General features: G+C 49.3%; 210 protein-coding genes, 27 tRNA genes, 1 other RNA gene, 5 pseudogenes and 1 CRISPR repeat array (2 of these 244 running past the window's edge). Of the genes and pseudogenes, 107 read left to right on the top strand and 136 right to left on the bottom strand.

Going from position 1 to position 230,686, the window contains the following annotated elements; all coding sequences use genetic code 11:
- Both pflB and pflA read left to right on the top strand, forming a co-directional pair.
- Positions 1–1,643, top strand: the 3' portion of a protein-coding gene (gene pflB, locus HER31_RS02555) for a formate C-acetyltransferase (protein WP_168659119.1). 637 nt of this gene lie to the left of the window's left edge; 1,643 of the gene's 2,280 nt are visible here — the last part of the coding sequence; its start codon lies beyond the left edge, outside the window; the stop codon is at positions 1,641–1,643.
- 186 nt (positions 1,644–1,829) lie between these two features.
- Entirely contained in the window at positions 1,830–2,570 is a 741-nt protein-coding gene (gene pflA / locus HER31_RS02550) for a pyruvate formate lyase 1-activating protein (protein ID WP_168659118.1), read from the top strand.
- Between the two features lie 502 nt (positions 2,571–3,072).
- Here pflA and yfbV read toward each other — a convergent pair.
- A complete protein-coding gene (yfbV, locus tag HER31_RS02545) occupies positions 3,073–3,507 on the bottom strand; it encodes a terminus macrodomain insulation protein YfbV (protein WP_168659117.1) in 435 nt (144 codons plus the stop codon).
- Between the two features lie 270 nt (positions 3,508–3,777).
- Between yfbV and HER31_RS02540 the strand changes: the two genes are divergently transcribed.
- Together HER31_RS02540 and pta are read left to right on the top strand one after the other, a co-directional pair.
- Positions 3,778–4,965: an acetate kinase gene (locus tag HER31_RS02540; protein ID WP_168663103.1), complete on the top strand. Its 1,188-nt coding sequence runs from the start codon at positions 3,778–3,780 to the stop codon at positions 4,963–4,965.
- A gap of 57 nt (positions 4,966–5,022) precedes the next feature.
- Positions 5,023–7,167, top strand: a complete 2,145-nt coding sequence (pta, locus tag HER31_RS02535) for a phosphate acetyltransferase (protein ID WP_168659116.1) — start codon at positions 5,023–5,025, stop codon at positions 7,165–7,167.
- Positions 7,168–7,563: 396 nt separating this feature from the next.
- Here the strand turns inward: pta and HER31_RS02530 are convergent, their stop codons facing one another.
- The 4 genes from HER31_RS02530 to HER31_RS02515 are packed head-to-tail and all read right to left on the bottom strand — an operon-like array spanning position 7,564 to position 9,760.
- Entirely contained in the window at positions 7,564–7,968 is a 405-nt protein-coding gene (locus HER31_RS02530) for a CBS domain-containing protein (RefSeq protein WP_168659115.1), read from the bottom strand.
- Complete coding sequence (locus HER31_RS02525; protein ID WP_168659114.1) at positions 7,965–8,315, bottom strand: P-II family nitrogen regulator; 351 nt, start codon at positions 8,313–8,315, stop codon at positions 7,965–7,967. Before HER31_RS02525 ends, HER31_RS02530 begins: the two co-directional genes overlap by 4 nt.
- 15 nt (positions 8,316–8,330) lie before the next feature.
- Positions 8,331–9,083 (bottom strand): DUF1538 domain-containing protein, encoded by a 753-nt coding sequence (locus HER31_RS02520; RefSeq protein ID WP_168659113.1) that lies wholly within the window; start codon positions 9,081–9,083, stop codon positions 8,331–8,333.
- Positions 9,071–9,760 carry a DUF1538 domain-containing protein gene (locus tag HER31_RS02515; RefSeq protein WP_168663101.1) on the bottom strand — a complete coding sequence of 230 codons (690 nt, stop codon included), beginning with the start codon at positions 9,758–9,760 and terminating at the stop codon, positions 9,071–9,073. The genes HER31_RS02520 and HER31_RS02515 overlap by 13 nt, the downstream gene beginning before the upstream one ends.
- Positions 9,761–9,960: 200 nt before the next feature.
- Here HER31_RS02515 and HER31_RS02510 point away from each other — a divergent pair, with 200 nt between their 5' ends.
- Positions 9,961–10,389 (top strand): hypothetical protein, encoded by a 429-nt coding sequence (locus HER31_RS02510; RefSeq protein WP_168659112.1) that lies wholly within the window; start codon positions 9,961–9,963, stop codon positions 10,387–10,389.
- A 28-nt stretch (positions 10,390–10,417) separates the two neighbouring features.
- Here HER31_RS02510 and ggt read toward each other — a convergent pair whose 3' ends face one another.
- The gene (gene ggt / locus HER31_RS02505; protein WP_168659111.1) at positions 10,418–12,139 is read right to left on the bottom strand and encodes a gamma-glutamyltransferase; all 1,722 of its coding nucleotides are present in this window, start codon (positions 12,137–12,139) and stop codon (positions 10,418–10,420) included.
- A gap of 569 nt (positions 12,140–12,708) precedes the next feature.
- Here ggt and HER31_RS02500 point away from each other — a divergent pair.
- Complete coding sequence (locus HER31_RS02500; RefSeq protein WP_168659110.1) at positions 12,709–12,930, top strand: hypothetical protein; 222 nt, start codon at positions 12,709–12,711, stop codon at positions 12,928–12,930.
- Here HER31_RS02500 and HER31_RS02495 read toward each other — a convergent pair.
- A complete protein-coding gene (locus tag HER31_RS02495) occupies positions 12,919–13,824 on the bottom strand; it encodes a class I SAM-dependent methyltransferase (protein ID WP_168659109.1) in 906 nt (301 codons plus the stop codon). The two genes, HER31_RS02500 and HER31_RS02495, sit on opposite strands and share 12 nt — an antisense overlap.
- Positions 13,824–14,912, bottom strand: coding sequence for an AI-2E family transporter (locus tag HER31_RS02490; protein WP_420811014.1), 1,089 nt, complete (start codon positions 14,910–14,912; stop codon positions 13,824–13,826). Before HER31_RS02490 ends, HER31_RS02495 begins: the two co-directional genes overlap by 1 nt.
- Positions 14,913–14,956: 44 nt before the next feature.
- Here HER31_RS02490 and folX point away from each other — a divergent pair, with 44 nt between their 5' ends.
- Positions 14,957–15,331 (top strand): dihydroneopterin triphosphate 2'-epimerase, encoded by a 375-nt coding sequence (folX, locus tag HER31_RS02485; RefSeq protein ID WP_168659107.1) that lies wholly within the window; start codon positions 14,957–14,959, stop codon positions 15,329–15,331.
- 10 nt (positions 15,332–15,341) lie between these two features.
- Entirely contained in the window at positions 15,342–16,232 is an 891-nt protein-coding gene (locus tag HER31_RS02480) for a TIGR01777 family oxidoreductase (protein WP_168659106.1), read from the top strand.
- 22 nt (positions 16,233–16,254) lie between these two features.
- Here the strand turns inward: HER31_RS02480 and HER31_RS02475 are convergent, their stop codons facing one another.
- Together HER31_RS02475 and HER31_RS02470 are read right to left on the bottom strand one after the other, a co-directional pair.
- Complete coding sequence (locus HER31_RS02475; protein ID WP_168659105.1) at positions 16,255–18,726, bottom strand: ABC transporter permease; 2,472 nt, start codon at positions 18,724–18,726, stop codon at positions 16,255–16,257.
- A 2-nt stretch (positions 18,727–18,728) separates the two neighbouring features.
- Positions 18,729–19,412: an ABC transporter ATP-binding protein gene (locus HER31_RS02470; RefSeq protein ID WP_168659104.1), complete on the bottom strand. Its 684-nt coding sequence runs from the start codon at positions 19,410–19,412 to the stop codon at positions 18,729–18,731.
- Here HER31_RS02470 and HER31_RS02465 point away from each other — a divergent pair.
- Positions 19,384–20,010, top strand: a complete 627-nt coding sequence (locus HER31_RS02465; protein ID WP_168659103.1) for an arylesterase — start codon at positions 19,384–19,386, stop codon at positions 20,008–20,010. The genes HER31_RS02470 and HER31_RS02465 overlap by 29 nt on opposite strands.
- A gap of 590 nt (positions 20,011–20,600) precedes the next feature.
- Here the strand turns inward: HER31_RS02465 and HER31_RS02460 are convergent.
- The 23 genes from HER31_RS02460 to gltX all read right to left on the bottom strand — a co-directional run bounded on the left by HER31_RS02460 (position 20,601) and on the right by gltX (position 24,596).
- Positions 20,601–20,676 (bottom strand) — tRNA-Glu (locus tag HER31_RS02460).
- 36 nt (positions 20,677–20,712) lie between these two features.
- A tRNA-Val gene (locus tag HER31_RS02455) sits at positions 20,713–20,788 on the bottom strand.
- A gap of 35 nt (positions 20,789–20,823) precedes the next feature.
- Positions 20,824–20,899, bottom strand: a tRNA-Glu gene (locus HER31_RS02450).
- A gap of 34 nt (positions 20,900–20,933) precedes the next feature.
- Positions 20,934–21,009: transfer RNA gene (locus HER31_RS02445), tRNA-Ala, on the bottom strand.
- Between the two features lie 7 nt (positions 21,010–21,016).
- Positions 21,017–21,092 (bottom strand) — tRNA-Val (locus HER31_RS02440).
- 77 nt (positions 21,093–21,169) lie between these two features.
- Positions 21,170–21,245: transfer RNA gene (locus tag HER31_RS02435), tRNA-Glu, on the bottom strand.
- Positions 21,246–21,281: 36 nt separating this feature from the next.
- Positions 21,282–21,357: transfer RNA gene (locus HER31_RS02430), tRNA-Val, on the bottom strand.
- A 35-nt stretch (positions 21,358–21,392) separates the two neighbouring features.
- Positions 21,393–21,468, bottom strand: a tRNA-Glu gene (locus HER31_RS02425).
- 36 nt (positions 21,469–21,504) lie between these two features.
- A tRNA-Val gene (locus tag HER31_RS02420) sits at positions 21,505–21,580 on the bottom strand.
- Positions 21,581–21,616: 36 nt separating this feature from the next.
- A tRNA-Glu gene (locus tag HER31_RS02415) sits at positions 21,617–21,692 on the bottom strand.
- Between the two features lie 34 nt (positions 21,693–21,726).
- Positions 21,727–21,802: transfer RNA gene (locus HER31_RS02410), tRNA-Ala, on the bottom strand.
- Positions 21,803–21,809: 7 nt separating this feature from the next.
- Positions 21,810–21,885: transfer RNA gene (locus HER31_RS02405), tRNA-Val, on the bottom strand.
- Positions 21,886–21,962: 77 nt separating this feature from the next.
- Positions 21,963–22,038: transfer RNA gene (locus HER31_RS02400), tRNA-Glu, on the bottom strand.
- A 36-nt stretch (positions 22,039–22,074) separates the two neighbouring features.
- Positions 22,075–22,150 (bottom strand) — tRNA-Val (locus HER31_RS02395).
- A gap of 35 nt (positions 22,151–22,185) precedes the next feature.
- Positions 22,186–22,261: transfer RNA gene (locus HER31_RS02390), tRNA-Glu, on the bottom strand.
- Between the two features lie 36 nt (positions 22,262–22,297).
- Positions 22,298–22,373: transfer RNA gene (locus HER31_RS02385), tRNA-Val, on the bottom strand.
- A 35-nt stretch (positions 22,374–22,408) separates the two neighbouring features.
- Positions 22,409–22,484 (bottom strand) — tRNA-Glu (locus HER31_RS02380).
- A 36-nt stretch (positions 22,485–22,520) separates the two neighbouring features.
- A tRNA-Val gene (locus HER31_RS02375) sits at positions 22,521–22,596 on the bottom strand.
- Between the two features lie 35 nt (positions 22,597–22,631).
- Positions 22,632–22,707 (bottom strand) — tRNA-Glu (locus HER31_RS02370).
- A 42-nt stretch (positions 22,708–22,749) separates the two neighbouring features.
- Positions 22,750–22,825 (bottom strand) — tRNA-Val (locus HER31_RS02365).
- Between the two features lie 81 nt (positions 22,826–22,906).
- Positions 22,907–22,982: transfer RNA gene (locus HER31_RS02360), tRNA-Glu, on the bottom strand.
- Positions 22,983–23,028: 46 nt separating this feature from the next.
- Positions 23,029–23,104 (bottom strand) — tRNA-Ala (locus HER31_RS02355).
- 82 nt (positions 23,105–23,186) lie between these two features.
- Positions 23,187–24,596 carry a glutamate--tRNA ligase gene (gltX, locus tag HER31_RS02350; protein WP_168659102.1) on the bottom strand — a complete coding sequence of 470 codons (1,410 nt, stop codon included), beginning with the start codon at positions 24,594–24,596 and terminating at the stop codon, positions 23,187–23,189.
- A 164-nt stretch (positions 24,597–24,760) separates the two neighbouring features.
- On the opposite strand from gltX, the gene HER31_RS02345 reads away from it, so the two are divergent.
- From HER31_RS02345 to HER31_RS02335, 3 genes are all read left to right on the top strand, one after another.
- Entirely contained in the window at positions 24,761–24,988 is a 228-nt protein-coding gene (locus tag HER31_RS02345; protein WP_168659101.1) for a hypothetical protein, read from the top strand.
- Positions 24,989–25,050: 62 nt separating this feature from the next.
- Positions 25,051–26,265 carry an MFS transporter gene (locus tag HER31_RS02340; protein WP_168659100.1) on the top strand — a complete coding sequence of 405 codons (1,215 nt, stop codon included), beginning with the start codon at positions 25,051–25,053 and terminating at the stop codon, positions 26,263–26,265.
- Between the two features lie 76 nt (positions 26,266–26,341).
- Complete coding sequence (locus HER31_RS02335; RefSeq protein ID WP_168659099.1) at positions 26,342–27,217, top strand: LysR family transcriptional regulator; 876 nt, start codon at positions 26,342–26,344, stop codon at positions 27,215–27,217.
- A 71-nt stretch (positions 27,218–27,288) separates the two neighbouring features.
- On the opposite strand, the gene maiA is transcribed toward HER31_RS02335, so the two are convergent.
- The 12 genes from maiA to pspA form a co-directional block, all read right to left on the bottom strand.
- Positions 27,289–27,927: a maleylacetoacetate isomerase gene (gene maiA / locus HER31_RS02330; protein ID WP_202983627.1), complete on the bottom strand. Its 639-nt coding sequence runs from the start codon at positions 27,925–27,927 to the stop codon at positions 27,289–27,291.
- Between the two features lie 3 nt (positions 27,928–27,930).
- On the bottom strand, positions 27,931–28,917 hold the full coding sequence (locus HER31_RS02325) for a fumarylacetoacetate hydrolase family protein (protein WP_168659097.1): 987 nt from the start codon (positions 28,915–28,917) through the stop codon (positions 27,931–27,933).
- 25 nt (positions 28,918–28,942) lie between these two features.
- The gene (hppD, locus tag HER31_RS02320; protein ID WP_168659096.1) at positions 28,943–30,016 is read right to left on the bottom strand and encodes a 4-hydroxyphenylpyruvate dioxygenase; all 1,074 of its coding nucleotides are present in this window, start codon (positions 30,014–30,016) and stop codon (positions 28,943–28,945) included.
- Between the two features lie 171 nt (positions 30,017–30,187).
- On the bottom strand, positions 30,188–31,738 hold the full coding sequence (gene tyrR, locus HER31_RS02315; protein WP_168659095.1) for a transcriptional regulator TyrR: 1,551 nt from the start codon (positions 31,736–31,738) through the stop codon (positions 30,188–30,190).
- Positions 31,739–31,914: 176 nt separating this feature from the next.
- Complete coding sequence (locus HER31_RS02310) at positions 31,915–32,250, bottom strand: 4a-hydroxytetrahydrobiopterin dehydratase (RefSeq protein ID WP_168659094.1); 336 nt, start codon at positions 32,248–32,250, stop codon at positions 31,915–31,917.
- Positions 32,251–32,258: 8 nt separating this feature from the next.
- A complete protein-coding gene (gene phhA, locus HER31_RS02305) occupies positions 32,259–33,053 on the bottom strand; it encodes a phenylalanine 4-monooxygenase (RefSeq protein ID WP_238786881.1) in 795 nt (264 codons plus the stop codon).
- Positions 33,037–34,245, bottom strand: coding sequence for a trans-sulfuration enzyme family protein (locus tag HER31_RS02300; protein WP_168659092.1), 1,209 nt, complete (start codon positions 34,243–34,245; stop codon positions 33,037–33,039). Before HER31_RS02300 ends, phhA begins: the two co-directional genes overlap by 17 nt.
- A 122-nt stretch (positions 34,246–34,367) precedes the next feature.
- Positions 34,368–35,414: a TIGR01620 family protein gene (locus HER31_RS02295; RefSeq protein ID WP_168659091.1), complete on the bottom strand. Its 1,047-nt coding sequence runs from the start codon at positions 35,412–35,414 to the stop codon at positions 34,368–34,370.
- A complete protein-coding gene (locus HER31_RS02290; RefSeq protein ID WP_168659090.1) occupies positions 35,411–36,799 on the bottom strand; it encodes a YcjX family GTP-binding protein in 1,389 nt (462 codons plus the stop codon). Before HER31_RS02290 ends, HER31_RS02295 begins: the two co-directional genes overlap by 4 nt.
- A gap of 57 nt (positions 36,800–36,856) precedes the next feature.
- Positions 36,857–37,246, bottom strand: a complete 390-nt coding sequence (pspC, locus tag HER31_RS02285; protein ID WP_168659089.1) for an envelope stress response membrane protein PspC — start codon at positions 37,244–37,246, stop codon at positions 36,857–36,859.
- Positions 37,233–37,478, bottom strand: a complete 246-nt coding sequence (gene pspB, locus HER31_RS02280; RefSeq protein WP_168659088.1) for an envelope stress response membrane protein PspB — start codon at positions 37,476–37,478, stop codon at positions 37,233–37,235. The genes pspC and pspB overlap by 14 nt, the downstream gene beginning before the upstream one ends.
- Before the next feature lie 29 nt (positions 37,479–37,507).
- Positions 37,508–38,176: a phage shock protein PspA gene (gene pspA, locus HER31_RS02275; RefSeq protein ID WP_168659087.1), complete on the bottom strand. Its 669-nt coding sequence runs from the start codon at positions 38,174–38,176 to the stop codon at positions 37,508–37,510.
- A 180-nt stretch (positions 38,177–38,356) separates the two neighbouring features.
- Here pspA and pspF point away from each other — a divergent pair, with 180 nt between their 5' ends.
- The 6 genes from pspF (at position 38,357) to HER31_RS02245 (ending at position 44,745) form a co-directional block, all read left to right on the top strand.
- The gene (gene pspF / locus HER31_RS02270) at positions 38,357–39,409 is read left to right on the top strand and encodes a phage shock protein operon transcriptional activator (protein ID WP_168659086.1); all 1,053 of its coding nucleotides are present in this window, start codon (positions 38,357–38,359) and stop codon (positions 39,407–39,409) included.
- Between the two features lie 61 nt (positions 39,410–39,470).
- Positions 39,471–41,069 (top strand): ABC transporter substrate-binding protein, encoded by a 1,599-nt coding sequence (locus HER31_RS02265; RefSeq protein WP_238786880.1) that lies wholly within the window; start codon positions 39,471–39,473, stop codon positions 41,067–41,069.
- The gene (locus tag HER31_RS02260; protein ID WP_168659084.1) at positions 41,066–42,088 is read left to right on the top strand and encodes an ABC transporter permease; all 1,023 of its coding nucleotides are present in this window, start codon (positions 41,066–41,068) and stop codon (positions 42,086–42,088) included. The genes HER31_RS02265 and HER31_RS02260 overlap by 4 nt, the downstream gene beginning before the upstream one ends.
- Complete coding sequence (locus HER31_RS02255) at positions 42,081–42,971, top strand: ABC transporter permease subunit (protein ID WP_168659083.1); 891 nt, start codon at positions 42,081–42,083, stop codon at positions 42,969–42,971. The genes HER31_RS02260 and HER31_RS02255 overlap by 8 nt, the downstream gene beginning before the upstream one ends.
- Complete coding sequence (locus HER31_RS02250; RefSeq protein WP_168659082.1) at positions 42,971–43,963, top strand: oligopeptide/dipeptide ABC transporter ATP-binding protein; 993 nt, start codon at positions 42,971–42,973, stop codon at positions 43,961–43,963. Before HER31_RS02255 ends, HER31_RS02250 begins: the two co-directional genes overlap by 1 nt.
- Positions 43,960–44,745 (top strand): ATP-binding cassette domain-containing protein, encoded by a 786-nt coding sequence (locus HER31_RS02245; RefSeq protein WP_238786879.1) that lies wholly within the window; start codon positions 43,960–43,962, stop codon positions 44,743–44,745. Before HER31_RS02250 ends, HER31_RS02245 begins: the two co-directional genes overlap by 4 nt.
- Before the next feature lie 486 nt (positions 44,746–45,231).
- Here the strand turns inward: HER31_RS02245 and fabV are convergent, their stop codons facing one another.
- The gene (gene fabV, locus HER31_RS02240) at positions 45,232–46,434 is read right to left on the bottom strand and encodes an enoyl-ACP reductase FabV (RefSeq protein ID WP_168659081.1); all 1,203 of its coding nucleotides are present in this window, start codon (positions 46,432–46,434) and stop codon (positions 45,232–45,234) included.
- A gap of 239 nt (positions 46,435–46,673) precedes the next feature.
- On the opposite strand from fabV, the gene HER31_RS02235 reads away from it, so the two are divergent.
- The gene (locus HER31_RS02235; RefSeq protein WP_168659080.1) at positions 46,674–47,951 is read left to right on the top strand and encodes a DUF2325 domain-containing protein; all 1,278 of its coding nucleotides are present in this window, start codon (positions 46,674–46,676) and stop codon (positions 47,949–47,951) included.
- Between the two features lie 361 nt (positions 47,952–48,312).
- On the opposite strand, the gene HER31_RS02230 is transcribed toward HER31_RS02235, so the two are convergent.
- Positions 48,313–48,837 (bottom strand): hypothetical protein, encoded by a 525-nt coding sequence (locus HER31_RS02230; protein ID WP_168659079.1) that lies wholly within the window; start codon positions 48,835–48,837, stop codon positions 48,313–48,315.
- 164 nt (positions 48,838–49,001) lie between these two features.
- Here HER31_RS02230 and HER31_RS02225 point away from each other — a divergent pair, with 164 nt between their 5' ends.
- Positions 49,002–49,706, top strand: coding sequence for an ion transporter (locus HER31_RS02225; protein WP_168659078.1), 705 nt, complete (start codon positions 49,002–49,004; stop codon positions 49,704–49,706).
- A 98-nt stretch (positions 49,707–49,804) separates the two neighbouring features.
- On the opposite strand, the gene HER31_RS02220 is transcribed toward HER31_RS02225, so the two are convergent.
- Positions 49,805–50,305, bottom strand: coding sequence for an RNA methyltransferase (locus tag HER31_RS02220; RefSeq protein ID WP_168663087.1), 501 nt, complete (start codon positions 50,303–50,305; stop codon positions 49,805–49,807).
- Between the two features lie 205 nt (positions 50,306–50,510).
- On the opposite strand from HER31_RS02220, the gene HER31_RS02215 reads away from it, so the two are divergent.
- Positions 50,511–52,499, top strand: coding sequence for an alkyl/aryl-sulfatase (locus HER31_RS02215; RefSeq protein WP_168659077.1), 1,989 nt, complete (start codon positions 50,511–50,513; stop codon positions 52,497–52,499).
- 169 nt (positions 52,500–52,668) lie between these two features.
- Here HER31_RS02215 and HER31_RS02210 read toward each other — a convergent pair whose 3' ends face one another.
- The gene (locus HER31_RS02210; RefSeq protein WP_168659076.1) at positions 52,669–53,094 is read right to left on the bottom strand and encodes a PACE efflux transporter; all 426 of its coding nucleotides are present in this window, start codon (positions 53,092–53,094) and stop codon (positions 52,669–52,671) included.
- Positions 53,095–53,177: 83 nt separating this feature from the next.
- Between HER31_RS02210 and HER31_RS02205 the strand changes: the two genes are divergently transcribed.
- Positions 53,178–54,056, top strand: coding sequence for a LysR family transcriptional regulator (locus HER31_RS02205; protein WP_168659075.1), 879 nt, complete (start codon positions 53,178–53,180; stop codon positions 54,054–54,056).
- Positions 54,057–54,072: 16 nt separating this feature from the next.
- Here HER31_RS02205 and HER31_RS02200 read toward each other — a convergent pair whose 3' ends face one another.
- Both HER31_RS02200 and HER31_RS02195 read right to left on the bottom strand, forming a co-directional pair.
- Complete coding sequence (locus tag HER31_RS02200) at positions 54,073–56,988, bottom strand: hypothetical protein (RefSeq protein WP_168659074.1); 2,916 nt, start codon at positions 56,986–56,988, stop codon at positions 54,073–54,075.
- 789 nt (positions 56,989–57,777) lie between these two features.
- On the bottom strand, positions 57,778–58,590 hold the full coding sequence (locus HER31_RS02195; protein WP_168659073.1) for a peroxiredoxin family protein: 813 nt from the start codon (positions 58,588–58,590) through the stop codon (positions 57,778–57,780).
- 132 nt (positions 58,591–58,722) lie between these two features.
- Here HER31_RS02195 and HER31_RS02190 point away from each other — a divergent pair, with 132 nt between their 5' ends.
- Both HER31_RS02190 and yghU read left to right on the top strand, forming a co-directional pair.
- A complete protein-coding gene (locus tag HER31_RS02190) occupies positions 58,723–59,313 on the top strand; it encodes a TetR/AcrR family transcriptional regulator (protein ID WP_168659072.1) in 591 nt (196 codons plus the stop codon).
- A 51-nt stretch (positions 59,314–59,364) separates the two neighbouring features.
- Complete coding sequence (gene yghU, locus HER31_RS02185) at positions 59,365–60,204, top strand: glutathione-dependent disulfide-bond oxidoreductase (RefSeq protein ID WP_168659071.1); 840 nt, start codon at positions 59,365–59,367, stop codon at positions 60,202–60,204.
- A gap of 60 nt (positions 60,205–60,264) precedes the next feature.
- Here the strand turns inward: yghU and HER31_RS02180 are convergent, their stop codons facing one another.
- The gene (locus tag HER31_RS02180) at positions 60,265–60,435 is read right to left on the bottom strand and encodes a hypothetical protein (RefSeq protein WP_168659070.1); all 171 of its coding nucleotides are present in this window, start codon (positions 60,433–60,435) and stop codon (positions 60,265–60,267) included.
- A 249-nt stretch (positions 60,436–60,684) separates the two neighbouring features.
- Positions 60,685–60,930 (bottom strand): annotated as a pseudogene (locus tag HER31_RS02175) (response regulator); the annotation flags it as partial.
- An 829-nt stretch (positions 60,931–61,759) separates the two neighbouring features.
- On the opposite strand from HER31_RS02175, the gene HER31_RS02170 reads away from it, so the two are divergent.
- From HER31_RS02170 to HER31_RS02155, 4 genes are all read left to right on the top strand, one after another.
- Positions 61,760–62,308 carry a carboxymuconolactone decarboxylase family protein gene (locus HER31_RS02170; RefSeq protein WP_168659068.1) on the top strand — a complete coding sequence of 183 codons (549 nt, stop codon included), beginning with the start codon at positions 61,760–61,762 and terminating at the stop codon, positions 62,306–62,308.
- Between the two features lie 131 nt (positions 62,309–62,439).
- Complete coding sequence (locus HER31_RS02165; RefSeq protein WP_168659067.1) at positions 62,440–63,174, top strand: SDR family oxidoreductase; 735 nt, start codon at positions 62,440–62,442, stop codon at positions 63,172–63,174.
- Between the two features lie 242 nt (positions 63,175–63,416).
- Entirely contained in the window at positions 63,417–64,085 is a 669-nt protein-coding gene (locus HER31_RS02160) for a glutathione S-transferase family protein (protein ID WP_168659066.1), read from the top strand.
- 189 nt (positions 64,086–64,274) lie between these two features.
- Positions 64,275–64,940, top strand: a complete 666-nt coding sequence (locus HER31_RS02155) for a haloacid dehalogenase type II (RefSeq protein WP_168659065.1) — start codon at positions 64,275–64,277, stop codon at positions 64,938–64,940.
- Between the two features lie 5 nt (positions 64,941–64,945).
- Here the strand turns inward: HER31_RS02155 and ypfJ are convergent, their stop codons facing one another.
- Complete coding sequence (gene ypfJ, locus HER31_RS02150) at positions 64,946–65,809, bottom strand: KPN_02809 family neutral zinc metallopeptidase (RefSeq protein WP_168659064.1); 864 nt, start codon at positions 65,807–65,809, stop codon at positions 64,946–64,948.
- 25 nt (positions 65,810–65,834) lie between these two features.
- On the opposite strand from ypfJ, the gene HER31_RS02145 reads away from it, so the two are divergent.
- On the top strand, positions 65,835–66,578 hold the full coding sequence (locus HER31_RS02145) for an endonuclease III domain-containing protein (RefSeq protein ID WP_202983593.1): 744 nt from the start codon (positions 65,835–65,837) through the stop codon (positions 66,576–66,578).
- Between the two features lie 467 nt (positions 66,579–67,045).
- On the opposite strand, the gene HER31_RS02140 is transcribed toward HER31_RS02145, so the two are convergent.
- Both HER31_RS02140 and HER31_RS02135 read right to left on the bottom strand, forming a co-directional pair.
- The gene (locus HER31_RS02140) at positions 67,046–67,921 is read right to left on the bottom strand and encodes a radical SAM protein (RefSeq protein ID WP_168659063.1); all 876 of its coding nucleotides are present in this window, start codon (positions 67,919–67,921) and stop codon (positions 67,046–67,048) included.
- A 217-nt stretch (positions 67,922–68,138) separates the two neighbouring features.
- Positions 68,139–68,951 carry an SDR family NAD(P)-dependent oxidoreductase gene (locus HER31_RS02135; RefSeq protein WP_168659062.1) on the bottom strand — a complete coding sequence of 271 codons (813 nt, stop codon included), beginning with the start codon at positions 68,949–68,951 and terminating at the stop codon, positions 68,139–68,141.
- A gap of 310 nt (positions 68,952–69,261) precedes the next feature.
- Here HER31_RS02135 and HER31_RS02130 point away from each other — a divergent pair, with 310 nt between their 5' ends.
- The 4 genes from HER31_RS02130 (at position 69,262) to HER31_RS02115 (ending at position 74,444) form a co-directional block, all read left to right on the top strand.
- Positions 69,262–70,161 carry a LysR family transcriptional regulator gene (locus HER31_RS02130; RefSeq protein WP_168659061.1) on the top strand — a complete coding sequence of 300 codons (900 nt, stop codon included), beginning with the start codon at positions 69,262–69,264 and terminating at the stop codon, positions 70,159–70,161.
- Between the two features lie 380 nt (positions 70,162–70,541).
- Entirely contained in the window at positions 70,542–72,320 is a 1,779-nt protein-coding gene (locus tag HER31_RS02125; protein WP_202983592.1) for an aryl-sulfate sulfotransferase, read from the top strand.
- Positions 72,321–72,434: 114 nt separating this feature from the next.
- Positions 72,435–73,412, top strand: coding sequence for a LysR family transcriptional regulator (locus HER31_RS02120; RefSeq protein WP_168659060.1), 978 nt, complete (start codon positions 72,435–72,437; stop codon positions 73,410–73,412).
- Positions 73,413–73,682: 270 nt separating this feature from the next.
- Positions 73,683–74,444 carry an outer membrane beta-barrel protein gene (locus tag HER31_RS02115; protein WP_168659059.1) on the top strand — a complete coding sequence of 254 codons (762 nt, stop codon included), beginning with the start codon at positions 73,683–73,685 and terminating at the stop codon, positions 74,442–74,444.
- A gap of 101 nt (positions 74,445–74,545) precedes the next feature.
- On the opposite strand, the gene HER31_RS02110 is transcribed toward HER31_RS02115, so the two are convergent.
- Both HER31_RS02110 and HER31_RS02105 read right to left on the bottom strand, forming a co-directional pair.
- A complete protein-coding gene (locus tag HER31_RS02110) occupies positions 74,546–74,938 on the bottom strand; it encodes a nuclear transport factor 2 family protein (protein WP_168659058.1) in 393 nt (130 codons plus the stop codon).
- Positions 74,938–75,783: an enoyl-CoA hydratase/isomerase family protein gene (locus tag HER31_RS02105; RefSeq protein ID WP_168659057.1), complete on the bottom strand. Its 846-nt coding sequence runs from the start codon at positions 75,781–75,783 to the stop codon at positions 74,938–74,940. The genes HER31_RS02110 and HER31_RS02105 overlap by 1 nt, the downstream gene beginning before the upstream one ends.
- A gap of 548 nt (positions 75,784–76,331) precedes the next feature.
- Between HER31_RS02105 and HER31_RS02100 the strand changes: the two genes are divergently transcribed.
- Both HER31_RS02100 and HER31_RS02095 read left to right on the top strand, forming a co-directional pair.
- Positions 76,332–76,898 (top strand): TetR/AcrR family transcriptional regulator, encoded by a 567-nt coding sequence (locus tag HER31_RS02100; protein ID WP_168659056.1) that lies wholly within the window; start codon positions 76,332–76,334, stop codon positions 76,896–76,898.
- A gap of 58 nt (positions 76,899–76,956) precedes the next feature.
- Positions 76,957–77,433 carry a GNAT family N-acetyltransferase gene (locus HER31_RS02095; RefSeq protein ID WP_168659055.1) on the top strand — a complete coding sequence of 159 codons (477 nt, stop codon included), beginning with the start codon at positions 76,957–76,959 and terminating at the stop codon, positions 77,431–77,433.
- Positions 77,434–77,606: 173 nt separating this feature from the next.
- Here the strand turns inward: HER31_RS02095 and HER31_RS02090 are convergent, their stop codons facing one another.
- The 5 genes from HER31_RS02090 to HER31_RS02070 form a co-directional block, all read right to left on the bottom strand.
- The gene (locus tag HER31_RS02090) at positions 77,607–78,326 is read right to left on the bottom strand and encodes a Crp/Fnr family transcriptional regulator (RefSeq protein ID WP_168659054.1); all 720 of its coding nucleotides are present in this window, start codon (positions 78,324–78,326) and stop codon (positions 77,607–77,609) included.
- Positions 78,327–78,344: 18 nt separating this feature from the next.
- The gene (locus HER31_RS18955) at positions 78,345–78,503 is read right to left on the bottom strand and encodes a 4Fe-4S binding protein (protein ID WP_420811013.1); all 159 of its coding nucleotides are present in this window, start codon (positions 78,501–78,503) and stop codon (positions 78,345–78,347) included.
- Positions 78,504–78,904: 401 nt separating this feature from the next.
- Positions 78,905–79,489, bottom strand: a complete 585-nt coding sequence (gene dmsD / locus HER31_RS02080) for a Tat proofreading chaperone DmsD (RefSeq protein WP_168659052.1) — start codon at positions 79,487–79,489, stop codon at positions 78,905–78,907.
- Between the two features lie 61 nt (positions 79,490–79,550).
- Positions 79,551–80,183 (bottom strand): DMSO/selenate family reductase complex B subunit, encoded by a 633-nt coding sequence (locus tag HER31_RS02075; RefSeq protein WP_168659051.1) that lies wholly within the window; start codon positions 80,181–80,183, stop codon positions 79,551–79,553.
- Between the two features lie 10 nt (positions 80,184–80,193).
- Positions 80,194–82,620 (bottom strand): DMSO/selenate family reductase complex A subunit, encoded by a 2,427-nt coding sequence (locus HER31_RS02070; protein WP_202983591.1) that lies wholly within the window; start codon positions 82,618–82,620, stop codon positions 80,194–80,196.
- Positions 82,621–83,230: 610 nt separating this feature from the next.
- Here HER31_RS02070 and HER31_RS02065 point away from each other — a divergent pair.
- Together HER31_RS02065 and HER31_RS02060 are read left to right on the top strand one after the other, a co-directional pair.
- The gene (locus tag HER31_RS02065) at positions 83,231–83,629 is read left to right on the top strand and encodes a hypothetical protein (protein WP_202983590.1); all 399 of its coding nucleotides are present in this window, start codon (positions 83,231–83,233) and stop codon (positions 83,627–83,629) included.
- Between the two features lie 58 nt (positions 83,630–83,687).
- Positions 83,688–84,194, top strand: coding sequence for a GNAT family N-acetyltransferase (locus tag HER31_RS02060; protein ID WP_168659049.1), 507 nt, complete (start codon positions 83,688–83,690; stop codon positions 84,192–84,194).
- Positions 84,195–84,339: 145 nt separating this feature from the next.
- Here HER31_RS02060 and HER31_RS02055 read toward each other — a convergent pair whose 3' ends face one another.
- The 8 genes from HER31_RS02055 to HER31_RS02020 all read right to left on the bottom strand — a co-directional run bounded on the left by HER31_RS02055 (position 84,340) and on the right by HER31_RS02020 (position 93,652).
- Positions 84,340–84,723: a helix-turn-helix domain-containing protein gene (locus HER31_RS02055; protein ID WP_168659048.1), complete on the bottom strand. Its 384-nt coding sequence runs from the start codon at positions 84,721–84,723 to the stop codon at positions 84,340–84,342.
- 142 nt (positions 84,724–84,865) lie between these two features.
- Positions 84,866–85,891: a CRISPR direct-repeat array (repeat unit 32 nt; unit sequence GTTTCAATCCACGCGCCCGCAGGGGGCGCGAC).
- A 176-nt stretch (positions 85,892–86,067) separates the two neighbouring features.
- Positions 86,068–86,361 carry a CRISPR-associated endonuclease Cas2 gene (gene cas2 / locus HER31_RS02050; protein WP_168659047.1) on the bottom strand — a complete coding sequence of 98 codons (294 nt, stop codon included), beginning with the start codon at positions 86,359–86,361 and terminating at the stop codon, positions 86,068–86,070.
- 12 nt (positions 86,362–86,373) lie between these two features.
- On the bottom strand, positions 86,374–87,396 hold the full coding sequence (cas1c, locus tag HER31_RS02045; protein ID WP_168659046.1) for a type I-C CRISPR-associated endonuclease Cas1c: 1,023 nt from the start codon (positions 87,394–87,396) through the stop codon (positions 86,374–86,376).
- The gene (gene cas4 / locus HER31_RS02040; protein ID WP_168659045.1) at positions 87,393–88,010 is read right to left on the bottom strand and encodes a CRISPR-associated protein Cas4; all 618 of its coding nucleotides are present in this window, start codon (positions 88,008–88,010) and stop codon (positions 87,393–87,395) included. Before cas4 ends, cas1c begins: the two co-directional genes overlap by 4 nt.
- A gap of 5 nt (positions 88,011–88,015) precedes the next feature.
- On the bottom strand, positions 88,016–88,897 hold the full coding sequence (gene cas7c / locus HER31_RS02035) for a type I-C CRISPR-associated protein Cas7/Csd2 (protein ID WP_168659044.1): 882 nt from the start codon (positions 88,895–88,897) through the stop codon (positions 88,016–88,018).
- Between the two features lie 34 nt (positions 88,898–88,931).
- The gene (gene cas8c, locus HER31_RS02030; RefSeq protein ID WP_168659043.1) at positions 88,932–90,689 is read right to left on the bottom strand and encodes a type I-C CRISPR-associated protein Cas8c/Csd1; all 1,758 of its coding nucleotides are present in this window, start codon (positions 90,687–90,689) and stop codon (positions 88,932–88,934) included.
- Positions 90,686–91,348, bottom strand: a complete 663-nt coding sequence (gene cas5c / locus HER31_RS02025; RefSeq protein WP_168659042.1) for a type I-C CRISPR-associated protein Cas5c — start codon at positions 91,346–91,348, stop codon at positions 90,686–90,688. Before cas5c ends, cas8c begins: the two co-directional genes overlap by 4 nt.
- Positions 91,349–91,360: 12 nt before the next feature.
- Positions 91,361–93,652, bottom strand: a complete 2,292-nt coding sequence (locus tag HER31_RS02020; protein ID WP_168659041.1) for a CRISPR-associated endonuclease Cas3'' — start codon at positions 93,650–93,652, stop codon at positions 91,361–91,363.
- A 557-nt stretch (positions 93,653–94,209) separates the two neighbouring features.
- On the opposite strand from HER31_RS02020, the gene HER31_RS02015 reads away from it, so the two are divergent.
- The 5 genes and pseudogenes from HER31_RS02015 to HER31_RS01995 all read left to right on the top strand — a co-directional run bounded on the left by HER31_RS02015 (position 94,210) and on the right by HER31_RS01995 (position 99,090).
- A complete protein-coding gene (locus HER31_RS02015) occupies positions 94,210–94,788 on the top strand; it encodes a helix-turn-helix transcriptional regulator (protein WP_168659040.1) in 579 nt (192 codons plus the stop codon).
- Positions 94,789–94,796: 8 nt separating this feature from the next.
- Positions 94,797–96,632: a hypothetical protein gene (locus HER31_RS02010; protein WP_168659039.1), complete on the top strand. Its 1,836-nt coding sequence runs from the start codon at positions 94,797–94,799 to the stop codon at positions 96,630–96,632.
- 20 nt (positions 96,633–96,652) lie between these two features.
- Positions 96,653–97,354 (top strand): TetR/AcrR family transcriptional regulator, encoded by a 702-nt coding sequence (locus tag HER31_RS02005; protein ID WP_168659038.1) that lies wholly within the window; start codon positions 96,653–96,655, stop codon positions 97,352–97,354.
- A 223-nt stretch (positions 97,355–97,577) separates the two neighbouring features.
- A pseudogene (locus tag HER31_RS02000) lies at positions 97,578–97,950 on the top strand (transposase); the annotation flags it as partial.
- Positions 97,951–98,019: 69 nt separating this feature from the next.
- Positions 98,020–99,090, top strand: a pseudogene (locus HER31_RS01995) (IS3 family transposase).
- 227 nt (positions 99,091–99,317) lie between these two features.
- Here HER31_RS01995 and HER31_RS01990 read toward each other — a convergent pair.
- The 3 genes from HER31_RS01990 to HER31_RS01980 form a co-directional block, all read right to left on the bottom strand.
- A complete protein-coding gene (locus HER31_RS01990) occupies positions 99,318–101,153 on the bottom strand; it encodes an Ig-like domain-containing protein (RefSeq protein WP_168659037.1) in 1,836 nt (611 codons plus the stop codon).
- 120 nt (positions 101,154–101,273) lie between these two features.
- Entirely contained in the window at positions 101,274–101,984 is a 711-nt protein-coding gene (locus HER31_RS01985; RefSeq protein ID WP_168659036.1) for a TetR/AcrR family transcriptional regulator, read from the bottom strand.
- A 1,430-nt stretch (positions 101,985–103,414) separates the two neighbouring features.
- Positions 103,415–104,586 (bottom strand): IS3 family transposase gene (locus tag HER31_RS01980; RefSeq protein ID WP_168659035.1). Its coding sequence is split into 2 segments (ribosomal slippage): positions 103,415–104,316 and positions 104,316–104,586, totalling 1,173 coding nucleotides; the frame shifts between segments, so codons are not numbered across the junction.
- A 174-nt stretch (positions 104,587–104,760) separates the two neighbouring features.
- Here HER31_RS01980 and HER31_RS01975 point away from each other — a divergent pair.
- The 4 genes from HER31_RS01975 to HER31_RS01960 all read left to right on the top strand — a co-directional run bounded on the left by HER31_RS01975 (position 104,761) and on the right by HER31_RS01960 (position 108,337).
- Positions 104,761–105,705 (top strand): SDR family NAD(P)-dependent oxidoreductase, encoded by a 945-nt coding sequence (locus HER31_RS01975; RefSeq protein ID WP_168659034.1) that lies wholly within the window; start codon positions 104,761–104,763, stop codon positions 105,703–105,705.
- Between the two features lie 24 nt (positions 105,706–105,729).
- Positions 105,730–106,572 (top strand): SDR family oxidoreductase, encoded by an 843-nt coding sequence (locus HER31_RS01970; RefSeq protein WP_168659033.1) that lies wholly within the window; start codon positions 105,730–105,732, stop codon positions 106,570–106,572.
- A 133-nt stretch (positions 106,573–106,705) separates the two neighbouring features.
- On the top strand, positions 106,706–107,611 hold the full coding sequence (locus HER31_RS01965; RefSeq protein WP_202983589.1) for a helix-turn-helix domain-containing protein: 906 nt from the start codon (positions 106,706–106,708) through the stop codon (positions 107,609–107,611).
- Between the two features lie 42 nt (positions 107,612–107,653).
- Positions 107,654–108,337 (top strand): NAD-dependent epimerase/dehydratase family protein, encoded by a 684-nt coding sequence (locus HER31_RS01960; RefSeq protein WP_168659032.1) that lies wholly within the window; start codon positions 107,654–107,656, stop codon positions 108,335–108,337.
- Positions 108,338–108,567: 230 nt separating this feature from the next.
- On the opposite strand, the gene HER31_RS18885 is transcribed toward HER31_RS01960, so the two are convergent.
- On the bottom strand, positions 108,568–108,702 hold the full coding sequence (locus tag HER31_RS18885) for a hypothetical protein (RefSeq protein WP_275060706.1): 135 nt from the start codon (positions 108,700–108,702) through the stop codon (positions 108,568–108,570).
- A 166-nt stretch (positions 108,703–108,868) separates the two neighbouring features.
- Here HER31_RS18885 and HER31_RS01955 point away from each other — a divergent pair, with 166 nt between their 5' ends.
- From HER31_RS01955 to HER31_RS01920, 8 genes are all read left to right on the top strand, one after another.
- The gene (locus HER31_RS01955; RefSeq protein ID WP_168659031.1) at positions 108,869–109,123 is read left to right on the top strand and encodes a DUF2798 domain-containing protein; all 255 of its coding nucleotides are present in this window, start codon (positions 108,869–108,871) and stop codon (positions 109,121–109,123) included.
- Between the two features lie 36 nt (positions 109,124–109,159).
- A complete protein-coding gene (locus tag HER31_RS01950; protein ID WP_202983588.1) occupies positions 109,160–109,687 on the top strand; it encodes a hypothetical protein in 528 nt (175 codons plus the stop codon).
- A gap of 64 nt (positions 109,688–109,751) precedes the next feature.
- Positions 109,752–110,300, top strand: coding sequence for a carboxymuconolactone decarboxylase family protein (locus HER31_RS01945; protein WP_168659030.1), 549 nt, complete (start codon positions 109,752–109,754; stop codon positions 110,298–110,300).
- Between the two features lie 181 nt (positions 110,301–110,481).
- Positions 110,482–111,039 carry a TetR/AcrR family transcriptional regulator gene (locus HER31_RS01940; protein ID WP_168659029.1) on the top strand — a complete coding sequence of 186 codons (558 nt, stop codon included), beginning with the start codon at positions 110,482–110,484 and terminating at the stop codon, positions 111,037–111,039.
- Positions 111,040–111,158: 119 nt separating this feature from the next.
- Positions 111,159–112,730: a multiheme c-type cytochrome gene (locus tag HER31_RS01935; protein ID WP_168659028.1), complete on the top strand. Its 1,572-nt coding sequence runs from the start codon at positions 111,159–111,161 to the stop codon at positions 112,728–112,730.
- Between the two features lie 52 nt (positions 112,731–112,782).
- Positions 112,783–113,469: a haloacid dehalogenase type II gene (locus tag HER31_RS01930; RefSeq protein ID WP_168659027.1), complete on the top strand. Its 687-nt coding sequence runs from the start codon at positions 112,783–112,785 to the stop codon at positions 113,467–113,469.
- A gap of 80 nt (positions 113,470–113,549) precedes the next feature.
- Positions 113,550–114,047: a succinate dehydrogenase/fumarate reductase transmembrane subunit gene (locus HER31_RS01925; protein WP_168659026.1), complete on the top strand. Its 498-nt coding sequence runs from the start codon at positions 113,550–113,552 to the stop codon at positions 114,045–114,047.
- Positions 114,048–114,174: 127 nt separating this feature from the next.
- Positions 114,175–115,089 (top strand): LysR family transcriptional regulator, encoded by a 915-nt coding sequence (locus tag HER31_RS01920; RefSeq protein WP_168659025.1) that lies wholly within the window; start codon positions 114,175–114,177, stop codon positions 115,087–115,089.
- 75 nt (positions 115,090–115,164) lie between these two features.
- Here HER31_RS01920 and HER31_RS01915 read toward each other — a convergent pair.
- The 7 genes and pseudogenes from HER31_RS01915 to HER31_RS01885 all read right to left on the bottom strand — a co-directional run.
- Positions 115,165–115,431, bottom strand: a pseudogene (locus HER31_RS01915) (transposase); the annotation flags it as partial.
- Positions 115,432–118,140: 2,709 nt separating this feature from the next.
- Entirely contained in the window at positions 118,141–118,758 is a 618-nt protein-coding gene (cas6f, locus tag HER31_RS01910; RefSeq protein WP_168659024.1) for a type I-F CRISPR-associated endoribonuclease Cas6/Csy4, read from the bottom strand.
- Positions 118,758–119,798, bottom strand: a complete 1,041-nt coding sequence (gene csy3, locus HER31_RS01905) for a type I-F CRISPR-associated protein Csy3 (protein WP_168659023.1) — start codon at positions 119,796–119,798, stop codon at positions 118,758–118,760. Before csy3 ends, cas6f begins: the two co-directional genes overlap by 1 nt.
- A complete protein-coding gene (locus HER31_RS01900) occupies positions 119,776–121,893 on the bottom strand; it encodes a type I-F CRISPR-associated protein Csy2 (RefSeq protein ID WP_168659022.1) in 2,118 nt (705 codons plus the stop codon). Before HER31_RS01900 ends, csy3 begins: the two co-directional genes overlap by 23 nt.
- A gap of 5 nt (positions 121,894–121,898) precedes the next feature.
- Positions 121,899–123,122, bottom strand: coding sequence for a TniQ family protein (locus HER31_RS01895; RefSeq protein WP_168659021.1), 1,224 nt, complete (start codon positions 123,120–123,122; stop codon positions 121,899–121,901).
- A 261-nt stretch (positions 123,123–123,383) separates the two neighbouring features.
- Positions 123,384–123,698, bottom strand: coding sequence for a hypothetical protein (locus HER31_RS01890; RefSeq protein WP_168659020.1), 315 nt, complete (start codon positions 123,696–123,698; stop codon positions 123,384–123,386).
- Positions 123,699–123,891: 193 nt separating this feature from the next.
- Positions 123,892–124,071 (bottom strand): hypothetical protein, encoded by a 180-nt coding sequence (locus HER31_RS01885; RefSeq protein WP_168659019.1) that lies wholly within the window; start codon positions 124,069–124,071, stop codon positions 123,892–123,894.
- 414 nt (positions 124,072–124,485) lie between these two features.
- Between HER31_RS01885 and HER31_RS01880 the strand changes: the two genes are divergently transcribed.
- Positions 124,486–125,115 (top strand): type IV toxin-antitoxin system AbiEi family antitoxin domain-containing protein, encoded by a 630-nt coding sequence (locus HER31_RS01880; protein ID WP_168659018.1) that lies wholly within the window; start codon positions 124,486–124,488, stop codon positions 125,113–125,115.
- A 149-nt stretch (positions 125,116–125,264) separates the two neighbouring features.
- On the opposite strand, the gene HER31_RS01875 is transcribed toward HER31_RS01880, so the two are convergent.
- Positions 125,265–125,495: a hypothetical protein gene (locus tag HER31_RS01875; RefSeq protein WP_168659017.1), complete on the bottom strand. Its 231-nt coding sequence runs from the start codon at positions 125,493–125,495 to the stop codon at positions 125,265–125,267.
- Positions 125,496–125,877: 382 nt separating this feature from the next.
- On the opposite strand from HER31_RS01875, the gene HER31_RS01870 reads away from it, so the two are divergent.
- On the top strand, positions 125,878–127,083 hold the full coding sequence (locus HER31_RS01870; protein ID WP_168659016.1) for an IS256 family transposase: 1,206 nt from the start codon (positions 125,878–125,880) through the stop codon (positions 127,081–127,083).
- Between the two features lie 141 nt (positions 127,084–127,224).
- On the opposite strand, the gene HER31_RS01865 is transcribed toward HER31_RS01870, so the two are convergent.
- The 11 genes from HER31_RS01865 to ffs all read right to left on the bottom strand — a co-directional run bounded on the left by HER31_RS01865 (position 127,225) and on the right by ffs (position 140,036).
- On the bottom strand, positions 127,225–127,962 hold the full coding sequence (locus HER31_RS01865; protein WP_168659015.1) for a hypothetical protein: 738 nt from the start codon (positions 127,960–127,962) through the stop codon (positions 127,225–127,227).
- Between the two features lie 78 nt (positions 127,963–128,040).
- Positions 128,041–128,616 (bottom strand): hypothetical protein, encoded by a 576-nt coding sequence (locus HER31_RS01860; RefSeq protein WP_168659014.1) that lies wholly within the window; start codon positions 128,614–128,616, stop codon positions 128,041–128,043.
- Between the two features lie 283 nt (positions 128,617–128,899).
- Positions 128,900–129,238, bottom strand: a complete 339-nt coding sequence (locus tag HER31_RS01855; RefSeq protein WP_168659013.1) for a DUF3703 domain-containing protein — start codon at positions 129,236–129,238, stop codon at positions 128,900–128,902.
- A 183-nt stretch (positions 129,239–129,421) separates the two neighbouring features.
- Complete coding sequence (locus tag HER31_RS01850) at positions 129,422–132,544, bottom strand: efflux RND transporter permease subunit (RefSeq protein ID WP_168659012.1); 3,123 nt, start codon at positions 132,542–132,544, stop codon at positions 129,422–129,424.
- 11 nt (positions 132,545–132,555) lie between these two features.
- Entirely contained in the window at positions 132,556–133,854 is a 1,299-nt protein-coding gene (locus HER31_RS01845) for an efflux RND transporter periplasmic adaptor subunit (RefSeq protein WP_168659011.1), read from the bottom strand.
- 20 nt (positions 133,855–133,874) lie between these two features.
- The gene (locus tag HER31_RS01840) at positions 133,875–135,092 is read right to left on the bottom strand and encodes a TolC family protein (protein ID WP_168659010.1); all 1,218 of its coding nucleotides are present in this window, start codon (positions 135,090–135,092) and stop codon (positions 133,875–133,877) included.
- Positions 135,093–135,881: 789 nt separating this feature from the next.
- Positions 135,882–136,175, bottom strand: coding sequence for a helix-turn-helix domain-containing protein (locus tag HER31_RS01835; RefSeq protein ID WP_168659009.1), 294 nt, complete (start codon positions 136,173–136,175; stop codon positions 135,882–135,884).
- 83 nt (positions 136,176–136,258) lie between these two features.
- Complete coding sequence (locus HER31_RS01830) at positions 136,259–137,296, bottom strand: TniB family NTP-binding protein (protein WP_168659008.1); 1,038 nt, start codon at positions 137,294–137,296, stop codon at positions 136,259–136,261.
- Positions 137,296–139,185, bottom strand: coding sequence for a Mu transposase C-terminal domain-containing protein (locus tag HER31_RS01825; protein ID WP_202983587.1), 1,890 nt, complete (start codon positions 139,183–139,185; stop codon positions 137,296–137,298). The genes HER31_RS01830 and HER31_RS01825 overlap by 1 nt, the downstream gene beginning before the upstream one ends.
- A gap of 2 nt (positions 139,186–139,187) precedes the next feature.
- Positions 139,188–139,805, bottom strand: coding sequence for a TnsA endonuclease N-terminal domain-containing protein (locus HER31_RS01820; protein ID WP_168659007.1), 618 nt, complete (start codon positions 139,803–139,805; stop codon positions 139,188–139,190).
- Positions 139,806–139,939: 134 nt separating this feature from the next.
- Positions 139,940–140,036: signal recognition particle sRNA small type (gene ffs, locus HER31_RS01815), an RNA gene on the bottom strand.
- 599 nt (positions 140,037–140,635) lie between these two features.
- Between ffs and HER31_RS01810 the strand changes: the two genes are divergently transcribed.
- Complete coding sequence (locus HER31_RS01810; protein ID WP_202983586.1) at positions 140,636–140,965, top strand: ComEA family DNA-binding protein; 330 nt, start codon at positions 140,636–140,638, stop codon at positions 140,963–140,965.
- Between the two features lie 190 nt (positions 140,966–141,155).
- Positions 141,156–141,743, top strand: a complete 588-nt coding sequence (locus HER31_RS01805) for a DUF2982 domain-containing protein (RefSeq protein ID WP_168659006.1) — start codon at positions 141,156–141,158, stop codon at positions 141,741–141,743.
- Here the strand turns inward: HER31_RS01805 and HER31_RS01800 are convergent.
- The 9 genes from HER31_RS01800 to HER31_RS01760 all read right to left on the bottom strand — a co-directional run bounded on the left by HER31_RS01800 (position 141,720) and on the right by HER31_RS01760 (position 151,606).
- The gene (locus tag HER31_RS01800) at positions 141,720–142,454 is read right to left on the bottom strand and encodes an ElyC/SanA/YdcF family protein (RefSeq protein ID WP_168659005.1); all 735 of its coding nucleotides are present in this window, start codon (positions 142,452–142,454) and stop codon (positions 141,720–141,722) included. The genes HER31_RS01805 and HER31_RS01800 overlap by 24 nt on opposite strands.
- Positions 142,454–143,353 carry an ROK family protein gene (locus tag HER31_RS01795; RefSeq protein ID WP_168659004.1) on the bottom strand — a complete coding sequence of 300 codons (900 nt, stop codon included), beginning with the start codon at positions 143,351–143,353 and terminating at the stop codon, positions 142,454–142,456. Before HER31_RS01795 ends, HER31_RS01800 begins: the two co-directional genes overlap by 1 nt.
- 76 nt (positions 143,354–143,429) lie before the next feature.
- Positions 143,430–144,776 (bottom strand): phosphoglucosamine mutase, encoded by a 1,347-nt coding sequence (glmM, locus tag HER31_RS01790; RefSeq protein WP_202983624.1) that lies wholly within the window; start codon positions 144,774–144,776, stop codon positions 143,430–143,432.
- A gap of 152 nt (positions 144,777–144,928) precedes the next feature.
- Positions 144,929–145,888: a DHH family phosphoesterase gene (locus tag HER31_RS01785; protein WP_168659002.1), complete on the bottom strand. Its 960-nt coding sequence runs from the start codon at positions 145,886–145,888 to the stop codon at positions 144,929–144,931.
- Positions 145,885–146,475 (bottom strand): adenylyl-sulfate kinase, encoded by a 591-nt coding sequence (gene cysC / locus HER31_RS01780; RefSeq protein ID WP_168659001.1) that lies wholly within the window; start codon positions 146,473–146,475, stop codon positions 145,885–145,887. Before cysC ends, HER31_RS01785 begins: the two co-directional genes overlap by 4 nt.
- A gap of 44 nt (positions 146,476–146,519) precedes the next feature.
- Positions 146,520–148,253, bottom strand: a complete 1,734-nt coding sequence (locus HER31_RS01775) for an SLC13 family permease (protein WP_168659000.1) — start codon at positions 148,251–148,253, stop codon at positions 146,520–146,522.
- A 3-nt stretch (positions 148,254–148,256) separates the two neighbouring features.
- Positions 148,257–149,690 carry a sulfate adenylyltransferase subunit CysN gene (gene cysN / locus HER31_RS01770; protein ID WP_168658999.1) on the bottom strand — a complete coding sequence of 478 codons (1,434 nt, stop codon included), beginning with the start codon at positions 149,688–149,690 and terminating at the stop codon, positions 148,257–148,259.
- Entirely contained in the window at positions 149,690–150,601 is a 912-nt protein-coding gene (gene cysD / locus HER31_RS01765) for a sulfate adenylyltransferase subunit CysD (protein WP_168658998.1), read from the bottom strand. Before cysD ends, cysN begins: the two co-directional genes overlap by 1 nt.
- Before the next feature lie 132 nt (positions 150,602–150,733).
- Positions 150,734–151,606 carry a LysR substrate-binding domain-containing protein gene (locus tag HER31_RS01760; RefSeq protein WP_168658997.1) on the bottom strand — a complete coding sequence of 291 codons (873 nt, stop codon included), beginning with the start codon at positions 151,604–151,606 and terminating at the stop codon, positions 150,734–150,736.
- Between the two features lie 152 nt (positions 151,607–151,758).
- On the opposite strand from HER31_RS01760, the gene HER31_RS01755 reads away from it, so the two are divergent.
- From HER31_RS01755 to HER31_RS01745, 3 genes are all read left to right on the top strand, one after another.
- On the top strand, positions 151,759–152,889 hold the full coding sequence (locus tag HER31_RS01755) for an S-(hydroxymethyl)glutathione dehydrogenase/class III alcohol dehydrogenase (RefSeq protein WP_168658996.1): 1,131 nt from the start codon (positions 151,759–151,761) through the stop codon (positions 152,887–152,889).
- 61 nt (positions 152,890–152,950) lie between these two features.
- On the top strand, positions 152,951–153,790 hold the full coding sequence (gene fghA / locus HER31_RS01750) for an S-formylglutathione hydrolase (RefSeq protein ID WP_168658995.1): 840 nt from the start codon (positions 152,951–152,953) through the stop codon (positions 153,788–153,790).
- Positions 153,791–154,175: 385 nt separating this feature from the next.
- Positions 154,176–154,736 carry a NapC/NirT family cytochrome c gene (locus HER31_RS01745; RefSeq protein ID WP_168658994.1) on the top strand — a complete coding sequence of 187 codons (561 nt, stop codon included), beginning with the start codon at positions 154,176–154,178 and terminating at the stop codon, positions 154,734–154,736.
- A gap of 412 nt (positions 154,737–155,148) precedes the next feature.
- Here the strand turns inward: HER31_RS01745 and HER31_RS01740 are convergent, their stop codons facing one another.
- From HER31_RS01740 to HER31_RS01705, 8 genes are all read right to left on the bottom strand, one after another.
- Positions 155,149–156,363 (bottom strand): 4Fe-4S binding protein, encoded by a 1,215-nt coding sequence (locus HER31_RS01740; protein ID WP_168658993.1) that lies wholly within the window; start codon positions 156,361–156,363, stop codon positions 155,149–155,151.
- Positions 156,364–157,144: 781 nt separating this feature from the next.
- Positions 157,145–158,368 (bottom strand): HlyD family secretion protein, encoded by a 1,224-nt coding sequence (locus HER31_RS01735; RefSeq protein WP_168658992.1) that lies wholly within the window; start codon positions 158,366–158,368, stop codon positions 157,145–157,147.
- Positions 158,361–158,678: an MFS transporter gene (locus HER31_RS01730; protein WP_168658991.1), complete on the bottom strand. Its 318-nt coding sequence runs from the start codon at positions 158,676–158,678 to the stop codon at positions 158,361–158,363. Before HER31_RS01730 ends, HER31_RS01735 begins: the two co-directional genes overlap by 8 nt.
- Positions 158,679–159,058: 380 nt before the next feature.
- A complete protein-coding gene (locus tag HER31_RS01725; protein ID WP_168658990.1) occupies positions 159,059–162,172 on the bottom strand; it encodes an efflux RND transporter permease subunit in 3,114 nt (1,037 codons plus the stop codon).
- A complete protein-coding gene (locus tag HER31_RS01720) occupies positions 162,169–163,479 on the bottom strand; it encodes an efflux RND transporter periplasmic adaptor subunit (protein ID WP_168658989.1) in 1,311 nt (436 codons plus the stop codon). The genes HER31_RS01725 and HER31_RS01720 overlap by 4 nt, the downstream gene beginning before the upstream one ends.
- On the bottom strand, positions 163,469–164,113 hold the full coding sequence (locus HER31_RS01715; RefSeq protein WP_168658988.1) for a TetR/AcrR family transcriptional regulator: 645 nt from the start codon (positions 164,111–164,113) through the stop codon (positions 163,469–163,471). Before HER31_RS01715 ends, HER31_RS01720 begins: the two co-directional genes overlap by 11 nt.
- Positions 164,114–164,390: 277 nt before the next feature.
- Positions 164,391–165,506 (bottom strand): PilT/PilU family type 4a pilus ATPase, encoded by a 1,116-nt coding sequence (locus HER31_RS01710; protein ID WP_168658987.1) that lies wholly within the window; start codon positions 165,504–165,506, stop codon positions 164,391–164,393.
- An 8-nt stretch (positions 165,507–165,514) separates the two neighbouring features.
- Positions 165,515–166,549 (bottom strand): type IV pilus twitching motility protein PilT, encoded by a 1,035-nt coding sequence (locus tag HER31_RS01705; RefSeq protein ID WP_168658986.1) that lies wholly within the window; start codon positions 166,547–166,549, stop codon positions 165,515–165,517.
- Between the two features lie 30 nt (positions 166,550–166,579).
- Here HER31_RS01705 and HER31_RS01700 point away from each other — a divergent pair, with 30 nt between their 5' ends.
- The 9 genes from HER31_RS01700 to HER31_RS01660 all read left to right on the top strand — a co-directional run bounded on the left by HER31_RS01700 (position 166,580) and on the right by HER31_RS01660 (position 173,815).
- Positions 166,580–167,266: a YggS family pyridoxal phosphate-dependent enzyme gene (locus HER31_RS01700; RefSeq protein ID WP_168658985.1), complete on the top strand. Its 687-nt coding sequence runs from the start codon at positions 166,580–166,582 to the stop codon at positions 167,264–167,266.
- A 1-nt stretch (position 167,267) separates the two neighbouring features.
- Positions 167,268–168,086 (top strand): pyrroline-5-carboxylate reductase, encoded by an 819-nt coding sequence (gene proC, locus HER31_RS01695; RefSeq protein WP_168658984.1) that lies wholly within the window; start codon positions 167,268–167,270, stop codon positions 168,084–168,086.
- A 16-nt stretch (positions 168,087–168,102) separates the two neighbouring features.
- Entirely contained in the window at positions 168,103–168,651 is a 549-nt protein-coding gene (locus tag HER31_RS01690) for a YggT family protein (protein ID WP_168658983.1), read from the top strand.
- The gene (gene yggU / locus HER31_RS01685; protein WP_168658982.1) at positions 168,648–168,938 is read left to right on the top strand and encodes a DUF167 family protein YggU; all 291 of its coding nucleotides are present in this window, start codon (positions 168,648–168,650) and stop codon (positions 168,936–168,938) included. Before HER31_RS01690 ends, yggU begins: the two co-directional genes overlap by 4 nt.
- 98 nt (positions 168,939–169,036) lie before the next feature.
- Entirely contained in the window at positions 169,037–169,474 is a 438-nt protein-coding gene (locus tag HER31_RS01680; protein WP_168658981.1) for a DUF4426 domain-containing protein, read from the top strand.
- Between the two features lie 54 nt (positions 169,475–169,528).
- A complete protein-coding gene (locus HER31_RS01675; protein WP_168658980.1) occupies positions 169,529–170,074 on the top strand; it encodes a SixA phosphatase family protein in 546 nt (181 codons plus the stop codon).
- A gap of 52 nt (positions 170,075–170,126) precedes the next feature.
- Entirely contained in the window at positions 170,127–170,723 is a 597-nt protein-coding gene (gene rdgB / locus HER31_RS01670; protein ID WP_168658979.1) for an RdgB/HAM1 family non-canonical purine NTP pyrophosphatase, read from the top strand.
- On the top strand, positions 170,720–171,862 hold the full coding sequence (hemW, locus tag HER31_RS01665; protein WP_168658978.1) for a radical SAM family heme chaperone HemW: 1,143 nt from the start codon (positions 170,720–170,722) through the stop codon (positions 171,860–171,862). The genes rdgB and hemW overlap by 4 nt, the downstream gene beginning before the upstream one ends.
- A 105-nt stretch (positions 171,863–171,967) precedes the next feature.
- Positions 171,968–173,815 (top strand): DUF885 domain-containing protein, encoded by a 1,848-nt coding sequence (locus HER31_RS01660; protein ID WP_168658977.1) that lies wholly within the window; start codon positions 171,968–171,970, stop codon positions 173,813–173,815.
- 850 nt (positions 173,816–174,665) lie between these two features.
- On the opposite strand, the gene HER31_RS01655 is transcribed toward HER31_RS01660, so the two are convergent.
- From HER31_RS01655 to trmB, 5 genes are all read right to left on the bottom strand, one after another.
- Positions 174,666–175,568, bottom strand: coding sequence for a LysR family transcriptional regulator (locus HER31_RS01655; protein ID WP_168658976.1), 903 nt, complete (start codon positions 175,566–175,568; stop codon positions 174,666–174,668).
- Positions 175,569–175,669: 101 nt separating this feature from the next.
- Positions 175,670–176,464: a DUF2884 family protein gene (locus tag HER31_RS01650; protein WP_168658975.1), complete on the bottom strand. Its 795-nt coding sequence runs from the start codon at positions 176,462–176,464 to the stop codon at positions 175,670–175,672.
- Positions 176,465–176,908: 444 nt separating this feature from the next.
- Positions 176,909–177,823: a glutaminase B gene (gene glsB / locus HER31_RS01645; RefSeq protein WP_168658974.1), complete on the bottom strand. Its 915-nt coding sequence runs from the start codon at positions 177,821–177,823 to the stop codon at positions 176,909–176,911.
- The gene (locus tag HER31_RS01640; RefSeq protein ID WP_168658973.1) at positions 177,824–178,162 is read right to left on the bottom strand and encodes a 50S ribosome-binding protein YggL; all 339 of its coding nucleotides are present in this window, start codon (positions 178,160–178,162) and stop codon (positions 177,824–177,826) included.
- A 9-nt stretch (positions 178,163–178,171) separates the two neighbouring features.
- A complete protein-coding gene (trmB, locus tag HER31_RS01635; protein WP_168658972.1) occupies positions 178,172–178,888 on the bottom strand; it encodes a tRNA (guanosine(46)-N7)-methyltransferase TrmB in 717 nt (238 codons plus the stop codon).
- Positions 178,889–178,966: 78 nt separating this feature from the next.
- Between trmB and mutY the strand changes: the two genes are divergently transcribed.
- Positions 178,967–180,004, top strand: a complete 1,038-nt coding sequence (gene mutY / locus HER31_RS01630) for an A/G-specific adenine glycosylase (protein WP_168658971.1) — start codon at positions 178,967–178,969, stop codon at positions 180,002–180,004.
- 81 nt (positions 180,005–180,085) lie between these two features.
- Here the strand turns inward: mutY and HER31_RS18950 are convergent.
- A pseudogene (locus tag HER31_RS18950) lies at positions 180,086–180,241 on the bottom strand (DUF885 family protein); the annotation flags it as partial.
- A 407-nt stretch (positions 180,242–180,648) separates the two neighbouring features.
- On the opposite strand from HER31_RS18950, the gene HER31_RS01620 reads away from it, so the two are divergent.
- Positions 180,649–180,921 carry an oxidative damage protection protein gene (locus HER31_RS01620; protein ID WP_168658970.1) on the top strand — a complete coding sequence of 91 codons (273 nt, stop codon included), beginning with the start codon at positions 180,649–180,651 and terminating at the stop codon, positions 180,919–180,921.
- An 84-nt stretch (positions 180,922–181,005) separates the two neighbouring features.
- On the opposite strand, the gene HER31_RS01615 is transcribed toward HER31_RS01620, so the two are convergent.
- Positions 181,006–181,224 carry a DUF2798 domain-containing protein gene (locus HER31_RS01615; RefSeq protein WP_168658969.1) on the bottom strand — a complete coding sequence of 73 codons (219 nt, stop codon included), beginning with the start codon at positions 181,222–181,224 and terminating at the stop codon, positions 181,006–181,008.
- 376 nt (positions 181,225–181,600) lie between these two features.
- Here HER31_RS01615 and eutS point away from each other — a divergent pair, with 376 nt between their 5' ends.
- From eutS to sigZ, 25 genes are all read left to right on the top strand, one after another.
- Positions 181,601–181,930 carry an ethanolamine utilization microcompartment protein EutS gene (eutS, locus tag HER31_RS01610; RefSeq protein ID WP_238786878.1) on the top strand — a complete coding sequence of 110 codons (330 nt, stop codon included), beginning with the start codon at positions 181,601–181,603 and terminating at the stop codon, positions 181,928–181,930.
- Between the two features lie 7 nt (positions 181,931–181,937).
- Positions 181,938–182,399: a EutP/PduV family microcompartment system protein gene (locus HER31_RS01605; RefSeq protein WP_168658967.1), complete on the top strand. Its 462-nt coding sequence runs from the start codon at positions 181,938–181,940 to the stop codon at positions 182,397–182,399.
- Positions 182,400–182,427: 28 nt separating this feature from the next.
- A complete protein-coding gene (eutQ, locus tag HER31_RS01600) occupies positions 182,428–183,087 on the top strand; it encodes an ethanolamine utilization acetate kinase EutQ (RefSeq protein ID WP_168658966.1) in 660 nt (219 codons plus the stop codon).
- A gap of 2 nt (positions 183,088–183,089) precedes the next feature.
- Positions 183,090–183,923, top strand: a complete 834-nt coding sequence (gene eutT, locus HER31_RS01595) for an ethanolamine utilization cob(I)yrinic acid a,c-diamide adenosyltransferase EutT (protein WP_168658965.1) — start codon at positions 183,090–183,092, stop codon at positions 183,921–183,923.
- Positions 183,910–184,887, top strand: a complete 978-nt coding sequence (locus HER31_RS01590; protein WP_168658964.1) for a phosphate acetyltransferase — start codon at positions 183,910–183,912, stop codon at positions 184,885–184,887. The genes eutT and HER31_RS01590 overlap by 14 nt, the downstream gene beginning before the upstream one ends.
- Positions 184,888–184,904: 17 nt before the next feature.
- Complete coding sequence (eutM, locus tag HER31_RS01585) at positions 184,905–185,225, top strand: ethanolamine utilization microcompartment protein EutM (RefSeq protein WP_168658963.1); 321 nt, start codon at positions 184,905–184,907, stop codon at positions 185,223–185,225.
- A 20-nt stretch (positions 185,226–185,245) separates the two neighbouring features.
- The gene (gene eutM, locus HER31_RS01580) at positions 185,246–185,524 is read left to right on the top strand and encodes an ethanolamine utilization microcompartment protein EutM (RefSeq protein WP_168658962.1); all 279 of its coding nucleotides are present in this window, start codon (positions 185,246–185,248) and stop codon (positions 185,522–185,524) included.
- A gap of 35 nt (positions 185,525–185,559) precedes the next feature.
- Entirely contained in the window at positions 185,560–185,859 is a 300-nt protein-coding gene (locus tag HER31_RS01575) for a EutN/CcmL family microcompartment protein (protein WP_168658961.1), read from the top strand.
- Between the two features lie 34 nt (positions 185,860–185,893).
- Positions 185,894–187,297 (top strand): aldehyde dehydrogenase family protein, encoded by a 1,404-nt coding sequence (locus HER31_RS01570; protein WP_168658960.1) that lies wholly within the window; start codon positions 185,894–185,896, stop codon positions 187,295–187,297.
- 1 nt (position 187,298) lies between these two features.
- On the top strand, positions 187,299–188,132 hold the full coding sequence (gene eutJ, locus HER31_RS01565) for an ethanolamine utilization protein EutJ (protein ID WP_168658959.1): 834 nt from the start codon (positions 187,299–187,301) through the stop codon (positions 188,130–188,132).
- On the top strand, positions 188,125–189,360 hold the full coding sequence (locus tag HER31_RS01560) for an iron-containing alcohol dehydrogenase family protein (protein WP_168658958.1): 1,236 nt from the start codon (positions 188,125–188,127) through the stop codon (positions 189,358–189,360). The genes eutJ and HER31_RS01560 overlap by 8 nt, the downstream gene beginning before the upstream one ends.
- The gene (locus HER31_RS01555; protein WP_168658957.1) at positions 189,350–190,774 is read left to right on the top strand and encodes an ethanolamine ammonia-lyase reactivating factor EutA; all 1,425 of its coding nucleotides are present in this window, start codon (positions 189,350–189,352) and stop codon (positions 190,772–190,774) included. The genes HER31_RS01560 and HER31_RS01555 overlap by 11 nt, the downstream gene beginning before the upstream one ends.
- Positions 190,775–190,787: 13 nt before the next feature.
- Positions 190,788–192,152 carry an ethanolamine ammonia-lyase subunit EutB gene (locus HER31_RS01550; RefSeq protein ID WP_168658956.1) on the top strand — a complete coding sequence of 455 codons (1,365 nt, stop codon included), beginning with the start codon at positions 190,788–190,790 and terminating at the stop codon, positions 192,150–192,152.
- Between the two features lie 9 nt (positions 192,153–192,161).
- Positions 192,162–193,064 (top strand): ethanolamine ammonia-lyase subunit EutC, encoded by a 903-nt coding sequence (eutC, locus tag HER31_RS01545; RefSeq protein ID WP_168658955.1) that lies wholly within the window; start codon positions 192,162–192,164, stop codon positions 193,062–193,064.
- Between the two features lie 13 nt (positions 193,065–193,077).
- Entirely contained in the window at positions 193,078–193,734 is a 657-nt protein-coding gene (gene eutL, locus HER31_RS01540; protein ID WP_202983585.1) for an ethanolamine utilization microcompartment protein EutL, read from the top strand.
- An 11-nt stretch (positions 193,735–193,745) separates the two neighbouring features.
- Entirely contained in the window at positions 193,746–195,119 is a 1,374-nt protein-coding gene (locus HER31_RS01535; RefSeq protein WP_168658954.1) for a 4Fe-4S dicluster domain-containing protein, read from the top strand.
- A 2-nt stretch (positions 195,120–195,121) separates the two neighbouring features.
- Complete coding sequence (locus HER31_RS01530; protein WP_168658953.1) at positions 195,122–195,670, top strand: BMC domain-containing protein; 549 nt, start codon at positions 195,122–195,124, stop codon at positions 195,668–195,670.
- A gap of 101 nt (positions 195,671–195,771) precedes the next feature.
- Positions 195,772–197,196 (top strand): ethanolamine permease, encoded by a 1,425-nt coding sequence (gene eat / locus HER31_RS01525; RefSeq protein ID WP_168658952.1) that lies wholly within the window; start codon positions 195,772–195,774, stop codon positions 197,194–197,196.
- 123 nt (positions 197,197–197,319) lie between these two features.
- Positions 197,320–197,988, top strand: a complete 669-nt coding sequence (locus tag HER31_RS01520; RefSeq protein WP_168658951.1) for a TorF family putative porin — start codon at positions 197,320–197,322, stop codon at positions 197,986–197,988.
- A gap of 263 nt (positions 197,989–198,251) precedes the next feature.
- A tRNA-Phe gene (locus HER31_RS01515) sits at positions 198,252–198,327 on the top strand.
- 67 nt (positions 198,328–198,394) lie between these two features.
- Positions 198,395–198,470: transfer RNA gene (locus tag HER31_RS01510), tRNA-Phe, on the top strand.
- 30 nt (positions 198,471–198,500) lie between these two features.
- A tRNA-Phe gene (locus HER31_RS01505) sits at positions 198,501–198,576 on the top strand.
- Positions 198,577–198,606: 30 nt separating this feature from the next.
- Positions 198,607–198,682, top strand: a tRNA-Phe gene (locus tag HER31_RS01500).
- 151 nt (positions 198,683–198,833) lie between these two features.
- Positions 198,834–198,919: transfer RNA gene (locus tag HER31_RS01495), tRNA-OTHER, on the top strand.
- 937 nt (positions 198,920–199,856) lie between these two features.
- Positions 199,857–200,393, top strand: a complete 537-nt coding sequence (gene sigZ, locus HER31_RS01490) for an RNA polymerase sigma factor SigZ (protein ID WP_168658950.1) — start codon at positions 199,857–199,859, stop codon at positions 200,391–200,393.
- A 109-nt stretch (positions 200,394–200,502) separates the two neighbouring features.
- Here the strand turns inward: sigZ and HER31_RS01485 are convergent, their stop codons facing one another.
- Positions 200,503–201,021, bottom strand: coding sequence for a prolyl-tRNA synthetase associated domain-containing protein (locus HER31_RS01485; RefSeq protein WP_238786877.1), 519 nt, complete (start codon positions 201,019–201,021; stop codon positions 200,503–200,505).
- A gap of 107 nt (positions 201,022–201,128) precedes the next feature.
- On the opposite strand from HER31_RS01485, the gene HER31_RS01480 reads away from it, so the two are divergent.
- Both HER31_RS01480 and HER31_RS01475 read left to right on the top strand, forming a co-directional pair.
- Positions 201,129–201,749 carry a glutathione S-transferase family protein gene (locus HER31_RS01480; RefSeq protein ID WP_168658949.1) on the top strand — a complete coding sequence of 207 codons (621 nt, stop codon included), beginning with the start codon at positions 201,129–201,131 and terminating at the stop codon, positions 201,747–201,749.
- Positions 201,750–202,016: 267 nt separating this feature from the next.
- Positions 202,017–203,921 carry a DEAD/DEAH box helicase gene (locus tag HER31_RS01475; RefSeq protein ID WP_168658948.1) on the top strand — a complete coding sequence of 635 codons (1,905 nt, stop codon included), beginning with the start codon at positions 202,017–202,019 and terminating at the stop codon, positions 203,919–203,921.
- A gap of 104 nt (positions 203,922–204,025) precedes the next feature.
- Here HER31_RS01475 and HER31_RS18770 read toward each other — a convergent pair whose 3' ends face one another.
- Positions 204,026–205,615, bottom strand: a complete 1,590-nt coding sequence (locus HER31_RS18770; protein ID WP_238786876.1) for a GGDEF domain-containing protein — start codon at positions 205,613–205,615, stop codon at positions 204,026–204,028.
- Positions 205,616–206,255: 640 nt separating this feature from the next.
- Here HER31_RS18770 and HER31_RS01465 point away from each other — a divergent pair.
- Complete coding sequence (locus tag HER31_RS01465) at positions 206,256–207,296, top strand: response regulator (RefSeq protein WP_168658947.1); 1,041 nt, start codon at positions 206,256–206,258, stop codon at positions 207,294–207,296.
- 38 nt (positions 207,297–207,334) lie between these two features.
- Positions 207,335–207,760, top strand: a complete 426-nt coding sequence (locus HER31_RS01460) for an HIT domain-containing protein (RefSeq protein ID WP_168658946.1) — start codon at positions 207,335–207,337, stop codon at positions 207,758–207,760.
- Between the two features lie 18 nt (positions 207,761–207,778).
- Here HER31_RS01460 and HER31_RS01455 read toward each other — a convergent pair whose 3' ends face one another.
- A complete protein-coding gene (locus tag HER31_RS01455) occupies positions 207,779–208,327 on the bottom strand; it encodes a YaeQ family protein (RefSeq protein WP_168658945.1) in 549 nt (182 codons plus the stop codon).
- Between the two features lie 205 nt (positions 208,328–208,532).
- Between HER31_RS01455 and HER31_RS01450 the strand changes: the two genes are divergently transcribed.
- On the top strand, positions 208,533–209,327 hold the full coding sequence (locus tag HER31_RS01450) for an FKBP-type peptidyl-prolyl cis-trans isomerase (RefSeq protein ID WP_168658944.1): 795 nt from the start codon (positions 208,533–208,535) through the stop codon (positions 209,325–209,327).
- 431 nt (positions 209,328–209,758) lie between these two features.
- Here the strand turns inward: HER31_RS01450 and HER31_RS01445 are convergent, their stop codons facing one another.
- The 7 genes from HER31_RS01445 to HER31_RS01415 form a co-directional block, all read right to left on the bottom strand.
- Complete coding sequence (locus HER31_RS01445) at positions 209,759–210,361, bottom strand: hypothetical protein (protein ID WP_168658943.1); 603 nt, start codon at positions 210,359–210,361, stop codon at positions 209,759–209,761.
- A 101-nt stretch (positions 210,362–210,462) separates the two neighbouring features.
- Positions 210,463–211,008 (bottom strand): DUF3833 domain-containing protein, encoded by a 546-nt coding sequence (locus HER31_RS01440; RefSeq protein WP_168658942.1) that lies wholly within the window; start codon positions 211,006–211,008, stop codon positions 210,463–210,465.
- Positions 211,008–211,472, bottom strand: a complete 465-nt coding sequence (locus HER31_RS01435; RefSeq protein ID WP_168658941.1) for a chalcone isomerase family protein — start codon at positions 211,470–211,472, stop codon at positions 211,008–211,010. Before HER31_RS01435 ends, HER31_RS01440 begins: the two co-directional genes overlap by 1 nt.
- A gap of 2 nt (positions 211,473–211,474) precedes the next feature.
- Positions 211,475–212,698: an SAM-dependent methyltransferase gene (locus HER31_RS01430; protein ID WP_168658940.1), complete on the bottom strand. Its 1,224-nt coding sequence runs from the start codon at positions 212,696–212,698 to the stop codon at positions 211,475–211,477.
- Positions 212,683–213,402, bottom strand: coding sequence for a DUF1365 domain-containing protein (locus HER31_RS01425; protein ID WP_168658939.1), 720 nt, complete (start codon positions 213,400–213,402; stop codon positions 212,683–212,685). Before HER31_RS01425 ends, HER31_RS01430 begins: the two co-directional genes overlap by 16 nt.
- Positions 213,399–214,634 carry an NAD(P)/FAD-dependent oxidoreductase gene (locus HER31_RS01420; protein ID WP_168658938.1) on the bottom strand — a complete coding sequence of 412 codons (1,236 nt, stop codon included), beginning with the start codon at positions 214,632–214,634 and terminating at the stop codon, positions 213,399–213,401. The genes HER31_RS01425 and HER31_RS01420 overlap by 4 nt, the downstream gene beginning before the upstream one ends.
- Entirely contained in the window at positions 214,631–215,353 is a 723-nt protein-coding gene (locus tag HER31_RS01415; protein ID WP_168658937.1) for an SDR family NAD(P)-dependent oxidoreductase, read from the bottom strand. The genes HER31_RS01420 and HER31_RS01415 overlap by 4 nt, the downstream gene beginning before the upstream one ends.
- Before the next feature lie 114 nt (positions 215,354–215,467).
- On the opposite strand from HER31_RS01415, the gene HER31_RS01410 reads away from it, so the two are divergent.
- The 3 genes from HER31_RS01410 (at position 215,468) to HER31_RS01400 (ending at position 217,386) form a co-directional block, all read left to right on the top strand.
- Positions 215,468–216,052, top strand: a complete 585-nt coding sequence (locus tag HER31_RS01410; RefSeq protein ID WP_168658936.1) for an LON peptidase substrate-binding domain-containing protein — start codon at positions 215,468–215,470, stop codon at positions 216,050–216,052.
- Between the two features lie 70 nt (positions 216,053–216,122).
- Entirely contained in the window at positions 216,123–216,716 is a 594-nt protein-coding gene (locus tag HER31_RS01405) for a sigma-70 family RNA polymerase sigma factor (RefSeq protein WP_238786875.1), read from the top strand.
- Positions 216,709–217,386: a ChrR family anti-sigma-E factor gene (locus HER31_RS01400; protein WP_168658934.1), complete on the top strand. Its 678-nt coding sequence runs from the start codon at positions 216,709–216,711 to the stop codon at positions 217,384–217,386. The genes HER31_RS01405 and HER31_RS01400 overlap by 8 nt, the downstream gene beginning before the upstream one ends.
- A 473-nt stretch (positions 217,387–217,859) precedes the next feature.
- On the opposite strand, the gene HER31_RS01395 is transcribed toward HER31_RS01400, so the two are convergent.
- The 7 genes from HER31_RS01395 to HER31_RS01365 all read right to left on the bottom strand — a co-directional run bounded on the left by HER31_RS01395 (position 217,860) and on the right by HER31_RS01365 (position 228,004).
- Entirely contained in the window at positions 217,860–219,650 is a 1,791-nt protein-coding gene (locus HER31_RS01395; protein ID WP_168658933.1) for a CobW family GTP-binding protein, read from the bottom strand.
- 50 nt (positions 219,651–219,700) lie between these two features.
- Entirely contained in the window at positions 219,701–220,858 is a 1,158-nt protein-coding gene (locus HER31_RS01390) for an MBL fold metallo-hydrolase (RefSeq protein ID WP_202983584.1), read from the bottom strand.
- Positions 220,859–220,877: 19 nt separating this feature from the next.
- Complete coding sequence (locus HER31_RS01385) at positions 220,878–222,290, bottom strand: hypothetical protein (RefSeq protein WP_168658932.1); 1,413 nt, start codon at positions 222,288–222,290, stop codon at positions 220,878–220,880.
- A 307-nt stretch (positions 222,291–222,597) separates the two neighbouring features.
- On the bottom strand, positions 222,598–223,317 hold the full coding sequence (locus tag HER31_RS01380; protein WP_168658931.1) for a helix-turn-helix transcriptional regulator: 720 nt from the start codon (positions 223,315–223,317) through the stop codon (positions 222,598–222,600).
- Between the two features lie 593 nt (positions 223,318–223,910).
- The gene (locus HER31_RS01375; protein ID WP_168658930.1) at positions 223,911–226,004 is read right to left on the bottom strand and encodes a hypothetical protein; all 2,094 of its coding nucleotides are present in this window, start codon (positions 226,002–226,004) and stop codon (positions 223,911–223,913) included.
- A 385-nt stretch (positions 226,005–226,389) separates the two neighbouring features.
- The gene (locus HER31_RS01370; protein ID WP_202983583.1) at positions 226,390–226,794 is read right to left on the bottom strand and encodes an ACT domain-containing protein; all 405 of its coding nucleotides are present in this window, start codon (positions 226,792–226,794) and stop codon (positions 226,390–226,392) included.
- 4 nt (positions 226,795–226,798) lie between these two features.
- Positions 226,799–228,004: a winged helix-turn-helix domain-containing protein gene (locus tag HER31_RS01365; protein ID WP_168658929.1), complete on the bottom strand. Its 1,206-nt coding sequence runs from the start codon at positions 228,002–228,004 to the stop codon at positions 226,799–226,801.
- A gap of 269 nt (positions 228,005–228,273) precedes the next feature.
- Between HER31_RS01365 and HER31_RS01360 the strand changes: the two genes are divergently transcribed.
- Positions 228,274–228,519, top strand: a complete 246-nt coding sequence (locus tag HER31_RS01360; protein ID WP_168658928.1) for an HP1242/YdcH family protein — start codon at positions 228,274–228,276, stop codon at positions 228,517–228,519.
- Positions 228,520–228,573: 54 nt separating this feature from the next.
- On the opposite strand, the gene HER31_RS01355 is transcribed toward HER31_RS01360, so the two are convergent.
- Complete coding sequence (locus HER31_RS01355) at positions 228,574–229,488, bottom strand: LysR family transcriptional regulator (protein ID WP_168658927.1); 915 nt, start codon at positions 229,486–229,488, stop codon at positions 228,574–228,576.
- A gap of 196 nt (positions 229,489–229,684) precedes the next feature.
- Here HER31_RS01355 and HER31_RS01350 point away from each other — a divergent pair, with 196 nt between their 5' ends.
- On the top strand, positions 229,685–230,686 hold the 5' portion of the coding sequence (locus HER31_RS01350) for an alkyl/aryl-sulfatase (protein ID WP_168658926.1). Its footprint extends 363 nt past the window's final position; the window shows 1,002 of its 1,365 coding nt (coding positions 1–1,002); it begins with the start codon at positions 229,685–229,687; its stop codon lies beyond the right edge, outside the window.

Here is a 230,686-nt window from a genome sequence, read left to right as displayed (position 1 = left end):
TTGAAGATATGCTGCGTCTGCGTGAAGAGATCGCTGAACAGCACCGCTCTTTGGGTCAAATGAAAGTGATGGCAGCTAAATACGGCTTTGACATCTCTGTTCCTGCGACCAACGCTCAAGAAGCTATCCAGTGGACCTACTTCGGTTACTTGGCTGCGATTAAGTCTCAAAACGGCGCTGCTATGTCTCTGGGCCGCGTATCTACCTTCTTGGACGCTTACATCGAGCGTGACATGCAAGCTGGTTTGATCACCGAAGAGCAAGCACAGGAAATGGTTGACCACTTCGTAATGAAGCTGCGTATGGTTCGCTTCCTGCGTACTCCTGAATACGATCAGTTGTTCTCTGGCGACCCTATCTGGGCAACCGAGTCTATGGCTGGTATGTCTTTAGACGGCCGCTCTTTGGTTTCTAAGAACTGTTTCCGTTTCTTGAACACCCAGTACACCATGGGTGCATCTCCAGAGCCAAACATCACTGTATTGTGGTCTGAGTCTCTGCCAGAAGGCTTTAAGAAGTACTGTGCCAAAGTATCTATCGATACTTCTTCTATCCAGTACGAAAACGATGATCTGATGCGTCCAGACTTCAACTCTGACGATTACGCCATTGCTTGTTGTGTATCTCCTCAGGTTCTAGGTAAGCACATGCAGTTCTTCGGTGCTCGCGCTAACTTGGCTAAGACTCTACTGCTGGCAATTAACGGCGGTAAAGACGAGAAAGACGGTCAGCAGATCGGTCCAGTAATGGAAGCCTTCAACGGTGACTACCTGGATTACGACGACGTAATGAAGAAGCTTAACGTGTTCACTGATTGGTTGGCTAAGCAGTACGTTACCGCACTGAACTCCATCCACTTCATGCACGATAAGTACTCTTACGAAGCCTCTTTGCTGGCTCTGATGGATCGTGACGTTGAGCGTACCATGGCTTGTGGTATCGCTGGTCTGTCTATCACTGCTGACTCTTTGGCTGCTATTAAGTACGCTAAAGTTAAAGTTATTCGTGACGAAAACGGTTTGGCTGTCGATTACGATATCGAAGGCGATTACCCTAAATTCGGTAACAACGATTCTCGCGTAGATGACATCGCAGTTGAGATGGTTGAGTCGTTCATGAACAAGATCCGTTCTTTGAAGACCTACCGCAACTCAACCCCTACCCAGTCTATCCTGACTATCACCTCTAACGTGGTATACGGTAAGAAAACTGGTAACACCCCTGACGGTCGTCGCGCTGGTCAGCCTTTCGCTCCAGGTGCTAACCCAATGCACGGTCGCGATGAGTCTGGTGCTGTTGCATCACTGACTTCTGTAGGTAAACTGCCGTTTGCTCACGCAAAAGACGGTATCTCCTACACTTTCTCCATCGTACCTGGCGCCCTAGGTAAAGATGATGAAGGTCGTCGTGCTAACTTGGCTGCACTGATGGACGGTTACTTCAAGCACACCCCTTCTCGCGAAGGCGGCCAACACTTGAACGTAAACGTGATGAACCGCGAAATGCTGGAAGATGCAGTTAAGCACCCTGAAAAATACCCACAGCTGACCATTCGTGTGTCAGGCTACGCGGTGCGTTTCAACGCCTTGACTCCTGAACAGCAGCAAGACGTAATCACTCGTACCTTTACCTCTTCTCTGTAATATTTCAGAACGAGTAAAGCGCTAGTGACAAAGGCCTTGCCCCAGTGGTGAGGCCTTTTTTATTGGAACAATCTGTATAGGAATTGTCGATTGGCGTAATGGCCTATACAGATTGAAACTAATTCTTCCCCTCTTTAGCTCTTTACGACAAGCTAAAGTAGTAAGTAACTGATCTGGAGTAAGCTTATGAGCGTCACTGGACGCATCCACTCTTGGGAAACCTGCGGCACCGTAGATGGCCCAGGGATCCGCTTTATCGTCTTTACCCAAGGCTGCAAAATGCGCTGCCAGTATTGCCATAATCGCGATACATGGGACATGCGCGGTGGCAAAGAGGTAACGGTTGAAGAGATCACCAGCCAGTTAGATAGCTATCGCCATTTCTTTGAAGCCAGTGGTGGTGGTATCACAGCTTCCGGTGGTGAAGCCCTGTTGCAGATGGAGTTTGTTCGAGATCTATTCCGAGCCTCTAATCAGATGGGCATCCACACCTGTCTCGATACCAACGGCTACGTTAAGCAGCACACTGAGCTGCTGGATCAGCTGCTCGACGTAAGTGATCTGGTGATGCTCGATCTAAAGCAGATTGACGACGACGTTCATCAGAACTTGGTTGGCGTATCTAACAAGCGTCCGCTGGAGTTTGCTAAGTACTTAGCCGAGCGTAACCAACCAACTTGGATCCGTTATGTCGTGGTGCCGGGCTTCACCGATGACTTAGAGTCTGCCGAGAGGTTGGCCGAGTTTATCGCGCCGATGCAAAACATCGAAAAGGTCGAGCTACTGCCCTACCACGAGCTGGGTGCACACAAGTGGGAAACCCTTGGGCTCGAATACCCATTAACTGGGGTTAAACCACCGAAAACGGAAACCATGGAGCAGATCAAAGCGATCTTCGTTCGTCACGGTCTCAACGCCAAATTCTGATCACCCCCTAACTGCCTATTAAGCGCTGAGTTTTCACTCGGCGTTTTTTTTGGGCTGTGTACCAATTAAGTGTTGTTCTAACCAATACTGTTAAAGCACCGGCTAGGCGAGTTTTGATACAAGGGGAAAGCACTACCGCCGTTGATCTTCTGCCGCATTGGATCAGTTCAGCGAAGCGTTTTGGACTGCGACCTATGGCAAAGGGGGCGAAGCTCCCCCCTAATGCATACAAGAATGTGCCGTCGCCACTGCGACACCACCGCTGCCCCCATATGGCTAGCCCATACGCAGCACGATAAATACAAGTAAAAACTCACATTGATGGGGAATTGCAGTTGGTCAGACCAATTTGAGTAACTTGTTGAGGCTGATTTTCGCACTCACCGAACACTTAATGTCGTAAATGAATGCTGCAACAGTGCTTTAAGAGTGACTTTAGCGGACGCTAAAAATATGAACACCGCCCCATGAAAGGGGCGGCGTCGGGGGCAGCACGGCAGTCTTAATTATCACACCAAAAGGCGTTGTCGAGGCGTTTGAACGCTCGGTTTAACAGGCATGCCATGTGCTGGTACTGAGACAAAGACGCGTTCGGCGCCTCTTCACAACCGGCTTCAATAAGCCGTTGCCGTACCTCCTTACACCAGTTTAATACCGGAAGTGGTAACGGTTGTACCGCTCTCCACCCTAACCAGTATAGACCCTGTAACGGAATGCTGAGAATAAATAAATATTGCACAGCGAACTGTGGCGAGATCTCTCCACCTAACTTTATTTGCACTGCAGCGGCAACCATTGCCAATACCGGCATCCATGCTATCGCAAAGCGCGTGCTTTTCACTACACGGTATTCAGGGAAGCGGTTCGCCAACATTTTGTTGAGCGGCCACTTTTGCATGTAGTCATATCCCATTCGGATCCGACGAAGCAGTGACATCGACAAATTACCCCTTACTAGTGACTTCTATCACAGATCTACCACCTACTGACGATAGCATAATATCTGTTGCTCTGGAATTGGGTAAAATGGTCTTACCGGTTGGTGACTTGTCGTTCTGCTGTCGAGTTGATCAGTATCGCATTACTGCTAAACTCCACCCGCGAACGAATCGGTCGCGACTATAATGGTATTTTCTGCCATCTTTGCCTGTCGAATGGCGCTACCCCAGCGGCTATTAGTCAGCGAAATCTTACATTAGGTGTTGAAATAATGAGCAAACTTGTTCTGGTTCTTAACTGTGGTAGTTCTTCTCTGAAGTTCGCCGTGATCGATGCGTTAACTGGCGACGAGAAGTTGTCTGGTCTGGCTGAGTGTTTCAACTTAGTTGATGCTCGTACCAAGTGGAAACTGAATGGTGAGAAGGGTCAAGCGGATCTGGGTGCTGGCGCAGCACACCGTGAAGCATTGGCTTACATCGTTGACAAAATCTTGCCTGCAGAGCTGGCTGAACAGCTGGTAGCAGTTGGTCACCGTGTTGTACACGGCGGCGAAAAGTACACCAAGTCAATGCTCATCACTGATGAAGTAGTTGCTGGTATCGAAGAGTGTGCTTCTCTAGCACCACTGCACAACCCTGCAGCCCTGATCGGTATTCGTAGCGCTCAAGCTTCTTTTGGCAACCTGCCACAAGTTGCTGTATTCGACACCGCGTTCCACCAGTCTATGCCTAAAGAAGCATACAGCTACGCTATTCCACAGAAGCTGTACCGCGAGCACGGCATCCGTCGCTACGGCATGCACGGTACTTCTCACCTGTACGTTTCTGCAGAAGCAGCAAAAGTACTGGGTAAAGAGAAAGAAGACACTAACGTAATTACTTGTCACCTAGGTAACGGCGGTTCTGTAACTGCTGTACGCGGTGGTAAGTCTGTTGATACTTCTATGGGTCTTACCCCACTGGAAGGCATCGTAATGGGTACCCGCTCTGGCGATATGGACCCTGCGATCATCTTCCACTTGGTAGACAACCTAGGTTACACCCTAGATGAAGTAAACAATATGCTGAACAAGCAATCTGGTCTGTTGGGTCTGTCTGAGCTGACCAACGACTGTCGTGGCATCGAAGAAGGCTTCGCTGACGGTCACGCTGGCGCTACCTTAGCAATGGAAGTGTTCTGCTACCGTCTGGCTAAGTACGTTGCTTCTTACACCGTACCGCTGAAGCGCGTTGATGCAATCATCTTCACCGGTGGCATCGGCGAAAACTCTGACCTGATCCGTAAGCTGGTGCTTGAGCACTTGGCTATCTTCGGTTACGACGTTGATGACGCTAAGAACACTGCTGCTCGTTTCGGTAACGAAGGTATCATCACTAAAGAAGGCTCTCCTGTAGCCATGGTGATCCCAACCAACGAAGAGTATGTTATCGCTTCAGATGCATTAGCGCTTATCTAAACCGCTTTTGATAAACGGGCTCTTGGAGCCCGTTTTTATTAATACAAGAGGTATTCGATGTCTCGTTCTATTATGTTGATTCCGGTAGGTACCGGAGTTGGCTTGACCTCAGTAAGCATGGGTATGGTTCGTGCTTTAGAGCGTCAAGGCGTTAAAGTTAACTTCTTTAAGCCGATTGCCCAACAACGTCCTGGCGACCTAGGCCCAGAACGTTCTACCACCATCATGAGCACCTTCCCGAACATCAACCCGCCTGAGCCAATGGCGATTGAGTTTGCTGAAAAGCTTGTTTCTACCGGCGATACCGATTCGCTACTAGAAGAGATTGTTGGTGCAGCTAAATCTGTTGATAGCGATTCTGAAGTAATGGTTGTTGAGGGCTTGGTTCCTACACGTTCTCACCCATTCGCTAACACCTTAAACGCTCGCATCGCTAAAGCGATGGATGCTGACATCGTATTGGTTATTAACCCAGGTTCCGACTCTGCTACTCAGGTTCAAAGCCGTTTAGAGGTTGCTGTTGATAACTTCGGTGGTAAGAGCAACCAACGTATCTTAGGTGCCGTAGTAAATAAGATCGGTGCACCAGTTGATGAGCGCGGTCGTGCTCGCCCAGACCTATCTGAAGCATTTGACTTGGAAGGCGTTATCCGCGGTTCCCAAGCTGAAATGTTCCAGCTGTCTGCTGCTAGCCCAGTGCCGATCTTAGGCGCTATCCCATACAACTTGGGCCTAGTTTCACCTCGTGCATCTGATCTGGCTAAGCACTTAGGTGCACGCTTACTCAGTGCTGGTGATATGCACACTCGTCGCCTGCGTCGTGTATCTTTCTGTGCTCGCTCTATCCCGAACATGATCGGTCACCTACAAGCTGACTCGCTGCTAGTAACTTCTGCTGACCGTACTGATATTGTAGTATCTGTATGTTTGGCGGCAATGAATGGCATGAAGCTTGGCGCCCTGCTATTAACCGGCGGCTACGAGCTGGACGAAGAGGTTACCCGCCTATGTCAGCAAGCGTTTGATACCGGCCTGCCTGTAATGGTTGCTGATACCAACACTTGGCAGACTGCCCTAAACATCCAAAACTTCAACCACGAAGTACCACTGGATGACATGGAACGTATCGAAGAAGTGCAAAACTACGTTGCCTCTCATATCGATCGTAAATTCATCGAAGGTCTGACCGACAACTCTACTCGTGAGAACCGTTTATCTCCTGCCGCATTCCGCTACCAGCTGACTGAACTTGCACGCCAAGCGAAGAAGCGTGTAGTACTGCCTGAAGGTGATGAACCTCGCACCGTTCAAGCTGCAGCTATCTGTGCTGAACGTGGTATTGCTGAATGTATATTGCTAGGTAACCCTGAAGAGATCCGTCGTGTTGCAGAGCAACAGGGTGTGACTCTGGGTGACGGCGTAACCATCGTCGATCCTAACGCTGCACTTGAACGTTACGTAGCACCAATGTGCGAGCTTCGTCGCAACAAGGGTCTAACCGAAGTCGTTGCTCGCGAGCAATTACAAGACACTGTGGTACTGGGTACCATGATGTTGGCTCAAGACGAAGTAGATGGCTTGGTCTCTGGCGCGGTTCACACCACAGCCAACACTATCCGTCCACCGCTGCAGTTGATCAAAACCGCACCGGGCTCCTCCCTGGTTTCGTCAATCTTCTTCATGCTGCTGCCTGATCAAGTATTGGTATACGGTGACTGTGCGATTAACCCAGATCCAAACGCTGAGCAGCTGGCTGAGATTGCAATTCAATCTGCCGATTCTGCCAAAGCCTTTGGTATCGAACCAAAAGTAGCGATGATCTCTTACTCTACTGGTTCATCTGGTGCCGGTGCCGACGTTGAAAAAGTACGTGAAGCCACTCGCATCGCTCAAGAGAAACGTCCTGATCTGCTGATCGACGGTCCTCTGCAGTACGATGCTGCGGTTATGCCAAACGTAGCTGCATCTAAAGCACCCAACAGTAAAGTAGCTGGCCAAGCTACCGTATTCATCTTCCCTGATTTGAATACCGGTAACACCACCTACAAAGCGGTACAGCGCTCCGCTGACTTGATCTCTATTGGTCCAATGCTGCAAGGTATGCGAAAGCCAGTAAACGATCTGTCTCGCGGCGCATTGGTTGAAGACATTGTCTACACCATCGCTCTAACCGCAATCCAAGCGGGTTCTGACGCGGTATAATCAACGCTCGTTTATACGCATCAACAAAACCGGACTTAATGTCCGGTTTTTTTATGGCTGTGTACCAACTAAGTGTTGCTCTTCCCAATGCTGTTAAAGCACCAAAATCGGCAGAGCCGAAGGCTTAAGATAAACTTCAACAGCTAACTACGACACAGCCTTTTTATGGCTACTGAATGACACAAATTGCTAGCTAAATAGCGACATTTATTAACAATCATCTACCGCGGAGCAGTTAATTTACTCTAAATGTGCATATTTGTTGGCAATTTAACGCCTTAGTGCGCTTTTCAAACCGAAAAATATAACGATTCAAATCATTAACTTAGGGTAACAATCCCATTCTTTCAACAACCTTGTCCACAGATTCTGTGGATAACCTTGGTATGGTTACGATTAATGAATGGCACTTTTCAACCCTTGCACCACCAATTCACGATAGGTCACGACACCAACGACCTGTCCATCATCAACCACTGGCACCACATGCAACCCAAATCGCTCAAACAAGCGAGTGCAGTAACGAATGTCCATATCGGACTGCACTGAAATAAGCGGCTTCGACATAATTTCATAAAGGTTAACCCGCTCAGGCGCACGTCCTTTGGCCAACACTTGTTTACCGATGTCGGAGAGCAGCACTAGGCCATATTCATCATGTTGATCACGCTTATTGATAATGAATGCATCAATCCGCTCACTCTGAATTTCCCCCAACCCTTCGGCAATGGTTTTGATACCATCGACTGCAATCCAATGCTGGGTCATCACATCCTTTACAGACACTCGTTCCTTGGTCATAGCTGCTGCTCCACTCTATCGCTAATAGACTCGATCTGGTGAGCAACCCCTACCGCATCTTCTACGTCTATCTGCAACGCAATACCGGTACCTGGGCTGTCGTCAAACTCACCAACCTTGGCTAAATTCTCCAACACTTCACGAGCCATATGTTCCTCTACCACAAACAACAGCACATCCCGTTGGCTCTCTAATGTCAGTCCGAAAAAGGTTTTCTTCGGCTTCAATCCTTCCCCTTGAGCATGGTTAATCAGCGTAACACCGGTAGCACCTACTTGCCGGGCCGCATGCACTAAGTCTTGCGACTTCTCCTCATCCACAAAAGCAATAATCAGTTTGAAACGCATTGCGCACCTCTATTGTTATTCTCGGCGCTGTTGCCACGCCGACAGTTGGGCATAGCCCATCACAGTTATAATTGGGAACAGGCTGGCAAAGGCGATAAGGCCAAAACCATCCAGAAGTGGGCTACGTCCAGGGATCACCGAAGCTAATCCAAGCCCCAACGCCGCAACCAAAGGAACCGTCACAGTTGAGGTGGTAACGCCACCGGAATCGTAAGCCAAAGGGATGATCATCTTTGGCGCAAATTGGGTTTGCACTACTACGACAAAGTAGCCCGAAAGGATGTACCAATGAAGTGGATCGCCAACAACAATTCGATAGGCACCAAGGGCGATTCCAGAAGCCACCCCTAGCGCTACAGCTATGCGTAAACCCCAAGGTTTGATGGTGCCACCACTGACCTCCTCCGCTTTGATAGCCACCGCAATCAACGAAGGCTCAGCAATGGTGGTAGCAAAGCCAATGGCAAAGGCAAACAGATATACCCAGTAGTACTGCCACCAGAATGGGTTCGCCCCAATACCTAAAAACTCTGGCGCCGTTAATTGGCTGGCCATCATCTCCCCCAAGGGAAATAGCGCTTTTTCCAAGCCAACCAAAAACAGGCTTAAGCCAACAATGACACAACCTAAGCCAAGCAGTTTCTGCGATAGTGCCGGCAAGCGCTGGCGTAACACCAGATATTGAAAACCAAACAGCACGCCAATAATAGGAATGACATCAGCAACGGTAGCGATAAGGGTTTGAAACAGATCCGTCAGCCATTCCATGTAGTTACAATTCCAAACAGTAATACAAAGATAATTGGCATAAGCGACGCAAATGCGATGAGGCCAAAACCATCCAACATCGGATTACGACCGGCAATACTGGATGCAAGGCCCACACCTAATGCAGTAACAAGCGGAACGGTAATGGTTGAAGTAGTCACGCCACCGGAGTCATAGGCGATACCGATGATCTCCGCAGGAGCGAAGACGGTGAGTACCATCACGATGATATAGCCGGCAATAATGATGTAGGCGATGGGCCAGCCAAAAAGAATGCGCAGCACCCCAAGTACGATGGCACAGCCAACAGACAGCGCCACCACCATACGCAGATCATCCGCATAGACTTGCTGTGCTAGTTCAGTTGCAACGATGGCGCCAGCACCGGCCGCTACCTCAGCGGCTTCAGCGGCAACGGCGATTAACGCTGGCTCTGCAACAGTGGTGCCAAATCCAAGTAGAAAGGCAAAGCTCAATAGCCAAAACAGCGAGCCTTTCTTAGCAAAGGCCTTAGCTAAGGTTTCTCCCAACGGAAACAGCGCCAGTTCCAAGCCAAAGATAAACAGCGTTAATCCCAACACCACCAATACCATGCCAAGCAATATGTTACTCACACCTGGCAATGGTTGGCCTAACACCACAAACTGAAAAAATGCCACCACCATAACAATTGGCATCAAATCGCGGCAACTGTCCCTAAAAATTTTGAAGATATTTAACGACTTCAACTATTCCCTGCCCTGTCGCCATATCAAATCCTGTTCAACATTAAACCACAGGTGAGTTTCTTTTAAGATTGATCAAAATCAAGAATGTTCGGCTTGCACTGCGTCAATAGGACGGCATACTGCTCTCAATACTTAAAGGAATTAATGCCGTGAACAGATTTATCATAGCTCTGATAACAGTATGCGCACTCACCGGCTGTTTTTCAGAGGAACGACACGCTGCTCCAGAAGATGTGGCGCTAGCGTTTTTTAGCGCCATCTACGTCGATAATCAACCGCAACAGGCTATGGCATTGGTGAGTCCTGAGCTCAAAGAGGTTATGGTGCACTACCAGCTCGCCAGTCAGATCCAACGCAACATGCTCGGGCTGGCATTATCAGACACTAAGGTCTGGCTCGGCGATGTCGATGCCGACTTTTTCCGCCGTAGCTCCGATGCGGTTAAAGTGTTGATCCAGTTAGAAGGTTATCGAGGACAACAGTTGGTCAGGGAAGATCGATTGTTACGACTCACTCACTCAGCTGATGGTTGGATCATCGACAAACTGTACGATGACCCTTTCAGCAACAATGGCTAACCCATCAGCTGAGTGACTGCTCTGGCGACTAGTCGTTACCTAGTGCTACCCCTTCTCGGCGCGGATCTGCCGCGCCCAGCCAACCACTGCCCGTTCGCTGAATCACCTGTACGCCACTATTAAGTGGTGCAATCCGTACCTTATAGCCCCGTTGTTCAAACTCTGGCAGCAATTGCGCCACCGCGGTATCGGCCTCTAAAAGCAGATAATCATTACGATGACTTACCCGAGGCAGCGCCATTGCTTCATCCAGCGGCAACTTCCAATCAAGCAGCGCTACTGAAACCTGACTAACGTAATTGATGATCCTGCTGCCACCTGGGGAACCAAGGGCGTATTCCGGTTGCCCCTGCTTATCCAGAATAATGGTTGGTGCCATTGAGGAACGTGGTCGCTTACCCGCTTCCACCCGGTTCGCCGCTAACTGCTTACCCGCACCTGGGTACAGCGAGAAATCGGTCAGCTGATTGTTGAGTAAGAAACCGCCTACCATCACACTCGAGCCAAAGCCCATCTCAATCGACGAGGTCAGCGATAGCAAGTTACCGGCCTTATCAGCAATAACCATATGGCTGGTAGATGGCAGCGCTGCAGTGGCATCAGCGCCATGAACTGGTGCAAATATCCCATGATTTACTTTGCCTAAGTCTTTATTTGGCAGGATGTTAGTACTGCGCTGCTGCAAATATGACGGTGCCAACATCGACTCAAGCGGTACCTCAACAAAGGCAGGATCGGCAATATAATGGGCGCGATCAGCATAGGCAACACGAGAGGCCTGAGCGTAATGATGGACAAAATCAGCGCCGTTCACTGCCATCTTATCGATAGCAAAGGGTTCGAGAATTGACAGTATTTGGCCAACTGCGACCGCACCAGAGCTTGGCGGCCCCATGCCACAAATCTGATATTGGCGATATGGTTGGCACAAGGGTTTGCGCCACACTGGTGCGAATTGATTCAAATCAGTAAGCGCCAATAAACCCGGTCGATCCGCATCGCTATTAACCGCATCAACCATCTGTTGGGCCAATGGCCCTTGATAAAACGCTGCGGGTCCGTGTTTAGCAATATTGCTAAGGGTGCGAGCCAACTCAGGGTTGGTGCGCTTATCGCCAGCGTTGAGCCACTTGCCGTTAGGGGCAAAGTAATCATTGGCAGTTCCTGCACGTTTGAGGCCAGGATTAAACTCCTTGGCTAACAGCTTGGCCAAACGTGGCGACACAACAAACCCCTGCTGTGCTAGCTCAATCGCATCGGTAAACAACTGCGACCACGGCAAAGTACCATAGCGTAGATGGGCTTCGTAGAGCCCAGCGACTACCCCTGGTACCCCGACAGAGCGGCCACCAACAACCGCATCAATCCAACGAAGTGGTTTACCGTTTTCCATAAACAGTTCCGGCGTGGCCTTTGCTGGCGCCGACTCACGCGCATCAAGGCTTACCAACTCCGATTTGTCAGCATCCCAATAGAGCATGAAAAAACCGCCACCAATGCCGCTGGACTGTGGTTCGGTTAAGGTCAGCACCATTTGCGCTGCAATGGCCGCATCTACGGCACTGCCGCCTTTGGCCAAAATAGACTGCGCAGCAGTGCTTGCTAGTGGGTTGGCAGTGGCCGCCATAAACTCGCTGCCAAAGGCGATGCCTTGTTGCTGGAATCCAGTTGCCGCCTCGGGCTCAGGCTCCGCTTCCGCGGCCATTGCGCAACTACTCCATAGTGCACCAACAAGCAGTAAATACTTCATTATGTTCTCTAATTATCACTTTGAGCTAGTGTCGAAGATGAACCTATTTTTAGCAAGCACAAACAAAAACAGCGACCCAAAGGCCGCTGTTTGCTGTATCGCTTATCTCTTAATCTAGGAAGACATCATCTTCCAGCTCAATCGGTAACTCTTCCGCTACTTCATCTTGAACTTGATAATACGCATCTTGATATTCGTTCGATTCCATTTGGTCACCTCTTTTGGACAATCCTTTCAAAATCACGACCGAAGTATAAGCCGCAAAAACAACCAATTCCACTATCTCTTTGTTTTTATTGACCATTGAGGTTTTGTTTCAACAGGAATCACCCAAGCCATTGTTTTACTGAGTGTCCAATCAAAAAACTATGTAATTAAACAACAGTTTTTTATGACTACTCGCTCTAAGCAGGCCCCACTTAGAACAAAATACTCCTATAACGTCTCCCCAATATGCTGAGATTAGGAGATGCCGCCCTAAATACGTATTTGCTCATTCAGCTGAAACAGAAACTCTTCTGATGAAGCCAACAATATACGCAGGCTGGTATCAACGAGGAGAGCCTATTATGAATAGCGTTGTAGAGTATGAAGCAGCGGCGATGATGTCGTTGCGAGATGAAGACCCGTTGGCCAGCAGAATGCTACTAGAAGGGATGGGCGTACCGCTTGACGCTCAAGATGAGATCCTAGCAGTAGCCGCGGCGATGCCAGAAAGTGACACCGCCGAACTGAGTAAGGTTATCGAACGCTATTATGGTGGTACGGCGGATAACCAGTTACTGCGCTAAGCGATAACGTAGTACCTTCAAACCTTTATCGGGATCGGCTTCAGGAAAGGTATCGGGATTGCTAAGCTGTTCTACCAATTCCAACTCTGGAGCAAATTCCGCTACCTGACTCTGCAAGTGGGCACGGCTTAGCTCCGGAGCGTTCAAGCATAACAGCGCCTCACCATCGACAGCCAACATCTCAGCCAAGCGCCGCAACAGCCTAGGATAATCCTTAGTCGCGATAAAACTGCCTTGTTGGAAACTTGGCGGATCCACTACAACCAGATCGAAAGGCCCCAAACGTTTGAGCTTACCAAAGGTCTTAAACAGGTCATGACCAAGGTAGCGCACGCCTTTATCAAAGCCATTACGACTGTGATTACGCTTGCCTTGAGCTAACGCTGGCTTGCTCATATCAAGATTAACCACTTCTTTGGCACCACCGGCGCAGGCATACACGGAAAAGCCACAGGTATAGGAGAATAGGTTCAATACCTTCTTCCCCTGCGCCTGTTGTTTTACCCATTTACGGCCGTTTAGCATATCCAAGAACAAACCATGATTTTGCCCCCGCAGCAGGTTCAGTTCAAACCATAATCCAGATTCCTGCGCCCAATGTGGAGCCGGAGGTTCTACCCCGTAGGCCTCCGTTTGGGCAGGGCTAACGCTGCGATTTTGCCAAACCAAACTCAGGGGTAAGTCAGCGACCTGTTGCCACCACTGCTCAACCTGTTGTTGTAACTGCTGCCGTTGCTCATCCTCTAACGGCCTAAATTGGGTCAACAATAAGCTCGGTGGTAACCAATCTAAGGTGATCCCCTCCAGTCCAGGAAAACAGTGACCACGACCATGGAACAGACGTCCACATTCCTCTGCCGGTAATTGTTTTGGCAGATGGGGCAACAACAGCATTACTTTGGATCCTTATCAATAGACGCAAGTGCTTCGCCTTGCATAGGTTGAGACACGATCTGTGGCTCACCCTCTAATAATACCGCAAGCCAACGGCCATCTTCGGATGATTCCAAGGCTATTTTAACAATCATTGTCAGCGGCACAGACAACAACATACCGACGGAACCAAGCAACCAACCCCAGAAAATCAATGATAGGAATACCACCAACGTTGATAAACCTAAGGTTCTACCCATCAATCGAGGCTCAACCACGTTTCCCATAAACATATTGGAACCAACGTACACCGCTCCAGTTGCCGCAGCACCACCGACGCCAAACTGTAGAAAAGCCAATGCCACCGCAGGAACTGCCGCAATAATCGAACCGATATTGGGAATGTAGTTAAACAGGAATGCGACTAGCGCCCACAGCAGGAAGTAGTCGACACCAATGATATACAAGCCAACCCCAACAACAATACCGGTGGCGAAGCTCACTAAGGTCTTAATTGCAAGATAACGGTTAACCGACTCCAAGAATCGGTCGATCTGCTGCAAGCGCATCTGAGGATCATCCAGAGCAAAGTGCAATTTGCGGCTGATCCCTGACGCTTCAAACAACATGAATACCATCGCCAACACAATCAACAGCGTATTCGCCAACAAACCACCTAAACTGGAAAGTATGTCGGTTGCTAAACCCATGATCCGACTGGGATCAAACTGTTCCTTTAGTTCCGACGTAGAGAGGTGAATATTAAATTGCGATAGGTATTCGGCCAGCGGCTGCAACTGTTCGGTTAGCTGTTCTTTGTACATCGGCAACTGACTGCGAAAATCAGTTATCGACACCCCAACCAATGAGCCGAGCCACACGCTAAGCATAATCACGATGGCCATGACCGAGAAGATAGCTAACCACCGCGGCAGCTTAGCCTTCATCAACAGCAACACCATTGGGTTACAGATGATAGCGAGAAACAGTGCTAACAGAAAAGGCACCAGAATATCTCCGGCCGCCTTGATGGCAGCCAAGATAATTACCATGCAAGCCAGAAATACAACCGAACGCCACGCAACTGAGCCTTGATCAATACGGTTCAATGCCATTACTTTGGATCCATAACTAAAAGGGAATTGCAGATATTATGAAGCAAAATGAAGCGGTTATTCGAATTAAAAATTTACGATTACGCACCTTTATCGGCATCAATGACGATGAAATCCGCAATAAACAAGACGTAATCATCAATGCCACTATCTCCTACTGCGCTGATAAAGCACGCAATAGTGAAGATATTGACGATGCATTGAACTACCGCACCATTTGCAAAAGCATCATCGCCCACGTCGAACATCAACGCTTCAGTCTACTCGAAAAGCTCACCGCAGACGTTTTATCGCTGTGTTGTCAGCATGCGTGGGTCGAAACCGCGACGGTAGAGATCGATAAGCCCCATGCTTTGCGTTTTGCCGATTCGGTGTCGATGCAACTCAGCTGGACTAAAAACGAATTAGAATAAGGACTTAGCCATGCGAATTCTCCTTACTGGGGCCACAGGTTTCATTGGTACGGCGCTGGTATCGGCGCTGGCAGATCACCAACTCACGGTGTTGAGCCGCGACCCCGTTAAAGCCAAGCAAAAGCTCGGGGGGCAACATCACTATCTTGGTAACTTAGAACAGCTTGAATCATTGGCTGACTTTGACGCCATCATCAACTTAGCCGGCGAACCAATTGGTGACGGTCGCTGGACACCGCAACGAAAACAAGCAATAGAGACAAGTCGTTGGCAGCTAACAACGAGGCTAACAAAACTGTTTTTTGCAGCACAACAACGTCCAACGACTTGGATTAACGCCTCAGCAATTGGGGTTTACGGCCCGCGAGATTCAAGCCCTGTCGATGAAAGTGGGCCAACCGGCAACGATTTTGCGGCGTCGGTATGTACTCGATGGGAAGCGATTGCCAGCAAAGTAGCGCAGCATACCCGGCTATGCATTGTTCGCATTGGCTTGGTGATGCACCCAGACGGCGGTGCCTTAGCGAAAATGTTACCGCCATTTAAAATGGGCGGAGGTGGTCAAATAGGCAGCGGCAGCCAGATGATGAGCTGGATCCATCGCCAAGATATGATTGATCTGGTGATCTATCTATTGGGCAACAAAGAAGCCGATGGCCTGTTCAATGCGACAGCACCTACACCGGTGAGCAACAAGCAATTTGTGCAGGCTTTAGGCCATGCGCTGCATCGCCCAAGCGTTATCCCAATTCCTGCTGCTGCGATGAAGCTAATGTTTGGCGAAATGAGTACGTTACTACTGACTGGACAGGCTGTGTTACCACGGGCAACACAGCACGTCGGCTTTCAATTTAGCTTTCCCACAATAGAACAGTGTTTTAGCGACCTATTCCGGAAGTGAGCACTTGCTTTTTATTGATCCATTAGCGCTGTGACAACAGCACAGCGCAGTTGTTTGCTAGCAGCCTGCGGCAGGCCAGTCGCCCTAAAGTGCCGATAAACAGCGCACCGGCCAGTGGAATTGACCACCACCATGACCAATGCGGCGTTACTACCAACTCAAACAGCTGAGTTTTAATTAACCACAGCAGCAATTCAGCCACCAGTGTTGCGAGCACGCCTGCAACTGCGCCCAACAACACAAACTCCCAGGTTACCGCCCCGCGAAGTAAGCGACCACTTGCACCCAAGGTCCTCATAATCGCCAATTCTTGTTGTCTTGCCGCCATTCCAGCTTCGGTTTGCGCCATCAACAGTAACGCCGATGCAGCTGCAACAACAGCAATTACCCACGCCAGTGCCAGTGAAACCTGATTCACCACCTGACGTAGCTGAGCGATCATTGTGCCGACATCGATCACCGATACCGTAGGGAATTGTCGCACTAGGGTACCCACCAACTCTGGTTGCCCCACTGGGTGATGAAAGCTGGCGATGTAAGTAGGCACAAACTCTGCAAGAACCGCCGGAGGAAAGATCATAAAGAAGTTCGGTTGCATCGTTTCCCAGTTCACTTGACGTAAGCTGGTGACCGTAACGCTGAACTCTTTACCATCGATGACAAAACTTAACCTATCCCCTAAGCCCACCTCTAGCCGATCAGCAACGGAGCTTTCCAACGATACCTCATCGGTCGCATCGGCAGCGAACCATTGCCCAGCAGTCAACGGGTTATTTGGTGGCAGCTCCGTTCTAAAGGTTAGATTAAGCTCTCGGCCTATGCCTCGCGGTGCCTGCTCTGGTTCATCCTCTTTAGTCACGGATCGCCGAACCGTTTCACCATTAATTGAACCTAAACGGCCGCGGATCACTGGGTACAGATCGGTGGCTTTAACATGATTGTCATTCAGAAACTGCTGCATCTCATCACGCTGATAATCAGCGATATTGATAAGGAAGTGATCCGGAGTACCCTCAGGCAGTTGCTGTTGCCAATCTTGTAGCAGGTCCTGCCGCAGGGCTAACACCGTCAGCAACAACATTAATGCAACGCTGAAGCCAACCAACTGGACGATGTTGTCCCCTGCACGACGACGCAATCCCGCCAGAGCGAGCTGCAACGATGAACCGGTACGAACACCCAGTTGGCGCCCCCAAGACAGCATGGCAAAGCCAAGGATCGCGAGAACCAGCGCTAGCACTGCAACACCAAGCAACAACACCCAAGTTAGGGTGAAATTACCGCTGTAGATGTACGCTAACGCCGCCAAGGCCAGCACTGCAGCAAGGCCATTCAACCAACCAGCTAAACCAATTGGACCGACGTCTTTACGTAATACCCGCATCGGCGGCACCGACAGTAACCGCAACATCGGATAAAGGGTGAAGCCTGCAGCGGCAATTACACCGGTAGCGATTCCAAGATAGAGTGGTCGCAAGCTTGGGGTAAAGCCTCCAAGTTGGAGCTCTTGCGGCAGCAGCGTCATCATCAAGAATGCTGAGGCATACCCCAACACTAGGCCAATGACGATGCCTACCGCGGTAGTTAAGCCAAGATGCAGCGCAAAAATTTCACGGATCTGGCGATGGCTTGCCCCCAGCGTCTTGAACATGGCAACGGCATCGTAATGGCGTTGGCAGTAACGACGAGCAGCAACACCAACAGCGGTACAAGCCAAAGCGATCCCCAATAAGGTCGCCAGCAACATAAATTGCTCAGCTCGTTCTAACGCTCGGGATAGCGGTGAATCTTGGCTCTTTACATCAACCCAGCGCTGACTGGTCGTTAACTGAGGTTTGACCCACTCGCTAAAGGTTTCCAGCTCCGCTTCACCGCCACTGAATTGATATTGCCAAGTAAGACGACTGCCCGGTTGAATCACCCCAGTTTGTTCAACGTCGCTCAGGTTCATCAGTACCGTCGGTGCTGATGCAAACACGTTAAAGCCACCATCTGGTAAACGGGCAAAACTGGCACTGACATCAAAGTTGGCATCACCAAGCTCGGCAAGACTCCCCTGCCCTTGCAGCAGTTGATTCAAGCGGCTATCGAACCATACCTCGCCACGCTGAGGCAGCTTGCTAGGTAAAGTGGTTAACGCTTCGACGCTGCCCTTCAGCGGATAGTTTTCTGTTACCGCCTTAACCGATACTAATTGCAGCTGTTCGCCAACAAACAGCATTGACTGGAACTCAAGTACTTGGGCGACTTGCAGATCGGCGCTGGCTGCCTTGATGATAATCGCTTCATCGATCTTGCTGGGGCTGCGCAGAACGCGATCTGCGGCGAGAAACTTGCTGGCCTCACTCGATAATCCTTGCTGCAATCGCTCGCTCACCAACGCTAAGCTGGTAACCGACAATACTGCAAGCACCAGTGCTGCCACGATCAGCCGCAGCTGTCCGCGCATTAATTCGCGTCGAAATAGGCGCCACGCTAAGGTGCGATGATTCATGCTCACTCCTCCAGCTGGCCAGCGTGCATCCGCACCTGTCGTTGACAGCGCTTGGCAAGTTCCAGATCGTGAGTTACCAATACCAAGGTAGTGCCCAGCTCGCGGTTGAGGCTAAACAGTAGCTCCTCCACCGTCTCACTATTTTGATGATCGAGATTACCGGTTGGCTCATCGGCGAACAGAATTTGGGGTTTGCTGGCAAAGGCTCGGGCAATCGCTACCCGTTGTTGCTCCCCGCCAGATAACTGATTAGGGAAATGATCGAGCCGCTGCGATAAACCAACCCGTTCCAGTAATTGGCTGGCTTGTTTATGGGGGTCATCGCCACCGCTTAACTCCAATGGCAGCATCACGTTTTCTAGTGCCGTCAGACTATCAACTAACATAAAAGACTGAAAAATAAAGCCTACACTACGTCCACGCAGTGCCGCCCGCTGCTCTTCATCTAATTGATGTAACGGCTCTCCAGCTAGCCAGATCTCACCCTCACTGGCACGATCCAAGCCAGCCAATAACGACAGCAATGTCGATTTACCGGCACCGGAGGATCCAATAATCGCTACGCTTTGCCCCTGTAAAATTTCCAGGTTAACGCCATCAAGGATTGACAGAGTACCGTCTAAGGTTGATACCTTTTGACTCAGAGCCCGTACAACAATGGCGGGAGCGGATTGCGAAGAGGTCATAGTGCGAAAATCCTTATTACTACTGTTATTAGCGTTAACCGTTGGCAACGCTTGGGCAAAGCCAGTTTCAATTCTTATTTTGGGTGACAGCTTGAGTGCCAGCTATGGCATGGACGAAGCCGATGGCTGGGTTAATATTCTCCGCCAACGCAATGATAGCTATGAACTTATCAATGCCTCCGTTAGTGGGGAAACCAGCGGAGGGGCATTACGTCGTCTACCGAGCCTGCTTACGCGGCACCAACCACAGTGGATCTTTATCGAATTGGGCGGTAACGATGGATTACGAGGCTTTCCGCCAACCATCACACAGCGTAACCTCGATCAAATAATCCAATTGGCACACGCCAGCGGCAGCCAAATATTACTGTCACAAGTGATGCTACCACCGAACTACGGTCGCCGTTACACCGATCAGTTCGATCAAGTGTTTCAAACTCTTAATGAACAGCATCAATTAACCCTAGTGCCATTTTTCATGGAGCCAATAGCTCCAAAGCCAAATTTGATGCAAGCGGACGGTATTCACCCAAATAAACAAGCTCAACCGCTGATCGCCGACTTTATGGAGCAGTGGTTCCTGCAAGTTGCAGGTTAGTCTTGGTATTGCTGATACAACAAAGCCACCATAACGGTGGCTTTGTTTTTGGCTGTGTTACAGTTTAAGTGTTGAGGTTTATATCAATCCTTCGGCTCTAACGATTGCAGTACTCTTAAGGGGTATGTCGCGATGGTGACGGCAACCAAAGCGGTGCTTCGCCCCCCTTTGGAATCTCGCCTGCCTTAGGTCGCTGTCAAAAATGCTTCGCTGAACTGCTCCTATGCGACAGAAGAACAACACTTAGTGGGTACACAGCCTTTGTTTTTGCTTATTGGCCAATTAACTGCTGTTTCTCAATCTAAAGCACAGCTGGGACATGCCAATATAACAGGAGCAAAACCACTAGCGCCTTGATTATTCCACCGCATTAAAGCTGGCGAAACAGTTGCAATATTACTAAATATTGCCATGCCGTATCAGACGACCACGACGAAACAATGCCAAATAGCAGACACAAAAAAACCACCAGTAAAGGTGGTTTAGGTGTCAGCGTCGATAACATAGTATCAAGCCAGCACGTTACCTATTAACAACAATGGTAACGAAGCTAAGTACTCATCCATAATGGATAAATCACTAAAAATAAGTGGCGTCCCCTAGGGGATTCGAACCCCTGTTACCGCCGTGAAAGGGCGGTGTCCTAGGCCTCTAGACGAAGGGGACCCCGGACAGTTCGTTTTAATTCCGAACTAAAGAAAGTGGTGGGCGATACTGGGCTTGAACCAGTGACCCCCTGCTTGTAAGGCAGGTGCTCTCCCAACTGAGCTAATCGCCCAAACAACATGTTAATCAACACATCATTTGAAAAAGTGGCGTCCCCTAGGGGATTCGAACCCCTGTTACCGCCGTGAAAGGGCGGTGTCCTAGGCCTCTAGACGAAGGGGACCCCGGACCATCGTTTAAACTCCGATGAAAAGAGTTGGTGGAGCTACGCGGGATCGAACCGCGGACCTCTTGCATGCCATGCAAGCGCTCTCCCAGCTGAGCTATAGCCCCATAGATTTGGTGGGCGATACTGGGCTTGAACCAGTGACCCCCTGCTTGTAAGGCAGGTGCTCTCCCAACTGAGCTAATCGCCCAAATCTACGGTTGAATCAAGTCGGCCTAATGACTTAACTCAATGTGTTCATCTGCAATAGATGAGCCACAAAATAAGTGGCGTCCCCTAGGGGATTCGAACCCCTGTTACCGCCGTGAAAGGGCGGTGTCCTAGGCCTCTAGACGAAGGGGACCCCGGACAGTTCGTTTTAATTCCGAACTAAAGAAAATGGTGGGCGATACTGGGCTTGAACCAGTGACCCCCTGCTTGTAAGGCAGGTGCTCTCCCAACTGAGCTAATCGCCCAAACAATATGTTAATCAACACATCATTTGAAAAAGTGGCGTCCCCTAGGGGATTCGAACCCCTGTTACCGCCGTGAAAGGGCGGTGTCCTAGGCCTCTAGACGAAGGGGACCCCGGACAGTTCGTTTTAATTCCGAACTAAAGAAAATGGTGGGCGATACTGGGCTTGAACCAGTGACCCCCTGCTTGTAAGGCAGGTGCTCTCCCAACTGAGCTAATCGCCCAAACAATATGTTAATCAACACATCATTTGAAAAAAGTGGCGTCCCCTAGGGGATTCGAACCCCTGTTACCGCCGTGAAAGGGCGGTGTCCTAGGCCTCTAGACGAAGGGGACCCCGGACCATCGTTTAAACTCCGATGAAAAGAGTTGGTGGAGCTACGCGGGATCGAACCGCGGACCTCTTGCATGCCATGCAAGCGCTCTCCCAGCTGAGCTATAGCCCCATAGATTTGGTGGGCGATACTGGGCTTGAACCAGTGACCCCCTGCTTGTAAGGCAGGTGCTCTCCCAACTGAGCTAATCGCCCAAATCTACGGTTGAATCAAGTCGGCCTAATGACTTAACTCAATGTGTTCATCTGCAATAGATGAGCCACAAAATAAGTGGCGTCCCCTAGGGGATTCGAACCCCTGTTACCGCCGTGAAAGGGCGGTGTCCTAGGCCTCTAGACGAAGGGGACCCCGGACAGTTCGTTTTAATTCCGAACTAAAGAAAATGGTGGGCGATACTGGGCTTGAACCAGTGACCCCCTGCTTGTAAGGCAGGTGCTCTCCCAACTGAGCTAATCGCCCAAACAATATGTTAATCAACACATCATTTGAAAAAGTGGCGTCCCCTAGGGGATTCGAACCCCTGTTACCGCCGTGAAAGGGCGGTGTCCTAGGCCTCTAGACGAAGGGGACCCCGGACAGTTCGTTTTAATTCCGAACTAAAGAAAGTGGTGGGCGATACTGGGCTTGAACCAGTGACCCCCTGCTTGTAAGGCAGGTGCTCTCCCAACTGAGCTAATCGCCCAAACAATATGTTAATCAACACATCATTTGAAAAAGTGGCGTCCCCTAGGGGATTCGAACCCCTGTTACCGCCGTGAAAGGGCGGTGTCCTAGGCCTCTAGACGAAGGGGACCCCGGACAGTTCGTTTTAATTCCGAACTAAAGAAAATGGTGGGCGATACTGGGCTTGAACCAGTGACCCCCTGCTTGTAAGGCAGGTGCTCTCCCAACTGAGCTAATCGCCCAAACAACATGTTAAACAACACATCATTTGAAAAAGTGGCGTCCCCTAGGGGATTCGAACCCCTGTTACCGCCGTGAAAGGGCGGTGTCCTAGGCCTCTAGACGAAGGGGACCCCGGACCATCGTTTAAACTCCGACGACAAGAGTATAAGAATTGGTGGGCGATACTGGGCTTGAACCAGTGACCCCCTGCTTGTAAGGCAGGTGCTCTCCCAACTGAGCTAATCGCCCAATTCTTTGATTTGATACCGCCGGCCTAGGCAATATCAAAAATATCAGTGTTCATCCATTTTGGATGAGCCACAAAATAAGTGGCGTCCCCTAGGGGATTCGAACCCCTGTTACCGCCGTGAAAGGGCGGTGTCCTAGGCCTCTAGACGAAGGGGACCCCGGATATAAAAGGCCGCTCAATAAGCGGCCTCTTATTAAAAACTTGGTGGAGCTACGCGGGATCGAACCGCGGACCTCTTGCATGCCATGCAAGCGCTCTCCCAGCTGAGCTATAGCCCCAAGCCATATTGCTTCTTCAAGGTCATCCCCGTCAGTGCGAGGCGCATTTTAGGAATCCACCCCTAAGTAGTCAACACGTTTTTCAGGAATTTGCTCTGTTTGCTACAAATTCAACCGCTTTGCCGATTCTCTCAACAGCGCGTGTCTGACCTATGAGCAATATGGTTTGATCCAAGCTTGGAGACTGTCCGGCACCAGTAACGGCAACGCGCAGTGGCATACCAACTTTACCCATACCAAGCTCTAATTCAGCCGCAGCATCTTGAATACACTGGTGAATTGCTTCTGCATTCCAGTCAGTAAGTGCTGCCAATTTGTCTTTAACCAGCTCCAGCGGGGCTTGAGCTACTGGGCGCAAATGCTTCTTCGCTGCCGCCGCATCGAACTGGGCAAAGTCTTCATAGTAATAACGACTACTTTCTGCCAGCTCTTTAAGTGTATGACAGCGTTCTGCCATTACTGGCACCAATTCAGTCAAAGCGGGGCCATTGGCAACATCGATCTTTTGATCGTTGAAATGCCAAGCCAATTGCTCTGCGACATAATCGGCGGACATGGTCTTCATATAATGCTGGTTCAACCATAACAGTTTTTCAGTATTAAATGCGGACGCCGACTTACTGATCGCTTTTAACGAGAATAGCTCGATCATCTCCTGCTTAGAGAAGATCTCTTGGTCACCGTTAGACCAGCCTAAGCGTACAAGATAGTTCAATAGCGCTTCTGGCAGGTAACCGTCATCGCGGTATTGCATCACGCTAACTGCACCATGACGTTTAGACAGCTTGGCACCATCGTCACCCAAGATCATAGATACGTGAGCAAACTCCGGTACTGGAGCGCCTAAAGCGTGATAGATGTTGATCTGACGAGGGGTGTTGTTGATGTGGTCTTCGCCACGAACAACTTGAGTAATACCCATATCCCAGTCATCAACCACTACACAGAAGTTATAGGTTGGGCTGCCGTCGGTGCGGCGGATAATCAAATCATCCAACTCGCCGTTAGCCACTTCGATCGAGCCACGCACGTGGTCATCAAAGGTTACCGTTCCCTCTTGTGGGTTACGGAAACGAATAACAAATGGCGCGTCTGCGTCATGCTCGGCACCGTCACGACACTTACCGTCATAACGAGGTTTCTCGCCATCAGCCATCTGTTGTTCACGCAAACCATCTAAACGCTCGCGCGAGCAATAACATTTGTAGGCTTTGCCCTCTTCCAGCAGCTGGTCAATCAGGCTGTTGTAGCGATCGAAACGCTTGGTCTGATAGTACGGACCCTCTTCCCAGTTCAATCCGAGCCAATCCATACCTTCAATAATGGCGTCGATAGCTTCCTGAGTGGAGCGCTCGATGTCAGTATCTTCGATACGCAACACAAACTGGCCGCCTTGGTTACGGGCATATAGCCAAGAGTAAAGAGCAGTACGGGCGCCACCAACATGCAAAAATCCAGTTGGGCTTGGAGCGAAGCGAGTTTTTACGGTCATATTCGTCTCGAAAAACAGTTCATGGAACAGGCCTTAGGCCATTTAAGCACGATAGTTTAGCAGCCTCATCGAGCAGCACCAACGCTAATCCAATTTGATTGTGAGCCGAGGCGGCTATCTGTTCTAACATTGGGGGTAGGTCTAATGGAGAATTGGAGTATGCCATGTCTGATAACATCTCCCAGTCGGCACCGCTTGCCAGCATCAGCAGTTATCTTAAACGCGTCAACGGCCTTGATGAACAGCAAGCGCAACTAGAGGCGCAGCAGATCATCCATGATTTTCAACGGATGCAGCGCCAAGGCTATATCGAAGGGTGGTATTTCGATGAGCAGGGCCATCTAGCGCTTATTCCCAGTGACGACGTATTAGCTCGCATGCAGGAAAAATAGACAAAATGCGCCAGCTGGTTTAATTTATAAACAATAAACTTTATTAAATCTAAGCTGACCAAATGCAACAAGCTCGAAAAACGCTGCTGGTGACGCTCGCAGTTTCACTTATCAGCGTTTCTGGCATCGCCCTGCCCTATCCCATTCTCGCGCCGCTTTTTATTGAGCTGCAACACCCATTGGCGAGTTTCGCTGGTTTGCCTCCCAAATTGTTACTGGGAATATCGTTGGCAATCTACCCCTTGGGCATTCTCGTGGGCAGTAACATTATCGGCTCGTGGTCAGATCGTATCGGCCGTAAAAAAGCGTTAGCAATAACGATGTTTGGCGCTGTCCTTGGTTACCTTCTATCGGCATTTGCCGTAATGCAGGGAAGCTTTGTGTTATTTTGCCTAAGTCGTCTGCTTACCGGCTTGTGCGAGGGCAACCTCAGTATCGCCCGCGCCATCGCAGCGGATCTACACCCTACCATTGACCGTACTCGTGCCTTTTCACTGCTCAGTGCCACCAGCTATGCCGGTTATCTTGTCGGCCCACTAATTGGCGGTTTCCTATTACCCATGGGCGCCGAGCTCGCCTTTGCAGTAGCGGCCTTAGCGTGTTTGATTTCAGTAGTAATGATTGTTGTGATGCTCCCTGCGGATAAACCGACGGCTAGTGAGGGTAGCAGCCACAGCTTGTCATTAATCCGGCTACCGACCATCAAACCATTTTTCTACATGTACCTCGCGCTGATGTTAGCGCTTAATGGCTTCTACGAGTTCTATCCAGTACTGCAGGTGGAGATGTTGGGATTTAACAGCATGCAGATTGCCTGGAGCACGGTCATTATCACCGCCTCAATGATCATCGCAGCGACCTTATTGGTCATGCCGATTAAGCGACGTTTTGGCATGGCCTCTACGGCTTGCCTATCGATGTTTGTCTACGCCATTGCGCTGCTGTGTTTTACCTTGCTACCCCAATTTTACTTAGTGACCTTTATCGTTATCGGTGCCTCTATCGCGTTATTTAACGCCATGTTACCCAGTTACCTATCAGAATTGGGCAGTGATGGTGGTGGCCAGGGGCAACTGATGGGATTAATGACCACCACCTTCTGCATAGGCAACGTTGCTATGGCCATCATCGGGTCACTGTTAGCGCTAATCGATACCCGCTTGGCTCTGGCGGGTTCCGCTTTGCTTGGGCTTATTGCAACGTGGCAATTTTATAAACATCATTATCAAAGAACCTTATGGCGTGAACATATTTCTTCGCAAATAACTGAGCAATAACGCATTGAAGACTTGAGACTTTTATATCTGCTGTCATAGTGTTAGCACGGTCGATATAAACGGATGCAATAAAGCTATGGATCTCCGCCAATTACGTAATTTTGTCATGGTTGCTGAACACGCCAGCTTCACACGTGCAGCAAAGGTCTTAGGGGTTGCTCAACCCGCCGTTAGCACCGCAATAAAAAAACTCGAAAAAGATCTTGGCCTGGTGCTGTTACATCGGCAAGACAAGCGGGTGCAGCTGACCGCAGAAGGGCGTGAGTTGTTGCCCCATGCTCAAGCCATATTGCAGCGAGTAGAACAAGCCACTCAAGCGATGGCTCGTCTGCGTGACTTGGACCGCGGCGAAGTACGCATCGCGTTACCAGGTATGATCGGTTCCTACTATTTCCCTGCATTGTTGATGGCATTCCATCATCGCTATCCCGATCTTAAGCTGTCGATGTACGAAGCTGGTACTGGCGAAATCCGCGGCATGCTTGAGCGTGATGAGGTTGATATCGGCATCATTGCCCAACCGGGTGAACAATACGGTTTAGAGACAGTTCCGTTAACCAGAGCAGAGATGGTCGCTGCGGTCGGTTACGAGCACCCACTATCGTCGCAAGATGAGATCAGCTGGGAGGAGTTTTTCCAGCATGAATTGGTCATGTTTAAACGCGGTTATTACCACCGCGAGCTGGTACATGAAATGGCAGCTGAAACCGGCCAAAAGCCTGAGATTGCCTTCGAAACGAACCTCCTCGAACTGATTCGAAGCATTGTCCGCCAAGGTTTTGCTATTACCACCGTCCTGAAGATGGTGGTCGAGAACGACCCAGAAATTAAGGCTCTGCCATTTAAAGAACCTATCCACATGGATCTTCATGTTGGTTGGAAGAGCGGCCGCGCCCTAACTCAAGCCGATCGTACCTTCCTCGACTTCCTGCTTGAACAGAAGACTGACTGACTTTTAAGTTCAGCCGGAACAAACACCGCAGATGTAATAAGGGCAGCTACTAGGCTGCCCTTATTGTGTGCCTATACTGCATCCGGCTGCAGCTCTGGTTGAGCTAATTCAAATGCAGGCAAAGCTCGACAACGCTCGACGATTCCCCTAATGCGCGGGTATTGCCCCATGGGCACGTTAAACCGCTCTGCATTATACACCTGAGGCACCAAACACAGATCTGCAGTGGTAACCTGATCACCAAAACAAAATAAGCCAGCGCTGTGCTCAAGCTGTAGCTCCAATCCATCAAAGGCTTGGGTAACCCAATGGTGATACCAGCGGGTCTTTGCCTCTTGCTCCTGCCCCAACTCGTTTCCAAGGTACTTCAACACCCGTAGGTTATTCAGTGGATGACAGTCCGCAGCTATGTTGTTCGCTAATGCCCGAACTTGCGCTCGATCGAACGCCCGCTCAGGCAATAACGGCTTTTCTGGATAGGCCTCATCCAAATACTCAATGATGGCCAAGGACTGATTTAAAATCCGATCGCCATCCACCAAGGTTGGAACCAACTTATTAGGGTTAAGGACTGAATACCCGGGCAAAAACTGCTCGCCGCCACCCTTAACCAAATTAACGGAGATGTTCTCAAAGGCTAGGCCTTTGTGATGACACGCGATTCGAACACGATACGCGGCACTTGAACGCCAGTACCCATACAATTTGATCATCTAGCTTCCTGTATAATGAATCAACGTTTGTTCAATTGATCCAAATATAGACTGATCTGAGGCAACCATTTCAATTTTAACGATATCTCCGTATTGCATGAAGGGCGTAGACGGCTTGCCATCGGCAATAATTTCCAACATTCGCAGCTCTGCCAAGCATGAAGAACCGGCGCTACGGTCGTAATTTGAGACCGTACCCGAGCCGATGATGCAACCCGAAGCCAATGGCCGAGTTTTCGCGGCATGCTCCACCAACGTAGGAAAATCAAAGGTCATATCGACTCCGGCATTAGGGCGGCCAAACAGCTCACCATTGAGGTGGGTAATCAATGGTAGATGTACCTTACCGTCGCGCCAATCGTCGCCAAGCTCATCCGGGGTTACTGCCACCGGTGAAAACGCGCTCGATGGCTTGGATTGATAAAATCCAAAGCCTTTAGCAAGCTCAGCTGGGATAAGGTTTCGCAATGACACATCATTAACCAACATCAATAACTTGATGTGCTCTAAGCCCTGCTCGGCGTTACACCCCATCGGCACATCATCAGTGATAATCGCCACCTCAGATTCGAAATCGACGCCCCAGTCGGTGCTACCCATTTCAATATCTTGCCGCGGTGCTAAGAAGGCATCTGAGCCCCCCTGGTAAACCAGCGGATCAGTCCAAAACGACTCTGGCATCTCGGCTCCGCGCGCCTTACGAACCAGCTCTACGTGATTGACATAGGCACTGCCATCAACCCATTGATAGGCTCGTGGCAATGGTGACAAACAAGCGTTTTGGTCGAAGTCGATGGCGTCACTGCGTTGGCCAAGATTGAGCTGCTGGGACACAAGTTCGAGCTGCGGTGCGACAGTTGCCCAATCGTCCAAGGCTTGTTGCATCGTTACGGCAATATCCCCGACAGTAACGGCGTGACTAAGATCCTTACTAACCACGACTAACTGACCATCGCGACGTCCATTTTTCAGTGTTGCTAACTTCATCTGTTATTCCTTAACTCGCAACAAGCTAGATCACGCCACGGCGGATCTGATCCTCTTCAATCGATTCAAACAGGGCCTTAAAGTTACCCTCACCGAACCCCTCATTGCCCTTACGTTGGATAATCTCGAAAAATACTGGGCCAATCACCGTCTGAGTAAAAATCTGCAGCAAGATCCCATCTTTACTTGGTGCGCCATCCACCAACACCTTGAGCTCTTTCATCGCCGCTAAATCTTCGCCATGACCCGCTACACGCTCATCCACTTTGTCGTAATAGGTATCCGGTGTCGGCATAAACTCCATGCCGCCAGCACGCAGTTTCCGCACGGTTTCATAGATGTTGTCGGAACTCATGGCAATGTGCTGGATCCCCTCACCTTGATATTCACGCAAATACTCTTCGATCTGGCTCTTATCGTCAGACGATTCATTAATTGGAATTCGGATCTTACCGCATGGGCCAGTCATCGCTCGGCTAACTAAGCCTGTCAGTTTGCCTTCGATATCGAAGTATCGGATCTCACGAAAGTTACCAATGCGCTCATAAAAGCCAGCCCACTTGTTCATGTTGCCTTGGAATACGTTGTGAGTCAGGTGGTCAATCTCATACAAACCAGTATCTTTGCTACTGAGGCGCTGTTTGTAATCGTGATAGAAGATGAAATCGACATCGTAGATAGAACGCTCACCATAGCGATCAACGAAATAGAGGGTTGAGTCACCAATCCCCTCCACTGCTGGAATCATCAGCTCCATTGGGCCGATGTTGCCAGCAAACTCAGTAGCGCCATTATCTAGTGCGTATTGCAATGCAGCGCCAGCGTCAGCCACGCGCCACGCCATACCGCAGACACTTGGGCCATGTAATTTAGCAAACTCGGCAGCTTGCGAATGGGGTTGGGCGTTAATAATGAAATTGATATCGCCTTGACGGTACAGCCAGGCTTCTTTGCTGCGGTGTTTGGCTATCTCAGCAAAACCAAGATGGCTAAACAGATCTTTAAGCGCGGTAATGCCAGCTGCATCCGGGGCGGTGTATTCAACAAATTCAAAGCCGTCGGTGGCAAGTGGGTTCCAATCTGGGTTGGCTTGAGTCACGTGAAGATCTCCATTATCGAAATGCGCAAGCGTTACGCGTTAGATACTGGTTTACCTCATTTGCACTCGAACAATAAACAATGTGACTTGAATCACATTACCTTGAGAGGGTATGAGGTTGTCACCTAGCCTTTACAGGCGGTGACAACCGTCTATTTATCAATAGATTAGCTAGCTTGTTTGGCGCTGTTTGCCAATTCGGTACTCTCGTAGCTTATTGGCGATGGCCGTATGCGAAACCCCTAGCTTGCGAGCCAGCTGACGAGTGGATGGGTAGGCTGGATACAGGCGCCGTAGAAGGTTAGCTTCAAACTGCTTTACCGCTTGGTCGAGGCTACCTTCAAACTCTTGGTCAAAGTAGCCAAAGCCTTCGCTCCATGCCGGCAACCGAAGTTGTTCAGGACTCAAATCGCCCCGCTCTTCGGCCATCGATACCGCACGGAAGATAGCATTCTTCAGCTGTCGCACATTGCCGGGCCAAGCGTAGTTCTTAATGTAATCTCGACACTCAGAGGAAAGCTGACGTAACGGAGTAGAAAGCTGCTCACTGTAGTGCTCCATAAACAATTCAGCTAATGGGACGATGTCAGCTTTGCGATCACGTAGCGGCGGTAGATGCAGATTCAGTACGTTGATGCGGTAATAGAGATCCTCACGAAACTCGCCTTTCTGACACAGCTCTGATAGATCCTTCTGACTAGCGCAGATAATACGAATATCGACCTTAATTTCAGCATCATCACCGACTCGGCGGAAGTGCCCGTCTTGAATCAACCGGAGCAACTTCACTTGAAGCGCTGGCGTCATATCCGCGACCTCATCAAGGAACACTGTGCCGCCATTGGCTTGTTCAATCACCCCGCGTTTAACCACTTCACCGGGGCTTGAAGCCAAGCCAAACAACTCACTCTCGGCTACGTCATCGGGCAGCGAGGCGCAATTGATCACCACGAAGCTCTTATCGTGCCGCAAGCTGTCTTGGTGACAGGCTCGGGCCATCTGCTCTTTACCGGTGCCGGTTTCACCAAGGATCAGCAGGGGCGCGTCCAGTTGCGCCATACGAGACGCTTCTTCCAAAAGTTGTTGCATGCGTTCGCTCTCAGCAATCATGGTTTCAAAACCACTGCTGCGCTTACGCAATGCCTTAAACTGTTTACCTACTCGAGCTGGAGATTTTAACTGCACCATTGCGCCAGCTAAGATACTTGTGCCCTCATCATCGGGCAGATCGATTGGCAGCACTTCAGCAAGAAACTGATTGCCGTGAATATTGACTTTGGTAGCTTGGGGTAACACCTCATCCGCACTCAACCACCGTAGGAAAGAGAAGCCATGGATAAAGTTCGCCGCTGGTTGATCGATTACCTCATCAAGCTCACAACCTAGTACCGCTAGCGCCGAAACATTGGCCGTATTGAGGTTACCTTTAAGATCTATCGAGAGGATTGGATCTGGCAACGTTTTCAGCAGCACTTCCATCGCGTAATGTTCCCGCTCCGATGGCATGTACGGTACGGTGCGTACGTCGGTTACGTTGGGGATCTTCCGTAACATTGGCATCAACTCTTGCAGCTGTTCGAATGACGGGGCTGGCAATTGCATATACACAAAGCCTTCACTGGCCGCATCAATCGCATTAACGTTGATATTGTACTTTTCCAGAACCTCTAGAATTTCCCTAGCCAATCCAATTCGGTCTTGGCAACTTACTCGTATCCGCATCGGCTCTTCCCTTTATTTTGATCTGATTGTTGAGAGCAGTCTGTCGGATAATACTGTAAAAATTGCTGTACATCATAGTGATAACTAGATCAAAAATGCCGACTTTTCGTCGACACCATCACACTTTTCAGGGTTAACGCAACAGAACTGGGCTGTAACGCCCAGCGTACTGCCAATTAGAGTAATTGATCAGTCTTAGCCGCCATAATGAAATCATTGCGATGCAGGCCAGAGATGGCATGGGTCCACCAGGTTACTGTCACTTTCCCCCACTCTAATAAAATCCCTGGGTGGTGAAACTCCGCTTCTGCCAACTCGGCAATTTTGTTACTGAATGCCCAAGCCTGCTTAAAATTCTTAAAGGTATAAACGCGCTCTAGCTGCATTACACCGGCGCGGACCGGAGTAGACCAATCCGGCAGTTGCCCTATCAACTCAGCTAACTCTATATCACTCACTTGTGGGGCACCCGCTTGGCAGGCTTCGCATTTCATCTCGCTTAACGTGGTCATGGTTATCCTTAACTTACTTGTTGTTTGGATGGGAACTGCGGCTCAAATAGCCCCAGTTGCTGCGCCTGAGTTACCAATGCCATCAAATCGAGTTGAGCTAAATCATAGAGCTGATTGATATTGGTTAGGGCGTAATAGATAGGTTGCATAATGTCGATACGATATGGGGTTCGCATCGCATCTACCACAGACATCGAATTGATGGTTGGTTGTTGCGACAGCGCATAGTGAGTTTCACCCGGACTAGACAGGATCCCGCCCCCATAGATCCGCATTCCCTGCTCGGTCTCAACCAAACCAAACTCAACCGTAAACCAATACAATCGTGCCAAGAAGACCCGTTGCTGAGGTGTTGACGCCAAGCCAAGCTTGCCATAGGTGTGAGTAAAATGCGCAAAGGCGGGGTTGGTCAGCAACGGACAGTGGCCAAACAACTCATGGAAGATATCCGGCTCTTGCAGGTAATCGAACTCTTGCCGTGTGCGGATAAAGGTAGCGACCGGAAAACGTTTGCTGGCCAATAACTCGAAGAATCGTTCGAACGAAATCAACGCTGGTACCGGTGCAGTTTGCCAGCCGGTGGTACGCTGTAACACCTTATCCACTTCCCCCAACTGCGGGATTCTATCGGTTGGTAATGCCAAGGTGTCGAGCCCTTTCAGGTACTCGTCACAAGCTCGCCCAGGCAGCAGTGTCAGTTGACGCTCCACCAGCTCGGCCCAGATCTGATGTTCCGCTGCGGGGTAATCGATGATGCCATCGGCATTGGGCATTCGAGCTTGGTATTTAGACTGTTTCATCACGCCGCTCCTTGGTATGGCAATGACTAAGTGCCTGTTCGAGATCAGCAATTAGATCATCGCAATGCTCGAGGCCAATCGCCAAACGAACTAAGTTATCGCTGATCCCCGCCGCCCGTCGCTCCTCTTGCTGGTAACAGCTGTGAGTCATCGATGCTGGGTGCTGCACCAACGACTCTGGATCCCCTAAACTGACGGCGATAGTGAACAACCTTAGGGCATCGACAAAGCTCAAGGCGGTTTGATAGTCACCACATAATTCAATCGCGACAACACCGCCACCGGCCTTCATCTGAGTGCCGATCAAGCCGTAGCCCATGTGACTCTCTAGGCCCGGATAATGCACCGCGGCCACCGTTGGGTGAGTTTGTAAATAACGGGCTATTTTAAGAGCGCTGTCGCAATGGCGTTCCATCCGCAGCGCTAGGGTCTTCATGCCTCGTAATATCAACCACGCATCATGGGGCGAAAGCACCGCCCCAAAATCCTTACGGATCTGATTACGAAGGGGATCTATCATCTCAGCACGGCCACACACTAAACCGGCGATCACATCACCGTGGCCATTAAGGTATTTGGTGGCACTGTGGAGCACCAGATCAACGCCATGGCTTAGTGGCTTTTGCAGCAGTGGCGTCATAAAAGTGTTGTCGACCACTGTAATGATGTCGTGTGCTTTGGCTATCGAAACCAAGCTGTCCAGATCGTAGGCTTGCAGGTGCGGATTGACCGGCGTTTCCAGCAGCATCAGTTTGGTATTGGCTTGAATAGCCGACTCAACTTCTGCCAGCTGAGCGAAATCCACTTGGGTCACTTCAATCCCAAACCGCGGCAGCTGTTCGGTCGCCAGTGAGTGACTGCAACCATACAAAGAGGTGGCCACAATCAAGTGATCACCACTTTGCAATGTTCCCAATAGCGCCGCTGCCACTGCCCCCATGCCGCTAGCAAACGCCAAAGCATCCTCGCTGCCTTCAAGCAAAGCGATGCGGCGTTCCAGTTCGTTGGTGGTTGGGTTACCTAGCCGAGTATAGATGGGTCCCGCTTGCTCCCCAGCAAAGCGCTGGCCACCACTATGGCAATCATCAAAAGCAAAGGTCGCTGTTTGCAATAATGGCGTGGTAAGGCTGCCACTACTATCACGCTGGTGGCCGCCATGAATAACACAAGTCTCTGGGTGCATTGATGCATCCATAGAATTCTCCCCATTTAAGATGCCGGACGATAATTAGAGGTGTAGTTGTGTCCGTGCAACAAGTCTCTAACATATGACAACCGTACAAGAGGAGAATCCTTTGAGGCGCAATCGATGCTAATTCACTTCGTAAATTGTTCGTTACGTTGTTTATGGGCGCGAACGCTCTGCAGCGCTTCCGCACTAACACTCTTTAACTCGCTCAGCAACTTACCCTGCACCGTTAACAGGCTCGGCTGAGATTGAGACTGGTAAGGCAATGGCCGGCACTCAGAGCAAGCGGCATAGCCTAACCGAGCTGTAAGCAGTCCTGCCCCTAACCCTTGCGCAACCCGAGCCGACAACTTGCCAGTTAGCTCCGCCGACAACATTTGTGTGCCAAGATCCAGCGCCACCTGTGACCCACCCGCAAAGAGCAGATTCTTCAACATCTGTCGTATTAACTTAATACGGCTCCAGTAGCCCGGTTCGATGCCGTAAATCCGCGCCACCTGATCCAACATGGTTTGGTTACGCCATAACATCAGGCCCATATCTAGACTGGCCATCGGGCTGGCAGCCAACAACAGGCTGGCTTGAGCTGCATAGCGGTAGATGCATCGCTGCGCAGCCTCGTCCTGCTGTTGCAACACCGTCCGTTCGTAAAGCTGTAATTGTTCGCTGTCGTTATGGTGGGCTTGTTGGCACTCTCGCCAATGTTCAGTAGCCTGTGCAAATTCAGCTGGTACAGTGCTACTTATTTGCTTCAATAGCTGCTGTGCCTCACCGCTTTGAGCACTGGCGCTGATCCGCAAGCCCGCCTGCCGTTGGTCACCGTTACGTTTGAGTTGGCGCAAACGTCGCAACTCCCGCAGGAGCATGCCGCCCAACAGCAGCACCGCACCACCGATCGTAACCCCATAAAGCCCAAACCAGATGGGGCCACGTAACCACGCTTGCCACAAACTCCAACCGGTCTCTGCCACGACTAACACGGTGACAGCAATTAATACCAACCGCAGTAGCAGCGACCGCTTCGGTCGAGCCGCTTCAATCTCCATCTCAGGTTCCAGTGCCTGTCGCCACTGGGTTTCATCAATATCTTGCGCTGGTGATAGAGTGGGCTCTAACGGCGCATTAGCATCGACGGCATCGATATCAAACTCTTTTGCTGCTTTTAGTTTGCTCATGAAAGCTTATCTCCCAGCATCCAATCAATCAGGTGATCCATGCGCATATGGGGCATTGGCCCGTCAACCGTAAGTTCTCGGGGTGGTGCCAGCGGGGTAAAGTCGAAGCCTTGTTGCCGCCAAAAGTGTTCCGGCGGCAGTTGCCGTGGCACCTCACCAGGGAAGCGCATCACTCGATTTTGTTGTTGGTCAAAGCCGCGGATGACCGCTACAGGACCACTGCCGTCATCCACCTGTCCCGGTTCGCTGGCGCGAATCGCACTGAGTACCATGCTTTCTGACTGAGCACCGCTAAAGCGAATTCGTTTACCACTCGCGCCCATCAGACTATCAGTTAGTGCTAATAGGTTAGTGTGTTGGTCTATGCTGATGTGGTCGGCTTTACCGGCAACAAACAACAGCTTATCAATACGCGGCGACAGCATTCGCCGCAGTAATGAGCCGGGGCCATAATGGAAGCTTTGCAGTACCCCCTGCAGCGACTGACTCATCTGCTCCACTTGAGCCCGGCCGTGGTTCAACGCCGCTAACGAATCAATCAACACCAACTGCCGATCAAATTTAGAAAAATGGTTGCGATAAAAAGGCTTCACCACCTGTTCTTTGTAGGCTTCAAAGCGCTGGGTCAACATCTGCGTCAACGCTGAGTTTTGATCAACCTGTTGTGGCTGCTGTGGATAGAACGCCAAGATCGGCGTGCCCTCTAAATCGCCAGGCAACAACGCTCGTCCAGGTTGCAGAAAGGTCGCTCCCTGTTCCAATCGAAGCTGCTGTAACAGCTTGCTGTAATGCTGTGCCACCTCGGCAACCTGAGTCTCATCCGCACCACTTTGCTGCTGGCTCAGTTGCAACCAGCGCTGGCTTACCTCAAGCCACGGCTGTTGCTCCAACCACTGCCACTGTTGCTGACACCAACTACCGTAATCCAATTCAAGTAACGGTAGATCCAGCAGCCACTCTCCAGGGTAATCCACTAGATCCAGATACAGAGTGAGGTGATCCGCTAGCTGACGTTTGATCCCCCCCTGAGGTGCAAACCGAATCGCTAAGCGGATCTCGGCCAAGCCTCGGGTTGATTCCGGCCACTGCGGTGGATTCGAGGTTAAAGCCGTCATCGCGCCATCGTAATCGAACGGCAACATGGTGAGATCCGGTTGCGGCACGCGCTGTACCCCCAACACCCTACCCTGTGCTAACGCTTGCCACATCGGTAACTGCTGCCGATTAGCGTGGGTTAGCTGATGCACTATCGAGGTGATCAACGCGGTTTTACCTGCTCGAGATAACCCGGTGATACCGATACGAAGATGTTGGTCCAGCCCGCGATAGGCTATCTGTTCCAGTTGCTTGCCGAAACGCTTTAGGTGGGGAGTCAAACTAACCATGCAGTGGGGAGCCTTAAATACAGCAAAGGGAGCCTATGGCTCCCTGAAGTTGAGGACTTATTTTAATCCGTCGATCTCACGACCGAGCGCGTAAGCATCGGAGGTAACATGGCGCTCTATGTTACGGATCCGCAGTTCAATGGAACGAAATTTCGAGTTGATGTCGCGGAACACTACCCGCGGGGATTCACCGGCTTGCCAGATCTTGGTTTTTACCTCAGCACCGTGGCTTTGCAGTTGCTCTGGCTTCTTATCGAGCAGTACCCAAGCAACGATATAACCAAGCAGAACGAAGCTGAATATTCCAGTTAAGATAAGTGCTGAAAACGCGACAATTCGAACCAACCACACCTCAAGATTAAAACGTTCGGCCACGCCGGCACAAACCCCAGCAACCTTGCCTTTAGCGGGAATACGATATAATGATTCAGTGTTATTGCTGTTCATGTTTACGTCTCCATTCAGGTGCTTCGGTATCTAATATACGTTCTAGACTATCTACGCGTTCGGCCATTTTATCCGCACGCCGCAGCAACTCATTCAACTGCTGATACTCTTCCTCGGTCAGCCCCTGATTGATCTGTTTTTTGCTGCGGTAGTGCAGAATGAGCCAGATTGGCGCCACCAACAACATAAAGATAATCAGCGGCGCAACCAATAAAGCAAATAGCTCTTCCATTATTTTCTCCTCTACCGTTCAATTTCAGATCAAGCGTTTTTCTTAGCCATGCTTTTTTTCAAAGCCTCTAGCTCTTGGCTTACCTTATCTTCAGCTTCCAAAGCCGCAAACTCATCTTGCAAACCACGAGGCTGGGTCATCTGGTAGGCTTCTACTTCAGACTCAATCCCCTCAACTCGGCGTTCGTATTGCTCAAAACGACTCATCGCTTGATCAATCTTATTGGTATCTAGTTGCTTGCGAACATCCAAACGAGAGGTGGCTGCTTGCTTACGCATGATGATGGTCTTCTGGCGAGCACGTGCATCATTAAGCTTGTCTTGCAGTTGCGAAACCTCTTCTTTCAAGCGCTCTAACTGCTGCTCAATGGTAACCAACTCTAGCTTAATCGCATCAACCATCTCTACTGCGTTCTGCTTCTCAGCCAGTGCCGCACGAGCCAGATCTTCGCGGCCTTTTGACAGCGCCAACTCCGCTTTGCCCTGCCAATCTTCAACCTGAGCTTCCGCTCGTTGAATGCGACGCAGCGACTCTTTCTTATCTGCTAAAATTCGCGCAGAGGTTGAACGAACCTCGACCAGTGTGTCTTCCATCTCTTGGATGATTAAGCGCACCATCTTTTCTGGATCTTCAGCCTTATCCAATAATGAACTAAGGTTCGAATTCACAATATCAGCGAAACGAGAAAAAATACCCATAATTAAATCCTCATAAAAAATGTTGCCCTCGGTTAGTCATATACATTTCCCGTGCCAACTTTTAAATTAGCTTTAACCACTTGTTTTAATAAGATTTTATTTTAGTGTTGGTATTTCGACCATTAACCCATATTATGGATTTGACTACTCGATAGTGAAATTAACCACGTTGGAACAGGGATGCCATCACAAAGACCAAATGACAATCTAATCGGCCAATCGACCGCCTTTCACGAGGTGCTAGAGCACGTATCTAAGGTCGCGCCATTGAATAAGCCGGTATTAATTATCGGTGAGCGCGGTACCGGCAAAGAGTTGATTGCCGAGCGTCTACACTTCTTATCTAGCCGATGGGAACAAAACTACGTCAAGCTTAACTGTGCCGCCCTAAATGAAAATCTACTGGAAAGTGAGCTGTTTGGCCACGAATCTGGGGCATTTACTGGGGCCAGTAAGCGCCACGAAGGTCGATTTGAACGCGCTGATAAAGGCACCCTATTCCTCGACGAACTCGCCAATACCTCCGGCTTAGTACAAGAAAAGTTACTGCGTGTCATTGAATACGGCGAGTTTGAACGAGTGGGTGGCACCCGTACCGTTCGCAGTGACGTCCGCTTGATTTGCGCCACCAACGAGGATCTGCCTCAGCTCGCCGCGCAAGGAAAGTTTCGCGCCGATCTGCTCGATCGCTTAGCCTTCGATGTTATTACCCTGCCGCCGCTGCGAGTGCGCAAAGAGGATATCCTCATCTTAGCGGATCACTTTGCCATGCAGATGACCCGTCAATTGGGGCTAGAACTGTTTGCCGGTTTTAGTAACAACGCCCTAAAAACCCTGCAGGGGTACCCGTGGCCCGGCAACGTGCGTGAGCTTAAAAACGCCATTGAACGTAGTGTTTATCGACATAACAACGCCCATGTGCCACTGCATGAGATTGTACTTGACCCGTTCGAGTCACCGTGGCGCCCCACCCAACTTATCCGCACCAATGCCCCAACTGTAGAGCAAGCTAGCGCAGCTGAGCCAGAAGTCATGCCCGCGGCAACACAGGGAGCTAGCGAGTTCCCTATCGACTTCAAGCAGGTCTGCCAAGATAATGAGAAATCGCTACTGCAACAGGCGTTGGTGCATAGCCAATATAACCAAAAGAAAGCCGCAGAAAATCTGGCGCTTACCTATCACCAACTGCGTGGGATATTAAAGAAATACGATATGCTAGGGCAGGAAAATTGAGCACTCTGCGACGCCCTGTTAGACTACAGCGATCAATAAGTTGTGAACTGAAATCATGGCCATGTCGCGCCTTTTAATAGTCTTTATCCTGCTGTTCGTTGCTGGGTGCAGCGAACAGCAGCAGTACATTGAGAATGGGTTAGTCTATTGCTCCGAAGGTAACCCCGAAACCTTCAACCCGCAGTTGACCGTCTCAGGTACCGCCATCGATGCTACCTCAAAGCAGTTATACAACCGCTTAATCCAGATCGATCCCCAAAGTGGTGAGCTATCACCGGAGCTCGCGGTGGCGTGGAACATCAGCAGCGATGGCCTTCGCTATCGCTTTAGCTTGCGCCAGCAGGTGCAGTTTCACCATACCGATTACTTCAGCCCGACTCGGGCCTTTAATGCCGACGACGTATTGTTTAGCTTCAATCGTTGGTTGCTTCGCTCACACCCATTTTATCAGGTTGGTGGCGGTCGTTACCCCTTTTTCCAAAGCATTAACCTAGATCACACCAACGTTAAACTGCACAAGCTCAATGACTATCAAGTGGAGTTTGAACTGCTGGAGCCACGCGCCAACTTCTTAGCTGAGATAGCCACAGATTTCGCGGTTATCCTTTCAAAAGAGTATGGCTTTCAGCAGCTCACCGCAGGTACCCCGGAAGCGCTAGATAGCCAACCGATCGGTACCGGCCCTTTTAAGCTGCGCGATTACGTTCGTAACCAATACATCCGTTACGACCGCCATGAACAGTATTGGGGCGAAAACGCCAAGCTGGATCAATTGGTGTACGACATCACCCAAGCGGCCGCGTCCCGAGTAGTGAAGCTGATTGGTGGCGATTGCGATGTCGCCGCACTGCCGCAACTCAGTGAGCTTGGCCATATTCAAGGTTATGACGATCTAGCGCTCGATGTAATGCCAGGGCTAAACGTGGCCTATTGGGCTTTCAACACCACTAGAGCACCGTTTGATAACCCCCAAGTCCGCCAAGCACTGAGCCTAGCGGTTGATAAAAAGCGGATTCTGCAAGCGATTTATCACAACACTGCAGTTGTCGGCAAAGGCATGTTACCGCCAATCTCGTGGGCTTATGATCCCGATCTCCCCGAGCGAGCTTATAACCCAGCATTAGCCACTCGCCTGCTGGAAAATGCCGACGTTGGCGCACTGACTATCGATATCTGGGCTATGCCGGTAGCGCGGATCTACAACCCAGACGCGATCGACACCGCCAAACTGATTAAACAGGACTTGGCTAAGATTGGGATTAACGCCACCATCCACAGCTACGACTGGAGCCGTTTTCTGGCGCAGCTGGAAAGCCGCGATTACGACTCAGTACTGATTGGCTGGTCGGCCGACAACCTCGATCCCGACAATTTCTTTAGCCCGTTACTTACTTGCACCGCGCTCGAATATGGCTCCAATCGCTCCCAATGGTGCAACGAGGAGTTTGACCAACTCATCGTTGCCGCTCGCGATGCTCAGGATCCACAACAACGACAGCGACTCTATAGCCAGTTGGAGTATCAATTGCAGCAACACACTCCATTGGTGCCAATAGCTCACGCCAGCCGCATCCTCGGCCGTAAGCGCCATTGGCATGGCCGTATTCTTCATACCAGTGGTGGCATCGACTTCACCACTGTAGGCAGGGAGCCACTATGATCTCCTACCTTCTGCGGCGAATAAATCTGCTGATTTTAACCAGTTTGGTGCTCAGCGGCTTAATCTACATCGCCACCTTAAATATGCCTGGCGATCCGGTAACCAACCTCAGTGGCATCACCAATCCCACCGAGCCACAACGGGCACAAATTGTTGAACAGTATCGCCTTGACCAAGGCATGGTTCGTGGCTATATCGCCTTTGTTAGTACCCGCCTCAGCGGTGACTTAGGCCAATCACAAGTCTCTGGCGCAACCGTAGCCGCTGAGCTTAGTAAAACCTTACCGGCGACCTTAGAGTTATCCCTTATCGCATTAATGTTGGCATTAGTAGTTGGTGTGCCCCTGGGTATTCTCGCGGCCGGTCGCACCGGGTTATGGCCCAAGCTCCTTTGGGCAATGACGCTGCTTAGCTTCAGTCTGCCAGCGTTTTGGTTGGGGATCTTACTGCTGATCACCTTTGGTCTTGATCTGGATCTATTGCCGCCATCGGGCCGACTAAATCTACTCTACGATGTGCCCTATCAAACAGGATTTATGCTGATTGATATCCCCATGTCTGCGGCACCGTGGCGCTGGCAAGCATTAAACGATGCGATGGTTCATCTGGTAATGCCAGTAATGGTAATGGCCGCCTTGCCTACCACACTGATGATCCGCACCGTCCGCGTCAGCATGTTAGCTGAGGTAGAGAAACCCTATATTCGCGCTTTGAAAGCGCGCGGCGTAGCCAAGTTGAGCTTAGTGATCAACCACGCTATCCCTAACTCAGTAGCACCGATGTTCCGTACCATGACCTTGCAACTGGGCCCCATCGCCTCCACCTTAGTGGTGGTTGAAACCATCTTTAACTGGCCGGGGATCGGCTCCTATCTGATGTCAGCCCTATATCAAGGCGACTACACCGCGCTGCACAGCGGCATCATCGTTATGTCGGTATTTATTATTGTTGTCTCGATCGTTTTAGAAGTGGCGCACGCACTGTTAAATCCAGTCAGCCGTAAGGAGATCCATGGGTAGTCCACAGCTTTATCACGAGGACAAGATCCCATCGACATGGACCCAGATCTGGATCCACTTCCGCAATCGTCCAACCGCGTACGTCGGCCTTTGGGCCATCGGCTTTATGCTGCTGCTGTCTCTACTCGGGCCATTTTTAGCGCCATTTAGCGCCACTGAGCAAGCCTCGGAAATGTTGTTAGCGCCCCCCTCTTGGCACGCTGATGGAGACGTCAAATTCTTCTTTGGTACCGACAGCTTGGGCCGAGATATCTGGTCGCGCTTGTTGCACGGCGCTCACCTCACCTTTGGCTACGCCGCCCTGATTGTAATTGTCACCATCGCAGTTGGCTTTTTGATTGGCACCCTATCCGGTACCGCCCATGGCCTTCGCGCTTCGGTATTGGGACACCTGCTCGATGCCTTGTTATCACTGCCCTCAGTGATTTTAGCGTTACTGATGGTGGCGGTAATGGGGCCGGGCTTGAATAACGTATTTTGGGCTGTGGGTTTATCGTTGCTGCCAAGTATCGTTCGCACCGTTCACAACGCCGTCTACGAAGAGAACCAAAAACAGTACGTAATGGCAGCCAAACTCGATGGTGCCAACCGTTACCAAATTCTGCGTTATGCCATCTTGCCCAACATCGCCGATATTATGGTGATGCGCACCACCCTAACCTTCTCCGCCGCTATCTTGGATATCGCAGCCTTAGGTTTCCTTAATCTCGGTGCTCAAGCGCCTTCGCCAGAGTGGGGAGCGATGGTACGCGATGGCATCAGCAATGTGCTTAGCGCCCCGTGGACGGTGACCATGCCGGGTTTGGCGATACTGCTAGCAGTACTGGCCACCAACTTGGTTGGAGATGGCCTTGGTCACGCCATCTCCGAGGAGCGTGATTAATGCAGCTGCTCGATATTCGTAACCTAACCATCGAACTGGATACCCCACACGGCCGCTTCGTTGCTCTTGAGAAGTTCAGCCTACGCATGACCGAAGGCGAAATTCACGGTCTGGTTGGCGAGTCTGGCTCAGGCAAAAGCTTGCTGGCTAAGGCGATCTTAGGCATCACCGATCGCCGTACTCATGTCCGCGCCGACCGCCTTAATTGGAATGGCAAAAACATGCTGTCGATGAGCAGTCGTGAGCGACGGCAATTGATGAGTAACGAGATTGCGATGATCTTTCAAGAGCCCGCCGCCTGTTTAGACCCTTCCGCCAAAATCGGTTCACAGCTCATCGAATCGATGCCGAACAACACAGAGGTTTCGTGGTGGAAGCGGGGCAAGCAACGGCGCAAACTGGCGATCCAGCTGCTGCACAAAGTCGGCGTGAAGCAACATCAACCATTGCTGGAAGCTTACCCATGGGAGCTGACCGAAAGTGAAGCCCACAAAGTAATGCTGGCCATGGCTTTAGCACGTAAACCTAAACTGATTGTGGCCGACGAGCCAACCACTGGCCTCGAAACCGCAACTCAAGCACAGATCTTTCGTATGCTTGAGAAGCTCAACCAGCTCCATAACGTTGCCATTTTGTTTATCAGTCACGATCTGCAAGCGGTTGGTCGTTGGTCAGATAAAGTAACGGTGCTGTATTGCGGTCATATGATGGAATCTGGCGTCGCCAAAAAGGTGCTTGGCAACTTTCGTCACCCCTATACCCAAGCGTTACTTGAAAGCTCTCTCAGCAACACCTTCCATCTGCCTCATAAGGCGGAATTACCTGCACTGCGCGGTGCAGTGCCACTGTTGCAGCATCTGCCGGTCGGTTGTCGCTTAGGGCCGCGATGCCCTCGGGCGCAAAAAGAGTGCGTTAAGGCACCGGTTATCCGTAGCGTCAATGGCCATGCCTATCGCTGCCACTTTCCCATTGAGCAGAAGGACAAAGCGTGACCGATGTGCCGCAGTTGCAGGTAAGAGATCTGCACAAACATTACTCCAAAAGCCGCTCTTGGTTCCGTCGTGAATACAAGCAAGCCATCGCGCCGCTGTCGTTTGAACTCGCTGCCGGCGAAACCTTAGCGTTTGTTGGCGAAGCAGGCTCCGGCCGTACCTCATTGGCACAGATCTTAAGTGGTGCTAAGGCTCGCAGTGGTGGCCAAATATTTCTCAATGGCAAAGAGTTACACAGTCAGAACCACCATCAGCGCAGCCGTAATATTCGGATGATCTTCCAAGACCCTGCCACCTCATTAAACCCTCGCTTGCGGGTGGGAGAGCAGTTGGAAAAACCGCTTCGATTCAACACCAATATGACTGCCGCCGAGCGGATTAATACGGTCGAAAAAGCGTTGGTGCAGGTTGGATTATTGCGTGAACACGCGGATTTTTATCCATTGATGCTGGCCAATGGGCAACGTCAGCGGGTAGCGATTGCCCGCGCATTGATGCTTGAACCTAAGGTACTGATCTCTGATGAAGCCTTTGGTGGCCTCGACACCACCCTTCGAGCTCAGTGCATCAACTTGCTGCTGCAGCTGCAACGTAAACTCGGTCTGAGCTACATTTTTATGTCGCACGACTTAAACTTGGTACAGCACATCGCTGATCGGGTCATTGTGCTGCGCAAGGGTAAAGTGGTTGAGGAAGGCACTACCGATGAAGTCTTTGCCCACCCCCAACATGAATACACTAAGCGTTTGATTGAGCAGCAGGTGTTGCGACCACGGAACTGATTGCATTACTACAGGTAGATTCATAAATAGAAATAGCTAACAACGTTTCGAATTACGGCAGCCTCGAACTTTAATTTGGCCAGCGGTAGTTTTTGAATCAGTACTATTGTTATGGCTGTGTCACAGTTAAGTGTTGAGGTTTATATCAAGCCTTTGGCTGTAGTGATTGCAGTGCTCTTAAGGGGTTATGTCGCGGTGGCAACGGCACATTCTGGTATGCATTAGGGCGAGCTCCGCCCCTTTGGAATCCCCCTTTGCCTTAGGTCGCAGTCCAAAACGCTTCGCTGGACTGCCCAATGCGGCAAAAGATCAACGGCGGTGGTACTTTCCCCTTGTATCAAAACTCGCCTAGCCGGTGCTTTAACAGCATTGGAAACAACAACACTTAGTTGGTACACAACCATTGTTATGCTCCACCAAGCTTCAGCTACAACAAAGGCGACCAAACGGTCGCCTTTGTTTGTAACGCTAACTGAAGCAGCTCAATCAGCTCTCCAGCGTAATCACATCAAACGGTACCACTGGGTCAACATCGGCATCGTAGTCGATACCATCAAGACCGAATCCAAACAGGCTTAAGAACTCCTGCTTGTATTGGTTGTAATCAGACAGCTCCGCCAAATTGTCATCGGTTAGCTTTGGCCACAACGCCTTGCAGTGCGCTTGAATATCTTCACGCAGTTCCCAATCATCCAGACGGATGCGATTGTGTTCATCGGTTGGCAGCTCAGCACCGTTGTATAAACGATCGGTCAGCATGCGCCATACCTGCTCGATACAGCCTTCGTGTACCCCCTCTTCCCGCATCTTCTTGAACACCATCGCAATGTAGAGAGGCATAACAGGAATCGCAGAGGACGCTTGAGTAACCACACTCTTCAGTACGGCAACGTTCGCGCCACCATCAATGCCACCTAACTTTGCGTCGAGTGCCTTAGCAGCACGGTCGAGATCTTTCTTAGCTTCGCCCAAGGCACCATCCCAGTAGATCGGCCAGGTAATTTCGGTACCAATGTAACTGTAAGCCACTGTACGGCAACCGTTAGCCAGTACACCAGCATCATTCAACGCGTTGATCCACAGCTCCCAGTCTTGCCCCCCCATAACCGTTACGGTGTTGGCGATCTCTTCCTCAGTAGCCGGTTCAACCGATGCTTCAAACAACTGGTCTTTATTCGTATCGACCGCGGTTGCAGTGTAGGTCTGACCCATCGGCTTTAAGCATGAACGGACCACTTCACCAGAGTCCGGTAGTTTACGTACCGGTGACGCCAGTGAGTACACCACCATATCAATCTGACCAAGATCCTCCTTAATCAGCTCGATAACTTTCTCTTTGGCTTGGTGGGAGAACGCATCGCCATTGATGCTTTTGGCGTATAAGCCCGCCTTATGAGCCGCTTGCTCAAATGAAGCAGAGTTGTACCAGCCTGCAGTGCCCGGCTTGCGTTCAGTCGCTGGCTTCTCAAAAAATACGCCGATGGTAGCTGCGTCACTACCAAATGCAGCGGAGATCCGCGATGCCAAACCGTAACCACTGGAGGAGCCCACGACTAATACACGCTTAGGTCCATCGTTTAACTTTGGCTGCGCTTGGACGTAAGCGATTTGGTCATTCACGTTTTTGTCGCAACCGACAGGGTGAGTTGTGGTACAAATAAATCCGCGAATTTTTGGTTTGATAATCATGGCTGATCCCTAAAAAACGACGGCACATTATCTAAACGGCCGTACGCTATTGAAATTACTGGCGCAAGGGTAACGTATAGCAGCAATATGACAAAGCTGAGTTATGCTGATCCGACCATCCTAGCCCTTCGCGAACGTGCTAACAGTGTCGATAAGCATGCAAATGATAATAATTATCATTGACAACTATTCGTCACTTCATACACTTAACCTTAACCTCTGCTTCGGAATACGCCACTATGTGCCTAGCTCGCCCTGAACCGATTGAACCATCACCGCTGATCCCGGCTAAACCTCAGGGCTCAACCACTCGGCTACGTCACAAGCTGTGGGAGCTAGAAACCAAGTTGCATTGTCCCGTTATCGGCACCTGCCTAACCAACGCTGAGTTGCGCACGTTGGCTAAAAAACACGGTGATCGCTACGCTGCCGGTAAGAACGACTATTGGCTACACACCTTCTTTGTCACCAATACCCAAGGCAAAAACAAGTTATCATTGGCGACCTATAAGTATCTAGAGCGTAAATACTCCTCGGCGGTGCGTCAGTTTGCCCAAGCAAAGGATGCCGCCACCTTACGGTTAATGTGGGAAGACTTCTTAGCGCGTGGTGCCACGGCAGAGGCGTTATGGGCCACCACCACCCATGGCCAATGTACCGACGAGCTGAAAGAGGAAGCCTTTGAGACCATCCACATGCTTTCCCATCAGATTGGTGCTGGACAGCAAGCGGATCTTAAGCGGCTAACGCAGGCCGAAGCGGAGTTAGTTGGGCTCAAACAAGAGCAAGCTAAGCAGATAAAGAAGACTAACCAGCAGTTGCACGACAAAGACAAGCAATTGCAACAGCTGCGGGACGAGTTAGAAGCACAGCAGTTGCGTAACCGCCAGCTGGAGATTACCAATGAACAGCATCAGTTAACCCCAGCGGACGACACTAGCAACGAACAACTGCAACAGCAAAATCAACAGTTAGAGCAACGATTCCAAGACAGCCAAGCTGCACTTCAACGCGCCACCGAGCAACGCGACCATTGGCACATGACCGCCCTCACCTACCAGCGAAAACTGGATAAGATCAAAGCCCAGCACGATCAAGACGTGCGTACGCTGGAGGCCGCATTCGGGCCGGTTGCTAGTGCCAGCGGTTGTAGCAGCTGTGGTAGCAGCGATTGCAGTGCTTGCCCAGATCTTGCCGGTCAAAACGTGCTGTGCGTTGGTGGTTTGCATCGCTTGGTTGACCAATACCGCGCCATCATTGAGCGCAGCAACGGTAACTTTAGCCATCACGATGGGGGTAAAGAGGACAGCCGGAAACGATTAGAATCGATGCTCGCCGCCGCCGACACTGTGATCTGCGCGGTCGATTGCGTTAGTCACGACGCCTATTACAAGCTCAAACGCTTCTGCAAACAGCACGGCAAACGCCATATTTTTATGGAGTCGTCGAGCCTATCCAGCTTCGCCCAAACCGTTGGTAAGCTATCCAGCCAGCTCGAACAAACCGATGTGGCTTAAACGCTAAGCCTTAGCGTTACTCCCGAGCTTAAAATCAAACAGCCCCGCACATTGGCGGGGCTGTTTTTGGCTGTGTCGTAGTTAGCTGTTGAAATTTATCTTAAGCCTTCGGCTTCACCGGTTTCGGTGCTTTTAGAGGAGGATGTCGCGGTGGCGACGGCACATTCCTGTATGCATTAGGGGGGAGCTTCGCCCCCTTTGGAATCCCCCCCCTTGCCTTAGGTCGCAGTCCAAAGCGGCAGAAGGTCAACGGCGGTAGTGCTTAACCCCTTGTATCGGCGCTCGCCTAGCCGATGCTTTAACTGTACTAGAAGGAACAACACTTAATTGGTACACCGCCCTTTTTTGCAATGAACACCGGTTATAGCGGCGAGTTAACCACCACAAACTGGCTAGAACCCGCGATCGGGGCAAACCAAACGCCTTGGTATTGGCGGTAGCTGACGCCATCCACCGACACTGCTTTATGGCCCGCGGGCAATGCAGAAACAATGCTACCGATGGTGTATCCACCATAACTGGCAGCAGGAGCAGCCGTTGCTGAAACCGCTGCAGTGGGCGTGGTAGTAGTTTGCGTAGTGGTTACGGTATAACTGCCAACCGGTGGCTGCGAAACGTAAACGTACTGATCCCCCTGCTGGCGATAAAAAACGTTATCAATTACCGCATAACTGATGCCGGCGAATACAGCAAAGGTGGCAATATCACGGATGTCGCGACGGTAATAACTGCGGTGCTTCGGGGTTTTATAATGCTTACCCGGCTTTACCACTATCACTTTGTTATGGGTCTTCTTATGGTTATTGTCGTGACCATGGCCATTCTTTGCCAACGCTGGAGTTGCAGCTAAGGTGGCTATCACCAAGGATATCAAAATGGGTTTCATAGGTTACTCCAGAAAAGAATACTTTACTGATCCTAGCGGAATCGAAGCTGCAGTTCTGTAAAGAATCGTAAGTGACTACCAATTACTGTCAACAGTGAGATCCAGCTCGTGGCAACCAAATTTTCGCCTTGTTACCTTTGCCGAAATTTTTTTTAGAGTCCGCTATGAACTGGTTACGCCAACTATTAGACGATGAAACCTCAACCGTAGGACGTCGTTTTAACTTGCTGTTGCAGGGACTTATTATCCTGTCCTTGGTTACATTTTCGATTGAAACCCTACCAGATCTGGATGAACGTTCACGGCAACTACTGCGCTATTGTGAAGTCATCTTTGTGGCGATATTTACCGTTGAATATCTAGCACGATTATTGGCGGCAAAAAACAGAAAAAAGTTTGTGTTTTCATTCTTTGGTATCGTCGATTTAGTCGCAATCTTGCCGTTTTACCTCGCCTTAGGGCTGGATCTTCGTGCGGTACGTGGGTTACGGATGTTGCGATTAGTTCGGCTACTTAAGCTCGCCCGCTACAACAAAGCAATGAAGCGCCTCCACTGTGCTTTTGTCATCGCCAAAGAAGAACTGGTGATGTTTGTGTTTGCCACCATCCTAACCCTTTATGTAGCGGCAGTTGGTATCTATTTTTTTGAGAACCCAGCCCAGCCAGACTCATTCAGTTCAATATTTTCTAGTCTCTGGTGGGCGGTGGCGACTCTCACCACTGTTGGCTATGGCGATATCTACCCAATTACCGCTGGAGGTAAGGTCTTTACCTTTCTTATCCTGATCCTCGGCTTAGGGATCGTCTCTATCCCTGCGGGCATGGTGGCGTCAGCCCTCGGCGAAGCCCGTGAGATGGAAGATAAGTAAGCTCAAAGCTAAAGCAAAACAGCCCTAGGACTCACGTCCTAGGGCTGTTTTGTATGGCTGAATCGCAACAACAGTAATGCGACTAGACGACTAGACGACTAGCAACGTAAACGATTGTTGATATCGCGGCTCTGGCGTACCAGTTCATCCCCTTGGGAAAACTCTGACTTAGCCATGCGATCGTACAGCAGCACATTGACGGTGGCGGCAAGGTTCATGCAACCATTGGTTGGCACGTAAACAACTGCATCAGCAGCCGAAACCACTTGCTGGGATAGACTGCCATCTTCTGGGCCAAACAGATAGATTGCCTGTTCTGGGTGGTCAAAGTTAGGCAAAGCTACCGCCCCTTCAACCAGCTCAATACAAACAATTTTAGTACCCGCCGGCAGATCCGCTCGCAGCTCTTCCACTCGCGTTAATGGGATCGCATCAGAAGCACTGTGCGTATCAGTATGAAACTTTGCTGCACGCTCGTAACGGGCACCGGTGTAGCGAACTTCATCAACGCCGTAGCATCCTGCCGCCCGCATCACCGCACCAACATTGGTTGGGCTCTTGGGGTTGGTTAACCCAATCATCAACTTTGGCTCAGCCATCATACTTCTCTTTCATCGAGGAAAACGGCGCACATGCTAACCGCCAGCGAATGATTTGTCAGCATTCGCTTTCGCTCAACCACTGCACCGACCATTCAAACAAGCGTTTACATTTGCAAAAAAATCCAACAGGTTAGTACTTAACTAAGACGGATTGTCATTACCGTTGAGTCAGTTACATTCAATCTGATTGAGGGAGAAGCAGATGAATCCACAACAACTGGTTACCGCCGGTTTGGCACTTTTTATCGCCACCGCTGGTGCCGCACCAGAACAACATTTTCACCCGAAAGGGAAAGCACCATCGCAATACACCAAGGCTGTTCTTGCTGACGCTCGTGCTGCACTGCCCTTTAGCGACAAGCGTGATTTTGAGGAGCAACGGCGGGGTTTTATCGCCGCCCCCAAGTCACGGGTGATCAAAGATCAACAGGGAAATGTTGTCTTCGATCTGCAACGCTTTAATTTCATTGATCAAGCCAATAACAGCGACAGTATCCACCCTTCATTGGTACGCCAATCACAACTCAATATGAGCTTTGGTTTGTATCAAGTGATGGAAGACGTCTATCAAGTGCGTGGCTTCGACTTGGCCAACATCACCTTTGTTCGCGGCGAGAGTGGCTGGATTGTGTTTGATCCTTTGACCTCGCAAGAGACCTCCAGCGCAGCGCTGGATTTGATTAGCCAAGAGATCGCTGAACTGCCGGTAAAGGCAGTGGTATTTTCTCACAGCCATGGCGACCACTGGGGTGGTGTCCGCGGGGTAGTTTCAGAGCAGGATGTTCGCTCTGGCAAGGTACCGCTGATTGCACCAGTGGGCTTTACCGAGCATGCAGTTAGCGAAAACGTCTATGCCGGCAATGCCATGACCCGACGCATGTACTACCAATACGGCGTAGCACTGCCTGCTAGCCCTTATGGTCACGCAGGTCAGGGGTTAGCGCAGACTATCTCCCGCGGTACCGTTGGCTTAATCACCCCATCACGCTTTGTTAGTGAAGCGGAAGAAACCATCATCATCGACGGCGTGAAGATGGTGTTTCAACTCACCCCTGGCACCGAAGCACCGACTGAGATGAACACCTACTTCCCAGATAAGAAACTGTTGTGGGCAGCAGAGAATGTCACCGGCACCTTCCACAACATCTATACCTTACGCGGCGCTCAGGTGCGCGATGCATTAGCATGGTCAAAGTACATCAACGAGATGCTGTATGAATATGGCCAAGAAGCCGAAATTATGATGGCGTCACACCACTGGCCGCGTTGGGGCAACGAGCGCATACAAGAGGTGCTGCGTGGTCAGCGGGATCTGTACGCCAACATCAATAATCAGGTGCTCCATCTAGCTAACCAAGGCGTCACTATTAACCAGATCCACAATGAGTTTGAAACGCCTAAAAGCTTATCTGACCAATGGTACAACCGCGGTTATCACGGTTCACCGGAGCACAACAGCCGTGGCGTAATTAACCGTTACCTTGGTTATTGGGACAACAATCCAGCCACACTTATTCCTTTGTCTCCTAGTGATTCTGCACCGTTATACGTTGAGATGATGGGCGGTGCCAAAGCGATTCTGCGCAAGGGCAAAAGCCTTCATGACAGCGGCCAATACAAGCTGGCAGTGGAGATCCTCGACAAGCTACTGCAAGCCGAGCCGAGCAATACTCAGGTGCATGATCTGTTAGCTGACTGCTATGAACAACTGGGTTATCAGCAGGAGAACCCCGGCTTACGTAACAGCTTTTTGCAGGGCGCCTATGAGCTGCGCGATGGCATCAAGACTGGCTTCGAACCCAATACCGCTAGCGAAGAGATCATCTCCGCATTGCCAACGGAGCTGTTCTTCGATGCATTGGCTATCCGCATGGATGCAGCTAAGGTTGACGGGCTTAACTTTGTGATTAATTTTGCCACCCCAGATACCGGTGAGACCTTTGTGATTGAGTTAAGCAATGCCACCCTCACCACCATCGCTGGCCAACAAGCAGTACAACCAGACTTAAGCTATCGCATCAATCGCAGCGATCTGGTACCGATTATGATGCAGCGAGCCAGCTTTGCTAGCCAACTGAAGGCCGGCCGCGCCAGCGCAGAAGGAGATGTACAGATCCTTGCTAAGATGTTGCAGGCGATAACCGTTTTCCCAACTGACTTCGAGATCTTGCCAGGCACCAAGCGCGACTAGGCTCAAAGCGCGAATAACAAAATGCCACTTGTTGGGAAGCATGTGGCATTTTTAGGCTTTGTAGTCGCTGCTAGGTTTGCCTAAACTCTACGGCGCCAACGACTATGGTGCTTTAACGGCATCATATCCCGGTGGCGGCTGAAGGTTAGAGGCGGTAGTTCTGCATCAATTAGTCAGCCATCAACTTACGGTTCATCAGGTAATGACGACCATGATCGTAGCACCAGTTAAACACCAGCGTATAAACCAAATAAAACACCACCATGCCCAGATCTAATATCAACGCATCCCACCAGCCCATGCCTGTCATCAATACCAGTAGCGGTAAACTAATGCTCAATAAACCAATCTCAAAACCAGCGCTATGAGCCATCCGTACAATCAAGCCACGGTTAATGCGGTCTTGCCCAAACAGCTTATCGAACAACACGTTATAGCCGTAGTTCCATGCCATCGCGATTAAGCTCACCAGTACCGCAATCCCGGTCATGATACTTGGGGCAACACCACTAATTAAACTGGCGACTGGCACCAGCAGGATCAAACCAATTACTTCAAACAATACACTGTGAATAACCCGATCTTTGGTGGTCATAACGCCTCTCTACAACGACTAATGACGCTATTATCATCATGATATAAGATGCAATAAAGTTAGTTACTATCGGTTTTATCGATATGTTAAGCCTGCAACAACTCAATACTTTTATTCACTGTGCCCAAGCTGGCTCTTTCTCTGCGGCGGCTCGACGCCTCGGTAAAGCTCAGTCGGTGGTAAGCCAAGCCATCGCTAATCTCGAAATCGACCTAGGCCAAACCCTGTTTGACCGCAGCAGTCGTAAACCGACCCTAACCCCTCACGGTCAAATCCTGTTGCAACAAGCGCAAGCGGTTATGCAGCAAGCTCAAGATCTGCAAGCCACTGCCGCGGCACTCACACCGGAAACGGAGCCCTCGCTAACCATCGCGCTAGATCAGGCACTGACCCTACCAAGCCTCTACCAATTAATTCAACGTTTTAGCCAACGCTTCCACGCCACCGAGCTGGTACTTGAGATCTGCCAGAGTAACCAGATCCCGCCATTGGTCCGGCAAGGTAGAGCCCACATTGGACTGATGTTGACGGGTCAAGATATGCCAGCGGGGGTTAACCTAGGCTTACTCGGCCAACTGCCGTTTTACGCCGTCGCATCGCCATTGCATCCGTTAGCGCAACTGCAAAGCGTAAGCCGCAGCGAGATAACATTGCATCGGCAACTAATCACCAAAAACAGTAACAACAAGGCGGTCGAACAGCTGCAACCGATCTCCCCTAAGGTGTATTGGTCTAACGACTTCGAAGCCTTAAAACAATTAGCGATAGCCAATCTCGGTTGGGGGTATTTACCAGCCCACTTGGCTCAGAGCGAGGTTGATAACCAACGATTAGTCAAATTGCCGGTAAGTTTTGATATCGAAACCTGGTCGGTGCCAGTTGACCGAGTAACCCCTCTAAACAGTGCCAAAGGGCTGGGTCAGCGGTGGTTAGAGGAGCAGTGCGAGCAGTTATTGCAGTAAAACAACGGCGGCTAACTTACTGTGTGGACTGAGAGGTTTTTACCAATTGAGTTACATCGATAAATAGCTCATCTTCAGGCAGTTGAGCAGCGTCGAACTGCAATAATTGCTGGCGATTGCGCAGTGTATTAGGCAGCGGCCATTGGTACTTATGCAACGGCAACAGCTGCTGTAGATAGAGCTTGCCGTAGCGAAAACCAAAACGAACAACGGCGTTGGGGTTGGCTTTATCGAAATCGCTACCGAACCATTGCGGCAATCGAGCCACCACGCGCTGCAACTGCTTAACGTAGTTGGCAGAGATTAACTGCGTTATCTGTGCTACCGCAGTGGTATCAACGCCGCCATTGTAGTTGAGCACTTGTTGCTGTGGAGCCGCGGCAAAATGGAGCACGCTAATGACGCCACTGTCGAGGTCAAAATCCGCCATCTCCGCCTGATGCCAACCACTCAGCGGCATCGCGCCCGGAGACAGCAATACCGTTGCCGTCCGTGTTGATTCAGACTTGTGTATTGGCGCTACCATCACCCCAGTAACATCAAAGTTAATCGACTCCTTAATCAACATTGATGGATAGAGCTGCGCAGGCTCGCGCATCCGTTGAGCGCGCCATTGCAACGTGCTGATACTCGACAGTTGGCGCCAGTGCTCATCAATCGCGAGCAGCAACTCATCAACGCCAATGACATTAACTGACTGACGCTGTAAACGCCGCTGCTCAGCTAAGTTGAGCCCCTCTAAATTGGTTTCAGTCAACAAATCCAAGCCATGATCTGGCGTCAGCCCAAATTCACGTACCAGAGCAGATTCAAGGCTATTCTTAGCCGCCAGCATCAATAAATGTTGCCCAGACCATTGCTGCAGTCGCTGCGCAGTTTGCTCAATCAAAGGGCGTTGCTCTGGTTGGCCGTTAAGTTCAGCAATAGCCGCAAAGCGCTGTTGCAACCAGTCAAAACGGTTGTGCTCTTTATACTGCCCCATAGTGAGGAGCGTAGCGTAGCTGCCAAATGGAATGGCCAGACTTGGGGCAACATCATTCGGAAAGAAACGGGCCAATTGCGCTTGCTGCGCCGCCTGAAAGCCAATACGAACCCCACGGTCGCTGGGCCACAATTGCCGCGTCGAAATCGGCGTGGCGGTTTGCAGATCATACTGTTCAAAATTAACGGTTAACGGCTCTGCATCAACCAAAGCCTGGGTTTGCAGTGATAACCGCTGTTTGGCCGATTCCATCTCAACATAACCATTGGCACTGACGAGCAGGTTGATGCGCTCGCCCACATGGGTTTGCATGGTCGCCGCTTGCTCCGGTTTAATCACAATAGTGGGTGTATCTCGCAGCACCAGCTGTCGGCGCCAAGGCATATAAGCTGCATCCGCAGACACTAGAATTAACGCTTCAACAGCAGCTGGGAGCGACTGAAGTAACAGTTCGTCGGCATTAACCAAGAGAATACTCGCTGTGGTGGCATGTTCCAGTTGCGCCACAGTTCGTATGGTTCCAGTAGCGATGCCCGGGATGAGCGCCAATGCCGATGATGCTACCCCGGCAGGATCAGCGCTGGGGCTAATAAACTGGATCTCCTGCTGCAACAAAGTAACCAGCTGCGACAACGGGTGTATTGCGCTCAATTGCAGACGATTAGCGATGTAACCCATCACTTTGGGCTCGATAGTCGCAAAATGCGTAATTGTCTCGCCAAAATAGAATGACAACCGCCGCTCAGACCAATGGCTAAGCCGAGCCAGTTGATTTAGGGCTTTTCGATAATTCGCCAATGTCAGCGGCTTGCTGGTAAGCAGCTTGAGTTGCTTCTGACCCAGCTCGAACTCCAATCTGGACAGCAAACCAACTCCGTAGCTGGCGCGCAGCAGCGCCTGAATATGCTGCAACAGCTGGCCGCGATTTAAAAATTGCTGTTGCACCACTGCTTGGTAACCGAGCGGCAAAATATGTTGCTCTAAACTCAACAGCAGATCCAAGCTTTCCAGTGGGTGTGAACAGCGTTCAAACTGATGCCGTATCGCCATAATCAAGCGGCTAAGTAGCTCGAGCTGCTCCTCAGCGTTAGTTAGCTCAGGCCATCGCTGCAGCGCTGCAGTAGCTAACGAACGCAGCTCTGGAGCTTTTTCGGTATCGATATAACGCTGTAACAGCGTTGCCATCGGCTCTGCCGCAAACAGTAAATCAAGTTGTTGCGCGAGTTGCTCATAGGCTGGGATCAACCGTGCCCGCGCTGAGCCGATGGCAAAACTCCTTACCCTATCGGCATCAAACTTATCCGGCTGATTGAGGATCTTATTACGCAGTGACTTAAATTGTGGTTGTTGTTGGTAGAGTGCCGCCACCTGTGACCGTACAGTTTGCCAACGCTTGCCATAGTGGCCATGGGGAATTAATCGTGCAGCTTCAATCAGCAATAAAAATCGCTGCTGTTGCCACCGCGGTTCTCCGCCCAAACGCGTCAATAACTGATAGGCACTGGTGTGTTCGTCGTTAACATTTTTGGCACCGCGGTAGCTACGAACTTGGCGAAAAATCCAACCATCGTCGTTTTCAATCAGAAAATGTTCGAGCACAAGGTAACGAAAGTGACGCTGCTTTGCTGCCGTTTCACCGAAATCCGTCGCGGTTAATCCTGCCAAAACATTCGCTACTGGAAAGCCCGCCTGATGCAATTCTTCAGCATCACTGTTCCATTGGCCATACTGCAGTCCACCTTGGTGATCACGGCAACCGTTGGCTTGTGGTGGCAACACACTGCCATCATTACAAAACCAGCGTAGGCGCCAGAATGGCCCCTTAGGCTGGACCTTCAACTGTTCAACGATGGTGGCAAGGGAACGCGACTCGGCGGCGACGGCAATAGACGAATATAGACCGACCAACGCCAGCAGCAGCGCGATTGTCCCTCGTCTAGTGTTGTTCATCCGCTATCCCTACCCCATTAAACCGTCACCATACTGTCGAATCAGCGCTGTCGTGCCCACTGTAGCGACATTAATCAGCGTAGGTTATTCACAAGATATCAGTGGAATAGAGTTTAATATTGGCGATATTAGCAGGGGTAATCAGCGCTGTAATAACCACTAACTGGTGCTGGCATTGTCCACCAACCTGCTGTAGCTACCCGATTGGATTCAGCATCGCCTCTTAAATAAGGAACTAGGCTAGAAATCGCCGAAAAGCGTCAACTGGGGAGGTGCAAGTGAGTGTCAGAGCGCGATCAGAACGCCATGGTTGCTGCTGAGTTACCCTCAACTTTAACCACTGATTTTCAGAGTTAATCATCTGCTGCCGCGCTAATTAATGGCTGTGTCGTAGTTAGCTATTGAGATTTATCTCAAGCCTTCGGCTTTACCGATTGTGGCGCTTGAAAGGGGCTATGTCGCGGTGGCGACGGCACATTCTTGTATGCACTTCGCCCCCTTTGGAATCCCCCTTGCCTTAGGTCGCCGTCCAAAACGCTTCGCGGGACTGCTCCAATGCGGCAGAAGAGCAACGGCGGTAGTGCTTTATCCTTGTATCAAAACTCCCCTAGCCGGTGCTTTAACAGCATTGGAAAGAACAACACTTAGTTGGTACACAGCCCAATTAATGATTCAGGCGATCAAGTCCGTTACCGACGCCTCAGCCGCCAGTGGTCAACTCATCTATGCCAATTATAACCACTCTTAAGATGTTGCTTGGCCAGCTTTACAACAGGCGGATACAGTCAACTAGTTAAAGCTGCGCTCTATCGCCGCCATTACACTGTCTTTACTGGCACGGAGGCGGTAATCCTCTGATTGATCAATCCATTGCACCACACCGAACTCATCCACTAATACTGAAGTTGGAATCGCCATAGAGCGGTAGCTTGGTTTCAACATTGCCATCGACAACCCCAACACCTGCTTGATGTTTTCCGACTTAAAACCTAACGCTTTGTGGTGTTCAACGCCATAAGCGCGGATCACCCGCAGGGACGGATCAGACAATAACGTAAACTGCAGTTGGTCACGCTGGTGATGTAATTGTGCTTGCTCAATCGTGTCGTCCGACAACGCCACAATATCGATGCCTTTCGCCTCTAGTTCAGCGCGCATCTGTTCAAACATCTTTAATTCCGCACTGCAATATGGGCACCACGAGCCTCGGAAGAACTTCAACAAGGTGCGGCGACCTTTCAGTTTTTCTGAATCAAATAAGCTGCCGTCGTGTGCTGGCACGGTAAACGGCAGTATTGGTTCGCCAACCTTAATTTTGATGTCGTTCAGCGGAGGGTTCTTTTGCCCAAGGAAAAAGAAGAACACAAATGCCAGCATCGCTGTGAACAGCAGTGGTAGCACCGTAATTACAGTACTTAACGCACTCGGCCAAGCCAGATACACGGCGTAAGTACCAATAACAGTCGCACTAATCAATGCTGCTGAAAAACCAACTGGATGCTTCGGTGCACGACTCTGTTTGAGCTTGTTAAGGTAAACGGCCCCCCCAGTCAGGGTGATAACCAGCCCAACAAAGGCAAAACCAATAGCCATAAACTGCATGATTTACTCTCTACTATTCAAATGCGGTAGCGGCTATTCACCGTCACCACGGGTTAATTGCGACAAACTATAGTTGCCATTGAACGGTTGTTCAATATAAAATTGAGCAATCGTTCAAAAGAGACCGCAATCATGGCTAAATCCGCAAAGCACAATCGCCAGGAGGTGATTGAAAAGGCTACTAACCTATATTGGGAAAAGGGATTTCACGCGACCTCGATGCGCAATCTGCAAGAGGTTGTCGATCTTCGTCCCGGTAGCATCTATGCCAGCTTTGGCAGTAAGGAGGGATTGTTCAAAGAATCGCTAGAACATTACGCCAACCTTAATATTGCCGCTGTTCGTGCTATCCGCGAGCAGGCAGAAAGCCCCATTGATGCACTACAGCAAGTGGTGCAAGCCATTGTATTGGACAGCCGCGAGTCCGCTCCAAGTGGCATGTGTATGCTGGTTAAGACGGTGGCAGAGCTCACCGGTGAACACGATGAACTGCTAGAAGACGCAAAAAAATGGCTCAAGCTGATGGAGCAGGAGCTTGTTGCCATCATCGAAGAGGGCATTGCCGCTGAGCAGCTGTCCGCCGACAAAGGGGCACAGCGTATCGCGCGATTCCTGCAGGTACAGTTAATGGGGTTACGCACCTACGGTCGTGTTAATAGCGATAAGGCCTCGGTACTGCAAACCATCGACGATATTTTTGAAACGCTCACTGGCTGGGAGTAACCCCACTTCTGTTAGCCAACCACTACTGTGCCGACCAATAGGGATAATTTAATGAGTGACAACAACTACGTACCGCCAAAAGTATGGCAATGGGATTCCGCCAGTGGCGGCAAGTTTGCCAACATCAACCGTCCAGTCTCTGGCGCAACCCATGACAAAGTACTGCCGGTAGGTGAGCATCCGCTCCAGCTGCATTCACTGGCGACTCCAAACGGCGTTAAGGTCACCATTTTATTAGAAGAGTTGTTGGCCGCTGGGGTTGAACAAGCTGAATACGACGCTTACACCATCAAGGTTGGCGAAGGCGATCAGTTTGGTAGTGGTTTCGTTGAGTTAAACCCTAACTCGAAGATCCCAGCACTGATGGATCAAAGCGTTAATCCACCGATCCGCATCTTTGAATCCGCTTCCATCATGCTCTATTTAGCGGAAAAATTTGATCGGTTCATTCCCAAAGAGATTGCGGCTCGTACCGAGTGTATGTCGTGGTTATTCTGGCAGATGGGTTCAGCCCCATTTCTAGGTGGTGGCTTTGGCCATTTTTACGCTTACGCGCCAGAAAAATACGAATATCCAATCAACCGCTACGCCATGGAAGTAAAGCGCCAATTAGACGTGTTGGATAAGCATCTCGCTGATAAAGAATTTTTCTGTGGGGACGAGTACAGCATTGCTGATATGGCTATATTTGCTTGGTATGGCGAGTTGGTAACCGGCACTATCTACCAAGCGCAAGAGTTCCTTGATACCGCATCTTACAAACATGTGACTCGCTGGGCGACACAGATCCGCCAGCGTCCGGCAGTGCAGCGCGGTGAGCGAGTAAACAAGGTGTGGGGGCCTGAAGAGCTGCAAGTTGAAGAGCGCCACAGCGCCGCCGACATCAGCTAATCACACCAATCGATTGTACAAAGGCGCATTGGGGTTAACCTCCCAATGCGCCTTTATCATTTAAGCATTTGCCTGAGTGAATACCAGTTCCAGTTTGTCAGTCAAGGTGGTTGCTTGGTCGACATCGCGGGTGCTCAATGTGGCTGCTATCTGTTCAAGCTCTGCCTTAAATGGCAGCAATGATACCAGTTGAGTTAGCTCAGAGCTGCCTGCTGCGACTGCTGTCTCCACTACCGTAGCTTGTTGCTCCAAAGCCAAGAGAGATGAACTAACCGCTCTGTCTCCTCGGCCGTTTGCACCACCATTGATTCAATAAGTTCGTCGGATTATTACATTTTGCAGGCCGTTTCCAGCTCATCACTACCTCAAGCCCATTCATTCGCAATAACTCTATCGCTAACTATTGATTTAGTTCGTTGTCTTCGACCGACAGCACCTTACTGCTGCGCCAGCTGTTGCTCAGCGGCAATGTTGTGCTAACTACGGCTGACGGTGAGCTTTGCTGTTGCCAATACCACTGATGTGCAGCAGTGCCTTCGGTGTTACTGGCTTAGTCAAAAAGAAATCGGGCTCTACCCCTGTGACTGCTTCCATTGCGTTCTCTTTGCCATAAGCGGTAACCATAATGCAGCTGAGCACATTTTCGATGCTGCTGTCGGCTTGCAGCAAACCAGTGGTCTCAATGCCGTCACTAACCGGCATCTGCCAGTCCATCACCATCAATTGATAAGACGCACTGTTATCCGCTTGTTTTACTTTTTAAAGCGCTTGTAAGCCATTGGAGCACGACTCCATGTGGGACAGGGAATATAACCACATTATGAAGCGACCTTTCCCCCTTTTCGCAATGATTAATAAGTCAGCTATCCATGCTTAGGTAATCATCAACTACAACCTAATTTTCAACCATTTAACTGTCACTAGTAATACCTAAAACTAACACCTAGTACTGATACCCATGGTCAACTATTACTTCGCCATCAGACAGCCGCTATTACTGCCGCAGCCATTCGTTAGGCTCTGTCACAGTTAAGTGTTGAGGTTATATCAAGCCTTCGATTGTGCTAATTGCGGTGATTATGTCGCAGTGGCGACGACACGCTCTGGTATGCATTAGCGGGGAGCTTCGCCCCCTTTGGCATCCCCCTTTCCTTAGGTCGCAGTCGAAAACGGCAGCAGATCAACCGCGGCAGTGCTTTCCCCTTGTATCAACACTCGTCTAGCCGAGGCTTTAACAGCATTAGAAAAAACAACACTTAGTTGGTACACAGCCTAAAAATGTCTATCTAACCAACAATAATCTCAGTTGTGAGTCGCCAGCCCGGCGCCTGCCCTCAATATATAAAAATAATGTTAGCCCCGACGAACCGACCTAAATAATTGTTATATAAAGATAAAAATTTAACTTACTAGTAGTAAGCAATGTTCCACAACACCCCCCTTATTGAACGATTGTTCAAATTAGCTTGAACGATCGTTCAGGTGCATCTATAGTATTTCCCATACCGCGGCACACAACGTCGCAAACGACAAATAATCATTGGAGTAACAACTCATGAGCAACACTAAACTGCATACTTTGGAAACCGCACCTGCTGGCAGCAAACCATTGTTAGAAGGCTCACTGAAGGCGTTCGGTATGATCCCTAACCTGCACGCGGTATTGGCTGAGTCACCACAGCTACTAGAGGCATACCAAATCCTGCATCGTCTGTTCAACAACTCCTCGTTCAATGCAGAAGAGTTAACCGTGGTATGGCAAACCATCAACGTTGAACACCAGTGTCATTACTGTGTTCCTGCCCACACCGGCATCGCTCACTCAATGAAAGTAAACCCTGAACTGACTGAAGCACTTCGTAATGGCGAATTGATGCCAACCGAGAAGCTACAGGTACTGCACGAAACCACTCTGGCGATGGTTCGTAGTCGTGGCCAACTGACCGAAGCTGAGTTAAACGCTTTCTTTGCCGCTGGTTATGAACAGCGCCACCTGTTGGACATCATTCTTGGTCTATCGCAGAAAGTGATCAGCAACTACACCAACCACATTGCTGAAACCCCACTAGATAAGCCGTTCGAAAAGTTTGTTTGGCAGAAGTAATTGATTTAACGAGTTGGCTGCAGCCAACTCGCCCAAGCTAGTTGCAACACCTTTAGTTATTTCAAACTTGTTTGCCGCTGCGCTCAACTAAGCGATAAGACGCCGCCGCAACGCCCTATTAGGAATTTCCCATGAGCTTTACTATCAAAGACAAAGTTGCCTTCGTAACTGGTGCTAACCGCGGTATCGGCAAGTCCATTGTTGAGTCGTTCCTGCAGCACGGCGCTAAAAAAGTGTACCTAGCAGTGCGCAACGTGGAATCAACCAAAGAGCTCGAAGCCAAGTTTGGTGACAAAGTTGTGACCATTGCCGCCGATGTTGCCGACACCGATTCCGTCAATCGCGCCGCAGCACAAGCTACCGACGTAGATGTAGTGGTAAACAACGCCGGTGTACTGGGTACAACTACCCCATTAGCGGACGATGTTTTTGATGTACTGGCCCATGAAATGGACATCAACGTATACGGTTTACTTCGTATTGCTCAAGCGTTTGCTGATACGTTGGTTAACAACCAAGGTGCTTTGGTGCAGCTCAACTCAGTGGCATCTATCAAGAACTTCTCACACGTAACCAGCTATGCTGCGTCTAAGTCGGCGTCTTACTCCATCACTCAAGGTTTGCGTGATGAATTAGGCCCTAAAGGCGTTCAAATTGTTAGCGTACACCCTGGCCCGATTGCCACCGACATGGGAAGCAGTGCTGGTTTCACCAATGGAGCTTCTACCAACTCCGTCTCTGAAGGCATTGTTGACGCGTTAGCAAAAGGCAAGTTCCTGCTATTCCCTGACGAAATGGCCAAACAGTTTGAAGGCGCTTACCAGAGCTTCGCCGACAACATCATCTTGGCGGACATCTCCGAGTAATAGACTTAATTGGCCTAATTTGGGCAAAGCATGACGCCTAACCATGCTTTGTCAAAATGCTGATTCGCGTCGTTCCGGCAAAGCGCGTCTAACCGTGCTTTGCTGGAGATGTTGTTACTCATACCGTCGCCCAAATGACGTTATCAGTAACCACATCACCTTGCGGAAACCGTTTCTTTTTTATTGGTCTACCCTCGAGTTAACTCAAAACTGCTTCAGCCATTACATCTACGGAGAGAAATATGCTTAAGTTCTTTTTCAACAAAGCCCCAAACCCTATGAAGATCGCGCTGTTTCTGGAAGAAACGGGGATCCCACACCAAAAAGTGGCCGTTGATACCTTAAAGGGCGAGCAACACTCGGCCGAGTTCTTAGCCATTAACCCTAATGCTAAGGTACCAGCGATAGAGGACAACGGGGTGCGCGTATTCGATTCCAGCGCTATTTTGCTCTATCTGGCCGATAAGCATGGTACCTTGGCTGGTAGCCCTGAGGATCGCGGTGAACTGCTGTCATGGATGATGTTTATCGCCACGGGTATTGGCCCATTTTCAGGCCAATCGGTTCACTTCCGTCACGCTGCACCAGTTGAGCAACCGTACGCCATTAACCGTTACCTACGTGAAGCCCAGCGCCATTACAGCGTGTTAGACAAACACTTAACTGGCCGCAACTTTATTGTCGGTGAATCACTCACCATTGCAGATATTTCAGCATGGGGCTGGATCGATAAAGCCGCCGTCGTACTTGGTGATGAAGGACTAACCCCCTACCCTAACCTGCAGCGTTGGTTTGCCAGTATCGACTCCCGTGAAGCTGTTGCCCGTGCCCGTACCCTAGGCCACGATGTTGAGTTCAAATCAACCGTAGATGATGAAGCCAAGCATGCTCTGTACCCGTCGAACTACTAACTGTAGCGGCCAGATTACTACCACCACAGATAAGCTCGATGAAACATCGGCAACAAGCTGATTAAGGTACAACAGCGTTACGACAAACTGGGGCAATAGATGGGTAAACACGCTCGCTAACCCTATGATAAATCAGCCAGCCTATTTTTAGGCTGACTGATTTTTTACCTATTCAAAAAGGACTTGAATATGACCACCTTGGCATTCGATGTGTATGGCACCTTGATTAACCCTCATGGCGTGGTCAAGGAGTTGCAACTAATGGTTGGCTACAACGCCGAAACGCTATCCGAGCTGTGGCGCAGCAAGCAGCTGGAATATTCGTTTCGACGCGCCGCGATGGGTCTCTATGCTCCTTTCTCCAGCTGTACCCGTGACGCACTGAACTACAGCTGCGACAGTTTGGCTATCGCACTCAGCGCCGCCCAAAAAAAGCACCTGCTTGACGCCTATCAAAGCTTACCGGCATTTACTGATGTTGAACCGGCGCTAGCCGAACTCAAAGCCGCTAACCATCGGTTATTCGCATTCTCGAATGGCGAACCCGAATCACTGCAAAAGCTACTTCAAAGTGCCAATATCGATCACTATTTTGAGGGCACAGTTAGCGCCGATGAGGTGCAAACCTTTAAGCCCTCGCCGGTGATCTACCGGCACTTTTTGCAGCGTGCTGACACAACCGCAGCCCAGACTTGGTTAGTATCAAGCAACCCTTTTGACGTAGTCGGTGCTAAAGCAAGCGGCTGGCAATCAGCGTGGCTACGCCGCTCCAAGCAGATGGTGTTTGATCCATGGCCGCAACAACCAACAGCAATCATCGATTCGTTACAGGGCTTGATGCCATTAGTTCGATAGCGACATTACCGCTTTTCGAAGGTATTGCAGCTGTTTGGGTTGCCACTATTAAAGCCCTGTTTAAACCACTTTACCCGTTGCGCGGATGAGCCGTGGGTGAAGGCTTCTGGTTGCACCGCTCGGCCGGACATCTTCTGTAAGCGATCATCACCAATGGCGCTTGCTGCCTGCAGCCCCTCCTCAATATCACCGTCATCTAAAATCCCCAGCTGCTCCGATACATGGTGGCCCCATACCCCGGAGTAGCAGTCCGCCTGCAACTCCAGCGCGACACTGAGTTTATTGGCTTCAATTTTGCTCACCTGTTGCTGCAGCTGGTGGACCTTGGTGCTAGAACCCTCAAGGTTTTGTACATGGTGTGCAACTTCATGGGCAACCACATAAGCAAAAGCAAAATCCCCAGGCGCACCTAGATTTTTCAACTCATCCATAAAGCTCAAGTCGATGTAGATCTGCTGATCCGCAGGACAATAAAACGGACCAGATTGCGCTTGGCCGACACCGCAACCGGTGTTGGTTACATCGCTATAAAGCACTAAGGTTGGTTCTTTATAGCCTGGCATCAGCTGCGACCACATCGACTCTGTCGTCGCTAATATCGCCGCAACAAAGGCGCTGTTATCATCTTCAACTGCCGCGCCAGTTTGGGAGCTGCTCTCAGTGGCTTGTTGTAGCCCTAGGCCTTGGCCACTAAACTGCTGATAGCCTAGGTATAACGCGCCGATAACCAAGGCTACTTTGCCGAGTTTAGTGCGCATCAACAGTGGCAGAAAACGCATAATAGCCGCAATTGGTAAGCCAGCAGCAGCTGATGAACGTCCACGACGATCATCGATATTGGAGCTACGACGTAAGTTTCGCCAACGCATAATAAGTCCTGTAATCAAACGGAGTATGAGTCTAAGCGTTAAGTGTAGTGGCCATCGTTGTTGTGGCAATATTCCCACTAAGCGCGTAACCCGTACTTCAGGTCAGCTAATGAATCGCAGCCAAACCGAGATTATTGAACACGTATTTGAAACTTTGCAGAACCATTTTGGTTGCTTTGAATGGTGGCTCAACGAAGCCCCATTTGAGGTGATGATGGGCGCGATACTGGTGCAAAACACCAACTGGAACAACGCCGAGAAGGCACTAACCAATCTGGCCGAACACTGTTCGCCCCAAGGCATCGCGGCCTTGCCATTAGAGAAGCTGGCCGAGCGCATACGACCTAGCGGCTACTACAACCAAAAGGCACTCAAGCTTAAGGCGTTAACTCAGTGGTATGAAGGCTATAACTACGACATCGCTTTAGTTAAGCAGGTCGAACAATCGCTACTGCGCCAAGAGTTACTGGCTATTAAGGGCATTGGTGGCGAAACCGCCGATGCCATTTTGGTTTATGCCACCCATAAGCCATCGTTTGTTATTGATGCTTACGCGCGGCGGATCCTCAGCCGCAATGGTGTCAAGGTGCCAAAGAGATACGACGATTTTCAACAGTTAGTTGAACAAGCTATCCCACGCCAAACCGAACTTTACGCCTACTACCATGGCTTAATTGTCGAGCATGGACAGCAGTTTTGCCGCCCTAAGCCCAAGTGCGACGGTTGCCCGTTACTGCCAACATGCTTAGGGCCAGACGTGGCGTCTTAGTTGCACCGTAACTCAGCGAGTTAACACTTAAAGTAAGCCTTGCAAGCTGTTAACTGGTGCGTTGCCAGTACTAAAGCATCGGCTCGACACAGCCATCAACAATCACACACCACCACTACAATGGCAGCGGCTTTGTTAGGCTGTGTACCAACTAAGTGTTGTTCTTTCTAATGCAGTTAAAGCACTGGCTAGGCGAGTCGCGATACAAAGGGTAAAGCACAATCGAAATTGATCTGCTGCCGCATTGGAATAGTCCAGCGAAGCGCTTTAGACTGCGACCTAAGGCAAAGGGGGATGCCAAAGGGGACGAAGCTCCCCCCCCCCTAATGCATACAAAAAATACATACCAAAATGTGCCGTCGCCACCGCGACATCCTCCCCTAAAGCACCGCAATCGGTACAGCCGAAGGCTTAAGATAAACTTCAACAGCTAACTACGACACAGCCCTTTGTTAGCTACCTGTAATCTACCAAGCAAAGGTTTGAATGGCGTTTTGCTTGGTGATCGGGTTATGGGTTATATCTCGTTCGAGCTTCTGCAGGAACGGCTCCCGAATCGCCGGAAACATGCCGCGCATCGGTGAAATATTATTGCCGTGGTCGCCCCAGTAGTAGCAGTCAAAATCGACCAGATTCTCTAGCAGGTATTTCTCCTCTTCGAGGATCTGCAGGGGTGTTGGCAAGGTAAACTCACCTCGACCAATCTCCTGCTCCAGCACTGATCCCGGCTGCACCGCTAACGCCATTGGTGCAATCGCATCAGGTTGCATAATGTTAAGGATACTGGTGGTATTAATCGCGTGCTCAACTGAGCGCTCTTTGCCACCGAGACCAAAGATAAACGATGCCAGTACCTTAATACCCGCCTCTTTTGCCATCGCCATGCCTTCAATCGCATGTTCACGAGTCATCCGCTTTTGGATGCGCTCAAGTACCAGCGGATCACCTGACTCTAAACCGGAATATGCCATATCTAAGCCCGCCGACTTAATCTCCTTAAGCTCGCTGATGCTCTTACGACGGAAGTCATTAAAGCCGGAGTACAATGAGATATTTTGGATCTCAGGAAAGGTAGCCTTAATTTTATCCAAGATTTTGATCAGCATTTCGGTACGGATAGCCATCACGTTGCCGTCAATTAGAAAGATCGAGCGTACCTGCGGATAGTAACGCCGTGCTTGGTCAATATCCGCAAAGATATCTTCCAGCTGACGTACTTTAAAGCGCTTGTCGTCAAACATGGTGCAGAAGGTACATTGACTGTTGCTGCAACCTAACGTGGTCTGAATTAGAACGCTGTCCGCCTCCATCCAGGGACGATAGACTTTGCCTTGATAATGCATATTTTCTCCTCTGCCTGCTTAATCACAGCGGCGCTTAATAACAACTGCGGCAAAGTGTATCGCTCTACCATGCCGATGATAATTGGGCCTAGTAGCGATTCAGTTTTAAAGGAAGATTAATAATCGATATTGCGCTCCAGCCAGCTCAACGTGGGGACTGCACACGCAAAAACGCCACCGACAGAAGCTGTCGGTGGCGCGCTAACATTGCGGTAGGTTAGTTGCTGTAAGGGCTAATGGTACGTTCCAACACTGCCACCAGTGCAGCATTTTTTGCGGCGTTTGACGCGTCAGCATGCGGTGAGCGGAATTGCCCCGCGTCGTTGTCAAAATACTTACCTGACGCGTTAGCAAACTCATCGGCCAATGCGGCACGATAGAGAATATCTGCACCGATCTGCAGATCATTACCCGCCACACCATACGCTTCTTTTACCAGCTTGCTGCCAAGGAATGAGGCTGGGTTAACTGCAATCACAGCTGGGCCTTGATTACCCAGTTTCTGGGCCATATCAACCGACCACATGGTTAGCGCCAACTTGCTTTGGGCATATACCGCGCTATCCGACGAACCCGCGTTGTCACTAACTAGCGCATTTAAATTTACTGGTGCCTGCGCCGCTGAGGACAGGTTAATAATGCGTCCCGTTTGATCCAACAGAGGCAACAAGCGTGTGGTAAGCAAAAATGGCGCGATGGTATTAACCACAAAACGTACATCCAGATTTTCGCTGGTGGTGATCTCAGGCACTTTATAAACACCGGCATTGTTGATTAGCACATCTAGCCTGCCGTACTTAGCCGTGAGCAGATCAGCAAAAGCACTTACCTCAGCCAGACTCGACAGGTCGCAGGCGTGGCTTTCTATAGTGCCGGCACCTGCAAGTTGGCTCAGTTCAGTAACCACTCGCTCAAGCTTGGCCGGGCTTCGGCCATGGATAAGGACGTGGTGCCCTTGCGACACCACCATTTTTGCGGTCTCAAAACCAATTCCATCGGTTGAGCCGGTAATCAGAATTACTTTAGTCATATTGTTTGCTTCACTAAATACGGTTGTTTGAGCCACTGCGAGCGCTGTTAGTCACGGCAATGACGCCTGGAAAAATCGCATCGAATTAGAGCAATGCACTACTGCAAGTGACACTTGCTAAGATAGCCTAGTCCGCACCGACAACGTCAGTTAGAGCAATATTGGATTCAATCATTGCCGTTAACCGTATGGTTATCGCCGCAATTAGCAACAGTTGCGGCAATCACAGCCACAATGTTACATCTACAAAACCGTAGCTTATCGACCTTGATAGACATCAGTTCAGCGCAATTCATTCTAATATTTAATTATGAATATTGAACACCTCAAATTGTTTGTCCGGTTGGCTTCCACCCACAACATTAGCCAAGCAGGACAAGAGCTAGGTCTATCTCCACCGGTAGCCAGCGCTCACATTAGTCGGTTAGAAGAGAGCCTTGGGGCACGCTTGGTACACCGTACTACACGTAAGGTAGCGCTTACCGAAGAGGGCAGTGCATTCCTGCCTCACGCCAAGGCTATCTTGCTGTCTGTTGACGAGGGGCTCGCCTCGGTGGGCTCAGCTTGCTCGTTACCCAAAGGGGTGCTGCGAATTACTGCTCCAGCCTCGTTCGGCCGTATGCACGTCATGCCCGCAATGAAAGGCTTCTTTGCACTCTATCCTGATCTGTCAGTGGATATCTCATTAACGGATTCAATTATTGACCTCGTTGATGGCGGCTTTGATGTGGCTATTCGTAATGCGCAATTGCGCGACTCTAGCCTTATCGCCAAAAAGTTAGCTCATGACAAACGGATCATCTGTGCTTCACCTCAGTATTTGGCTGAACATGGCACACCGCAAACGCCGGATGATTTGCGCCAACACCAGTGTATTAACCAGGCAGGGCTCGAAGGCTGGACCTTCAGCACCGCCGACGAACCAATCAGCATCAAACAAAAGGGCAGCATTCGTGTTAACCATGGTGAAGCGGTACGCGACCTCTGTGTTGATGGTGTGGGCATAGCCATGTGTGCCACATGGATAGCCTACCAACACATTCAACGAGGTGAACTAGTGCCAATACTGCAGGATTACCCATTACAGGATGATGCCGCAGTATGGGCAGTGTACCCAAGCTCGCGCCTGTTAGCCCCAAAGGTGCGGGTGTTTATTGATTACCTAGCGCAATACTACAGCGCCCCAACGTATTGGGATGTTGTGAATTGACCCTTGAATAAAAACAATTTTATCTAAAGAATAATAATCACTGACAACAGTTAGAATCTTCTTATAACCAATGTGACTTAAAATTGGGTTACGAGCGAAAATAATCACCCCTACTTACTCGAAAAAACTTACCGCCAAATTGTATTTTTTTTGAGCTCAGCTGAAATACGGTTAAAAATCAAATATGGCAACAACTAAAAAGATCAAATCGGCTTAATCGAATTATGCAATAACGCTCATTTTACTATGATGTGCTCAGTGGTTTAATTTGATGAAACCATAGATAAATAGACTATGTGATCCAACGCAAACTAATACCGTTTAGATATGCCCAAAATAATTCACAAGATATATTTACCAAAATAACTCAAGGGTGTTCTATGATTAAAAAAACGTTTGTTGCTGCAGCACTGCTAGCTGCAATATCACCTTCTATATTTGCAGCTGGTTTTGCCCCAGCACCTGCTGCAGGACAACTAGGTGCAGTTATCGTTAACCCATACAGTAACTCACCATTAACTGCATTGATTGACCTTGGCGGAAAAAAAATTGACTCTGCTAAAGTAATCGTACATGGCAAGGGAAAAAATGGCGTAGATATTAAATATGATGTTAGCCGAAAGATCATACTGCGTCACGACGGCATTCCAGTATTTGGCCTCTATGCCGATCATAAAAACAAAGTTACGATTTCTTACGAATTAGATGGTGAAAAAACATCAGAGAATTATGATGTAATCACTTCTGCTATAACCAACAATTATATCGATAACCGCAACGTTACCGCCTTACAAGAAACCCAAGTTAAAACCGTAGCGAAAGGTTTTGAAGATCGTCTGTACTTTATTAACTCCAACGATACCCCTCAAATGGGTTCGGACCTTCATTGGGCAGGTCCTAAAAGTGCTTCTGCGCATATTTTAGATCCTTCACCATCTGCCGGTTCAATGACTTTCGATCAACCGCCAATGAACTTTATTATCGATACTCAAGGTGAATATCGCTGGTGGATGAATCAAGATGCGGTATATGACGGTTTTGACATCGATGTAAATAACCGTGGCATCATGATGGGCTTCGAGCCAGATAATAAAGGTAACTTCACGTTCCTATTGGGACAAAAGTGGGGTTATATGGATTTGATGGGTAAATTTACCACCTTCCGTTTACCGCGTGGTTACATTGATGCTTCTCATGAAACCACAACCATGCCAAACGGTAACGTACTTATTCGTGCCGCCAAAAGTCACTACTTAAATAAAGCGGGCGAAAAAGTTCATACTGTTCGTGACCACATCATTGAAGTAGATCAACAAGGCAACCTAGTTGACGTTTGGGCATTGCCTGAAATACTCAATCCATTCCGTGACAACCTTTTGGTTGGTTTGGATATGGGGGCGGTTTGTTTGAATGTTGACGCGGATCATCAAGGTCAAAGCACCGAAGAGTTCAAAGTTGATGCGCCTTACGGTGACGTTGTAGGTGTTGGTGCAGGCCGTAACTGGGCTCACGTAAATTCCATTGATTACAATGCAGAAGACGACAGCATCGTATTGTCATTACGTCACCAAGGCATCGTTAAAATTGGTCGAGACAAAAAAGTCGATTGGATCCTTGCACCTGATTTAGGGTGGGGCGATCTGTCAGACAAAGTACTGACTCCGGTAGACAGCAAAGGCCGTAAACTAAACTGTGACGGCGCCGCCTGTGACGGTACTGATTTCGACTGGACCTACACTCAACACACCGCTTGGTGGTCAGACAAAGGGACATTAACCGTATTTGATAACGGTGATGGCCGTGGTTACACCCAGCCAGCAATGCCAACCATGAAGTACTCTCGTTTCGTTGAATACAAGATTGATGAAGACAAAGGCACTGTTGAACAGACTTGGGAGTACGGTAAAGAGCGCGGCTACGACTGGTACAGCCCGATTACCTCCAACGTCGAGTACATGTCTGATCGCAACACCATGTTTGGTTTTGGCGGCTCAATCCACCTGTTCGAACCTGGTGCCCGCTCAATCGGTAAGATCAATGAAATTGATTACGATACCAAAGAAGTCAAAGTAGAAATTGATGTGCTTTCAGCCAAGAAGAATGCGCCTCACTATCGTGCTTTGCTAGTGAAACCGAACAAAATGTTTAATGTGAAATAATTGATATAGGGGTGGCATTGCCACCCTTTTTTTTGTTATTTATGCTGCGACTCAAACTTTGTTCACTAGAAACGCTGTAATCTCAGCTTCACGGTCCATAAAAGATAATGACACATGATCAAAGCACTACTTAACTTAGCTATCATCGATTTACATCTAATAAGTAGTTTAGTTAAACATGGGAATAGCAGTGTTGCTGGCCTAGATCTAGGATTAAGTCAATCAAGTGTCAGCTATCGCTTAAAAAAGTTAAGAGTTACTTTTTCTGATGAGCTATTCACAAGAACCACTAACGGCTTAGTCCCAACAGAATACTGCCGACAATTGGAACGAATTGGGGCAAACATTGTTAATCAAGTCGAGTCTGATCTATACCATGCGGGAGACTTCAACCCACTAGCGATAAAAAAAGAGATATGGCTTAGCATTGACGATTCAAACTTAGATTGGATCCCTGAAATTTATCAAGAGCTAAAATCGGTAGCGCCATACTGTACGCTATGTGTGCGCCCATGGAATCCGCAATCGTTTAATGAGATAAAAAATGGAACCATGAATTTTGGTATTCATGTCATTCCCGCCAACAGTTCAGAATTGTTTAGTGTTGACTTAACTTATTGCAACCGTGCCCTTGTAGTGCGCGAAGGGCATTACTTGTCTAATCAACATCGCCCTGTGTCACTATCTGACCTAACTCAGTTTCCAGTAATCCTTCATGATTTAGCGGGTTGGAATAACTTTGGTCAATCGACGATTGAAACAGCAATGTCGAAAGCAAAGTTACCATTTAAATTTGATGCCAAGATTGGCGTAATTGGCGGCATACTTAATATAATTAAGAATAGTAACGCCATTGCTTATGTGGCTACAAACTCTATTCCTGAGGATATCAATGGCTTAAATATAATTTCGGCGCCGAAAGAGCTAGATGAAACTCATGTGTCGTACAAAATGTATATCCCATCGAATCGATATGGTTCTCAAGAAAGCACCTGGATGATTGAATTTTTATCTTCATCTTTTAAAAGGTTCAGCGACAAAAAACAGCAAATTAAAGACAAAGCTCTGTCTACTGCTACCACTTTTGGGTAATAACCATATTTAAGATCAAATTAAAATTCACAACAACAAAATTCGTAACCAATTACCAATAGACAGCTAACATAACAAGCATATTTAATGACGCATTAAAATTTAGGTTGGCGATATTTAATTTTATGTTTATATAATTGATATTTTAATATCAATCGCAATTAATACAGTCCGACAATTAACGTCTTCCCAATGTGATAGCCATAACAACTTTAAATTAAAATTTGTCATACCTTCCATTTAACCCTTTAAATAAAATGGAATATAAAAATGAAATACAACAAGGTAGTCTCTTTAGTACTTGCTGTTATGGCAGTTGGTCAAGCTCAATCAGAAACATTAAAAGTAGATAACAATATATCTATCGGTTACCGCTTTGAAGTGGGTGATGATTCTGATAAATCCAATCTATTTGATCGCTCCTTAATTCAGATTCAACACCGCTCTTTCTACGACTGGGGCGAGGTAATGGCGAAGTACCGTATTGAAAACCTTGGCCATACAGAAGATACGACACCTAATGGCGCCGAGGCTTGGACCAATAACAAATTTTTTGGACAGCTTTATTACAATTTGGGTTCAAAAAACACTCAGTTATGGTTTGACGTGTTCACCAACTCTAATGACTATATTTGGGAAACCGATGTCGTACTAGGTGTCGCACAAAAAATTAAGCTCGGCAAACTTAATGCAAAAGTAGCTGCTGGCATTGAATATGCTCAAGGCCACAATAGCGTGACTGGTAAACGTGAAGAGGCTATGAATGGGGTGGCGACGCGAATCAGCCTTGGTTACCCTATTAGCCCATCAATCGTACTGTTCTCTTTATACGATGCACGTTGGGGACGAGAGTTAGATATCCAGAGCCTCTATGGTCGCGATAGTGAAGATGGATTTTTAGCAGTTGCCGGCCTGCAATACCGTTTCGCTGACAACTTAGATGCCACAATTAGCTACCAACACGAGCATGATTGGGGCGGCTACAACGAAAACGGAAACAACGTCGACATCACGTTTGGCTACCATTTTTGATTTAAACACTGGTTAATTAGCAATAAAAAGTCCGAGCCTTGATGGGCTCGGATTTGATTCCTGTACGTTAGCGCAAGACTATTCCTTTAGTGTTATTAACACTAAAGGAATGTTCGCCGCACTAAGTCGGTATCGCCATATTCGCGCAAGGTGCAAATTTTGCCATCACGAATAACAATCAAGAAGTGATACTTATTATGATACACCTTGCCATTGGTCATCTTGGCGTATCCCTCCATCTCAACCGCAACGCGCTCCCCCTGCACCGTCCACTCTTTCATTGTGAGTGCTAAACCGTCCTCAGACAGATCACGCACCGACTGCATCAATGAAAGAATCCCAGAAACATCCATTTCACCTGAGAGCGGCAAGCCACCTTGCTCCCCCATGGCACACCAGTTGGCGTCCTCATGAAGCAGTGCCGCAGCACCATTGAGATCGGTCGCAGCAAAACACTGCCAGAACTGCGTGACCAGTTGCTGGTTAGTGTTCATTAGTTCACGTCCTGAATGTTCACAACCAACTGTTCCCAGTTTTTCTGGTTTTCTAGAGTGTACTGAGCACCTTCGTCATCAGCCCACTTAAAGCGTTTAACCGCAGGAGTGTGGCTAGTGGCCTGATACAACCAGTAAGCCTCGGCTTTGAGTGCGTCCACAATTGGCTGATCAATTGATTCATACACCATCTTCTTAGTGGCATTAATTGAATGAGCCGGCCACTTAGCGATACGATTCGCTAAGTTTTCAACGTATGGGCCAATCTCATCAGGCTCCATTGCCTTATTGATGGTGCCGTACGCTTCGGCTTCATCGGCGTCAAAGTCACGGGCACTTAAGCAGATCTCCAACGCCCGCCCCAAGCCAGCTTGGCGCGCCATACGTGAAGCACCGCCGCCACAAGGCAGGATCCCCATCGCTACTTCCATCTGCATCATCTTGTATTTCCCACGAGCGGCAAAACGCATATCCAGCGCTAATGCAAACTCATGGCCGCCGCCACGGGCCATGCCTTCAAGCTTGGCAATAGTTGCCTGCGGTACTTTGCTCATGCGTTCGCATACGGCTTGCAGGTCTAATACTTGCGCTTCATTACGCGCAATAGCTTCAGTTGGCATCTCTTTCAACAGATCGGTGTCGTAGTGGCATACCCAAATATCAGGGTTGGCAGACTGGAACACCACAACCTTTACATCGCGGTCATTCTCTAAGCGGAAAGCCAGCGCATTAAGATCCGCAAGCATCTGTTGCCCTTGAACGTTGACTGGTGGGAAGTCGAAGGTAACCCACGCTACGCCCCCCTTTACTTCAACCTTAAATGTCTGAAAGTTTTCGTAATACATAAATACCAACCCTTGCATATAGTGTTAGAAAGCAGATAGACCAGCTATACAACGACACCACACCTTAGCTGATGATGAGAACTGTCTAGGGACTCACTGTTCGAAGTGTACCGTTCAGCCTCACCAATGATAATTAGCCAGAGAGACGATTCTGTTTTAAAGGAAGCTTAATAATCGATGCGCCGCAGCACTGTTGTGATTGTAATGGTCAACCAATTCCGGACACTGCTTTAAACCGATTTTCGGCAGTTACTGGCGACATCCTCCCCTAAAGCACCGAAATCGGTACAGCCAAAGGTTTGATATAAACCTCAACGCTTAACTACGACACAGCCTTTGCTTTCGGGTTGCGCATAATCCAGATCCTTAGATGAACTGGAGCTATCACTATGATAATTCGCCTTTACTGTCGCCAATCGGCCTGGAACTGCCAGTCACAGTTGGGGGGGTATCTAAACTCAATGAGAGATAGTTCTTGCAAGCAAAGGGGGCTGCTCTAGAGTCACCCAACAAACCGACCGGTTGGTTTGCCCATGTAAGTGAGTGCCATGAACAAGAAGCAGCACATCGTTCAAACAGCTATCGAACTGTTTGCAACACAAGGTTATGAGAAGACATCCATCGCCACTATTTGCGAGCATGCAAAGGTGTCAAAGGGCGCAGTGTTCCATCATTTCAAAAATAAGGATGAGTTGCTCCGCGAGGTGTTCATCCGTATGGCTGAGATCATCAACGAGGTTGGCGACAATATTGAGGGAATAAATGAGGGCCAGCCCCCGAAAGAGCGCTTGGTGAATTTGCTAGAGCATATCTTTTTATCGATGAGTTCCGCCGAGCAAAAGTTGTATTACCAATTCGACTTCCAAGTATTGTCTCAATCCTCTATGCGGATAATTTTGAAAGACTTACTCGACGAGCGATACCAGCTAATGATGGACTCTTTCCAATCAATTTTGTCTGACGTTCCTTCGGCGAATAGCGTAGTAGATAGCCATATGTTAATCGCCGAAATTGACGGTATCGCCCTGAATTACTTGTTCGCCGAGGATGACTATCCACTGGACGAAATCAAAGAGCGCTTCATCAACAAGTACCTGTTGTTGCTAGGTCTCTAACAGCAAGCCTCACCACAGGCCGCGGTAAATACAAAATCCATAACTAGGAGTTTTCCCAATGAAAACACCCCACCAAATTCAATTCGAGACCTTTGTAGCCGCAGGCGGCCTCTATGATGAACGGCACGCTAAATTGTATGCCAATTTCGCTGACGATCTGATCGAAGACGGTAGTTTTTCTATCGTATTTGAGGGAGTAGCACACGCCTGTTACACCCCAATAACCGTGGACGCAGCACCTCATCTCAAGTGCTATATCTTGGCCCCATTAGCGGTGCTTCCGGCGTACCAACAACAAGGGTACGCCACAAGGCTCATGGAAGAAGCTGAGCAGCAACTGGACGCTGATGTGATCTTCGTGATGGGCGAACCTTTCCACTACGGAAATCGCTACAACACCCCTCACAAGGTTCTGCCTCCCGTTAGAACCCAAGCTCCACTGGAGTGCTGGTTTGCTCGAGAGTTAACCAAAGGGGCACTTGACGGTGTGGGCAAATCCACCTCCAGCATTACCGGTCCTTACGCCGCCCCCTAATGTGGGGCACCCGAGCGAACAAGTGTAAATCTGAAGTTTTATAGCTGGCTATTACACAGAAAACTCGCTGATATCCGTCAGCGGTTTTTATCGTTCGCTGGAATTTACACTTAAAACGACCATTCCCAGCCAAGCGCCAACAGTTTGCAAGATCCAACTTAACCAGTTATCGATTACTTATTTTTATTAAGTTTTAAATAATTGCCAAAAAAAGCCAAAACCTGAGGATTGATCTCAGCCATTAGCCGTTCGAGATCGCGAATGCAGATAGTACGGTAGCCTTTTTTCAAAATGCCGCGCTGCTCTAGATCTTTAATGTAATCAGCACAGTACTTAGGGCTGACGCCGCTGATAAGGCTAATTTCATCCATGGTAAGGTTGAAACAATAGCCCTCCATTGAGACACACAAGACCATTAGCCGCAATGCGATGTTTTCTCTCTTTTTAAGTAGCGACCGCATCAACGCCATATCCCTACTGGCGTAAAGATACTCAGACGAACGCTGCATTACATAACGCATCAACCCTTCGTATTTGGCGGTTTCTTTATAGATCATTGAGCTTGAGATAACACTAATTTCAGCATCTATAAGGCACTGATAGGTTGTACTTTTTCTCTCAAATTCATTCAGTTCACTAGGTAATGTGATGGTGATGAAGCCAGGGGTCCAAAGCAGCGAGCTCGCCGTATGGTCGTCGGAAACCTGAAGCATATCAACAAGGCAACCGGAGCGAACGTACAATAGCATTGCATCTTCAACACTCGCGTGGAACAACTCGCCTTTCTTAAGCGATATTGAGTAGCTGGACTTAACCAAAGACTCGGCGACTTCAGATTTTATACCTGAACCAATCAGCTCCATTGATAAGCTGACGGTACGTAGAAGTGACACTATTGGATCTCCAACTTATTATCTTTTATCGCTGGCTATTAAAGGCTCTGGTGAAATTCTATTAAAGGGGCACGTCTGCCGACACACGCCACAGCCAATGCATTTACTGTCATCAACTGTTGGAAATAAATCATCATCCAGTGTAACGGCTTTGGTGGGGCAGCAGTGAGCACACATAGCGCAACTGGTACCTAACTCATTCTGACAACGTGCAAAGTTAGGTCTAAAGCCGGTATCCGCAGCATAGCTAGCCTTACTTAACGCGGCAGTTGTACAAGCAAGCAGACACTGGTCACAGCCATTACAAGCCCCATAGTCGAGGTTTAGCTGAGCTCGGCCATCAACCACTTCAATCACACATTGCTGACACGCTTGCTGGCATAGGCCACAGCCGTCACACCGCTGCAGAAAAAGGGCTTCCGGCGCCGCATGCGGTGGTCGTATCGCCTGACGAGGCAACTTCTCATCGACCACTTGAGCCCTCTCAGCCCCGCGCAGCAACCCTCGCAGCAGCCCGCGCCGGCTTACTTGATGGCATTCAAGGTAAGCACGGTAATAGCGGGAGTTATGGTCGCTCATTATCGGTACAATTTGCGCTTGGCAACGGTAAGCTGCATCTCTTCAACAAACTCAACGAGCCATTGGTTAGTTAGAGTAGCCAACGTTTGGTAAGTCTGGCTTTGCGCGTGCTGTTTAGCCAACTCGAGGTAACGGAAACCCCAAGGCAACAGGTGTTGCTCAAAGGCTTCTTTAATCACGTATTGAGTAGCGCCGTTCTCGACCAATTTAGCCACCGCAAGAAGCATAAGCCCAAATTGATCTTCTGGTTCACGCATGCCTGTGTCCAGCTCAATACCAGACTCTTTGAGAAACGCTCGGTATTCAAGCAGCGAGTCACCAAAGATAACCTCTTGCTTGTCCAAATAGACCGAGCCCCAAGGTGGTGCCGACATAACACCAGCGCCTTCAAATAAGTTTAGAAAATCTTGATTTAGCTGCTCCGGTTCTTCGCTCTTAATAAGGTTAAGCAGCGGAGCCAGTTCCGTCTTCATAACATCGACATCGGCTCTTAGTGCCTGTACCAGAGCGTGGTTATGTTGATGATTAATTGGGTAGTAAAACAAGCTTCCAAGGATTTTGCTAATCGCGCCTAGGTTATCCATGTTATCTCTCTTAGATAATAGGCAGGCAGCAAGCTGCCCGCCGTGGTCGTAATCGGGTCGATTAAACCTTCATTGGCTTCACTTCATGGGTGTTAATTTGAACTCCCTTGGTGCTGCCTACAGGTTGACTATGTTTACCTAAACCTAACACTAAGTTCGGTTTAGTCTTGCTTGCGCTAGGCAGTGGTGCTATCTCAGCAACACTGCCGTGCTTAGCACGCAACAACTCGATCTCGCCAAACTCAAGCGCCCGCAAAGGACAAGCCTCAACACAGATAGGTTGTTGGCCAGCAGCTAAACGCTCGAAACAGCCATCACACTTGCTCATCTTTCGCTTGGACTTATCGTACTGTGGTGCACCATAAGGACAGTTTTTGGCACAGCGACGACAGCCAATACAGTCGTCCTGATTTACAACGACAAGGCCATCTTGTTTGCGCTTGTGCATTGCGCCTGTTGGGCATTTAGCCACACAAACTGGTTTGTCACAGTGGTTACAGGAGATAGAGGCATAGTACGCAAAAACATCTTGGCGGAAGCCATTACCGTCTTGCTTCCACTGCCCACCGGTGTACTCATAAACACGGCGAAAATTACGTTTAACATCTAGATCTTTGTAGTCTTTACACGATAACTGACAAGTCTTACAACCGGTGCACTTAGCGGTATTTAGGTAGAAACCATATTGAGCCATTTTTTACCTCTTATGCCTGCAGTGCCTGCACTTCAACTAGGTTGGTGTGCTGTGGATTACTCTTAGCTAGCGGACTTGGTCGCTGGCTCGTTAGGGTATTGATACAAGCGCCTTGATCGACCTTGGATCCATCGGGTGCGTACCACGCTCCCTGACTAAGAGCGACGGTACCTGGCATGATGCGAGGGGTGACCTTAGCCTCAATGTGGATCTCACCACGGCCATTAAAGATGCGAATGCGATCGCCGTTTTCTACACCTCGAGAGTGGGCATCTAAAGGGTTCATCCATAGCGTGTCGCGAGCAGCCCCTTTAAGTACGTCTACGCTGCCGTATGTAGAGTGGGTACGTGACTTAAAATGGAAACCAACCAGCTGTAATGGATATTCTTTACGCAGCGGGTCATCGTAGCCTTCCGCGTGGGACACATGTACTGGCAGTGGATGGATAACATCCCCCTCAGTTAGCTCCCAGCTTTGCGCGATATTTGCTAGGCGCTCAGAGTAGATCTCAATCTTGCCTGATGGAGTACCCAATGGGTTGTTTATTGGGTCCTTACGGAAATCCTTGTAGGCAACGAAATGCTCTTTTACTGGGCGTTTGTAGATCCCCTGCTGGCGCATAGTTTCAAAGTCCGGCAACATAGGATCGTTGGCCCGAGTCAACTGGTACAGGTGGCGGAGCCAGCCCTCTTGAGTGCGACCTTCAGTAAACTCCTGCTCAACACCAAGGCGCTTAGCCAGATCAGAACAAATTTGGTAAATACCACGAGACTCAAACTGCGGCTCGATCGCTTTATCAGCAAAGATAAAGTACGGCATGTTGGCCGCTTTGCCATCCATCGCGAAATCGGACTGCTCGGCAATGGTTAGATCCGGTAGCACAATGTCTGCGTATTTAGCTGAAGAAGTCATGTGATTATCGATCACCACGATCATCTCACAGTCTTTTTCGTTCTTAAGAATAGCGTCAGTGCGGTTGATGTCTGAGTGCTGATTGATCAAGCAGTTGCCTGCGTAATTCCAGATAAACTTGATTGGTACGTCCAGCTTATCTTTACCACGAACACCATCTTTAGTTGCCGTCATCTGCGTACCGCGCGCAATTGCATCGGTCCACATAAAGTGTGATATGGCGGTCTCCACTGGATTGGTTAAGGCAGGAAAACGTACAAATGGGATCGACGAGTCAGATTCGCGCGCCCCAGTACCGCCTCCGTTAATGCCAACATTACCCGTTAGGATGGCTAGCATAGCTACCGCACGCGAAGCGATTTCACCGTTTGCGGTTCGCTGAAGGCCCCAACCTTGTAAAATGGCACACGGCTTAGTAGTACCGATTTGTTTCGCTAGATCTTTAATTACGTCTGCGGGAATACCACAGATGGGCTCAGCCCACAGTGGAGTTTTGGCAGTATTATCTTCACCTTTGCCAAGGATGTAGGACTTGTAATCACTATTCTTAGGCGCACTAGCTGGCAAGCTCTTGGCATCATAGCCAACACAGTATTTATCCAGGAATGGCTGGTCGACCCAGTCATTGCAGATCATCTCATAGGCGATAGCGCTAATAAGCGCGGTATCAGTACCCGGACGCAATGGCACCCACTGATCGTTTCGACCAGCAACGGTGTCATTGTGGCGCGGATCGATCATGATCACCTTGGCGTCAGAACGATTTACGCTCTCAACGTAATGATGGACTAAGCCGCCACCAGACATCCGAGTTTCCGCTGGGTTGTTGCCAAATTGGACAACCAGTTTCGCGTTAACGAGATCAGAGAAAGAGTTGCCGTAACCCCAACCACCGCCGTAGGTGTAATCGAGACCTTGGGTGATCTGGCCAGTAGAGTAGTCCCCATAATGGTTAAGGTAACCGCCATTAAGGTTCATTAGCCGAGCTATGAGTGACCGTCCTTGAGGCCAAGATTTAGTTACGGTGCCCCCAAGAGTGCCGGTACCATAGTTTAAGTAGATTGCTTCGTTACCATAATCCTTACGAATGCGAGCTAGACTTGCCACAATCTCGTCGTAAGCTTCATCCCAGCTGATGCGCTTGAACTTGCCTTCACCCCGTGCGCCGATGCGCTTTAATGGGTACTTCAACCTGTCTGGGTTATAGATACGACGACGTAATGACCGGCCACGTAAGCAAGCTCGTACCTGGACGTCTTGCTTGTCATAATCATCTTCGCCGGTGTTATCGGTTTCGACGAATATAATCTCACCATCTTTTACGTGCATACGCAAAGGGCAACGGCTACCACAGTTTACGGTACAAGCACTCCAAACCACTTGCTTGTCAGCCGCCGTAGTGTCGTTCTTTTCTGCTGCTCGACTAAAAAACGGCAGACTGACGCCACCAGCTAGAGCTGCCAGACTACCAGCTGCGCTGGATAGCTTTATAAAGCCACGGCGTGTCAAAGAGTTAGTTGTCATTTTCATTCCTTACAATATCGCCTGACGGCAATATGGTTACGGTTTGCTTCAAAGCTGAGCTTCAATAATCAAATGTAATTTTGAGGCGCTGATGATGACAAAATAACGGAATTCAAAAACTGCACTTTCGGGGGATTCGTCCAGCTCTTGCTAACGCTTTTGAGAGAAAGCAATTACGCCCAAATTAGCATGACTAAATTCCTCTGCATGAGGTTTAGAAAAGATATCGACGCTCCTCACAATATCGCCGTAAACCTTGTCTAGCTGCAGGTTTATGTAATTAAACCTTGAACACAACAAAGCAGCCAACCCGACGATTAGCCCCGAGTCAAAAAGCGATAAGTCGCCACTGATGGCCGCTTAGCCTCTACTTTTAACTGCGATTAAAAAAGCTTTGCCACAGTTAAGTATTGAGGTTTACATCAAGTCTTCAGCTCTACCAATTGCAGTACTCTTAAGGGGGGGATGTCGCGATGGCGGCACATTCTTGTATGCATTAGGAGGGAGCTTCGTCCCCTTTGGAGTCCGCCTTTGCCTTATCGCAATCCAAAATGTAGTGTTCCATCATTTCAAAAATAAGGATGAGTTGCTCCGCGAGGTGTTCATCCGTATGGCTGAGATCATCAACGAGGTTGGCGACAATATTGAGGGAATAAATGAGGGCCAGCCCCCGAAAGAGCGCTTGGTGAATTTGCTAGAGCATATCTTTTTATCGATGAGTTCCGCCGAGCAAAAGTTGTATTACCAATTCGACTTCCAAGTATTGTCTCAATCCTCTATGCGGATAATTTTGAAAGACTTACTCGACGAGCGATACCAGCTAATGATGGACTCTTTCCAATCAATTTTGTCTGACGTTCCTTCGGCGAATAGCGTAGTAGATAGCCATATGTTAATCGCCGAAATTGACGGTATCGCCCTGAATTACTTGTTCGCCGAGGATGACTATCCACTGGACGAAATCAAAGAGCGCTTCATCAACAAGTACCTGTTGTTGCTAGGTCTCTAACAGCAAGCCTCACCACAGGCCGCGATAAATACAAAATACATAACTAGGAGTTTTCCCAATGAAAACACCCCACCAAATTCAATTCGAGACCTTTGCAGCCGCAGGCGGTCTCTATGATGAACGGCACGCTAAATTGTATGCCAATTTCGCTGACGATCTGATCGAAGACGGTAGTTTTTCTATCGTATTTGAGGGAGTAGCACACGCCTGTTACACCCCAATAACCGTGGACGCAGCACCTCATCTCAAGTGCTATATCTTGGCCCCATTAGCGGTGCTTCCGGCGTACCAACAACAAGGGTACGCCACAAGGCTCATGGAAGAAGCTGAGCAGCAACTGGACGCTGATGTGATCTTCGTGATGGGCGAACCTTTCCACTACGGAAATCGCTACAACACCCCTCACAAGGTTCTGCCTCCCGTTAGAACCCAAGCTCCACTGGAGTGCTGGTTTGCTCGAGAGTTAACCAAAGGGGCACTTGACGGTGTGGGCAAATCCACCTCCAGCATTACCGGTCCTTACGCCGCCCCCCTAATGTGGGGGCACCCGAGCGAACAAGTGTAAATCTGAAGTTTTATAGCTGGCTATTACACAGAAAACTCGCTGATATCCGTCAGCGGTTTTTATCGTTCGCTGGAATTTACACTTAAAACGACCATTCCCAGCCAAGCGCCAACAGTTTGCAAGATCCAACTTAACCAGTTATCGATTACTTATTTTTATTAAGTTTTAAATAATTGCCAAAAAAAGCCAAAACCTGAGGATTGATCTCAGCCATTAGCCGTTCGAGATCGCGAATGCAGATAGTACGGTAGCCTTTTTTCAAAATGCCGCGCTGCTCTAGATCTTTAATGTAATCAGCACAGTACTTAGGGCTGACGCCGCTGATAAGGCTAATTTCATCCATGGTAAGGTTGAAACAATAGCCCTCCATTGAGACACACAAGACCATTAGCCGCAATGCGATGTTTTCTCTCTTTTTAAGTAGCGACCGCATCAACGCCATATCCCTACTGGCGTAAAGATACTCAGACGAACGCTGCATTACATAACGCATCAGCCCTTCGTATTTGGCGGTTTCTTTATAGATCATTGAGCTTGAGATAACACTAATTTCAGCATCTATAAGGCACTGATAGGTTGTACTTTTTCTCTCAAATTCATTCAGTTCACTAGGTAATGTGATGGTGATGAAGCCAGAGAGCGAAAACGGTAAGACAGCAAGCCTCAGCTTTGTTTCAATCCACGCGCCCGCAGGGGGCGCGACGTGACATAAGGGGATGCTTGGTAATTGATTATAGTTTCAATCCACGCGCCCGCAGGGGGCGCGACACAAGATCCATACGAACGACAAGCAATCGAAAGTGTTTCAATCCACGCGCCCGCAGGGGGCGCGACATATCGTCAAGGGTCGCGTTGTTTTTCGTGACTTGCGTTTCAATCCACGCGCCCGCAGGGGGCGCGACAAATATCGACCGAAGGAGAAGTTAATATTTTCAAGTTTCAATCCACGCGCCCGCAGGGGGCGCGACCACCGCTAGCGACTGCGCCGACAAGCGAAGCGTCGTTTCAATCCACGCGCCCGCAGGGGGCGCGACATTAAGCGTAGTTGTGAGTTTGTTAAATGGGCTGCTGTTTCAATCCACGCGCCCGCAGGGGGCGCGACATTAAGCGTAGTTGTGAGTTTGTTAAATGGGCTGCTGTTTCAATCCACGCGCCCGCAGGGGGCGCGACAACTTTGACTGGACTTAAATATATATTTTTTTAGTTTCAATCCACGCGCCCGCAGGGGGCGCGACCCAAAAACCCGCGTTAAATGCGAGGGCAGAACTTGTTTCAATCCACGCGCCCGCAGGGGGCGCGACAGTTTTAGCCTTCGTTAAGGCTAATGGCTTTAAAGTTTCAATCCACGCGCCCGCAGGGGGCGCGACCGTTTGATGGATAGCCTTCGCTGTCAGTCACGTGTTTCAATCCACGCGCCCGCAGGGGGCGCGACATTTTTAGTGCCGCTTGACCGATGCTCATTAATGTTTCAATCCACGCGCCCGCAGGGGGCGCGACCGACGTTAGATTGGATTTCGATGCTGCGAATTCTGTTTCAATCCACGCGCCCGCAGGGGGCGCGACCTTGACCACAGTTTCGCTCGCGAGCGCGTGTTCATGTTTCAATCCACGCGCCCGCAGGGGGCGCGACATCAAGCGCTTCGGTTTCAACAGCCTGCAAACCAAGTTTCAATCCACGCGCCCGCAGGGGGCGCGACAGCCTTATCGTAAAGGCCCATCCAGCCTAACGAAATTTGGCCAGTTTTGCTAACCCCAAAGCACAATGTGATCAATAACAAAACGAGGCGCAGAAATAATAATAAAAACAATAAAAATCATATATTTATCATTTAGCTAACCAAGCGGAATTTTGATGAGAACAATCGGTTAGCGCTCAGAGCAGAAGGGTATCTTGGAAAATGTCGAGGGCGGGCTTGGCACCATGGTGCGCCACTTTATCACGCCAATGTTTACCCAGTTTATAAAATCGAATGCTGTCGACCGCGGGATCCATTGTTTCAAGCAATTTGGCTTTGAATAGCGGCCAGTGTTGGTAATCGATGTCGCACTCAAATACCGAATATTGCACCCGGGTACCGTAATCCAAGCAGATCTTAGCTAATCGGCGCAGTCGCTGAGCACCATTGCCATCCTCAAATGACACATCGTAAGTGACTAATACCATCATAATTCGCTTTCCTTAGCGCATACAAAATGGGGGATAACTGGCCAGATCTCCTCGGATATGGCGGGACAACAGCATCGCTTGCAGATGTGGTAATAAGCCGATTTCAACCTGCTCATCCAAGAACGGATGATTGATCGTCTCAAGCTTGCGTGACTGATAGGCTTGAAGCACCGTTTTACGCGCCTCATCACTCATGCTGACCGCGCCGGATACATCGGTTATAAAATCCTTTGGCTTAACCTGTTTACGGTTCACTAAGGTCAGTACCAAGCGATCAATTACGTAGGCGCGAAACTCTTCAAGCAAATCCTGCGCCAAACTGTCCCGGCCAGGCCGCTCAGTATGTAGCCAACCGACTTGCGGATCTAACCCTACCCCTTGCAAGGCGCCACTGAGCTCTTTACCCCAAATGGCATAAAGGAACGACAGCATTGCGTTAATGGGATCTTTAGGCGGACGACGATTACGGCCATTAAACTCAAACTTTGGGTTGGTGATCAGCTGACCAAACACGGAGAAGTAGTGCTTGGCCCCTTCCCCTTCATAACCACGCACCGAGTCAATGGAACGCTGTACCGGTAACGACTCAATGATCTGCTTCAGCCTCGCACTGGCTTGTTTGACTTCAGTAACAGCGCCATGGTTACGCAGGTGGCGTTGCAACACTGCTCGAGAGGATTGCAATTTAGCCCCCACCAAACCTTTTACAAACGTCAGTTGCTGTTCATCTGAAAATTGGTATTGAGCGCGTCTAAGTAACACATTGCCGTGCTGCTGGCCCACCACACGAGCTTGAAATCGACCGAACTGATCAAAAAAGGCTAACCCAGTGCCCCGCTCGCCGCAAAAGCCCATCACCTGTGGCGACACCAAGACGTTACCAAAACAAAAAATGGCACCAATCGAGTGAATTGGCACCTGCAGCAGCTTATGCTTTTTGCCCTCGATGCGTTGCTCCACCAACAACGTCTCACGTTGCTTATGCAGATAAGCCCCGTCCTTGGTGATGTAAAGGCAGTTTTGCAGTTGTTTCATTCAAACTCCGTTTGGAATAGCCCACTCACGTACTGCACAGAGCGATCGGTTTGCAGCAATTTGGGATTGCATTGGTCCATCAGCGAACAAGCTTTACAACGCTTGTCGAACTCCGCCTTGGGGGTAACGCCACGGTCAAACAGCGTTATCACGTCGGCAATCACGGCCAAAGTTTGCCCACGCAGTTCCTCATCAAATAATACAGCCTCACGATGCCGAGTCTGCCAGTACCAAAGTGCCCCATCATTCACCTGGGTCGATAACATCTCTTCTAGGCACAGCGCCTGAGCACACAGTTGCACCCTGTCCCAGTTACCCACTTTAGGTTTGCCTCGCTTATATTCCACCGGAGTCAGTTTGGCGGTTGCTAACTCATGCTCTAGCAAATCGAGCTTGCCACTGAGTCGTAGCGATGGCGCGCTTACTTGCACGCCCCGTTCAAAACGCACCCCACGTCGAGTTTCTGGTTCGCCGCTGTCAACCCGCTGGTGCAGTAGGTTGCCTTGCGCAGTCAGGTAGTTCTCGACCCACAATTGCTCATTGTGAATGAGCGCACACTGGCGCGGGCAAAACGCGTAATGCTGCAGGGCCGAGAGTGGGACCAGCCGTGGCATGACGACTACCAGCTCACGCGCTGATAAAGCTCAACCCCAGCAGGCCAGTTGGTCTCGTCAATGCTGAGCTGATAATCCCTGATGGAGCGAGCCGGGCCATCGCTGCACTTGGTTACCTGAACCCGTTCAAACAAGCTGTGCGCTGGGGCGTTACCCAGTTCATTGTTGTGCTTAAACACCAACAGTGCCCGGGGCGCCATCTGGCCTCGACTGGCCGAACGATCGTGATCAAACATCTGCTCTAGGGCGGTCATAAACAGTTCCAGATCCGCTTCCGAGAACCCGGTTTGCTTAGCCAAATGGGCAGAGATAAAACCGTGGCAACGATAGAGGCCGTAAGGCACGGTGAATTTGCGGCCCATGGTGCGGTTATCGCCATCTTGCGCTGCGGCTTCTTTTTCAGTGGCCACCGCCATACGGGTGATGCTGTGCTCGCTGCTCACCACCGGATCGATGGAACGAGAGAAAGTCATTTGTACCGGGCCACGAACCTGACCGCAGTTAACCCCGGTGGACATCACCGCACCAAAGGTGCGCACATCGAAGAAGTTCTTACACATCCACTGCCGCGCCTCGGCCACTTTATCGCCGCCCTTGCGCTTTTTGTCGTCTTTCAATAGGTCTTCGGCACCAATACCAACGTACGCCCGTTCGTGCTGCTGATTCAGTACCGCTTTCTCTTTAACGTATATCTCATGCTCTGGCTCACCCTCTTTCACCAAGCTGATAAAGTTACGCACCTTGCGCTTTAAGCACACATCGGTGACCAACCCTTGGCCGGTCTCGGCATCGACTCTTGGTAGGTTGCCGGCATCGGGATCGCCATTAGGATTGCCGTCCTGCACATCGAACAACAACACAAAGTCATAGCGGTTTTGTAAACTCATGATTCAATTCCTTCTGGTCAATTCTTATCGCAATTTAAGCGGACACTTGCTTGGTATAAAGCGCCTGTTTTTGGTGGTAGTAGCCCAGCGCAAACAAACCTTGCTCATCCAGGTTCAAATGGGATGGAAACTCAGCAATCGGTGCCACAATATCGCCGAGCCGTTTTTCAGTGGCAATTCTCCCACCTTCAGAGAGTTTCTTTAGATGATGCGAGGACAAGCGCATTAAGGTGGCAAACACCGTCTTGGGCGTGCAGCTGGCACTGCTGTAATAGCGGTCACGAATGGTGCTATTCAGCCCACCTTGGGCATCTAGTTGCAGCTTTTCCAGCGCAGCGAACAAACGGCCAAGACGATAGCCGATGCGGGTTTCTTCAATATTGAGCGACATGGTTAACTCCTGAGCACGAAACTGTTCGGTAGAAGATTGAAAACGTTGTTTGCGATTGAGACAGGCTTTGATCAGGCAAGCGCGTTCATAACTGACTTGGCCACACTCGGCTTTTATTCGGCGGATCACGCCATTAAACAACGACGCCGGTGCTGGCAAGCCCTGTAGGATCGCCAAATACACCTCCGCCATTAAGTTGGGCGGCAAATTGTCGGCCTTGTGCAGCAAGGCAGTACTAGTGACTAACCGATACAGCGACGGGTAGCCAAACTTGGCGTTACCCACCATTTCGATATCGCGAAACCATTGGCCAATGCGCTGGCTAAACTCCGCTACCGTGCCGGTAAGCCAAAACCGCACCACAATTCGCGCCGGGGCATTAGGCGCAAGACCCAGCACATAAAACCGTTGTTGATCATCCGCGGCTTGCACCGCGCCATCACTGATGCTGCGATAGCGCTCAATCACTTTATGGGTGTCGCTGTCGGGATCATCCGGATTGCCAAACAGGCCGACCAACTCGGTTTCAAGTGGATGACTGTCGCGCTGAGACCAGCACACCAGCGTGGTGCCGGCAAGAAACAGCTTCTGCTTCGAGTCACGGCGCAGCAAATGGTTGAGTGCGGTGGCGTATTCGAACACCGCTTGTTGGCTAACCGGGAAGTTAAGCCCTTGTTGCTTGCCATAAGACTCAAACGCTTTGGCATTGATTGAAGCCAACGGTGCGGGTTTGCCGACTATCTGGCCGATGCCATCATGCAATCGGGCTATGGGCAATTGTTTACCGCTGACTAGGCAGATCCCGACCTCACCGCTGGCATCGTCGGCTTGCTCGCCGATCCAGCGCTGTATCGCACTGGACTGACAACACAGCGCTGCGCTCGATATACGCTGAAACGCCAGATTGCAGCCTTTAACCTTCAGGCAGTCGACATAAACCGGATCAGCCTTAACCCGTTCTACTTGGTCAGGCTGCTGCAAAAATCGCATTGCCGCTTGTACATCAGGGCAATCTGGCAAGGCGTGCGCCAGTTGTTGAGTTTGTTCAACAAAGCTCTGATATTGCTTGGCTGCCATCACCACATCTTTTCCCGTAGGCTCGGCATCGGGCTTATCCAATTTCGGCTGTTGCAGCAGATAGCCATAGTGATCCCACAGCAGATTTGCGGTGGCGTAAGACTTGGCACCTGAGCGGATTTTAGTTTGTGGCACCAGGAAGCTCTTCGGGATGAGTTTTTTTCTTTGTGACTCTCGGGTATCCAACAGTTGGACAAACTGGCCGTCATCATCGATGACAATCACAAACGGGATCGGCTTTTGCTCAAAGCCTCTGGGGGCTAACCCGGCATCGGGATCGTCGGCTTTGCGCTGATAGTATTCACACAATGCTTGCAGGATCATCCCCGTACCTCCTCGCTGCTGCGCAGCGGTACCTCAATCACCCCTTGCTGCATCTGCGCATTAAAGAACAGCGGCATGGGGTTGGTGGGCTCAGAGAAGTCCAAATCAAACAGCATCCAGCCTAAGTTCATATTTTCCGCAATAGGCTGTTCTAGCTGTTGTTCTGACTCGACTAAGCGGAATTCACAAGCAAACTCGCGTGTGCCTAAATAAGGCTGGTTAACACATTGGCCCTTAGCGGCACGACGACGGAACATCTCGGCAAACTTACCGGCGTTATCGTGCGGCCCCGCCCGTTCGGTCAAGACGAAATCCGCATGAATGCGGTAGGCCACATCACGCAGCAGCAAACTGGCACGTTGCTGCCGATCTTCTTCGATGTACGCAGCCAAATTACCGCGGCCTTTGTTCTGCGCGGTTTTAACGCTCCCCATCGGGATAACCGTACCCAGCTCATTGCGCCGCAGATTAAACCAGCGAATGGGGTTGAGCACCTCAATCTTACGAATACGCCACTCAATGGCGGGCTTCCATAAGATCGCCTCAAACAAACTGCGCGCCGCCGACGGCGTGATCACATCGTAACTGACCCGCTCCACTTTCATTTCGGGGCGGGTAAAGCAAGCAAAGTCGCCCCGCACCTCAATGCAAAAACCCATAATTAACTCCCTTTAACAAATTGATCCTTCGGCACTTAATAAGCTGTTTGGCGGCACAACCCCGTAGCACGGGTCGTAACTGCCCTCTTCCACCAGCCACTGCCCGGCGACTTCACGTACCATTCCGGCCTGATGTAACTGCCGCACAAAACTGTCTGGCAAGGTAATGGTGTAGCGCTGTAACTTGCGGTATACCCACTTTTGACTAGCGTCAGCTTCAAGCTTTTTTAACCAAAGATAAACCGGGCTTTCGGCTATTTCGCGCATCTGTAGATAGGGCACGATCACCGCCACGCCGCTGTTATCAATCAACCGAAACTTTTCTGCCGCAGTGCGCAACTGCAGCATGGGTGCCCCTGTGCTCTTATCAAGCTTTGGGGTCAGTAGGTCATTGATGCCGTGCCTATCCCGTTCACCCAATAAATTGAGCCGCTGGAAATACTGAGTGAATGCCGCCGGTGACAATGGGTCGTGCAATAAGCCCGATTTGAGCATCCCCATCGTTGCCTGCTGTGCCTGACGTAAGAAACCGACCGGCGGCAATTCCGGCGGGTTGAACACCACTACCCGGCCGAGCTCTGTCATCTTGCCTTCGCGATTACAACGACCGGCGCTTTGCGCAATCGAGTCCAGCCCTGCCATGGCGCGATACACCACCGGAAAATCAACGTCGACGCCGGCCTCAACCAACTGTGTTGAGATCACCCGTAAAGGCCGTGAATTGCCTTTGCTGCGTTGCTCCAGCCGTTTATTGATCTCCGCCAATACGACACTGCGATGCTCAGCGCACATCTGCGCCGACAAATGCAGGTTATGGCCATCATCTGGCAAAAGCTGGAACAGCTCTCGCGCCTGACGCCGGGTACTGACAATCGCCAGCACGCACGCTTGGGCCGCAATTTGTTCTGCCAACTCTGACCAAGAGGTTTGCGCATCTGGCTCGGGCATCTCTACCTCTACCCGCTTGAGCTGCTGCGCCAACTTTATTGGATCGGCGCAGATCTCGGTTACCTGTTCGAACCCGTCCAATAGAGTACGATCGCTCACCGCCTCTTTCTGGGTAGACAAGTCCGGTTGCGTCGCGGTACATAGCAGCCAGGTGACACCAAAGTGCATACTAAGCTGCTTCATGACCCGCACAATCGGCGCATGAAAATCCCGTGGCAGTTGCTGCGCTTCATCCAGCACAATCACTGCGTCCCGCAAATTGTGTAACTTTCGACAGCGACTGCTGCGGCTGGCATGCAGCGATTCAAACAGCTGCACATTGGTGGTGACAATCAGCGGCGCCTCCCAGTTTTCTGCCGCCAAGCGGCTACGATTGTTTTCTTTGTTTGGCGGCACATCAAGATTACTGTGGTGTTCAAGTACAGCATCGGCATCATCCCCCAGCGCCCTTCGAAACACCTTGGCGTTCTGTTCAATAATGCTGGTAAAGGGGATGGCGTAGATAATCCGGCGTTTGCCATGTACGCGGGCATGCTCTAACGCAAAGCCAAGACTGGATAACGATTTGCCGCCACCGGTGGGCACCGTCAGGCTAAAGATCCCCGGTGAAGATTGCGCCGCGCTCAAGCAAGTTCGATAGATCTCATTGCGGATGGTGTTGAGCTCAGTGGCGTCACTGCCTTGCTGCAGTGCGCTCATATAAGTAACAAAGCGGTCTTGCAACTGGCTCAATGACAACTGCCCTTGGCGCTGCACCGTTTGCTCTGGCTGCATATAGGCTTCGGTATCGATGAAATCGGCATCCACCAGCGCCGAAAACAGCATACGAATCCAAAGTGCACACGCCTCTGAATCGCTTGCAGGGCTTGGTAAGTTCGGCTTATGTCCGGCTAGGATCGCCGCTGGAACCTCGGCCACCAAGCTTTGCTGGTACTCACTTTGACCGTCGTCACCAAGTCGGTAAGACAAAGCGCCCTTGCCACCACTCCAATCCGGCAAGCCAGCATGATGCCCAGCAATGATGTACGCCAGAAAATGGCCAAAGCCGGGGCCAAGTACGTTCACCGCATGAACCGCGCCAGCAGTCGAGTGGGTTACCCGGCCGTGTTTTGAAGTTGGGTCTTCAAGGTGGGCATTCTCACGTTCATAGCCGCTGTTATCGCGTAGGTATTTTTGGAAAGAAAACTGGTACTTACCGAGGTCATGCCATCGACCCGCCAACTCTCCCCAGGAAGCGGAATCGCCCGCCAGCAGCGATTGGGTTAATCTGGCAACATCGTTTAAGTGATCCTCAAGACTGTGCGGGGGCAACCAATGGTCATTATCGTCTTGTTTTACGTGCGCGATGTAGGGCAATTTACATTCCTTTGTCTTGCCTCAATAACACTACATTTTTTGTACATCTAAACCGGCTTTAACGCAATTTGGGACATTGACCTAAATCAATGCAAAGTTAAAGCTGAGCTGTCATTTATTGAAAACGTGAGCAAACTAATATTTGGCTAGCCATTAAAAAGGGTAGGACTACCGAAGCACCTGGATATTTTTGACAATAGCTCAGCTTGGGGAAGGAATAAGGCTTTCAGGCAAGCTATTCACGTCGTCACTCACGTACCTAAATTACCCGTAAGAGCACATATTAGTCGCATACGCGGTAAAATCATTCACCCCTTAAAATTGATCCAAATCAATTTTGCTGGCGGTGAATTGTGCGGGGCAAAGATGAACGACAACATAAGAGCAAAGGAGCCTAAAAAACACGCAACAAAATGAGGTCTCGCTCCCATTTATATCCATTTTATTGAGGTGGGTTCATTGCAATTTTATGCGGGGCATTCTGTGATTTCATTCAAAATAATAGAAATATATGGAACCTATAATTTTACACAGTAATTTATTCAGATAGGAATAATATGGTGGAATCGGATATTCAGTGGGTTTTACTTAAAGGAAAAAGTCTAGCGAAAGCAGATAACCCAACGCTGAAATTTGATACTCCAAGGCACCTTCACTGTTGCGATTTTGACGATCATAAAATTTCAGACAACAAGCTAAATAATATTGCTTGTTGGTTACGTGTAACTATGGAAAGCCATAATAAAATTGGGTTGGTCCGTTTTTTGGGGTACCCATACACTTGCCATTGCTTTCAGATCATAGATAGTAGCTGTGAACACTCCAAAGGAAGCCTTCTAATTCTTTCGAGAAAAAATATAAGTAGAGAAAAATCATATAAATATGCCAAAAAAATTTACTTAGAGGCAAATCTTCCAGAAAAATCAAACAGTATTGAGCTCAAACCTAAAACTAAAAAAGTGGTTGGATTGACCGCATTGGGGCTTACGACTAGAGAAATTTCAGAGTTACTAAATATTACCAACAGAGGAGTTGATTATCATTTAGAAATAGCAAAATCAAAATTAAACGCAAAAAATAGACCAGAATTAATTTTGAAAGCCTTTAAGCTGGGTCAGTTAGCAAAAATAATATAATAGGAAATATGATGAAGAAATATTTGTTGGCACCGATTGCGGGGCTGGCTTTAGCTGGTTGTGGCAGTGACAATGCAAAAACACCGGAACCACAACAACCAGAACTACCGATAATTCACGAAAATATCAATGTTAATGTAACACCGAATGACCTGTTTGATGGTGAGGTGACCGTATACTTAGGACGGTGGCACCCTTGTGATAATGGTGCTAACCCTGAATACTGTGCTGCTGATATGACAAGCAACATAATGACGAAAGATGACTCTAAATATGCGATAACGATAAAAGCATCCGATATTCACAACCACCTTGGTCAGTCTATCAATAATGATGTGTTCGCTGATGGCCAGTACTCAGTACTGGACATTATGATGTATGTTAGCGACATTCGTGATGATTTTAATCTGACGTTAGCAGATTTTGATGAGACTATCGGCAGTTACCGATTCACTGTAGATTTTGATTATGACGGTAATGGCAGCTTCGACGACGGCCCAGAAAATACTGCCAGTCCTGATTGGTATCCAAGGTTCACTTATACTGCTGGTGAGTTTAAGCGTGAAAACGGAGTTCCAGATTTAGAGCCTATTTATGAACGGCCGGATGAGTTAATTGTTAGAAATAATACTGAGCTTAGATTGGAGCCGTTTGATCCTGCAATGACGGAACGAAGAAACTACATTCAGTCTAAGGAGGTTGCTCGTAAAGAAAACGATAGTGGCAAAATCATCGTACCCAAATTACAGGTCAATTTTGGAGATGGTCGCGGTTACGTGACTATTGCTGAAAATGTTGAGGCACGCTCGTTCAATCTTCGCCCTGACCTTTTTAAGCCAGGAGTGGTCACAATTGCTGATGTCTTGATGTCAGCTTATTACGACCATAATTTTGATGTAGAGTTTACCTACTGGCCAACCTTGAGTACTGGTGCAAACGTTGATGCCTATGCGATCACGGGCTTTGATGGAGTACGGGCTGAAGGTTTAGCGGGTTACTTAATGTACACGGGTGAAGATGAAAGTGCGGCTGATTTCTTTTACCCACCACCGTTCATCAACAACGATCTTGTGTATGCTGATCATGACGCAGCAGCCAATGGGGAAAATGGCGGTAAACCAACCAAATTTTGTAATTGGATGGACGTAGCACCTGGTCAGGGCAAAGCAAGCGCCGACCTTTGCATCGAAGAATTCCAATTTATGTTTGGCGGGAATATGCTGCATCTGATGCCTGATTCTTGGCTGATGACTTACCCTCATGAAAATATACAGCTGATGTGGTTTACGAACATGTGGAAATCTTGGGGATCGACTGAGCAAAACATCTCAGATGATGGCAAATATTCGGTCTATGATATTAGCCAAGCTGTAGCGCCACTCGATGAAGAGCACTTTGGTTGGAAAGTTGCCGATTGTAGCTTGTGCCACAGTATTGATAATATTCACTTAGATGGTGATTCTGCCATTTTACCTAGTACCGCAGAACCATACTTCTGTGCCTCATGCCATGGCAGCAATGGTGGCGCACAGGGTCACGGTGAAGAATCGCGTTGTCATTGGTGTCATAGCGAAGATAAATTGATGGTGAACCACGGTAATGCTAGTAAACTACAGCAAATATTGGAGTTCGAGTGTTCTGCGACTTTGAATGGCCGAGGTGGCGAAAATGATTTACGCGGCCCTTGTGCAGATTTAGTAAACAATCAAGCGCCAGTTCATGATAAAGCCGACAATTTAGATACTTATGATGAAACAATGCCGGTGTTAGGCAGCAGTGATTGGATAACGGATAAGCAATTTCCAGATCCATACTCTTGCGTAACCTGCCATCCGAATAACTAATATCTGAAGAGCCAGCAGCAATGCTGGCTTTTGAATTTATGAACCTATCAAGAAATCAAACCTTAAAAATTGTTGTTGCTTGTAAAAAGTTGATAAAAGAGCACGGTGTTTTTAAGTTTACGTTTAGTCAACTAAGCCAAGAGAGCGGCATATCTACTGGAGTACTTCACCGAAACATCAAATCTAAAGACGATTTGATGATTTTAAATTTTATTACCGTGGTAGATAGTCACATAAAACTAGTTGAGGATTTGATTGAGAGTGATTTAAATCATCAGGAACAGTTTATTTGCCATATAAGCTATCCTGCTTTTTTTGGTTCCCTCTATGAGTCTCATGGTGGTGTAAACTTCTTAGGTGCAAACCCAGGCCTTATAAAAAACGCTCAACCAGAATTCATTGAGCTGCTTGCAGGGGCATTTTCTGAACTGTCACTCGTAAACAATCGTGTTTTTAATGAAATATTTCCAGTTAACTCAAGCGATCGTAATTTAACGCATAAAGCTCTTAGGCACGCATTTTTTATCTCTAGGGGAGCCGCAGTAGCAAGCTGCAACAGATTCATATCAAAGAATACAACATCAATCGACCTAGTTATGGAGATTGTTCATGATGTAATTAAACCTTTAGAGTGGCCGCAAGGACACACAGAGGTGAGTTATAAGAAGATCAAAAATTATATGAGAAACATATCCGATTTAGGACTTACTGTCGTAATATAGCAATATTATTTAAAGGGTTTCTGAATCGATCTAGTTTCCAATCATCCACAACGAACACAGGAACCCCTCCCCTCGTGCCGCCTCTATTGAATACCATCCCACGCTCAATGCACTCACTTTATCATCGAAAAGTGCCGCTCCAACCGGCGTTGTTGCCTAAATCGAGGGAACCATCTGCCCGTACGCAGATCTGATTTTTCAGGCACACTGATGGAACAGATTAATGGGTAAGTCGAAGCGTAAAATCACCAACTGGAAACAGTACAACCAAGCGCTGGTAAATCGAGGTTCCGTAACCTTCTGGCTGGATGAATCTGCCATCAACGTTTGGCATTGCAAAGAACATCACGGTGGTCGAGGGCGAGGCTTTCAGTTCAGTGATGCCGCCGTCGAAACGTCTCTGATGCTCAAAGGTATTTTCAGTCTGTCATTGCGTGCAACTGCAGGCTTCATTAATTCCCTGTACAAATTGATGGGTGCTCCCCTGAGCTCGCAGGATTACAGCTGCATCAGCAAGCGCGAAGACCGTTGAAGTTAGCTATCGTAATCGTTGTCGAGGAGCAGTGGCTCATTTGGTCATAGATGCTACTGGTGTAGTGGCTGACTAAAACTGGCCACCTGATTAGAGGTGTTATCATGCGCCCCATACACAAACAGGTGTAACCATGAGCAAACGAACAAGAAGAACTTTTAGTGCCGATTTTAAGCTTGAAGCGGCCCAGCTAGTCGCAGATCAAAACTACTCAGTCATTGAAGCCGCAACGGTTATGAACGTTAGTAAGTCGGCAATGGACAAATGAGTTCGTCAGTTGAAGCAAGAGCGAGATGGGAAATCACCTAAGGCATCACCGCGCTTCCATGAATCGAATACAAACTCTTTTTCCTGTTCTGAAAACATACGCTTCATTCAATGATCCTTCACTAACCTCTGTTTTAACACAGTTGTTGCGTTGACCAATTGAATCTACAACGGCTCTCTTGATGTCCGACTCACTGAACAGTTCTCGTCAATCGAGAAGCTCAGGAAGGGCTACACCGTAGTTCAGTTGTACGAAGTATTCGGTATTCAGCGCAGCAGTTATAAATACTGGCGCTCGCTCTATGCGATGATGGCTTCCAGCCAGGGATTAAAGCTAAGTCGATATTGCGCGGCTTAGTTAATGAAAAAGCTTGGCCTGGTGAGTTGTCAGCAGCCTAAGCACCGCTATGCCAAACAGACCCAAGAACATATTGAGATCCCGAATCATCTCGATAGGCAATTTGCCGTGACGGCGCCAAATCAAGTTTGGGTCGGGGATGCTATCTACGTATGGGCAGGAAGTCGCTTGGCTTATCTAGCGGTTGTGATAAACCTATTTGCACGTAAACCTATCGGTTGGGCGATGTCGTTTTCACCAGATAGTAAATTGACTTCTAAGGCCTTAACGATGGCTTACGAATACGTGGAAAAACTAATGGAGTGATGTTTCATCGTGATCAAGAAAGTCACTATACGAGCCGCAAGTTCCGAAAAGTCTTGTGGCGTTATCAGATCAAGCAAAGCCTATCTAGAAGAGGAAATTGCTGGGATAACAGCCCAATGGAACGCTTTTTTCGCAGTTTGAAAACGGAATGGATACCTGCAACCGGATATCAAAACTTTGCCAAAGCTTGGCGCGAGACTGTTGGCTACATCACCGGCTATTACAGTGCACAGGCCTCATCATTACAATGGCGGTTTAACGCCCAATGAGTAAGAGCGAAGATACTGGAAATCTTACGAAACCGTGGCCAAATTTAGTTGACCATATATGGACGCCCCGGTAGACCTAGGCGTTGTTTATGGCATAGGCGGGGCTCGGTGAACGCTCGCTTAAGTGTAAGCATTACCCATGCTCAGTGTCACTTGTCACGTCAACCAACATCTCTAGCAAAAAAACGGCCGCTCAGAGGAGCGGCCGTTAAGATGAGTTACAATTTCCGGTTAGTTTCGGTTATCCAAGAATCGCTGGTAGCGCGCTATGCCATCGAGTAATTTCTGACGCTCAGTTTCGTTAAAGACGCCAGGCTCTGGCATCTCGGTACTGTGACAGGAAGAGCAGGCGTTGGGCATGATATCAAACAGCGTGCACTCCTCCATATTGGCCGGGTGTTTCCAGTTTTCGTAACAGGTCCCCAGAGTATTTATCTGAGCCCAAACCTGGGTCAATTGCTGTTCAGGATCCGCATCCGGCAAGGTAAAGGGCGCTAAGGCGTCATAAACCTTCAACGAGTCGGCGGGCTGGTAGGCGGTAAATGCATGGGAACGGGTTTCGTACCGGAAGGAGCGGCCAAAGCTGTGCTTGGTGTAGGGCATATGACAGTCGATACATTGCGCACCAGCGTGGACCATCATCGTGTGCTCAGCGTCGTCCTTGCTTTCATGGCAACGGACGCAGGCCTCATCGCCGTCGAAACGCAGTTCCTGCGTATGCGGGTTGTGGCAGGTGCTGCAAATCATGCCGCTGTCAGCGTGCTTGGTGATGGCAAACTCTTCAAAGTAACTCTTGGACTCCCGTTTGTAACCCGTATCCAGCCATTCGGCACGGTCGTTGAAGGTGTAAAACTCCGACAGGTTGTCGCCGACGTTGAAGTGCTGCCCCTTCTGGGTAATGTCGAGTGGGTTAAACTTGTACGCCATCTCGACATTCGGGTAACTGTCGCTCGCCGGCGTGCCAGACTGGTGGCACTGGATGCATTCAGCGCCCAGATTTTCGTCGCTCAAATCGGTTGGGTTCACCACCAACGCTGGGTTGCCTGTTGCTGCATGCTCTGCCGCAGGGCCATGGCACTTCTCACAGCCAATGGCGAACTCGGACTCCCAGATGTTGGTTTGGGAAGCGTAAATCATGCCATTGGGTAAGTCGACCCATTCCTCCACTTCAAAAGCCGTCACATGACAGTCGGCACAGCGACTCTCGTAGGAAATGAGGTTATCCATAACGGTGCGTTGATCTTTCGGCACCGTGGCGCCATCGGTACTGAACCAAAGATCCTCAGCAATGGTCGTCCAGAGTTCATCGTCGCCTTCGCCAGATTTGGGCCAGTAACTCAGGGGAAGGATGGTCATGGTGTTCAAGGTGGGGTCGTAATTGAAGAACAGCAGCTGGGCGCTGTAGCCCACCACATCCACCCTCATATCGATGCTCTTGCTGTCATCGCTAGCGTCGTGCATGGTCACCCAGTACTCATCGCCTTTCATAAAGGTGGAGTATCTGTGATTATTGACGTCATAGACGACACGGGACTCTGCTTCGGTACCCCAGGGCGCTTCGATATCCTGGCCGTCACCCTGATAGAGCTTCCTCAACACCGTACCGTGAGCGGTTTCTTGCCAATGATTGTAGATCGCCGAATGGCACAACTGACAACGCTCAGATCCCGCGAAGTCGCCCCGTTTTTCCGGCGGTGGCACCACAGCTGCCGCTTCGACGGTGACGGTGACCGTGGCGCTCGCCTCCAACTCACCGTCTGAAATTCTGTACTCGAACTCCTTTACCCCCAGAGAGTCATCCATTGGTGATTGGTAGACGAGTGAGCCATTAACAAGCTCCAGTTCTGGATGAGCGACGACTGTTAACGCATCGCCATCCGGATCGTCGTCGTTGGCCAAGACGTCAATAATGACTGCTTCACCCTGCGTCACCACGGCAGTATCTGAAACTGCAATCGGTGCCCCATTAATCGGCTGAATGTCACCGTTATTGGAATCACTATCATTGCATCCAGATAGGGAAAAAGTTATCGCTAGGGCGATAATTGACTTAACATTTCTATTCATTACAAATCCTTTTATTCGTGCCAAAAAGGCAATAGGGATCTTTATTCCTCGCGTAGATTAATACGCAGGAATTTAAAGGGAACACACTTATGTTATTTGAGTTATTGTCTCTAAAATGCGTTAATAATCACTCCAATTGAATTGCTTAGATTGCTCTACTTCTGATTTTAACTTTAGCTTTATTAAACGATAATCAGCGCGTCCAGCTCCAGTTCGCCAGTCTAATTGATCCAAGATGATGCTACATGCGTCAATTAAATCATCTATGCTGTAATCACGTTGATCTATAATTTTATGATTCGCAACAAATACACCGCCACGAGACAAAAACCAAACTTGGCGTAATACCTTAAACAATAAATCAGGCTCTGAGTTTAACTCTCCATTTTTGATGAAGTTTAAACACATAATTTCGTTGCAGGACTTTAACTCATCGTAAAGTTTTTGGAATTTTTTGTAAGTCACTTCATCTACGTTCTCAAACACGGTCTTGTCCAAACCGATCAAATCAAGAAACCCTTCGTTTGGATACATCATCCTGACGAAAAACTGGTAACAATTGAAGCAAATGACCTTTTCTTTGGCCGATAGTTCTGATTTGTAAAACCTCTTCATTGAGTCCCCGAGGTTGCGGATGACATTACCGAATAGAAAAACCAACAGTTCTTCTTTAGATTTAAAATCTCGATACAGTGTGCCTGAGGAGACGCCAGCCTCTTTGGCCAGTTGATTGAGAGACAACGAGATGTAACCTTGACTTTTGATAAGTCCAATCGCAACTTTGGCGATTTTGACTTTTCTCGCCTGCTTATTGTTAAAAATCAATGCCATACTCGTATAAAAAATAGCTAATGCCAAACTGATAAAAGCTTAAAAATACCTAAAGCAAAATAAACTTCATCGAGCAATTCAACGTTTCGTTTAACTGTAATTCTAGCAGGGGGCTCTTTACAGGGAACGAGAGCTGAATCGCAGTGATAGCGTGAGACCATCAAACCCACTAATGACAAGACCGGCCTCACAATTTTCACCCAGCCCATTGAAAAAATATCAACAGCCTCTCGGGGAGTTACGCTTGACATCACGTAATGCATTGCGCACACACTGCCTGGCTGGCACAAGCCTGTGAAATTCGCCAATGCAAACACTAGCGAATAAAACTAATGGCGAGAGAGCACTGTTGACTGTGCCATTTTCCTGCTCCTGGCTCACTCAGTGCTAAGATTAGGAGAATCGTGTAATTAAACACGGTCGAGATCTTCGATAAGCATCCCACAGTATCTACTTAGCTAAAGAGCAAACGCCCGCAGTTTGCTGAATAGCAGGCATATAGTAAAACTCCTCCAACGCCCGCTGTTGGCCGATAGTTGCCTGCTATCGGTAATAAGCAGTCATAAGCGGTCATTCAAATTATTCAATCTGTTAAAACCAATTTACTTGAATTTTATTTGATGCTTATAAATTTTGATTAATGTCAAAAGGAGCAAATTAGTAATTGTATTAGATACTGAAGTATTTAAAGGGGCTGGTTTTAATTTTGATAGTCAAGGTGCAAATCGACTTCGTGATTTATCCTCCTCTAACTTTTATGAGTTTTCTCTAACCGAATAACAGACAAATAAATTAGGGTGTCGATTAAAGAAAAGATTGAGGACTACTATAAAAAATTAAACAGCATATTAAAAGATCCATTACTAAAGTAACTCTTATGCAAAGTTATTTTCTTCTCAAGAACTTTCAGTTAAGGTTGCGTTACAGCAAGATATGATTGAATACGATAACTTTCTGGAAAGTTATGAAATTAAAGTTACAAAAACAGTCAATATAATGGATAATGTTATCGAACTGTACTTCTATCGTAATCCACCATTCCCATTAAAGAAAAAGTTAATTCCCTGATGCCATCGCACTTTTGTCTATAGAAGAAGCTTACAAAAATATTGCTAGGGATTTTAGTGGACCCGCAAAATTTTAGTTGATATCAAATGACAAAGATTGGATTTCTTATTGTGAATCATCAAAACACCTTACTTCCTTTGATTCAATACCTGCGCTGACTAGTTTTCTACTCGAAGAACATGATGACTCAGCCAAGCTGTTAAAATTAAAGGCAATCAAGAAAACAGAAGGAATAAAAGGAAACATAGAAGTGAAAATAAAGAGTGAATAGACGCGCCTTCAATGTAGATTTACTACATCAAAAAGTAGTCTATACAAACTTATGCTTCAAACGACAAAAGGCTGGGGGCTTTTTGTAGTGGTCAACCAATTCCGGACACTGCTTTAAGCCGATTTTCGGCAGTTACTGGCGACAGCCCATCATTTGCTTGATGTGGCCGTTGCCGGTTGTAGTAATCCATCAGGTAATAGCTGATGTCTTTTCTTGCCTGATTCATCGTTAAATAGCCAGTTGCCGGCACCCACTCAGTCTTCAGGCTTCTAAATAATCTTTCCATTGGCGCATTGTCCCAGCAGTTGCCACGCCGGCTCATGCTCTGCGTCATTCGATAACGCCACAGCCTCTGCCGGAACTTACGGCTGCCATACTGACAGCCTTGGTCTGAGTGGAACATAACGCCCGCTGGTCGTCCTCGCTGTTCCCATGCCATATCTAGCGCCTTTGCAGCAAGCTCGGCATCAGGTTTATCTGACAACGCCCAGCCCACAACTCGGCGGCTGTACAGATCAATCACAACAGCCAGGTAGCACCATTTGTTGCCTGACCAAATGTAAGTAATGTCGCCACACCAAACCTGATTTGGTGCGGCCACTGAAAACTCTCGCTTGAGGAGATTTGGAATATCTGGACGTTCTGCCTTCGCCACTTTGTAACGATGAGAGCCCGGCTGTTTGCTTGCTAAGCCAGCCTCTTGCATCAGCTTACGCACTTTGAACCGACCAATCTTTGTGCCGGCTTCTCGTAGCATAGAGACCAGTGCTCGACTGCCTGCAGAGCCACGACTAGCGTTGAATAGCTCCTTGATACGACTTGCCAACTGGATCCGCCCAGCATTTGGTTTTCGTTGCTTGAAGTCGTAATAACAGGACGTTGGTACGTCGAACAAATCGCACAGAATGTTGACCGGTTCGTGCTCCCTCAATTGGTCAATCAGCGAGAACGTTCGAGTTCGTCCGACATCAAGAGAGCTGTGGCCTTTTTTAGTATCGACTTTTCTCTTTCAAGACGATTAATCCGGGCTTCCAGCTCTTGAATTTTGCGCTGTTCTGGGGTCAATGCTTTGACCGTAGGCGTGGTGCCACCACGTTCTAGCTTGAGTTGTTCAACCCAGCGTCGAAGAGCCGTTTCTCCAACGTCCAGCGATCTTGCAGCTTCAGGGATTGAGTACCCCTGATCTAGAACCAAACAAGCTGCATCCACTTTGAACTCAGCTGAAAATGTACGTCGTTGTCGTTTTGTGATTGAACACCTCATTTACGGCGGTGACTTTGCCACCTAATTTGGTGTCCGGGATCATTAGACCACTACACTTTTGGGAAATGTATAAGTCTCATCGCTGCGCCCCTCTTAAGATACGACCTCCTGAAACGCCCCCCCAATCAACGCCGCCGGAATAGAGCGCGATGCGGGGATCCAAAGGAGGAGCGTATGGCTCTGCTCAGCAACAAGACACGTATCATGCTCAACTTATTTGTCCCCCAGCGCCGCAAGAGTGATCCTCGTCTGGCCTTGTCCGCAGCTGACAGTCAGCTAGACGGCAAAACCGTAGTATTTACCGGTGGCACCGACGGTATTGGCCGCGAGGCCGTCATCCGGCTTCATCGCTTAGGCGCCCATGTGGTTATCCTCGGCCGCAGTGAGGCCAAGGGCCAAACTTTACTGGCCCAACTGAATCAAAACGGCGGCAACGGACAGGCCAGTTTTGAGCTGTGTGACCTCGCCTCCATGGCCAGTGTGCAGGACTGCGTCCAACGGATCCTCTCCGCCAATTCACGTATCGATGTATTGGTGAACTGCGCTGGGATCAACATGACCCAGTGCGTGCTAACGGGTGATGGCTTTGAAACTAACTGGGCCATTAACTACCTGGGCCCCGTGGTGCTGACTGAGTTATTGCTTGAGCCGCTTAAAGCGAGCACGGCAGGGCGGATCGTCAACCTCACCACCAATACCGAGTTTATTGACCGACTCGATATCGACCAGATCCAATCCAAACCGGACTTTGCCACCAATGCCACCTATGTGGAGTCCAAGCTGGCAATGAACAACTACTCCATTGAGCTGGCGCAGCGCCTCAACAGCAGCGGCGTGACGGTCAATTCCCTGTGTCCTGGCTACATCAAGTCGAATCTGCTGCGCTACCTCTCCGGCACAGAGAAGGTGATGCAATCGATAATGAACCTGATGGCCTCGCCTACCGAAGTGGGGGCCGACCGCATCGTTCGTTTGGTAGCAAGCTCTGCCTTTACCGGAGTGTCAGCGGAGTATGTATGTGAGGACAAAATGAAGCCGCATCACCCAGAAGCGATGAACCCGTCCAAACGGCAGGCAATGCAGCAGCTGACCCAAGCGCGCTTGGCGCACTGGCTCTAACAATAACACCAAGAGAAAAAGACTATGACTATCAAAACGGTACTGATCACCGGCTGCAGCTCCGGTTTTGGCAAACTGACCGCAAAGCACTTTGCCCAAAAGGGCTGGAATGTGGTTGCAACCATGCGCTCCCCCCACAAGGAGACAGAGCTCATCGGCTTGGACAATGTATTGGTGCTGCCATTGGATATGACCGATCCGCAAAGCGTCACCGATGCCGTCGGCGAATCTATGGCTCGCTTCGGCCGCATTGATGCCCTGGTCAACAACGCCGGGATCTCCGGCATGGGTGTGTTTGAGCAGTGGGATGAACCCGCCATCAATGCCCTGTTTGAGACCAATGTCTTCGGCTTGATCCGCATGACCCAAGCGGTCTTGCCCATCATGCGCCAGCAAGGGGATGGGGCGATCGTCAATGTTTCCTCACTGGCAGGCCTGGTCGGATCCCCCTTCTCCTCCGTTTACAGTGCCAGCAAATTTGCCGTCGAAGAACTGACTGAAGCGCGGTCGCTGGAGTACGCGCCGTTTAATATTCAGTTCAAAGCGGTGGCACCCGGGGCCTATGAAACCAGCCTGTACAGCTCGATCAACCATCGAATCCTGACCAATGGCGATGCTCAGGTACAGGAGTACAGTGCCCAATGCGTGGCCAAGATGAATGAGACCATCGCAGAGATGATGCAGCAAGGCAACCAGCAGGCGGATCCGGCCGAGGTGGCAGAGAAGATCTATCAGTGCGTGACCGAGTCCACCCCAGTCCACAATGTGTCCGGCGTGGATGCGCAGCAGGTGCTGGAAATGAAACAAACCCTGCCGAAAGCGGCGCTGCTGGCCACCTTATCGCAGGTGCTGGTACCAAGCCGATAAGGGCTGATCTGGCCGAGCCGCCAGCGACCGGCGTTAAACCGCCAGCCGTTGGCGTGTCATGCTCGATGTGACCGTCCGCCTTGCCCTGCGACCGATTGCTACCCTTACAGAGACACCAAAAAGGACATTCCCATTGAATGACACGTTTACCATCAATAGCATCTCCAGCCTGAACAAGGTGCTGGAACTTGAGCGCCCCGCCCACCCGCTGATCACCGTGTTTCATCACTCGCAGCTCAAAAGTCATTCCCTGCAAGGGCGTCACTTTTGCTTTGAACTCTTTATGGTGTCGCTCAAGGACGGGGCCACCTGCAAGTTTGGCTATGGTCATACCCGCTATGACTTTGACGAGGGCACGATGGCGTTTATGGCTCCGGGTCAGACCATCGCCATCGAGCAGATTGAACCATCAGACAGAGCCTTTGGCTGGACCATCGCCTTCCACCCCGATCTTATCCGCAACTCGGAGATGGGGCGTAAGATCGAGCACTACAATTTCTTCCACTACGACACTAACGAAGCGCTCCATCTGTCTGCGCGCGAGGTTCGCCTTGTGGCCGATATCGCGGCGAATATCGAGCTGGAATGCGGTAATAATCTGGACCGTCATAGCCAGATGTTGATCCAATCCAATCTGGAATTGCTGCTCAAATACAGCGAGCGTTTTTACGATCGCCAGTTCTATGTTCGACGTGATCTCAACCGGGGCCATCTCAATCGGTTAAATGCTTTTTTGCACGACTATTACCAGAGCGAGCAATGCCTAGACAAAGGCATTCCAAGTGTAGCGCTGTGTGGCAAAGAACTGGGCCTGTCTCCCTACTACCTAAGCGATCTGCTCAAGCGGGAGACTGGCAAGAATGCCCTCGAGCACATTCATCTGTTCATCATTGAACGCGCTAAGTCGTTACTGCACGATGGCAACATCAGTATTACCCAGATAGCCTACGACCTCGGATTTGAGTACCCCCAGCATTTCTCCAAGCTCTTCAAGGCGAAAACAGGTTTGAGCCCACGCGCCTTCAAAGCTCAGTCATAAATTAGGGCAATGCCCAATGGGCTGCCTATTAGAAGCAAAATTATGAAAGTATTGATCGTTGGAGCGACCGGTATGGTCGGTCAGGGCGCGCTCAAAGCGTGTCTGGAATCAGATGATGTATCACAGGTCGTCCTGCTGGTACGAAACCCCATCACCCTAGTATCGAGCAAGGTACAGCAGATCAAGGTCGCAGACTTTGAACAGATCCAGCACAGTGATGCCTTCCAAGCGCTGCGTGATCTTGATGCCAGCTTCTACTGCCTCGGTGTCACCTCGGCTGGCTTAACCGAGGCGCAGTACTTGGCCATCAACCATGGCTTGACGCTAAAGATCGCCAAGCTGTTAAAGCCCCACAATCCCGACTTGGCTTTTATCTACGTCTCCGGCACCGGCACAGACCGAACCGAACAAGGGCGGGCCATATGGGCGCGGGTGAAAGGCAAAACCGAGAACGATCTGGAACGAGTCGGCTTTGCTGCTTTCCACGCATTTCGACCGGGTTTGATCCAGCCTCTCGATGGCATTGAGTCCAAAACCAACAACTACCGATTAATGTACAAGTTAATGACGCCGCTTTTTCCTCTGCTCAAGCGGATCGCGCCGAACAGCTATGTCACCACCCGACAGATGGGCAATGCAATGATCAACGCCGTTCGAGATCGTGCCACTCCCGGCATCGCTGAGGTGAAAGAGATCATCCAACTCGCCGCAGGCACAGCGAAATAGCACTTTGTCAAAGCAGAACTGCGTCGAGATAGCGCCTCGTCGAATGAGAGCCCGCCCTATTTAAAACCAACATGAGACCCATGAAAACCGTAACCTTTTTGAAAGAGCACCCGCTTTGTACCCTGTCAGCTTTGGCATTGGTCGCCCTGTCCATTGTCACTTGTGGGAAGGGCACGCACATTGATAACCTGGTTATCCAGAGTGCTCAACCCGTTTCCTCGTACCCTGACTCACGCGATTTCACGCCGGTTAAGACGTCCGACCAAATCAGAGAACATGGGCCGGTGGTCGGTAACGTCTATTACCCCTACCTGATTGGCTTGTCCCTGAATGATGCCATCAACAATGCATTTGAAATCGGACACCTAGATTGCTCCTAAATCGACAGAGCATGGATTCTAGCGCACAGTCTGTTGAGACAACCAACACTGGCTTGCAAATTTGCAAGCTAAGCTTTCAAATTTGGATATTTTGAACGGTCGTTCACGTCTCTATACTGAGTCCATCAGTTAGCCAATGAGAGTTCAGACCATGAAAAAATTTCCGCGTCAATATCAATACCCACTGATGATCTCCATGGTATTGCCATCAATGCTATTCGGTATGCCTGCCATCATGGCTTACCGCCATCTGCCCGAGGGCATGAGCTTCTTCGATGCCTGGATGGGTATGCTCGGTCAGGTGCTACCTGCCGCTGCAATGTTACTGGCGATCGTCGCCCCAATAGTGCGCCTATTCGTAACCCAAGTGTTGTTGCAGCCAGCAGCTAATGCAACCAACAGCTAGTGCAATCCATCAAAACAAAAAATAAGAGTAATCATCATGAGTGAACAACTGCTTCGCGAAGTCATTCTAATCAGCATCGTATTCGCCATTGTTGGCGCGGTGATGTTTTTCCTGCGCAATGCACCATTAACCACCGGCCAGAAAGTTGAAAAAGCGTTAGCGGGATTAATCGGTGGCTTCTTAGTGATGGCGGGGACCGTGAAGTTTTTCGACCCGTTCACCACCATGTTTACCTCGCAAATTGCCTACAGCGGCCTGCCATTTCCGACATTGTCTCGCTGGGCTGGCCAGCTTGGTGAAATCAGTGCTGGTGCGTTGATGCTGCTGGTACTTATTCGCGGCAGCAAGATGACCAATATCGTCGCTGACAAGCTGATGCTAGCTGGCACAGGATTGACCATGATCATTATGACCGTCGCTATCTACGTTCACCTAAACCCAAATGTGCCAGCTACCGTTTTGCCGCTGCAGTCAAAGCCACCGGTAATGACCTTAATCGTGATGGCATTGACCGCCTTTAATTTCTACCTGTACCGCCGTAACCCTCAGCAGCGTATAGGCTAACCACTTTTCTTCACGGCCAGTTTAGGCTGGCCAATTGCTAAATACCCAAATGGAGTAACAGCAGATGAACAACTTTACTATCCACAACCTAGACACCGTGCCTGAATACAGTAAAGCCAAACTTGAGCAAGTGAAAAAGCAGTTCGGCATGATCCCAAACCTATTGGGTGTGCTGTCTGAAGCCCCTGGGATCCTTGATGGCTACTTAGCACTTCATCAGCTATTCGCTAACAGCTCATTCAATGCTGAAGAGCTAACCGTGGTATGGCAAACCATTAACGTAGAGCACGAGTGTACCTACTGTGTACCGGCTCACACTGGCATCGCTCACAGCATGAAAGTAGACCCTGCACTAACTGAAGCTCTGCGTAACCGTCAGGTAATGCCTAGCGAGAAGCTGCAGGTGCTGCATGACACCACGTTAGCCATGGTCCGTGCTCGCGGCAATCTTACCGAACAGCAGATGCAGACCTTCTTTGATGCAGATTACACTCAGCGTCAAATGCTGGAGATTGTGCTTGGTCTATCGCAAAAGGTAATCAGCAACTACGTAAACCACATCGCTGAGACCCCAGTAGATAAGGTGTACGAGAAGTTCGCTTGGGAAAAGTAAACTCGAGACTTTGCCTATATCGAAGTTAACCAAGAAGACCACCGATTGCGGTGGTCTTTTTGTAACTGCAGACAAGTACAAAGCTGGATGAGATCTCTATCACCTTAGTGATAGTTGCTAATTGCACCGAAGAAAATTACCGCTAAAATAATTTGGTCAACTAACCAAAAATGAGTTCGCCATGCAGAAACGCCGCAGCATAAAGCAAGCTAAGTTGCTTGCCAGCGCACAAAGCCTGATCCATCAGCAGGGACTTCATAAGACCACCCTAGCCGACATTGCTGAGGACTCCGGTGTCTCAATTGGCAACATGTATTACTACTTTAAAACCAAAGAAGACATTTTGCGCGCGGTTGCAGGCTCTCAGGTCGAGCAATTCAACGATATGGTGGCAGCTTTTAAGACATTGCCAAGTCCGCGAGCACGGTTGGCGGCTTTTATCGATGAACGCACCAAGATTGCACCAGAAGTAGCCAAATGGGGTTGCCCGATTGGTAGCCTCATTCAGGAGATCGCCAAGTATGATGTTGACCTGCAAGACGGCCACAATGCCCTGAAAGCCCGCTTGAGCTGGGCAGAGCAACAGTTTTCACAGATGGAAGTAGCACAGCCGGCAATGTTCGCTCAGCGTTACGTTGCCAGTTTGCAGGGTGCTTGCCTGCTGGCTAGCACCTACCACGACCCGAGCATCTTCATTGAACAGGGCGAACAATTAAAAGCCTGGTTAGACACTCTCTAACCTAAGAGCGTGAGTTGTTAAGCTGAAGCCAAGGCTTCAGCTTTTTTGGGAACCTCAATTTAGTTGGTTACCCAACTTTATTGAGTAAGAACATCAAATTGCTAATAAGCATGGAGTTTATGATGAGAAACACAGTCCTTAAAGGTCTGCTAATAGCCGCTGCACTCGGCTTAACAGGCCAAGCTACTGCAGAGCCCGCCGGCGTCGATAAAGAGTTCGTGGGATCTAAGAAGTGCCGCGCTTGCCATAGCGAACAGTACAATCAATGGAAAGACACCCGTCACGCTAAGGTGCTGCGCCAGCTCTACACCAAAGACAAGCACAGCATCAATGCCCCTTGGGGTACCGAGGCTGAGCCCAAGGTTATCTATACCTCGAATCTAGATCGCAAGTTCACCCTGTTCATGATAGGCAAAAAGTACTGGGTAACCATCCACGATAAGTTTGATGCGAACCGCGACCAATCTTATCAAGTAGATGCTGTGGGCTATACCGCTCAAACCATGTTCTTCACCCGTGACGTGAAAACCGATTCAATGTTGAATCTACCGTTCAACTACTGGAACGAAAGCACCAAACAAGAGCGCTGGGGTAACTCTTTCGACCTATTTTGGTACGAGGAAGATGGTTCATTGGCTTCTAAAGAGCGCCGCGAAACCTTCGACCAGTTCAACCACCACGAAAACCGATGTGCGGTATGCCACATGACCGGCTTTGAGGTGGAATCTTGGAAGGAGTACCCGAAACTCGGACGCTCTGCGGATAACACCAATATCTGGAGTGGTGCTGAATTTGGTATCGGTTGTGAAAAGTGCCACGGCCCTGGCAGTAAGCACATTAAGAGCCGCAACAAAGCAGACATCGTTCACCCTGAAAGCATGATGGACGACTCAGGCAGTGCCGAGTGCGATCAGTGCCATCAATCTGGTCACTCGATTAATTACAACAATGGTTTTTGGAGCGAGTTGCCGATCGAGTTTGATGCTAACAATCCAGAAGGTAAAGGCCATCACTGGACTCCTGGCGAAGGTAAACTGGACGAATACTACGTGGCTAACGTACGTAAAAAGTGGGCGGGCACTGAGTACTTCCAGCAAGGTAAGTCTTACACCATGCAGTTGATGGATACTAAGCACTTTGAAAATGGCATGACCTGTAAAACCTGCCACGATCCGCATACCCAGCAGACTCGCAAGCCTGCTAACGACATGTGCCTTGAATGTCACGATGACGGTAAAACCACCAAAGCTCACCAAGGTGGTGCTCACGTTCAAGTGTCTGCCAACTGCATCGACTGCCACATGCCATACGGCATGATCAGCTTCCTGCGTTCCACCCGTTACGACGGTCGTTTGCACGTGTTCAAACCGATTCAGCCTAAAGAGACTCTGGCGCAGTTTGATTACTTGAAGTCGTTTACCAACGAAGATGCCGATCCAGAAGCCAAGCTGACCAAGTCTTGGAAGCAGATCACCGCTGACTTTGGCGGCTGCTATGACAGCATCAAGTTTCCTAAGAATGTGCACTACTGTACTGATTTCGATTTAGTGCCTCATGCCTGTGCTAGCTGCCACCAGTCTGAGCGTCCGCGCCCAGGTAAGTTTGATGACAACGAGCGCGAAAAGCTGATTAAAGCGCAACAGCGTTACGAAAAGCTGCTGCAGCACCAACATAAATCTCAGGATTTTTGATGGATAAAAGCCCCAAGCCTGTGCGCTTGGGGCTTTTTATTAGGAGAAACAAATGGGCAAGACCAAACCGATAACCATCGCTTTCGATGTCTATGGCACTTTGATTAACCCCCACGGTGTACTTACGCTGCTCACTGAAATGATTGGCCAGCAAGCGGTGTCAGTTTCGTTATTGTGGCGCCAAAAACAGCTGGAATACTCGTTTCGTCGCGGCTTAATGAACAGCTATGTGGACTTTTCAATCTGTACTAAGCAGGCGCTGCAGTTTGCTTTAACTGAACACCAACTGACTCTTAGCGATATTCAACTCACTGAGCTGCTCGATAGCTATAAAACCCTACCGTGCTTCGCCGAAGTGAAACACGCCTTAGAGCAACTGCGGGCGATACCAAACATTACGCTGTTTGCCTTTTCCAATGGCAGCAGAGAAGCCATCGAAACCCTATTTGATTCGGCAGGGCTAACTCACCTCGTTGATGGCATTGTTAGCGTAGAAACCGTGGCCAGCTTTAAGCCGGACCCTAAGGTCTACCAGCATTTCATTGAGGTTACAGACTCAGTTCCTGACTGTACTTGGCTTATCTCATCTAACCCTTTTGATGTGCTAGGCGCCAAAGCGGCAGGATGGCACAGCTGCTGGCTACAACGTGATAGGCAAGCCAATCTCGACCCATGGGAAATTCAACCAGACAAGGTGATCAACCACTTAACTTCACTGGCGCCAGCCATTGAAGGATAAATACAACGCATTGGTTTGTAGTGGCACTGCAAATCCAGTTTCAACAGATCACATGCCATTGCGCAACGGGATAGAATTAGATGACTTCGCAGGATATTAAATACACTGCAGAAACGGCTCAAACCGATGTAAAAATCACCGGCATACTGCTAAGTGGCTTTATCTCGTTTCACATCATCATGCTGGCAAGTGTGCTGATTGGCGAACAGTGGTTAGCCTGGGTCATGAACACGTTAAAGCTTAGGTTCCTCTCTGCTGATGGTATGGGCTTTGACTGGATGGTGCCAGTATTAGCAGGTAGCTTAGGGCTCGTGCTTACATTGCACTTGGTTTTTGTCTGGTTTCGTAAACAAGCGCTACCGAAAGCCAGCCAACTGCACCGTCAGTTCAATACCCAGTTCTTAACCGGCGTGCCGCTGATGTTTGTTGCAGGAGCTCATTTACTGCTGTTGGTGGCGGCGAAAACAGAGTTTACTCCGGCATTGGCTGCTACACGAGTCTGGCTTGAAGGCGCTTGGCTAATCTACTTTTTCTTGGTGTTGTCCATGGCGCTCAAGGCGTTGCTAACATCCTCATAAAATCAAATAACACCAACAAATTCCGCTGGATTTATACTGCGGGATTCGTTTTAGTGGTGTGTGGTTGCTTAACTTTAATCACATAGCCTCATTGCTTTGATCACCGCTCTTGTTCGTAGGAATCGTTTTGAAGTCTAAAGAAATGACCAATCTATATTGGTTTTGCCAAGCGGTGGCCCATGGCGGTTTTGCCGCTGCCAGTGCAGCCACCAATACCTCAGCCCCAACCATATCTAGAGCCGTTGTAGGCCTGGAGGAGGCGGTCGGAGAAAAGTTGCTGCACCGCAATGCCAAGCTGTTTCAACTAACGGCTGCTGGTGAGCGTTACTACCGCCAGTTTTCGCCGATAATGAAGAAGCTGGAAGAGGAGTGGGACAGCTCGTTAAGCAGCAGTACGGAGTTGACAGGTGATATCCGCATCTCCTGCCCGGAACCGTTTGCCGATCACTTTCTTCAGCCTGCGGCGTTTGCCTTTATGCAGCAGCACCCTAAAGTAAACATCCACATCGACTTTGCTTCGGATGCGCAAAACTTCTTTGAAGACCAGATCGATTTGGCTATCTCTACCAACCCACCAACAGTGATGGATCTGATCCAGCGGAAGTTGTTTCAGTTGGACTTAGCTTTAGCTGCTTCACCAGCCTATTTGGCAGAGCATGGCACCCCAAAAAGTCTTGCGGATTTACCAGCGCATAACCTGTTATCAGGCAACAAATTAGACTACTGGGAGTTTATGGAGCAAGGGGAGTTGGTCCGTATTAACCCGCGGTCAAAATACTCTATTGATAGCCTTCGCCTAGTTATGCAGGCGGCCATCGCTTCGATGGGGGTTTGTTTGATTCCGCTACAGGCATTAAAACCCTGCCTCGAACAAGGCACGCTAGTGCAACTAATGCCTGATACTAAACCCATTGCAGGGGCAGTCTATATGGTGTGGACGGACAGAAAACTCGAATCCGCCAGATCCAAAGCCTTTCGGGAAATGTTGATTGAGCGACTAAGCGATGAACAGGCGTTCGTTACTAATATCGCTGACAGCTAGTGTGCAGAAAAAGGGAAATGTGGCATTAGCTATGGTAGTCCTCCCTTTTTTAACTGAAGCTAAAACTAGAGGGAAAGCGGCCATCAACGGTGGTCGCCCATTGTTGGCTTTGTGTGGCCGTTCATGGTTGTAAAATCAAAGCCATTCCGTCGCATAGTCCTGCACCTCTTCAATTGATTCGAACAGGTGCTTGCTGACTCAACTGTAACGTACTGTTTTGTTATGTAGCTCGATGTAAGCGTTCTGCTGAGGCTTGCCAGGTTGAATGTACTCAACTCTGATTTCGTGGCTTTTGGCCCAATTAACAAACTCAGCACTGACAAATTCAGGCCCATTGTCACAGCAGCCCTAGTGAATTGGCTTTTAACTGCTTCGCATAAAAACGATTTCGAAAGTCGCTCTAAAGCACCTTGCTTTGAGGTTTCACTTCGATGAAACGCCGATTGCCATTATCAATAACCGCAAAGTCGGGGGTATAGCCACATTGACGGCGATTCAGGTGTAAAAGAAGCCTTGAGGTTGAGGCTCGAACGAATCAATGCTGGAGGAGTATTCGAAATGAAAACAGGCATCAAACTCTAATGATGACTCGACAGTCATAACAGAGTTCATTTTAGAGCTAGCAAAGCGGAAGAGGTTTTTAACCCTTGAGTAACCAAGCTTACGGCGATACATCTACTTATGCCTATAATGTAGGAATACTACATCAAAACTTAGTCTATGCAGCTTTATGTTTCTACTATGCAGACTTATGGTTCAAACGACAAATAGATGTCGCTTGAAGCATAAGCCTGCATAAGCCGCCACCAACAATCATACACTTGCTAGCCAATCTGAAGCGAAACCTTGCATAACAATGAAGCAAAAAGCTTCATAAGGTTCCGCTTCGTCCTGAAGCTGTCTTGTAAACTTACAACTGTTACACATTGCAGAACCACAAAAGATATCACCTCTTAACAGGTGGCTGCTTTTAGTGTGTCACTACAAGTATTCCACGAAAACAAAAACGGGCAGCAATGAATACCGCCTATTTGGAGCAAGTGATATTGGCGGGAACCAATGGATTGGACAAAAACTGAACATGCGTGCTCTCGCCCTGCCTGTCGTACTTAATTCTGTTACACCAGCCGATGCCCAGAATTACCAGTTCAGGTCAGGATATACTATCCTCAGTAGCGCACGGTGATTAACAAGGAGTAAATCATGAGTAGCAACACTCAGATCAGTGTAAAATGCAAATCGTGTTTAGGTAAAGGTACGATTGGTGCTGGGGGAAAACAATGCTCTTCATGTGGCGGCGACGGTCACGTAGACGCAAAGCCTGACACAAGTGGGGAGGCAGTAAAATGCGGGCAATGCAAAGGCACAGGTCGCGTGTTTGGAGTAAAATGTGCAGGCTGAAATGGTTCCGGCTACGCTAACGCAACCGCTAATTAATAACAGTCCACGAGCATTGTCATAATGCCAATGTATTAGCCATAAGCTCTATTGTCAATGCTCGCTCTCAATTAGAATCACATTGTTCTTCCATGCTTCGTCAATATCAGTCCTTTGATTTAGTGCTGTTGACTTTAACTCAGGCAGGGTAGGCCGAACCAGTTTTCGTGGATAAATTATTGACTCTGCTAACCGTCTACTTGGGTCGTTAGAGAAGCAACAACTTGAGTGGTACTCCTTCTTTCTAATCGCAGTCAATAGTAGAGTTAAAACAGCCACCATTGGATGGCTCACTAAGCCAGCCTGCTCTTATGAGGTTCATATCATTTTGGCGATTCGGTTGGATCTTTTTTAGGCAGTTCTGGGCTAGATCGACGCGAACACAACTCAAAGCCCTAACTACGCACAATTGGAGTTATGTTCAACAACTTTTCTTCCGCAAATTAAGCTCTATTTTGCTGCCAAAACATATAGAAAATAGGGATCGGACAGTCATAGCGAGGATAATCAGATTCAATCCTTCAAGTGAAAAGCCCCCAGAGATCGCTGAGGGCTTTTCGTAACCATCTACCTCTTCGGCAGAAACAGGTTCTTTGTCTTGGTTGCTTTCTTCACGGCCTACTCTCAGCTGCCTATACGGCAGTTCACCGTTCATATTAGCTATCAATACCACACAGATTATAGCTTTAAGTCCATACGGTTGTTGGAGAGCCACTAAGCTGTTTAGTCTACCTGTCAGTTGCCCTGCCGAGCTTTTTCAGAGCCATCAAGGTGGCATAAATGCCCAACTCCGAGCTCGAGCATGAAGGGCTGAACGTTACACCTGCTGTTGAGCCGCTACGTGCAAGCAATACGCGATCACTTTCTTCCTTGTAAGCTCTTCCAGAACTTCGAGACGTAGATTTTTTTGAGGACATAAAACCTTCCATTTCGAGTCAATGATAACGGATATAGACGACATCTCATTCAACACAAGATACCTTTTCTGGCCTTTCCCCAGCACCTGCAGGCGATTAGTTTGTCGCTGCGAACTCATGCCAACGACTCCTCCATTTTAGCCAGACTCTGACCAGAGAAACCTTTGAAGGTCAAATTCTGAGCCCGTACCTGAGCAGGCAACGTGATTCCGCATTCCAAACAAAATGCCCAGGTGGGCATCGAGAACTTCATAGTAATCTATTCAGGTTCGACAGCAATGTACTTCTGGACTTAGTTGCTTTACTAGGGAGCTAGTATCAGTTGCCTATACAGCAGTTTACATTGATGCTGATGCCGCTGATCGATAGCTGTCTTTCTCAGCTGCCCATACGGCAGTTCACATGTTGCTGTATCAGAATTGCACTTTTGTACTTTTCCCAGCTGCCTATACGGCAGTTCACACATTGTGCCCGACCAACCCGAGCATCGATGATTTCCCAGCTGCCTATACGGCAGTTCACATAGCTTCCACCCCGGCGGCTCCGTACCATTGATTTCCCAGCTGCCTATACGGCAGTTCACTGTCAAGTCTAGTATCAAAACCTCCGTGGGACATAGCTTTCGCCCCTTGACGGCTCGAAAACCTTCTTTTCGGGACTCCCATTAAGACACTGAAAATTAATGATAATAATCATATTAATCAAAAAGGGTTCGTCCACGCGGTAACTCAGGCTGTGTCCCTTGATGTATCAAATTTGTCGCCAAGCCATATTGACCAAAATCTTCCGATACCAACTCCAATCCAACTTTTCTTTGGATATGAAGAAGATATTGTTGGCTACTGCTCTTGCTATGCATCAATATGCTGTGGAAGGCTTCTAACTGGCTAGCTTGACCCGTTTCTGCTGGAGCAAACACCTCCCCTCGTGCTTCAGCCCTGCGCTTTGCGCGCTCTAACCTTCGACGTTTCTCACCGGGAAAGCACTTCGCGATATTTTGATTTCTCTTAAACTGAATCTCCCGACAGCCCTGCGGAACTGGTTTAAGTTTAGAGCGTTCAAAAAGTTGATCTCTTTCCATCATTTCAAAGTAGCTTTGCTTCCGAAGCTGACCCAGAAAACCAACATCTTTACCGACAAACGCAATTGTCTGGCCAAGTGAGGATTCCGTCCAATCAGGAAAGTTAACACCGATTCCTGTGAGCTGATGACGCGACAAAAAACCGTGTAGTACCGAGATGCAGCGCCCGGCCAGCAATGCAAAATCAGCACGCTTTGCCACATAACGAATGGCAAAGAAGTATCGTTGCTCCATCAGCCTTTCCCTTGTTGAAACAAACCGCCTTTGAGCAGTACCGACATCAGATAATGAATTTCGTTTGGAATATCACTGCCATCGTCCTTCTCGCAACCACGTAGTCGACGAATGTAATACGCAGTACGTTTTAGATGCTGATAGAAATCCCGACCAGTAACAGGATGACGCAGTGCGACTAAAGCACTTTTGTTGGCTCCGTACTCATGAACCCGCAGAGGAATGTCGGCATCGTCATCCCACCAATCATCTATCGACTGCAGAGCCGCCCCAACTTTTTCAGCATGGAAGCTGGCCGCATAGTTACCATCAATGCATTCAACCTTCGCTAGCTGCTTAGAAGGAATACCTCGCTCAACATTTTCGGTAAATTGTTGACTGGGGTGGATCTCTTGGCAGAAGGCAACTTTCAGGGTGGCTGTCACGGTCGCAAACCAAAACTGATTGGGATCACTCAATGCCTCAGACAGCTCTAATGCAAGCCCTTCTAACGCAGAGTTTGTCGACTCGGGCCAAGAGCTTTGCCAGTCCAGTCGCCGCGCATCTTCAATTTCGTAACACGAGCCACTGGCAGTGAGAACCTGTATCGCTGTTCCCATTGTTTGCTGATTACGCCAAAGCCAGGTGCCCATTAGCATGTTCTTGGCGTAGCGACGCGCTAGCTCTTGATAGCCTCCAGCCAGCCTGTAGCCCTCAGCCAGCTTTACAAGCCAACGATTGACTTTGGGATCGTCGCTAAGATTCGGGGCTAACGAGTTGGCTTCGACCCGTAGCGAAAATCTACATTGAAGTTCATCGACCAGAGGGGGCACGTAACAGGATTCAATGGTGTGAGGGTTTCCAAATGCCAAGTCTTTGGTCTCACTCTTCTTTGCCCTGAACTGTGCATCGTAACCCTCCCCATAACTACACTTCTGGCCGTTTATTTTGTTCACTTCGACAGGCAGCGGGACAAAATCGCTATCTTGAGTTTTATAGAAGAACACCGCCTTACCGGGGGATAGCGAACGGGTGTAGTTAAGATGTCTGCCCAATTCCATAGAACAACTCCAGCAGAGGGGCCTTTTTCAAAAGCATAGCTCGATCGGTCACATCCATATGCCAGAATGCATTTTCTAGGAAGTGCTTTAGTCCAGCAAAGCGCACCTCAATTGGCCCAATGCAATCAACTAAACCAATCGCCGGCTCGGCATAGCAATGCGAAGATTCCACACTACCTGCACGACACTGCAGCTCTTCCAATGCCACAAACCCTGCAGAAACAGGCCGGTAGTTTTGCTTCTTTGTCAGCAACGGTCCCAGATCGTCTAAACAAGTGATTTTCTCATCTGTTGGATAAACCCAGCACCCTCCTCGAGGTAGTCGCACAAGCTCATCAAACAACTCCTGGGGAGATGTATGAAGCTTACACCACTCGGTACATTCATATAGACATGGCGGCTGCAGACAACCTCCTGCAAAGTTTGAAGGGAATGCCGCTTGCACCAAATTAAACTCTGCTTGGGTTAAAGGCTCAACTTCTGGAGGCGTCACGACTTTAAGCACCAGCTCCATGGTGATATCACAGAGCTTACTATCAAGAATTCCGGGTCTCTTGATCTCCGATTGCTGTCTAAGCTTTCTAGGGGTATTCGGCTCTGGCAACTTCTTGCTGTCGGAAAGGTTGTACTGCCGAATAAACCAAGCGACATTGACGATTTGTATCGGTCGCCCTAATCGCTCTGTCAGCCTACGTTCAAAATTATGCGTTAGTCCCCAAAGGGCTGACAGTGACGGAATTCCAACGACATAAGGGTTACTTTGTGCTTGCGCATCAAATACTCGCAAACCTGATAAGTGCAGATAACTCATCGTCGCCGAAGTACTCGAATGGTCATCTTCTCTCGCTAATTGACCCAACAACCATTTCAGCTGACTTTTCAAAGGTGACATCAACTGCGGATGGTAAGCATATGCTTTACCACGGCCAACGACCTGCAGCTCTTCCTGTAAGCGATTCGATAATGGATCCAGTAACTCTGGTAGGTCTGCCTGTGGCGTTTCTAGCAGCCCCCTTTCGAGTCCGTTTTCTAGGTTTAGCCCTGTCTTTTCTCGCTCAAGCGCATCCCGCCATTCCAACACTGGTGCTAACCACTGAGCCAGAGCTTTTCGGACTGTTCGTAATGCCTCAATTCGTGACTCTCGCTTAGCCCGTAAGGTCTGGAACCCTTGATTGCCGATGAGTTGATCCAGCGCAGCAACGAAACGCTTATTTTTCAGAGCTGTAAGATCGAATACCGAACGCCCCTGCTGAGCTTGCTTGCTCCGGGCCCCCGACAGCCCTTCAGCTTTACTCAAATATACAGGTGGTGGGTAAAACAATGCTCGTACGCGTCCGCCTTGACTAGCAGTTAAATCCCCAACAGCAGCAGGGTGTGCATGCTCAATAGTCGTTGCCCTAAGCTGATGGCTATTGGCCAGTTGTTGGATCTTACTTTGTAGGCTGTGGCTAACCACGGGCGTCAGCGAACGATAGCGGTGTCCATCAAACATCCTAACCTGTTTGGAGTACGGGCTGACTTCATTAGGCGTTGAAGTTTCGGGCAAGCAATCACTAAGCCTTTGGCTCAACCGCTTCCGCTGCTCTGCAGGCAGGCATCGTTGCGCTAATCGCGGCAGCCACTTCGATGGATGTTGAATGATTTCACGTACCAAACAAGTACTCCTCCCAGCCATCAGGAATGCGGTGCAGAATAGCTTTGAGCGGTTTATCTCGGTGCTGTTATGAGACCATCCAAGTAACTCCGGCTCTTCACTAGAGCTAATCACGCCTAAAGTGGCTTCTGGACTTGGCAATATCAAACGCTGGTGACTGACTCGCGAATCTGGATATTTAAGATTGTGACTATGGAACCATTTCACCTCGTTCACGCAGTGCTCAAAATGAACCGGATCAGTTAGCGCTTGCTTGGCTTGAGCGACGGAGAGTAAATCCGTGACGTCTGCCCGCTTAAAGGTGAGATTGCATAAGATCGTAAGAGCTTTTAGTTCGCTGCCCGACACCTCAATCAAGGCCGTAGCCGGCGAGAAGGCGCGTCGTAACTGCTTGTCCCTTTCTTCTCGATCCCTTACTGCTAATAGTTCATCAAGATGCATGAGCTTCACCAAGCTGGCAGATAGCGATCACCGCTATCATTCTGTGACTGCATTCGTGCCAGCCGAAGTTCCATTACGTCCCTCAGCCGAAATGCTGGCGTATAAGTTTCCAGCTTGCTCCTCCCTTTAGGTCGCACGGCCAATACAAGGAAACCTTCCTGGTACAGGCGATAAACCGCTTCCGCATTACTAGAGAGCACGGCTGCTGCCTCCACCAGACTCAAGAGAACATCGCCGACATTGGCTTGCTTGGACTGGGCGTTATTTCGAACCAGCTCGGATAGGTAATCAATAATGGCCTTCAAGACGAAGTTTCGTCCTAAGTCCCGCATTGGTAACTTTCGAGCATCCAGCAACAACTCGCCGAACACCTCAGCAAACAATGTTCGGTTGTAGCTCTTCACCAACCGCAACTCCGCATGCTCCCGTCGTAGTTCCAACCCGTCAACCAAGCCTTGTGGCCAGCCGTTGAAGAACTCAATAGCCTTGCTGATTGCCTCTTGCTCAGTAAGTTCACAGCCAGAAAACGCCTCAAACCACTGCAACGCTCCAAAACGCACAGACAGGTTAATGGCAGTGGATAAAGGGTCTGTGCCCTCAACGGTCTCCCCCGAAACTAACCGACTAAGCTGTAACGTCTCAGTTGTCGCCTTCTCCTGCCCTGCAAAACGCAAGTCGTAACCACAGTGGCAATGAGTTATCAGCTCGTTGTTCTGGTAATCCAAAAGCTCCCCACAACCGGGGCAATTACTGATTAACGTAATACCATGCTTATGACAGACGCTGTAGGGTTTAAAGTGCCAACGTTGACGGATATAGGGCTGCTCATTTAGGCATGCAGGACAGACAGGGATTCCGCATAAACGGATAAAGCTACGCGGAATATCAATACCATCACGAAACACCGCTGCACGACGTTTACCGAAAGTGGCAGATGAATGCATCAACGCAAGCTTGAGCAGCGGCAACTCCCCCGAATGGGCCAATTGCTCAAACAACTGGATGACTCGAACCCGAAGGCCACTGCTGCGATTAGCATGGAATACATTAAGCAAACCAAGGCTAAGCGGAAAGGCCCCCGCAGCTCGATGGTCATGCTCCTGCAGCCACTCGTGCACCACCGCACTAAACACCTGATACGACTCAAAGCCATTCTCCTCTGCCAAACGGAGCAGATAGCTTTCAAGTGACTCGTCAACAAAGGGCTTTGGGGTTATCAACAATTCCATCAATACACCAGACTAAGCATTTCTTAGTTTAGCTTAGGTCGCGCTCAGCGCTTGTAAAGCAAGGAGAACAAAAAGTAGTTAATGTGCTTTGATGGCGACACAGACTAACTGAAGCCGAGAGTCGCCGGCTCCAATCGCTTCGCAAGCGTCGACTATCGGCCAGAAGCGGACATTCGACCATCGAGTGTAAGGCTTTGCTCAGCGGGAGCTATTTGGTTGCAATAGCCAACCAAACGGTTGCGATCCGCCTATCGCGGCTTGTTATGTACGGCAGATAAACAATACGACCCCAGATAAGGCAAGAACTAGCCAAAACCAATAGTATTGCTTATCTTGTGACTCCAACTCCTTATCCAAATTAGCGAGCATAGTATCAACTGAGCCTTTCGCCGTGCCAAATCGATTGAGCATCACCTTTCCGTCAATCATTTTGACGAAATCTTGCCGCTCGCTCACAAACTTACGTAACTCGGACGGGCTTACTCCAATTGCATTGGAGAGCGAAATTACGCCAGTGCCTTGGCGTCCGGCACTTTCCAGGTGCCTCAGAACACGTTCGACTTTCTCTCTATCCATTTACTCCTCCATGAGTAAGCGGTACATCACACGAATGTTAATGGGGCGCGGCGCGCTTTTTGCCGCGTCCCTCATTGAATGTTTTGTTAGCACTTGGGCAATATAAAAATCTTATAATTATGATTGCCCAATTACTCTATTAATAACAAAATAAAACAACCAAATAACTTTAAACTAAACATCACATAATTAATTAGATCTGTTTAGATAAAAATATGATAAATGAGATTATTATAATCAATCCAACAAGAACCATTATCGTAAGAGTCTTAGATTGAGTCATCGATTGAATCAAGCCATAAGTAGTTGTACTTTTTGCTATTTCTTCAACAGTGATTTTTTCTTCAGAATCTTTGTCTTGTTTCTTATCCATAATTCATATCCTTCTAATTAGATGGATTATTAGTGCTAACAGTTTAATATGCGGCAAGATGCCGCGTTTCTACAGATAGTTTTTGCCGCGTATCAACATTCACACCTTAGCTCCAATCTGCATATAAACCATTGAATATATGCAACATTAACCTCAAGTGCTGGCATATTCAACAGCAGCTTTATGCGCCAAAGTGACCCATCGTCTGGGCAAAGGCGGCATTTGCCCTGAACTGGATAAAATGACAGCCTTTTGAGCCCCGTTTGTCACACAATGAACCGGCCATCAATGACCGCAATGGGCACTTTGCCGTCGTTCGCACCGCCAACACTTAACTGGAACACAGCCATGGGTATACAGTATTTTTTTGCCTGAAGATCGCGCAAACACTTGTACTAAACATGGATGAAAGTCATGCTTTACCGACATTACGTACAGCAGGGATTTGGTGTGGAAACGGCTCTCGACAAGCTTAGAGGTAGTCCAATCTTCACTTCGGCAGAGGCTGACGCCATGGGCGTAAGCCGCAGCAGCCTTGCGCATTGGGTCAAGATGGGCAAGCTTGAGAAGCTCCGACGGGGCCTTTACTGCTGGCCAGACCGAGATATCTCAGAGCACTCCGGGATCGCAGAAGCTGTGAAGGCCGCCCCATCAGCGGTCGTGTGCCTGCTGACAGCCCTGCGCCTCCACGAGATCGGCACCCAGCAGCCATTTCAGGTGTGGCTAGCGATAGAGCCCAAAGGCCGGGTGCCTGCCATCGACTGCCCGCCGATCCGAGCAATCCGACTGTCGGAGCACTTGAGAGACTTTGGCATCGACACCATAGAGATCGAGGGCGTGCCGGTCCGAGTGACCTCCATCGAGCGCACCCTGGTGGAGTGCTTCAAGTTCCGGTCCAAGATCGGCCTGGACGTCGCCATGGAAGCGCTCGTCGAAGCCCAGCGGAGCAAGCGGATCGACCACGGCAAGCTCTGGGCCTATGCCGGTCGGCTTCGAATGCAGCGGGTCATGATGCCATACCTCGAAATGGCGTCTTTTAACTGACTTGTCGCATGAGATAGGTGCCGACTTGTCGCACGAGACAAGTGGCCAAAACAAAGGGGTAAGTGTGGATGGTTCGCTACGAAGTAGGTGACGCAACTCGGCTTTTGATGCGAGCCGCAGAACCCCAGGTGAAAGGCGCCATCGCGTACCTAGCCAATGAGGGCAAGGGCAGGCTCGAAGGGCTTTTCAAAGCTGAAGGGGGAGTCATTTGCCAGGGCCGCGAGGTTGCCATCATGGCCGATTACGTCCGGAACGATATCCGGCATGACGACCTCGCTGCCAAGCCAGAAGAGCGGGCTGTCGTGGATGCGATCCACAAAGTGGCTGAGATCATTGAGAGAGAGGGACTCCAGGGACTTACTTCCTTCCCTGTCTACCATAGCGGCTCTCCGCTAAGGGCGCTTCTGAGTCATGGCCACATGAAGCTGCAAACTGTCACAAGGAACCACCGGTGAAAGGGCAAACTGTCACAAGGAACCACCGGTGAAAGAGCCAACTGTCACAAGGATCCACCGGAAAAAGGCTAACTGTCACAAATAACCACCGATAAAAAAGCCAACCGTCACAGAGAACCACTCATTTCATGGCCTGCTATGCCCTGAAAGCGCATCAAGACGCCCACGGAAGGTGAATTGCGCACAAAGTGTCACAGAGAACCACCTGGTCAAAATCAAAGTCTCACAAGAAACGACCGAGAGTGCTGGCCGGTAGTGTTCAGATTTCTGTGTCATTTGCTTAAAATCAATCCAAAAGGAATAGCGAATGACCAAACCTACTTTCGACATGGAAGCCGCCATTGAGGCACTTCGCTCAGGCCAAGACCTGACCGGTAAAGATGGCATCCTGACGCCCCTCATCAAACAACTCACCGAAGCTGCCCTCAAGGCCGAGCTGGACCAGCATCTGGCTGAGGATGGCTCCAATAATCGCAAAAACGGCAAGACTCCCAAAAGGGTCAAAACCGCAGCGGGTAGCTTTGAACTCAATACACCTCGAGACCGAGACGGCACATTTGAGCCTCAGTTGGTGAAAAAGCATCAGACCCACCTGACTGATGAAATGGAACGCAAGATCATCGCTATGTTTTCGTTGGGCACTAGCTACCAAGATATCCGTGCTCATATCGCGGACATGTACGACATCGAGGTCTCTAACGGCACGATTAGCGCCATCACAGACAAGTTGCTACCCGAGCTACAGGCTTGGCGAGAACGGGATCTTGAAGCCCTGTACCCCATTGTCTGGCTTGATGCTATCCACTACAAAATCAAAGAAAATGGCCGCTACGTCACTAAAGCGATTTACACAATTCTTGCTTTGAATGTTGAGGGAAAGAAAGAGCTTTTGGGCTTATACCTGTCTGATAATGAGGGCGCCCACCACTGGCTCAGCATCCTGACCGATCTCCACAATCGTGGGATTAAAGATATCATCATCGCCTGCGTAGACGGCCTCAAAGGCTTCCCTGAAGCCATTGCGACTATCTTCCCGAAAACCGAAGTCCAGCTCTGCATCATCCACCAGATCCGAAACTCAATGAAGTACATTGCCTCAAAGAACCAAAAGGCCTTTATGGCTGATCTGAAATGCGTTTATAAAGCTGCTACGCTCGCCGCAGCAGAAACAGCTCTGGACGAACTGGAAGCCAAATGGGGTGAAAAATATCCCGTCGTTATCAAGTCCTGGCGAAGCAAGTGGGCGCTGCTCTCAGCGTACTTTAGATACCCGGACTACGTGCGACGAGCCATATACACCACTAATGCTGTTGAGGCCGTGCACCGCCAATTTCGGAAGCTGACCAAAACCAAAGGTGGCTTTGCCAGCGAGAACGGTTTACTCAAGCTTCTCTACGCCGGTATATTGAAGGCGTCGGAGCGCTGGTCGCACCCCATCCAGAATTGGAATTTGACGCTGTCTCAGTTGTCGATCCACTTTGAGGGTCGATTGGACGAATACATCGACTTGTGAATTAGATTACTGACACAGAGTTATGAACACCCTCTGCTGGCCCCCAAACCACTAACAGTCGCTTACGGCCAGGAGCGGCCATTGGAACTATTACTCAGAAGATCGACACCGATGTACTGTCAGATATACTAAAATCACCAGTTAATCGAATTCCCACATATACTGGCCACCGATTCCATAAAACACATTCTCTTTGAATTGGAATGGTTCACTAGCTTCCAAATTCATCTGTGTTAGTAGTTCACTAGGTAAAATCGGCTGACATTTGCAATCTAGTTTATTAATCGCGTTGATGAATTTGCGATCGGCCGTGACAAAATACTCAATGTCATTAATTTCAGCTGTCCAGAGATGAAATGCATCAATGTATTGTTCTGTTTTTTGTAACTTCTTACACATTTCTTGATATCTCGATACATTACGAATATTTCGCAACATATCATCAGTAGCATTTTTAGACTTTGCTACCTTTAGTGCACTTTCTTCAATTCCCTTAGTGTTAAGCCATTTGCAAAAATTGGCTACAGAACGTGTGTATAAGTACTCATTCATGAACGCTTGGAAATAATATGAGCGTTCTATCGCAGGCTCAACTTGCTTCATTACTGAATTAGGAAACAAGTTGCCTAGATTTGAACCAGAAGCCGAGCCTTTCCTTTTCCAGTTTTCAAAATCTAATTCTACATATCTAAAAGCTGATATATCTCCAGCTATTATCAGCTTTGAAACAGTTGGTAGGGCTCTGAACTCACGCCTTAACCAGCTACCATCCTCGCCAACTGGGTCTTTTCTCCGATAACCTATAACGCCATTGCTTCTCGTTGGCCTCATTATGTCTCCATAAGTCACAATGTTCTGGTCTACTAATATAGTAGGCATAAGATTACCCCTGTTGAGTCTAGTTCCTGTAATGCCAGACAAATTTGATTTTATTTGAGTGCCTCTGAACGTTATACACTACTCCCGCCTTTTGCCTCTAAGAAAGTCGATGGTTGTTGTGTATCCAGCCAAATCAATTTGAAATGTTTCTGCGCCACCGTATGGCCAATGGTAACCTCTAATCGTAATTTTAGTGCCACCCTTCAACAATGAGTCCAGCTCATCATCAAGAGCCACGCAACCACTTACATTTGTTTCAATTGGGTCATGTTTATCAACCCTTATCATTGCTTTTTTTCCTGGGTAGTCATGGCCCGCGACGCATAAAATCTCTTCTTCTGCCTTGGATATATTTAGCCACAGATATATGTTTGCCGATAATCTAATTTTCCCAAATTCATCTGTGTTCTTATATGCTTTTCTATCAACCGTTATTTCTTGATCATCATTCATTTCATCCACTTTAATTAAAAAAGACCATCTATCCTTAAATTTTTCGACATCATATGGCTTACCAATGACTCCAGAACCGTCAGGCCATAGGAGACCTGTATACGGACCCAGTTTCAGAATTTCTGCATCGGACGCGAACACGCTAGTGCTTATAAATGACGAGGCAACAACAGCTAGTATTTTGATCTGCTTTTTATTCACAATGATGTTCCTTGTACATAATCCTTTAATATCACGCACGTTAGCTTTGAATGATGCTTTTTTCAACAGGGCATTTTGAAATAAAGTGGCCCCTCGCTAGTTCATGCCAGAAATTTCTAAGTGCCGTGTAAAAACACCAGTAAGTTAAAGGCGATGGAGCACTAAATCTCGTCTAGCCAATGACCGGAATGGGCACGAAGGCGTCTGAAGGCAACAACATAACCGGCTCCAAACGGCCACGAGCGGTCATTCAAAGTAAGGGGCGTTTGGCAAAAGAAACCAACTAATCATCAAGAAGCGATCTAAGGTCTTGTGGAATTGGCATTGCTTTCAATGGACTCACATTCGTGCCCCCCGTATTACCAATAGGAACCCAGAGCCGCGAAAACAATATCGAAGCAAGGATCCGCATGAGTTGCCCTAGCACCTCTTTGCCACTTTTGGTTTTAAGACCGATCTTCAGCATCCACCAATGCGATTTGGTATGGGGAATAACATAGGATTGTCCTAGGATATGGCTACGTTCCAGATGATAAAATGCTGCAGTGTAGTCTCCAATTTTGTAATACCTCATTGCATGTTGCATCTCGGCCTGAAAAGCTCGTTTTAGTTTCAATTTCATAGCTACAAATCATCTCAATTGACACCCTAGCTAGCTTGCTTTATCCAAATTAGCATACGAAAACGCCTGTTTGAGATAATCAAACAGGCGCGGGAAAGCAGCAGTTATCTGGGTTGTACTGTCGGGTTAGGCAAACGACAGGCAACATTGAGTTGCTACCACCTTCCCTTTAACTGATTGCAGTTAGTCTAACTTTGGTGCAAAGCGTTGATATAAGGTTGGCAGTACCAACAGCGTCAATGCCGTTGAGGTAATCAAACCACCGATAATCACAATTGCCAGTGGACGCTGAACCTCGCTGCCAACACCTGTGGAGAGGATCACCGGGATCAAACCAAGTGCAGAGGTCAATGCCGTCATCAGCACTGGGCGAAGCCGACTAACCGCACCTTCGTATGCAGCGTAAGCGACATTTTCACCAGAGCGAACCCGCTGGTTGATCGAATCAACCAGCACAACACCATTGAGCACTGCGACACCAAACAGCGTAATAAAGCCGATTGAGCTTGGCACTGACAGATAGGTACCTGTTAAGTACAGCGCGAGAATGCCGCCAATTAGCGCCAGTGGAACATTTGCCAAAATCAGTGCTGCTTGGGCAGCGGAGCCAAATGAGAAAAACAGTAGCAAGGCGATTAGCGCCACTGAGATTGGCACCACAATGGTAAGTCGCTGCTGAGCGCGCTGTTGACTCTCGTATTGCCCGCCAACCTTCACTGAGTAACCTGCTGGCAGCTCTGCGTTATCGTTAATGGTTTGGTAAATATCGCGAACTACCGACCCCATATCGCGACCGGCGACATTAGCCTGAATCACAACTCGACGTTGCACGTCATCGCGACGGATGTTTGGTGGCGCACTTTCCATCGCGACCTGAGCAACATCGCCCAAGCGTACTTCGACACCATTCTCGGCACGCACAATGAGATCGGAGATCAGATCAGGGCTGCTGCGGTACTCTTCGGCAAAGCGCATCTGAATGTCGTAGCGCGCATTGCCATCGATGATCTGCCCTACTGCACGGCCACCGATGCCGTCTGAAACCAGCTGTAAGACTTGGTCCACACTGATGCCATAACGAGCAAGTTCGGTACGGTTCGGGCGAACCACTAATTGCAACTCACCTTGGATCTGCTCCATCGCGACATCGACAGCACCATCAACTTGTTGAACCAGCTCTTCGATCACCTTGCCGCGATCCGCAAGTTGATCGAGGTCGGGGCCAAATAGCTTAATGGCAAGTTGGGCTCGAACCCCAGACAGCAGTTCATCAACGCGAGTCGCAATGGGCTGCGAGAAGGTAAACAGCAAACCAGGGAAGACATCCATCTTCTCTTCCATCAATCGTTGTAGCGCGAAACGATCCGAAGCAGATGTCCACTGTTCTATCGGCTTAAGTCCAACGTAGATCTCAATGTTATTGATCGGTTCCGGATCCCCACCAAGCTCAGCGGCGCCGATCCGACTTAAGGCGTATTCCACCTCCGGGAATTCCAGCAAGATGGCTTCGAGCTTTGGTGCCACCGCCAAACTGGTTTCTAGGTTTGCTGTCGGCGCCAAGGTGACGCGGATATTGATGGTGCCCTCTTCCAGCTCTGGCACAAACTCGGTGCCTAGTTGCGGCACTAGAGTCAGGGTTGCCGCAAACGCAATAACTGCTGCAGCAATGACACTCTTAGGCCTATCGATAACTACTTTAAGTAGCTTGCGATAGCCCGATTCAATCGGCGCAACTACCGGGCTTGGACGGTAACGCAGCCCCTTGTTAAACAGCAGCGTAGCCAGTGCCGGTACAACAAACAGTGCCACCACCAAGGCACCCAGCATGGCCAAAATGATGCTCACCGCCATCGGCTGGAACATCTTGCCTTCAACGCCTTCCAAAGTGAACAACGGTGCAAAAACCACAATGATGATTGAGGTAGCAAAAAATACCGGGCGTGCCACTTCTTGCGCTGCAACCTTGATCCGCTGCGCCATGCTGCCAGCGTTATTGTTTTCGGTTTGGCTTAGGTGCTTGAAGATGTTCTCCACCATCACCACCGAGCCATCCACCAACATGCCGATGGCGACGGCAAGGCCACCAAGGGACATCAGGTTGGCCGAGACACCGAAGTAGGCCATGATCATCAGCGCCAAGCCAATAGAGACTGGAATTGAGATCAACACCAACAGCGTTGCGCGGATATTGAGTAGGAACAGCGCCAGAATAACGATGATGAGCGCAAAGGCGATCAACAGCGCATCAGAGACAGTTTTGACCGCTTTGCCAACCAGATCGGCGTTGTCATAGTACGGCTCAAAGGTAACGCCCTCAGGCAGTGCTGCCTGAATCAGTGGTACGCGCGCTTTGATGTCGTCGATGGTGGCCTTGGTATTGGCGCCCATGCGCTTGAGCACAACGCCAGACACCACTTCACCCAAATTTTGCGCTTGGCCCTGTTGATCGCGACGGGTCATGGTGACGGCACCAACGCGGATCTCGCTGCCAAACTCGACCTGAGCAATATCACCAATGGTGATCGGCGTACCCGATACGGTTTTCACCGGCAGCAGTCGAATGGCTTCAAGGCCTTCTTCTCCGCTAGGGATAAAGCCGTAACCGCGGACAACAAACTGCTCCTGCCCGCGCGGCATAAACCAACCGCCGGTATTGCGGTTGTTGCTCGCTAAGGCTTGCTCAACATCATCCAGAGCGACCTCATAAGCTTCCATTTGCAGCGGGTTAAGCTGCACTTGGTATTGACGCACTTCACCGCCAAATGACAGCACCGAGGTTACGCCATCGACTGGCATCAACATCAGCTTCACGAGGTTGTCGTTAAGGCTGCGCAGCGCCATCGCATCGTAGCCACTGTCGGCATCAGCACGCAGCAGATATTGGTAAACTTGGCCTAGGCCGGAAGTGTTCGGCCCCATCTCTGGAGTTCCCACGCCTTCTGGAATGCTGTCACGCGCAGCCTGTAGCTCGGTAAATACTTGCTGACGAGCAAAGTAGATATCGGTTCCCTCTTCGAACACTACCGTGACGATGGATAAGCCAGTACGGGACAACGAGCGAACCTCGGTAACCGCAGGCAATGAATACATCGATGCCTCTAACGGGTAGGTGATCAGCTGTTCCACTTCCTCTGCAGCGAGGCCTTCGGCAGTGGTATTGATGGTCACCTGGACATTGGTTACGTCAGGAAACGCGTCCAAGTTCAAGCGAGGCAGCATGGCAATAGTCGCCATCACTAATGCGATTAGGGCAAGAGTGACTATCAGACGGTTACGGACCGCTGATGCAATTAGGTTATTCAGCATGAGCGATACCGTTAGTGGTTATGGATGTCGAAGCCAGATTTAGCTTGTTCAGAGGCGAGGAAAAAGGCTCCCGTGATCGCGACCTTGCTGCCAGCTTCGATGCCAGAAATTAGGTTGAAACCCTGCTGGGATGCCAGCACTGTCACTTCAACGCCACTGTAGGCATCGCCATCGTACAGATACACCATCCAATCGCCGTCAGCCCCTCTTGCCAAGGCAGAGTCGGGGAGTACGATTCCAGAGCGTTTACTTTGACTAAAGAAGACCGTCGCGTACTCACCGGCATGCAAGCGGTGCTCGCTGTTATCTATAGCCAGACGAATTGTTTCGGTGCGAGTCTGCGGATCGAGCTGATGGTCTCGGCCGATCACCTTGGCTTGATAAAACAGGTTGTCGACCTGAACCGTGACTTCCTGCCCCAGCTGCACCTGACCAACTTGTTTTGGCCGGATCTGCGCACTCACCCACAGCGCGGATTCATCGGCAATCAATGCCAAAGGCGTGGACGCATCGATAAACTGACCCACCACGGCGTTGTCTTGTTGGAGGGTGCCAGATTGCCCTGCCAACAGCTCAAACTGGCCCAGCTTGTGATCAGAGCGAGTTAACCCATCAATCTGCTGTTGGGTCATCCCAATCGCCAACAGATCTTGAATGCTGGTCTCTATATCGATTCGAGCCTGCTGGTAACGCGCTGCCGAAACCGCTTTTTTACCCAGCGATACCACACGCTTCCACTCAGCTTGTGCCAACAAGTACTTCCCTTGAGCATTAGCGATTTCGCTTGATGCTATGGTGTACAGTTTGTCTCCAGTATGTACTTGCTGTCCTGGCGTGATATGTCTGGCGACCACTCGCACGCTCACAGGCAAAGCCACTTGGCGAGTTAAATTGGGATCAGCCAACAGTTGTGCTGGCGTGCGTTGCCGCATATCAAACTGGGACGGGTGCACTGATGCAACCTCGATACCGGCAATTGCACTTTGCGCCGGAGAGAGCTTTAGCCCTTCTTCCTCTTCTTCGTCATGGCCATGATCATCATCGGCTTCATCAGCATGGTCGTCATCGTCACCATCTTCATGCTCATCAACATGCAATGCAGCTTCTACCTGCTCATCATGGGCTTGGTGATCTTCATCCTCATGCGCTACCAATTGTTCATGTTGGTGATCTTCATGGCTATCAAACGAGATCGGTTGATTTAGCTCAAGAGGTTCATTTTCATGCGCATGATCGTCACCAGAGATTGCCATTGGGGCATACAGAGCCATTACTACCGCAGCAACCGGTGCTAGTTTCAAGTTTTTCATTTCCATACCTTTAAATTCAATTAGTTCGCTTGGTCTATTAACCAGCTTTCAAGCTCGCCTCGGCTTGCCATCATCTGCGTCCATAACATCGCTTGCTGAGCGGCAAGCTCAGCACCGGATGCGGCAGTGTCCAATAGCTGTTGCTGCGACTGCAGGTACAACTGGGTTGGCAACTCTCCGCTTTGCCAGAGTTTTTGCATCAGCATGTCGCTGTCTTGCAAAGAGTCTTGAGTCAGTTGCTGCCATTGGCTGCGGCTATCAGCAATAGCCAAATAACGCTCGGCTAATGAATTTAGAGAGATAGAAAGGTTGTTTTGGTCACTAAGGAACTGCTGTTCAGCGACGACAATCGCTTGGGTTGCCTCGGCAATTTCACCTTGGTAACGATTGCGAAACTGCAGTGGGATAGAGACTCCGACTTGCAAAGCCGTTTCATCGCTATTAGCTACAGCCCCTACGGAGATACTGGGATCGGCTTTAGCATCAACTTCAGTCAATGTCTTTGCGGCTCGTGCTGCTTGAACGGAGCGATAAGCTGCTGCTAATGCCGGGGTGGTTTGGTTAACCTCGGTGCTTGGCAAACGGTTACTGACCAATAACTTAGATAGTTTTGCCTGCGGCTCCCCGCCATTAAGGCGCACAGTAGTTGAGGCTTCCAACATCGCTTGCTTGGACAAAGCTCGGTCACTCACCGCCATTGCCAGCTCGAGGTTCAGCAATTGCTGATCCAGTGGCGACAACTCACCTGCGGTTACCATCTTTTCGGCAAGAGTTGAGCTCGCTTGGGTGCGCTCAATCATCTTCACAGCATAGTTATCTAACTGAGTCGCCAGTCCATATTGGATCTGTGCTTGCAACAGATTGGCTAAGGTGTCATTTCGCAACTGCTGATATTCGGCTTCAGCAGTCATCGATTGCAGCTGAGCTAAGCGAGTACGGACACCTCGCTTATCAGCCCAATCAATCGATTGGCTAACGGCTAGGGTGTAGTCTTCATCACTACTGTCGCTGCCGATATTCTCAACATCGAATGACAACTCTGGGTTGTATAACGCCTGATCTGCACGGCCTTCCCCAAGCTGTTGAAGCACCAATTGCTGCTTTGCGGTTTGTATTGCCGGTAAGGCATCCAGTTGAGCTAACGTCTGATGTGCAAACTGATTCAGTTCAGTTGCTTGCGCAGACAGCCCGATGACCATCCCCAGTGTTAGGGTTGTGGCCTTTAAACGGTATTGCATAACCTACTCCAATGAGTATTCGTAAAATTTGGATGGATCTAGGATCCGAACAACGAAGTAGGTCAGGCTCTTGGAGGGCGCCTTAAAGATGGTAAGGCAATTGCGTATTCCGGCCACTGGTAGCAAAAGACCTGGGCCTCAATACCTGTGGAGATAGAAAAAGGAGATATTTCCAATGCGTAGTGGATGCAATGGTGATGAGAACAGGACTCGCCACTTTCATGCAGGTGCTGGCTATCATCGTGCCAAGTACCGTCTAGGTGATACTCGATAACGGCTCCGCTTTCAGATAAGTGCGCATGGCTGCCTTCCAGCGTTGCGGATGCAACCTGGCTAACAAGCAATAACACAAATAACAAAGCGGTTCGTAACAATGGAAAGTCCAAGCAGAAATATCTGAGCTGATGGACAAGCCTAATAAAACAAAGTTCCTTGGTAAAACAATAAAGTATACATTAGGCAGATTAGCCCACCGAAAGTGTGATCCGGGCCGACATTGAGCTCGCTAGTTCAGCGGCTCTTGGTCTGCCATCTAGTTATTGTCTAGCAACTTGGGAGAGCTCTCCTCCAAGCAGTGGGATACACATTGCTACAGATATTATGCCAGGGCGAGAACACGTAAAAACAACCCAAATTTGTCCTGAAAATACACGTAAGTACTTGGATTGGTTCTGCCATATGGCGCACTACCTCAATGACCGCTAAGGGCACTAAGCGGTCAGGATCTCCGTTTAGTATTAATGACAGACAAAGCTCGGTCGGATCACGATCAACACTTTGAACATGCCACTAGCTAATGTTGTTCAAAAGAGCTTTTTGTTCATGTTCACTAAACGATGAAATCCGACATATAAGCTGCGCTAACAACTCGTCCTCGCAGTAGAAGTACGCCACTGGCACACCCAGCTCGGCGGCAATACGCTGCATGGTTTGATAGTCGGGCGTGTGCTTACCTTTTTCGTATTGATTCATCCGTGCGCTGGCCGTATTGGGTTCCATGCCCAAACTCATCCCCAACTGCTGTTGAGTGAACCCTGCCAATTTGCGGGCAGTCTTGAGCCTGAGTGGGATTGGGGTTTCCATTAATCTTCAGCTATCTGGATAAAATCAGTAGCTAAGATTTTCTTAGTTCGAACCCAACAAGTGTACTAAGGACTTCTTAGTTATCAAGTTTTCCTTGGTGCTTTCAGCGCCGGTGACTTGCTGAGAAGCTGCGAGATAGGGACCCGCTGAGTGAAGGTTGTCTCAATAATTGGATTGGTGCCCTTCAGTGCTTCGAAATCGTATTGTGAATACTCTAGGGCTTCCGACGCTTGAATAGCGTCAACATCAAGCTCAAAGGGATTAACCAAATCTGGAAACCACATACGAAAAGTCTCTACCATTTGCGCAACTGTGAGTGTTTCAGCTCGTTCGCTAAGTGCTAACTTAGTCGCTTCGTAAAGAAATTCTTTGAGATCACTTACGCGCCCACGGCTAGCAGCAAACAATGCGTAAGCCGTATGCTGCAACTCCAGTTTTGGAGGTTTATTAAAGGGCATCCGTAGCGCTAACCCCATCAGAAATTGCAGGTAATGTTTTGGTTGTTCAGACAACTTAAAGTAAGGGATGGTCCTGCGATTGATAAGCCGCCGCCCCCATTGTGGTTCTTCAGCGATCTTCTCAGCCCAGGGCATACCAACCAGCACAATGGGGATCTCTGACTTTTCACTGATAAACTTCAAGCGATTAGCGATGCCAGCTCTCGAGGCATCAGACTGGAATTCCAGTAATTCATGAAATTCATCAATGATGATCAGCTCCGTGCCACAACTCGATAGCAGCCGAACCAGAGATTCTGTTAGTGACTGGTCGTTGCTCCGGCCCCGTCTACGGGTGCTGAATGGGTGGCCGAGATCTTTATGTAATTCGATAAGGGTTGAATTTAAATTCGCATGGCTAGGGATCCGGCTCAACAGAACCGGTCTATGCGTATAACCGCCGCCTTGGATATGGGGCACCCGCTTCAAATAATGCTTAATGAGCTCTGTCTTCCCAGCGCCAGTGTCACCAGTAACTAGCATACATTGCTGACTGCCGCCAAGCCGATGGTTAAACCGGAGCCGGTCAAAGTCCTCGAAGATCTGAGTAACTATGGGCTGCTCAACAAAGCAATTTTTGAACGTTTCCAGTCGCTGCAATTGCTCATCAGTCAATACACCCATCAGTAAGGCTCTAGCCCAGAAAGCATAGCATCCCAGTCATCTTGATTTGGGAGATCTGATTTAGTCTCTTCTTCTTGAATGGCCGCTATGGAACCTTCAAGTAGTTTCGATACAACAGTCCCTGCGCCAACACTGGATACTCCCTGATGACGCGCGAGCTTTGCAGCCTGCTTCACTTTGCCACTGCGTTTACCCTCTTTAAGCTCCGTCACTTCTTGTTCAATGCGCTGATGTATAGCCATGCGCACCTGAGCCAAGCTATCGAGATCCAACTGTCCTTTGATGAACTCTCGATGCAAGCAGCAGTTCACTTTATGTTGCTGCAAAGACAAGCCCTTGGTGTAACCAACAGGATCTACACAAGGCACAACCATATATCCCTTCAGTTGCTCAACGTAGACATGAATATAGGAAAGGTCATCCAGGTTGGTTTTTACCAGTACCGAGGGCTGTTCGCTCCGACCACGATTGGCGGTATGGTACTTCCGGTAGGTAGCGAACTTATCACTGTCATAACGAAGGTTATGAATTTGAATGCCGCCACGGCGGTGCTTCCGATAATCACTCTGAGCTAAGACGATTTCAAGCTTCTTTTGGTCGTCATTAGACAAAGGAAGTGGAGGCAAATGTGCTACCGACTGCTGCCAAGTATAATAAGGGATCCATTGACACCGACTGTCAGACTCCATGTGATACACATCGATAATCCATTGATGAAAAAGCTCGTTGAAAGTGCTGAATCGGATCACCGCATCTTTGGCTGGGTTGTAATCTTCCTTCTCGAGGATGTTAGAGAAGGTTTTGCCCGGCATAGAAATAAGCAACTCACTGTTTATCTTGCCAAAAATACGCTCAACCATCGGCTTTAACCAAGGACGCTTGACCGGATTGAACTGAATATCGGTAACCACTTCAAGGCAAGCTTGCTCTAGGCTCTTACTCCAAAATTCAGCTCCATTATCAACAACCAGCGTTTCTATTTTCCCGTGGCAGGGCCAGTCATTTCTCAGCTGTGGGAAACGTCTGCATAGCTCCTCTTTCGGCTTCATAGCATTGAGCAGTGCCATCTTGACTGAGTAATAGGAAGGCTCTTTATAGCCAATATGAAAGCCCACTACGCACTTGCTGTAGCTGTCGATGAGCAGGGTTAAAAACGCACGACCTAACGGGATGTGCAGCTCATCATCGAGCAAGATAAGGTCCAGCGGAGTATGGTCAATTTCAACCCGTTCAAGTGCCCGGGTTGGTGGAATGTGGCGGCCAATAGCATTGAACTCAACATCAGCTTTGTACTTACCATGGCGAGCCTTCATCACCTCGTAAGGGGGTAATCGATTTATCCTATCTAGAAATGCCCGGTAGGAAATGGGAGCTACTTTATCTCCCAACAACTTAAGGTTTTCAACACGAATGGAATCTTTGTAAAACTGATACACCGCCGCGACTGAAGGGCGTTGAGGGATCAAGTAACGCTCAATAGCCTTGTCGAAAAATTGCTGCTCTCCAGAGCTAGTTCTCGATTTGGTGTTGCCCTTATTACCATGCTTAGGCACTAATGCTTGAATTGAATATCCTGCCTTTTTGTAGGTCTGCCACCACGAAGCCAGCGTTCGCCAGCTTGGCGCAGGCTTTCCAATAGCAGACTTAGCTTGGGCGATTAACGGCTCAATGTTCTTTTGAGTCCAGCCTCCTTTCAGATTGTCACGAAACCACCGTAAGTAGGCTATACGTCGGTAGGTTTCATCTCGGACAGCCTCTGGATAGCTTGCGATATCGCGTGGGATAGGTTCCGGCCCATCGTTAGCAGGGCTCTGCTCCTGCACCGGCAGCTCAGGAACGAATTCATCTTCAAAGCTTGGAAACGCCATATCGCCAGAATCAGAAGACATCTTTAGCACCAGACCCGCGTATCTAACCCCAAAGTGCTATTGAGAAGATCCGTTGTTATTTCGCCCCCTGCAACCAAGGACAAGGTAGTTGCTAGTACAGAGCCCGGCTCTTCACCACTTTCCTCTATAAGTTCAGCAACGCTCACCACCCCAATGCATTTAACGAGCTTAAGCAGATACAGATGCAACGGCGTCATGGCCTGAAAGCCTGAATATCGATGCAGTAATTTAAGGTTACTGAGTATGGGGTTTACGCAAATCTGCTTGTCTGTCACCAGAACTAACGAGCTTCCCAATTCCTTAGCCTTTATCTGTTTCGCATGGAAACGGCTGCGGAAGTCGCTGTTTAGGGTTTTACGTTGCGGTTTTACTTCGATAAACCGACGCACTCCATTTTCAACTACCGCGAAGTCTGGGGTGTAACCGCAGTCGCGACCGTTAAACGGGTAGTAAAAGCCTTGGGGCTGCGCTTCGAAATGCTCAATTTTCGGGGAATATTCAAAATGAAAGCAGGCATCGAACTCGAGCGACGATTCAACCGTCAGCACGCTGTTCATTTTGGGGCTGGCGAAGCGAAAGAGATTTTTGACCCGAGAATGACCGAGATTGCGTCTGTACATCTTCTGTCGCCTTTTTGTAGTATTACTACATCAAAACGTAGTCTATGCAGACTTATACTGCCAGTTATGCAGCTTTATGCTTCCGCTATGCAGACTTATGGTTCAAACGACAAATAGATAAGGAGCTTTGGGTGGCCCCCCAGCCACATCCCGGCACATGCATCCTCCGCCTTGGCTGCTCCCTTCCGGGCCTGACCAGGTAAACGAATTAACATTGCGAGAGGACCGGGGCACCATAGAAAGGTGCGCTCGGAAAGCGCAGGGGCATTATGTCGATCCCTCGCAGTCCATGCAAGTGCAAAGGGGTTGTTCGCTTAGCTTTTGTGCAATAACCCCCAACAAAATCACAATGTCGCCTCTGGGTTGGCGTTAGATAAGGCTGTGTCGTAGTTAGCTGTTGGAGTTTATCTTAAGTCTTCGGCTTCACCGGTTGCGGCGCTTTTAGGGGAGGATGTCGCTGTGGCGACGGCACATTGTTGTATGCATTAGAGGGACTCCGCCCCTTTTGGAATTCTCCTTGCCTTAGGTCGCAGCCCAAAACGCTTCGCTGAACTGCTCCAATGCGGCAGAAGATCAATAGCGGTAGTGCTTTACCCTTTGTATCGCGGCTCCCTAGGCAGTGCTTTAACTGTATTAGAAAGAACAACACTTAATTGGTACACAGCCATAGATAAGGCAGCTAAATCGTTCACTTTTGATAACAATCAATTGTATACAGTCTTAATTCGTACCGAAGTTGGTGCATATCACCACTGTATATTAGCAAAGTGGCCTTCTATCTTGTTAAGGACTCACATTGTGTGGGTTTTATCTGACTTAAGGAGAGAGTCATGCAATTTATCGCTAGATGGTTTATCGCTGCGTTATTATTCATCAGTCCCGTTGCAATGTCGGCAGACAAGGGCACTACAACAGCTGCGGTCAAGGCGCCGGTAAGCGCCACCAGCAAAGCCCAAAGTTCGAAAAACAGAGTAAATATCAACTCCGCCAGCGCGACTCAGCTAGCCAATGGATTAACTGGCATTGGTGCTAAAAAAGCGCAAGCGATCGTCGAGTTCCGCAGTACTCACGGTAAGTTTAAAAACATTAATGAGCTAAGTAAGGTAAAAGGGATTGGTGCCGAGTTGATCGCCAAGAATATCGAACGTATTGCGCTGTAATAGCTCAATTGTTAAGGGAGCACTCGCTCCCTTCTTTATTCTTCGCACCACCGCAGATGCTGCCACTTGCCTTCAATTAGCCAAACCTACACCCGAGCTTCAATTCGCATATTCCTTAGAGCCTAGCCACACTTAGTTAATGAGACGAATAGCGATCCAACCACAGAGCAAACGGAATAGCCTTTCCCTAATGGCGGCAGCAGCCCTGCTTATGTTGGTAGTGCTGCTACTTAACCACCAGTTACTGCCGCAAGCATGGCTGATTGGGCCGACGCTTATGGCCATATTTTGTTTAGTTTTGGGCTGGGTAAAACGCTCAGAGCCTAAGGTATCAATTTCGATAACCCCTAGAGGCATTAGCTACCGCCACCGTCGCGGCCGCTGGTTGTTGCCTTGGCAGCAGCTGCAGCGTGTCGATATCGTTCGCTTTGATGATGTAGCCCTACCTTATGTCGGCATAAAAATACGCAATCCACTGCATCATGTTAGTCGCATCCGGCCTCGCTTAGCATTGGCTATTACCGTCGAGCAAAAAGCGCTACTGCAGTTGACTCAGCCGCAAAGCTGCAATCAATGTGAACTGCTGCTTAATGACAACCGTGACAGCCCATTTAGTGGTGTGCAAGCGGCGTATTATCGACAGCAACAGCTGCTGCAACAACAGTTAGGATTCGAGCTGTATCTGCCAGAGTCGGCGCTGGATCGTAGCGCCGAAGAGATGGTAGCGCTGCTCAAGCAGTGCCGTAATGACACCCTAAAACCAGGCTTTAAGCTGTAACCACAGTAACCCGATATATTCGTGTATCGAGCGTTGGCTGGTAAGCAAATTTTGGCTGGACAGATACCATGCTCGGCTCGGAGTGGCGATAAAATCCGCTGGAGCGGGAATCGGCTCCATCCCTGCTCTGCGGTAGTTGATTAACGATCGGTGCATGTGTGTTGCTGAGGTAACTAAAGCACTTGAACGCTTTCCAATAATGGCTGCGGTTTGCTGTGCTTCCTCAGTGGTGTCTTTGGCGCTGGCGAGCATTATTATTTGCTCAGCCGGCACCCCTAGGTTAATCGCCGCCTGCTGCATCACCTTTGCGTGCGGCACAGGATCAGTTCCGCCGTAACCAGACACCACCAAAGTGGCACCGGGATTTTGCTGCCATATTCGGATCCCTTCTAACAATCGTCCTCTGGCTATTGCCGAGAGCTGCTGCACTATCGGCCTTTGCGCTTGAGTATGGTGATCACTACCCAGCACCATAACTACGTCAACGGGCTGCTGTTGATACACTGGGTAGCGTGTTTCTAACGAGTCTGCCAGCCACACCGATACCGGCGAGAATGACAACAACAAGAGATAGATAGGCCCGCTACATAGCAATGCTTTACCAAGCCGAGGCATACGTTTAAGCAGTAACCAACCAGTTAACATCAGAAGCATAGCCAGTGGCACGGGCAAAATGGCAGCGGTGATCCCCTTCTTAATCCAGAACCCCATTACTGCGCCTCCCACAGCCACGCCGCACCCCGAACGCCAGATGAGTCGCCGTGTTTATTCTTTACTACTGGTGTCACGCACTCACGGCCAAGCACCCGCAACGGCAATTGTTGATTAAGCGCAGGATAGAGCCAATCAAGGTTGGATAGCCCGCCACCTAGCACAATGCAATCTGGATCGAGCAGATTAACCACATGAGCTAAAGCATCGGCGAGGTAATGCAGCAACTGCGCTTGAGCTTGCAGCGCAAGCTTATCCCCTTGTGTTGCCAACCGTTCAATCTGCTCTGCTGACACTGCTGCCCCACTCAATCGCTGATAAAGGCGCTGATAGCCACTGCCTGAAACAAACTGCTCAATACAGCCGTAGCGGCCGCAGAAGCACTGCGGTAATGGATGTTCTTTGGCTCCAAGCCATGGCATTGGATTATGGCCCCATTCGCCACAAAGACCGTTAGCGCCGTTAAGGGGTTTACCGTCGATAACGATGCCCGCGCCGCATCCAGTACCAATGATGGCAGCGAAAACAACCTGCTGATTCGCAGCGGCGCCATCACTGGCTTCGGAAACAGCAAAGCAGTTAGCGTCGTTGGCCACCCGTACCGGCCGGCCTGTCGCTTGAGCCACATCAGTTAACAGATCTTGACCATTTAAACATTGCGAGTTGGCGTTCTTTACCTTGCCGGTTTGGCGGGACAATACTCCAGGAATGCCGATTCCAATTGTCGCTTGGCAACCTAGCTGCTGCTCACACTGCAGTACCATCGCTGCAATGGTTGCGACGGTGTCAGGGTAACTGCCCTGTGGTGTGGCACGGCGTAACCGAAACCGCTCTACCCCAGCGCGATCAAGTGCAATTAATTCAATCTTGGTGCCGCCTAAATCTATGCCAATCCGCACAGCGTCAATCCTTTATCTTACTGATACAAAAACGGGAGAGGCGTTAACCTCTCCCGCAAATCAATTGTGCGTTAGTTTACGCTTGCTGATCAACGATTTGAACTTGATCAGCGATGCGCTGAGCTAAGCCCTGCACATCGAAACTTGGCTCCGCTTCCACCATCACTCGAATCAGTGGCTCGGTACCAGATTTGCGCAGTAATACTCGGCCACGGCCTGCCATCTCTTGTTCCACTTCAGCAACTACCGCTTGAACTGATGCGTCTTCCAACGGCTGAGTTTTGCCCGAGAAACGCACGTTAACCAATACCTGTGGCAACATAGTTAGATCCGCCAGCGCCTGTTCGATGGTTTCGCCTCGAGCTTGCAGTGCATTGAGCACCTGTAACGCGGCAATGATGCCATCACCGGTAGTGTGATGGCGCAACGACAGGATATGACCGGAGTTTTCTCCACCTAGGTCCCAGCCGTGCTGCAGCAGTTGCTCAACCACATAGCGATCACCCACTTTAGAGCGAACAAATGGAATATCGAGTTCCTTTAGCGCTAGCTCAAACCCTAGGTTGGCCATCAAGGTACCAACAACACCGCCATCAAGCTGATTAGCTAACTTAAAATGACGGGCAATGATATACAGGATTTGGTCACCGTCGATAACCTCACCGGCGCTATTAACCATCATTACGCGGTCACCATCACCGTCAAAGGCGATGCCCATATCGGCTCCGGTCTCTTTTACCTTAGCGACCAGCGCGCCCATTGAGGTAGCACCACACTTGTGGTTGATGTTGGTGCCGTTTGGTTGCGCGGCAATAACGGTTAACTCGGCGCCAAGCTCGCGGAACACGTTTGGAGCAATGTGATAGGTGGCACCGTTAGCGCAATCAAGCACGATGTGCATGCCCGCCAGGCTAGAATCCTTGTTAAAGCTTGCTTTACAAAATTCGATATAGCGCCCAGCCGCATCGTCGATACGACGAACTTTACCGAGCTTATCAGACTCAACACAGCCCATCTCTTCATCCAGCTGGGCTTCGATCGCCAGCTCATCCGCATCGGTCAGTTTGGTTCCGCTCTGGCTGAAAAACTTGATGCCATTATCGTGGTATGGGTTATGTGAGGCACTGATTACCACACCGGCATCCGCGCGGAAGGTGTGCGCCAAATAGGCAATCGCCGGAGTCGGCAACGGGCCCGTCAATTGCACCCCAACACCGGCGGCACTGAAACCTGCTTCCATAGCGGATTCCAGCATGTAACCGGAGATCCGAGGGTCTTTACCGATGATCACCTGCTTGGTGCCAGAGTTGGCCATTATGGTGCCGGCGGCATAGCCTAAACGCATTGCAAATTCAGGGGTAATTGGGAACTGGCCAACAGGGCCACGGACACCATCGGTGCCAAAATATTTACGAGTCATAATTGCTATATTTTTTATGGCCGAAGACCACAATGTCAGCGGCACAGGAATTTAGTTATTCATTCAGAATAGGCCAAGCATTGTGCCATTTTGAAAGTTGATAATACAATCTGAACCGACTTCTCTCGCTCAAAACTATGTCGCAAAGGGCTGAATCATGACACCGGTAACAGTTGTTGATTAAACATTTGCAACAACAACTCGTACTGAGATGACTCAAGCAGATTTATACCGGCAGCAAGCTTACGGCCACCACCGGTAGGAAATTGACGACAAAACTTGTCCGCAGTTAAAGCAAAACCAGTAGGTACCCGCACTGACACTTGATAGCCACCATCAATAGGGAGCAGCATCGCAATCGCGTGTCGTGGATGGCGCAGTTGTAATTGATTAGCTAGGGTGCCGCTTACACGTCGTGCCCAAGCTTGGTTGGGCAACAGGTAGACTTGGCTATCAGTACTCGTTTGCAGCGGTTCAAGCGCTTGGGTCTGGCTCATGTCGCTGTCATGTTGCTGCTGCAGCGCCAGCACTTCTTGCCCGTGCGCGGCAGCAATAGCATCGTCGTATGCCAGTAACCGTTGATAGAGCTCCACTGGAGTAAACTGCAAGTCATCCAGTGTTAATCCATAGCCGTTGTAGTTAACTAATCGACCTAAGGTTTGTAGTTGACGCAGTTGCGGCTCCGACATCGCTAGGCGTTGGCCATAATGACTCGCAACCGTATCAAGGTTATCACCAAAGGCACCCGCGATAGCCCAGTCTGGATAGCGATGATGCAACAATCGATCAACCAATAAACTGGTACACCACGCCGGTCCGGTTTCAATCACAGTGGCTAGCTTAGGATGGCTTGGGATCTCGCCAGCAAAGTGATGATCGACGTAATCAACACTGGCGCCATTCAGCAACGCTTGTTGGAGCGCGGATCGATTGCTATCTAGCGAGATATCTAACACCGTAAGGCTGTCGCGATTGTTCGCATCAACCTTGGCCAGCAGCTCAATATCACGCTTAACTCCGCTGACTAATATCGACTTTCGTGGCTGAGCTTTACGCAGCTGAATTAATGCAAAGATACCATCGGCATCGCCATTAAATAGATCGTAATGGCTCATAACACACGCTGCTGTAGGTAAGCGAGGATCTGCTCTACCGATTGTTGCACCGATTGCTGCGCGGTATGGAGGTGGATCTCAGGCTGTTGTGGTCGCTGGTAGTCAGAATCGATACCGGTAAAATGGCGAATTTCACCAGCGCGAGCTTTCTTATAAAGCCCCTTAGGGTCTCGCCCTTCACACACCTCCAGCGGGGTGTCGACAAACACTTCAATGAACTGGCCCGGAGCTAATAACTCGCGGACACTGTCACGATCCGCTTGAAACGGTGAGATAAATGCCGACAAAACTAAGGTGCCAGAGTCAACAAACAGCTTCGATACCTCACCAACTCGACGAATGTTCTCTACCCGATCATCATCACTAAAGCCCAAATCACCATTAAGCCCATGCCTAACGTTATCGCCATCCAATAGATAACTGTGGATATTTCGTTGCAACAACTGCTGCTCAAGGGCATTGGCGATGGTCGACTTACCTGAGCCAGACAGCCCGGTAAACCACAGTACTGCCGCCCCATGACCTTTGAGTTGTTGCCGCTGCTGATGGCCGACCTGATGTTGATGCCACACTACGTTACTGCTCATTCTCGCCTCATCGTCCCTGACTATTGTTGTTTATGCCTTAGGCACTAAAACGGAAACACCTTAGGTACCAACATCAATACTATCGCGCTATAGAGCAGCGACATTGGTACGCCAATCTGGACATAATCGCGTTTGCGATAATTGCCTAAGTTCATCACCATCAAATGAGTTTGATAACTAAATGGACTAATAAAACTGGCGCTGGCGCCATAGGCTACCGCCATAATAAATGGCATCGCACTCACCCCAAAGGCATCCGCCAACCCTAACGCCAACGGTAGAACCAGTGCTGCTGCCGCGTTATTGGTCATCAACTCCGTTGTCACTAATGCCAACAAATAGATGCCTGCAAATGCCGTGAGCACGCCAGCGTCGCTCAGCTCTGCCTGCAAACTGTTGGCAACTACCTGTGCTAAGCCAGTGCTTTGAAACGCCTCTGCCAACGCCAGTGCGCCGGTAATAATGACCCACAATTCAAACGGAAAGCGTTGACGAATGTCATTGCTATTAAGTACACCAGCGGCAACCAATGCCAGTAGCAACAGCGCTAACCCTAAGAACAGCGACACACCGAAACTCAGGTTAGCGATCAACGCCGCACCAAAACCCGCATAGAGCAACCACTCCTGCATTGGCATTAATGGACGTGGTAATTGGGTGCCACCAACGTGGTAGAAATGGCGGTTAACGCGACGCTCTGCCACATAACGTTTACCCACCGCCAACACTAAGATGTCACCCCCTTGCAGCTCTATCCCCCCAAGTTTGCCCGATAAGCGTTCGCCACGGCGCCGCATTGCTACCACGGCCGCGTCAAAACGAGAGCGAAAGTCGACCTGTTTAAGGGTTTTGCCAACGATGTTTGAGGTTGGGCTTAACAGCACTTCGTGTAGGTTGTCGCTGAGCAAACCATTGCTGCCGGCAAACAACTCTAACCCCTCGAACCGTTCCAACTCACCGAGTTGATCGACCTCGCCACAAAACACCAGTTTATCGCCCGCTTGCATCACTAGATCCGGCGCTACCGGAGCAACCAACTTTCCTGCTCGGACAATCTCAGCAAGGTAAAGCCCATTAAGCGCCCGCAAGCCATTTTGTTGCACCGTACGCCCAACCATCGGGCTGGTCGCCAACAATTGTGCATCAATAAAGTAGGGCTGCTCTTGTTCAGTTACCACGCTACGATCTGGCAGATACCGCGCAATCACCAATAATAATCCGAGCCCAGCAACCGCCACGGCAATACCGATAGGAAAGAAATCCAGCAACGCCAACGTTGGTCGCCCCTGCTCCATCAATACCGAGTTAACCACCAAATGGGTTGAGGTACCGATAAGTGTTAGCGTGCCGCCTAATATCGCCGCATAAGACAACGGCAATAAAAGCCGCGCAGGCAAGTGATCAACCTGCCGATTAATCACCCCGGCGATGGTTGCGACCACTGCAGTGTTATTAAGAAAAGCCGAACTAATAACGGTGCTGGTACCAATGCGCATCAGTGTCTGCCCATAACTCGGGCGAAACAGATGCTGCCCTAATCGCGCCAACAACCCGGTTTTTTCCAGCGCAGCAGACACCAGCAGCAATAGGATCAACGTTATCACTGCGGTATTTGAAGCTAGCTCGGGCAAACGCTGTGGTTCAATCAGCCCCGAAGCCGCCAACAACAGCGCTAACCCAGCAAACAGTAACTCTGGCCTGATCTTGGTAAGCACCAGCGCGGCTACTAACCCATTTGCACAGGCAATTACCGCCCACTGCGCCAGTGTCAGTTCCATTGCTTATTTAGAGCCAGACTTAATCAGTGCACCAAGATCAGCCGCACCCCAATGTGGGAAGTGCTTACGAACCAAGGCGTTTAACTCAATTTCGAACTCGCTAAACTGCGCTGATGGGGCTTGCACTGGTGCTGCAACCGCTTTGGTTATCATCCCAGCTGCGACAGTAGAGTTGGTAAACTTATCCACCACAATAAAGCTGCCAGTGTGGTTATGCGCACGATAATCATCCAGCAACATGGTTTTGCCAAATTTAAGCTTAACTTGACCAATCTCGTTTAACGCTAACCCCTCAGCCTGCTTCCGCTCGAGGGTATTCACATCGGTTTGATCAAGCACCTGCTCAACCCACACCGCACCGGTTTGAGTTGCCAGCTTAATGCCATATTCGTGGCCAATACGCAGCGGCTCATCCGCCATCCACACCACGGTTCCTTCAGCTACTTGCGCCTGCTGTGCAGGTTGCTCTGGGGTAACCAACAGCTCACCGCGACTAATATCAATTTCATCAGCTAAGGTCAGCGTTACCGCATCGCCGGCTTGTGCTTGAGGCCTATCACCGTCAAAGGTAACAATACGGGCTACGGTACTTTGCTTACCAGATGGCTGTACCTGAACCTGTTGCCCAACCGCGATTTGACCTGCGCTGATGGTGCCAGCGTAGCCTCTAAAATCGGAATTAGGACGGCTCACCAGCTGGACAGGAAAACGCAGCTGTTCAGTCAATTGCGCTTCACTGAGGGAGACAGTTTCCAAGTAAGGCAGCAACACCGGCCCTTGATACCAAGGCATAGCTGCTGACGGCTCAACCACGTTATCACCATTGAGTGCCGACATCGGAATGTACTGCACTGCATCCAACCCTAGCTCCACAGCCAGTTGCTGATATTCCTTTTTAATCTGTTCAAACCGCACTTGGCTGTGTTCAACTAGATCCATCTTATTGATGGCCACCACCACCTGTTTGATCCCCAGCATCGATACCAAGTAGGAGTGGCGGCGGGTTTGCACCTGCATCCCCGCACGGGCATCAACCAAGATAATGGCCAGATCAGCAGTGGATGCACCGGTTACCATGTTGCGGGTGTACTGCTCATGCCCAGGGGTATCAGCGATAATGAACTTGCGTTTATCGGTAGCAAAATAGCGATAGGCTACGTCGATGGTAATGCCCTGCTCTCGCTCCGATTGCAGCCCATCAACCAGCAATGCTAAGTCGATCGCCTCTCCTTGAGTCCCCACCTTTTTACTGTCCGCTTCAATTGAAGCGAGTTGGTCCTCAAAGATCATCTTAGAGTCATGCAGCAACCGGCCAATCAAGGTGCTTTTACCGTCATCAACACTGCCGCAGGTAATGAAACGCAGCAGTTGTTTGTCTTCATGTTGTTGCAGGTAACCGAGAATATCGGTGGCCAATAAGTCGTTTTGTTGATTCATTAGAAGTATCCCTCGACCTTCTTCTTCTCCATCGATCCCGCACCATCGTGATCGATAACGCGCCCTTGCCGCTCTGAGGTTTTGGTTAATAGCATCTCTTGGATCACCTCAGGCAAGGTGGTGGCGGTAGATTCCACCGCGCCGGTAAGTGGATAACAGCCCAAAGTACGAAAACGCACCATCTGCTCGGTCGCAATCTCGCCATCATCAAGCGGCATTCGGTGGTCATCGACCATGATTAAAGTGCCATCGCGCTCTACTACCGGCCGTAGTTTAGCGAGGTAAAGCTCTGGAATTTCAATATTTTCTTGATAGATGTATTGCCAGATATCCAGCTCGGTCCAGTTCGACAAAGGGAATACGCGAATACTTTCACCAGGGTGGGTACGGCCGTTAAACAACTGCCACAGCTCGGGCCGCTGATTTTTAGGATCCCAGCGATGTTGTTTATCACGGAAAGAGAACACCCGTTCTTTAGCACGAGATTTCTCTTCGTCACGACGAGCACCGCCAAAAGCGGCGTCAAACTGATAATGATCCAGCGCTTGCTTCAGCGCTTCGGTTTTCATGATGTCGGTATGCAGAGCACTGCCGTGCTCAAACGGACTGATGTTCATATCGATTCCGCGCTGGTTCTTATGCACCAGCAGCTCAAAACCGTGTTGCTCGGCCATACGATCACGAAACTCAATCATCTCTTTAAACTTCCATGTGGTGTCCACATGAAGCAGCGGGAATGGAATTTTACCGGGATAAAAAGCCTTGCGGGCCAGATGTAGCAGCACCGATGAATCTTTACCGACCGAATAAAGCATCACTGGGTTTTCAAACTCAGCAACCACTTCGCGCATGATGTAGATGCTTTCCGCTTCCAACCGTTGTAGATGGGTGCGACGCTCTGATGACAGCATATGTAACCTCAATCCTTAAGACGCCAATGCGTGTTGATAAACGCATTATTGCTTATAAGAACTGAGTTCTTAATTCACTAATGGAATATGTAAGAGCAACATTTTCGCCTCAACTACGGTTAGCGAAGACGGTTAGCGGTTTAGTTCGTGGTCGAGGTGCTCCAATAGTAAGCGGATTTTCGGCGATAGATGGCGGTTGTGTGGGTATACCGCCCAGATCCCATCATCCTCTTGCCGAAATGGCCGTAACACCTCAACCAAGGTGCCCTGCTTAAGGTGTTCAGCCACGTAGTAATCAGGGAGTTGCACTATGCCTATTCCCAATAAGGCCGCATCCAATAGTGCTTTACCGCTGTTGCATTGCAGTGATCCCTTTACCTTAATGGTGCGCATCTTACCCGTTTGGGCAAAACGCCAGTGACTTACGCTGCCAACTAAACAGTTGTGCTGCCCTAACTCAGACAGGCTATGTGGTGCCCCTTTAGCGTTCAGATAAGTTGGCGCGGCGCATACATATTGTCGTCGAGAATGGAGTTTTTTGGCCATCATCGACGAATCTGCTAGCTGCCCCAGGCGGATAGCTAAATCAAAGTTTTCATCCACCAAATCAAGCTTGCGGTTAGACAGTTGCAACTCAACTTCCAGCTCAGGATATTGCAGACAGAATCGATTGATAGCCGGCGCAATAGCGCGCTCACCATAAGTAACCGGCGCCGTTAGTTTCAACTTACCCCGGGGTGTCGCCTGCAGGTTACTGATCACCAACTCAGCTTCCTCTAGCCCCTCGATTAACGGTTTACACTGTTGATAATAGAGCTGGCCGGTTTCAGTTACCGTTACTCGTCGGGTAGTGCGGTAAAACAGCTTCAGCGCCAGCCGAGTTTCCAAACTATTAATCTGCCGGCTGACTTGCGCAGTGGAGATACCAAGCCGTTTACCAGCGGCGGTAAAACTCCCTGTTTCCACTACCGCTATAAATTCGCTGATCCCATCCCAAATAAACATCTATCTTCTCTAGTTAGCTATAGCTGCAATTATTATTACCACACAGTAAAAGTAATTTACCAAAAGAGCCAATTATCACTTTAATGAAAGGCAATATAATGGGCGCCATATCGCAACGGCAGCGCCGTTGCTCATCAGTCGAGGAATAGCTAATGACCGCACAAACCATTAAATCTAAAGCCATGGTCGCTTGGGCCGCAGGCCAGCCGCTGAAACTGGAAACCGTTGATGTTGCTCCGCCTAAAGCTGGCGAAGTTCGAGTAAAGATCATTGCTACTGGCGTATGCCACACCGATGCATTTACCCTTTCTGGTGATGACCCAGAAGGGATCTTTCCGGCCATCTTAGGTCACGAAGGTGGTGGTATCGTTGAATCGATTGGTGAAGGCGTTACCAGCGTAAAAGTCGGCGATCATGTCATCCCGCTATACACTCCAGAATGTGGTGAATGTAAGTTCTGTAAATCCGGTAAAACCAACCTGTGTCAGAAGATCCGTGAAACCCAAGGTAAAGGCCTAATGCCAGACGGTACTAGCCGCTTCTCTATCAACGGCGAAAGCATCTTCCATTACATGGGCTGCTCCACCTTCAGTGAGTACACCGTGTTGCCTGAGATCTCACTGGCAAAGATCAACAAAGACGCACCACTTGAAGAGGTTTGTCTGCTCGGTTGTGGTGTCACCACTGGCATGGGGGCGGTAACTAACACCGCTAATGTAAAAGCAGGAGATACCGTTGCGGTATTTGGTCTTGGTGGCATCGGTCTGTCAGCCATCATTGGCGCGCAGATGGCTAAAGCCGGTCGCATCATCGCTATCGACATCAACGAAACCAAGTTTGATTTGGCTCGTAAATTGGGAGCAACCGATTGCGTTAATCCGAAGAATTTTGATAAGCCAATTCAAGAAGTAATTGTTGAGATGACCGACGGCGGCGTTGATTTCTCGTTCGAGTGTGTTGGTAACGTCCACCTGATGCGCAGTGCCTTAGAGTGTTGTCACAAAGGTTGGGGCGAGTCAGTGATCATCGGTGTCGCCGGTGCCGGCCAAGAGATCTCAACCCGCCCATTCCAGCTGGTTACTGGCCGTGTCTGGAAAGGCTCTGCCTTTGGGGGCGTAAAGGGTCGCTCGGAGTTACCAGAGTACGTTGAGCGTTACATGGCTGGCGAGTTCAAGCTAGATGACTTTATCACTCACACCATGGGGCTAGAGCAAGTGAATGAAGCCTTCGATCTGATGCATCACGGTAAAAGTATCCGTACCGTTTTACACATGGACAAATAACCTTAGCGGTTAGCGCAGCTCTTACTGGGCTGCGCTTTTAGGTTTATTTGAGGAGTGACCAATGCAAGATATCGACAACGTTAGCGCCACTAAGAGTTTCGGCGGCTGGCACAAACAATACCAACACCAGAGCCAAGCCCTTGGTTGCGCTATGCGCTTCGCGATCTATTTGCCTCCACAAGCACAGACTCAACCTGTGCCGGTGCTGTATTGGCTATCGGGACTTACCTGCACCGATGAAAACTTTATGCAAAAAGCTGGGGCGCATCGTATTGCCGCTGAATTAGGAATCGCCATTGTCGCTCCCGATACCAGCCCTCGTGGCGATAACGTCGCAGATAATGACGGTTACGATCTTGGCCAAGGGGCTGGTTTTTACGTCAATGCCACCGAAGCACCGTGGGACCAACATTACCGCATGTACGATTACGTTGTTAATGAGCTACCTAAGCTAATTGAGGCGCAATTCCCGGTAACTCAGAAACGCGCTATTGCAGGCCATTCAATGGGGGGGCATGGCGCGCTGATGATCGCACTGCGCAACCCGCAGCAATACTGTTCCGTTTCGGCTTTTAGCCCAATCGTCAATCCAAGCCAGGTACCTTGGGGCCAGAAAGCGTTCAGCGCATATTTAGGCACCAATAAAAACCACTGGCAGCAGTACGACAGCTGTTTGCTAATGGCAGCAAGTTCCGGCTCAGTGCAACCGCCGGCACTGGTAGACCAAGGCGAAGGGGACAACTTCTTACCAGAACAATTGCAGCCTGAAGCGCTGGTTAACGCAGCACAACAGAGCAACTACCCGCTCACGTTGAATCGTCACCGCGGTTATGATCACAGTTACTATTTTATCGCTAGCTTTATCGAACAGCATCTGCGCTTTCACGCTCAATATCTTTAACACAACACCTTTAACACAATATCTAGGTGTCGACCCCTCTACTTTTGGCGTCGACACTCTTTTGATAGTTGTTACCAACGACGTTTGTTACAAAACTAAAAAACGCAGATTAAACAAACTTTTCGACAAGAACTCTCAGCCGTTTTTGTAAAAGTGTGTATTAATGCACACTTTACAATGCCCATTTTAAGTACCCACTTATAGGTAGCTTTTGATTTCCATTAGTTTCATTTAAATTCGATTGAATTCAAGCTGATGTTAACTTTGATTCAGGTCTAGTTTTGCCATCAAAAACCTAACTCCCAGTCGAATTACGCTTACAATTACCCACCTAAGATGTGAAGATTACGCATTAATTAAATATTTCTATTCGTGGAGAACTGTAATGAACTGGCGTGCCCTGTTTAAACCAAGCGCAAAATTCTCAATTTTCGCCTTAATCGCCATCGGCATCGTTATCGGTGTTGCAGGCTATTTCACTACCCAACAAACCCTGCATGCAACCAGTACCGATGCATTCTGTATGACTTGTCACAGCAACCACTCGCTGCGTGATGAAGTTATGGCATCTGCGCACGGCGGCGGCAAATCTGGCATCACTGTTCAGTGTCAAGACTGTCACTTGCCACACGGACCAGTTGATTACTTAGTGAAAAAGATCATCGTATCTAAAGATCTGTACGGTTACTTGACCATCGACGGTTTCAACACCCAAGAATGGTTGGACGAGAACCGCGCTGAGCAAGCTAAGAAAGCAATGAAGTACTTCAAAGATACCGATTCTGCTAACTGTCAGCACTGTCACACTCGCATCTACGAAGATCAGCCTGAAGACATGAAGAAGATGGCTAAGCGTATGCACGCTAAGAACTTCGAAAAAGCTGAAGACAAGCGTAAGACCTGTGTTGATTGTCACAAAGGTGTAGCTCACGTATACAAGCGTTAATCGCTGATACTGAGTATTGCTTCGGCAAACACAACCGATTGAAAAAGCCCGCCTTGTGCGGGTTTTTTTATGTCTGTGTAGCAACAAGTTGTGGTGCCAATACTGTTAAAGCACCGGCTAGGCGAGTGTTGATACAAGGGGAAAGCACTGCCGCCGTTGATCTTCTGTCGCATTGGAGCAGTCCAGCGAAGCGCTTTGGACTGCGACCTAAAGCAAGGGGCATTCCAAAGGGAGCGGAGCTCCTCCCTAATGCATAAAAGAATGTGCCGTCGCCACTGCGACATACCCACCAAAAGCACCGAAATCGGTGAAGCCGAAGGCTGAAGATAAACTTCAACAGCTAACTACGACAGAACCATTAAAAAGGCGGTAGCAACTACTGCATACCGCCTTTATATCGTGGTTATTTAGCTCAGTGGCCAATGCTGTTGAGGTAAGGGATTAACTGCAATCGAATAGCATCGGTTACATCACTGTGCCAGTAGCCGCCAGCGTAAGCTGCCAATGGGATGCCGAACATCACCACCAACATAATGATGGCAATACCCCGAGCCGATACACGCCAATTGTTGCGCGTACTGAAGCCCAGAGCCGCAGATTTAGGGCAGGCCGAAACACAACGCATACACGCTTGGCATTCGTCACTGCGAATCGAGATCTGTTGGTGCACTTGAATTCGAGCAGGGCAAGCGCGGCTGCACTTGTCGCACTTCATGCCGCGAGACTCAATCAAGCAACTTTTACTGTCACGGCGGATCTTCAATGGGCTTAGGAAACTTACCAACCCCAACCCAGCACCATATGGACATAGGTAGCGGCAAAATGCATGTTGCTGCCATGCTGCCATCACCAAAATAATTCCAATAATAATGGCTGCAATCAGGCTTGGATTAAGGAAGAACATCCCCATCTTCACATCAGCTACTTTATGGTAGTTACCGTTCAAGTAATAAGGCAACGACTCTGCAGGCATGCCGAAGACAATATAAACCAGCGCAATTAACAGTAAGTATTTGAGCATACGCAGCGGCCAATCTAACCACTTAGGTGGTACCGCATCACCAGCAATAAAGCGCTTGCGGAGCTTATACAGATAGGTGCCAGCTAGGCTTAGTGGGCAGGCCCAACCACAAAATGCGCGTTTACATACAATGGCGCTAACAACTACGGTCAACAGCATCACCGCTGCTGCCGGATGGTGGCTATCCCATACGTTGATGGTCAAAATGGAACGGATCCCAATACCACCGGCAATCGGCAAAAACGCATCGACCACATCAGGACGGATAAGCGAGCCGCCCATATCATTCAGCAGTAGCGCGTGATAGAGCACATATTGCATACCCACTATCAATATCGACAATGAGAAAAAATGATGCACCAGTTCGCGGATCTGGTTCTCTCTGCCCTCACCTTGAGCCAATTGCGGCTGCCAACGTTTCATTCCTACCAACACCGCTATCGCTACAGCAGCCCCAACCAATAACGGCCATGCACTGGCCGCAACCACAGCTGCACCAGTTAAGGCGACGGTTAACCCCGCTCCCCATTTCTTGCCGCTGAAATAGAGCAAACTAGCGGCATACAGCAATCCCAGCATTAGGGAGATAGATTCTACAACAGTCATATTCGAGTACTTCTTTTATTATCTCGTATACAGGTATGTCCGTTAGATTCAGCATTCGTTCAGCATTAATGAAGCTGATTCTATAAAGTGTGATTCAGGCGAAATTTGGGTGGCTATAGCTCGGTTAGATCATGCGATAACCAGAGAGATAGGAGGCAGAATAGCCGCCAGATTGGCATTAACAACCGTCATTGGTGGGATCATAAAAATAAGCACCTTTGGAAGACTCATGTAGATAAAAGGCGGAGCCAAAGCTTTGAATACCGAACCGCTTTTATACCTGCCTCTAGGTCATTTCGCCCCGTTCTAGCGCTTCAACCACAGATAATTTAAACGGTCATTGGGTTATTCCGCTACGTTCAGCGAAGCTGCTTGTGTTGTCGCTTTTCCATAGTAGGTCTCCAATGTGTAAACCTATTTCGGGATGGGTCAGGCAATACAAAAAAGGGCTGTGTACCAACTAAGTGTTGTTCTTTCGAATACTGATAAAGCACCGATTTGGCAAGTGCTGATACAAGCGCAAAGCACTACCGTCGTTGACCTTCTGCCGCATTGGAGCAGTCCAGCGAAGCGTTTTGGACTGTGACCTAAGGCAAAGGGGGGACGCTCACCCCTAATGCATACAAGAGTATGCCGTCGCCACCGCGACATACCCCCTCAAGAGTACTGCAATCGGTTGAGCCGAAGGCTTGATATAAACCTCAACACTTAACTGTGACACAGCCAAAAAAGGGGGAGCCATATTAGCTCCCCCCTTTCTATTTACGTTGTTGTGCTGAATCTAGATAGAGTAGACGTAGTACAACTGCGCTTTCATTCGCAAAATAATGCCGCGAATTACATCCAAAAATGCCATGAATGAGATTGGTTTGTCACCGGAGATCCACGCTAAACCAGCGGAACCAACCGGGATATCATAGCCCTCGGTTTCGATAATGCGCAGACGCACCAAGTGGTGTTTGTTCCTTGCGTTTTGACCAGTAGTAGCTCGAACGTTTTCATCCACGCCCCAGATGCTTGGCTGCGATTCACCAGTGGCTTCGATAATACCTTCGACTTCCGCGGCAAACACGTGGCCGGGGTAAACCGGAGTTGAAAACTCTGCCGCGTGACCGACCTTAATGTTGCGGATAGCCTGATGGTTCACCCGCATCAATACGTACTTTTCATTGGTGTACATGTGCATACGTGGCATGCGTGCAACAATTTGACCTGGGCGAGCAATAAAGTTAGTTAAGTAACCATCTGTCGGCGCAAAGATCTTGGTTTCATTAAGCTGACGACGAGCCTCTTCCAACTCTTGTTCCGCCGTACTTACTTCAGCTTCAGCCTTAGCAACCGCAGCTTCAGCACGGGCAATATTCAAGGTCGCTTTCTGCGCATCAGCTCGAGACTGCAACAACGAAGCCTGCAACGCATTAACGTTCGCTTCCGCTTTATCTTCAAGATTATGTTGCTGCTCCATCTCGGTTTCGGAGATGGTATTTATCGCCACTCGGTTTTGATTTTCAAAACGTTTAGTGGTGCTTTGTTGCAGCTTCAACTCGATACGTGCAGCGGCCAGTTGACCGTCAACGTTATCAATCTCATAGCGAGCAGAATCGGCAGAAGCGATAGCAATAGATACATCTTCCTTCGCCGTTTGCAGCTGGGCGTTCTGATTGTTCAGTTCCGCTTTAGCACGCTCAACACCAATGGTGTATTCACTGGTTTCAAGATCGTAAATCAACTGACCCTTTTCAACGGTTTGGTTTGGCTTGACGTAGATTTGACCAATCTTACCGTTGATGGCAATGTCACCAGGGCGCAATTGAATGCGTGGCGACTGGACGTAAGAACCACCGGACAAGTCCATTGGGGTGTAGTTCAGCAAACCAATCCAAACGAAAACCAACCAACAGCCGCCACCAACGTAGGCGAAAATCTGAAAGGGTTTAGTCCATGGCACGCCAACCATGCGCAATAGGTAGATAAACGCGGCCCATACCGCTAATCCTTCAAGCATGATCATTCTCCTGCTTGGATGGCTCACGCCAAATGTCTCTAATTCGACGCAGTGCAGAGCCTACATCGACAAACGCGATAATTACCGCCAGCACCCATACGTAGTGCCAAACAAATCCAATCCATGTGAGCACAGATATAAGCGCTATCTGTTGATGATCCGTTTCCTTTGCTTTGTGCACGGGTAATTCGTGCAGCTTCCAAAACCCAACCGCTACCGCTGCGATCAGGATAACCAGCATTGTGCCTGCTACCACATGCAATGCTGTGTCCGCTCCAGTGCCAACAAAGGGCATTGATACAAGGCTCATAATGTTCTCGGACCTTAATTCAAAAGATTTCGGTAGATTACTGCTACAACCTTAATAAGAGCTGAATTTGGAGTTGAATGACATAACTCCTGACATTTAACGACGAAGGAAGACAGTAGATGCAACACAACGGCAACGTCTGGGCAAAGTAAATAACACCACACCTTCACAATTGCAACGATCACCTATATTAAATATCACAGTAACTTACGCACTATTTCTGACTTGAGCAGCAACTCGCCGCAACAACGGCTTACAGTAGCGCGCTCAAGCCAACGTAAATGTTACTGGATTTAACTTCAATTTAACGAGGCAAGGTTCGCAAAATGACGCCACCAGAACTGATCGGTGTAACAGTTCCGGTAGCGAATCCGTCTTAGTTAGTGATGTTGATCATGACTGACCCAGCCAAGATCATCCAAAACGGTGTAGGCACAAGGCAGTACTAGCACCACCAATAATGTTGACGAGAACAGGCCGAACACAATCGATACCACCAGCGGTTGCACTACCTGAGCCTGTAAACTGGTCTCGGTTAACAGCGGTAACATCCCTGCTGCGGTGGTCATCGAGGTGATCATTACCGCTCGGAAGCGCTCGCCACTAGCAGCAACAACCGCATCGATTACCGCTTGCCCATTGGTTATGTGCTCGCGGATATACTGCATCAATAGAATCGAGTTATTGACCACAATACCCGCCAATGACACAAAGCCCATGATTGATGGCATCGACAGCGAGTAACCCAAAAGCAGATGGCCCCAAATTACGCCAATTAAGGCAAATGGAATCGCTAGCATGACAACAAATGGCTGGCTGTAGCTGCGAAATTGTAAGCTCAAAATGGCAAACACCCCAAAGATCCCAATCAGGAACCCCTGTCCCATCGAGCTACCCGTATCGGCGGTCTCCTTGGTTTGCCCTTCAAAATCTAAGCGCACCGACGGAAAGTCCCGCAGCAGCTGTGGGGCAAACTCAGCTTTAAGCTGATTAACTACCTCAGTGGCATTAGCATAGCGATTATCAACATTACCGGTAACTGTTACGGTACGCAGGCCATCAACCCGCTGGATACGGACAAAACCACGCTGAAAGTTAAGGCGAGCAACACTGGACAGAGGCACTTGGTCGCCGCTCGCCAGCACAATAGGAAAACGCTCTAAGGTACGCATCTGGGCCGCATCGGCTTTATCTAACAACACGTTGATCTGCAGGTTTTCAGGGCCCACTTGGATCTCATCAGCGGTTTGGCCAAAGTAAGCGGCACGCAGCTGCGACGCGATCATCTGGCCATTGATACCATAGGACTCAGCCCCTGGTAACAGTGTTACTAACACCTCCTCTTTGCCCGGACGCATGTCATCGAGCAGATCGGTAACTCCAGAGAATTGCGTTAGGTAGTTTTGCATCGCTACCGAGGCCAGCTTGATCTGGTCAAGATCATCGCCTTTGAGCCGCACCTCAATATCACGGCCGGCAGGCCCCATGGTTGGTTGGCTGAACGACAGTGCCACCGCTTCGGTCACTGCGCCGGTTTGTTCGCGCCAAGCGGCAACAACATCATCCATTTGGGTCGCTCGAATCTCGGCAGAGCGCAGATCTAACCGCACTGTCGCAACGTGTGGGCCAACTTCACCAGCGTCTTGATTGGAATTGAAGTGCTCAGTTATGTTCTCCAGTAGCGGCTCATCGCCTTCATTGAGTTCACTGAAATTGGCGGTCACTCGCTTCGCCGCCGCACTAATCTGGGCAACGACTGTCTCAGTTTGTGCCAAGGTCGAGCCCGGCGGCAGAATAACCCGCGCTTCAACAATATCGCCATCCAGTTCTGGGAAAGGGATAAACTTAACCGCGCCGCCGCTCACCAAACCAAGCGAGCCGAGCAGCAGTGTCATGGTTAAGCCCAAAGTGATGTAGCGGTAATTAACTGCAGTGCGCACCCAACGTTTTAGAATGCGACTACGGAAAAACTCAAACCGACGCTGAAACCCCGCCTTAAAGCGCGAGACCTTGCCAGCATCAACCCCACGCTTACGAGCGCTGTGAAGCGAATGCGCCAGATGAGCCGGCAATACCAAGAAGGCTTCGATAAGTGAAATAGCCAACACCAATAACAGCACCTTGGGTACCGTCGACAACACCGCCCCCATCTGGCCATCAAGGAACATCAGCGAACCAAATACACACACAGTGGTTAAGAAGCTTGAAATCACCCCGGGCATCACCCGCGATACGCCGTGGATCACCGCCCCATCGAGATCCTCCCCATTATCAATTTGGGCTCCTATCGATTCAGCAATAACGATGGCGTCGTCCATGAGAATACCAATGGCCATCAGCAACGCCACTAGGCTCATAATATTTATAGAGATCCCCAGTAGGAACATGGCGTACAGGCCGCCAAGGAACGATACCGGTAATCCCAATGCCACCCAGAATGAGTAACGCAATGAGAAGAACAACCACATCACCGCAAACACCAGCACTATGCCTTGACCGCCATTACGCACCATCATAGTGAGGCGATCCCACAGTAATGAGGTGGTGTCATTGGAGGCGGTAATCGTTATCCCATCAGGAGCACGTAACCGCTCTTGCTCAAGGAAAGCCATTACCCGTGCTTTCACTTCAAGAGCATCGTCGGTTTTACTTTTACTGATCTTAACGATGGCTGAGTTTTGATCGTTGAACAACACCTTAGCTTCATCTTGTTCGAAGCGGTCGGTAATGGTGGCAACATCACGCAAACGCACCACGCCGCCCTCAGCAGAGGAGCTGATCACCAGCTCCCCCAAGGTTGCAGCGGTAACCCGGCGCTCATCAAAACGAATAAGGAGGTTACGGTCAGCCATCTCGATATTACCCGACGGTAGCATCAAGTTCTGCGCCGCCAACGCCTCAGCCACGGCATTGATACTTAGTCCCATCCGTCGCAGTGCGACCTCTCGCACTTCAACCCGCAGCTCATGATCAGAAAATCCCGATACTTCAACCAACGATACGCCAGCGTCTAGCTTCATCCGCCGCTTTAGGTCTTCAGCATAGGCCTTAAGATCCGGCCAATCGGTGTCAGCACTGACAGCGATGTCGAGCACCGCTTCATTCATTTCCAGCTGTTGTACAATTGGGGCTTCGATCTCCACAGGGAAATCGTTGATGGCGTTGATCTCGGTTTGCACATCCACCAGCATTCGCGATACATCGGTAGCGTCATCAAGCTTAACTATCAAGGTTGCTAAGCCTTCACTGGCTTCACAGCGGACCTCTGCAATGCCAGAGAGACTATCAACCGCATCTTCCATCCGCAGGCACAGGCTTTGCTCGGCCTCCAGTGGTGAGGCACCCGGATAGACCACTGTGGCGGAGATGTAATTGAGCGAGAACTCTGGAAAGGTTTCTCGTTCGATATTGTTGATGTTCAAGATACCCAACAGGATAAAAGCCGCCATCACCAGATTGGCTGCGGTTGGGTGTTTGACAAAATAGCGGATCATGGTTGCGACTCCTGTGCAGTTGTCGTCCGCAGAGCCATGCCGTCAATCGCTGGAATTAAGTCGTTCATTACCACTGTATCGCCGGCAGTTAACGCGCCTTCATTACTTCCCACTACCGCTACTACGTCGCCACTACGGAACAGGATTTCCACTGGCGTAATAGCCAGTTTACCCTGCTTCAACAGATATAGGCTGCTTTGACGCAGAGCTCTAGCCGGTACCGTCAGTACCGTTTGCGGTGCTCCCACAATGGTGGTGCGCACAAACAGATCTTGGCTTAGTGGCGGCCGCTCGGTCAGATCCAGTTGCGACCAATCTTGCGCTATCTCTAACACCACGCCAACGGTCGCTTGGTTGGGATCAATATTTTGGCGAATGCCAGTTACAGTTGCGTCCCAGCGGCTGCTCCACTGGCCAGACTCCACCTCAATCGAAGCCGCAAGATTGAGGTCGCTTACCTGAAACTTGCCCGGTACTGGCGCAGCAGTAAAGCCCGCGGCGAGGGTGCGAAACTCATGCATAGCTACCTGAGCTTCCACTTCCATTATGTCCATGCCCTGAGCTTCAAACAGTACCTGTCCGGCACTCACTACCTGTGCTTGCTCAATATTCACGTCGCCAATACGACCATCAAACGGCAGGGTAAAGACGGTTTTGGCCAAGCGGCGCTCTGCATCGTTAACCGCTGCAGAGGCTACTTTTAGCTGTGCTACTGCGACTAAACGATCATCCGGCACGAGCGCCAACTGGTTTTGCAGATCCTGCACTACGTTGCGCTGTGCTAGCAGTGACGTTTGCTGGGTATCAAGCTCTGAATCAGAGATAAGATTTTGCTGGAACAACTGCTGCTTACGCTTGGTCTCGGCTTGAACCAGTTTGAGTCGACTTTGTTCCAACTCAAGTGACGACTTGAGGTTGCTTTGACTTTGATCTACTCGGGTAAGTTGAGCCTGAGCCGAGCTTCTGTCTGCCTGCGCTTGGGCCAATTTAAGCTGATACTCAAGGGGGTCAATTCGCAACAGCTCGGTGCCTTTAAGCAACAAACGGCCAGCATAAAGATCTGGATGGCGATAGATAACTTCACCGCCAACCTCAGACAGCGCCTGCCAGTTAACCTTAGCACTTACCCGCCCAAAGCCCTGAGCTTCAGGAGCCAACGGTTGTTGCTGTACCTGAACCACATCGACCAAGCGAGCACGATTAAAGCCAGGATCGACATCAACACCAGGTTTAAGTACCTTGGCGAGCAATAACAGTCCAACCCCAGCAGCAACACCTGCAGCTATCCATAACTTGCTATCTTTCATTGCGATTCCCCGCCAAAAGGCCGTGACGTAATACTTGGGCATTGTGCGCTGCTAGTTGCGAGAGCGTCTCTGAGTCAAGGAGTAAACCATTCTGTTTACGCAGGGCATCAGGCATCAAAAATGGGAACAGAATAATCGACAAAATACTGGTTGAGGCAAAACGTGGATTACACTCTGGTTGTAACGCGCCTTCGCGGGAAACAACCTTAACAATCAACTCTCTGAGCTTGCGAATTACACGCTCTAACGCAGCACGCTGTTCCGTACCGCTATCGAGCTGCATTGATGTAATTAACATTCTTGGCCAGTTTGGGTGTTCGGCCAACAACTCGTAATAACACAGGATCATCTTTTCAATGTCGGTGCTTTCCTCTTGTTCCATCTGCTGCAATACCGCCACTATCGGCCGGTAAAATTCAGCAATACAAGCCTCAAACAACCCCGCCTTATTGCCAAAGTAGTAACGGATCATACCGATATTGCTACCGGCCTTTTCCGCAATCTCGCGCGTTGACACTTGCGAGTAGGTGCGACTGGCAAACAGCTCTAATGCAACCGAGATAAGTAAATTACGTACTGAGTTATCAGCATCAGGTTGCACTTTAGGGCGTCCAACTGGACGAGAAGAAGTCATAGCAAGCCTACGAAGTTAATCAATGATTAACTAATTATATGAACGTGAGTCGACGTTGTCAGATTGATAATTAACTCATTTGCCATTCATTGATTAATTATCTAGTTTGCTGCCCCTGATTAGCACAGCAAAATGCCTTTGTACTGTTGCTGTTGCTGTTGCTGTTGCTGTTGCTGTTGCTGTTGCTGTTGCTGATCAGCATTGAAGCGTGCCTCACACAAACAAACGCCACCTATTTAGGTGGCGTCGAGACAAATAGATATAACGTCCATATGCGTTAATCGAGATCGACGGTAACACCCTCGAGATAGCCTGAGCCGGTATTACCGGATTGCTTCAACTTAATCATCAAGCGCAGATCGTTGGGAGAGTCCGCGTAGTGCAAGGCGTCAGCATAGCTGATCTGATCGCTGTCATAGAGATCAAACAAGGCCTGATCGAAGGTTTGCATCCCCTGCTCACGGCTATTGGTCATGGTCTCTTTCAATAGATGCAGGTCGCCCTTGGCAATAATGTCCGATACTCGCGGTGTATTAAGCAGTACCTCAATGGCAACACGACGACCACTGCCATCCCGCTTTGGCACCAACTGCTGCGCCATTACTGCTTTCAGATTCAATGACAGGTCAAATAATAGCTGCTGATGCTTCTCTTTCGGCACAAGGTGATTGATGCGATCGAGTGCTTGGTTGGCGTTGTTAGCATGCAAGGTTGCCATACAGAGGTGGCCTGTTTCCGCAAAGGCTAAGGCGAACTCCATCGTCTCTTGGCTGCGAATTTCACCAATTAAGATAACGTCAGGCGCCTGTCGCAATGAGCTTTGCAGTGCCGCTTCAAAGGTTTCAGTATCTAGCCCAACCTCGCGCTGAGTGACGATACTTTGTTCATGGGTATGAACAAATTCAATCGGATCCTCAATGGTAAGGATGTGACCACGTTGGTTGCGGTTGCGATGGCCAACCATCGCCGCCAGCGAGGTTGATTTACCGGTGCCGGTAGCGCCAACCATAATCACCAGACCACGCTTGGACATACAAACCTCTTTCATTACCTCGGGCAGATATAGCTCTTCCATTGAGGGAATGCGGGTCTGAATCGAACGCAGCACCATGCCTGGGTTGTCACGCTGCCAGAACGCCGACACTCGGAAACGCGCTTCCTCATTAACACCGGAGTAACCAAAGTTGGCCTCACGGTGCTGATGAAAATGGGCTTTAACGTCGTCGTTCATCAAGCTTTCGACCATGGCTATCACTTGCTCCAGCGATAACTTTTCATTGTCGAGCTTAACCATCTCACCATCGATCTTGGCACTGGCAGGAAAGCCTACGGTAATAAACAGATCCGAGGCCTTGCGGTCGAGCATGGTTTGCAATAGTGGTTGAATATCCATAACAACTCCTAGAAGGAAGCCTGTTTACCGGCTTTACTCATTGCATCTTGGCGCGAGATAAGGCCACGATTTACCAAGGTTTGCAGGCTTTGCTCCAAGGTTTGCATGCCGTGGGCCATGCCGGTTTGAATAGCGGAATACATCTGCGCCACCTTATCCTCACGAATTAGGTTTCGGATCGCTGGGGTGCCCAACATGATCTCATGTGCCGCCACTCGACCACCGCCCACCTTTTTACATAGAGTTTGCGAGATCACTGCCTGCAACGACTCTGAAAGCATGGTACGGACCATATCCTTCTCGCCAGCGGGGAAAACATCAACCACACGGTCGATGGTTTTCGCGGCGGATGTGGTGTGCAAAGTACCGAAAACGAGGTGGCCAGTCTCAGCGGCGGTCAGTGCTAAGCGGATGGTTTCCAGATCGCGCATCTCCCCCACTAGAATAATGTCTGGATCTTCACGCAAGGCACTCCGCAGTGCGTTGGAGAAACTGTGGGTGTCTTTATGCACTTCCCGCTGATTAACCAAACAGTTTTTCGACTGGTGTACAAATTCGATAGGGTCTTCAATGGTGAGGATATGGTCGTGACGCTGATCGTTAATGTAATCGATCATTGCCGCCAAAGTGGTCGATTTACCTGAGCCAGTCGGTCCGGTAACTAACACTAACCCACGCGGGAATTCAGCAATATCACGAAATATATCCGGCGCGCCTAACGTCTCGAGGTTCAACACTTCACTAGGAATGGTACGGAATACCGCACCGGCACCGCGGCTCTGGTTAAAAGCGTTGACACGAAAACGTGCTAGTCCAGGAACTTCAAAGGAAAAATCGATCTCTAAATGTTCTTCGTAATCTTTGCGCTGCTTATCATTCATAATATCGTAGATAAGCCCGTGAACTTCTTTATGGTCCAGCGAAGGCAGATTGATTTTACGAACTTCACCATCAACCCGAATAAGCGGCGGAACACCAGCAGAAAGGTGCAGATCCGAGGCGTTGTGCTTTACACTAAACGCTAGTAATTCAGTAATTTCCATATCAATTCCAAGGCTATCCTCATTATCACTATGGCAACCTTAGCAGAGCGGCTAGTTGAAGCCCATAACAGAATCAACAACGCAGCGGCAATCGCCAATCGCAGCCCTGAAGAGATCACATTGTTGGCGGTAAGTAAGACCAAACCAGCCAGTATGATTGTTGAAGCCTACGACGCAGGCTGCCGCCACTTTGGGGAGAACTACCTGCAGGAAGGGGTTGAAAAAATCGCCGAGCTAAGCCAGCTCGACGATATAGTTTGGCACTTTATCGGCCCGTTACAATCCAATAAAACTCGACCAGTCGCGGAACACTTTGATTGGATGCATACCCTTGACCGCAGCAAGATTGCCCAGCGACTCAACGATCAGCGCCCCACAGGTAAACCACCGCTGAACGTATGTTTACAGGTAAATATCAGTAACGAGGCAAGTAAATCTGGCGTTAGCGTGGCAAAATTACCACAATTGGCCGTTGCCGTAGCTGCAATGCCCAACCTACGTTTACGCGGGTTAATGGCCATCCCTGCTGCCAGCAACGACCCAGCGCAACAACGCTTGGCTTTTGCGCAGATGAAACAGCTACTGCAACAACTACAACAGACTCATCCACAACTTGATACCTTATCGATGGGGATGAGCACAGATATGGATGCAGCTATATTAGAAGGCAGCACCATGGTGCGGATCGGCACCGCTATATTTGGAACAAGGAATTAACTTGGATAACCGTCATATCGCCTTTATTGGTGCTGGCAACATGAGTCGTAGCATCATTAGTGGACTGGTGAAAAGCGGCTATGATGCCTCTGCAATCAGCGCCATTAACCCAAGTCAGCCAAAGCTCGATGCACTGCAAGCCGAGTTTGGCATCAATATTGGCAACGACAATATTGAAGCTTGCCGTCAAGCTGACGTCATCGTCTTGGCGGTTAAACCGCAATTGATGGCCGAGGTTTGTGGCCCTATCGCCAGCTTAGATCTCAGCAATAAGCTGATAATATCTATTGCCGCGGGGGTGAGTTGTAACAGCTTGACTGAATACCTGCAGCAACCGATTGCGCTGGTACGCACCATGCCAAATACGCCTTCTATGCTAGGTCTTGGCCTTACTGGCCTTTACGCCCCCGACAACGTAACGAGTAGCGATCGCGCCTTCGCCGGCAAACTAATGGCCGCCGTGGGTGAGATTGTCTGGTCGCAGCAAGAGAGTGGCATCAACCAGGTGATCGCCTGCGCTGGTAGCTCTCCTGCCTATTTCTTTCTGTTTATGGAAGCGATGGAGCAAGCAGCAGCCGGTCTTGGCGTCGCCCCAGATGATGCTCGCTTGATGATCCAACAAGCAGCAGTTGGTGCAGCACAGATGGTAAAACAGAATCCGCAGTTATCCTTAGCAGAGTTGCGAGCCCAAGTTACCTCAAAAGGCGGCACCACCGCCGAAGCGATCAACACCTTTGAACAACACAATCTGCGTTCTACGGTTGATGCAGCGATGAACGCTGCCGTTAATCGTGCCGAGCAGATGGCTAACCAGTTTTAATATTTAGGGAAACACTATGAACGCCATGATCTTTTTGGTCTCCACCCTGTTTAAGCTCTACCTGATGGTGGTGTTACTCCGCTTTTGGCTGCAAAGCGCTCGGGCTGACTTTTACAACCCATTCAGCCAGTTTGTGGTTAAAGCAACCCAACCTATCCTAAAACCGATGCGCCGCATCTTACCGTCAATGGGCAAGATTGATACCTCATCACTGGTGCTGGCGCTAATCATCAGCTACCTGTTTTGGACCGCATTGGTAGTACTGCAAGCGCAGCCATTTGATCCACTGTTAACCCTGTACCTCAGTGGATTAACCGTGATTAAAGAGTTTGGTACCTTGGTGTTTTGGATTCTGTTACTGCGCGCCATCTTAAGCTGGGTATCTCAAGGAGCAAGTCCAGTTGAGCGGGTAATGCATCAGCTGACCGAACCGTTCCTCGCGCCAATTCGTCGTATGTTGCCTGACATGGGCGGTTTAGATCTGTCGGTATTGGTGGTGTTCTTGGGGCTCAACTTCATCAATATCTTACTGGGTGACTTCGTACCACTGTGGCGCATTGCGTGAAGAAAGCAGTACAACAGCTCAACAGCGACTTGCTGTTGAGCCTATATATTCAGCCCAAGGCCAGCCGCGATGCAGTGGTTGGCCTGCACGGCGACGAAGTTAAGGTTGCCATCACTGCTCCACCGGTTGATGGCAAAGCCAATAGCCACTTAATCAAGTACCTATCCAAGCAGTTCAAAGTGCCCAAGAGCCAGGTCCAAATTGAGAAGGGCGAACAGGGTCGACACAAACAGGTACGAATTGTCGAACCTCGCCAGCTCCCAGAGCAAATTGCAGCGCTGCTCTAGCGGTAAGTTAACACTGTTAAGTTGCGACCTTTACAGCCAATAGCTAGGCTTAAACCTGCCCCATAGAGCTGGCTAGATAGCCAAGGAGCCAAAGAATAATGTTTAAATCATTACTGTTACTGATTGCCTCAGTTTGCTTAAGCTTTACTGCAGCCGCCGAGCAAAAAATGCAGGTTGGCAAGTACGCAATCCACTACGTCACCTTTGGCAGTACCTTTCTGACCCCAGAAATCGCCAAAAGCTACGGGGTCAAACGCAGCCGTTATACCGGTTTGGTCAACATCAGCGTGCTTGATACTAGCCAGCAAGGTGAAGTCAGCGCAGCGGTAGCGGCCAATATCAGTGGCCAAGCTCGTGACCTAACCGGCATTACCAAAAATCTCGACTTTAGAGAGATCCGTGAAGGTGAAGCCATCTACTACATTGCTGAGCTCGATTATCGTAACGAAGAGACCTACCACTTCGATATCGATGTCAGCCACGACAATGACCTCACGACCAAGCTGAAGTTTAAGCAGAAGTTCTACGTCGATTAACAGTCTAATCGCTCCAGTTTGGCTTTTGATAAGCCAGCTTAATAAGGGAAACGGATGACCCTAACTCAAGCTTTTGCTATTACCATCACGGCGTTGCTTTTAGTGGCGACGGCGGCGCAGTCCCAAGCCAATAACTCATTCGAGCTATTCTTAGTACGCCACGCCGAAACCAACAAACAATCGCCAGATGATAGCGACCCGCCGCTGCATCGCTGCGGCGTTATTCGCGCCAACAACCTCCAACAGGCAATGGCCTCAGCCCAGATTAACGCGGTCTATAGTAGCGATTATCAGCGCACTCAAGCCACTGCAGCGCCAACAGCCAATAGTTTGGGATTAACGATTCAAAGTTATGACCCTCGCCAATTAGCGCAGTTTGCACAAGTATTACTATCGTTACGGCAAAACGCTTTAGTCGTCGGCCACTCCAATACCACCCCTGCTCTCGCTAGACTCCTCACTACAGAAGCGGTAGCACCAATAGGCGAGGATCAGTTTAATCAGCTCTATAAAGTTACCGTCAGCGGCGCTAGCATCCAGTTGGAACAGTTGCAGCAACAACAACTGCATTGCCAGGACCTCGTTTCCCCATCACTATAAACCTCAATATGCGGTAAACTCTCGCCAATCGTTTCTCGCTATAGAGCTTTCCATGCAAAAAATCGTTTTGGCTACTGGTAATGCCGGTAAAGTAAAAGAGTTCGCCGGTTTACTGAGCGACTATCCGTTTGAAGTATTGCCTCAGTCGCAATTCAATGTTGGTGATGTTGCTGAAGACGGCACCACCTTTATCGAGAATGCCATCATCAAGGCGCGCCACGCCGCTCGCATTACCGGTTTAGCTGCCATTGCTGACGATTCAGGTATCGAAGTCGATGCCCTTAATGGCCAACCTGGGATCTTCAGCGCTCGTTACGGTGGCGAACACGGCAATGCCGAAGCGAACCTGCAAAAGCTGTTAACTAACATGCAAGGCGAAACCAACCGCAGTGCCCGTTTTCAATGTGTCTTGGTATACCTGCGCCACGGCGAAGACCCATCCCCAATCGTGGCTCAAGCCAGCTGGGAAGGTGAGATCGCTCAGGCAAAATCCGGCGCCGGCGGTCACGGCTATGACCCAATCTTTACCGTTGCCGGCGACACCCGCAGTGCTGCCGAACTATCCGATGACGAAAAGAATGCCGTAAGCCATCGCGGCAAAGCACTGCAACTGTTATTAGCAGGCCTAAAAGAGAAAGGTATTCTGTGAGTTTGTTGCCACCACTATCGCTCTACATCCATATTCCATGGTGTGAGCAAAAATGCCCTTACTGTGACTTTAACTCCCACGCTCGTAAGGGCGTTATTCCAGAGCAAGCATATATCGATGCCCTACTGGCGGATTTGGCTGCGGATCTGCCGTTGGCTGGTGAACGTCAGCTGACAAGCATCTTTATTGGTGGTGGCACCCCTTCACTAATCTCACCGGCTGGGATCAAGGAGATCCTGACCGGTGCGCAAGCCTTGTTACCGTGGAGTGATAATTGCGAAGTCACAATGGAAGCCAACCCTGGCACCCTAGAGGCGGATCGATTTAAACCTTACCGCGACGCTGGAGTGAACCGCCTTTCAGTTGGGGTGCAGAGCTTTCAACAGGATAAGTTACAAATTCTTGGCCGTATTCACGGAGCCGATGAAGCTCGCCGAGCGGCTACCGAAGCACGCAAAGCTGGGTTTGAACGCTTTAACCTGGATTTGATGCACACGCTACCCAATCAAAGTGTCGACGATGCCTTGTTCGATTTAGCACAAGCAATCGAATTAGCACCACCGCATCTCAGTTGGTATCAGCTCACTATCGAGCCCAACACTCAGTTCGCGTCGAAGCCACCACAACTACCAGATGAAGATACTCAATGGGCTATTTTCGAACAGGGTAAAGCGATGCTCGAAGCAGCCGGTTATCGTCAATATGAGATCTCGGCTTGGGCTAAGCCAGGTTATCAATGCGAGCACAACCTCAACTATTGGCGCTTTGGTGACTACCTTGGTATCGGCTGTGGTGCTCACGGCAAATTAACTCAAGCCGATGGCAGCATCATCCGCACTGTTAAGGTTCGCCACCCGAAAGGCTACTTAGAGCCGACCCGCTCCCCAATGGACCAGCAAACAACGGTAGCGAAAGAGGACCAAGCACTCGAGTACTATATGAATCGACTGCGCTTATTAGAGCCAATGCCACTATCAGAGTTAAGCCAGCGAACTCAGCTATGCGCTCGGGATGTTGCGCCGACCATCGACTGGGCACGCCAGCGTAAGTTGATTCATATCGATGCAGAGCAGATGCAACTGACCGAGTTAGGTCACCGCTACCTCAATGAATTACTGGGGCAATTCCTACCGGAATAACTGCTTTTTCAACAATGTGTAACATTTTCGTTAATGGTTTCGCTGCATAGTTCAATCCACTCCATGTAACAATGTCGACGACAATATTTTTGCATGGAGTGCATAATGAAAAAGCTTAGCGTCGCTATCGCCTTAGCGCTTAGCTCGGCCAGCCTAGCCGGTTTCGCCAGCGATACCCTCTCCCCAACGGCTTCCCAAATAGCCGCGAATACTGCAGTTAATAATGCAGTTATCCAAACCGAATCAGAGCGAGCAGACCAACTGTTCGAGCAGATCTTTATGGAAAACGTTATGGCCTCGCCAGTTTTCCAAAGCTATTTGGGTATTAAGAAAGATCAGGATAAATGGGACGATCTGAGCCTCGAAGCAGATGACAAAAAGTTACAGCGCACCAAAAAACACCTAGAACTGCTGCTGCAACTGGATGAAACCAAGCTAGAGGGGCAAACACGCATTAGCTACCAGCTAATGAAACAGAGCCTAGAGCACACGATTGAAGACGATAAGTGGCGTTACTACAACTACCCTGTAACACAGATGTATGGCTACCAGTCAGGGACGCCATCGTTTCTTATCAACCAACATGCTATCGGTAATGTCACCGACGCTAATGCTTACATCAGCCGTTTGAAAGGGATAAAACAACGGTTTGAGCAGGGCATCACCCAGCTGAAAAAGCGTGAATCCTTGGGTATCATGGCACCGAAATTCACCTTCGCCTATGCCATCAGCGACAGCAACAATGTTATCAGTGGTGCCCCATTTGACGCGGGTGAGGACAGTCCACTGTGGGCCGACTTTAAAACCAAAGTCGGTAATCTTGAGATAGATCCAGCGACAAAAGCACAACTATTGGCCGAAGCAGAGCAAGCCCTTAAGAGCCAAGTAAAAAGCGGTTATCAGCAGCTTATCACCTTCTTAGAGGGGCAAGCCGAGCGCGCTGATACCAAAGACGGTGCTTGGAAGCTTCCTAAAGGTGACGAGTATTATCAGGTTAAACTGCAGCGCACTACCACCACTAACCTGAACGCTCAACAGATCCACCAACTGGGCTTGGATGAGGTCGCACGCATTCACGACGAGATGCGCGCCATCATGAAAAAAGTGGGCTTCGACGGTAGCTTGCAGCAATTTTTTGAGTTTATGCGCACCGACAAACAGTTCTACTTAGACTCTGACCAAGAAGGCCGCGACCAATACCTAAGCGAGGCAACGGCAATAATTGAGGATATGGAGTCGCGTTTAGACGAAAGCTTTAACATCAAACCTAAGGCTCGCCTTACGGTCAAACGAGTTGAGCCGTTCCGCGAAGTCTCTGCTGGTAAAGCCTTCTATCAACAGCCTGCGCCAGATGGAAGTCGCCCCGGGATTTACTACGCCAACCTGTATGACATGGCAGACATGCCGACCTACCAGATGGAAGCACTGGCGTTCCACGAAGGGATCCCTGGTCACCACATGCAAATTGCCATTGCGCAAGAGCTGCCAGAGCTGCCTAAGTTCCGCCGCTTTGGGAGCTACACTGCTTACATTGAGGGATGGGGTCTGTACTCAGAGTATCTGCCAAAAGAGATGGGCTACTACCAAGATCCGTACAGCGATTTTGGCCGACTTGCGATGGAGTTATGGCGCGCCTGTCGTTTGGTGGTAGATACCGGCATTCATGCTAACAAGTGGAGCCGCGAGCAGGCTATCGATTACTTGGCAACCAACACTCCGAACGCTCAAGGTGATGTGGTTAAAGCTATTGAACGTTATATCGTGATGCCAAGCCAAGCCACTGCCTACAAAATTGGTATGAATAAAATCTTAAACCTACGGCAGTTAGCCAAACAACAGCTCGGCGACAAGTTTACTTTGCCTGATTTCCACGATGCCATCCTAGCTAACGGCCCTGTGCCGTTGGATATAATGGAACAACAGGTCAATCAATACGTGCAAACACGATTATAATCCTAGCGGAGCTAGGCACTCATAAGTGCCTAGCTAAACCCTAAATCGCCCCAAAAGAAAACGGCTGTGTACCAACTGAGTGTTATTCTTTCCAATGCTGTTAAAGCACCGGCTAGAGGAGTTTTGATACTAGGGGAAAGCACTACCGCTGTTGATCTTCTGCCCCATTGGCGCAGTCCAGCGAAGCGTTTTGGACTGATACCTAAGGCAAGGGCGGATTCCAAACGGAGCGAAGCTCCCCCTAATGCATTCAAGAATGTGCCGCCGCAACCGCGACATAACTCTTAAGAGTACTGCAATCGGTAGAGCCAAAGGTTTGATGTAAACCTCAACACTTAACTGTGACACAGCCAAGAAAAAGGGAGACCAGATGGTCTCCCTTGATTTTATTATTATTGATGCAGGCTTATTTATTATTGTTACCGCGGCCTGTCGCTTAGTTACTTCTTCCGCATTGTAGGGTACGGAGTGAGCAATCTTTTTAAAAAATACCCCAGCAAAGCGCTGGGGCAGTAGTCCAGATGATGGATAATGTTATCCACGCAAACAATTAATCGATCAGCTATTGCCTGCTATCAAACACGGCTGGGAACAACAGCTTTCGAAGGGGTCAATTCCAATTGCCCTGTTCCCGTTTGATGTAGCCATTCTAGCCAACCCAATTTATCTGACAAGTCTTTGATTTTTAAAAAGTAACAAGCGAGCAACAATCACCGATAAATGCCGAATCCGGCTCAAATGGAATTTTCCTTTTTGATCAGTGTGATAAGCAGCATTGGATACACTAGTGAAACGGCGTTGTCTTGTTAGCAGAACAATGATTTCCCCTAACTGACGTCAACAGCGCTATTTATAGCGATTCAGCGCCAAAATGGGTGCGAACAAAATCGACAAAAGCACGTACTTTTGGTGGCAAATGTTGGCGACGAGGATAAACCGCCTGCAAGTTCAACTTATGATCTAAATTCCATTCTGGTAACAATTTAACCAACTCGCCGTTTTTCAATGCGTCTTCAATCAAGTAGGTGGCTAGATAAACCACACCCATACCACGCACGGCGGCATCTTTCAGCGCAGGAGCATCGTCAACACGGTAATTACCGGTAACCCGAATAGTGCAGTTTTCCGTGCCTTGGCTAAATTCCCAGTTGGCGTGTTCGTACCACTCACTTTTATATACCAAACAGTTATGTTGGCTTAGTTGTTCTGGGTGATAAGGAACACCGTGCTTAGCGAGGTAATCTGGTGAAGCAACCAACACAAAATCACAAGCCATGATTGGGCGGGCAACCATTCCAAGCGGCAGTTGCTCAGACATGGTTAACAGAAGATCTAACCCTTCAGCGACAACATCGACTTTATGGTCAAGAAAACTTACTTCCAATTCAAGTTCAGGGTGCTCTTCCATGAACTTAGGCATTAACGGCATCAGGTGCAGTGCACCAAACGCTTGAGTTATCCCAACTCTTAATACGCCTCGAATCTCTTTCTGCAGATCTTGAACGCCGGCGATGGCTTGGTCGAGATCTTTTAGGAGCACTTCACTATGTCCGTAAAGTAATTCACCACTTTCAGTTAGGCTTAGTGAACGGGTTGTCCGCTGCACTAACTGCACCCCTAAACGTTGTTCAAGCATGCTTATCTGGCTGCTTACTTTGGATTTCGAAATACCCAACTTTCGAGCAGCGGCTGAGAAACCTTGTGCTCTCACTACGTGGGTAAAAATTACAATTGGCTCCAACAACTCGCGCATAACACTCCCCTCAATGTCTGAGTCTATTGTGACCTTGCAACCCCTAAAAAGAAAAGCGGTGATATTGATATCACCGCTTTTTTTTAAGGTTTTTCAGAAAATCAGCGTAAAAATGCCAATTTGTTCTGCTCTGCAGTCACGAGGTTATATTGTTGCAGTTGCGGTACTAAATCGCGTACTCGTTGCTCTTGCAAGTCTAAGCGTTGCCACTGTTCGCATAGACGTTGCCCCTGAGCTTCCATTTTGGTCGAACTTTGCTCGACCCGTTGCTCAATCCGCTCGCCCATCTGCTCCATTGACTGGCCAAAATCAGTCATTCGCTGCTCAAAACTCCCCTCGCCATCGCTCATCGCTTTGCCCATACTCATAAACAATTGCCCTATCCCTTCAGTGGCAATCTTTTCCACATGGGTTTCTATTACCGCTTCCATCTCCGTTGTGGCACTTTCCAGCGACTGACTGGCAAGATGGTAGCTACCATGATCGGCAGATATAGCAGTATCGAGCTGTTGTTGCAGTGCCATCATTAACTGCTCTGGGGTGTTGCTGTCGATATTCAGCTCGGTGTAGATCTCAGCCAACACCTCGGTCGCCATGATAATAGCTTCTGTGGCTAAGGCGACAATATCACTGGATCCCTGTAATAGTTGTTGTTGAAAACGTTCCAACTGCAATCGCTGTTCATCAGTTAAGGTGATGGTTTGCTCACCGACTCGCAAAACGGTGCCATCAAATTCATACAAGGTTTGTTGTTGTTCAATTACCTGCAAGCGCTCAGAACTCACGTTAACGTCGTAGTTCAGATTGACCTCGCATTGGTTATCACCAAACTCCAACTCAGTCGCCATCGCCATGGTAGGTAAGAGCAGTACACATGCCAGCAAACGCTTAAACATAATCAATATCCTTGTGGTCATCATTAGTCGGTTGCAACCTCAAACGGTTCAATTACATTAATAATAAGCCAGATTTGTGCCAACAGGTAAGATACTGAATTTATTGCATTAAAAATCACTTTCGATAGGTACCAGTAGTAAACCAGACCACATATTGGTCGTTTGACTTAAGCAGCAACTGAGCTGCGATGGCAATTACCAACATAGATTTTTTCAGGTTTGCCCATTTAAACTGGCTTCAATTTAAAGTATTCACTTACCAATTAGACTTGGATCTGTGGTGGCATTCGATGTTGGTCTAAGTTACTTATCTAGTGAAGGTAGCTTAAATAGCGACAACAACGAACGGTTAACCTCGCTAAACACGGCGATTCTCTGCCTAACTAAAAGAGCCAAAGGGGATTAACCTTTGGCTCTTTTTTACGATAGCAACAACTCAAACGGTTAAAAGATAGAACGTCCTAGGCGCTTACCAAGCATCTCTAGCATCGCGATACCAGCAAGCGAATTGCCGTTTTCATCTAACTCTGGTGCCCAAACACAAACGCTCATCTCACCAGGAACCACCGCAATAATGCCACCGCCTACGCCACTTTTACCTGGCATACCAACACGGTAAGCAAACTCGCCAGCACCATCGTAAAGACCTGATGTGGCCAGCAAAGCGTTAACCTGACGGTTTTGTTTCTCCGGCAGCACTCGCTTGCCATCTAAACCGACACCTTTATTACTCAAAAAGTAAAAAGCACGGGCAAGATCGGCGCAGCTCATACGAACAGCACAATGGGTGAAATAGGTCTGCAGCACCTGATCAACGTCATTGTGAAAGTTACCAAATGACTTCATCAAGTAAGCGATAGCTGCGTTACGTGCCATATGTTGATACTCCGACTGCGCAACCGCTTTATCGGAAAATATCTGGGAATTACCAGACAGTTCACGCACCAACTCTAGCATCCGATGTTTAGGTGTACTCAAACGACTTTGCAGCAGATCAGAGATAACCAAGGCGCCGGCATTAATGAACGGGTTCCGGGGAACACCGCATTCATGCTCAAGCTGAACAAGGGAATTAAAGGCGTTGCCAGAAGGCTCTTTACCAACACGGCTCCACACCTCGGCTTCACCGTAGAGTGTCATTGCCTGCACTAACGAAAACACCTTCGAGATACTCTGAATCGAGAACTGCTCTTGGAAATCTCCAGCACCAACAACGCCACCGTCTGAACTACATACGGCAATCCCGAGCTTGCGGCCATCCACTTTGCTCAGCTCGGGAATATAATTGGCGACTTTACCCTGCCCTAACAGTGGTGTGGCATCCGCCACCACCTCTTCTAGCAGGCTAACATCAGGCACTTAGCCCCACCAAATATCGTAAAGTTCGGTAACCTTTACGTCTGCAACGGGCTTGTCTTTAAAGAAGGTTACGATAGAGTCGCGGTGGGCATCGGTACACTTACCGATGTCGCGAGTACAAACCATTCCTTCCCACGCGCGGTGACCGCTACCAGAGAAACCCAACTGCTGCGGTTCAATAACTTCATCGATAAGCTGCTCAACCACTTGGTCTATCTGCGCTTCAGTCGCATCAGCGTTGAAGGTCCAAAACAGGTCAAAACCAAGTTCTTGGAACTCACCGGTACGCAGTTTCTTACGAATACGTAGATTACGTTTTGCGTTTTGCTTAATCGCCATGAAGTTTCCTTAGTTTACTTTCTTGTAGATCAGATCCCATACACCATGACCTAAGCGCTGGCCACGAGCCTCAAACTTAGTCAATGGGCGGAAATCAGGACGCGGAACGAAGTTGCCTTCGGTGGCAGTGTTCTCGAAACCAGGGGCTTCGTTCATCTCTTCCACCATGTGTTCGGAGTAGTGCTCCCAATCGGTAGCCATATGGAACCAGCCACCGGTTTTGAGTTTGCTACGGATGGCAGCAATAAACTCTTCTTTTACAATACGACGCTTGTGATGGCGCTTTTTGTGCCACGGATCTGGGAAGTACAGCTGCACACGGTCGAGGCTTTCGTCAGCGATACAATCAGCCAAAACTTCAACCGCATCATGCTCAAATACCTTCAGGTTGGTAACACCCAGCTCCTCTGCGTACAGCAGGCAAGCGCCAACACCAGGGCCGTGCACTTCGATACCAATGAAGTTCTTTTCGGGTTCTGCCTTGGCCATCTCTACCAAAGATTTTCCCATACCAAAACCGATCTCCAATACCACTGGGGCGCAGCGGCCAAAGGCGGCATCGATATCCATTTTGCCATCAACATGGTTTAGCCCCATAGTTGGCCAGTATTGTTCCATCGCACGAGCCTGACCTTTGGTCATTCGGCCTTCGCGCTTCACGAAAGAGCGGATTTTCCGCATACGCAGGTCTTCATTCGACTCTGGCGCTTTTTGATCATCAGTCATCAGTTCTTCTCGCTTGAGGCATCGGACGCTACACTGTCGCCCACAAAAACGCGTGATTGTATTTTAGGTTGCCCATCGATGGAAGTGAACCCGACAAGCTTTGCCCAACAGATCTTAACTTGGTACCACCAACATGGACGTAAGTCATTGCCGTGGCAGCATAATCGCACTCCATATCGAGTGTGGTTATCTGAAATAATGTTGCAGCAAACTCAAGTAACTACGGTGATCCCGTACTTTGAGCGCTTTATCGAACGCTTTCCGACGTTAATTGATCTCGCCAACGCCGATCAAGACGACGTACTCCACCTGTGGACGGGCTTGGGCTATTACGCTCGCGGCCGCAACTTACATAAGTGTGCCCAGCATATTCGAGATCACCATCACGGTGAGTTTCCCACCGATATCGACACGGTTATGTCGTTGCCGGGGATTGGTCGCTCAACCGCTGGGGCGATCCTGAGCTTAGCTCTAAATCAACCACATGCGATTTTAGATGGTAACGTAAAACGGGTGTTAGCGCGCCATCATACTATCGAAGGTTGGTATGGCGTTAAGGCAGTAGAAAGTAAACTGTGGCAGGTGGCTATTGCTAACAGTCCAACCGAGCAGATCCAACCCTACAACCAAGCGATGATGGATATGGGGGCGATGATCTGCACTCGCTCTAAACCAAAGTGCGATCTGTGCCCCGTTGCCACTAGTTGTCAGGCCAAATTAACCAACCGCATCGCCGAATTTCCAGGAAAAAAGCCTAAGAAAGAGAAACCGGCAAAGCGCGGTATTTTGTTGATTCAGATCCACAACAATCAGGTTTATTTACAGAAACGACCGCCAGCGGGGATCTGGGGAGGGTTGTGGTGTTTTCCGCAGTTTGATGATGAGCAGCAGTTGCAACGACATCTTCAGACGCTAGCGCTGCATGCAGAGCCTGAACCGCTAACAGCTTTCCGTCATACTTTTAGCCACTATCACCTCGATATTGAACCGATAATCGTCGTACTAGCACAAAAGCCTGATATGGTCGCTGAACAACAGGCGGATTGGTTTGCATTAACCGAGCAGCACAGCATCGGTTTAGCCGCCGCCACTGAGAAACTGCTGGCTCAGCTTTAACGGCTAGAGCGATATGCTTAGCTGTCATCTCGATGGTTCCAAGGGCCATCGCCCTTAGGCAGGGTTAAGCAGTCGTTGTCGCGATATACTGCTCAACAATGATAAGCCTTCCAACTCCATCACAATGGTAATCTGGAAGTGGTGGCCGGGAATACCCTCGTGATAAGCCAAGGTGCGCATACTGTATTTCGGTGCTTTCGGGGAGGATGTCGCGGTGGCGACGGCACATTCTTGCATGCATTAGGGGGGGGGGAGCTTCGCCCCCTTTGGAATCCCCCTTTGCCTTAGGTCGCCGTCCAAAACGCTTCGCTAGACCGCTCCAATGCGGCAGAAGAGCAACGGCAGTAGTGCTTTATCCTTGTATCAACACTCGCCTAGTCGGTGCTTTAACAGCATTGGCAAGAACAACGCTTAGTTGTTACATAGCCTTAAAAATATCCTCACTACAACCCTCTCTGCTAAATATGCAACACCAAATCAATCACTAGTGCATCAACTTATGAGGAGGTAGGTAACAGTGCAATCATGCCTGTGGGCAGAAATTGGCAACGAATGTTACCAGTATTAAATTTTACTGAGCTTACGGTGCAGCTATCGCCACCATCTGGTATAAAAGCAGAGACTAATTTTGAGGACACAGCATCATGGCTCGTACCGTTTTTTGCCAATATCTAAACAAAGAGGCCGCTGGTCTGGACTTTCAACTCTACCCAGGCGAGTTAGGTAAGCGGATCTTCGACAACATCAGCCAAGAAGCTTGGGGCTTATGGCAGAAGAAACAGACCATGCTAATCAACGAGCATAAGCTGAATATGATGAATACTGAGCATCGCCAGATGCTTGAGGAGAAGATGCAAGCCTTCTTATTTGAAGGAGCAGAGATCGAGATTGAAGGTTACAAGCCACCAGAAGCTTGATCAGGTTGTTCATCAAAAAACACGAGTTAGGCTAGCCCTACTCGTGTTTTTTTTGTTTTTGGGGATGAATAGGTAAGCCTAACGTTACTTAACAAATAATTTCACCAATTGCTTACGCATAAACGGTAGCAGCGTGAAGTGCAGTAATGTAACGAGCGGAAACGCGATAGCAAAGCTGCGCATCCAGCGCTTTAGCAGAGCGGCGTCGATCCCAGTGTTTATGGTTGTTACAGCTAACGTCATGCACATCACAATCACCATATGGCAAGTGATGTCGACAAATAGCTTTTGTTTACGAGTCATACAAAAGTAGATCCAAAAGTTAGGCGCTAATTATATCCTAATTATTCGAACTGGAATTGTGACAAATATCGCCTCAAAAATAGGATTACTTCTCTAAATAGTGAAATTTCCTTTCTAAATAGTCTTACACTCAATCAGTAACAACCCCTTAACGTTACTTCACATGGCGGCAACTTGTTTTATATTCAGCCTAATTAACTTAGTTGCATTGAAATTAGTATTAGAAAAAATTCATTGTAGCTCCCGATGAATAAATCCCATTCGAACGGCACTAATTAATTTCCATGACCATAATCAAAGTTTCATATGTATTAAACTGGTAGCGTTCAAATTATGATCAACTATTGGTTGTATTATGTTCAAGGATGATAACGGCATGGAACGAATCATTCAGGAGTTCGTTCCCGGTAAACAGGTAACCCTAGCCCACTTAATTGCTAACCCAACGACAGAGTTGTGTGAGCGTATCGGTGTTGAAACCCAAGGCGCTATCGGAATACTAACCTTAACCCCCGGTGAAACCGCAATTATTGCCGGCGACGTTGCAACCAAAGCAGCTAGCGTACATATCGGTTTTTTAGATCGCTTTAGCGGTGCCCTCGTCATTACCGGTTCCGTTTCTGCAGTGGAAGAATCATTGCATTCCGTATTAGTCGCATTAGGCAAGCAGATGAATTTTTGCTGTTGTGCCATGACTAAAAATTAGTATTTCGATGACGATGGATGCACTGAAAAATATAGTTTTCATCGGTGAGGTAGATGCTGGCAAATCGGCTCTTTTGGATAAATTAAGTGAGCAGCAAATACATATTGGTAAAACTCAATCAGCTCAATATTACGCCGGGAAATTAGTCGATACGCCGGGCGAATTTGTTGATAACAGGTCGTGGTTTGGGCCCTTATTATCCACAATTTGCAACGTTAAAACGGTGCTTTGTTTGCAGCCAGCCAATGCTACTCGCTTTGCACCAATGACAGGACTGCTAACGGTTTATAGCAATAAAAACATCGTTGGTGTTATCAGCAAAATCGACACCGACGACGCCGATATTGACAGAGCGAAACGGTTGATGCGAGCGGGGCAAATCCCCGAGCCCTATCTCGAGGTTTCTATCCATCAACCGGAGACGATTGACCTTCTGTATCGCTATTTACTGGCACTGCAGTCTGACTAAGTACGGTCACCGCCCAAGGACGGTCATTATGAAAAAACTGATTACGGCAATTGATATACGCCGAGCAGCAGCAGACAACGTTAGTCATATTGATGTGCCTGCTTCAGGTTTTATTATCACCCCCGAAGCCCAAGATTTGGCGCATCAGGCTGGCATCTCCATCGCCCCTCAATCAACGCCTCTATCCAAGGTAAGTGCCGAAGATCCAGTGGCCACCATTAAAGCCGCGATTGAAGCCAAAATCGGCACCGTCAATGACGGTAAAAGTGCTCATATTCAACAATTGATTCAACAAGCATTGGCTGACTTCAACCTGCAAGCGCCAGAGTCGCCTCGGCAAATCAACGACGACGGTATCATGCTGGTTCGCGGCCAAGCGGTCACCTTAGGTTCTTTTGATGGCGCTCCAGGTAAAAACGTCGGTTTAACTGATGTCATTACCGCTGACGACGGCAGCAATATGGGCGTTGGCTATATGGGCTGGGAGAATGCATTTTTCCCTTGGACACTTTGCTATGACGAAGTAAATGTAGTGTTGGAGGGGGAGCTCCACGTTAAAACCGCTAGCGGTACAACCATCGCCAAACCCAGCGATGTGATCTTTATTCCCAAAGGCAGCACGGTCGAGTTTGGAACCCCAACAAGAGTGCGTTACGTCTACATCACCTACCCTGCGGATTGGGGGTAACAATGGCACGACGGGTCGAACCTCCTTACCTAACCGAGCATGAACTGCGCCAGCAGTTTGGTTTGCGTCAAGGTGGCGAGATAACCCTAATGGCAGGTACCCGCTTCACCCCAGCAGCGAAACAACTACTGCAAGAGCGGCAGATAGAGATCCGCTGGCAAGATCAACAAGGGCGCTGCTTTACCAGCGCAGATGCGGCCCCAAGTGAGCAAGTACACCCACTCAAACGTAATAATCAGCGCCCGCAAAACCAATGTGCACTGTGCCAGCAAGATGTCGCTCACAAAAGCGCGCTCATGACCCATCTTAACGACCAGCTGTTAGTCGCTAAAACCCATCCTCGTATTACCCTGCGCGGTAAGCTCGATAGCTGCATCAGCTATACCGCGCTAGTGCAGTGCCACATGCAGCAATTACCTCCTCGTTTGCAAAGTTTTATGGCCGATATTCGCTCTTACCTAGGCCAGCTGATGCAAGCAGAGGTACAGGGGTTACTGCCACCACCGCCCACCCTTGGTGAATTTAGTGCTACTACTGTTCATCGTTGGTCGCATCAACCACTGCAATACCTCGGTCATGACCATTTACTGCCCGATAGACGCTATGGCGAAGTAGTCGCCGAGCTGAACTGGTTGCGCAGCATGGTGCGAGAGCTCGAACTGAGCGCAAGCCATACCTATCTCGACAACAATTGGCAGGTTTCGGCGCAGGGTGAAGCTCTCATTGCTGGCTTAAACCGACTATCCAGTGCCGTCTATGTGGTCGCCATCTTGACGTGGCAGTGCCAAAACGGCCAGCAACAGCAGCTGGAGGCGTTAACCGATGCGCCTTCTTGAGCTCGCCCGCAAGCGGTGCCGCCAAGCACCTAAACGCATCGTCTTCGCCGACGCCAATGATGCGCGCCTGCTGCATGCAGCCAATGATCTAAAACAGGCTGGCCTTGCTGAGCCTATCTTAGTAGGCAATCCATTTGAGCTTAGAGATCAGTCCCATCGCTGCGGAATCGCCATCCCAAGCCTAACCGTACTAAGCCCGCAAACTGCTGGCTGCTTTACTGAAATGGTTAGCCAGTATTGCGCTAAACAGCGCCAACCGATAAGTCCTGAAGAGGCAGTACAGCGGCTCCAGCAGCCATTGAACTTTGCCATGATGATGGTCAGCCAGGGCTATGCCGATATCTGCATCGCTGGCAATCTTTCCACTACCGGAGATGTGCTACGCGCCGCCATTCGTGCTATTGGCGTGGCTCCGCAATCCAAAACCGTATCCAGTTTCTTCCTAATGTTGTCTCCCGACGGTGAACAGGTGTTTGCCTTTGCTGATGCCGGAGTAGTACCAGTTCCAACCGAAAGCCAACTGGCTGATATCGCCATCGCTACCGCCCGAAACTTTGCCAAAGCAACCGGCCAACAACCGCGGGTGGCAATGTTGTCATTTTCGACCAAAGGCAGTGCCCATCACAGCGAAGTGGCCAAGGTGATAGCAGCAACCGAGCTGGTTCGGCAACGCCAACCCGAATTGATTGTTGATGGTGAAGTGCAATTTGATGCGGCTCTCATCCCCGCAGTCGCAGCCCAAAAAATGCCAGGAAGCCCATTAGCCGAAGGGGCAAATGTGTTTATTTTCCCTTCACTCAACGCCGGCAACATTGCCTACAAGGTGGCACAACGTTTAGGCGGTTTTATCGCTCTTGGTCCAATGCTGCAGGGCCTCAATGGTGCAGTACATGATCTATCCCGAGGTTGTAGCGCAGATGACATTATCGATATCTCTGTGCTGGCCTCAATCCTGTCTGATTAGAAATACAAGGAATCATTATGGAAGCGTTAGGAATCATCGAAACCAAGGGGCTAACCACCCTTATCGAAGCCTCTGATGCCATGGTCAAAGCGGCCCGTGTGCAGCTTGTTGGCTACAAACAAATTGGCGCGGGGTTAGTAACCGCAATGGTTCGTGGCGACGTTGCTGCGTGCAAAGCGGCTACCGATGCCGGTGCCGCTGCGGCACAACGTTTAGGTGAAGTAGTTGCGGTTCATGTTATCCCCCGCCCTCATGGCGACCTCGAAGATATTTTCCCCATCAATTTTGCGCCAGAAGCAGACGCTAAAACCACTGCGAAAAGCCGCAGCACTAAATAACTGACAGCAAGGTAAACATCATGGATGCATTAGGAATTTTAGAAACCAAAGGGTTAACCGCCTTAATTGAGGCGTCTGACGCCATGGTCAAAGCAGCCCGCGTTGAAGTCGTTGGCTATCAACAGATCGGCTCAGGCCTAGTTACCGTCTTGGTTCGGGGTGATGTGGCTTCATGCAAAGCTGCCACAGACGCTGGTGCAGTCGCCGCCAAGCGACTTGGTGAACTGGTTGCCGTACACGTGATCCCACGGCCACATGCCGATCTTGAAAAGATCTTCCCAATCACTGCTAAGCCTTAGCCCATACAGACAAGGTAACGGTTGGAGAGCAGCTGATGAGAATCGCACGGGTAATCGGCCACGTCGTGGCTACGGTTCGCAGCCCACATATGCAAATGGACAAACTGTGCCTAGTGGAGTTGGTGAACAAGCAAGGGCAAAGCAATGACGATACCTACATCGCTATGGATCAACTCGGCGCAGGCGTTGGTGAATGGGTAATGGTGGTGGCGGGCAGCTCTGCTCGCCGTGCCTACGGCCAAGGTCAACCGCAAGACAATTCTCCTGTGGATCTATGCATCGTAGGGATTATCGACGAGGTCAATGTGGCTGGAGAGCAGTGTTACCTAAAGTAACCTCCGAGCACATTGGGCAAACAAGGAACGGATTATGGATCAACAACAGCTGGAAGAGATTGTCCGCCGCGTAGTGATGCAATTGGGGGAAATGCCAACCGACAACATCTGTGGCGGTGGCGATTATGGCGTTTATGCCCAGTTGAATGATGCTGTTGCTGCAGCTTTCAGGGCTCAAAAACAGATCCGCACAGTGGCACTGCGTGACAAGATCATCATGGCAATTCGCCGAATGGCAAAAAAACAAGCTGAGTTATTGTCGACCATGGCGGTGGAAGAGACCGGATTTGGTCGGGTCGAAGATAAGATTAAAAAGCACATTTTGGTCGCCGAGCGCACTCCCGGTACTGAGATATTGGTTCCGGCTGCACTCTCTGGCGATGGCGGTATGAGCCTGATAGAAAATGCCCCTTGGGGAGTTATTGCGTCAGTTACCCCAAGCACCAACCCAAGCTGCACCATCATCAATAATGCCATCAGCATGATTGCCGCAGGCAACGCCGTTGTCTTTGCTCCCCACCCGGCGGCGAAAAAAGTTTCCCAACATACGATTCGCCTAATTAATCAGGTATCTCAAGCCGTTGGTGGTCCTGCCGATTTATGCACTACGGTGGCAGATCCAAGCCTCGACAATGCCCGTGCCCTATTCACCTTCCCTGGGATCCGCTTGCTAGTGGTCACTGGTGGCGATGCCGTGGTTGATGCCGCCCGCAGCATTACCGACAAACGGCTAATTGCTGCGGGTCCTGGCAACCCTCCGGTAGTGGTGGATGAAACTGCAGATATTGAACGTGCCGCCGTCTCGATAGTTCAAGGCGCTTCGTTCGACAACAATATTGTCTGCGTAACCGAAAAAGAGATCATTGCTGTCGATAGCATCGCTGACTCGCTTAAACAAGCGATGTGTCGCAATGGTGCCCACCTGCTGAGCGGCGACCAAGCTGAAGCGATAGCCAAAGTAGTCCTTAAGGGATACCCAGAAGGCACCCCAACAGCCAATCCCAAATGGGTGGGACGAGATGCCGCCAAGATTGCTGCCGCAGCGGGGATTGATGTTCCTGATTGCACGCGCTTATTGATTTTCGAAGCCGACAAATCTCATGTGTTTGCCCTAACTGAACAGATGATGCCAATTCTGCCGCTGATCAGAGCTAAAGATGTAGCTGAAGCGATAGATTGGGCGGTTGAGCTAGAGCACAGCAATCGCCACACCGCCGCTATTCACTCAAAAAACATCGATGCCCTAACCGACATGGCTTACCGGATGGATTGCAGTTTATTAGCCAAAAACGGACCGTCCATTGCCGCACTTGGCGCTGGGGGTGAAGGGTGGAGTTCAATGACTATCTCAACGCCAACTGGAGAAGGGGTAACCAACGCCTTAACATTCACGCGCAAACGCCGCTGTGCCGTCGTCAACTCATTCAGGATTGTTTGATATGAATGAGCAACGGCTACAACAAACCAACGCCAGACTGGATTGCATCGATAGCTTGCTCAACCAGCAAACACCGCTGTGTTATCAGGGCGGCATGCACGTTGGTATCGACCTTGGCACTGCCGATATCCAAACCGTTGTAGTGGACGATAACGGCTACCCCATTGCGGCATTCTTAGATTGGGCCGATGTGGTTCGAGACGGCATTGTGGTGGACTACTTCGGTGCCTGCCAAATCGTACGCCAACAACTGGATAAAGTTGAAGCTCGGCTTGGTGTTCGTCCGACTCACGCCATCACCTCCTATCCTCCGGGCACCGATCCACAAATATCAATCAATGTGGTTGAGTCCGCTGGCATTGAGGTAAGCCAAGTAATTGATGAGCCCTCAAGTGTTGCCGCTATGCTAGAGATCCACCAAGGTGCCGTGGTTGATGTAGGCGGCGGCACCACCGGCACCGCCATAATAAAAGATGGTCAACTCCAAACGTCACTGGACGAACCCAGCGGTGGTCGCCACGTCAGTCTCACTATCGCTGGTGGGCTAGGTATCAGCTACGAAGACGCCGAACAAAAAAAGCGCCAAGGCGACCAAACCATCGCACCTCTGGCAAAGCCAGTAATTGAAAAGATGGCAGACATTGTCGCTAACCACATTAACGGCCATCAGCCTGCTGCAATATACCTTACCGGAGGCGGTACCTTAGTCGCCGGTTTTGAAGCGGTATTCCAGCAACAATTTCCACAGATTCCAGTGGTACCGTTTAGCAAAGCGCTTTATCTAACGCCGTTAGCCATCGCCAGTTATGGCCTGAACGGAGCACGCCATGATTGAATCGATCAGTAACGCCACCATCGCTGATGTGGTCCGTCAAACCCTTGAACAGTTTCGCCCTAATCACGGTTTTACCTTCCGCTCGCCTGCCATCACGGTGACTGGCGAGTACTGCGTAAGCCAATTGGGTGACGCGCTGCAAGAGCTCGGGGCACAACATGTCATGTTGGTGACTGATCGTAATATCCATCAATTGGGATTAGTTTCAGGCTGTGAGTCTGCCATCACCTTAGCGGGCATTGAACTCACTCTGTTTGCAGATGTTAATGGTGAGCCCGATAGCAAACTGGTGCGGCAAGGTTACGCCACCTTACAACAGTGCCAAGCGGACTTTATCCTCGGCGTTGGCGGCGGTTCCGCTTTGGATTGCGCCAAGGCAATTGCGGTAATTGGCGATCACTACGGCCCGCTAAGTGAACTTAAGGTTGGTGGTGTTTGCTCACGTCGAGTTGGCTTAGGGGCGATTCCAACAACAGCTGGTACCGGTTCTGAAGCGACAGATATTACCGTTATCTTCGATCAAACCCAGAAGATAAAGGTTCCGATAAAGGGGCCTGCGTTAGTCCCTGATTTAGCGTTACTCGATCCAACCTTGATGAGCGGCGTACCTGCGGCAATAACCGCAGCAACTGGCCTTGATGCGCTGACTCATGCGGTTGAGTCATATGTGTCAATCCAATCCAATCCGTTATCTCGGGCTTATGCCTACCACGCAATGCAGTCGATCTTTCACACCCTGCCTAAAGTGGTTGGCTACGGACAGGATCTAGCACTACGAGGACAGATGGCGGTGGCCTCATTTAAAGCTGGGCTAGCATTCAGCAACTCTGGGCTTGGTTTAACCCACGCTATTGCTCATCAGATTGGGGCGCGATATCACCTTGCACACGGGGTTGCCAACGCCATTTTACTCCCTTATGTAATGCAATTTAATGCCCTGTGTTGTCAGCATGAGTACGCCCATATCGCCACAGCCCTCGGGGTAAGCCGTGATGCGATGACCGAGCGAGAGCGTTGCCAAGCTGCCATCGATGCGATTAAGCAACTCGCCGATGACTTGGGCTTACCCAACCAACTGGCAAGCGTTGGTGTGACCGTTCAGGATCTGCCGCTATTAGCCGAGCAAGCGATGCAAGACATCTGTTTGCAAGGCAACCCTCGTCAAGTCGAACAAGCGCAGATAGAACAACTTATCCGCCAAGCGATTGGGGGAACTCATGGAACGTAAAAGTATCCATAGTGTCGGTATCGATATCGGTACTACCACCACACAACTGATCTTCTCTCGTCTTACCGTGGTTAATCGCGCCCCTGCATCACAAGTGCCGGTATACGAGTTCATTGAACGCGCCATCACCTACCAAAGCCCAGTATCGCTGACGCCTATCGACCGCAGTGGTGTTATCGATGCTAATGCGCTGCAGCACTACATTCATCAACAAATAGAGCAAGCTGGGGCTGAGCATAATCAGATAGAAACCGGCGCAATCATCATCACCGGCGAAACCGCCAAAGCCGACAACGCCCGCGAAGCGCTGTTGGAGTTATCGGAACAGCTTGGCGATTTCGTGGTTGCTACCGCAGGGCCAAACCTTGAATCGGTAATCGCCGGTCGCGGCAGTGGCGCACAAGAGTACTCACACGAGCGCCACAAGAAGGTGCTTAATATTGATATTGGCGGCGGCACCTCTAACTTCGTGGTGTTCAATTGTGGCCAAGTCAGCGATACCGCCTGCCTTAACATCGGCGGTCGTTTAGTAGAAACCACCCAGCAACAAGCCAGCTATTTCCACAAGCCAGCATTAACTGTGATTGAAGAGTTATTTGGCGAACAGCTGCAGCCGCGGCAAATCGATGCTGAGCACCTTCGCCGCATCGCGGATCGCATGGCGCAATTGATTATCGAGGTTGCCATTGGCCAGCCAAGTCGATTGGCCTGTTACCTATTGCAGACCCCAATGTTGTCTGACATTGCAGGACTTGATGCCATTTTCCTTAGCGGTGGTGTTGGCGACTGTTTCTATCAGCTGCGGCAAGGTAAAGAGCTGCAAGATTACAACGACATTGGCCCACAATTAGCGCGAGCGCTACTACGCCAACCCAAGCTCGCCGAGATTGAGATCTTACAACCGAGCCAGACCATCCGCGCAACGGTGATTGGTGCTGGTGCTTATTCGCTAGCATTATCTGGTTCAACCATCTGGCTTAACACCGATGCGTTGCCATTAAAAAACATCCCAGTAGTACACCCCAATATCGACTGGCAACAATCACAACCAGACATCAATCAAGCAATCCAGATCGCAGCCCAGCGCATGGATCTTAATCTCACTACCGATCACTACGCCATCGCTATCGACGCGGGCATGCCGGTCAACTATCGCAGCGTTCTTCATGTTGCCGCAGAGGTGGCCTCCTACTACCAGCAGCATGGTAATCGCAGCCTTGCGGCACTAGTGATATCGCACAACGATATTGGCAAAGCGTTAGGAATGGAGCTGCAACCATTGCTGCCTCAGCAACAGCTTTGCGTCATCGACGAGGTGATCACCAACGACGGTGATTACATCGATATTGGCAACAGTTACTTCGGTGGGGAGATCGTGCCATTAACGGTCAAATCTCTCGCATTCCCGGCTTAAAAGGATCTTAACAATGAAACTCAAGACACAGCTTTTTGGTCAAACTTATCAATTCAAGTGTGTGAAGGAAGTGTTGGCCAAAGCCTCTGATTTACGCTCTGGTGACGTGTTAGCGGGGGTTGCCGCCAAAACGGCACAGGAACGAGTAGCAGCAAAGCATGTGTTATCTGAATTAACCCTTAACGATCTGCGCGAAAACCCCTCCATTGCTTACGAAGATGATCTAATTACCCGCATCAACCAAGACAGCTTAAACCGACGCTCGTTTGAGCAGATAAGGAACTGGACCGTTAGTGAGTTGCGAGAGTACATCCTCTCAGATAGCCCCAATCATGAAGACTATGAGCGGCTGCGTAAGGGCTTAACCGCCGAAATGGTAGCTGGGGTTGCCAAGCTTTCATCCAACGCCGATTTGATGATCGGCGGCAAAAAACTGCCGGTGGTCACCAAAGCCAATTGCACCCTCGGGTTGCCCGGCCATTTTAGTTGTCGCCTGCAACCCAACGACACCCGCGACAACGTTAACTCTATCTTGGCACAAACCTATGAAGGCTTGAGCTACGGCTGTGGCGATGCGGTTATCGGCGTAAACCCCGTTACCGATAACGTCGAAAATACCGCTCGGGTATTAGAAGCACTGCAAGAGGTTATCGACAAGTACAAGGTGCCTACTCAACCCTGCGTGCTGTCCCACGTAACCACCCAGATGGAAGCAATTCGCCGCGGAGCCCCTGCTGGGCTTATCTTCCAGAGCATTGCTGGCACCGAAAAGGGCTTGGCAGAGTTTGGCGTAAACGTTGAACTGTTGGATGAGGCATATGAGGTCGGCAAACAGTATTGCAATCTCGCTGGCGGCAACATGATGTATTTCGAAACTGGTCAAGGGACCGAACTGTCCGCTGACGCCCACTATGGTGCCGATCAGATGACCATGGAAGCCCGTTGTTACGCCTTAGCAAGGCGCTATAAGCCTCATTTAGTTAATACCGTGGTTGGCTTTATCGGTCCCGAGTATCTCTATAACCACCAACAGATTATTCGTGCCGGTTTAGAGGATCACTTTATGGGTAAGCTAACCGGCTTACCCATGGGTTGTGATGCCTGCTACACCAACCACGCCGATACCGATCAGAACTCCAATGAGAACCTGCTGATCCTGTTGGCATCTGCAGGGGTGAACTTCGTCATCGGCTTACCGTTGGGTGACGACATCATGCTCAATTACCAAACCAACTCTTATCACGACACAGTTACTGCCCGCCAGTTATTGAACCTTCGGCCAGCGCCAGAGTTTCAAGCATGGATGGAAACCATGGGACTGATGGAAAACGGCAAATTGACCGCCCGCGCTGGCGATCCATCCATCTTCTTCAAGTAAGGACACGACATGAACGAGCAAAGGATTCAACAGATAGTAGCGACCGTGTTAGCCCAACTTGGCGAAGACCAGATTGAACCGGCGGCGATTAAGCAGATTGCCACGACCAGCACACAGTCCCCAATTGCAGCGAACCCAGGCGGTGACACTGGCTGCTTACCCGATCTTGGCAACGACGAGCACAAAACCTGGATTGGTACCAATGACGTCGACGATGAAGCTGTGATCAAAGATCTCATCGCTCAGACCGATGCGCGGGTTGGCAAAGGCAGAGCCGGCCCAAGACTGCGCACCACCGCGATGCTGCGCTTTTTGGCCGACCACTCTCGGTCCAAAGATACCGTGTTGAAAAATGTCGATCCGCAATGGTTAGTCGAGCGCGGTTTGATGGAGGTACAGAGCTGTGCCCACGACAAAGATGAATACCTGACTAGGCCTGATTTAGGGCGATTACTCAACGACGAAGCCAAGGCCACAATTAAGGAGAAATGCCAAGCCTCACCGCAGGTTCAGGTAGTGCTGTCCGACGGGCTGAGCCTCGATGCCGTCACCGTTAATCACGGCGAAATCTTACCGGCCCTGCTGAAAGGACTGGAGAACGCAGGGCTAAATGTCGGTACCCCGTTCTTCCTCCGCTACGGCCGCGTTAAGGCGCAGGACCAAATCGGGATGTTGCTGGATGCCGAAGTGAATCTGTTATTGATTGGTGAGCGCCCCGGGCTGGGGCAATCCGAATCTTTAAGTTGCTACGCGGTGTACCGACCAACGGCCGACACGGTCGAATCAGACCGAACGGTTATCTCCAATATCCACGCTGGCGGAACCCCACCGGTTGAAGCCGCGGCGGTGATTGTTGATCTGGCCAAATCGATGCTGGCCAACAAAGCCAGTGGCATCAACCTTAAACGATAACAGGAGCTCGATAATGGCGATTAAAGATAGAATTCAACCGGCTGTATTAGCAACTCGTGTTATCGCATCTGTCGATCCAGCCTACAAAGCACAATTAGGACTAAAAGATCACCACAACAGTATCGGTTTAGTCACCGCAGATTGCGATGATGTCACCTACTGTGCACTCGATGAAGCCACCAAAGCCGCCGATGTCGAGGTGGTGTACGCCAAGTCATTCTACGCTGGCGCAGCTCATGCTTCAGGCCCTACTTCGGGCGAAATCATTGGCATCATTGCCGCCTCTTGCCCTGCCGACATCATTGCAGGGTTAGAGCGCATCAAAGGCTTTATTGCTGATGAAGCCGCCTTTCAGGTTGGCGACAGCAGTGGCGAGTTGGCCTACTTTGCCCATCTGGTTTCCTCTACTGGCAGTTACCTCTCCGCCGAAGCAGACGTTGAACAGGGCACCGCCCTCGCCTATTTAATCGCGCCACCTTTAGAGGCGATGTATGGCCTTGATGCAGCACTTAAAGCCGCTGACGTTGAACTGAAAAATTTATTCGCACCGCCTTCAGAAACGAACTTTGCCGGTGGCCATCTTGCAGGTTCTCAAGCCGCGTGCAAGGCAGCCTGTGACGCGTTTGAGGCAGCGGTAATTGACATTGCCAGCAACCCAATCAGCCATTAAGGGAGTTGCACATGGATGCGCTGCTGCAACAAGTTCAGCAAGCTGGGGTAATTGGCGCTGGTGGGGCGGGTTTTCCAACCTACCTTAAGCTTGATTGCCAAGTCGAATGGGTACTCGCTAACGGAGCCGAGTGCGAACCACTGTTGTACAAGGATCAAGCATTGATGCAACGCCACGCCACCGAACTTTTTGGTGGCATGTTATTGGCGATGGAGCAGGTTGGCGCCGGCAAAGCAGCAGTAGGCATCAAGCGCAAAAACGCCGATACCATCGAGATATTAGAATCGTGCCGACCAGCGCAAATTGAGTTGCTGTTGATGGAAGATGTTTATCCTGCCGGCGATGAAGTGGAGCTGATCTACGAAGCAACAGGACGATTACCCCCCGCAGGAGGGTTGCCAAAAGAGGTCGGTTGCTTGGTCAACAACGTGGAATCTTTTATCAATCTGTTTCGTGCCGCCCAAGGGCAATCAGTAACCCAATCGATGGTGACGGTTCATGGTGAAGTCAACACCCCCTATACCAGCTGGTTACCGGTCGGGATGAGCTTTGGCGAGGCGCTACACCTTGCTGGAGGTCCAACCTGCGATGACTATGTGATTTTGGTTGGCGGGCCTTTAATGGGGAGTATCAGCCAAGATCTGGACCGTCCCATCACCAAAATCGATAGCGGTTTATTAGTTCTGCCAACGAACGGCAGAGTCGCTCGCTACAAAATGCGCCCAGAGGCAGAGGTTCGCCGCATAGGTAAATCCGCCTGCGATCAATGCAGCCTATGTACCTCTATGTGCCCTCGCCATCTACTCGGTTACCCAATCCAACCGCATTTAGCAATGCGCTCGTTGCAGGTCTCCCTTACCGATAACGTCGGTTATGCACTTGCAGCCCAAGCGTGTAGTGCCTGCAACCTTTGTTCGATGTGGTCATGCCCCGAAGGGCTCGATCCCAGCCGTGTCTGCACCTTGACCAAACAAGCGTTGCGAGACAACGACCTTTGGCAAACGCCGGCCCAATTGCAAGCTCAAGCCACCACTGTGCACCCACTACGCTCCTACCGCGGCGTGCCCACCAAGCGCTTAACCCAGCGCTTAGAGCTCACTGGCTACGCCAAAGTAAAAGCCAGTTTCCAGCCGCTGAGCCAACTCATAGAAGCCGCCAGCAATGATAGCAGCAAGCCGCGCCCTCAACAGGTTCGAATCCCACTATCACAGCATATCGGCGCACCAGCTCAAGCCATCGTCGCAGTGGGTGATGTGGTTGAGGCAGGACAAATGATAGGACAACCCACCCCAGAAACGCTCAGTGTAGCGATTCACGCCAGCATCAACGGCACCGTCACGGCCGTTGGCGACACGATTGAAATCACCCAACAGATGGATGGATAACGATGTTAAACGCAATTGGCTGTATTGAATTGAACTCCATTGCCCGTGGGTACTTCGTCGCCGATGCAATGCTAAAGGCAGCGGAAGTGGAGCTGCTTTTTAACCGCACCATCTGTCCCGGTAAATATATGGTGCTGGTGGCCGGCGATGTCGCCGCCGTCAATGCCGCCATGGATACCGGCCTAGCCGCTGGTGGCGGTGAAGTAATCGATGACCTGCTGATCCCCAATGTTCACCCCGATGTGTTTCCCGCAATCTCAGGTACTCGTGTGGTTTCCCAAACCGGTGCATTGGGGATCATCGAAACGTTCTCAATCGCCAGTATCGTAGAAGCCGCTGACGCCGCGGTGAAGGCCGCTAACGTCGAACTGCTAGAGGTGCATATTGCGATGGCCATCGGCGGTAAAGGCTACGTCACATTAACCGGCGATGTCGCAGCGGTTACCGCTGCGGTCGAAGCCGCAATCAACCAGATCCGGCATAAAGGACTACTGGTTGACAAGGTTGTTATTCCACAACCCCGACCGGAGGTTTTGGAAGGCAAAGTTTAGCGCCAGTACTTCACTGGTTAATTTAATTAATAACGAGGTAATCAATTGGCTGAACGCTGACACTGATTATTTATCAGAAACATCACGTAGTGAGGTGTTATATGGTCGACCAAGTAGGTTCGTCGGGCTTAGCTTCCAAAAGCGAAAAGCCACAACGACAACTCAAAAAAGGGGTTGCTGGCTGGTTCCTGCTAGCAACATTAGGGGTTTCGTACGTTATCTCCGGCGATTACGCCGGTTGGAACTTCGGTATTGCCGAAGCCGGTTGGGGCGGGATGTTAGTTGCCGCCATTGCAATGGGGGTCATGTACCTTACATTGGTGCTGACCTTAGCGGAGCTATCCGCGGCCATCCCAACCGCTGGCGCGGGTTATAGCTTTGCGCGCTATGCCATTGGCCCAACGGCTGGCTTCGCCACGGGTTTAGCGGTATTGATTGAATACGCGTTGGCACCTGCGGCCATCGTTATCTTTATCGGTGCCTATGTTGATGCATTGATTGGCTGGAATGGACCAACGGTTTATGCCACGTTCTATCTAGTCTTTATTGGTGTTCACCTTGTTGGTGCTGGCGAAGCATTGAAGCTGATGTTGGTTATTACCGCCTTCGCTGTACTGGCTATTATTGTCACCGCCATTGGTTTAGTACCGCATTTTGACGCTGCAAACCTGTTTGATATTGCTGCCAATCCAGAAGTTGCTGGCTCTTCAACCTTCTTACCTGAAGGTTGGAAAGGGGTATGGGTTGCTCTGCCATTCGCTATTTGGCTGTTCTTAGCAGTGGAAGGCGTGCCTATGGCTGCAGAAGAAGCCAAAGACCCAGCCAAAGACGTACCTCGCGGGATTATTGGGGCAATGATCTTCCTACTGTGTTCAGCGGCATTAGTGATGCTATTAGTTCCTGGAGCAACCGGGGCAAAAGCCGCCGGTTCCTATGCTGCACCACTGGTTGATGCATTACGCGCGGTTCAGGGTGAAGATTCGATGATGGCGAACTTCGTTAACGTAGTTGGCTTAACCGGACTTATCGCTTCGTTCTTCTCCATCATCTATGGCTATAGCCGCTTGGTATTTGCCCTATCTCGCGCTGGTTATTTGCCAGAATTCATGTCACGCACCTCAAGTCGCAAGATCCCAATCTGGGCGCTGATCGTTCCCGGCATCTTCGGTTTCTTCGCGTCCCTGACTGGCGAAGGTGACATGATGATTATGATGGCGGTATTTGGCGCTACCATCTCCTACGCAATGCAGGCGTACAGCGCCATCCGTTTACGTAAAACTCGCCCTGATATTAAGCGACCATATCTAGCCCCCGGTGGCGACATTACCGCTTGGATCACCATCGTTTTGTCACTCATCGCATTGACCTCTTGTTTCGTTTACGACCAAAGAGCGGCGATTGCCATGGTCGTTATGTATGCAATTGGTATGGGCTACTTCTTCATGTTCAAACATAAAGAGGTCTCCAAACGCACCGCCGAAGAGGAATTTGCCTTGATCGAGCAAGGTGAAGCTGAACTGGACTGAGGTAACGCTGGTAACTGCATGGCTGGCACGGTGTCAGCCGCTTCATGATTGAGCATATGGTCAGTCATCATCAAGCCAGCGACCGACTAAGGACACCCTGGCTTTGTTTAAAGGGAAATTACGATGAAAATCAAAACACTCACTGTTTGCACTGCGATGGCTCTGGGCCTAATGAGTGGCTCAGCTCTGGCGAACAGCTTTGACGGCAATATTGGCGCCACCAGTGACTACTTGTGGCGAGGCTTAAGCCAAACCGGCGGTGAAGCCGCTTTCTCTGGTGGCATAGATTACAGCCACGATAGTGGTGTTTACGCAGGTACTTGGGCATCCAATGTTGATTTTGGCGATGACAAACCAACTTATGAAATCGACTTCTACGGTGGTTACGCCGGTGAAATCGAATCCATCAGCTTTGATGCAGGTTACATCTATTACGCCTACCCTAATGCCGATTACGATGGCGACTTCGGTGAAGTGTATCTAAACCTTGGTTGGAACTGGTTTGGCATCAGCACCTCTTACGGCACCAACGCGCAAGATGATGAAACCTATGAAGATGCGTTCTACATTGAAGGCAACATCAGTTACGACATCAGTCCAACGTTGAGTTTTGCCGTTGCGGTTGGCAATCAAAGCTTCGATATTGATGGGGTCGAAGATTACGTTAACTACAACGCGTCACTCACCAAGGTAACCGACATGGGTGACTTTACCTTTATGGTCAGCGACACTGATATTGACGACGATGACCCTATTGTATTGGTGAGTTGGGGCTATGGCTTTAGCCTTTAAACTAAGAAAATTGCATTAACCACAACCAATCATCAGTAAAAAGACTTAGGATAATCCCTGAGTCTTTATTTTTTTCGGTCTTCACGCCCAAATCGCAATCGATTTATTTCGCCCTTTTTGATGCAACACTGCAATTTTTTGCACAAATTTCAACCCAGACAGATTAAACTGTGTTCGCTCAAACACAAATTGCGTATCTTTCCAGCAGACGCGCATAATTGAGTTGACGCGGACACCGAAAATCCGTTTAATAGCGCCCCGTCGCCTCGTTAGCTCAGTTGGTAGAGCAGCGGATTGAAAATCCGCGTGTCCCTGGTTCGATTCCGGGACGAGGCACCATCTTTCGATTGATTGGCATTAGCCAGTAAATCAAAGTTGTTGCCGGACATTTGTTTAGCAAGAACTTGCCTCGTTAGCTCAGTTGGTAGAGCAGCGGATTGAAAATCCGCGTGTCCCTGGTTCGATTCCGGGACGAGGCACCATTTTTAAAGTGTTGAGTTTCGACTTACCACGCCTCGTTAGCTCAGTTGGTAGAGCAGCGGATTGAAAATCCGCGTGTCCCTGGTTCGATTCCGGGACGAGGCACCATTTTTAAAGTGTTAAGTTTCGACTTACCACGCCTCGTTAGCTCAGTTGGTAGAGCAGCGGATTGAAAATCCGCGTGTCCCTGGTTCGATTCCGGGACGAGGCACCATATTGATAAGGCTCAATCTTCGGATTGAGCCTTTTTCATTTCTAGCCACCAAAGCAAAACAGCGGATTGGCTTACAAAAGATCGGCGCGTGCCCCTAGCTCGATTCCGGGACGAGGCACCATTTTTAAAGTGTTGAGTTTCGACTTACCACGCCTCGTTAGCTCAGTTGGTAGAGCAGCGGATTGGCTTACAAAAAATCGGCGCGTGTCCCTAGTTCGATTCCGGGACGAGGCACCATATTGATAAGGCTCAATCTTCGGATTGAGCCTTTTTCATTTCTAGCCACCAAAGCAAAACAGCGGATTGGCTTACAAAAGATCGACGCATGCCCCTAGCTCGATTCCGGGACGAGGCACCATATTGATAAGGCTCAATCTTCGGATTGAGCCTTTTTCATTTCTAGCCACCAAAGCAAAGCAGCGGATTGGCTTACAAAAGATCGGCGCGTGTCCCTAGCTCGATTCCGGGACGAGGCACCATATTGATAAGGCTCAATCTTCGGATTGAGCCTTTTTCATTTCTAGCCACCAAAGCAAAACAGCGGATTGGCTTACAAAAGATCGACGCATGCCCCTAGCTCGATTCCGGGACGAGGCACCATATTGATAAGGCTCAATCTTCGGATTGAGCCTTTTTCATTTCTAGCCACCAAATCAAAACAGCGGATTGGCTTACAAAAGATCGGCGCGTGCCCCTAGCTCGATTCCGGGACGAGGCACCATATTGATAAGGCTCAATCTTCGGATTGAGCCTTTTTCATTTCTAGCCACCAAATCAAAACAGCGGATTGGCTTACAAAAGATCGGCGCGTGCCCCTAGCCCGAACGCGGACGAGGCGCTGTTTAAAAAAATACAGCCTAGTGTTGAGTTTTGTCGTTTCAGGATCTTAATACACGCTCAGGTTAGCTTACGCATGCGGCTAATCAGGTCGGCATCAATGCCATAAATCTTGCCACACAGTTTAGGAGACGAACACTGCTCGCTTGTTCAGTAAACAAGCCTGTGTACCGACTAGATGCAATCAACTCGGCAATTGCTTCCATTCACAGTGATGCGGATAAGATCACCAAAGCTGTGGGTATGGATCTTCTCTGTTGATTTCTAGCCTACGGCAACCGCTTCTAACAGGGTTACACTAGTTAACAACCCTCTAAACGATGATCATTGTCCTTCTATGCTAAATCACTGGCTTGAACACAAAAAACGCCTCCATGGTTACATTGCGAAGCAGCTGCAAGACCCGACGTTAGCTGATGACATCCTGCAAGAGGTGTTTATTAAAGCCCACGGGCAACAACGACAGCTGCAATCCACAGAAAATATTGGCGCATGGCTGTTTCGTATCGCACATAACACCATGATGGACCACTTCCGTCAGCAAAAAACGCAACAGCAACTATCAGAAGACTTAGTCGCAGTAGAAGCCGACCAAGCCGAGCTATCCCATCAACAGCTTGCGCAATGCCTCGAGCCATTAATCAACGAATTACCAGAAAAGTATCAGGCACCGCTAAAACTCGCCGAACTAGGCAACTACAGCCAACAGCAAGTTGCGGATGAGTTGGGGTTATCGCTCTCTGGAGCTAAGAGTCGCATTCAGCGAGGAAGAGAAAAATTGAAGCAAAACTTAACCCGTTGTTGTGACATTGAAGTGGGACGTGGCGGTGTGGTGGCGTTCCAACCGAAAGACAACGATTATCGCGATTGCTAAATTTAAGCGCCTGGTAAAGATCGCGTCATCTCTACCAATAACCAAGCTGGTTGACTTGGTTACAAGCTATCGGAAGGCAGAGCTGGCTAACAGAGTGAGGCCAATGCTATTAATCGTTTATGGGCACCTCAATCACTTGCCACGGTCGTTGCCAATGGGCGAGCAGTTTTTCGATGCCCAAGGCCGCGATAGCCCAAGTCTGTTGGTTATCTAACGGGTGGCACTGCAGCGCCTCACCGCACCACAGTGAATCATCAAGCCACAACTCAACCTCGGCAGCCGCATCATTGCCCAACGCCAACAGCGACACATGCCCGGGCTTAATTCCTAGGTATTTATCGAGTCTCGCCGCCGAGGCGAAGCCCAATCGTGAAACTCCCATCTGTTTCGATAAACGGCGCAGATCAACACTGCTTTGCGGCGACGTGACTAACAAGAAATGACGCTTACCGTTATCGTTACGCAAGAATAGGTTTTTAGTACGCAAACCGGAGCGAATAAGGCCAAGGGCATCGGCATCACAGCAAGTCGCTAATGGTGGATGTTGGTATTGGCTGAAATCGATATCTAATCGGCGCAGCAGTTCTTTAAGAGACAAAGGGTCAAATTTGGATTTAGGCAAAGACATAACGGCGAAATAACACTGGAAAAATGGATACCCGAGCAACATAGTGGCTTTGGGGCGATATCAGCGCACCATACCATAGGCCATCAGATTAACGACAAGGACGTAATATGATCACACTACACGGTTTTCCACGCACCCGCTCATGGCGAGTATCATGGACTCTCGAAGAGCTTGGCGTTGAATGGGCCTATCAACTGGTAAACTTAGGCACAGCGGAGCATCGCAGCGAGGCCTACAGCCAACTCAATCCTCGCAAGAAGGTGCCTACCATTGATATCGATGGCTTTATTCTTACTGAGTCCGCTGCTACATGCCTGTTTCTGGCAGAGAAATATGGCAACCATAAACTGCTACCACAACCGGGCAGTATCGAATCAGCACGTCATCTCCAGTGGCTTCAGTTGATCATCTGCGAAATCGAGCAACCACTTTGGACCATGGGGAAACATAAATTTGCCCTGCCCCAAGAGCAACGAGTTACCGCAGTTGTAGCAACCGCCAAATGGGAGTTTGCCAAGATATTGGCCGAGGTAGAGCAGGAGATCCCAGTCGAGGGCTACTTAATAGGTGAGCAGTTTACCGTGGCTGATATTTTACTGGCGCAAACCCTTAACTGGGCCCAACGCTTTGAACTGGAGCTTAGTGACCGCGCTGAAGCCTACCGAGCACGCCTCACTGCCCGCCCGGCAGCACAATCGTCGCTCAATAAAGAACTAGCCGCCCTTTAGCGATAGCGGCATTAGTCATACTAACGGGTTCAAGCAAATTGAGTTCCATTCGAGCCCGTTAACATCTGTTCAGTTATTCAACAAAACACTTGTGTTTCTATTTAAATCCTGTATAGTTCGCGCCCTCAAGTCAGGGTATCTCACCTTCACTTGGTTACTTGGGGTGTTTAGCGCCAGAAGACAGCGTGTTTTTATGGGACCGTCGCTGGGCTTGCACCTCTTTATCATCTTGCAGATCCCCCATCTGCCTTTATATAGAGCATTTTAATGTCTAATAGCTGTGATTTTTCCAGCCTCGGTTTACCCGAAGCGCTGCTGAGTGCCGTAACGTCTATGGGTTTCACTAGCCCTACTCCGATTCAGGCACAATCCATTCCATTCATGTTGGAAGGTAACGACATCTTGGGCGAAGCCCAAACTGGTACCGGTAAAACCGCTGCCTTTGGTCTGCCTGCTCTAGCCGGAATTGACCCACGTCAGCGCGCTTCACAAATGTTAGTACTGGCCCCTACTCGTGAATTGGCTATCCAGGTTGCAACTGCACTGGAAGAGTTCGCGGTAAACATCAAGGGTCTGCGTGTTACTACCCTTTACGGTGGTCAACCATACGCACCTCAGCTGCGTGACCTAGAGCGTGGCTCTCAGGTAGTAGTTGCTACCCCTGGCCGTTTGATGGATCACATCCGTCGCGGTAGCCTCAAGTTAGATTCTATCCAGTGCTGTGTATTGGATGAAGCTGATGAAATGCTGAACATGGGTTTCTTAGAAGATATCGAGTGGATCCTTGAGCACCTGCCTGAGCAGACTCAAATGGCGTTGTTCTCTGCAACCATGCCTAACCAGATCCGTCGTATCGCCGAGCGCTTCTTGAAAGATCCGAAGCACGTTAAGATCGCTGCTGATAAAGCTCAAAAATCTAACATCGTTCAGAAGGCATGGAAGGTTTCCGGCCTAAACAAGACTACCGCTCTCGAGCGTCTTGCTGAAACCTTAGATTACGATGCCATGATCGTGTTCGTACGTACTCGTAACGACACCATGGAACTGGCTAACCACCTGAATACTCTGGGCTTTAAAGCTGCAGCGTTAAACGGTGACATGAGCCAGCAGCAACGTGAGCACACTGTTGCTCAGCTGCACAAAGGTAAGATCTCCATCCTGATCGCAACCGACGTTGTTGCTCGCGGTCTGGACGTTCCACGTATTACTCACGTGTTGAACTACGATCTACCAATGGATTCAGAATCTTACGTACACCGTATTGGCCGTACTGGTCGTGCTGGCCGTAGCGGTACTGCAATCCTGTTTGCTCGTCCACGTGAACTGCGTCAGTTGCGCTTCTACGAGCGTCAGACTGCTGGCACTATCGAGATGATGGACCTGCCTTCAGCTGAAGAGCTGGGTAAGCACCGTACCGCTAAGCTGAGCGTTGAGCTGGCTGAGTGTGTTGCTGGTACCAACTTGGAAGAGATGCAGAAAGTTATCTCTACCATGGTGGAAGAGCAAGAGTTGACTGTTGAGCAATTGGCTGCAGCCTTGCTGTTCCAACGTCAACGTAACAAGCCTCTGGCACCACAAGCTGATCCTGCGCCTCGTTTCGAGCGTGACCGTGGTGAGCGCAACGACCGTGGTGAGCGTGGCGAACGCCGTGAGCGTGGTCCACGTCGTGCTAACGTTGAATTCGATACCTTCCGTCTGGAAGTGGGTCGCGAGCACGGCACTCAGGTTAAAGATATCGTTGGCGCTATCGCGAACGAACTGTCTCTGGACAGCGGCTTGATTGGTCAAATCCGCCTGCAAGATGCCCACACCCTGGTGCAGTTGCCGAAAGATATGCCTAACGAGACTCTGGTTAAGCTGAAGAAGATCAACATTCGCAACCGTCCATTGGAAGCGGAACGTACTTCTGAAGTAATCCCACCGCGTCCTCGCCGTGAAGGCGGCCGTGACGGTGGCGGTTTCCGTGGCAACCGCGAAGGCGGCCGTGAAGGCGGTCAACGTCGTGACGGTGGCGGCTACCGCGGTAACCGTGAAGGCGGCCGCAGCGAAGGTGGTCGTGGCGGCGAAGGTCATCGTGGCCAGCGTCGTGATAGCGCTCCACGCGGCGACCGTAGCTCTGCTCCACGTGGCGATCGTCGTCCACGTCGTGACGAGAACTTTGGTAACCAGTAATTATTACTGAGTACACCAACTAAAAAAACCGGCCCTAGTGGCCGGTTTTTTGTATTTGCATTTTGCGCTAACAGGTATGTCGCAGCGACTGCGTAACTTGGCAACTAAGCCCGTGCGAGCTTTAGCTCCGCGGTGCCGAATCTTACCGCAACATTTCCTCGCTGCGCCTTCGCTTGGTACAACGCCTTATCCGCGTTTTCAATGCACATTAATGGTTCCAATTCGTCGTGAGGCTCGCAGCAGTAATAGCCAATGCTCATCGACAGTGCACTATGGTGAGCCTTAGAACTTGGGGTAATATTGAGCGCGACAACCTCACTCAATATCTTATCGGCAACCACCTTGGCATGCTCTGCATCGGTATAGGGCAACACCACACAAAACTCCTCGCCGCCATAGCGAGTTACAACATCGGTGCTCCGAGGCACAGCCACTTCCAGCGCAGCGGCAATAAGCTTTAGCGCTTTATCGCCTTTGAGGTGGCCATACTCATCGTTATAGGGTTTGAACTTATCGATATCGAGCATCATAACCGTTGCTGCCAACTTGCTGCGCTTCACGTCTTCAAGGATCCGCGCTAACTCTGCATCAAGGTGCTTGCGGTTACCAATCTCCGTTAACGGATCTATCAGCGTAAAACGCTCTATCTGAGCCTGTCTCAACCAATTTAGTATGGTAATGGTGAGCAACAATATATTGGTAATCCACTGACTAAGACTTATTGCCCAACTCGTTTTATCAAAATTTTGATAAGCCTCTTCAGCATTAATCTCTGTGATAAGGCCGAGATCAAGCTCTTCAATCCAGCGCCAGCTGCCGACCACTATTTGGTTACGGTAGTCCAGATAACCGTCGATATTAGTGCCAACGAACAAACCCGACTGAATCGATGCTAATGGAAGCGTTCTAACCATTTCACCATCTGTTCGTTGACGCGCTAAGCCAATCTGAATACCTTGCTGCTCCGCCAACTTAGCCACCGTAGCAAAGCGGCTTTGCGACAACATCTCACCGCTGTAGTTAAAGGCGTAGGTTTCACCAGACTGACCAAACCGCCCTAGGTGCAGCATCTTACTGAACTGCAATGCTGGATTAAGCTGAAACACAATGTAGCCGGAAACTTGCTCGTCAGGGTTAAACAGCGCCTGTGCAATATACAACTCCGATCTACGTATTCCATCTGGATAGTGAAGATCGTTAAGTACAGTAATATTACCGGCGAGCAGATGGCGTTGTGAGATCGGACTCTCAAGCAGTGGCTTAAGTGTCGTTTTTTTGAGTAGTGGATCAGTGGAGGCCGCAACAATGCTAAAGTCATCTGCTAACAGGTAGTAAGCTGGATAGTGCTTATTCTGGAGCAGTTTACTCAGGTCATTGCGCAATTGCTGTTGCAGTGGATGTTGCTGTAGCGTCTGTAGATTATCGCGGTTGGGCCCCATCTGAACGATAGCCTCTCGCAACGGGGCATAGTAATCAACCAGATTGGTTAGGGTCGACTGTTCGCTGCTTATCCAGATGTGCAGTGCTTCTTCGGTCGTTTTTAATAACGAGCTGATCAGGGTCTCTACACTCGCTTTAGTTCGGCTGGCAAACTCGAGCTTAGTAAAGTAGAGACTACTATTAAAAATAACAGCAAAAACAATGGCTCCGATAACCAGTGGTTCACTAAGTACTGAGCGTAATCTTCGAAGCATCAAAATTCTTACCTCAGCAATGACCCTGAATCATTAGAGCCTTGCAACAACATCATTGTCTCTTATCACCATTGCTAGCAATGGTTACCAGTAATCGCAGTAATTTATCCATCAACTGTTATCCCAACAGGCTGAGTAAAACCACGTTAACTACACCAATGCAACCAACTTAGTTAACTAAATTATAAATAATATTATGTTTTTTATTTACTTAGTGCCAGCGATAAAACACTTGCTTGAGCCCGTTGCGAGTCGTTCTATCAAGGAATGCCATAACGATACAGTTAATAGTGGTGCCAATGATGCTGCATCAGCCAACTAGCCATCGCGATACTGAAGCCTGATTTCATTATAAGCACTAATGGCAAGCAGACTTGATCCTAAGGCAATCAAATAAACGTCGATAACGAACTACAGTTAAATAGTGGCAGTAGTAAATTCAGCCAACATTTATTGATGCGTATTATCGGCCCCTAGCCTGCAGCTGATGGAAATGTTGTTCGGTTGACGTAAGTCGCGGCAGTGCGTGGCGGGTAACGAAAAGGATGAAACGGATAACCCTAACTGCATCAACTGATTGTCGTATTCGGTCCCAGTGCACCAGAGGAGCTAGAGGGAATTACACTCCAGCTAGAACATAATGACAGAGAATCAAAAACCTACGATATTGCTCGTCGATGATGCGCCAGCCAACATTGATATTCTGGTGGCAGCACTGCGCAATCAATATCAACTGCGTGTTGCCTTGAACGGCGAGACCGCACTTAAAATTGTGACAAATACACCACCGGATCTGATCTTGCTTGATGTAATGATGCCTGGCATGAGTGGCTTTGATGTATGTAAACAACTTAAAAGTAATCCACTGACCAGCCGTATTCCAGTCATCTTTGTAACTGCATTAGGGGACTCCAACAACGAAACCGAAGGGTTAATGATTGGCGCAGCCGACTACATCACCAAACCCATCAACGTCGATATTGTCCGAGCTCGAGTGGCTTGTCATCTCGAACTCTATAACCAAACCCAGCTGCTCAATTCGTTGGTCAAACAGCGAACATTGGAACTAGAGCAAACCCGCGAACACATCATTCAATGCTTAGGCCGCGCCGCTGAATACAAAGATAACGAAACCGGGCTCCACGTTATTCGTATGAGTAAATATTGTGAGCTATTGGCCCGTACCGCTGGCCTTAATGACCACTTTTGTAGCCAATTACTCGCGGCTGCACCGATGCACGATATCGGTAAGATAGGCATCCCAGACCAGATCCTTAAGAAACCCTCGGATCTAAATAATTCTGAGTGGAAGATCATGCGGGAGCACCCAGAGCTAGGTGCGAATATACTAGGTAACTTAGACACCGAGCTGATGCACATGGCGTCGAGAATTGCATTAACCCACCACGAACGCTGGAATGGCGGCGGCTACCCCTACGGTATTAAGAAGGAATCGATTCCACTTGAAGGGCGCATTGTCGCCATTGGTGATGTGTTTGATGCGCTGACCTCAGACCGACCATATAAATCAGCTTGGAGCATCGATCAAACAATGTCCCATTTGATTGACTGTCGTGGCGATCATTTCGATCCGGAATTACTCGATATTTTTATTGCTTTAGAACCGGAACTAATAAAAATTCGCGAGCAACATATGGATCATAATGTAGCGTTAGGATAGCGTTAGAGCAGACTTTTAATCGGAACAAGAACAATAAGATGTTTGAACTCAACTCTACCCTTGCAGCAGACAGCGTGTTACTTGGTACCTTACCACTATGCCAGGTACGATTAAGCCGAGATAGCCAGTTCCCATGGTTGTTATTAGTGCCGATGCGTAAAGATATTAGCGAGATCCATCAATTAGAAGACACTGATCAACAACAGTTGATACACGAGTCTTGCACCATTGCCGCCTTGATGGAGCAGCACGTTCACCCAGATAAGATCAATGTTGCTGCGATCGGCAACATGGTGGCGCAGTTACACCTGCACCACGTTGCTCGCTACCACAACGACCCATGCTGGCCGAAACCAATTTGGGGGCAATTGCCGCCACTTCCTTATCCGATTGAAGATCTAAAAGAGATCACCAAGCTATGGCAGCAGCGACTAAACCAACTGGTTGAGTTCGAACAAGCCTAACCGAGAAACCTGCAGCGCTTATGAATCGAAGCGCTGCAACCAGATTGGATCGATCATCAAGTAGCCGTTGTCGTTGCTGACGCTCACTTGACCATCGCTGATGGTTACTGCCAGATCCATAGTCCGCTCAGCCATATCGGCCATTTGTGCCGCCGCTGCGTCATCAATCTGAACCACAGTTAGGTTACGCAATTTGCTAAACTTACCTTGGTTTTTTTGCCACCAAACCGCAACTGCATTATCGCCGTAAGCAAACAAAACAACTTGTTGAGCTTTACCACAGGCTTTACGCAAACGCGTTTCATCTGGGGTACCCATCTCAATCCACAGCTCAATCTCATCGCTATAGCTCTTCTGCCATAACTCAGGCTCGTCCTCTTCACACAAACCTTTAGAAAACTCTAACCGTTCATGGGCAAACATGCTCCAAGCCAACACTCGCAGCATCATCCGTACGTCGGTTTCTGATGGATGACGTGCCATCGTTAATGGCTGTTCCATATAAACATGACGATCCATATCAGACAGCTGAATTCGAGCTTTAAATACTGTGGCTTTTAGCGCCATTACCGTTTCTCTTTAATGGGGTAGGAAAGCTCGGCAGAGTAAAGGGTTCACCTAATGACTACAAGAGGTGACATGGCTAACTTTTACTTCTGCGAAGCGGAACTAAAGCAGAGTTGGTGAGTCGAACCCCACTGCGAACAATAAGAGCTTGCAATAAAGCAGGTAGACCCCAATAGTAATAAAACCAATTTTGAGGGAATGACACATGCAAACCATTTTTAAAGTCAGCCTGTTAACTGCGGCTATTGCCCTAACCGGTTGTCAGGACGGTAAAACAGAAGAAGTTGCCGCAACAGCAGCACCAGCCGCTATTCAGTTCGAAACTGAAGAGCAAAAAGTGGCGTACGCCATCGGCAGCTCAATTGGTCAAAACGTTGTACAAAACATTGAGACCATTACCGCCCAACAAGCAGAAATGGATAAGCCATTAGACGCTGATCTGATCCGCCAAGGCATCAAAGACACCATGGCAGCTAACACTCAGATGGGCGAAGAGCAGATCACCGAAGTGCTGCAAAAGTTCCAAACCGATATGCAAACAGCAATGCAAGCTAAGCAAGAAGAGATGCAGAAGCTAGCAGCGGAACAAGCGGAAGCAGAAAAAGCAGAAGGCCCGAAATGGTTAGCTGAAGTAGCTAAGACCGAAGGCGCTATCCTAACGGATTCTGGTTTGGTACTAATCCAACTACGTGCTGCTGACGGCGCTAAGCCAACCGCTGCTGACACCGTTGAAGTTCACTACCGTGGTACTACCCGTGACGGTAACCAGTTCGATTCCTCCTACGATCGTGGCGAAACCATTCAGTTCCCACTGAGCGGCGTAATCAAAGGCTGGACCGAAGGTCTGCAGCTGATGGAAGTGGGTTCTAAGTACGAACTGTACATCCCATCTGAACTTGGCTATGGCGCTCGCGGTGCTGGTGCAGATATCCCACCACACGCTGCTCTTAAGTTCGAAATTGAGCTGGTAAGCATTCCATCTCAAGCTGCTGCTGAGTAATCCGTAAGCTTGCTACAGATTGGAACAAAGGGACGCTGCGGCGTCCCTTTTTTATGGCTGTGTCACAGTTAACTGTTGAGGTTTATATCAAGCCTTCGGCTCTGCCGATTGCATCACTCTTAGGGGGTTATGTCGCGGTGGCGACGGCACATTCTTGTATGCATTAGGGGGGAAGCTTCGCCCCCTTTGGAATAGCTGTGTCGTAGTGAGCTGTTGAAGCTTATCTTAAGCCTTCGGCTTCACCGATTAGGTGCTTTTAGGGAGGATGTCGCGGTGGCGACGGCCCCCAAAGAGGAGCTTCGCTGGACTGCTCCAATGCGGCAGAAGATCAACGGCGTAGTGCTTTGCGTTTGTATCAAAACTCGCCTAGCCAGTGCTCTAACAGCATTGGAAAGAACAACACTTAGTTGGTACACAGCCTTTTTATGGTGCTATGAGCCTGCACTGCCCTCAGCTGAGCTACTGTCACACAACGGCACCTCTTTGATTTCACAGCGATCGCAATCTGGCTCAAGCAGGTCGATATCCTCTACGAACACAAAGAATCCCTCATCACTATCGGTTTGCAGAAACATATCGGTATCGATCGGCGCAAGTGGCGTTTCAATAAAGCAAAACTGCTCAAACTTCAAACCAAAGCTACCACTGCCCTCCCCTCCTTGCTGCTGATGGGCTAACACTTGGCTCTGAAACAGCCGCATCGACTTAGTGTCCTCAGGTCGTAAACTGAAAATCACCAACTGCTCACTGTTGCCGATGCCATCAAGCAGCACACTGCTCGGCCTAGTTCCTCTATCCACAATAACCGGATAATTTTCATCTAAGGTGAGGCTGTTATCTTCACTTACGTAACCCCAATGCATCATCACCCCATTATCGCCGATAACCACATTATTGTCGGTTCGGACCGCCACTTGCAGCTGGCCAGGATCAAGTTCTAGTGGTTCCAGAGTGACCAATTTATACATAGTAGTAATGGGCATTGACGTACAACCACTGAGCAGCAGTAACATAAAGGGGATTGCGGCGCGCATAAGCATTCCTTGCAAAGATGTGAAGCAGGCATGTGCTTGCAAAGCTCACACAAACTCACTCGTGATTCAACTTCCAAGTTTGTTGCCGCGGCGACAGCCGACTAATCCAATTTGCGAATTTGCAAGGTTACGCGACCGACCTCAAAGCCCCACTTTTTCATAATGGCGATATTGAGCAATTGTTGCTCGTCTATCAGTACCATGGTGTCATCAAAAGTCAGCTTCCAACCGCCTTGGTTTGGCGGTAACTGCAACTGATATTGCCAGGTTAAGACGGAACCACTGACAGTCCCAGTAGCACTGCCAATCACATCAGCGGCAGTGCCGCTGTAACTGCCATCGTCATTTACGCTGAGATACCAAATCCGCTCTGAGACTTCACCATCATCCCAGTAAAACTGCTCATCCAATACCCCTTGTAGCTTGCCTTGCTCTACCTGCCATGAACCCATTAACTCGGCTCGAAAACGCCGAGTAATGGCACCACTTCGTTGCTGCACCATGCCGTGAGCTTCGAGTTTGCCATCGAAGAACTGCTCTAAGCGAAACTCCGGGGTCATCTGTTGGTAACTCTCGCTGTTCGAGCTGCACCCTAACAGCGTTATTGCTAACAGGAGTGCAGCCAATATCAATGGATAAGGTTTCATTACTTAGCTCCAATCAACTCAAGTCGATGACGGGGGTAACTGGCCCCTTCATCCAGCCAAATCGCTGCAAACGCAGCACCAAAATTGGCATCATCGATATGACCAAGCTGACGTTGGTTGTAGTAGAAGCTGCTTTGAGTCTCACCAAAGTGAAACACTAATTGATCACCCTTACTGATTTGCGGCCACAACAGTTGCAGTTGCTCAATCCAAGGCTGAACATCAAAGCGTTTATCGATACCAAGCTTGAGCCACTCTTGTTTAGTGTGTTCTAACAGCGCTTGCCGGCTGATATCGCGGCGGTACTCCAGCTGTAACAACAGCGGTGGTTCAATACCACCGTAGTGCCCATCATCACTATAGAGCGTGGCTCGATAGACCGGAAACCACAGTACCGACAGTTCAGTTTGGCCAACGGCTTTAAGCTCTCCTAACAGCAAACTTACCGCCAGTAATGCCCACATCGTTAATACAACGCTTTGTCAGCAGTAAGTTGAATAGCACTGGTGCGGCGCGTTTCAAAACCGGCTTGGCAATAACAGAAGTAGAAACGCCATAGACGAATAAAGCGCAGATCGAAGCCGAGCTGTTCAACCTGATCTAACTGGCTTTCAAACCGTTGCCGCCACAGCGCCAAGGTGTGGCCGTAATCCAAACCAATATCTTCAATATTGCGAATTACCATCGAGGTATGCAGCCGAAACTGTTGGCTCAACACCTCCACACTTGGCAAGAAACCGCCGGGGAAGATATAGGTTTGGATGAAATCAACATTGTTACGATAGTGCTGGTAGCGTTGATCAGCGATGGTTATCGCCTGAATGGCTAATCGGCCACCGGGCTTCAACAGCTGTTGCAACTGCTGAAAATAGCTTTCGAGGTAGCGTTCGCCTACCGCCTCAATCATCTCTATCGATACGATTTTATCGAAGCAACCATTAAGGTCACGGTAATCGTCCATCAACAAGGTGATCCGATCCGATAACCCCGCCGCCGCAATTCGTCGTTGTGCTTCTTGATGTTGCGCCTTGGAAATTGTAGTTGTGGTGACCCTACAACCGTAGTGTTTAGCAGCGTAGATAGCCATTGCTCCCCAACCAGTGCCGATTTCAAGTAAGTGATCATCGGCACCCAATTGCAACTGCTGGCACAAACGTTCCATCTTGGCGTACTGAGCCTGTTCCAAGTCGTCACTGTTGCTGAACAATGCACTGGAATAGAGCATGGTGTCGTCCAAAAACAGCTGATAGAACTCATTGGAGAGATCGTAGTGGGCTTCAATGTTCTTACGGGAATTGGCTTTGGAGTTGTGGCGAAGCAGATGGCTAACCTTACGTAGCGGTTTCGAGGCCCAACTAAAGCGTCCCTCGAGCTTGTCGAGCAGATCCAAATTACGGCTAAATAAGCCAATCAAACCGGTTAGGTCATCGCTGTGCCACAAGCCATCTCGGTAGGCTTCAGCCATACCAATACTGCCGCCCAACAATAGCTTCTGCCACGCTAGAGGATCGTTAATAATCAGTTGTGCTACCGGTCCCTCGTCACCTACTTGCCACAGTTGGTCACCATCGCGGATCTGCAACTGGCCGTGACGTAGTCGGGAAAATACCGCCATCGCTAACTTGCGGCAAACCGTTCCGGTTATCGAACCGCTTAGCCTCGATTGGGGCGGATCTACTTGCTCGAGCATCCACTGTCTCCTGATTGGCCAGAATGGGGATAAAACGGGGCTCGTTTTATCAACAATTGCAGCGCTTGGTAATAGATCGCAGCGACGGTTTTCACCGTCATCCAGGGTATCTGCCTCAGTACGCGAGTAAAATTATTTTGGTTCAACGGCTGCATAGTTAAATCCAACCCCGCCCAAAACGCCTTGGATTGTTGATGGCACTCAATGTCGATGCGAATCCGTTGTTCCGTCAACTTAACCCGCCAGCGGTATTCCATTGCTGCTGGCATAAACGGCGAGACATGAAAGGCCTTGTCAGAACGCATGGTTCCGGTTAACGGCACCAGATAGTGATGGCGTTGATTCCAGGGGGTGTTACTCACTTCAGCCAATAGATGGGTGTAGTTGTCGTGTTGCTGCAATAGGTAAAAGTTAATTGGGCTGAAATAGATACCGAAGTAACGAATCTGGCCCAACAGAAAAACCTTGCCGGTAAGAGTTTGCCCCGCTAGCTCACTCATGCGGGTTAGAACATCTTGCTTGAGATCTCCATCGCCGTAGTAATCGTCACGACGAAAATAGGCGATGGGCTTACGCCAGAAGGACCGTAACTGAGTCAGCTCATCCAGATCGAGCCACAGCATATGAGTGCGATACCAAAAACGGTGTTTGGGTGCCATCAACCGGTCGTGAGTAACAATGCCGCTGCAAATGGCTGAGCTCATAAACTCAGCCCAAAACGGCGGCATACATCAACTGCGCTGCGCACGCCATCCTCATGAAAGCCGCTGTACCAGTAAGCACCACAAAAATGACTGCGATTAACGCCGCAAATCTCATTACGCCGTGCTTTCGCCGCTTCTGCAGCCAGATCAAACTGGGGGTGGGCATAACGATACTTACCGATGATACTTGATGGCTTGATCGCTTTAATCGGATTAAGAGTAACGCAGTAGGTTTTGTCGGAGCTAAGCCCCTGCAAAATATTCATGTTGTAACTCAGCGCCACCGGCTTATCAGCACCAGCCCCCATCTGATAATTCCAGCTGGCCCATGCATCACGCCGCTGGGGCAATTGAGATACATCAGTATGCAGTATCACCTCGTTATCAGCGTACCTTATCGCCCCCAATACTGCTTGTTCGGCGGCAGTAGCATCAGTCAGCAGCGCCAAGGCTTGATCGCTGTGGCAGGCGAACACCACTTCATCGAACTGCCACCGCTTACCTTGACTGTCTACGACCTCAACGTGATCGGCACTGCGAGTCACTGCTTGCACCCCATTGCCCTGCTCTAATGCAAAGTTGGGATTTTGCTGCAAACGCTTAACGTACTGCCACGAACCGCCTTGTACCGTGTACCACTGCGGTCGATTGGTGACCGCGAGCAAACCGTGGTGATGAAAAAAACGCAGAAAGAACTGCAACGGAAAGCGACGCATGTCGTCAATACTGGCAGACCAGATGGCCGCTCCCATGGGTAATAGATAGTGGCTAACCATCCAACCGTCGAAACCATGATTATCCAAAAATTCGCCTAAGCAAACATCAGGGATGTTGCCGCTACTGGCTAGCTCGGTACCAAGCTTATTAAAACGCAGGATCTGCCACACCATCTGCCAAAATTGGGGACGAAGCAGGTTACGTCGTTGCGCAAACAGAGTGTTAAGGGTGTGGCCGTTGTACTCCAGATCTTGCTGCGCATCAGTTACCGAAAAACTCATTTGCGCTTTGCGCTTAGCCACGCCGAGTTGGTCGAGAAACTTCTCAAATAGAGGGTAAGTACGGTCATTAAAGACGATAAAACCAGTATCAATGGCGAGGCCATCTACCTCAACCGTATGGGTATGCCCCCCAAGCCACTGCTCCGGTTCAAATAGCGTAATTTTATGTCGTTGTCCCAACAAGTGGGCACTGACTAAACCGGAGACACCCGCACCAACTACTGCAATATTCATTGTATTTTAATCATCCTCTGACAGCAGGCTATTTGCCATCCATCTGGCAACCATGACAGCACTTTAAGCGGCCAATATAGCCGTTTCGGAAAGGCTACTGAGCGTTTACCGGCTGCGATGCCCGCTCGAATACGTTCACTAGCATCATCAACCTCTATCAACCCAGGCATGGCAAAATCATTTCTCTGGGTTAGCGGGGTACGGACAAAACCCGGCGATATCGACACTACCCTTATCTGTCGCGACGCAAGGTCAACTGCAAGGGTTTTCGCAAGAAAGTGCACCGCAGCCTTACTGGCACCGTAAGCATGCGAGCGTGTGAAAGGGAGTAACCGCGCTAAACTATCGACAATAGCAATCACTGCCCCCTCCTTTAGAATAGGTAATAACTCAGATAAACAATGATTTATACTGGATATATTGCTGTTTATGACCAAATTAAAATCATCGCTGTTCCAGCACTCACAGTCGATATACTCGCAAGTGCCAGCATTGAGTATCACTAAATCAGGAGCGGCAACGGCGCGCAGTGCTTGCTGGCATTGCACCAGCTCCGTCACATCAAAAATGCATGGCTGTACATCCCCAAACTGCTGTAGATGCGCCAAATGTGCCGCGTTACGGCCACAGGCAGTCACTCGCCAGCCATCAGCGGCATAGTCTTGCGCCAAACGCGCTCCTATCCCGGAACTTGCACCGGTTATCAACACAGAGGGCATCTATCAGTTTCCTATAGACAAAAATACCGTTACGGCCAGTTACCTTGATTGGATCAGTGAACCACGCAAGCCTTAAACGCGTAGTGAGGACAGAGCAAACGAAAGGATCCCATAATGACTGAGTATCAGGCGCTACCGCTGTTTCCACTACCGAGCCAGGTATTCCCCGGCGGAAAAATGTCGCTGCGGATCTTCGAACCTCGCTACCTGCGTATGGTGAAAGAAAGTTATCAATCGGGTAATGGCTTCGCCATCTGCATGTTGGATGAACGAGGTAATACCGATGCCAATAGCCACATACTGCCGTTAGCTACACGAGTAGAGGTGATCGATTTTGATCAGTTAGACGATGGTTTACTTGGCATTACTGTAGTCGGACTAGAGCGGATCGAGGTGACTAACATCCGTACCGAAGCCGATGGATTACGTATTGGCGTGGTAACGACTCTACCTTGCTGGCCCAAATGCCAAATGCGGCATCAGCAACAATTGGTGGCCGAGCAATTACGCCGAGTTTATCAAGACTATCAGGAACTCGCTCAGCTCTACCCTGAGCCTCAGTTTGATGATGCTAGTTGGGTTGCCCAACGCTGGCTTGAGATTGTGCCACTAGCTGGCAGCACCAAGCAGCAGCTGTGGCAATTTGATGAGCCAACACCCACTTTGAACCTAATTGCAGAGATGTTGCAAAAAGATTGATCTTTTTGTTAAACCAACCCGTAACAGTGATGGTAAATCCACTGGCTAACCGAGATAATGACCCATGATAATGGCAACTCAGAGTACCGTAGCAATGGGATCGGACACCGTCGCTCCAGCGGATGAACAGCGCTCATGGATAGATCGTGTTGCTGCGCATCAGGATAAAGCCGCCTTCGCCAAGTTGTTTCGTTACTATGCTCCTAGACTTATCAGCCACGCCCGCAAGCACTTTAGCAGTGAAGCGATGGCGGAGGAGATGGTGCAGGAAACCATGACCAAGGTCTGGTTGAAATCCCATCTCTATCACCGTGATAAGGGGCAAGTGTCGACATGGATATTCACCATCGCCCGTAACGTTCGATTCGATATGCTACGTCGTTTGCAATCGCGCCCAGAGATACTGGTTGCCGATGAGATTTATCTTGATATGGAAGCGGATTTCGACAACGAATGTGAACCCTTAGATGGCGACATACTGCGCAAACAACTACAAACCTATTGCAATAAACTGCCTGACGGCCAACGACTGGTGGTTGAAATGGTCTACTTTGAAGATAAGTCGCAGCAAGAGGTAGCGGATTCTCTCGCCATTCCTCTTGGTACGGTAAAATCCAGACTGCGATTAGCATTAGCAAAGATCCGGGAGCAGCTCGATGAGTAACATCACCCATCACCCTAGCCTTGAGCTTATTCAGCGATTCGCCAATGGTGAATTGATTGGTGGCACGGCGTTATTGGTGTCCGCTCATACCGAGATGTGCCGCCATTGCCAACAGCTTAAGGCACAGCATGAACAGGTTCTAGCTCAGCAAAGCTTAACCAATGCAGCACCAAATACTGAGTTAGACGATATGTTAACGTCGATGTTGGCGAGCTTACCCGATGTTGATAGAACCCCACCGTCACCACTTACCACGGCTCGCTCACCGCTGACATTACAGCAGCACCGCTTTGAGTTACCACGAGTACTCGCAAATCAACTCGATAAGCTTGGTTCTTGGTCGTCGCAGCCGGGCAAGCTGCACCAAGCGCGGCTCGATCTTGGCGATCACTCGTTGCAGTTGATTCATATGGATCGCAACAGCACCGTGCCGGCTCATACCCACAAAGGTAACGAAGTAACATTAGTGCTCCATGGCGGCTTTAGTGATGATCAAGGTGACTATAAACTCGGTGATTTTATCGCATTGGATCAGCGCCATGAGCACCAACCGCGGACCGATGATCATGAAGATTGCTTGGTAATTAGTGCGGTAGATGCCCCGCTGCATTTTACCTCAGGCTTAGCGCGCATGCTTAACCCGCTATCAAACCTGTTTTTTAAGCCATAGCAGCTACTACAGTAATTGACTGTAATAACTAAGCCGGTCGTGACGTTTGTTTCGACTGGCTTTGTTTTGTTGGCAGCCCTGTCACTATGATTTAGTCGGGCACCGGCTTAGTCACTACCAAGATGATGCCCCGATATGGCAAAGCTCAACACTAAACTACGTAAGCGTTCCAGTATTACTAGCAATAGCTCAATAAGGCACACCATTAGTGTTTGAGAAAAATCATAAAGTACTAGGTGAAGGCAACACGGTACTGGCGATCAGCGAAGGTCAGTTGTTGGGCAAACACGTTGCCTTTACGATCTATTTTGCATTGAAAACAACAACACCGTTGAGCACTGGGACACTATCGAAGTCATTCCCGCTCAAAGTGAATCGACAAACAACAATGGTAAGTTCGGCTTCTAGCCTTTAGTCCGCTGCCATAGCGGTAAACGCCCTTCTATCCGGGGTAAGTGAACACCGCTGGGCTGTCACTGTGGGTATAGGGCAGCTACCTGCTCAATCTGTTCGCCAATAAACACCACAAAGTTTTCTTGGGCTGCGGTTGGCTTAGGCTTAGGCTTAGGCTCAGTAACCGTAGTCGGAGTAATAGCTAAAAAGTTCGGCACGTACTGCAGCAGATAGTTACGCCCATCATCCATCAAGATAACCCCTTTGGCGCGCAACACTGTAGTTGGCAGCTGTGCCATCATCTGCTCGAGTTGCTGTCGATTCACTGGTTTAGTTGGCCGCCAGACGATACTGCCAATGCCATACTGTTGATGATCGTTGTTCACTAGCGGCGTAAAGCGGGGCAGCTTAACCTTGCCGCCTTCAAAATTGATCCCATAAAGTGCACTTGGATTGACATCACCATGGGTTACAACCTCAACCAAGGCGTGACAATTTAACCCGCGAATTTGATTAATCACCGCCTGATAATCACCGGCAGCTAATCGATCGGTTTTAGTCAACAGGATCACATCAGCAAAGCGGATCTGATCAGCAACTATCTGGTAGCGGTCATGCAAAGCCGATAACGACACGGCATCGACCACACAAGTTATTGATGCGATTTGAATCAAGCCAGCTAACTCACTTAGCTCCGGTAGCAAGTTGGCGGGGTTTGCTAAACCCGTGGTTTCTAACACGATAAAATCTGGCTGATAATGCTGCTGAATACGCTCAATCGCATGGTGCAGATTATCAATGAGGGAACAACAGACACAGCCCTCATCCATCCTTTCAACCGCGTAGTCTTGGCCAATCAGCGCCGCATCTAGATGCTGTTGACCAAACTCATTCTGGATCACCGCCGTAAAACGGTTTTTACTGGTTTGGTAATCAATAAAGTTATTTAAGAAGGTCGTTTTCCCTGCCCCCAAAAAACCAGTTAACAAAATTAATTTCGGCCGTTCATTAATGCCAAGGGAGGACTTATCTAATGAGTGCTTGTTGCCCTTTATCTGTCGCTGCCACCACATCGCCTTGGCAAACTCCAACGGCACAGGTTCACCATGGCGCCAGCTAATTTCACTATCAGCCATGCTTACTTCGCTATGGCTCCAGCGCAAACTAAGCATTAGCCGCTGACTGCCTTCGTCACGGATCTCCACCATCAAGCCATGGTTGTCTTGCACCGGTGAAACTACCGGTTCACTAAATTTCATCAGCTGGCTAGGAGAAGCATTAATGCAGTGATTAAGCGAGGTACAGATGGAGTCAAACAACGGCAATACCAGCTCATAGGCGCGCAGGTTTTGATCCAGCCCACCAGCGGCAACTAACTGATGCTCTCCTTGTTTGTCATGCAGAATTATTGGCTCTTGGGTAAAGCGATAATCGCGATCTAAACAGAGTAAATTCAATTGCACCGAGCCGCTGCGACTCACATCTACGGTCAACTCTGCCACTTTAAACAGCGACTGTAACGGCTCCGACTGGCCAAACTGGCTCAGCAGTTGCGGTAATTCTAACTGAGCACGAACAACACCAGCGCGAACGGTAAAACAGTTAATCAACGGTTCATCCGCTTCAGGAAAATAGAGCACAGCAAAATTGCCGTGTTTGATTGGTACTAACGCAAAAATTCCCGCTTGGCTCTCATGCTTTAGGGCAATTGCATTTAAGGTATTTTGCGACTCACGCATTCCCCGCCAGCCAATAGCTTGGCGAACCCCTGGGACAAAGTTAACACGCATCAAACAGGTAGTGATTAAGCTCTGCTTTAAGCGTTCTGGATCGCTCATTACGCTCGGTGGAAACAGGGTCGACAGCGGCATAACGCCCTCCGGTAAAAACGCCGACAAGGTGAGCTTGTCGGCGCCTGAGCTTAACCAAATTCGATAGTGTCGCCATTGCCTAAGTAGGCAGTATCCTTAGAGCGGAACTGCGCCGTCCCCTCAATCACTGGATAGCCGGCATCAATAAACTTATTAGCACAGACAATACCGGTACAGTGATTGCAGCCAATCTTATCGAAGTCATAGTTCTTCAACGAGATAACCAAGTCATCGTACTTAGGATCCCAGTCGTCAAACGGTGAGATATGGAGCCCACCGTAGATGCCATGGAAGTTATCGTTTTCATACTTCAGCTCTTGATAAGCGGTTTCAGCAAAACGAATAATCCCTTGATGACAGCAACCGGTAACACTAACCAACCCTTTATCCTCAACGTTGCAGTAAATTGACTGCTCGCCAAAGACCCGACAGATAATAGGTACAGGGAACACGTAGGTAGCTAACCCTGGAATAATCTTATTAAGCCCATTTTTCAGTTCAACCAACTCACCGGTATGGCCAGAGTCTTTAATGTACTGCAGTCCTTCAGGGTAAAAGCCTTCTGGAATGTAGATCTTAATGTTAGGCGCATACTTTAGCGTCACCGGTAAGCCCCAAAAATGGTCGAAGTGTTCGTGCGATAGGATCAGCGCTTCAATCTCATTGTTGAGCAGCATCTTATCTATCCCTTCGCGCTTGAATGACTCCTCCATCCATTGATACGACCAGCCGCTATCAAGCAGGTACTTTTTGCTGTCGCCGTCAGTGGTTTCAACATCCACCAAAGCCGCGTAACCTCCGGCATTTTCAGGGTGAACTGTATTGGCTTCTATAATCTCCCACGCCTTATCGAGATCATGAGGAAGATACTGTTTTATCTGATCAATCCCCGCCTGGTAGGAACCTTTACCCAAGCCTTTGCCGTTACCAAACGGCGGCCAGTTATAGTCGTACTGATTCACCAACAAGCCGCCAGCTTTCTTGATATCCCCCATCAATACCGCATTTTCAAACCAACTGGTTTCACTGATGTTGGTGACTTTGAGGCTTTTTACCTTACCGATATCCGTCATCTTGCGTTCGATATCGGGAAAGTATGCATCTCGCAACGGCGAATATGAGACCACCCCCATGGCGCCAACCATCCCCAAGCCAACCCCACCAGTAACACCCTTTAGGAAGTTTCTTCTATCCATTAAGTAACTCATAGGTTATCTCCTAAATTGGCTACTTGAGTACATCAACAGCGACATAGAGCGACGGTAGCAACGCCACTACGGCGAAATACAACATCACTCCAACCGCAACGCCGACACCAATACCAAGACCGAAAGAACGATCTGGGCTTTCCGCACGCAATAGCCTTTCCTGCTCAGCGCGTTCAGCTTGCAACTCACCGACACTTTTGGGTTGCATCGACCACATCGGCCAGTTATCCATAAACCAGTGATGTACGAGCATAATATTGACTAGCCAGATCATCGGGATCATGGGGAATTGCTGAGGATGAGAGAACCCTTTTTGAGTACCTAAGAACAGGTGTGAGGTTTTGTAGTAGACGATGTATAACAGCACCGCCGCGACCACGGTAATGAGGGTACGGATCATCGCGTTAACCGGCATAGAGAACTTGCGTGGCCAGTTGTTAAAGTAGAAGTTTAACGCCAACGCCGGCACTAACCAGAAAATCGCCATCTCGCCAACATGAAGCCAACGCCAATCGGGCGAGAACTCACGGCGTGTGCCGCGGATTGCCTCTCCCCAAGTAAGATCCTGAGCAAAATAGAGGAAGAAGTGCAGTGCCAATGCCATCAAAATAATGCCAGCAAATAAGCTCACTCGACGCAGTGTATCGTGCTTAATCAGATTGAATGGATAACGCTGCCAGATGGTCTCAACGAGCCACACCACAACGGTACAGCACATGATCCATGAAATATGGAAGTTACCTGATACGGTATCGGCAAAGTTTTCCCAATAGGGTGGTGTTACCGCGGTAAAGGCTTGCCAAGGCTGATACAAAATGGCCATGTGCGAGTGCATGGTGACGAAATAGACCACCATAGATAGGAAGAAGGTCACCAGCAAAATGGTAATCCCCCGCACCGGCTGAGGCAATTTTTCCCACGGACTGTTTTCGCAAGCAACAACCCACGCGGGTGATAGCCACGATGCGATCGCCGCAAACATTAAAATGGCTAAACTGGCGTATTCAATCGCGAAGAAGGAAGTGATTCCCGGTAATTTTTCCAATTGCTCTGGGTTAAAATACGCCAACCCTAAATTACCCATAAAACCTTCAAAGAAGCCTTTAATAAGTAACAACAAAATAAATACCGATATCGCGGTTAACGCAAAACCTTTAATCACCGGGTGAGTATTATTCAACCATTGCCTTTTGAACGGCCAAAAATCAAAAAGATAGACCATCCAAATCATCATGATTAGCCACCAGCGACAGTACATGTAACCCACATAAGGGGTGTACATTCTCATCAAGCCGCGAGGGTCTTGGAAAATCCACCAAGTTAGATAAAATACTGCAGAGACAAGCAATAAACTGACAATGCCGGAGATCGCTGTGGGTGCCCGACTAACTAATTTACGCTCATCAAGATAACCAATTCCATACTTTTCCATATCTACATTCCTTATTCGCTAAATAAGTTAGCAGCGGAATAACATCGTTCGAAATCAAATTTCGCCAACACTTACATTATGCAGCCCAGTTCAAATATTAAGTTCAATAAACTAAAAGCTTATCAAGGGCAACATGTAAATATTATCAGCAATGGTCAACAAGGCTGTTCTAAATGAAAATTTTATGTTTTGGGTCAAAAAGAAGATAGTTTACGACTCACTCCCAAAGTCAATATGCTAGGGAGACTAAATAATTAATCTATGATTTGGCCTGCTATCAAATATATTGGGGGGTATTCCGCTAACGCTAAATAAGCATTAGGTTGGTAGACTTGTATAACATGCTGTGTATGTTTTTAGCGCCCAATAGGTTTTTCATTCGTTCTAGGTGGTAGTCAACACCACGAGGCGTCATGTAATGTAGATCGGATAACTCATTTCTAGAGTAGCCTTGAGCTAAACCTCTAAGTATCGATAATGAGGCAGGCTTTAACATGCCATAATCTTGCAACGGGCTCTTTAGTAGATTGGATGATTTTGCCGCGTTTTGATAAAAGCTCATCTCATTTAGGGCATTATTAATGCTCTGTCTTACTTCCGACGACGACTGCTGGCAACTACGATCGAAAAAAAACAGGAAGCGGCCGCATAGCTCTTCGCATTGTGGCAAAGGCAAGGTCACTGATACCATTTTCGAGTAGCCGCCACTCTCTCTCATTTTGCCACTGTGCTGATTGCTGCAACGCCAAAAATGGATCTCTTTTCTGACGGTATTACAGAGATCGAAATCAATGGTAGTCAAACCATTGCGGTAATCATCAAAACCGTTTGCTAACGCTTCGGAAGTAAATTTTAGTGATCCTCTTAATTTCAGTCGCTTAAGCCAATCTTTGCCAAGCCAGCTGTCTGGATTATTAAAATCAATTTGAAACATGGCATCAACGGCACCGACGGACAGTCCCAATGATTTTAGCTCTGAGACTAACATCGCCTCAAGACTATTTTCGTTAATTTGTAACTCGTTCATCTATCAACCCTAAAATTATTTTTATATTTAGCTTACATTGGCAAATGCGATTAATAATACTCAGGATGAGTTAAACTGTACTGTTATTATTAGACCATACAATTATTGCCATCAATATAATTAAATACACTTTTATAAAAAACAGTTCGAGGTGGAAGATCACATTATAGATATTGAATGGATATTACTAGTTATTAACTAACTTATTGTCTTTGATGCGATTAATTAAATCTATAATTTTTTATAAAAAAGGGCTGTGTCGTAGTTAGCTGTTAAAGTTTATCTTAAGACTTCGGCTTCACCGATTTCGGTGCTTTTAGGGGACTATGTCGCGGTGGCGACGGCACATTCTTGTATGCGTTAGGGGGGAGCTCCGCCCCCTTTGGAATCCCCCTTTGCCTTAGGTCGCAGTCCAAAACGCTTCGCTGGAATGCTCCAATGCGGCATATGATCTACGGCGGTATTACTTTCCCCTTGTATCAAAAATCGCCTAGTCGGTGCTTTAACAGCATTGGCAAGAACAACACTTAATTGGTACACAGCAAAAAAAAAGCCGGTGAGTAGTCTCACCGGCTTAGCCATATCAGCGGATACTAGTCATTAACGTGGCAGGTTACACACGCATATGGGTCTGGATAGACTGGATCAGTAGTCCAATCGTTGTTGGTACGAACCTTCATATCATCTGGGTAGGTACCCCAATAGCCTTCCCAAGATATCCCCTCTGTCGGCGGGTAGATCCCAAGGTTAACGTCGGTAGCAAAGTCATTTTCTAACTGAACCTCAAGATCGGCAATGCCATCCGCGTCCATGCTATCTACATCAACCACCTCATAGGTACGGAAGGTAAGATCTGAGCTGTTGCCGCCATCAACCATGCGGTTCACGTAATCGTTGATGGTACCATGGCCCGTCGGTTGGTAATCCTCAGCGTGGCACCAGAAACAACGACCGGTTTCACCATGCCCTTTCGGTGCGCCATTGCTACCATGACATTCGGCACATTGGTATGGCGCCACTTGAAGTTCAGTTGGATCATCAACGGGATAGCTCTGTACGCCAACATCGAGCACATCAACTGGGGTTGGGTTCACCCCCAGAGCTGTTGAAATATCGCCATCGACGTGAATGCCATCCAACGAGTGGCAGTTACCACAATCGGCAACCCCCCAACCAAAGTGCTCTTCGGTTAGTGGCTCAATGGCATCATTGATGTCGTATATTGGCCACTTTTCATCACCAACCCAACGTTGAGACTCCCCGGTTGGATAGAAGTCATACATATTAAAGTTACCCACCCACATGTAATCGCCAGGGTAGTTCATCAGCCACACGTCACTGAAGATATGCGACTCACCATCGGCGTACCAATCAGATATATCGGTAGTCTCGGGATCACACTCCTCAAATGTTGCTGCATTACCAACTGCATCAATCTTCCCGTCTGGGTAATTGGTACTGGTGTCATTAGGATCGGCTGGGTTTGATGTGCCAGTGTGATCACAGTAACTCGCCTTGGTAATATCAGTGCCTAATGGCGACGCCTCATCGCTTCCTAACTGCTGGCTAACAATGAACTTGGAGCTGAAATCATGCATCGACCAACTGACGCCGGTACTAATAACATAACCGTGAACGCCAGAGCCTCGAGAGCCGTTAATTTCGTTGACCAAGAAGTGCTGTACATCAACACCAGCTTCCAATTTGCCCCAGTAACTAAAGCCGACATCGATAAGTCCCTGCTCGCGCATACTAAGCAACACGTCAGCCATAGTGATAGCTTGGTCTTTCTTAAAGATGTCAGGGCGTAGGTTGTGACTCCGGGCTTCGACATTGTTGAATCTAGATAGCGGCCCGCCAGCAACCCCTAAGGTCGCAATCGGTTGTATATCTACCACTGGAACCACGATTACATCGGTGTCATCGCTGTAATAACTTGGGGCACTAGCTGCCTTAATCTCAGCCTGAGTTTGTTGCACTTTCAAGCGACGTTTAGTCATCATCTTGCTGTATTTACGGAAGTTCAAACCCGAATTTGGTTGAACCAACATATTTTCTAGACGGATATAAAGCGCTTCACCTTCAACGCTGTAATAAAGCTCCCGACGGAATTCACCAAAGTCGATCATGTAGGTGGCATACCAGTCAGGGTTGGCGTTATCGTCTCCTTCATCATCAAAGTCGCCATCGCCATTGCGGTCATAAGAGACCTCCCAACGATACGCCTTTAATTCATCATCCCATTGATAATCAACGTGGAAGTCATCTCTGGTATCCGACAGGTACATAAACACATCGGCAAAGGTGATTTGGTTATCGTTAAACATCTCACTTTCAATGTAGCGACCATCTTTGGCTGCATAGGAAGCGGCTTTAGCAGCCCGCAGTTTAACTGGATCTATGGCAATGCCGTTGGCAGGGACACGACGTTGGAATTGGTCGACCATATCCGAACGCTCAAGGTTGCGATCTAGATAGGCGTAAACCGTGGTATCAAGCTCAAACTTTACGTCTGGGCCCCATACGTTTTCGAATACACCAGTTCCTGTAGCTGGGGTTTCAGTTGGTTCCGTTGGGGCTGGCGCGACTGGGGCAACCGCTTCTTCAGGGGAACTGCTGTCGCTATCGCCACAGGCCCCTAATAATAATGACAACGTCAATGCTGCTATTATATTTTTCTTCATCATCTCAACATTCCTCTTGAGTATTTATGACCTCAATAGGGTCGCCAACAATGATGCACCCACACCTGCAAACCTTAAGTTCGTAAACTACTACCTTTTTAGTTACCTTCCGCCAATTAATAGTGCCAACTTCAAAACTATAAGCGATTAATTAAATTTTATAATTCTGTTCGAAACTGCTGCTTTTACTGGTCTTGATTTTGTGGCCAATATCATGTGCAGCATTCATCGTTATAATTTAAAAGAAAGGATTAATAAATAACAAATACCAGTTATAAATATTAACTAGTATTCTCTATTTTGATTAAATAAGTTTAAATTGATAGCAGCAATAAAATCCAATTTTTAGGCGCGGTATTATTTGTAAGTAATACTAAAAATCCATATATTACGGCTGAAGAGTTAACTCTGCCAGTGCCGCCAGTGCCTGCTCGGCCACCTCGGTTTGCACAAAAATATGGTCATGATAGTAACCAGCGATGACATTGGCGCTAAGCCCGTGCTCGGCCAGTTTTGTGGCAAACGCAGCGGTTAAACCAACCGCATCCAGACTTGAGTGGATAGTGAGCGTAATACAGCTAAACACCGATTGATAACTCAACTGATCCTGATCTGCTGCCGCCTTAGGGATCACCAAAGTCAGCCCTTCCTGTTCAGCAAAAGTCGCCACCGGTTGCCACTGGGCTCCATCGCCATAAACACCATGCGCTAAGGTAACAAAAACAAATTCGCCCGGTATTCTTTTAGGCTGCATCGACTGCAGCAAGGTCGCTAAATTGGTTTCACCTGACATATTGTTACTCCTGATTCACTAAGATTTTCAGCGCCGCTGCTAGGCCGGTTTGAGCCGTCTGGGGGGAGCAGCGGTGCAGCTCAACCCGAAAACAGGCGTTAAATTGCATAAAGGCCAACAACTCCTTGCTAAGTGCCTTGGTAAAGCGGTCAAGCTCCTTCAAGCTTGGCTCCAAGACTAAATGGTGAATATGCAGCACCGCGATTTTGCGATCAACTTTGCAGTCCATCCGCGCAACTAGCTTGCCCCCCCACAGTACTGGCAAAGAAAAGTAACCGAATTGACGTTTATGCGCAGGAACATAACACTCGATTAGGTAATCAAAACCAAACAGGTTCTGCATCCGTTTTCGCTGGATAAGTAGATTGTCGAATGGCGATAAAATTTTCAATTTACTCCGCTGCAATGGTGACGACAGCAACGCCAATGCCCCTGTTAAGGCAAAGTAAGGTGTGCCCGCCACCATCACTTGTTGCAACTCCCCCGCTTCCAGCATCTGCTGCACCATGGCGGTAACGTCCGCCTTAACATTTTTAAGTAGGTAACAGATCTCGCTAATCAAACCTAAGCCATTCACCTCAAGATAACGGCGAATTAAATGATTGGCATGCTCAGCCGCGGTTGGCACCGAGGTGTCAATCCCGCTTGGCAGCACCCGTTCAGTCAGATCATAAACCTTATGGAAGCTGATCCGTTTGGGCACCATCAGATCCCCCTGCATAAATAGATGCTCTAACGCCCGCTTGGCTGGCTTGTTATACCAATCGTTACTGCGCTCACCATGATGGTCAAAATCTTTGGCCATCAATGGTCCTTCCGCACGGATGCGCTCATAGATCAATGCAATCAAACGCTCATCGCGCTGGTACCAGTGGTTTTGTTGGCCAGACAGCAGCTGTTGCTTGCGCGGTAATGAGTAGCGATAGTCGCGCATTGGCAAATAAGCCGCTGCGTGGGACCAATACTCAAACACACGCTTCTCATTGAGCAATTGTTCGAGCTGTTGTGGCTGGTAACGCGGGTTACGATTCCACAAAGTATGATGATGGGCACGCTGTACCACACTGATGGTATCGATCTGCACGTAGCCGAGATGTTCAATGACCTCTAAGGTAGCGGCACAGGCTGGCTTACGTCGCTGCGATGGCGGCAGCCGTTGCGACAACAACACTAATTTTTGCGCTTGTGGCAGCGACAGTGACTCAGTCATAAAACGGTATCTACGGCAGCTTGGTTGAGGTTGAATAACAATTACAGCATCTCCAGCCAATATCGATAAAACATTTAACTATCATTTAGGTATAGAGGCGATCGTGGCAAGAGCAACAGCCAGTGGTTGTAAATGACTGGCGCTTGTTTTTTTTAGCGCAGCCTTTACAGTTCTAAACTGAAACCAACTATTAACACTTTGGCTGCACCTCTATCCCCAGTAACGCCGAAGCCGTTAGTTTCCATCGTTAAATGACCAAAGAGGCTTGTATGTTAGGTGAAAATCACGCGCTACGAATCGAATTTCCAGATCACCTCGATGCCATCAATGCGCTTGCTGCTCAGGATGAAGTATTTTCCAAAGACTTGAAGCATTACGACCTGCTTGATCAGGAGATCCGCAAGCTTGAGCTGCGCAACACACCGGTATCCGACGACACCATCCATGAGCTTAAACATGAGCGCATGGCGCTAAAAGACAGCCTCCATAAGCGCGTCATTGATTCAGAAAAATAACCCGCTAGCCGCCCAAGCCCCAGTCATTAACTTGCTGGGGCTTGGGGTTAACCACTAATAGGGTTTTATCGGGTTATCACTAATCCACTGCTTAAACTGCTCGATAAATGCCCTTGTTCGCGCTGGCACGGAATGGCGTGATGGGTAGAGCACTGATAGCGTCATTTGGCTAAAGCGCCATTGCGGCAGAATCGGTACCAAGCGCTGTCGTTCTTCAATCGCGTAGGTCGGTAGAAAGCCTATCCCCAACCCTTGCTCCACCATCATAGTAACCGCTGAAGGCGAATTGGTCTTAAATGAGGCTGGTAACTTGAGCTCCTCTGATTGACCCTGTTCGTTCTCCAACAGCAGTGGTCCCCACAGAAGCATCTGCTCAACCATCACCCCACGGTGATGCTGCAGATCATCCAACGTCAACGGCATTCCAAAACGCTCGACGTAGTCTTTCGAGGCCATTAACCCTAACGGTATCGACGTGAGTTGCTGACCCACCATTGATGATGCCTTAGGGATCCCAATCCTAATGGCGATATCGATTTGTGATTCGATCAGATCAACCGGTAGGTCGTGCAGTTGCAACGATGGCTCCACCTTTGGGTGCAGTTCCATAAACTGCTTCAAAAACGGCACCAATAACCACTGTGCGACATGACCGTTAAGCGAAATTCGCAATGGCCCTTCCAGTGCTCCTCCAGCCTCCTTTACTGATTCCAGCGCCGCAGAGGCGTCCGGTAGCATGCGTTCAGTTTGCTGGTAAAAGCGTTCACCTTCAGGGGTAATTGTTAATTTGCGTGTGGTTCGCTGAAACAGCCGCACCCCAAGTGCAGATTCAAGGGTACTGATATTTTCACTGACTTTAGTGCGACTCAGTTGCAGTCGTTTAGCCGCAGCAACAAAGGAACCGCATTCAACCACGGTAGTAAAAATGGCGATCCGCTTTAACTGCAGGTAAGCACTCTGTTTCGACATCGATTAGTTCCCTTTTCGGACCAATTCTTTCGCAATAAAGGGAATAATATCAACCAAGATGATTAGGCATACTGCACTTATCCTATACAGTTCGATAACTTAGCGTCAGATCTCATAAATCCATGATCAAGCGTAATTAGCGTATTGAACGGTAACAAACGATGCCCATTTTGCTCAACCAGACAGGATTATTCTCATGCGTAAACTCGCTCTCGTTACCATCATCGCCGCGTTAACCAGTGGCAGTGCCATCGCCGCTACTCAAGTGGCGCCACAACAAGCCTTAACCATGCTGGCTCAGCAAGAAAAATTGTTTGAGCAAAGCGTGATTCAAACCGCCGAAAACGTCTTTACCGCGGTTGGGTTTCATGGTGCAACCACCTCGATGATTGTTGGTGACGACGGGGTGATTATTGTCGATACCTTGATGGGTCCAACCTCTGCTAGCAATGCATTTAAAGCACTGCGTCAATACAGCGACAAGCCAGTAAAAGCGATCATCTACACTCACAGCCACGGCGACCACACCGGTGGAGCCAGCGTGTTTGCTGGCGATGACCAGCCAGAGATCATCTCCATGGCTAACTTTGGCCACGATCATGGAGTCGACCCTGCGATCAACCCAATAATGAAGCCCCGTGGGATCCGCCAGTTCGGTCGTAAGCTACCGCTAGAGCAGGCTACCAACCGCGGCTTAGCACCGGCTCACACCATCGATCACGACCGCGGCAAAGGCCATCTTCCGGCCACTTATAAGATTGAAGGTGACAACTATAAAACCACCATTGCCGGCATTGAATTGGAGATGTACGGCGTGATTGGCGAAACCAATGATGCCTTGTACCTATGGCTGCCAAACGAGAAGGTGTTGTTCAGCGGTGACAACTTCTATCAGACCTTTCCCAATCTATACGCCATTCGCGGTACCGGTTACCGCAACGTCTTAAACTGGGCCGACAGCGTGGCCCAGATGGCAACCCACAAGCCTGAGTTTGTAGTGCCAGGCCACACCATGCCAATCAAAGGACAACAAGCCGCAACTGGCGCCTTACAAGACTACAGCGATGCTATCCGCTCGGTGTACGACCAAACTATTGTAGCCATCAACCAAGGCAAGGGCCCGGATCTGATTGCCCATGAGGTCGAGCTGCCACCGCACCTGAAAAACAAGCCTTACTTAACTGAGTTTTACGGCAAC

The sequence above is a fragment of the Ferrimonas lipolytica genome, from assembly GCF_012295575.1.
In the GTDB taxonomy this organism is placed as follows: domain Bacteria; phylum Pseudomonadota; class Gammaproteobacteria; order Enterobacterales; family Shewanellaceae; genus Ferrimonas; species Ferrimonas lipolytica.
The sequence above is the reverse complement of the archived record's forward strand: the minus strand, read 5'-3'. Positions and strand labels throughout refer to the sequence as shown.

Bases quoted from the DNA above. Each gene is read 5' to 3' on its own strand.
- HER31_RS01880 (WP_168659018.1), top strand. From the start codon at position 124,486: ATGCTTTACCGACATTACGTACAGCAGGGATTTGGTGTGGAAACGGCT.
- HER31_RS01875 (WP_168659017.1), bottom strand. From the start codon at position 125,495: ATGGTAGACAGGGAAGGAAGTAAGTCCCTGGAGTCCCTCTCTCTCAAT.
- HER31_RS02500 (WP_168659110.1), top strand. From the start codon at position 12,709: ATGAATAGCGTTGTAGAGTATGAAGCAGCGGCGATGATGTCGTTGCGA.
- HER31_RS01605 (WP_168658967.1), top strand. From the start codon at position 181,938: ATGACGATGGATGCACTGAAAAATATAGTTTTCATCGGTGAGGTAGAT.
- cas6f (WP_168659024.1), bottom strand. From the start codon at position 118,758: ATGGAGCAACGATACTTCTTTGCCATTCGTTATGTGGCAAAGCGTGCT.
- pspA (WP_168659087.1), bottom strand. From the start codon at position 38,176: ATGGGTATTTTTTCTCGTTTCGCTGATATTGTGAATTCGAACCTTAGT.
- HER31_RS01710 (WP_168658987.1), bottom strand. From the start codon at position 165,506: ATGGATATTCAACCACTATTGCAAACCATGCTCGACCGCAAGGCCTCG.
- HER31_RS02060 (WP_168659049.1), top strand. From the start codon at position 83,688: ATGAAAACACCCCACCAAATTCAATTCGAGACCTTTGCAGCCGCAGGC.
- HER31_RS01865 (WP_168659015.1), bottom strand. From the start codon at position 127,962: ATGCCTACTATATTAGTAGACCAGAACATTGTGACTTATGGAGACATA.
- HER31_RS01935 (WP_168659028.1), top strand. From the start codon at position 111,159: ATGATGAGAAACACAGTCCTTAAAGGTCTGCTAATAGCCGCTGCACTC.
- HER31_RS02015 (WP_168659040.1), top strand. From the start codon at position 94,210: ATGGTGGAATCGGATATTCAGTGGGTTTTACTTAAAGGAAAAAGTCTA.
- HER31_RS02135 (WP_168659062.1), bottom strand. From the start codon at position 68,951: ATGACTAAAGTAATTCTGATTACCGGCTCAACCGATGGAATTGGTTTT.
- eutM (WP_168658962.1), top strand. From the start codon at position 185,246: ATGGATGCATTAGGAATTTTAGAAACCAAAGGGTTAACCGCCTTAATT.
- HER31_RS01660 (WP_168658977.1), top strand. From the start codon at position 171,968: ATGAAAAAGCTTAGCGTCGCTATCGCCTTAGCGCTTAGCTCGGCCAGC.
- cas1c (WP_168659046.1), bottom strand. From the start codon at position 87,396: ATGAAACAACTGCAAAACTGCCTTTACATCACCAAGGACGGGGCTTAT.
- HER31_RS01485 (WP_238786877.1), bottom strand. From the start codon at position 201,021: ATGTCTTTGCCTAAATCCAAATTTGACCCTTTGTCTCTTAAAGAACTG.
- HER31_RS01895 (WP_168659021.1), bottom strand. From the start codon at position 123,122: ATGGAATTGTTGATAACCCCAAAGCCCTTTGTTGACGAGTCACTTGAA.
- HER31_RS01715 (WP_168658988.1), bottom strand. From the start codon at position 164,113: ATGACTTCTTCTCGTCCAGTTGGACGCCCTAAAGTGCAACCTGATGCT.
- HER31_RS01395 (WP_168658933.1), bottom strand. From the start codon at position 219,650: ATGCCGCTGTCGACCCTGTTTCCACCGAGCGTAATGAGCGATCCAGAA.
- HER31_RS01800 (WP_168659005.1), bottom strand. From the start codon at position 142,454: ATGGGGTTCTGGATTAAGAAGGGGATCACCGCTGCCATTTTGCCCGTG.
- HER31_RS02100 (WP_168659056.1), top strand. From the start codon at position 76,332: ATGAACAAGAAGCAGCACATCGTTCAAACAGCTATCGAACTGTTTGCA.
- HER31_RS02325 (WP_168659097.1), bottom strand. From the start codon at position 28,917: ATGAAGTTAGCAACACTGAAAAATGGACGTCGCGATGGTCAGTTAGTC.
- HER31_RS01845 (WP_168659011.1), bottom strand. From the start codon at position 133,854: ATGAAAAACTTGAAACTAGCACCGGTTGCTGCGGTAGTAATGGCTCTG.
- HER31_RS01555 (WP_168658957.1), top strand. From the start codon at position 189,350: ATGGAACGTAAAAGTATCCATAGTGTCGGTATCGATATCGGTACTACC.
- HER31_RS01425 (WP_168658939.1), bottom strand. From the start codon at position 213,402: ATGAGCTCAGCCATTTGCAGCGGCATTGTTACTCACGACCGGTTGATG.
- HER31_RS01900 (WP_168659022.1), bottom strand. From the start codon at position 121,893: ATGCATCTTGATGAACTATTAGCAGTAAGGGATCGAGAAGAAAGGGAC.
- folX (WP_168659107.1), top strand. From the start codon at position 14,957: ATGAAGCAAAATGAAGCGGTTATTCGAATTAAAAATTTACGATTACGC.
- HER31_RS01520 (WP_168658951.1), top strand. From the start codon at position 197,320: ATGAAAATCAAAACACTCACTGTTTGCACTGCGATGGCTCTGGGCCTA.
- HER31_RS01640 (WP_168658973.1), bottom strand. From the start codon at position 178,162: ATGGCGATTAAGCAAAACGCAAAACGTAATCTACGTATTCGTAAGAAA.
- HER31_RS02055 (WP_168659048.1), bottom strand. From the start codon at position 84,723: ATGATCTATAAAGAAACCGCCAAATACGAAGGGCTGATGCGTTATGTA.
- HER31_RS02465 (WP_168659103.1), top strand. From the start codon at position 19,384: ATGGCGGGAGCGGATTGCGAAGAGGTCATAGTGCGAAAATCCTTATTA.
- eutJ (WP_168658959.1), top strand. From the start codon at position 187,299: ATGAATGAGCAACGGCTACAACAAACCAACGCCAGACTGGATTGCATC.
- HER31_RS02210 (WP_168659076.1), bottom strand. From the start codon at position 53,094: ATGACCACCAAAGATCGGGTTATTCACAGTGTATTGTTTGAAGTAATT.
- HER31_RS01890 (WP_168659020.1), bottom strand. From the start codon at position 123,698: ATGGATAGAGAGAAAGTCGAACGTGTTCTGAGGCACCTGGAAAGTGCC.
- HER31_RS02300 (WP_168659092.1), bottom strand. From the start codon at position 34,245: ATGGATGCATCAATGCACCCAGAGACTTGTGTTATTCATGGCGGCCAC.
- HER31_RS02310 (WP_168659094.1), bottom strand. From the start codon at position 32,250: ATGACCACGTTAAGCGAGATGAAATGCGAAGCCTGCCAAGCGGGTGCC.
- HER31_RS02095 (WP_168659055.1), top strand. From the start codon at position 76,957: ATGAAAACACCCCACCAAATTCAATTCGAGACCTTTGTAGCCGCAGGC.
- tyrR (WP_168659095.1), bottom strand. From the start codon at position 31,738: ATGCGGATACGAGTAAGTTGCCAAGACCGAATTGGATTGGCTAGGGAA.
- HER31_RS01705 (WP_168658986.1), bottom strand. From the start codon at position 166,549: ATGGAAATTACTGAATTACTAGCGTTTAGTGTAAAGCACAACGCCTCG.
- sigZ (WP_168658950.1), top strand. From the start codon at position 199,857: ATGCTAAATCACTGGCTTGAACACAAAAAACGCCTCCATGGTTACATT.
- HER31_RS02335 (WP_168659099.1), top strand. From the start codon at position 26,342: ATGGATCTCCGCCAATTACGTAATTTTGTCATGGTTGCTGAACACGCC.
- HER31_RS02220 (WP_168663087.1), bottom strand. From the start codon at position 50,305: ATGGCTGAGCCAAAGTTGATGATTGGGTTAACCAACCCCAAGAGCCCA.
- HER31_RS01400 (WP_168658934.1), top strand. From the start codon at position 216,709: ATGAGTAACATCACCCATCACCCTAGCCTTGAGCTTATTCAGCGATTC.
- HER31_RS02260 (WP_168659084.1), top strand. From the start codon at position 41,066: ATGATCTCCTACCTTCTGCGGCGAATAAATCTGCTGATTTTAACCAGT.
- HER31_RS02230 (WP_168659079.1), bottom strand. From the start codon at position 48,837: ATGAAACCCATTTTGATATCCTTGGTGATAGCCACCTTAGCTGCAACT.
- HER31_RS02520 (WP_168659113.1), bottom strand. From the start codon at position 9,083: ATGGAATGGCTGACGGATCTGTTTCAAACCCTTATCGCTACCGTTGCT.
- HER31_RS01950 (WP_202983588.1), top strand. From the start codon at position 109,160: ATGAGTGAACAACTGCTTCGCGAAGTCATTCTAATCAGCATCGTATTC.
- HER31_RS02225 (WP_168659078.1), top strand. From the start codon at position 49,002: ATGAACTGGTTACGCCAACTATTAGACGATGAAACCTCAACCGTAGGA.
- HER31_RS01835 (WP_168659009.1), bottom strand. From the start codon at position 136,175: ATGGAAACCCCAATCCCACTCAGGCTCAAGACTGCCCGCAAATTGGCA.
- HER31_RS02255 (WP_168659083.1), top strand. From the start codon at position 42,081: ATGGGTAGTCCACAGCTTTATCACGAGGACAAGATCCCATCGACATGG.
- HER31_RS02295 (WP_168659091.1), bottom strand. From the start codon at position 35,414: ATGAGCAAACTAAAAGCAGCAAAAGAGTTTGATATCGATGCCGTCGAT.
- HER31_RS02525 (WP_168659114.1), bottom strand. From the start codon at position 8,315: ATGCGTTTCAAACTGATTATTGCTTTTGTGGATGAGGAGAAGTCGCAA.
- pspF (WP_168659086.1), top strand. From the start codon at position 38,357: ATGCCATCACAAAGACCAAATGACAATCTAATCGGCCAATCGACCGCC.
- HER31_RS01825 (WP_202983587.1), bottom strand. From the start codon at position 139,185: ATGTCTTCTGATTCTGGCGATATGGCGTTTCCAAGCTTTGAAGATGAA.
- HER31_RS02120 (WP_168659060.1), top strand. From the start codon at position 72,435: ATGATCAAAGCACTACTTAACTTAGCTATCATCGATTTACATCTAATA.
- eat (WP_168658952.1), top strand. From the start codon at position 195,772: ATGGTCGACCAAGTAGGTTCGTCGGGCTTAGCTTCCAAAAGCGAAAAG.
- HER31_RS01435 (WP_168658941.1), bottom strand. From the start codon at position 211,472: ATGTGGGCATTACTGGCGGTAAGTTTGCTGTTAGGAGAGCTTAAAGCC.
- HER31_RS01620 (WP_168658970.1), top strand. From the start codon at position 180,649: ATGGCTCGTACCGTTTTTTGCCAATATCTAAACAAAGAGGCCGCTGGT.
- rdgB (WP_168658979.1), top strand. From the start codon at position 170,127: ATGCAAAAAATCGTTTTGGCTACTGGTAATGCCGGTAAAGTAAAAGAG.
- HER31_RS02110 (WP_168659058.1), bottom strand. From the start codon at position 74,938: ATGAACACTAACCAGCAACTGGTCACGCAGTTCTGGCAGTGTTTTGCT.
- HER31_RS01480 (WP_168658949.1), top strand. From the start codon at position 201,129: ATGATCACACTACACGGTTTTCCACGCACCCGCTCATGGCGAGTATCA.
- HER31_RS01925 (WP_168659026.1), top strand. From the start codon at position 113,550: ATGACTTCGCAGGATATTAAATACACTGCAGAAACGGCTCAAACCGAT.
- HER31_RS01560 (WP_168658958.1), top strand. From the start codon at position 188,125: ATGATTGAATCGATCAGTAACGCCACCATCGCTGATGTGGTCCGTCAA.
- HER31_RS01440 (WP_168658942.1), bottom strand. From the start codon at position 211,008: ATGAAACCTTATCCATTGATATTGGCTGCACTCCTGTTAGCAATAACG.
- HER31_RS02480 (WP_168659106.1), top strand. From the start codon at position 15,342: ATGCGAATTCTCCTTACTGGGGCCACAGGTTTCATTGGTACGGCGCTG.
- HER31_RS01840 (WP_168659010.1), bottom strand. From the start codon at position 135,092: ATGCAATACCGTTTAAAGGCCACAACCCTAACACTGGGGATGGTCATC.
- ypfJ (WP_168659064.1), bottom strand. From the start codon at position 65,809: ATGCGTTGGCGAAACTTACGTCGTAGCTCCAATATCGATGATCGTCGT.
- HER31_RS01450 (WP_168658944.1), top strand. From the start codon at position 208,533: ATGCAAACCATTTTTAAAGTCAGCCTGTTAACTGCGGCTATTGCCCTA.
- cas8c (WP_168659043.1), bottom strand. From the start codon at position 90,689: ATGATCCTGCAAGCATTGTGTGAATACTATCAGCGCAAAGCCGACGAT.
- HER31_RS02495 (WP_168659109.1), bottom strand. From the start codon at position 13,824: ATGCTGTTGTTGCCCCATCTGCCAAAACAATTACCGGCAGAGGAATGT.
- HER31_RS02530 (WP_168659115.1), bottom strand. From the start codon at position 7,968: ATGACCAAGGAACGAGTGTCTGTAAAGGATGTGATGACCCAGCATTGG.
- HER31_RS01805 (WP_168659006.1), top strand. From the start codon at position 141,156: ATGGCGGCAGCAGCCCTGCTTATGTTGGTAGTGCTGCTACTTAACCAC.
- HER31_RS01420 (WP_168658938.1), bottom strand. From the start codon at position 214,634: ATGAATATTGCAGTAGTTGGTGCGGGTGTCTCCGGTTTAGTCAGTGCC.
- HER31_RS01365 (WP_168658929.1), bottom strand. From the start codon at position 228,004: ATGACTGAGTCACTGTCGCTGCCACAAGCGCAAAAATTAGTGTTGTTG.
- HER31_RS01385 (WP_168658932.1), bottom strand. From the start codon at position 222,290: ATGGAAAAGTATGGAATTGGTTATCTTGATGAGCGTAAATTAGTTAGT.
- HER31_RS01570 (WP_168658960.1), top strand. From the start codon at position 185,894: ATGGATCAACAACAGCTGGAAGAGATTGTCCGCCGCGTAGTGATGCAA.
- HER31_RS01690 (WP_168658983.1), top strand. From the start codon at position 168,103: ATGAACGCCATGATCTTTTTGGTCTCCACCCTGTTTAAGCTCTACCTG.
- HER31_RS01830 (WP_168659008.1), bottom strand. From the start codon at position 137,296: ATGGGTGTATTGACTGATGAGCAATTGCAGCGACTGGAAACGTTCAAA.
- HER31_RS01735 (WP_168658992.1), bottom strand. From the start codon at position 158,368: ATGCTTGAAGGATTAGCGGTATGGGCCGCGTTTATCTACCTATTGCGC.
- HER31_RS18770 (WP_238786876.1), bottom strand. From the start codon at position 205,615: ATGCTTCGAAGATTACGCTCAGTACTTAGTGAACCACTGGTTATCGGA.
- HER31_RS02290 (WP_168659090.1), bottom strand. From the start codon at position 36,799: ATGGTTAGTTTGACTCCCCACCTAAAGCGTTTCGGCAAGCAACTGGAA.
- HER31_RS01970 (WP_168659033.1), top strand. From the start codon at position 105,730: ATGACTATCAAAACGGTACTGATCACCGGCTGCAGCTCCGGTTTTGGC.
- ggt (WP_168659111.1), bottom strand. From the start codon at position 12,139: ATGAAGTATTTACTGCTTGTTGGTGCACTATGGAGTAGTTGCGCAATG.
- HER31_RS01650 (WP_168658975.1), bottom strand. From the start codon at position 176,464: ATGTTTAAGCGTTTGCTGGCATGTGTACTGCTCTTACCTACCATGGCG.
- HER31_RS01460 (WP_168658946.1), top strand. From the start codon at position 207,335: ATGTTTGAACTCAACTCTACCCTTGCAGCAGACAGCGTGTTACTTGGT.
- HER31_RS01535 (WP_168658954.1), top strand. From the start codon at position 193,746: ATGGATGCGCTGCTGCAACAAGTTCAGCAAGCTGGGGTAATTGGCGCT.
- HER31_RS02130 (WP_168659061.1), top strand. From the start codon at position 69,262: ATGAATATTGAACACCTCAAATTGTTTGTCCGGTTGGCTTCCACCCAC.
- eutC (WP_168658955.1), top strand. From the start codon at position 192,162: ATGAACGAGCAAAGGATTCAACAGATAGTAGCGACCGTGTTAGCCCAA.
- HER31_RS01430 (WP_168658940.1), bottom strand. From the start codon at position 212,698: ATGCTCGAGCAAGTAGATCCGCCCCAATCGAGGCTAAGCGGTTCGATA.
- HER31_RS01975 (WP_168659034.1), top strand. From the start codon at position 104,761: ATGGCTCTGCTCAGCAACAAGACACGTATCATGCTCAACTTATTTGTC.
- eutM (WP_168658963.1), top strand. From the start codon at position 184,905: ATGGAAGCGTTAGGAATCATCGAAACCAAGGGGCTAACCACCCTTATC.
- HER31_RS01390 (WP_202983584.1), bottom strand. From the start codon at position 220,858: ATGAGTTACTTAATGGATAGAAGAAACTTCCTAAAGGGTGTTACTGGT.
- HER31_RS01740 (WP_168658993.1), bottom strand. From the start codon at position 156,363: ATGACTGTTGTAGAATCTATCTCCCTAATGCTGGGATTGCTGTATGCC.
- HER31_RS02115 (WP_168659059.1), top strand. From the start codon at position 73,683: ATGAAATACAACAAGGTAGTCTCTTTAGTACTTGCTGTTATGGCAGTT.
- HER31_RS02195 (WP_168659073.1), bottom strand. From the start codon at position 58,590: ATGCAGTTTATGGCTATTGGTTTTGCCTTTGTTGGGCTGGTTATCACC.
- HER31_RS02345 (WP_168659101.1), top strand. From the start codon at position 24,761: ATGTCTGATAACATCTCCCAGTCGGCACCGCTTGCCAGCATCAGCAGT.
- HER31_RS01375 (WP_168658930.1), bottom strand. From the start codon at position 226,004: ATGATGAAGAAAAATATAATAGCAGCATTGACGTTGTCATTATTATTA.
- cas2 (WP_168659047.1), bottom strand. From the start codon at position 86,361: ATGATGGTATTAGTCACTTACGATGTGTCATTTGAGGATGGCAATGGT.
- HER31_RS01410 (WP_168658936.1), top strand. From the start codon at position 215,468: ATGACTGAGTATCAGGCGCTACCGCTGTTTCCACTACCGAGCCAGGTA.
- HER31_RS02515 (WP_168663101.1), bottom strand. From the start codon at position 9,760: ATGCCAATTGTTATGGTGGTGGCATTTTTTCAGTTTGTGGTGTTAGGC.
- HER31_RS01720 (WP_168658989.1), bottom strand. From the start codon at position 163,479: ATGAAAGATAGCAAGTTATGGATAGCTGCAGGTGTTGCTGCTGGGGTT.
- HER31_RS01755 (WP_168658996.1), top strand. From the start codon at position 151,759: ATGACCGCACAAACCATTAAATCTAAAGCCATGGTCGCTTGGGCCGCA.
- HER31_RS02005 (WP_168659038.1), top strand. From the start codon at position 96,653: ATGCTGGCTTTTGAATTTATGAACCTATCAAGAAATCAAACCTTAAAA.
- cas7c (WP_168659044.1), bottom strand. From the start codon at position 88,897: ATGAGTTTACAAAACCGCTATGACTTTGTGTTGTTGTTCGATGTGCAG.
- csy3 (WP_168659023.1), bottom strand. From the start codon at position 119,798: ATGGAATTGGGCAGACATCTTAACTACACCCGTTCGCTATCCCCCGGT.
- HER31_RS01850 (WP_168659012.1), bottom strand. From the start codon at position 132,544: ATGCTGAATAACCTAATTGCATCAGCGGTCCGTAACCGTCTGATAGTC.
- HER31_RS02250 (WP_168659082.1), top strand. From the start codon at position 42,971: ATGCAGCTGCTCGATATTCGTAACCTAACCATCGAACTGGATACCCCA.
- HER31_RS01810 (WP_202983586.1), top strand. From the start codon at position 140,636: ATGCAATTTATCGCTAGATGGTTTATCGCTGCGTTATTATTCATCAGT.
- HER31_RS02160 (WP_168659066.1), top strand. From the start codon at position 63,417: ATGCTTAAGTTCTTTTTCAACAAAGCCCCAAACCCTATGAAGATCGCG.
- HER31_RS02155 (WP_168659065.1), top strand. From the start codon at position 64,275: ATGACCACCTTGGCATTCGATGTGTATGGCACCTTGATTAACCCTCAT.
- HER31_RS01930 (WP_168659027.1), top strand. From the start codon at position 112,783: ATGGGCAAGACCAAACCGATAACCATCGCTTTCGATGTCTATGGCACT.
- HER31_RS01445 (WP_168658943.1), bottom strand. From the start codon at position 210,361: ATGCGCGCCGCAATCCCCTTTATGTTACTGCTGCTCAGTGGTTGTACG.
- eutS (WP_238786878.1), top strand. From the start codon at position 181,601: ATGGAACGAATCATTCAGGAGTTCGTTCCCGGTAAACAGGTAACCCTA.
- cysC (WP_168659001.1), bottom strand. From the start codon at position 146,475: ATGAGCAGTAACGTAGTGTGGCATCAACATCAGGTCGGCCATCAGCAG.
- HER31_RS02265 (WP_238786880.1), top strand. From the start codon at position 39,471: ATGTCGCGCCTTTTAATAGTCTTTATCCTGCTGTTCGTTGCTGGGTGC.
- pspC (WP_168659089.1), bottom strand. From the start codon at position 37,246: ATGAACAGCAATAACACTGAATCATTATATCGTATTCCCGCTAAAGGC.
- HER31_RS02475 (WP_168659105.1), bottom strand. From the start codon at position 18,726: ATGAATCATCGCACCTTAGCGTGGCGCCTATTTCGACGCGAATTAATG.
- HER31_RS01820 (WP_168659007.1), bottom strand. From the start codon at position 139,805: ATGTACAGACGCAATCTCGGTCATTCTCGGGTCAAAAATCTCTTTCGC.
- fghA (WP_168658995.1), top strand. From the start codon at position 152,951: ATGCAAGATATCGACAACGTTAGCGCCACTAAGAGTTTCGGCGGCTGG.
- HER31_RS01405 (WP_238786875.1), top strand. From the start codon at position 216,123: ATGGCAACTCAGAGTACCGTAGCAATGGGATCGGACACCGTCGCTCCA.
- HER31_RS01360 (WP_168658928.1), top strand. From the start codon at position 228,274: ATGTTAGGTGAAAATCACGCGCTACGAATCGAATTTCCAGATCACCTC.
- HER31_RS01945 (WP_168659030.1), top strand. From the start codon at position 109,752: ATGAACAACTTTACTATCCACAACCTAGACACCGTGCCTGAATACAGT.
- HER31_RS01370 (WP_202983583.1), bottom strand. From the start codon at position 226,794: ATGTCAGGTGAAACCAATTTAGCGACCTTGCTGCAGTCGATGCAGCCT.
- cas4 (WP_168659045.1), bottom strand. From the start codon at position 88,010: ATGCCACGGCTGGTCCCACTCTCGGCCCTGCAGCATTACGCGTTTTGC.
- HER31_RS01775 (WP_168659000.1), bottom strand. From the start codon at position 148,253: ATGGAACTGACACTGGCGCAGTGGGCGGTAATTGCCTGTGCAAATGGG.
- cas5c (WP_168659042.1), bottom strand. From the start codon at position 91,348: ATGGGTTTTTGCATTGAGGTGCGGGGCGACTTTGCTTGCTTTACCCGC.
- HER31_RS02140 (WP_168659063.1), bottom strand. From the start codon at position 67,921: ATGCATTATCAAGGCAAAGTCTATCGTCCCTGGATGGAGGCGGACAGC.
- mutY (WP_168658971.1), top strand. From the start codon at position 178,967: ATGGAAGTGAACCCGACAAGCTTTGCCCAACAGATCTTAACTTGGTAC.
- cysN (WP_168658999.1), bottom strand. From the start codon at position 149,690: ATGAATCAACAAAACGACTTATTGGCCACCGATATTCTCGGTTACCTG.
- HER31_RS01465 (WP_168658947.1), top strand. From the start codon at position 206,256: ATGACAGAGAATCAAAAACCTACGATATTGCTCGTCGATGATGCGCCA.
- gltX (WP_168659102.1), bottom strand. From the start codon at position 24,596: ATGACCGTAAAAACTCGCTTCGCTCCAAGCCCAACTGGATTTTTGCAT.
- cysD (WP_168658998.1), bottom strand. From the start codon at position 150,601: ATGCTGTCATCAGAGCGTCGCACCCATCTACAACGGTTGGAAGCGGAA.
- HER31_RS02190 (WP_168659072.1), top strand. From the start codon at position 58,723: ATGGCTAAATCCGCAAAGCACAATCGCCAGGAGGTGATTGAAAAGGCT.
- HER31_RS01745 (WP_168658994.1), top strand. From the start codon at position 154,176: ATGAACTGGCGTGCCCTGTTTAAACCAAGCGCAAAATTCTCAATTTTC.
- dmsD (WP_168659052.1), bottom strand. From the start codon at position 79,489: ATGGATAACCTAGGCGCGATTAGCAAAATCCTTGGAAGCTTGTTTTAC.
- HER31_RS02205 (WP_168659075.1), top strand. From the start codon at position 53,178: ATGTTAAGCCTGCAACAACTCAATACTTTTATTCACTGTGCCCAAGCT.
- HER31_RS01725 (WP_168658990.1), bottom strand. From the start codon at position 162,172: ATGATCCGCTATTTTGTCAAACACCCAACCGCAGCCAATCTGGTGATG.
- HER31_RS01785 (WP_168659002.1), bottom strand. From the start codon at position 145,888: ATGAGCCATTACGATCTATTTAATGGCGATGCCGATGGTATCTTTGCA.
- HER31_RS02235 (WP_168659080.1), top strand. From the start codon at position 46,674: ATGTGCCTAGCTCGCCCTGAACCGATTGAACCATCACCGCTGATCCCG.
- yghU (WP_168659071.1), top strand. From the start codon at position 59,365: ATGAGTGACAACAACTACGTACCGCCAAAAGTATGGCAATGGGATTCC.
- HER31_RS01590 (WP_168658964.1), top strand. From the start codon at position 183,910: ATGCGCCTTCTTGAGCTCGCCCGCAAGCGGTGCCGCCAAGCACCTAAA.
- HER31_RS01550 (WP_168658956.1), top strand. From the start codon at position 190,788: ATGAAACTCAAGACACAGCTTTTTGGTCAAACTTATCAATTCAAGTGT.
- pta (WP_168659116.1), top strand. From the start codon at position 5,023: ATGTCTCGTTCTATTATGTTGATTCCGGTAGGTACCGGAGTTGGCTTG.
- HER31_RS02070 (WP_202983591.1), bottom strand. From the start codon at position 82,620: ATGACAACTAACTCTTTGACACGCCGTGGCTTTATAAAGCTATCCAGC.
- HER31_RS01415 (WP_168658937.1), bottom strand. From the start codon at position 215,353: ATGCCCTCTGTGTTGATAACCGGTGCAAGTTCCGGGATAGGAGCGCGT.
- yfbV (WP_168659117.1), bottom strand. From the start codon at position 3,507: ATGTCACTGCTTCGTCGGATCCGAATGGGATATGACTACATGCAAAAG.
- eutT (WP_168658965.1), top strand. From the start codon at position 183,090: ATGGCACGACGGGTCGAACCTCCTTACCTAACCGAGCATGAACTGCGC.
- HER31_RS01700 (WP_168658985.1), top strand. From the start codon at position 166,580: ATGGCAACCTTAGCAGAGCGGCTAGTTGAAGCCCATAACAGAATCAAC.
- HER31_RS01870 (WP_168659016.1), top strand. From the start codon at position 125,878: ATGACCAAACCTACTTTCGACATGGAAGCCGCCATTGAGGCACTTCGC.
- HER31_RS01855 (WP_168659013.1), bottom strand. From the start codon at position 129,238: ATGAAATTGAAACTAAAACGAGCTTTTCAGGCCGAGATGCAACATGCA.
- HER31_RS02105 (WP_168659057.1), bottom strand. From the start codon at position 75,783: ATGTATTACGAAAACTTTCAGACATTTAAGGTTGAAGTAAAGGGGGGC.
- HER31_RS01380 (WP_168658931.1), bottom strand. From the start codon at position 223,317: ATGAACGAGTTACAAATTAACGAAAATAGTCTTGAGGCGATGTTAGTC.
- HER31_RS02065 (WP_202983590.1), top strand. From the start codon at position 83,231: ATGGCTGAGATCATCAACGAGGTTGGCGACAATATTGAGGGAATAAAT.
- HER31_RS02470 (WP_168659104.1), bottom strand. From the start codon at position 19,412: ATGACCTCTTCGCAATCCGCTCCCGCCATTGTTGTACGGGCTCTGAGT.
- HER31_RS02075 (WP_168659051.1), bottom strand. From the start codon at position 80,183: ATGGCTCAATATGGTTTCTACCTAAATACCGCTAAGTGCACCGGTTGT.
- HER31_RS01885 (WP_168659019.1), bottom strand. From the start codon at position 124,071: ATGGATAAGAAACAAGACAAAGATTCTGAAGAAAAAATCACTGTTGAA.
- HER31_RS01675 (WP_168658980.1), top strand. From the start codon at position 169,529: ATGACCCTAACTCAAGCTTTTGCTATTACCATCACGGCGTTGCTTTTA.
- HER31_RS02165 (WP_168659067.1), top strand. From the start codon at position 62,440: ATGAGCTTTACTATCAAAGACAAAGTTGCCTTCGTAACTGGTGCTAAC.
- HER31_RS02170 (WP_168659068.1), top strand. From the start codon at position 61,760: ATGAGCAACACTAAACTGCATACTTTGGAAACCGCACCTGCTGGCAGC.
- HER31_RS01985 (WP_168659036.1), bottom strand. From the start codon at position 101,984: ATGGCATTGATTTTTAACAATAAGCAGGCGAGAAAAGTCAAAATCGCC.
- HER31_RS02010 (WP_168659039.1), top strand. From the start codon at position 94,797: ATGATGAAGAAATATTTGTTGGCACCGATTGCGGGGCTGGCTTTAGCT.
- pspB (WP_168659088.1), bottom strand. From the start codon at position 37,478: ATGGAAGAGCTATTTGCTTTATTGGTTGCGCCGCTGATTATCTTTATG.
- HER31_RS01355 (WP_168658927.1), bottom strand. From the start codon at position 229,488: ATGTCGAAACAGAGTGCTTACCTGCAGTTAAAGCGGATCGCCATTTTT.
- HER31_RS01960 (WP_168659032.1), top strand. From the start codon at position 107,654: ATGAAAGTATTGATCGTTGGAGCGACCGGTATGGTCGGTCAGGGCGCG.
- HER31_RS01990 (WP_168659037.1), bottom strand. From the start codon at position 101,153: ATGAATAGAAATGTTAAGTCAATTATCGCCCTAGCGATAACTTTTTCC.
- HER31_RS01680 (WP_168658981.1), top strand. From the start codon at position 169,037: ATGTTTAAATCATTACTGTTACTGATTGCCTCAGTTTGCTTAAGCTTT.
- trmB (WP_168658972.1), bottom strand. From the start codon at position 178,888: ATGACTGATGATCAAAAAGCGCCAGAGTCGAATGAAGACCTGCGTATG.
- eutL (WP_202983585.1), top strand. From the start codon at position 193,078: ATGGCGATTAAAGATAGAATTCAACCGGCTGTATTAGCAACTCGTGTT.
- HER31_RS01575 (WP_168658961.1), top strand. From the start codon at position 185,560: ATGAGAATCGCACGGGTAATCGGCCACGTCGTGGCTACGGTTCGCAGC.
- HER31_RS02200 (WP_168659074.1), bottom strand. From the start codon at position 56,988: ATGAACAACACTAGACGAGGGACAATCGCGCTGCTGCTGGCGTTGGTC.
- HER31_RS01760 (WP_168658997.1), bottom strand. From the start codon at position 151,606: ATGTTTATTTGGGATGGGATCAGCGAATTTATAGCGGTAGTGGAAACA.
- HER31_RS02145 (WP_202983593.1), top strand. From the start codon at position 65,835: ATGAGTCTAAGCGTTAAGTGTAGTGGCCATCGTTGTTGTGGCAATATT.
- HER31_RS02125 (WP_202983592.1), top strand. From the start codon at position 70,542: ATGATTAAAAAAACGTTTGTTGCTGCAGCACTGCTAGCTGCAATATCA.
- fabV (WP_168659081.1), bottom strand. From the start codon at position 46,434: ATGATTATCAAACCAAAAATTCGCGGATTTATTTGTACCACAACTCAC.
- HER31_RS01615 (WP_168658969.1), bottom strand. From the start codon at position 181,224: ATGACTCGTAAACAAAAGCTATTTGTCGACATCACTTGCCATATGGTG.
- HER31_RS01955 (WP_168659031.1), top strand. From the start codon at position 108,869: ATGAAAAAATTTCCGCGTCAATATCAATACCCACTGATGATCTCCATG.
- HER31_RS01730 (WP_168658991.1), bottom strand. From the start codon at position 158,678: ATGAGCCTTGTATCAATGCCCTTTGTTGGCACTGGAGCGGACACAGCA.
- HER31_RS18955 (WP_420811013.1), bottom strand. From the start codon at position 78,503: ATGTGTGCTCACTGCTGCCCCACCAAAGCCGTTACACTGGATGATGAT.
- HER31_RS01455 (WP_168658945.1), bottom strand. From the start codon at position 208,327: ATGGCGCTAAAAGCCACAGTATTTAAAGCTCGAATTCAGCTGTCTGAT.
- HER31_RS01475 (WP_168658948.1), top strand. From the start codon at position 202,017: ATGTCTAATAGCTGTGATTTTTCCAGCCTCGGTTTACCCGAAGCGCTG.
- HER31_RS01940 (WP_168659029.1), top strand. From the start codon at position 110,482: ATGCAGAAACGCCGCAGCATAAAGCAAGCTAAGTTGCTTGCCAGCGCA.
- eutQ (WP_168658966.1), top strand. From the start codon at position 182,428: ATGAAAAAACTGATTACGGCAATTGATATACGCCGAGCAGCAGCAGAC.
- HER31_RS02340 (WP_168659100.1), top strand. From the start codon at position 25,051: ATGCAACAAGCTCGAAAAACGCTGCTGGTGACGCTCGCAGTTTCACTT.
- pflA (WP_168659118.1), top strand. From the start codon at position 1,830: ATGAGCGTCACTGGACGCATCCACTCTTGGGAAACCTGCGGCACCGTA.
- HER31_RS01655 (WP_168658976.1), bottom strand. From the start codon at position 175,568: ATGCGCGAGTTGTTGGAGCCAATTGTAATTTTTACCCACGTAGTGAGA.
- HER31_RS01530 (WP_168658953.1), top strand. From the start codon at position 195,122: ATGTTAAACGCAATTGGCTGTATTGAATTGAACTCCATTGCCCGTGGG.
- HER31_RS02215 (WP_168659077.1), top strand. From the start codon at position 50,511: ATGAATCCACAACAACTGGTTACCGCCGGTTTGGCACTTTTTATCGCC.